We start from the raw sequence: 230,686 nt of genomic DNA, 5'->3' as shown, positions 1-230,686 counted from the left end.
TGACGCCTACGGTGATGCTTCAGGCCGATAAGCAGTCCGCGAAACATGATTCCGGCAAACAAATGGTGTGGATGAAGGCGGATGGTCACGTTGATGTGCCGCAGGTGATGCATCGTGCGATGCTTGCGCTCGGATGCGATCAGGTGATGATGGAGCCAGTGCTACGCCGCGCCGGACTGTCGATCTCCACGCCCGGTATTTCATACGCTTCCATCGATCATTCGATGTGGTGGTATCGCGATATCGACATCAATGAATGGCACTTGTACGTGCAGGATACGCCGATTGCCGCGCACGGACGCGGTCTCGGCATCGCCAAGGTCTACTCGCGCGACGGCCAGTTGGTGGCCGCCATCGCCCAGGAAGCCATGGTGCGCGTGCCGACCTCGATACAGCACTAAGCACATCAATCGGGGACCGTGCGCGCCCGATTGATGCTACTGCTTATACGCTTGCGCCGTGTTCCGGGGTCGGGACACGGCTTTCATTTTCGGATTCTCCGGCCCCTCATTGGGCGGCAACTGGCACAACCATTCGCCGATGATCCCGATGATCATGTCGGCCACGCAGATCACGGCCGAAACGGCGCATTCGATAACCGCATCATGGTAGAACGGCGCCTCGAAATGCCCGACGCTCATGAGAATCTGCCCGCCATACCAACCGGCGAGCGCGGCACCGGCCAATCCAAGCGCTTTGGCCAGCACCAACGTGTACACCGCCACTGTGGGGTTCACGAAGCTGTGCGGACGCTTCTTGGGATCCGTGTTCGCATACTTATGCACTTGAAGTGCGAGCACCAGCACGATCATGCCCAATACCGCCAGCAGACCGGCCACCACCCATGGGGCCCCGATCAGAGACAAGCCGGAGCGTTCGCCATAAACCGCCAGACCGATGCCGGCCAACAACCCGAGCACGGCGGCTGCAACATACTGCCACCAAGGAGTTCGACGTGCCTTCATATGTGTCCTTTCGCCTGTGTCTCGCAGCCGAGGCGCGCAAGGTGCTGCCTCGTGAATCGATCCGACGCCGCTACAGCAGTGTTCGTGTACTAAATGGGAATCTAAAAAAAGGGGAAGCTCTTTGCTCTAGTCACTCAAGTTGCCCGATAGGATCCAGTTGTCCGTGAGCAGTCCCACCTGACCGGCATCCGGTGCCATCGCGAGCAGGAAGGACACCGGATCGCCTCCCAGCGTGGCGTTCGGATCCATATCCATCCACGGTGCGAGCACCGAGGCATGCTCACGAGCGGACGGCCATGGCACACGGCAATGCGGTTCGTCCGAAACAACGCCTTCCATATCCACCAGATCAAGGTCCACAATGCCGTCGTGCGCGGCTTCCACACTGCCAAGAGCCGCGATCAGATCAGCGGCCGAAAACTTCGTCTCCACCTGTATGACGGCGCTCATGGCATCCGGTCCGTCAAAATGCGCCACATGGTACAGCGGCGAAATGCCTTGCACCTGATTGCCGGGCATGCTGTCGATGGAGACAATCGCCTCCCGGAACAGCCGCTCGGCATCAGTGGATGTGGAATCCATGGAAATCACCGCACGCCGAGATACCGGTTCGGATTCCGGCTCAACAGTGGATGGGGATGAAGCGTACGCGACGGCATCCGCCGTCTCACCACTCGCAGTATGCTCACGGGTGCGGTCACCGAGCATCCAATCCTCGGAATCAAGCTTCACCGCATCACGATCCGGAGCAGCCGCCATAAGATCAGCTACCAATCCTCCGTGTGCACCTGCAAGTCGAGCCCCGGGATTGAGCGCATGCCACGGCACGAGCACGAAGGCCCGCTGCCATGCTCGCGGGTGAGGCAACGCCAAGTCTTCGTCGGCATTGGTCTGACCGTCAAAGTCGATGATGTCCAAATCGAGCGGGCGGGAATCCCAATGGTGTTCGCGTGTGCGTCCATGGTCGGCTTCGATCTGCTGCAAAGCGGCGAGCAGCTCATGAGCTCCCATGGTGGTTTCCAGTTCGACCACCGCGTTGAGGAAATCGGGCGCACCATCGGCCATGCCCCAAGCGGCGGTACGGAACAGCGGTGAAATGCCGGTCACTTGCGTGGCAGGCAGACCGTCCATTTCGCGTACAGCGGCACGCAAGGTGGAGCGTACTTCACCAATGTTGCCGCCCAGCGCCACCACTGCGCTATGCATATGCGTTCTTGCTTCCGAAGGCACCGCATGCTCACCGCCCGAGGCTGCCGCGGACTGTGCGGCAACGCCGCCCTGCGTTTCACGAGCACGGGTGATGGATACCGCGACATCGTCGAAGGGCACGGTGATGGGCGCATGCGGCTTATGCACCGTCACGTCCACTTTGACGATCGGCTCGATGGCGAGCAGACGGTCGGCGATGATTCCGGTCAACCGCTCGATAAGATCCACATGCGCGCCTTCGATCACAGCCACGATTTCCTTGGCGGCGCGACCGTAGTCCACGGTGTCGTTCAAGGCATCGGAACGGCTGGCGGCCGTCAGGTCGAGGTACAGTGTGGCGTCCACCACGAACGGCTGCGCACGTTCATGCTCGAAGTCGAGCACGCCGTGAGTGCCGTTGGCTCGTACGCCGGTCAGTCGAATCGTATCCATGATTGAAGCTCCTCTGATTGCGTTGTTGCGCGATTGCCGAACGCTATTGCGGACGCCGTCGCCATACGCTTGGCACTAGCGAATAGGCGGCGCTATGCCTGCTGGTACCGACGCCATGCATTGCCGGCGATGACGGCGGCACGGCTTTTGGCCACGTCATGCACGCGCACGGCCCACGCACCGTGTTCGGCGCACAAGGCAGACAAGCCAGCGGTCACATTGTCGCGGTCCGCCATATCCGCATCCGCAACGCCCTCCTCGGCCAACATCGCCGAGATGAAGCGCTTGCGAGACTGGCCGATAAGCACCGGATAGCCGGTGGCGCGGAACGTCTCCAAGCCAGCCAGCAGCGGCAGATTATGCTCGATCCCTGGCTTCGAGAAGCCCAGGCCCGGATCGATGATGATGCGTTCAGGCTTGACTCCGGCAGCCAACACACCGTCCACTTGATGCATCAGCTCGTCACGTACGTCGGCAAGCACGCCATGCTCATATACGGACGTATCCTGATCCGGCGTGGCACCCTTGGAGCCGGCGAGCCATCCGCGCCAATGCTGCACGATGTATAGGCAATCGTAATCGGCCACCACGTGCGGCAATTCGGCGTCCAGCGTGCCACCGGAAACATCATTGATGATCTGTGCGCCCCGCTCAAGCGCAGCGGCGGCCACCGATGCGCGCGTCGTATCGATGGACAACGTCGCGCCGGCCGGCAGCAACGTCTCAACGGCACCGGTGATACGGGTGAGTTCATCGGTTTCGGACACACGTTTGGCTCCGGGACGAGTCGATTCGGCACCGATATCGATGATGTCGGCTCCGGCGGCCATCATGTCACGTCCATGCTGGGCGGCCTTGGCCGGGTCCAGCCAGAGTCCTCCGTCCGAGAAGGAATCCTCGGTGATGTTGAGCACGCCCATCACCACCGTATTCGGCGCATCATGCAATGCCTGCAGATCAGTCATTGATACTCTTTTCCACTATTGTCAGTCGTACTCTCGGTCTCGCATCACCTATATTGCGGCGGTTTCCGGCGCAGAAGCACAAGAAGCCGAGAACGCGAGGCCGATCACTTATCCAAAATCAAGCTCATGGCTTCGGCGCGAGTGGCGGGATTGCGCAACAATCCGCGCACCGCGGAAGTAACCGTACGAGCGGAGGACTTCTTGATACCGCGCATCGACATGCACAGATGCTCGCATTCAGTCACCACGATCACTCCACGAGCCCCGGCGTAATCGACTAAGGCGTCGGCGATCTGCTGGGTCAAGCGCTCCTGCACCTGCGGACGACGGGCATACACCTCCACCAGACGAGCCAGTTTGCTCAGGCCCATCACGCCATCCTTGGCGGGAATATAGCCCACATGGGCCACGCCATGGAACGGCAGCAGATGGTGTTCGCATACCGAATACAGTTCGATATCCTTGACCAACACCAGTTCATCGGTGTCCACGTCGAAATGCTTCTCCAGCACATCCGCCGGCGACGAATGCAGCCCGGCGAACAGTTCCTTGCATGCGCGGGCGATGCGGTCCGGCGTTTCCACCAGCCCTTCACGCTCCGGGTCTTCGCCGATGGACTTCAAGAACAGGCGCACCGCCTCGCGCACGCCTTCCTCGTCATAGGCGCGAGTTGGTTCAATGTCAACAGTTTCCGTCATCTTCTCTCCTTGTGTCCTACTCTCCTACCGATCTTCTCACCGCTCATCGATTACGAGCTAAGCGATCGATTATGAGTAAGCCCGTAGCTGGCTGGGGCTACGGGCTTACTTGCATCTGGTCTGCCCCTTACGTCTCAATCGTCGAAATCGACGGACGAGGATTTCCGAAGGGGAATCACTCTCCGACTTGCATGCCGACCGAACGCTTGAGGGAATCGGGAATCTCGACCGGAGGCTTGTCCGAATCAGGACGGCGATCGTTGGACAGCCATACCGGGCGCACCGGCGCCTTCTTGATCGGAGCGAAGATCTCGGCAAGTTCCTTCTCGTTCAGCGTCTCCTTGACCAGGAGCTGACGAACCAGTTCGTCGAGAATATCGCGGTTCTCGTTGATGATGGTCCACGCCTCGGTGTGCGCGGTCTCCACGAGCTTCAACACTTCCTCATCGATGATCTCGGCGGTACGGTCGGAGTACTTGCGCGGTGCGAGACCATCCATCACCGTGGTCTGGTCGTCGTCATCGGCCCACTTGATGGCACCGAGCTTATCGGAGAAGCCGTATTCGACCACCATCGTGCGAGCGATCTTCGTGGCCTTTTCGATATCGTTCGAAGCACCGGTGGTGGGATCGTGGAACACGATTTCCTCAGCGGTACGCCCACCCATCGCGTAGGCCATCTGATCGAGCAGCTGGTTGCGCGACTGGGAATAACGATCGGAGGTGGGCATCACAGCCGTGTAGCCGAGCGCACGTCCACGCGGCAGAATCGTCACCTTCGTCACCGGATCGGTGTCGTTCAAGGCTGCAGCCACCAGCGCATGACCACCCTCGTGGTAGGCGGTGTTGCGCAGCTCCTCTAGAGCCATGCCCTTCGACTTGCGCTTCGGGCCGGCCTGTACACGATCGATGGCCTCGTCGATGGCACGATTGTCGATGAGCTGAGCACCGGCACGGGCGCACAGCAGTGCGGCTTCGTTGAGCACGTTGGCCAGATCGGCACCGGTAAAGCCAGGCGTACGCACGGCCACCATATGCAGATCCACATCCGGCACGAACGGCTTGCCCTTGGCATGCACCTTGAGGATTGCCTCGCGGCCTTCCAGATCCGGCGCGGCCACACCCACCTGACGGTCGAATCGGCCCGGGCGCAGCAGAGCCGGGTCCAGCACGTCGGGACGGTTCGTTGCTGCGATGATAATCAGGTTCGTATCGTTATCGAAGCCGTCCATCTCCACCAGCAGCTGGTTCAGCGTCTGTTCGCGTTCGTCATGGCCGCCGCCCATGCCGGAGCCACGCTTGCGGCCCACGGCATCGATCTCGTCGATGAAGATGATGGCAGGAGCGTTCTTCTTGGCCTCGTCGAACAGGTCGCGCACACGAGAGGCGCCCAGGCCGACGAACATCTCGACGAAGTCGGAGCCGGCCATCGAATAGAACGGCACACCCGCTTCGCCGGCGATGGCACGGGCCAGCAACGTCTTACCGGTACCGGGAGGACCATACAGCAACACACCACGCGGGATACGCGCGCCGAGCGCCTTGTACTTGGACGGATCCTTCAGGAAGTCCTTGATCTCCTCGACCTCGGCCACGGCCTCATCCTCACCGGCTACATCGGAGAACTTGGTGGTGGGGGTCTGGCCTTCCAACAGCTTGCCGTTGTTCTTCTTGCCCATGCCCATCATGCCGCCGGCACCGCCCATACGGCTCATCAGGAACCAGAACAACGCGAAGAAGATCAGGAACGGCAGGATCGAGGTGATGAGGTAGCTCATCATGCTGGTCTGCTCGATATTCGAGGTCCAGCCCTTGGACAGGTCTGCGTTCTCCACGGACTTCGCCACCTGAGCGCCTTGCGCAAAGGTGTAGTAGAACTGCACGTTCTTGCCGTAGTTCGTGGTCTTGCCGGTGTCGGCATCCTTCTTGGTGAAGTCGTTCTTCAGCTCAAGACGGACCACCTGCTTGTTGTCCGTGATCTCGGCGTACGTGGCCTTGCCCTGATTCAGCAGCGCGAAGCCGTCCTTGGTGTCGATGGTCTTGGTGCCGCTGCCGGTAAACATCTGGAACATCAGCACGCACATCACGACCAGCACCGCTCCCCACAGCCACGGCGACTGCCACACCGGCCGGTTCTCGTTGCCGTTGGCCTTGCGTCCGTTGTTGCCGTTGCCGCGATTGAACGGATTGGTGAACGGATTGCCGTTATTACGATTATTGGGGTTCGGATTGTTGCCGTTGCCCTGCCCAGGCCCCTGGGGGAAGCTCATACGTTATTCTCCTTGGTAGACGGATGGCTTGAGGACCGCGATCGAATCGAGATTGCGGTAACGCTCGTCATAGTCCAGACCGAAGCCGACCACGAATTCATCCGGAATCTCGTATCCTGCATATTTCACGTCCACGTCCACCTCACGGCGGGAAGGCTTGCTCAGCAGCGCGAACACCTCGACGGAGGCGGCACCGCGGCGCTTGAGCTCTTCCACCAGCCAGGCAAGCGTGCGTCCTGAATCGATAATATCTTCCACGATCAGAATGTGCCGACCGCGAACATCGGCCGACAGGTCCTGCCGAACCGTCACCGTTCCGCTCGACACCGTGCCCGAACCGTAGCTGGACAACGACATGAAGTCGATCTGCGCAGGAATGCTCAAAGCCTCGGAGAAAGCGACCAGCGTGTTCACGGCTCCCTTGAGCACCGCGACCAGCAGCGGGTTCTTGTCTCGGTAGTCTTCGCTCACCTGCGCGGCGACCTCATAGATCTTGGCGTCAATCTGTTCCTTGCTGACCAGCTCGTGGTCAATATCTTGCTCAACATCAGCGATTCGCATGCGCTCCATCTTGGCACACGCGAATGACGTGTTTCTTGCGATTCGCTGAATATCCACTGGAAAGATGCACAGGCCCTTGGCCATGCCAGTCGACGATCAGCCGATCGATGGCCATCGTCTGCACGGCGTTCGTCTCAATGCCTATCCGATTCAACGCATGGGCGATAACACGCTGACGAATCGCCGGATGCTCACCGGCAAGCTTGCGTGCGTCGACAGTCAGCATCACCCGTTCCAGCGGCGCTGACGAATCCGATTGTTCCGATTGGCCTGACGGCTTCAGCGTACCGGTTAGATCAGCGAACACCACGCTTTCGCCCAACGCACGATCCGCACACTGATCCAGAAAATCCTTGTCACGGCGGGCAAGTTCCGCACTTTGCGCAAGACGACGAGTGATGTCCGCACCGGCAAACCTACAGACTGCGGGCAGCAGATCGTGACGGACCCGGGAACGTAGCGGATAGTCGCGGGGCAACTCGCCTTCCAGCGATTCGCCGTTGGTCGGATCATCCCAGTAGTCAAGCGCAAGATCTTCACAGATACCGGTGGTCTCTTCCCGGGAGAGATGCAGCAACGGACGCACAAACGTCACGCCATCGCGTCGGAACGAAGACGGCATGCCGGCAATGGCATCGATGCCACGACTGCGCAACAAGCCCATAGCCACGGTTTCCGCCTGATCATCCATCGTGTGAGCCAGCAGTACAGCATATACCTGCATGTCTCGCGCAACTTCAGTCAGCGCATGGTATCTGGCCTCACGGGCGGCGGCCTCCAAGCCCTCGCCGCGCTCGTCCACGTCCACACGGCGAATTACGACCGGATCCAAGCCAAGCGACCTGCAACGTGAGGCTGCGGCTTGTGCCACTTCAGCCGAGCCCGACTGCAGATTATGGTCTACGATAACCGCCCCGGCACGCAGACCCAGCATGCCGCACACCGTGCGCGTCACCGCGGCAAGCGCCACCGAATCGCGCCCGCCCGAACAGGCGACAAGCACCAATGGCGCGTCCTGCGCGGGCTCATGGCTACCGTGACGGGCGAATGCCGTCGATTGACGCCCCAGACCAGTTTGTTCCAAGGCCGCACGCACCTCGCCCACTGCTTTGCGCAGTCGTGGAGTATATGGCATCACAACCCCGCAAGCTTGGTGATGAACGAATCGATGGCGGCGCGGACGGCGGCCATATCGTCCGGATTGTTGACGATTACGGCGAAGGCGAGCACTCCGCCATCCGTACGTGATACATTGCCGGCCATCGAAGTCACGGTGCCCAGACTGCCTGTTTTCACACGCAGCAGTCCGGCCACCGACTCATCCGTATAACGGTTCTGCGCGGTACCGATCAGACCTGCGATCGAAAGACCCTCAGCTGCCGCGCCCCCCGGGCCGGCCGTCAGGTTCCGCTGCTGTACAGCCACCAGAGTACGTACGGAAAGCAGGGATCCGGGAGAAAGACCCGAACAGTCGGCCATGGTCAGACCATCGGTCGGGATGCCGAGCTTGTCCAGCACGGATTTGACGGCCGTGGCGGCACCTTCCGGATTGTTGCCCGTGTCCTGATGCAGGGCGAGCAGACGGCCGAATTCCTCGGCAAGCGTGTTATCCGAGTGTCGCAACGTATAGGCCATGATCTCCGACAACGTCGCAGAGCTTACGGAGGCGACCGGCGTCGCTTCGTCGGGCGCCTCGCCCGCAGCCACATGTCCGTTGACGGCGATACCGTTGTCGGCCAGCAATGAAGCGAACATGGCAGCCGTATCAGAGGCGGTCGTCTGCGACAATTCAGGGTATCCGGCGGAATCGTCCGGGTCGGCGGGAGCCGGCATGTCATCCGAATACTGACGCCCTTCGTCCACCGCCATGGACGAAACGGGCGTGGCGTACATCGTATAGTCGTCCATCACCACGTCCCCGCTGCCGCGTAAGCCGGACGGCACCCGCGTATCGCCGAACAACGTGTCATCATAGGCGAGGCTCACCGTGGTGATGCCACGTTGCGCCAACGCCGCAACCGTTGCCTGGGCGAGTGTGGCAAGGCCGGCACGCCCGTTGATGTGGTCCGGATCGGATTGTCCGGCCGACAGCAGCATATCGCCATTGCCTTTGATGGTCAGCGTATTCGTGCCATCGTCCGTTTGGGTCAGGAACACTTGCGTATCCAGCGTGGACGCCATGTTGAGTGTGGATGCGGCGGCAAGCGCGGTAAGCGTTTTCATGGTCGACGCGGGTTCTCGTGTGGTGTCGGCCTTATGTTCGGCGGCAACCTTGCCCTGTCCGTCCTCGATGACCACGGATACGTCACTGCCGATACCTTCCGTTGCAAGCAGTTCGTCTACCAGCGACGATGCAGCCGACGCATCGATGGCGCGGGTCAAGTCCACATCGCCGGCAATGGTACCGCCGGTTTTGGCCGTGACGGGATGTGCAAACGTCGGCTCGTTCACCGGCGAAAGCGTCAGCGGTCCGGGAAGCGTATCGGTGATGTCGCCGACACAATAGCAGACGAACAGCGCGATGGTGACCAGCGACGACAGTGCGACGGTCAGCGAACGTCCACGCGGTTGACGTACGTTCTGCCGGTCCTCGCGCCGACGCCGGCGTGATGCCGTTATGGAAACCATCGTACTCCTTTATGGTGGTGCCCTATGAAGTACTCCGGCGATGTTTCCTGCGCACGGAGTACAGGTCAGTGCTGCAACGAGGCGAACGAGTCGAGCGTGTCAACGATCGAAAGCGCTCGCGCATCCAACAGCTTACCGCCGAGCCATGTCCCAAGCACCAACATGCCTACGCCGTTGGCGAGCGCGACCGGAATCAGCACCCAATACAGTGCAGTGATTGCACCGGTCAGTGCAAGCAGAGCCGCGACAATACCAGTGGGCAGGAGCAACAGCAGCGAACCGAGCAGATAGATGAACGGGAAGAACCCCTGTGCCATGGCACGCCCTTGCGGCGAGGAGAACGGCTTGTCCATCGCAGGGACCGGATACAGGAACACGCAGGATGTGATTTCCGAAAGGCCCAGTCCGCAGAATGCCTCAGCCAAGCCGATGGCCCAGATCATAAGCCCGAGCAACAATCTGTTGGAGTCGGTCCAATCGCCGGTGGCGAACGCGATCCCGACGGCGAGCACAGTCAAATAGATGATGGCGATCGCCGCATAGACCCGTACGCGACCTTTGCGATCATCCCATCCCCGCACTCCGGCGATCACCTGCATGGTGACGCCTTGGCCGTCGTAGGCCAAACCGTTGCTTTCCGCTACAGCCAACATCCAGCCGGACCAAATGAGCCCCTGCCAGATCACCATGCTTTCGCCATGCGATTGCAGCGAGAAGATGATAACGAAGAACACCGGCATCACGAATATCATGGCTTGGCGCGGATCCCGCTTGAGATAGGTCAGGAGACGGGCGGAGACGGCACCAGACACGGAATCCGGCATCCAGCCGAATGCGCCGATGCCTTTTGTTTTCACTGTGCGCGAGGCACCCGTGGTCAGACGTTCATGGCGCAGACACCAAGTACAGCCCACGAAACACGCTACCCATGTGAGCACCAGAACCCCGATGCGAGCCAACAGCAGACCGACATGGCCGAAGGCTACATCAAAAGGCAGTTGGAACGCGGCACCCAGTGGAGTCCATGCGGCGACTTTGGCGCTGAGAACCGCGGCGGCGGGGTCGAACGCGCTGGCACCGCTGCCATTGATCAATATGTTCGGCACCTGGCAAGCGGCGATGAATAATACGATCACCACAATGTAGAACACACCTTTGCCACGTGAGGATGTGATCAGCGTGGTAGACAGCGCGATAAGCAGCTTCGCCAGACTCATCATCGTGATTACCGCCAACGGTGCCGCCACAAGGGCGACGACCACGGCGCAGGCTCCGATGGTTCGGTAGGCGAACGCCCAGGCCATCAGCGATAGCAGCCCGGTGATGGCCGGCAGTCCGGTCAGGCCCGAGATCAGCAGTCCGAATTGCAGCTTACGGTCAGGAATACCGTACAGGGCGAACTTGCGCGGACTCATCGTGGAGCCTTCGCCCAGCAGCATCAACTGGACGAGGCCGACCATCAGTGTCAGCACGGTGCCGACCAGTACCACGGCAACGTTCAGTATGCCTGAGGGGCCCAGGATATCGAATGGTGCGATATCCGGTTTGGGTTGGACGAATGGCGGCAGCAGTCCTACGCCCCAAGCGGCCGCGGCTGCACCGATGATGGTGCCGAGCGCGATGACAAGCGCTATGACATATCCGACCGTTTGCCATACGGATTTCTTCAGGGTGGCCCAGGTCAGGGCCCAACGCAGACGGACGAGCGTAAGTACTGCGGTCATTGCCGGCTCGATTCGTTCGCAGCATTCGGCTCGTTTGCGGCGTACGGCTCGTTTGCAGCATACGGCGTACTCGGATCCGGCGTATGCGCAGTGCCGCCGTCCAGCCAAGAGATACGGACCGCGGCATGACGTCCACCGACCAGCTGCAGGAAACGTTCTTCAAGGTCTTCGCCGGCGGCAACCTGTTCGACCGTGCCGGCCGCGCTTACCATGCCGTTATTGATCACGGCCACATGAGTGCACATCTTCTCCACGAGCGACATCACGTGCGAGGAAATGATCACCGTACCACCGGTATGCGCGTATTCGATAAGAATGTCCTTCAGATTCGCGCTGGAGACCGGGTCCACCGACTCAAACGGTTCATCCAGGACCAGAATGCGCGGGCTGTGAATCATGGCGGACGCCAGACAGATCTTTTTGGTCATTCCGGCGGAATAATCGGACACCATCACGTCCGCCGCCTGCGCCAGATCGAAGGCAGACAGCAAGTCTTTGGCGCGTGCGAGAGACTCGTCTCGCTTCATGCCGCGCAGCATGCCGGAATACACCAGCAGCTGCATACCGGTGAGACGGTCGAAAATCTGCTCAGGCTGAGGCATCACGCCAATCATGCGTTTGACGGTGTTGACATCCTGCCATACATCGTGGCCCAGAATCATCGCATTGCCGGCATCCGGCACCAAAAGACCGGTGACCATGTTGAGCGTAGTGGTTTTACCGGCACCATTGGGACCTACCAGGCCATAGAACGAGCCGACCGGGATGTCGAGGGCCAAGCCGTTGACCGCGATCTTCTGGCCGAAGCGTTTGAACAGGCCTCGAATCGACACCGCGGCTGCGGGATTCAGCGGCCACGGCTGCGCGGCGCTCTGTTGCGGCGGCAGCTGAGGAGGCTGCTCCGGTTGCGGTTGATTCAACTGAGATTGGTCGAATCGATCGGGCAAAGGCACGTTTTGGGCTTGCGGCATCGCTGCTGACGGAAATACAACATTCCCCTGACTGTTGTCTAGACTCATGACTCCACTGTAGCCCAGAACGGGCTGGATGCGGGCATTTGTAGACAGATGTGCACGGGGAACGCAGATGGCTGCCCGCTTAACGGTTCGCCTCCGGCCCAGCAAGAACGGACTCGCCTAACGGCGAGACCTAAACCCACCCTCGCTCGGCTAACGGCTCACTCAGGCTGAACCTACGGACAGTCCACTGGACTGTCCGCTTAACGGTTCAGCCCTTATGCGTAATGGGTTTCCATTGGGCTTTGGCGAAGATGGCTTGGAAGGAGATCGGCACGTAGCTGAGCATATAGATCGGGAAGCTCAACACGTAGGCGAACAGTTCCTTATTGGTGGCACCGATCTGATCGCGTTCCACAATGATGGTCAGCGCAGCCAAAGCCATCAGACCCAGCACTGAAGTGACAATGCCGCTTGACCATCCCGCCAACGACTGCACCTGGCTTGACCAGCTCACGAATCCGAACGCGGCAAACAACATGCCCAGCGCCATGCGGACAATACCCAACACCGTGAACGGACACAGCATCAACGTGAAGTCGATGCAGGAGAAATCACGTTCACGAACCGCGCGCTTGAGCAACGCGGGACCGTAATAACGGAACACCTGCAGGAATCCCTTGCTCCAACGCAGCCTCTGACGCCAGCTCTGCGCGAACGTCACCGGCTGCTCGTCATACAGGATGGCGGTACCGCAATATCCCACACGATCACCATGAAGAATCGAATCCATCGTGAATTCGAGGTCCTCGGTAAGCAAATGGAATTTCCACCCCTTGTTACGCTTCATGACCTCGCGGGAGAACATGAATCCGGTGCCTCCCACATGGCAGGATGAGCCGAGAATCATACGCGAATTGGACAGGAATCTCGACTCACGAATGAACCACAACGCCGAACCGGAAGAAACCCAATTGTCCGCCAGATTCACCGAATTACGGTAGCTGGTCAGAATTCTGAACCCGGAGCAGAACGCCTTGTTCATCTCCTCGAAGTAATGCTTGTCCAGCTTGTTGTCTGCATCGAATACGAAGTAGGCGTCATACTGGTCGGCCACACCGGTGTCGAGCATATGCCCCAACAGATAGGTGAGCGCATACCCCTTGCCGATCTGTTCGAGATTATGCCGTTCAAGCACATGGCATCCCCGCGCACGCACCACATCAGCGGTATTGTCGGTGCAGTTATCGGCCACCAGCCAGATATCAATCAAATCGGCAGGATAAGTCTGGGCGTGAATCGAATCGATAAGATTGCCGATGACGTTCTCCTCGTTACGAGCGGAAATCAACACGGCATAACGGTTCGTCATCGGCGCCTCGGGGAAACGCACCGGCTTGGCGAACAGGGACATCACGATGCACACGCCCTGATAGACGACGCCGGCACCGCCGACGATGACCAGCAGGATGTCGAGAACCGAGAGCAACGTCATCAGCGCCACCCCGCTCTCGGATTGTCGGATACCGAGGCAGAAGCAGTGCGAGCGCTGGCTGCCGATGCGTCGTCATCATCAGCATCCTGCGTGTCCTGCACTCCCTTCAGCGCATTGATTCCCGTATTTCCGGCGTTTCCGGCACCGGAAGCATTGGCGGACAGCACATGCTGAGGAATCGCCACAGTCGCGGAATCGTCGGAATCAATCTCCCTGTGGGTTTCGGGGATGGCATACAACTGCTCCTGCAACAAGCGCAGCTCCTCATTCATCGGCACGCGGCTGGTCGTCCCCTTGGCCGCACGCGGCATATGCTCGCCGATAGGCTGCAGCACATGCTCGCCGAACGCTTCGGAAGCTTCCACAATCTTGGATTTCTTACCCGTCGGATCGTTCATCAGCGGCGAATCGACCAACTCATACCGTTTGGTGTATACACGGAAAATAGCCTGAATAGACGCCACCACCGGCAAGGCGAGGAATGCGCCCAAGGCACCGAACAGCGAGCCGAACGCCAGCACCGCGAGGAATGCCACCGCGGCGTTGATATCCATGGTTCGCTGGGAGATCTTTGGTGAAAGAATCAGGTTCTCGACCTGCTGGTAGACGATGATGAACACCAGCACGGCCACCGCATACATCCAGCCACGGCCGCCCCAAGCGAACAGCACCGGCAACGCGCCGCCGATGTAGGTGCCCACCGTAGGAATGAATTGGGAGACGACGCCACAGAACAACGCCAGCGGCAGCCAGTAGGGCACCTGCAGCACTTCCAGGAAGATCGCCGTACACGCCGCGTTGATCAACGCCAGGATGGAACGAGAGAACAGGAACGAGGAGATCTGGCCTTGAGCCACGGTCCACACCAGCAGGAATCGGCGCTGCGTATTGGGCGCCAGCCACTGGCAGAACGAGCGGCGCAGCTTCGGACCGGCTGCGGAAATGTAGTACGTGGTCATCGCCACGGTCATCACGTTCAGAAGGAACGAGAACAGGCCTCCCACCGTGCTCATCGCAGTTCCGGCGAAATCGGTGACCCAAGAGGTTTGGATGTTATTGAAAATCTCGGTGCCCAAGCTATTGATCTCGGGCAGCTGGAACGTGGCGTACTGGTTGACGAGATCACGGATGTCGTCATACATAGCCGGCAATCCGCGCACCATGGCGATCATCTGCTGGATGAACATGTTGCCGAACAACGTGAACAGCGCACCGACGATCACCGCCAATCCCACCAAGGAGACCATTGAGGCAACGCCGCGCTTCCAACCATGTTCAACCAGCTTGACCACCAACGGTTCAACGGCGAGCGCCAAGAACAGCGAGATGATGATGTCCAGCACCAGATAGGAGATGTCGCCCCATGAGCGCCAGCAGAAGGTGAACACCACAATGGCTATGGCCACATACAGCAGGGCGCGGCTGAACCATTCGGGAGGTCTGCGCGGGTCGCCTTTGGCGGGAAACAGGGTGCCGAAATCGATGCGTGTCTCGTCCGATGTATCGTCTTGCCCGTAACCGGCACCATATCCGGCCGAACCGTCTGCCATGCCCGTGGCATTAATGGCTGCGGTTCCGCCGGGCACTCCCCCATGCATTCTTTCGGTATCTGCCGATGCCGCAGTGCCCAAGGTGCCGGAATCTTCAGTAGCGGCAGTGTCGAAATCAGCTGCCCCGGAGTCGATTGTTGTTCGCGCGCGTTCGCTCATGGCTCACCATTGTAGCGAGGCCGCTGAAGCTCATGCGGATTCGGCTATGCTCGCGGCATATATCCGCCGCGTACACCCGCATGCCTATTCTTATGGGTATGCTCACCGTTTCGATTATCATCCCGGCATGGAACGAGGCCGAACGTATTCGCGACTGTCTGCTGAACACCATTCGTCAGACCGTCATGCCACATGAGATTCTGGTGGTGGACAATCGTTCGACCGACAACACCTGCGCCATTGTCGAGCAATTCATTGTGGAACACCCCGAGGCTCCGGTGCGTCTGCTGCATCAGAACGAGGAACAGGGGCTGATTCCCACTCGCAATTACGGTTTGAACGCCGCAACCGGCGATATTCTGGGCCGTTTTGACGCCGACTGCATGATTCGCCCTGATTGGGTGGAAGTGGTTTCCGGCATTTTCACCGAAGATTCCGCCGCGATGGGCGCCACCGGACCGGTGATGTACTATGACATGCCCTCCCGTCACTTCGGTTTGAAGGGCGACAATTCCCTGCGCAAGCGTATCTATAAGGCGGATGGCGGCCAGCCGCTGCTGTTCGGTTCGAATATGGCGCTACGCGCCTCGGCATGGCATCAGATTGCGAACGAGGTGTGTCGAGACAAAGCCGATATGATGCACGAAGATATCGATATCTCGCTGCATCTGATGGGCAAAGGCCTGAAAACCGTGTATTCGCCGCGCATGATCGCCGCGATGAGCGCTCGGCGCATGGATACTTCACTCAGCTCGTTCCTGAACTATATGCGTCGTTTCAAGAACACGTTCAACGCGCATCCGCAACACAAGCGCAAGCATAAGCCGGAGATTCTGTTCACCGCCATGTATCCGGCCATGCACCTGTTCTATCCGGTGTGGCAGAAAGTGCTGAACTCGGCGGATATCAACCCTGCTGAAGCCGCTTGGATCAACGAACAGATGGAGTTGGCCGAGGCACAGGGCAAGAAGTTGTATGATGAGACGCCCACGGACGAGGAATACGACGAGAAGCACGAGAAATAAGTCTTTCTCTTCCCACTCCCCGCTCCCGTCTCCGTCTCTTCTCTTTTCCGCATTGGCACCTACCACCGTGCGGTAGATCATCTCCATGTGGTTACACAAAATGGCTCTATTCCGCAGAAAATACGGAATAGAGCCATTCTTATGTACCCCATTTACCACACGGCGCGGTGTTCACCACACCGTGAGAGCAACTCGCTCAGAAGGATGGGATCACATCAGGCTCTTGTAGATGGCGAGAATGTCCTCCTCGGTGGCCTTACGCGGGTTGCCCGGGGTGCACACGTCGTTGAAGGCGTCGTGGGCCAGCGGAGCGAGGTCGGCTTCGGTGGCACCCACCTCGGAGATGGTGGTCGGGTTCTTCAGGTCCACGGTCAGCTTGTGGACAGCCTGCACGGCCTCCTCGCGAACCTTCTCAAGGTCACCCGTGTAGGCGTCCTCGACACCGAAGGCATCGGCGATGTCACGGTACTTCTCACCGGTGAAGTCCTTGTTGTATTCCATAACGGGGGCCAGCAGGATGCCGTTGGCAACGCCGTGGGCCACACCCAGACGGCCGCCCAGCGGGTGAGCCATGCCGTGCACCAGGCCGAGGCCGACGTTGGAGTAGGCCATGCCGGTGATGTAGGAGGCGTATGCCATCTGCTCGCCGGCCGGAATGTCACCATCTGCGGACTTGGCCAGGTTCTTGGCAATCATACGGATGGTCTGCATGGACAGGCAGTCGGACAGGCTCCACGCACCCGGGGTGATGTAGCCCTCGATGGCATGGGTCAGGGCGTCCAGACCGGTGGCCACCTTCAGACCGCGCGGCATGGAGTCGGTCAGATCAGGATCGACGAAGGCGACGATCGGGATGTCATGCGGGTCGACGGCCACGAACTTGCGCTTGTTGGCGGTATCGGTGATCACATAGTTGATGGTGGTCTCGGATGCGGTACCTGCCGTGGTCGGCACGCCGAAGATCGGAACGGACGGGTTCTTAGTGTCTGCGACGCCCTCCAGAGAGAGCACGTCAGAGAACTCCGGGTTAGCGGTGATGATGCCGATGCCCTTGCAGGTATCCTGCGGAGAGCCGCCGCCCAGACCGATCAGGAAGTCGGCACCGGAGGCAGCGAACTTCTCAACGCCGTCCTTGATGCACTCGACCGGCGGGTTCGGCTTGACGTTGGAGAAGACCTCGTACGGCAGACCGGCCTCGTCCAGCACCTTGGTGACCTTCTCGGCGGTGCCGGTTTCCAGCAGCACCGGATCGGTGACGATGAAGGCCTTGGTGAAGCCGTGCTGCTTGGCAACAGCCGGAATTTCCTTGATGGCGCCACGGCCGAAGTATGCGGTCTGGTTGAAAATCATGCGATAGACCATAGATGCTCTCCTTTTGAGCTCGTACCGTATCGGTATCCTTATGCCAACCGTTCATCCGTTGAACGGCCCAACGATTCACCAGTGTACCCCTGTTGTGAACGTTAACCTGAAAACACGCTGGGAGAATAACCTAAATTAAGTCATTCATTGAACTATGTCGGGGCCGTAACCGACCTATGGCGCGTATGCGGCAAATGCAGACCGGCTTGCACGTATGCAAAAACCTCGCAGACCTTGCAATCATTGGCCTACGAGGTTTCTCATGGTGGCTCCGAACGGCGTCGATCCGTTGACCTAGCGATTTTCAGTCGCTCGCTCTACCAACTGAGCTACAGAGCCATTGAACAGTAATCTCTTTCGAGAATCACCATTCCAGCGACCCCGGCCGGACTTGAACCGGTGACCTCCGCCGTGACAGGGCGGCGCTCTAACCAACTGAGCTACGGGGCCGTGTTTTCCCACTTGCGTGAGGCAACAGATGTATATATTACTCAACGCCCACGATTACGCAAATTACGGCGTGTCCATTGATTTTCCAACCTTTTCACCACCTTAGCCCTCTCTTGATCACAGCCATATCACCACCATCATTTCATAAAATCCCATAAATCCACATCGATTCATCGATTATCGTCCCGGCAACCACGCCCTGCGATGTTGTGACTGCGCGGTACCGTATATCCGTTTGTACCACGCTCGATATGTACCTTACCGGTGCCGGCCGATTCGGACATACGCCGAAAACATATCGAGCCGCGAACGGTGATGGCATACGGTGACATACGGAAGGGAGATACGCATGGTGACAGGCCAGTCCCCAATCGACCAGTCAGGACACGCCCTGACAGGAAACCCGATTCCCGATTCCACAATCCACAACGCTGACAGACGGATCGCTGCCGACACCCATACCATTCCCGACCCGTCAAGTGTCGCAGACGACGGTCGCAGCGGTCGCGGCAGCGTGCAGCAGACGCATTCCGCCTGCTGGGCCGCGCTCAAGGCGGCTTTCCCCCTCACCATACCCATCTGTCTCGGATTCCTGTTCCTCGGAGCCTCGTACGGCATTCTCATGGGAACCAAAGGTTTCTCATTCATCTGGCCCATGTGCATGAGCGCCTTCATCTTCGCCGGCTCTATGGAATTCGTCACCGTGAATCTTCTGCTGTCCGCATTCAATCCCATCGCCGCGTTCCTGCTCGCTTTGATGGTCAATGCGCGTCATCTTTTTTATGGCCTGTCCATGCTGAAATCATTCAAAGGCCTTGGCTGGAAGCGTCCCTACCTGATTTTCGGCATGTGCGACGAAACCTTCGCCATCAATTCCACCGCCAAGATCCCCAAGGACATCGATCGAGGATGGTTCTATTGGTGGGTTACCGCGTGCAATCAAAGCTACTGGGTGGCCGGCGCTACAGTGGGCGGTCTGATCGGATCGCATTTGCCCTTCAACACCGAAGGCTTGGAATTCGTGCTGACAGCGCTGTTCCTGGTCATTTTCCTCGATCAGTGGCTCAGCAATGCGCATCGCGAACATCTGGCGGCTATGATCGGCGTGCTGTCCTCGCTGGCATGTCTGGTGATCTTTGGCGCAGATGATTTCATGATTCCGTCGATGGCCGTAATGCTGGTGGCGTTCATCGTGCTTCGTCCTCATTTGGACATATTGAAACCCAATACCGAAAGTGCAGCCAACGACGATGCCGTGAGCTCTTCCAGCAACAGCGGGATCGAACATGAGAAGGAGATGAAGGCATGACCATGACGATATGGCAAGGCGTGATCACCATCGTGGCGGTGGTGATCGGCACCATGTTGACTCGTTTCCTCCCGTTCATCGTATTTCCGGAATCCAAGCAACCTCCACGCATCGTGGAATATCTCGGTGCCGTGCTCCCCTATGCCATGACCGGTCTTCTGGTGGTCTACGCACTGCGCAATACGCCGATCACCACTGGATCGCATGGCGTACCGGAGCTGGCTGCGTGTGTGGTACTCGTGGCACTGCACTACTGGAAACGGAATATGCTCCTGTCGATCGCCGGCGGCACCATCGTCTATATGCTGCTGGTGCAACTGGTGTTTTAGCCGGAGTTTCGCCCCTTTTCGCGCGAATACAGGCAAATACGACAAAGACCGGGTGTTGAAAACCCGGTCTTTGTCGTCGATACGGTTGTTCGCACCTCAGTCCTGAAGCTGCTGTTCGACCCAGTCGACGATATACGGCGCGACTTCCTCGATCTGGTCGATGGCCACTTCAAACTCATGCTGGCCGCCGTACCATGGGTCAACCAGATCGATCTGGCTTTCACGACCGGGCTTCGGCTTCGGCAGATTCGGATCAAAGCTACGATACATATGCACTTCGGCACGCTTGCCCGCAGGCAGCATGCGCAGCAACGCGTGCATATGGGAGGCCGTCATCGGCAGGAACAGGTCCGTGCGTTCGATTTCGTCACGAGAGATGCGATGCGCGAAGTGATCGCGCGGTATCTCGTCGCCATAGCCGCGTTCACGCAACACGCGCACGGCGCGCGGGTCGATCGGATGGCTCCATTCCTCGTCAGAGACGCCGCTGGACTCCACCTGCACGCGGTTTCCCAGACCACGTTCGTTGAAGAAGTGGCGCAGGATGATCTCGCCCATGGGCGAACGGCAGATGTTGCCGGTGCAGACGGTCATTACGGTGTAGGGCTTGGTGGTGCTCATATCGCCTTTCATCGGTGTTGGAGGAACGTTGCTGTATCGGACGTTATGGAACGGACAACGGATGCTATTCGATGTGCCGCATCACTTGGTTTTGGTCAGCAGTACGAACCGGTAAGCCTCGATGCCGCTGTTTGGGTCAGCGGGCGTAAGCCAAGCACCGACTTCGCTCTCCTGCCACAAACCGGATTCGACCAACGTGTGCATATCTGGGGCATAGGCGTCGGCCTCAACGTTCGCGGCCAGCATCGTCACATAAGCTTTGTCGGCAAAAGGCAACGCTTCAGCGAAAAGCTGGGCTCCTCCGATAATCCAGATCTCCGACCGATCAAGGCCGTCGTCCGGAATCGCCTCCTGACGAGCCAAGTCAAGCGCGTCTTCAAGACTGGTGACCACCGTGGCCCCCGGAGCCCGATACATCGGATCATGCGAGACCACGATGTTGTCGCGATTCGGCAGCGGACGGTATTTCATGTCCAGCGATTCCCACGTCTTGCGGCCCATGATAACCGGATGCGAGACCGTGAGTTCCTTGAAATGCTTCATGTCTTCGGACAGATGCCAAGGCATACCGCCCTTAAGGCCGATGGCGCCGGCGCGACCTTCCTTGTCGCGGGCTTCGGCCCAAATGAGATTCACCGAAAACGTCTTGGGGAAATCATCACCCCAATCCTCTTCGGTGGCTTCAAGCCCGGCAGTCCCGGGCTCGGGTTCGTGATAGCCGCTACGGCTACTGTCATGCTCCATTTCGCTTACTCCTCCTGGATTTGCGGAACTGCACTTAGTGTAGTGGGTATGTCAGACGGCCGAGCCGTAAAGCGGACAGTCCAGTGGACTGTCCGTAGGCGAGGCCTGAGTGAGGCGATAGCCGAACGAAGGTAGTACAAGCTCGCCACCGGCGAGTCCATAATTGCAGGACCGAGCCGTAAAGCGGACAGTCCAGTGGACTGTCCGTAGGCGAGGTGAGGTCCCACACCACAAGTGGGACCGAAGGTTGCCGTTTGACGTGCAGCGTCAGACGGCAACAGGAGCCTTGATGGTGGGGTGATGCTGATATCCGACGATGGTGAAGTCATCGTATTGATAGTCGAACAGGGAATCGGCCTTACGGATGTCGATCGTCGGGTACGGATACGGGTCGCGGGAAAGCTGTTCCAGCACCTGGTCGATGTGGTTGTCATAGACATGGCAGTCGCCGCCGGTCCATATGAACTCACCGGGCTGAAGACCGGCCTGCTGCGCCATCATCAACGTCAGCAGCGAATAGGAGGCGATGTTGAACGGCACACCGAGGAACATGTCGCAGGAGCGCTGATACAGCTGGCAGCTTAACCGTCCGTCCGCCACATAGAACTGGAACAGGGCGTGGCATGGAGGCAGGGCCATCTGCTCCACTTCAGCCGGATTCCATGCGGAAACGATCATGCGGCGTGAATCAGGGTGGTGTTTGATCAGATCCATCACATTGGCGATCTGATCGATGGTGCGATTGGGATCTTCGGGGGTCGGCGCCGGCCACGAGCGCCACTGCACGCCGTACACCGGACCAAGGTCACCGTTTTCATCCGCCCATTCATCCCAGATATGCACGTTGTGTTCCTGCAGCCAGCGCACGTTGGACGAGCCTTTGAGGAACCACAGCAGCTCGTAGGCCAATCCTTTGAAGAACACGGTTTTGGTGGTCAGCAGCGGGAAGTATTCGGACAGGTCAAAGCGGATCTGCTGGCCGAACAGGGAGATGGTGCCGGTTCCGGTGCGATCGGACTTCAACGTACCTTCGGCCAGGATCTTTCTGACCAAATCCTCGTAGGGCATCGGAATGGTCGTGTCCGGACGGGCCGGGATGCGAGTACGGATGTCAGCGAGTTGTTCTTCAGTCAAAGCCATGGGCACCATGGTGCGGCAGGGGCTCGACCGACGAACATACAACTCCAAGCGGAACATGCTGGGGCATAATGGAGAAGTCAACACACGCCATGAGATGCCATAAGGAGGCACATTATGGGTAAGCGACTGTGGGTCGAGCGCAACAAGGACGGTTCGTGGGATGCGTTCAGCGATGACGGCGCTCATATCAAGTTCGGTAAGGATCGCGGTCAGTTTACGCCCGGCGATCTGATGAAGGTCGCCTTGGCAGGTTGCGCGGCGTTGTCCAGCCAATTCGCCATCGAGCATACTCTGGGCGAGGGCAAGGGCGCCAAGATCGTGGTGGATGGCTCCTACGATCCTGAAACCGATGCCTATACCGGTTTTGAGGAGCAGGTTGTGGTGGATGCCTCCGCCGCCGGTCTCTCGGACGAGGATGCGGAAAAGCTCAAGGAACGCGTTACGCGCCACATCGAGAAGGGCTGCACGGTGAAGCACACCTACGTGCAGGAGACCCCGGTTCGTATGAATGTGACTATCAAGCACTGAAACCACGGCTCTCAAACGTTGAACCGGGAATGTTCAACTCGCTCAACTGTGTAAGCCACATCTGAGCACATCTGGGCGCGGGAAATTCTCGAAAATTTCCCTAATCGCGAGAAAAAGCTGCACTGACGGTTGCTCAGTGCAGCTTTTTCTCGAAATAAACCTGTTGCCCGAGATTTTTCCGTGCTGAGAAGAGGTCAGTGCGGGAAATTCTCGGGCAACAGCGTCATCGAACCTTATTGGCGGTCGGGATCGATGGTCTTCTCGATCTCCTTGGCGACTTCCGGCTCGGCCTTGTCCACCGGAACCTCCTCGACGCCGGCAATTTCCTCCAACGACTTGGTAGGCACTTCGGCCGGCGAGCTCGGCACGGTATCGAGACGGGATTCCGCAGCCTCGACGTACTTGCGCGGCACCACATACACCGGGCCAACTGCATGCTGCAGCAGCCCCTGACTGGTGGAGCCGAGCAGCAGGCCGGTGAAACCGCCACGGCCACGAGAGCCGACGACTACGACATCATGATCGTAGCTGGCCTTGGTCAATGCGCTTACAGCCGGACCGGAAACGATACGCTTGTTGATCTTCAGGTTCGGATGAGACTCCTGCAATGGCTTGATGCGGACTTCCAGATCATCCTCATAGGACTTCATCACATCGTCCTCGCCGTCCACACCCTTCAGGTTCGGCACGGCGGAAAGCACGTCAAGTTCAGCATCCCAGCAGGCGGCAAAGTCGGCGGCGATGTCCAGAGCCTTCAGACCCCACTTGGATTCGTCGGAGCCGACGGCCACCTTGGTGATGGTGTTGTTCAAGTGCATCAGGTTGCCATCATCATCGGTGTACGGCACCACCACGATTGGGCAGTATGCATAGGCAGGCAACGACGAGGACGTGGTGCCAAGCAACCGTTCGGCCAAGCCGCCCTTACCACGGTTGCCGATGACGATCAGATTGTAGTTGCGAGACAATTCGACGAACACCGATGCCGGGTCACCGGTAACGATCAATGTGGCGGCCTCGACGCCCTGCTCATCAGCGATGGCCTTGGCCTTCGACAGAATCTCCTGGGCATCGGAATGCGCTGCGTTGTCATCCCCCATAGCAGTGTAAGTGGCATCGAACGAGACGGCGGCGTAGCTAGGCAGGGAATACGCGCAGACAATCTGCAGCGTGAGCCCGGCATGCTTCGCATAATTCGCGGCCCACCATGTTGCTTTATAACTGGCATGCGACCCGTCAACGCCGACGAGAATGGCCTTGTCGTTAATCATGACGACCTCCTTTGCAATTATCGCGGATACTTCCGCGCACGTTCCACAATACCCCGCGACACTCGGATATTCAGGTAGCATCAACGCGAAAATATGAAAAACGCGTCCCGAAGGACGCGCTTGTGTCATATGCAAATCGTATGTGTCGTTGGCTGAATCACATCACACGACGAATGGAATAGGCATTGCCTCCGAAGACGGACAGATCCGTGATCTGCGTGCCTTGATACGGGTTCAAGGCGTTGATGACCTGACCATTGCCAATGTAGATGGCGGCATGAATACCGTTGGCGAGAATATCGCCCGGCTGGGCTTCCGCGATGCTGCCCACAGGGGTGCCGACAGTGGCCTGAGCACCAGAGGAGCGCGGCAACGAGATGCCGAACTGAGCGAACACATACTGTACGAAGCCAGAGCAATCCCATCCGGAAGGAGTGTTGCCGGCAGCAACATACGGTGAGCCTTGGAACTGGGTGGCGTATTTGGCGAGCTCAGCACCGGAGCCGGTCATCTTACCCAGATCGACCTGAGGAATGGCGGTACGCTGTTCGGAACGGCTGGCGGCTTCTTCAGCCGCGGTCTGGGCTGCCGCGGCCTCATCAGCGGCCTTCTGAGCCGCTTCCAGAGCAGCCTGCTTTTCGGCCGGGGACTCGGTCTGCGGCACGTCAAGGTTTTCGAGGCCACCCCAGTTGGAACCGTCATCAGTCGAGGTGGACGTGGATTCCGCGAGAAGATTCGTCTGGGAGGAACCGGCCTTCGGGAAGGAACGGGAAGAGACCACCGTACCGCTCTGCGCAGAATCAGCGAAAGCGGCAGGAGCAACACATACACACATGGCACCGGCGGCCACTACAGCGGCCGATGTGGAAACGATCTGCTTAATATTCATCAATACAGCACAGTAACACGGCATGCGTATTTTCGTGGCGAATGATCATCGCAATGCCTGTGATGAGACCTATATCACAGCGAACATTGCCACTACGAGAGCAGCGCAACGACGACTGCACAAACGCGACATGCATGCACAGCGGCCGATAATCGCAAATACCGATAATCACGAATAACGGCAAACAATCATTTACGGAATGCGCACCACGACGGTGATCTTTTCGGTCATCGCAGTAGCGAGGGCCACGCTGTATCCGTTCCAACCGCCATGAACGGCCATTCCGTTGCCGACATACAGCGCCACATGATCATAATGGGCACCGCCGTTGTATCCACCGGTGTTCGCGTAGATAAGGATATCGCCAGGCTGAAGCGTACCGTCGGTGACCACCTGACCGCCGGGAACATTGACGTATTCCTCAGGCCAACCATGGAAATTGATGCCGCGTGCCGCAAGCGCCTGCGTAACCAGCGCGGTGCAATCCATGCTTTGACCGATGAGCGAATACGCGCGATCAATCGAGGCGGCGGCGCCGGCAGTCACAGAATTCGAGGTGTCGGCATAGGTAATGCTGGATCGGGAGGCGCTACGGCTTGCCGCCTCAGAGCTTGCGGCCTCGGATTGAGTCTGCGTCTGAGCCTTGGCTTCCGCCTCCGCTTGGGCAGCCGCAGCCTCTTCAGCGGCCTTCTTGGCGGCAGCCGCCTCCTTTTCCGCCTGGGATTCTGTCTGAGGCACATTCAGGTCTTCGAGGCCACCCCAGTCAGCATCGTCGTTCACTTCCGTAGACACAGCTTCAGCGGTGAGATTCTTATAGGCCTTGGTGTACGAGGGGAACGACCTCGTCGAGGTGATGGTGCCCTCCTGCTCGGTCGAGGCAATGGCAGCAGGGGCGAACGCGAAGAAGCACATGGAGGCGGCAAGCACCGCAACACAGGAAGAAGCTACGGATTTGGTCTTCATAGAATTCACACCATACACGCCGCACGTTAATTCGACTCATGCGAAAGCTGCGAAACATGCTGGGCTCACTCGCATACAACGGCGTGTCGTATTGCGAAATCGCGGAAAACCATCCTCCTAGCACACTGGCATCAACGAGGCAGCATTGAAATGACGGTGATCAGCGCCAACCAGCGATCAGCGCTATATCGATCAGAAATGCACGTACTGCAACTGACCGGCATCGGCAGCGCTCAGGGTACGAGAAGAAATCACGCCGAGACCCTTCACATTGGATTCGGAAATCTCCACCGAACCGTCGGCATTGATTTTCTCCACTACGGCCACATGGCCATATGTCGCATCGGCATTCATCTGACCGGGAGTGAACACCACGGCATCACCAACGTGACGCGCCGTATTGTCCACCCAGTATCCCAGTGCAGCAGCAGAGGCAGCCCACTGACCACCATTACCGAAGTTACCGCTGGTAGGCAAGCCCAACTCGGTCCGACGCAGATACGCATACCACGTGCACTGGCCCCACGGGTAGTTGTTGCCCGAGGTGCCGATCTCATGGTTGGCATTGAATCCCGCAGGCACGGCTGCACCATCTGCATCCAGCAGTGCGGACACCACAGGATTGTTCGCCGTGTTACGGTTCATCAACTTGGCATCCAGAGAGGTATCAGAGTTGCTTAAGCCCCAGCCACCCTCGTTGGACTGACCAGTAGTGGCAGTAGTTGAGGATGTCAGATCCTCACGAGCTTCGGCGCGGGACGCCGTGGTCACATCGCTCACACGCTTGATCTGCGTGGTTGTAGTGGCCGGATCGGCCACAAAAGTATTGGTGTTGTCATCGTTACCGGCGAAGGCGACGACACCGGCTGCGGTGCCCACCAAAGCCGCCAGCGAAGCAGAAGCAAGAATATGGCTTCGACGTTCGGCGGCGCGGGCAGCCTGACGAATGGAACGACGAGTCTGCGGGGCGATCTCGTTGATCTTCTCGGCGATGGCCGGATCGAGTCCCAGCATAGCGGCGTCGGCACCAGCGGACTGCGCTGCACGCACGGCACGAATGGAATGGGAACCCTTGCCGGAGGAGAACAGCGCTTTCGCTAAGCTGAACTGCTGGCGCGAAACCTTGGTCGCTTTATGCGAAGCATGCTTCATAACTACTGATTACTCCTTGGATGGGCTCAGACAGCTCTCGGTATTTCATTTTCCGGGAACCTCACATTACCGTCACAATGTTGTACTGTACAACGTACACACGTCAAGCACCACCCCGCCCATGAATCTCCCGGGCGTGTCAAACGATTTACGTCCCGCTCTATCCGGCTCCGTTCTCCTAACAATCGAGCACATTCGAGCCGTATTCCGTCTCACAGACTACCCTTGGAGGCCATGACTACAACATTGCGCATTCCCGAATCCCTGAAGCCTGAGGACGGACGCTTCGGCTCCGGCCCCAGCAAAATCCGTCCTGAACAGATCGCCGCAATCGACGCCGGTGCCACCACGCTGATGGGCACCTCGCATCGACAAGCTCCCATCAAACAGGTGGTGGGCTCGATTCGCGACGGCCTGCGCGAATTCTTCCACCTGCCTGACGGCTATGAGGTGGCATTGGGCAACGGCGGCGCCAGCGCCTTCTGGGAGGTGGCTTGCGCCTCGTTGATCGCAAGACGGGCCGCCTTCGGCACCTACGGTTCCTTCAGCGCCAAATTTGCGGCATCCGCGGCAAACGCCCCCTTCCTGGAAGACCCGGTGATCTTCAAGGGCGAGCCGGGAACATTCCGCCTGCCTGAATTCACTGAGGATGTGGACACTTACTGCTGGGCCCATAACGAAACTTCCACCGGCGTCGCCGCGCCTATTCATCGCGTACCGGGTAGCCGCGAGGCTGACGCCCTGACCGTGATCGACGGCACCAGCGCAGCCGGCGCATTGCCGATCGACATTGCCGAAACCGACGCCTACTACTTCTCCCCGCAGAAAGCCTTCGGATCCGACGGAGGCCTGTGGGTGGCGATTCTCTCCCCTGCCGCCATCGAGCGCGCAGCCAGAGTGGAATCCAACGCGCATCTGGAAGGAGCCCGCCGATGGGTGCCGCCTTTCTTGTCGCTGACCGAAGCGCTGAACAATTCCCGCAAGGATCAGACGCTCAACACTCCGGCTCTGGCCACACTGATCATGATGGAGAACCAGATCCGTTGGCTCAACGGCAACGGCGGTCTCGCCTGGGCCAGCGCACGCTGCGCCAAGTCAGCCTCCATCCTGTACTCGTGGGCGGAACGCAGCGAGTACGCCACGCCATTCGTCACCCAGGAGGATGCGCGATCCACCGCCGTCGTCACCATTGATCTGGACGAGCAAGTCCAGGCAAGCCAAGTGCTCGCCATACTGCGCGAGAACGGCATCGTGGATGCCGCCGGATACCGCAAGCTGGGTCGCAATCAGCTGCGCGTCGGCGTATTCCCGTCCGTCGAGCCATCGGATGTCATCGCGTTCACTAAGTGTGTCGATTACGTAGTCGAGCACCTGTGATTTTGTCTCGGCGTACGCTGAATCCCAACGAATTGCGATCATGCCCTTTGCCGGTGCCGGGTCATAGACAAACTGAGGTAAGTTTCAGGTCTCGGATCTGCAGAGGGCATACCTATTACTAGAGTGCGTAGATATGAAATTCGCGCCCATCATCGACCCAGCCGTCCGTAAGCCAGCGCCCAAGCCGGTGCGGGTGGATTTACGTAAGGTATTCGGCATCGGTACCACGTTATGGGCAATGGCATTGGTGGCTGCGCTTATCGTAACGTTATTCGACGATCGTGCGGAATCCATGGTCATCATGTGCGCTTCCGGTGTGATCATCGGTCTGCTGATGTTGGTCTGGGAACATTTCGACCGGTGGGATTACCGGCGTCTGGGCCAGTAGAACCGTAGCGAAAACAAGTCCCGGCAGAGCATCAGGCACAGGATTAACAGCCTCGGCATACGCCGGCCCATCAGGCGTCAGCGGGCCACCGGCAGCATCAAACTAAACGTGCTGCCTTGACCGGGCACGCTCCACACAGTGACGTCGCCATGATGCGTCAGTGCCACATGCTTGACGATGGCGAGGCGCAACCCCACCCCGTCTCGCGTACGTTCGCTCTGTTCGGCTCCCCGATAGAATCGTTCGAAGATACGCCCCTGATCGCGTTTGTCAATGCCCACGCCCTGATCAACCACACGAATCACCACCTGTGTGCCGTCGGCGCTGCGCGACGCCGACACACTGACCACGCCTCCCTCTTTGGAATACCCGATGGCATTCTCGACGAGTTTGGTGAGCGCGCTGTCGATCTGGTCCTTGTCGCCATTGATCACCAGATCGGCATCTCCCTTGATGTTCAAGCGGACTCCGTCCCGTTCCGCTTGCGGCTGCAAACGCTCAGCTACGGCCCGCATCTGGTCCATGACGTTCAACCGGTTCGCCGAGGACGGCGTGATCGGCTCCTGTGCGCGAATCAGCAGCAACAGGTCCGCAACCATATGGTTGAGCCTGTTACAGCTGGAACGCACCAGACGCGCGTCTTCGGTGACATGCTCACGATCAATTTCCTCAGATTCCAGCGAATCGGCAAGCTTCCCCAATGCGGTAGTAGGTTCAAGCAGCTGTTCGGATACATTGGTGATAAAGGAATCGCGAATCTGCGCGAAACGAATCACTTCACTGACATCGGTGACCAGTACGATGACGAAACGTTCATTGATGCGCCCCACGGTGACCTTCAGCCAATTCGGCCGATGCACCGAACGTGTGTCCACATGATCACCGCGGTCACGAGCATTGGCATAACGTTCAGGAGTCTCGGTGGTCAGGTCGAACTGATGCCGTCCTCCTGCTCGCCGTGCCTCATGCACGGTAGTCAGCACCTGCTGCTGCACGATGGCATCGTCTGACACCAGCCCCAACTGGTACGCCTGAGGACTGCAGCGGACCACTTCATCATTCGCGTCCACCACAATCGAAGTGCCCGGCAACAGCGACAGCAACGTAGTCGTTTCATCCGAAAGATCATCGGCACTGTCACGATCCGCCGCAGCACTGTGAATCTGAATCCGATGCGTGGCCAATCCTACGGCCATCACCACAATCAGCGCCACGAGCACCACCACGGCAACGACAAACGCAATCAACCAAGGCATCCGCATCACAGTCATAACGTCCATTCTTCCACACCGCACATCGACCATATAGCAAAACGGCACGCCGCGAACATGAATATCAGGTGAACAACCCAATGAACAATGAAACAACACGAGGTTGCGATTGGATACGTGGAGATGCGCCGGAAGAACAGGAATAATACACTGGTATAGGTTGCAATACCGAAAGCATGAAAGGCTAGAGAAATGCGCGTTATTTTCAACGAGGAGATGAAGCAGGTAGCTGACGACCTCGACCACATGGCGCAGGATGTGCGTAAGGCGATCAACGGCGCCGGCGAAGCCCTGTTGAAGCAGGATGTCGAAGCCGCACAGACCGTCATCGACGGCGACATTGAAATCGACGCTTTGGAATCATCCATTATCGACCAGTGCGTCCACCTGCTGGCTAAGCAGACTCCGGTGGCCACCGACCTGCGCGTGGTGGTCTCTACCCTGCGTTTGGCTTCCACCTTCGAACGTATGGGCGATTTGGCTCGTCATGTGGCCGAGGGTGCCCGTCGCACCTACCCGGCCTCCCCCCTGCCTGAATCCGCTCAGCCGGTGTTCGCCGAAATGATCGACTTCCTGAGCAACACGGCCGATCAGATGGTGGGCATGCTCGCCGATCGCGACGCCAAGACCGCCGAGCATGTGATTCTCGACGACGACAAGCTCGATGCACTGCATCATCAGACCTTCGAGCTGGCTCTCGCCGACGATATCACCCGTCAGCAGACCGTGGATATCGTGCTGCTGGGCCGCTTCCTGGAGCGTCTCGGCGATCATGCCGTATCCGCCGCACGACGTGTGGTGTACATCGTCTCCGGCTTCGATCCGTCCAAGAAGCCGACGAGGGACGAGGGCACCGACATCGACTGATTTCAGCATTGGCTCCGGCGTATTGTGCATTGGCCGGCCGATGGTTCGATAATTCAAGACCTATCCCCTAGGGGATGCACGAAAACGGCGTTCCGGTTACGACTGGACGCCGTTTTTCTTTTTGCTTTCCGTACAGTGCCTGAGCACAACACTCATGATTCCGCGATTTTTTATTATTGTGCGCAAGCTTCATGAGCGCCCAGATGTATCAATAAGAACAAAATGGCTTATTTCCAACGATTCCAATCGCACTTCAATACACACGATATTCATTATTGAAGTTTTTCGCAGTTTTGTGCGCGCACAAACCCTTACTATTCCCTCAAAGAGGCAATATGTGCGCAACATACGGCTGCTGATACGCAGCTGCACACGAAAAAGGGACTGCACATGATTTTGTGCAGTCCCTTGATGTCTTAAGCGCTAGCGCTTCAGGTCACTTCTGACCCTGAGCGGCGACGGCGGCGGCACCGGCAGCAGCAGCTTCCGGATCCAGGTACTCGCCACGCGGCTTGATCGGCTTGAAGTTCTCGTCCAGCTCGTACAGCAGCGGAATAGCGGTCGGGATGTTGACCTTGGCGATCTCTTCCTCGGACAGGTTATCCAGCATCTTGACGATGGCGCGGAGGCTGTTGCCGTGAGCGGCGATCAGGACGGTCTTGCCAGCCTTCAGCTCCGGCTCGATGGCGGACTTGAAGTACGGCTCAACACGCTTGACCACATCGGCCAGGCACTCGGCTTCCGGAACCGGGTCGCCCACGTAGCGCGGATCATGGTTCTGGGCGTACTCGTCGTTCGGATCGATCTCGGGCGGCGGGGTGGCGTAGGAACGACGCCACAGCATGAACTTCTCGTCGCCGTACTCTTCGCGGATCTCGGTCTTGTTCTTGCCCTGCAGAGCGCCGTAGTGACGCTCGTTGAGACGCCAGTTGCGCTCAACCGGAATCCACAGACGATCTGCGGCATCCAGCGCGATGTTGGCGGTGTTGATGGCACGACGCAGCAGGGAGGTGAACACGATGTCCGGAAGGACGTTCTTCTCCTTGAGCAGCTCGCCGCCGCGCTTGGCTTCGGCTTCACCCTGTTCGGTCAGCGGAACGTCGACCCAGCCGGTGAACTGGTTGGTTTTATTCCATGCGCTCTGTCCATGACGGAGCAGTACTAGTTTGTAAGACATACGGCCAGTCTACCGCCCGAATAGCCCAAACACGAGCATTCGTCTTGCCCACTGTGCACTTTTCGCGCGAATATTGCGTAAACATCCCCAATACGCGCCTTCTCCCACACTTTTCGCGCGAATAATGCGTAAACCTCCCAAATACATGTCCGATCCCACACTTTTCGCGCGAATCGGATGCTGAGATTGGATATTCAAAGATCAAAGAACGACGGCAACGCCTACGGCTATGGCGAACAGCAGGGTCTGGCAACCGGCGGCACCCAGCGCCGCACGGAATTGATGCCTGAATATGCTGAGCATCAGACGAACGGATACCGCTATGCCGGCGAACGGCAATATGCCGCCCCATGGCATCCATAGGGTCACGCAGACATACAGGCCAAGCAGCCACGCACCCACGCAACAAGCGATGAACAGCATGACTGCACGACGCTTCCCCAGCCGTACAGCCAACGTGTATTTGCCGTGTTGCCGATCCTCGGCCATGTCACGCAGATTGTTGACCATGAGCAGTATCGCGGCGTTCAGTCCGCAACAAACGGCTCCCAGCGCACCCAGTGCGTCAACACTGCCGGTAAGCGCGTATTCGGTACCGAGCACTGCGGCGAGTCCGAAAAACAGGAACACGCCGACTTCTCCGAAACCGGCATATCCGTATGGATGCTTGCCGCCGGTATAGAACCAGCCGGCGATCAGGCTCGCCGTGCCGACCGCGAACAGCCACCATCCTTGTGCGATGAGAATCGCCGTGACACCGGCGGCGCACGTGATTGCCGCAGCGATCACGGCGGCGGCCAGCACATACTTGGACGGGACACCGGATGCGACCAGACGTTGCGGTTTGTTGGCAGTCGCCGACGTCTCATCCGCATCCCGCCCGTCGTCGGTGCCGCGAATGCCATCGGAATAATCATTGGCATAGTTGACGGCGATCTGCAGAAAAAGCGCGACGATCACGCACAGGACGGCAACCGGCCAGAAGCGACCTGCCAAGTCGGACTGCAACGCTCGACGCTCCAAGCATTCGGCCGGCACCGGATATATCTCGATACAGGTGCCGAGCTGTTCGATACGCCGGACAGCCAGCGCCGCCCCTACCAATACCGGCGCAATTGAGGCAGGCAAGGTTTTCGGGCGCAACCCGGTGAGCCATAAACGCAGATTCATGATTCCCACAGTAACCTTCACGGCGGCCCATCGTATGGAAACCTATGACATAACGACAACTCCCCACAGCGATCAACGGAGGTCGCCGTGGGGAGCAGCATGGGTTCATGGGGCCATAGGTTTCCAGGGACGTATAGTCGGCGCTTTACCGGCACGACGCTGCCGAGAGCCTTATTCCCGTGCAGCGCGCAGATTATGCACCGCCACTCCTCATGCTCTCAGCGGGCAGATCAACGGGTAGGTCAGCGGGTAGAACCGTAGGACTTGAAGAAGATGCTGAGCAGCGCCACGTAAGCCACGCCGACGGTCATGACGAGAATGGCGCCAAGCTGCATGCCCATCGCGTCGGAAGCCAGTCCCATCAGCGGCGGGAAGATCGCGCCACCGATCAGACCGATCATCATCAGGCCGGAGACCTCGTTCTGGCGCTCCGGCAAGTGCAGCAGACCGGTGGTGAGCATAATCGAGAACACGTTCGCGTTGCCCATGCCCACGAAAGCGAGGCCGGCATATGCCAGCCACACCGGCATGCCATCGAATCCGGCGAACAGGATAAAGCACACCGAGGAAAGCGCCATAAGCGCGCCGCAACCGCGAAGGATCTGCTTACGAGTGAACCGCTGCAGCAGCACGGACCCGGACAGGCAGCTCAGGGTGCGGAACGCGAAATAGACGCTGGTGGCACCGCCAGCGACTTCAATGCCCATGGACGAATGCTCCATCAGGATCTTCGGTGCGGTGGCGTTGATGCCGACGTCTACGCCCACGTGGCATACGATGCCGAGGAAGCACAGCAGAATCACCGGATTCTTGAGCAGCGCGAAGCAACCGAGCACACTGGTCTTTCCGGAATCAGGAGCGTTCTCCTTGATGTCGTCGAAGGCGAGCATGATGAACGCGAGAATCGCGCACACCAGATAGATCGGGTACAACAGCCACCACTTGCCGAACGTGGTGGCGGCCCAACCGGCGATCAGCGGGGCGATGAACGAGGCGATGGCCTTGACGAACTGGCCGAAGGTGAGCATGCCGGCAAGTTTTTCGTCATGCGCCAGGTTGCCGACAAGCGGGTTGAGGGAGACCTGCATGAACGTGTTGCCGATGCCCAACAGGCAGAACGAGGCGACGACGAAGACGAGCTGAACGGTTGCGGCCGGGATGAGATAGCCGACAATCGGCAGCAGACAGCCAAGCGCGGTGATCGCGATGGCAACAAGCACGGTCATACGGCGGCCGATACGGTTCATGAGCATGCCGGCCGGCACGGAGAGCACCAAGAACCAGAAGAAGGTCATGGTGGTGAAGATGTTGCTCACCGAATCGGACAGCCCGAAGTCGGACTGCACGTAATTGGAAGCGGTGCCTACAAGGTCCACGAAGCCCATCACGAAGAAGGACATCATGACCGGCACGAGGACGGCGAAGGGGGCGTTGCCGAGTTTGTCGGCCTGAGCGTTCTGTGTCATCTCATTCTCAGATGAGGCAGACTTGAGGGTCATCGTTACTCCGATCTTGCTCTCTGGTTGCCAGGTACGCAAAGAAGAACGACTGTCGAGTCGTTCTGTGGTCGGTAACGCCTCCGGAGAAACGGAGTAACGCCCTTTCTTTAACAAGTCAATGATGGTAACGCCGGCTGCCGCCGCGACACGCGCGGCCACGAACCATGCCGACCGCCGCCGGCTGCCTCGGAGCATGGTTCTTCGGCATAGATTTCACATTGTTGAAAGGATGTCAAAAGGACGTCAATACATGCAAAAAAGGGTTCTGCCATACGGCAGAACCCTTTGCGGACCTTACCGAATCCGAAACCTCGCCGGACTCAGAAGAATCAGAAGACTCAGAAGAATCAGAAGAATCAGAAGATCCAGAAGACTCAGAAGCAAAGCCCCATTCAGTTCAACGGCTTGACCAGCGGGAAGGTGATGGTCTCGCGGATCGTGGCACCGGTCAGCGCGATGAGCAGTCGGTCGATGCCCATGCCCATGCCACCGGCCGGCGGCATACCCACGCCGAGGGCCTCCAGGAAGTCCTCATCGATATCGCAGGCCTCCTCGTCGCCCGCCAGCGCATCCTTGGCCTGAGCCACGAAACGTTCACGCTGCACGACCGGGTCGTTGAGCTCGGAGTAGCCGGTGGCCAGCTCGAAGCCGCGTACATAGAGATCCCACTTCTCCACCACGCCCGGCTTGTTGCGGTGGCCCTTGACCAAGGGGGAGGTTTCGACCGGGAAGTCGCGTACGAAGGTCGGCTCGTAGAGCTTGTCTTCATAGAAGTGCTCCCACAGGTGTTCGACGAGCTTGCCGTGGTTCTCCACATCGTCGCGTTCCACACCGAGCTTGTCGGCGATGGCGCCCAAGTGCTCCACGGAGGTGCCGGGATGCTCGGGGCCGCCGTTCGGCACGATCTCCTCGCCAAGCGCCTCGGAGAGGGAGTCGTACATGCTGATCGTGCGCCATTCGCCGCCGAAGTCGTATTCGGTGCCGTCCAGCAGCGTGACTTTATGAGAGCCGTACACGTCCATGGCGGTCTTCTGCACCAGTTCCTTGACCAGCTGGCCAATGGAATCGTAGGTGCCATAGGCCTGATAGGCTTCGACCATCGTGAACTCGGGGGCGTGCGTGGCGTCGACGCCCTCGTTGCGGAAATCACGGTTGATCTCGAACACACGGTCGATGCCGCCGACCAGGCAGCGCTTGAGGAACAGTTCGGGAGCGATGCGCAGGTAGAGATCCAGATCGAAGGCGTTCATATGCGTGGTGAACGGACGGGCCGCCGCACCACCGTGCAGGGTCTGCAGCATCGGTGTTTCGACCTCAAGGAAGCCGTGATCGTCGAAAGTGCGACGCAGGGAAGCCACGGCCTTGGAACGGTTGCGCACCATGTTGCGGATCTTCTCGTCCGCGATCATGCCGATGTACGGCTTGCGGGTACGGGTATCCTCGTTCAGGTCCTTATGCAGTGCCGGCAGCGGCTGCAATGCCTTGGAAGCGATGGCCCACTCAGTGGCGAACACGGAAAGCTCGCCGGTCTTGGAGGCGATCACACGACCCTTGAGATACAGATGGTCACCAAGGTCCACCAGCTGCTTGAACTGCTTCAGGGAATCAGCGCCGATCTCCTTCTTGGAGATCATGCCCTGGATCTTGGTGCCGTCGCCAGCGGACAACTGCACGAAGCACAGGCCGCCAGCGTTGCGCAGGAACAGAACACGGCCGGCGATGCCGACCATGTCTTCGGTCTCCTGGCCGGCTTCGAGCTTGCCATCATACTTGGCGCGCACCTCCTCGATGGTGCTGGTAACGTCCAGATGCACCGGGTAGGGGGCGATGCCGGCGTTCAGCATCATGGCGCGCTTGGCCACACGCATCTGCACCTGCTCGGGGTGCGCCAGCGGGCCGAATTCCTTGTTGCTCGGGTCCACGGCCTCGTCCAGCGTGGCACCAGCCTTGATCTTCTCGGTAATGGTGGCGTCCTGCTTGAGTAGCATTTCCGCACGCTCAACGGTGCTCATCTGCGGGACGGCCGGGGTTTCGTTCTCGGTATTCTCAGTATTTTCAACAACTTCAGCCATGGTTCTTCAGTGTACGCAAGACCGGCGAATTCTCTACGCAGCCGATACGGCAAGCCAATATCGATACGCCGCGCCCGCCGCGCCGGGCTTTATTGCCGAGCATAATCACTGATGCGCAACCGCCGCATAGTCGCCCATTACCGAAAAAAGACCAATCGCAATACCGTGGAATCAGCGTCACAATCGTTGCAATCCCGGGCGACACGCCGCAATTTGTACAATCAGACCCACATATCGTAAGCTGTACGACGTTGCCAAAACGGGCTGTAGCGCAGCTTGGTAGCGCGCTTCGTTCGGGACGAAGAGGCCGCGGGTTCAAATCCCGCCAGCCCGACAACCGAAAGGGATCTGCTGAAGATGTTCGGCAGGTCCCTTTCTCCATATTCCAACCAATGTTCCTCTGCCCCCCCTAGGAGCGGAATACAAGAACCGGCAAAGGGGAATCATTCCCCAGTCCACCACCCACCAGCCGAAGAGCAATCAGAAGAGAGAACCATGAAAAGAAGCTTGTTAGCGCTCGCTTCGGGCGCGTTCATCCTCGGTGCCGCCGAGTTCGTCATGATGGGCATCCTTCCTCAAGCCGCGGCGGCGACCAACGTCGATATCCCCACCGCAGGCCACTATATTTCCGCATATGCCATCGGCGTGTGCATCGGCACGTTGATTCTGGTGTTTGGCCGCAAGGTGCCGCCGAAAAATCTCATCGTGCTCTTTATGGCTATTGCATTGACAGGCAACTTGCTTTCCGCGGTTTCCGTCAACGGCCCCATGCTCATCGCCGCGCGCTTTATTTCCGGGCTTCCGCATGGCGCCTTCTTCGGTACGGCCACGCTGATCGCCAAAACTCTTGCCGACAAAGGCAAGGAGGCGCAGTCCGTCGCGATGATGGTCACCGGGCAGACCGTAGCCAACATGCTCGGAGTACCTGCCGGAACATTGATGGCGGAATTCCTCTCCTGGAGACTTGCGTTCGGCTTGCTGGCCGCATGGGCGGCAATGACGATTGTGCTGGCACTCGCTTGGATCCCATATGTCGCTCCGATCAAGGACGCCGGCATCACCGGCCAGTTCCGGTTCCTTACGCGCCGTGGCCCTTGGGTGATTCTGGCCGCCGTGTTCACCGGCAACGCCGGCATATTCTGCTGGTGGAGCTACGTCTCCCCCTGGCTGCAAAAGTCCGGTAACTGGCCGTCCGGTTTGGTCCCGCTCTTGATGATGCTTGCCGGCTTCGGCATGGTGGTCGGCGGACTGATCGGCGGGCATATCACCGATCGTTGGCGGCACGCCGGAACCGCCGCGCTTGGTCAGGCGATTTCCTGCTTCGGCCTGTTGATGGTGTTCCTGCTGCCCGGCAACCAAGTGACGTCTGCGATGCTCACGTTCCTCATTGCATTCGGGCTGTTCTTCGTCTCCGCTCCGCAACAGCTGCTGATGACCGAATCCGGACAGGGCGGCGGCGAACTGATCGCCGGCGCAGCGGTGCAGGTGGCGTTCAACTTCGGCAACGCGGTCGGCTCCATCGTGGGCGGCGCCATGCTCAATGCGTTCTCCATGCAGTACCGTTTCACCGGTCTGGGAGGTCTTCCGTTGGCGATTGTTGCCGTGGGGCTGCTGGCATACTACTCGTGGCGTTGCGAGACGAATACCGATGCCATTCACCGCATGCACGAAGTCAAGGTGGACTGATTTTACCGGTTATTACCGGTAACGGTGCGGGGGCGGGCATGTGCGCGTCGACACGCTCAAGGCCGTTCGGCCAAGCCTACGGTCGTCACGCACATGCCCGCCCCCCGCACCTTCCGCATAGGGGAACTTCAAGAACACTAATGATGCTCTTTGCTTCCATAGCCCCCGCAAACTTTATCAATCGCCTGTTGAGAGCAAACTCACAGGCGATTTTTCATATGCGACCGACGCCTTGCTCATAGACTTGCCCGTAGACTGGTAGAAAAATCGGTTCAGGGAGGTACACGGTGGTTGACGAAGATGCGCTGCTGAAACAATTCGCCGCACAGTTCGAGCATGGTGCCGCGGATGGAGACGATACGGACGAAAGCCAAGACGCACCCGTAGATTTCGACGTCAACTCGTTTTTGAGCGGGCTGGACGATATCTTCAATCGTCATGCCGCCGCCCAAGAAGCCGGCCCCTATCTGGAACAGGCGGCGGTAGACGCCGAAAACGCGGGCGATGCGGCCGGACTGCTGACCGTACTCAACGAAACGATGGGATTCTATCGCTCCCAAGGACGACACGAAGAGAACCAATGGATCGTGCAGCGCGCGCTGGAACTGGCCGCCCGCATGGGACTGACCACCGGCACTTCCGAAGCGTGGGCCACCACACTGATCAACTGCGCCACAGCCATGCGCGCCGCCAAGCAATACGATCAGGCCGAAGACCTTTATCGTCAGGCGCAGGATGTATGCAGCCGTGCCTTCTCCCCCACCGATCGCAGACTCGCTGCACTGCACAACAATCTGTCGATGCTGTACAGCGAAACCGGACGTGCGGACCAAGCGGAGGCCGAACTGCGCGAGGCATTGCGTATCGTAGAGGAATCCAGCGTGAATCCGGAAGCGGACATCGATGTGGCCAGTTCACACACCAATCTGGCGTTGACTCTGCTCTCCTCAGCCGACAACAGTACCGCCAAGCTTGAGGACGCCCATCAGCATGCGGCCAAGGCGCTGGACATCTACAAAACCGGACATCTGGAGCATTCCGCGCACTACGCCTCCGCATTGGCTGGTTTCGCTCAGGTATGCTTTGCCGAAAAACGGTATGCTGATGCGGTGGACGGGTATCGCCGGGCGTTGGCGGTTATCGAGGAATGCTACGGCAGAGACACCGATTACTGGCGCATCACCGAGGAGAACCTGCGCGAGGCCGAACGTCAGGCCGAGCAACACGTCAGCGATCAGCCCGCGCCGTCCGTACAGCAGCCTTCCGCAGATTCCGCAGCTGCAGCATGCGACAACGCAAACGTTACGTCCGGCCCGTCCGGCAATGCCCGCGGAGCTGCCGCCGGAGCCGCGCCTCAGACAGTCTGCCCGATATCCGGCATGAAGCTGGCGCGCGCCTTCTGGAAACAGGTGGGCAAACCGATGATCGAGACGAAATATCCGCAGTATGCGAGCCGTATCGCCGCCGGTTTGGTGGGGCATGGTTCCGAATGCTATGGATTTGACGACGCGTACTCTCAGGACCATGATTTCGGCCCGCGGTTCTGCCTGTGGCTTTCGGATGAGGATTATGCGGCGATCGGAGAACAGTTGCAGGCCGATTACGAGTCGCTGCCTCGCAACTTCGCTGTGGATGAGCGGGGACAGGTCACTTTTGCATCAGCCGGCGAACCGAACAGCGACGCCGACGCGCATGCCGACGGCATGTCCCCCACTACCCCGCGGGCGCAGGGAACCGGACGACGCGACGGAGTGTTCCGCATCGGAGATTTCTTCACCGCCATTACCGGATATTCAGAAGCACCGGCGGCCGAGGCGACACATGAATGGCTGATGTTGGACGAGGCCACTCTGGCAGCCGCCACCAACGGTGAGGTCTTTGCCGATCCAGTGGGATCGTTGTCCAAAACCCGTCAGGGATTCAAGAACATGCCTGAGGACGTGCGTCTGGCCTTGATTTCCAAGCGTCTCGGCATGATTGCACAAGCTGGACAATACAATCTGCCCCGATCGCTGCAGCGCGCGGATGGCGCAGCGGCATGGCTGTCAATCAGCGAGTTCGTGGAGGCCACGGCCTCGTTGGTGTTTCTGATCAATACGCCTATGGTGGCGGGATATATGCCGTATTACAAATGGCGGTTTGCAGCATTGCGCAGGCTTTCCGGCTCAATATTCGCGAAGTTGCCCGATATCTGCCCCAAGTTGGAGGACGTGATGCGGCTCGCCTCGGCCGCCTGCTATGGCGGTGCCGGATTCGGCGAGGGAGGCAAGGGCTCAGCACCGGCGGCAGCCCGCATCGAATCAATCGTAGAGCAGATCGCCGAGGACATCGTCAGGGAACTGCTGCGCGAACATCTGACCACATCCGGCGAGACTTTCCTGGAATGGCAACGCCCGTACGTGGAGGAGCATATCACTTCGGACGACCCGGTTCTGAAGAGCCTGTAGCCCGGGAGACACATCAGGCTCAAACGTATGCGAAGGAGCTTCAATGACAACGACTCAGCAGAATGACGCGCTGGCCGAGATGCGCGAGACCATCGTGCGGCATGAATGGGATCAATTTCAACGCACCAACAACGAGGGAGGAAGGGCTGCATGCCAAGGCAACTGGCCGGTGTTTCATCAGATGAGACTGGCCCAGTTCCTCACGTGGGAGCGGCCGTTGCTGGAATCGTATGCCGCCGACCTTGATGAGGCGGACCATGCGGGCCGCAATCTCGTCACCGAAAAATACGGTCGTATGATGGCTTCCACCGCACCGGCCGAGTACGCGGCGAATATCGAGCCGTATATTCCCCGACTGGATGCGGACCGCATAGCACGGCAGGAGCAGGTGATCGCCCGACAGGTGGCATGGGCCGCTGATTTCCGTTCCCGCTACCCCAAGCTGGGCGAAGCCATGCGCGTGCTCACCACTGCGGAAGACACCGCGACCGCCACTTCGTTTGAAACCTATCTGCGCGGCGAGCTGGGCACGTACTCCCCTACCACGTTCGGTTTGTATGAAACGATGATCCGCGAGCGTGCTGCCGCCAACCCCCAGCGCAATATTACGGAAGAGACCCTGCTCAACACGGTACGGTTGGGAGGTTTCGACAGCTTGGATGAGGCCGAAGCCGCACAGTGACACAGCCGGCGCAGCGACACAGCCGGCGCAGTGGCATGTGCTACACAGCGCTCGCCAGCCGAGCCGGCACTGCACTGAACATCTAGAACTGGACCGGCAGTGCGAATAACCCCCAGAAGGCCATGGAGATCAGCGAGGTAAACGCGGCGAGCGCCACGATGCCGCAGATGGCATGACGGGTGCCGGTGAGGCGACGGCGAGAACGCCACCAGTATTCCAATTGCACGGCGTATGTGAGCACCAACAGTACGGTCAGCACCTGCAGCACCATCCAGCAGGTGCTGAACAGTCGCGGGAACGGCTGCATATATACCGACGCCAATCCCACGGCAGTCAAGTAGCCATACACCAGCATCGTTGTTACCGAAGATACGATGCCGAGCGACCAACATGGTCCGGCAATGCCCGGTGCTGGTGTCATGGACGACACACCGGAAGCTGTATCCGATTGCGAGGTTGCCCCCTCGCTGCCGGCTGCAGGCCCGCTCGCCCCGTTTGCAAAAGATCCGGCAACCGAATGCATATTGGGACGAACATGCAGGGCTGCGCGCTTGCCTTTGATGCACACCCGCGAGCTGCGACGTCGCGACAGAGCTGTCACCGCCACGCCGAGTCCCAGCACCATCGCGACAGCCAGCAGCACAGGACCGGCAGCCATGATGCCGACAAGTACGCCAAGGGAGCCTATGATCCCGGAATCAGTGCGCTCAGGGGCCGCGAATCGCTGATGCGGCTGCACGCCGGCAATTTGCGGCGTCGCCCAAGCTCCCGCCGCATTCCAAGATGCCGCATCCACGCTCGCATGGCCCACAGCGCCTTCCGTATCCGCGCTGTCGTTTCCGCGTTCGGCCACCACACCGTTGATCCAGTTCTCCAACGCCTGCGTATACCCGTCCGCAAGCGGCAGGTTCGGCGTGAACAAGCCTTGTCCGGCACGCATCTGATGGTTGGCCGCATAATAACGCACGGTTACATCACCATTGCCCACCCGATGCGCGGCGGACATGATGCGTTGTGCGCCTTGCTCAATAGGCATGGCCGTATCGTAAGTACCGTAACTGACGAGCACCGGCATAGTCAACGTTGACAGGTACCGGTCGGCATCGAAATCGGCATAGGCCAAGTCGAACGGTGCATAGTCAAGCGACATGAGCTTGGCCATATCTTTGATGACCGCCCGCGGCGCACCCACCTCTTTTGCATAAGCGCTGACGGCCATGGCCATCTGTTCGCGGCCTTTGAATACCGGCGCAGAGGTCAACGCCGCGAAAGCGATGTCTTTGCGGCCCGCCGCCAGAAGCGTGGCGATCCACGTACCTTCCGATTCGGCATATATGCCGGTGGCGTTCGGGTTTACGCCGACCGTGCCACGCAACACATCCAGCGCACGACCGTATTCGTTGGCGAACCGTGCGTAATCGCGGTGCAGTACCGTGTAATCGTCGTTACGTTTGGCGGGTACCAAGGTCACGATGCCGGCGGAAGCCATGGCGTTCGCGATATCGCCGAAATCCTCGGCCCCACTGGTACCGGAACCATGGATGAACAGGCAGGCGGGACGTAGCCCGGAAGCGTTCACAGGCTCACGCAACACGGCCGGCAGTCGTACTCCGCCGCCCATATTCACGGTGATGTTGGTTTCGCGGGTCCGGTAACGCCCTTCATGCGGAATGCTGACGTTGGCGGGTTCAATGTCGGGGTCACTGGTGGCGACCGTGACATGATCGGTATAAGGACGGATGTCCCAACGCGGCATCATCGCCCAGCCGAGTGTGGCGAACACCAGCAGCAGAGCCAGAGCAATCGCTATGATGCGCGCTATTCGTTTCATCCGCCCTCCCAGCTCAATATCCCAGCTCAATAAGACTGATGTTGCGTCGGCATCGACAATCGACGCGGCGCAACATCAGTCTTTGGTCATGACCTCAACAGGTGTACTCGTATCACTGCCCAGCCGTATCCTTCCGCTGTTGCGCAGCTCCCATGATGGCCCAGACAATGGCCACGATCACCAGGATCACGCCGATGGCACCACAAGCGACGGCCACTATCAGCTGCGGGTCCGCGGCGAACGTCGGAATCAGCGTGTTCGGGAACACCAGACCGAACACCAGCGCCGTCGCTCCGACGACAAGCCCCGATATGCCAAAGATGATCGTGAGCACACTCATTGCGCGCTTCGGTTCGGAGTCGGCGGGAGTTCGCGGATGTGTCTGCGAACGATTGTTGTTCGATGACTGCTGCGCAGGTGAGCCAGAAGCTGACGGAGACATGGGATTGGTTCGTTCCATATGCGGTGCGGCAGATTCGGACTTGTCCTGATTGCTGTGTCCGGTCTCGGGTTTCGGCTCGGCGGACGCTTCGCCGTACATCGGTATATCGTTCGCCGGAGCGATCGGCTCGCCGTGATATGGCAGCTCGCCGATGGGCAGACTCTTGGGATCGGGATCGTCACCTGTGTGCGCCGGCATCGGCTCGGTTTCGGCAGCATCGTGAGACCGGTCGGCGGACGTATCATCAGCCGTTTCATCGACGAGATCAGCCACGGATTCCAAAGCAAGAGTCCGGGACTCTCCGTCATCGGCCGCAGCAGCCAGCGGTTCAGTCACAGGAGGCAACGTTTCAGTTGCCGTGCCATCCTGAACGGTAGGCAGTACTGCGGTTGCCATCGTATTGTCGGACACGGGCAATACCGCGGTATCGGACGGTTCCGTCACGCTTCCATCTACAGGGGCGATGGTTTCGGTATCGGCCACCGGCAGCGCCTTGGTTGCGGTCACGTCATCAATGGTATGGAACTGCTGGGTATCGCTGTTCATTGCTGTTCCTCCTATTTGTCCTGATCGAAGTCCTGAATGTCGGACTTGGTCGCGCGTTCTGACGTCCCATCGATATCCGTCAAAGACTGCCGCTGCTGATCGCGGCTGACCTCGGTGCCGTGCAGCTTTTCAAACTGAGGGAATGTATACCCTTCCCAATTCGAGACATACGTCACGTTCACCCGTGCCTCCAGAGCGTAAGGCACGTCGATCAACAGTTCCGGGCCATCGAGCGGTGAACTTTCGTAATTGTTGAGCCACTCGTAATCGGTTCCGCTCATGCCCGACCCATAGGTGAGCGGAGAATCGGTCAGGAAACCTGTTGATATCGACATGATGCTGTAGCTGCTGCTCGTGGCATCGTATTTGCCGCCGATGGCCTCGGCTATCTGATATCCGCCACGATAGTTGCCGAACGCATACGAACAGCCATCCGGCAGGATGATGTGTATCTGCGAACGGTAGGCGGACAGGATGATGTTCCCGGCCGGGCAATGCGATATGGTCTTCTTGCCATTCTGGAGTTCCAGCTCGTGTTCGGGATGCGTGTCGCCCCATGCGGACAGATCGAGTATGGCATGGCTGTCCTCATAACGGTCGCCCATGAACAGCACCCCACTCTTCAGCGCCGCGAACGTGCCATCGCTGGAATCCGCCACCAACATCCCAGCGGATTGCACCTCATCCATACCGTACGCGTTCTTTGAGTCGGTACTTGAGTCAAGGCTCACGGTTGCCGCATAGGTACCGGTGTCATGAGTCAGATCATAGTAGTACGAGGAGTATGTGCCGGAGACGAAAATCATGGCCACGGCACATCCTCCCGCCACCAGTCCCAGCGGAATCAATCCGCCCGCGCGACGACCGCGTACGCCGAGAATCACGACGATAACGCCCATCACGATACAAACCGCCGCACTCCAGACAGTGACCAGTTCGATAATGGGGCCGAGACCAAAGCCGTTGGCCTCGATAGCCGCCATGACGCCGGCAAAGGACATGAACATCAGTCCCAGCACGATCAGCACCATAATGGGGCCAGCCGGCTTGCGGCGCAACGATTTCGCAGGTGACGCATCGGTCCGTGGTGAGGCATATCGGCCGGCGGAAGCGGTAGCGGCGGCAGAGCCCGGCGTAAACGGGCCGGCGTATGCGGTCTGCGGAGCCGGGCTGGCAGCAAACTGTCCCATAGGCATGGAGCCCGGTCCCGGATTGGGCGAAACCGGCGGTATCGGCTGGCCATTGTTCGGCATCGGCGCAGACGCGGCGAACGGACCGGCATAAGGTGAGGCATATACGGGAGCCCCCATCGGACCTGTACCGGCGGCGGTCGGCGTTGCCGGCGCGGGACCGGCGTACGGGCCGTATGGGGCGGTCGGACCAGTCGGACCAGTCGGAGCGTACCCGGAAGCCATCGGCCCCGTGTACGGGGTCTGCTGGCCGGCGTACGTACCAGTCGTACCGGCAGGACCGGCCATAGGCGGATTACCGCGCATGCTACGGGCACCGAACCCATACCCCTCCTGTTGGCGGATGCCGCTTTTGGCGAGCGCCCACAGCGTGACCGCCGCAAGCACGATGCACACCCAACCGGCACCGGGAATCACCACCGCCACGGCCATGAACAGGAAGCAGCCGAGGCAGTTCCAGTTCCACTGTCCAGCGACGAGATCCTCACCAAGGATGTGCCCGCCGCGCACATCCGGCAACAGGAACCAGCCCAGCGCGTACAGCGCCGCGCCAAAACCGAAGCACAGTGTGGAAACGATCATCAGCGCACGGACCAAGGTGGGGCTCCAGCCGAGCCGAGCCGCCAGACCGCTGCATACACCGCCGATCCAACGGTCGTCGCCGCGCATGATGCCGCTCGACCTGACCCAAGCGAAGAAACGCCGCGAAACCTTGTTTGGCTGCGGCTCATAAGGATTCATAGTGGGATTGCTCATGGTTCCATTACAGCAACGATTTGCCTGCACATCTCTCCGGAAACACCCTGATTGTTCCCTGAACCTCGGTTGAAACCCCGGTATCAAAGCCCTGAACGCGGCACAATGGAACCATGACCTTTCCCATGCACACCGGTTCGCCCGGTCATGCACCCTATGGACAGGCCTCGCCATATACACAACCGGGGCCTGCGGCGTCACCGTACGCGCCGTACGATGCCACTGTCTCGCCGGTCGCATCACCTACGGTGTCGCCGAGTCCGATGCCGGTGACGCCGATGGCACCCGCACAACTGCCGTTGATGCGTCCGAAACAGGGCCGTTGGCTGACCGGCGTATGCAAGGGCATCGCGCTCCATCTGGGAGTGTCCGTCACGTGGGTGCGACTGGCGTTCGTTCTGCTGACCATGATGTATGGAGCCGGCATTATCGGATACCTGTTTTTATGGATTTTCATGCCGTCCGGCGACCCGGTTGCGGCAGCCGCAGCGGCCTGCGCAACGGTTCCGGTGGGACAGGCCCCGCTGTCTCGTGGCAATGCAGGATCGATCGGTACAGCCGTAGAGGGCAATGATGGCGATGCCGCGGCCACTCCGGAATCATTGGCAGAAGCGGTCAAACGCGCACCCAAACCGGCGCTGGTGGCGCTCAGCGGCGTACTGCTCATGGGCATCGGGCTGCTATTGGTAAGCAGTGGCGTAGACACTACAGTGATTCTGCCGCTGCTGCTCGGCATGGCCGGCATCGCGCTGGCATGGATGAACCTTTCGCCGCATGGTACGCAACTGCTTTCCATGCTGGGAGGCATCGCGTTGATCTTCTGCGGATGGGCGCTGTACGTATCCAATGCAACGTTCGTCATGGCCGCCGGATGGGGTACTTCGCCTCGGCGCATCATGCTTTCAGGGTTCATCATGCTGGTGGCAGTCGTGGTGGCGGTTTTGCCTTGGGCAAGCGCCATGCTGCAACAGTTTTCGCATGAGAAAGCGCTCAAGGAACGCGAAGAGGAGCGTGCGGACATGACCGCGCATCTGCATGACGGCGTATTGCAGACGCTGGCGCTGATTCAGCTGCACAACCAGGAGCCGGACGTCATCTTCACGTTGGCCCGGGCCCAGGAGCGCGAATTGCGCGAATGGCTGTATCAGGAGCGGTCCACTTCAGATCGCTCGGTAAGCGCTGGCCTGAAGAAGATCGCGGCGGAAGTAGAGGATGGGCACGGCAAACCCATCGAAGTGGTCATCGTGGGAGATGCTCGCCCCAGCGCCCAGACGGATGCACTGCTGGACGCCACCCGTCAGGCGCTGGTCAACGCCGTGACGCATGGCGGCGAACCGATATCGCTGTATTGCGAAGCGGGGGCCACGCTGGTGGAGGCGTTCGTACGCGACCATGGTTCCGGTTTCGACATCGACACGATTCCACCGGACCGATTAGGCATTCGCGAGTCGATCATCGGCCGCATCAAACGACGTGGCGGTACAGTGGAAATCGTGTCCAGACCCGGTTGGGGTACCGAAGTCCGAATGCATATGCCGATTGCGTTGCACGCGGCATCGCAGTCTACGGCACAGTCCGCAGCATCACCTGCAGCACAGTCCGCAGCACCACAAGGAGAGACATCATGAGCGAAGAACAGGCTACGAAGATTCGCGTGGCCGTGGTGGACGACCATGAAATGTTTCGCGCAGGCGTGATCGCCACATTGCGCGATTCCTTTGATATTGTCGGCCAGGCGGCGGATGTGCCCGGCTCGGTGGCGATGATTGCCCAGACCAAACCGCAGGTGGTGTTGCTGGACGTGCATGTGCCTGGTGGTGAAGGTGGCGGCGGAGCTGAGATTCTGCTGAAATCTCGCCCCTACTCCCCTAATACGGTGTTCTTGGCGCTGTCCGTCTCGGATGCGCCGCAGGACGTGGGCGCGGTGATTCGCGCCGGCGCGCAGGGATACGTGACCAAAACGATCACCGGCGCGGACCTGATCTCCTCAATTAAGCAAGTACACGAAGGATATGCCGTATTCTCGCCGAAATTGGCTGGATTCGTGCTCTCAGCGTTCCAAGGTGCGGGTGCCGGCACCGGATTCGGGATCGATGCCGATACCGGCGGTCCGGTGCATGATGAGGAATTGGACCGGCTTTCTGCACGCGAGCAGGAAGTGATGCGACTCATCGCCCGCGGATATACCTACAAGGAGGTTGCTGCGGAGCTGTTCATCTCCATCAAAACCGTGGAGACGCATGTGAGTTCGGTGCTACGCAAGCTGCAGTTGTCCAACCGCACCGAACTGACACGTTGGGCTGCCGATCGACGGATCGTGTGACGATCAGCGAGTTGTTGGGCGGCGACCGGCGGCGCACGGCCATGCGCCGGCAAACTGCGGCACTGCTTTCTCGCTTACAAGGGGCTGATTTCCACTATAAGGAAGATCTATCTGCGTTACAAGGGGCGGTCAACCCTCTTCAAGCCTTCTATAACCGACGTCGTTTCAGCGGTTATAACGGTTGTTTGGTTCGTTGGCAGCCCCTTGTAAGCAAGATAGATTCTCCCGAAACCGGGAATCAGCCCCTTATAGACGAGATATCCCCTATACTGTGCGTCTCACCAGCACTGCCCGGCTCCAATGGGACTGCCGGAAACAAATATCGGGAAAAACGTGTGGGCCTTCACCGCTATGGATGCGGCGAAGGCCCACATGGTATCAATGAGTGGGATCACTCATCACTTCTCAGCGTCGCGGAAACCGTTCGGGTTCTTGGTCTGCCAGTTCAGGGAAGAAGCAGCCATGTCATCGATGGTCAGCTCGGCCTTCCAGTCGAGGTCGTGCTCGGCCTTGGAGGCATCGGCGTAGCAGGCGGCGATGTCGCCGGGACGACGGGGCTTGATCACGTACGGAATCGCGTGGCCGGCAGCCTTCTCGTAGGCCTTGATGACCTCAAGCACGGAGTAGCCATGACCGGTACCCAGGTTGTAGGTGAACACACCGGGCTTCTCGATGTGGTCGATGACGGCCACATGGCCTTTGGCGAGGTCCACCACATGGATGTAGTCACGAACGCCGGTGCCATCCGGGGTGTCGTAATCGTCGCCGAAGACCTGTACGGCCTTGAGCTCGCCGATGGCGACCTTGGCCACATATGGGGTGAGGTTGGCCGGAATGCCCTTCGGGTCTTCGCCCAGCAGACCGGACGCGTGAGCGCCAACCGGGTTGAAGTAGCGCAGCAGCACGATGGTCCACTCCGGATCGGCCACATGCACGTCGCGCAGGATCTGCTCCTGGAACAGCTTGGAGGTGCCGTACGGGTTGGTGGTGCCGCCGGTCGGGGTCGCTTCGGTGATCGGCAGTTCCTTCGGGTTGCCATACACGGTGGCGGAGGAGGAGAAGATGATCTTCTTGACGTTGTGGGCGCGCATGACCTTGAGCAGCACCAAGGTGGAATACAGGTTGTTGTCGTAGTACTCGATGGGCTTGGCCACGGACTCGCCTACGGCCTTGAGGCCAGCGAAGTGGATGACCCAGTCGATGGGGTTTTCATCGAAGATCTTGTTCATCAGGGCTTCGTCGCGCACATCGCCGTCGTAGCGCTTGATTTTCTTACCGGTGATCTGCTCGACGCGGTCCAGCGCCACGGGAGACGAATTGCCGTAGTTGTCAACGGAGACGACGTCATATCCCTTTTCCAACAGTTCGACATCGGTATGGGTGGCAATGAAGCCTGCACCGCCCGTAACCAGAACAGTGGTCATGTTTCCTCCTTGAAGGATCTTGCCTGATCTTTATCTTCGGCTCTAATCTTACACCAAGAAGTCGCAAAAATGTGCGTTTTTGTAATTTTCTGTTCGGTGTTTTTCGAATGAGCGTCAATCAAACATTCCTTATGTTGGCTTCGGGAACGGTAATGCCGCCGCCCAGAAGGACGCCCATCGATAAACCGCCGCTCTGCCAGCTGCAGGGCGACGTCGAGCTCTTTCCCCAATAAGACGATCATCCGACTGACGGCCGACCGGCTGCACCGCAGTTCGTCGGCAGCCGCGGACAAAAAACGAAGCCACTTGAACGATTCCCGGTTTCCGTACTCTCCTGTACGGCATCCCGGTCACCGAGTGGACGCCCTGGCGATGATATTGGATTGGGTAGTCATCAATTTCGGAGAATCGGCGGAACCTCCGATTCGGCTGATGATGCGTTTCACCGCCGTGGAAGTGACCCAATTCAGACGGGAATCCATACTGGTCAGCGGAATCTGCAGATATGCGTCCTCTTCAAGATTGTCAAACCCGATTATTTGAACGTCACGCGGAATCGTGATGCCGTTGGCGCACAGCACCGACATGGCACCGATTGCCAATTGGTCGTTGAGCGCGATCATCCCATCGAACGGAACCTGATTATCGAGCAGCTGTTTCGTGACATAGGCACCCCTGCCGATCGTCCAATCATGCCCGGTATCGCCGACGAGTCGGGCGTCCACGTCGATGCCGCGTCTCCGGCTTTCCTCTATGAAGCCTCTCATGCGCAACTGGCAGTTGCCTTCCTCGGCCTGCAGCAATTCGGATTCATCGAAGACCCCGCGCATACCGATCACCGCAAGCCTGCGCGCCCCTCGCTCATACAGATATGAAGCCGCCAAGGCACCGGCCTGCCGGTCATCGGGCGTGACATGATCCGCTATACCCCATGTGGTTCTGGCCCCGACAACGACCAGCGGGAAATCGACCTTCAGATCCTTTGGCGAGATGTTCTCCGTTTCGCTCATGGAGAGGATCATGCCGTCGGATACGGTGGAGTTGAAGTTTTGCAGCAAATCGCGCACACTGGCCGCCGATCCATGCCCATAGGTGGAAACATATACGGAATAGCCATGCTGCCGGGCGGTGTCGATGACCCGGTTGGCAAGCTCGGCCAGATATGGCGGGGTGAGCGTGGGGACGGCGAGAGTGAGGAATCCCGTACGGCCGCGACTCATATTGCGCGCCGCAGCATTGACCTTGTATCCGAGCCGTTGAATGACCGCTTCGACCCGCGCCCTCGTCTCCTCCGACATACGTCCGGAACCATTGATGACGTTCGAAGCGGTTTTCAGGGAGACTCCCGAAACCTGGGCCACCTCGCGTAGCGTCACACGATTCCTGTCCACACGCACAGCCATATTTCCGCTCCTTGGAAAGATGATGGGAATCCGATTCGTCGATGGCACCGGGCGTGACGGCGGTCAATCAGGCAGAGCAAAGTTCTGATCGATCGCCGTCCGCCTATTCGGTCTAAGCGCGCTGCCAGCGTTTGAGGGTGTACTCGTATACCGGCGTGATACCGACCGAGTGGATTTCGCTGGTCTCTTTGTCCACCTTCTCGCTGCGCGCGGCCATCGGGGAGTCCACGTCCACGCTCACACCCTCCTTCAACGGCGTGATGTAGAGCGTCAGCGGCCCATCGGCAAGCTGTTCCTTGAATTCATGCAGACCGATTTGCCAGACGTCTCCATTGGCGAAGTTGTCGTGGATCATATCGCCATTGAAGAAGGCGGAACCGATGTCTCCGGTGTACTTGACGTCCACCCAAGCGTTCTTGAGACCGTCCAGATCCTTTGGATTGATGCTCAGCGTCCAGCGAGTCCGGGATTTGCGTTCAAGTTCGAACGGCACCTCAGCCTTTGCGCCGCCCACCTCATACACGCCGAAACCGGATTCGTCGACGCGTTCGGGACTCGGACCATTGCCGGACAACACGCCCGCAGGAAGTGTGTATACCTTGCTGCAGGCCTCGGTGGTTTCCAGACGGATGCCGTTCTCGTCCGGAATCACCGCGCCTTGGGCGATGACAAGCGCCTGCTCGCAGCCGCTTTCGACTTGTCCGCCGTTCGGCAGGTCCACAACGAACAGTTTGTCCGCGTGCGCACGGTCCAGCACGACGATGTCGGCCTTGGCTCCGTCCTGCGTCACTGTAAAGCGCTCAATCGGGGCCGCCGGATCGCAACGGTATTCATTGCCGCCTTGAGAGGTGATCGCGTCATCGACGAATGTGAAGGTCGGTTCGGGCATACCCGTCGGCTTGACGAACACATACAGGGACTCGCCACCTACGGTTACGCGGGTGACGGGCTGCACGGTCGCCTTGGCAAGGGTCACTCCGTCGAGAACCATGTTGAACGGAAGCACGCAGTTCTCGTCCGCCTCGATGCCGATGTTCGGGAAGGTCACGGGGACCGCATCGTCGGAGAACGTTATGGTGATAGTCTCGCCGTTGCGAGCCGGCATATGCACGTGGTCCTGGAAATTGTTGATGAATACGAAGCCGGAATGGCCGGATGCGCGCACGGACCAACGCAACGGTTCGGTGTCAGTGGGGTCGATTTGGTTCTGGCCGGCCGGCAAAGCGGGAAGCATCGTCACCAATTCGTCTTCGAACGAGCGGGCGAACAGGTGCAGCATCTTCAGTCGATCATAGGATTGACGGGTCTGTGCGAACTCGCCGAGCGGCGCTTGAAAATCATAGGAGATTTTCGGACATTGGCTTTCGTTCATGAACCCGCCATCACGCTTGGGGTTCGTGCCGCCCTTGATAACGTAGTAGCCCAGGAAGTTGCAGCCGGATGCGGTCTTGACGTTTGCCATCGCATCCACGGACTTCCACGGCAGGATGAAGCGGTAGTTGTACGAGCAGAACATGCCGCCACCCATCTCGCAGCATGCGTACAGGCAATCCTCAGGCGTGTAGTTCGTCTCGAACATGTCGTATTTGGATTCGGCCATGTCTTTGGACGAGTGGAAGTTCTGGTAGTCATATTCCAGTGTGGCCGGATGCTTCCCACCGCCCGGCGTGTAGAACAGCCACGGGCGGTATGGATATCCGCCCCACATCGGAATGGCGGAATCGGTGGTCACGGCGTCGCCCCATGCGGTGGCGGTGTAGAACGCCGTGTCGAAACCGTACTTGAGCGCCAGCTTCTTCAGTGCATTGATGTATGCTTCGCCGCTGCTGCCACCGTTGACCCATTCATTGGCGACGCCGGTGGTGCATTCCCACGGTGCGGATGAATGCTCGTACTCGTTGTCGAGTTGGGTGGCGATGATCGGACCACCGTCCTTGTACATCATGCCCCTGAGCTGTTCGCCGACATGGGCATAGTAGTCATCCACTGCCTTCAGGAATCCGGGATCGTCCTCGCGTACCTCATACGGCTGGCCGTACAACCAGTCGGGCAGCCCGCCGTTGCGGGTTTCGGAGTGCACGAAAGGTCCGATGCGAGCCACACACCACAAACCATGCTTGGCGCACAATTGCACAAAACGACGCAAGTCACGCCGGCCGGTGAAGTCCCATTCGCCCTGATGTTCCTCGTGATGGATCCAATAGACATAGAAGGAGATGACGTTCACACCCATCATCTTGAGTTTGATGAGCTCGTCCTCCCACTGCCACGCTTCCACCCGGGAGAACTCAAACTCGCCCATGATCACAAAGCGTGGTTTCCCATTCACTGTCATGTAGTAGTTCGTGAAACGGATTTCGTTGCCCTGTGGGTCCTTATTGGCGCCATAGTAACGTTCCGGAAGGTCTACGAACGTAGGCGTTGTCACATCGACGGTAACGGCATGTACAGCCACGGTTATCTCCTAACCTCGTTATCGATGATGCCGGAGAACCACTGGCGGTACGCCATTCGTCCTCCGGCACGGTGATTTATTCGTTCATTCTTTGACGGCGCCTGCCGCCAGGCCGGACTGCCAGTACTTCTGCAAACACAGGAACGCGATCACCAACGGGATGATCGTGATCAGCGAACCCGTGATCACCAGGTTCTGGATCGCCTGGCCACCAGCCGTGGACGCCTGGTCCTTCCACTGGTTCAAGCCGATCGTCAACGGATACCAGTCCGCGTCCTTCAACATGATCAACGGCAGGAAGTAGTTGTTCCACGTCGCCACGATCGTGAACAGCGCCGTCGTCACGATGCCCGGCGCCAGCAACGGCAGCGAGATCGTCCAGAACGTGCGGAACTCGCTGGCCCCGTCCACGCGCGCCGCCTCCAACAGTTCGGTCGGCACGGCCTGCTCGCTGAAGATCCACATCAGATACAAGCCGAACGGGCTGATCAGGCTCGGGATGATCATCGCCCACGGCGTGTTCGTGAGTCCCAGCTTCGCGAACAAAAGGAACTGCGGGACCGCCAAAGCGATGCCCGGCACGCTGATCGAACCGATGATCACCGCGAACACGGCCTTCCTGCCCGGGAAACGGAACTTCGCCAACGCGTAGCCGCCCATGATCGCCAACAGGGTCGCGCCGCCCGCGCCCACCACCACGTACAGGAGCGTGTTCACCAGCCAACGGCCGAAGATACCGTCCTGATACGAGAACACCGTCACGATGTTGTCCCACAGGGCGAACGACTTGCCGAAGCCCAGACCGAACGTCGAGGTGAAGTCCGCCTGCGTCTTCGTCGCGTTGATCGCCAGATACACGAACGGGAACAGGCAGTAGACCGCGAATATCGCGCACAGGACCGTCATCAGCGTGCTGCGCCGCGGGTTGTTCACGTTCGCGAACCCCGCCTTCGCGCTCCGCCTCCGCTCCGCGGCCTCGTCGCGGGCGATCCTCCTCTGACGCTCCCGCTCCGCCCTCTTCGCGGCCCGCTCCTGAGCTTTCAACTCCGCATCAGTCAGACGGCCGGCGGTCGTAGTCATTGCATTGCCCATCTTCACAGCCCCTTATCCGAAATCATCGCCCGCGAAGCCGAAGGCATCATATGAATCTGAATCATCGTGCCAACCATCACTTCATCTGCTCCCTCATGCTCCTGAGCTGCACCGCGTAGGCGATCGCCATCGTGATCACGGCCATCACGATCGCCAATGCCGCCGCGTAGTTCGACTGGTTGCCACTGAAGCTCAGGTTGTACGCGTACATGTTCGGCGTGTAATACGTGGTGATCGCGTTGCCCGGCACCATGCTCTGCATAATGCTCGGCTCGTTGAACAGCTGGAAGCTGCCGATGATCGAGAAGATCACGGTGATCGCCAAAGAACCATGCAGTTCCGGCAGCTTGATCGACCGGACGATCTGCCACTCGCTCGCGCCATCGATCGACGCCGCCTCGTACAACGAGTGCGGGATCGTGGACAGCGAGCTGTAGAAGATCAGCATGTTGTAGCCCACGAACTCCCAGGTCACGATGTTGCCGATGGAAACCAGCAACACCGAGGGGGCCATGACGTCGATGCTCGTGCCGAACAGATCGTTGAACGAACGAACCAGACCATACTTGGCCCCGTACATAAAGCCCCAGATCAGGGTGGACACCACGGCCGGCACCGCGTACGGCAGGAACGTCGAGATACGGAAGAACTTGGTGCCATGCAGCTTCATCGAATCGATCGCCAACGCCATCACAGCCGACAGGCACAGCATGATCGGCACCTGCACCACCGTGAACAGGGCCACGCGACCCACCGACGACCAGAACTGCTGGTCGACCAGCAGACGGGAGTAGTTCTCAAGCCCCACGAACCTGGTGCCGCCGATCATCTGCTTCTTGAAGAACGAAATGTAGATGGCGTACACGATCGGGATGATGAACACGAACACGAACACCACCGCGAACGGCCACATGAACTTCCACCCACGCCAATCCGCCTTATGCCTGTTGACGCGCACGGTTGCGAAGCGATTATTCGTCGTACTCGGAGATGCGTCCGATGACGTCGTAATGGTCCTGCCTGATACCGCCGGCGGCTCAGGTATTGTCTGTGATGGCATGCTTGCTTCTTCCTCGGGAAAATGAAAAACGTTTCAGACACTTGGCCACGCTTATGCCAATGGCCAAGGCAGAACACGGGAGCGGGAACACCGGGGCGCCCCGCTCCCTGATTGGTTAGCTATCTATGGCTCGGATACCTTCGAGGTTGCCGTAAGTCACTGGTTGTCGACGGTGTATCCCTGATCGCTGCCGTAGCTGGCCAGGGTCTTCGCATACTTCGTGAGCGCATCCTTCAACGTCATCTTGCCCTGGAATGCCGGGACCACATCATCGCCGTATTTGGACTGGGCGAAGGAGTTGTACGGCAGGTATTGGAACTTGCTCACCTTGCGTTCCGCGGCTGCGGCAAGCACCTTATTGACCTCCTGGCCACCGAAGTACTCGCTCTTCTCGGACAGGAAGTCGGGATCCTCAAGCTGTTTCTTCGTAGCCGGGAACGTACCATGCTCCGCCATGACCTTGGCTCCATCACCATGGGTCAGGAACTCCGCGAACTTGTAGGCCGCGGCGGTGTTCTTGGATTGCGCGGTGATGGCGAGCGCAGAACCGCCATCCTCGGAAGAAGCTTCCTCGCCTTCCTCCCATTGGGGCAGCTGAGCCACACGCCAGTTGCCCTTGCCCGCAGCGGCACCGGTCTCAAGATCAGTGGGCATCCAGGCACCGATGCTCAACGTTGCCGTGGTGCCGTCGCCGAGCGAACGGTACCAGTCATCGGACCAGTTGGTGATCTTCGGATTGATCAGGTCCTCGTCGATGAGCTTCTGCTGGAATGCGACGTACTTCTGCAGTCCTTCGTCGTTCATGTTGATGGTGATGTTCTCACCATCGATCTTGAACGGCTGGGCGCCGGCCTGCCATGCCTGGGCGAGGAACGGCTGGTAATCGATGCTGTTGGTGATGTAATAGTCGCCGCCGAGCGCACGCACTTTCTTGGCCGCTTCATAATAGTCATCCCAGGTCTTGATGGATTCACCGTCCACTCCGGCCTTGTCGAACGTGGCCTTGTTGTAGAAGAACACCTCCGGGCTGGAATCGATCGGCAAAGCGTAGGGCTTGCCCTCCTGCAACATCTTGGCCCACGGACCGGCGGCAAAATCGTCCTCAAGCTTGTCCGCGCCGAACTGCGCCAAATCAATGACGCTGCCGTCGACCACGAACTGCGGCACGGTGGCGTCCTCAAGCATGATGACGTCCGGGGCACCCTTGCCGGCAGCCACGGCGTTCTGCAGAGCCGTGGCGGTGTCGGCGGCGGTGCCGGTGCTGCTGTACTTGACCTTGATGTTCGGATTTGCTTTCTCGAAAGCCTCGATGGTCTCCTTGATGCCGTTGCCCCAACCCCAGAACACGATCTCGCCCTTGGCGTTCGCGGTGTCAGTGTCCACCTTGGCGGCACCACCGCCGTCTCCACATGCGGCAAGTCCGACCAGTGTGGCGATGGCCGCCGAAGCTGCGATGATTTTCTTCGTAGTGCGCATAATGCGTCTCCTTCTTCGCTGCCATAAGGATCCTTCCTTACGGCGTTGTCCGGGCGTGTACCTTTTGGTACGCCGCTGTACCAACACCTCAAAAGATATACCGCTGTATCAAAATGTTGAAAAACATGCCAAACGCCCGGTTTTCCAACGTTTTCCGGCGATTATCCGCGAAATCAACGGTTCAAATAATTGCCAAAAACCACATAAAAAACGACAACTGGCATTACACTGAAACGGGACGATTAGCCCGTCCCGATCCGCAGCATATGCGGCATGCGAAAGGCGGCGATCATGCGGCATGAACAATCTCCGAAGAAGCTTCCAACGCGGCACATAACCCCTGTCATCATTCACCCGGTCGAAAAAGACGTCATTCCGGAGGAATCGACGCTCCTGATCACCGCCCCATCCTCCGACGCACAACGGGGATTGCTGTTCCCGCTGCGCGTGGGGCGTTTCGCATACGCACCGGGATTTCGGCTGGAGCGTCAGCGCTTCGACAGTTTTTTGCTGGGAGTGGTGACGGAAGGCATGCTTCATGCGACGATATGGGACAACGGCGAAAAGCTTCAATATGAGGTACGCCCGGGCCACGTCTTCCTCTTCGACACATACCGTCATCACGAAGGGCGATCGGATTGCCTGACAAGAACCAGCATGATCCATTTCGACGGCATCGCCGCACGCACCTACTATGAACGCATAGCCGCCACATCGCATGGAGTGTTCCCTCTCGGGAACACATCATTCATGGAAAATGCCATCGACCAGCTACTGGACACCTATACACAGGACCAACCACAAACGGATCTCATCGGAGCCAGGATACTCACCGACCTGCTGACCGACCTCGCACTTCGCTCCGCGACCAGCGAGGATGACGGCACATTGGCGGTCAGGGAGACCATCGGATTCATCGACACGCATTTCGCCGAGAAAATCACCATCCCCATGATGGCTCAGCGCGCGATGATGAGCCAACGCCAATACCTGCGCAAATTCAAGGCCTTGACCGGAACCACTCCATACTCCTACCTGGTCTCGCGCAGAATGGACGAGTCGAAACGACTGCTGGCCGCGTCGGACATGCCAATCCAGGAAATCGCCCGCATCGTGGGATACCCCAATCTCAACGCATTCACCACAACATTCAGGCACAGATTCGGATTGACGCCAATGCGTTTCCGCGGCACCACCAGACCCGGCACCATTGCCGATCTTCTGGATAGCGGTCACGACCATTGATGACACGCCGGATCGGGCGAGATTCCACTTGGTACATAGCAGAAGGGGTCTAGACAACTTGCCCAGACCCCGGTTTGCGGACAGGGCGAGATTCGAACTCGCGGAGGCTTGCACCTCAACGGTTTTCAAGACCGTCTCTTTAGACCGCTCAGACACCTGTCCTTATGTGCGTTCCAGCGCATACGCTCAAGCGCACGATGTTCAATTATACATACGGTAGGGAGAAACTGCCGAGGCCATTGCAACATTATCCGTTACGGCTTCGCCGGCTTCTCCCCCTCCGGCTCTCCGAGCCACCTCCCTCATCAGAGGGAGGCAACGGCTATTGAGAGCAGCCCTGATGAAATCAGGCCTCCCACTTCGTCGGCTCGATGACTTCCTTGCCGCCCATGTACGGACGCATGGCCTTCGGAATCTCGATGGAGCCATCCTTCTGCTGGTGGTTCTCCAGAATGGCAACCAGCCAACGGGTGGTGGCCAGCGTGCCGTTGAGGGTGGAGACCGGGCGGGTGTTGCCGTCTTCCATACGCTCACGGATGTTCAGACGACGAGCCTGGTACTCGGTGCAGTTGGAGGTGGAGGTCAGCTCACGGTAACGACCCTGAGTCGGCACCCAAGCCTCGCAGTCGAACTTACGGGCGGCGGAGGAGCCGAGATCGCCAGCCGCGGTATCGATGATGCGGTACGGCACCTCGACCTTGGCGAGCATCTCCTGCTCCATGGCCAGCAGGTGCTCATGCTCCTTGTAGGAGTCCTCCTGCTTGGCGTAGACGAACATCTCCACCTTGTCGAACTGGTGGACGCGGATGATGCCGGAGGTGTCCTTGCCGGCGGCACCGGCCTCACGGCGGTAGCAGGAGCTCCAACCGCAGTAGCGCAGCGGGCCGTTGCCAAGGTCGAGGATCTCGTTCTCGTGCATACCGGCAAGAGCCACTTCGGAAGTGCCGACCAGATACTGGTCATCAGGCTCACGCAGACGGTAGATCTCATCGGCGTGGGAGTTCAGGAAGCCGGTACCGCGCATCACTTCGGGGCGCACCAGCGTCGGGGTGATGGCCAACACGAAGCCGTGCTCCTCGGCCTGATCCACGGCCATGGTCAGCATGGCGATCTGCATACGGGCCACAGCGCCACGCAGGAAGTAGAAGCGGGAGCCGCCGACCTTCACGCCACGACGCATATCGATGCCGGCCACCTCGGTGCCCAGGGTCAGATGGTCCTTCGGCTCGAAGCCTTCAGCGGCGAAATCACGAATCTGGCCGACCTTCTTGACGACCACATAATCGTCCTCGCCACCTTCCGGAGCTTCAGGCTCGACGATATTGGAAAGCTTCCACATGGCGGTGGTGTATTCCTCGGCAGCGGAATCGGCCTTGGACTTGTACTCTGCCACCTTGGCGGCAAGCTCCTTGGTCTCGGCGATCAGCTTGGCCTTCTCGTCGGCCGGAGCTGCGGCGACCTTCTTGCCGATTTCCTTCTGCTGGGCGCGGGCCTCCTCAAAAGCCTTCAGCGCCTCACGACGCGTGGTATCGGAGGAGAGCACTTCATCGACGAGTTCGACGGACTCGCCACGCTTACGCTGGGATTCCTTGACGATATCAGTGTGTTCACGGATGAATTGAATATCAAGCATGCGTCCCAGCCTACCGCCGCAAGCCGACACGCGCCGGGACCAAGCTACCCCTCATCTCATGCGCGCACAGCACCCACGCTCGGATGCGCAACGCGACGCAACGCTATGCAACCGCCCGCCGCGTCGCCGGCATCGCGGACCGCTGCACCCAATCGAGGATGTCGCAGATATCGTCGACGTCGCGCTCATCGCCGAACAATTCCTCCGGACCACTGCCTGAGATATCGGAGAATGGCGGTTCGTACAGTCTTGCCGCACTCATCACCCCGTTGGCCGTAAGCTCGCGCACGATCATATTAACGAATTCAATCTGCCGCGCGTTGTATCGCGATCCGTCAAGGAACCGCGAGAATGCCGCTTGCACGGCCGCCGGTTCCAGTCCCACCAGCGAACGAATGAATAGTCCGAGCCCACCGCTTTGTTCAGCCGCCGCGTCGATGGATTCCTCGTCTCCGACCCCGTTGTCGATGAGCATGCGTTCCAGTTCGGCGAGGTCCTGTTCGGTGATCTGGCGTCCGGTCCGTACACGAGCAAGCACGATGTTGTTGTCCAGTCCGCGCAGGAACGCGGTAGCTTTCTCACGCAGGCGGCGCATGTCCACGGCGGCCATGTCGCCTCCGGATACCGGCTTCTCGCCGTCTTCCACGGTAAGTTCGTCTTCGAAGTCGGTAAAGACCGCCTTGCGTCGTCCGCTTGCCGCGTACCGCATGATGCCACGCAGTCGTTTGCGCGCGGTTTCCAGCATCGGCACGGTCACGTCGGCCCACCAGTCGTCGCCGCTTACGGCTTCGAGCAGATCGGCGCATGCTGCGACGGAGGGAATCGCGCGATACCTGGGACCGCGTAACGCATCGGCGACCTCCTGAACACCGCGCTTGATAGCCGTGGTCTGCAGGACGGTCTGTACGGTAATGCCGTACCCTTGGTCCGGCTCACGGCCGAGTCGCTCAGCGTCAGCCCGCAATACGGCGAGTTCGTACGAGTAGATCATCAGATCGAATCGTTTTGCGGCGTTGTCGTTGGCATGGGGATCGTTCGTCACATCGTTGTCACCGTCGTCACGGAATGCGGATGGCAGACCGGCGAGTTCCGATACCTGCATCGCCTTGTCTCGCGTAACGCATTTCCACCATTCGTCCCTGCGGGCAGTTTCGATGAGATGACGATGTGGTCTGACGATCACGTTGCCGTCCGGGTCCATGCCGTTGATCAACGAACCCAGCGTACGGGCCAGCGCAGCACGGTATCGAGTGCGGTCGTCGTGGGATCCGCCGAACGAGCGCGGATCACCAGCGTCAGCCCCGGTACCGGCCGTCGCGTCCAGCGTCTCCAGCAGGGCCAGCCGAGCGCGGAAGATCCTATCGCTCAGCGGCACGCCCGCATATCCGTTCGATTCGGGCAGGTTCTGGTTAAAGTATGCCAAGTTGTCGCAGCAATCGATCACCAGAAAGTCGGTTTTGTCTCGACCGGGACCATACAGATCTGGGCGCAGCCGGGTGCCTCGACCGATCATCTGCCAGTATTTGGTGCGGCTCATCACCGGTTTGAAGAACACGAGGTTCACCACATCGGGCACGTCGATGCCGGTGTCGAGCATGTCCACGCTGATCGCGATACGCGGATCCTGCTCAGGTGCCGAGAAATCGTCGATGATCTGCTGTGCGTTGCGCGTGGCATGGGTGACGATCTGCGCGAATGTTCCATGGTATCCAGGCCAGTTGAGATCGAACCTCGCTTTGATCGCTTCGGCGTGCCGTTGGTTACGCGCGAAGACGATGGTCTTGCCGAGTACGTCGCCGTCTCCGACGCGTAATCCGCGCTGCATGAGTACGCTGAGTACCTTATCAATGGTGTCTGCATTGAACAGGATGCGGTTGACGTCGCCGGCGCTGACGGAGTCCGGGATTTCGCCGTCTTCGTCCCAGTCGCGCGAATCCCACTGTTCTTGTTCTTCCGGACTCAGTTCGTCGTAGGAGATGCCGCGGTCCATGAATTTCGTATTGACCGACAGCGAGCGTGCCGGCACCAGATAGCCGTCATGCACCGCTTGGTCAAGATCGTAGGCAAACGTTGGCACGCCGCCGGTCTGCTCATCGTATTCAAGGTGAAACAGACGGTAGGTGTTGCGGTCGATTTCGTTGCGCGGCGTGGCGGTGAGACCGACGAGCAACGAGTCGAAGTAGTCGAACAGGAATCCGTATTTTGCATAGACGGAACGATGCGCTTCGTCGATGATGACCAGGTCAAAGAATCCGGGGCCGAACCTGAGTGTTGTCGCGTCATCCCTCTCCCGCGCATTGACAAGGTTCATCATGGTCGGATACGTACTCAGATAGATACGCCCGCTGGCGTTACGTTCGGCATCGCTGAGCAGGTTAACGACCGGTACGCTGTCGCCGAGTCCGGTTTGCGGATTCTTGAATGCATTGGCGGCCTGGTTGACGAGTGCGGTGCGGTCCGCGAGAAACAGCACGTTTTTGACCCAACCGGCTTCCATGAGCTGGTGGACGAGCGAGATCACAACACGCGTTTTTCCGGTGCCGGTGGCCATGACGAGCAATGCATCCCGTTGGTAGGCGTCGAAAGCCTCGTCCACGGCACGGATCGCGGCTTTTTGGTAGGCACGTCCAGCTATGTGGTCCATTTTGGCGTCGAACGGCAGATTCGATAGCATCCGGCGGGAGGCACGCCGTTCGACGAGCCGCTGCAGTTCGGCTTTCTTGTAGAAGCCTTGCACGTCACGCGGCGGATAACCGGCCGCATCATCCCAGATCTGCGTTGCGTAGCCGTTGGTGGTGAAGATGACCGGCCGCTGTCCGAACCGGCGTTCCAGACAGTCGGCGTACTGTCTGGCCTGCTGTTGTCCGGCGAGCGGGCTGACAGACGCGCGCTTCGCCTCCACGACGGCGAGAGGCTTGCCGTCGTCGCCCCACAGCACGTAGTCGGCGTAACCGATGCCGCTGGGATTGCCGGCGGTCGGAGGCATGCCGTCGACCTTATATTCGCGGTCGCGCGGATCGTTCAGCGTCCAGCCTTGCTCTTCGAGCATCATATCGATGAGCAGCGTGCGGGTATCGGCTTCGTTGTAGTGGTAATCGTGTGTATCGGGATCGGTGTTAGCTTGTTGCGCCGCCTCGATCTGCGCCCGCAATGCCTCAAGTTCGGCTTTGAGTTTCAGTCCTTCCGCGCTTTGGCTGGCGATGAGTGCGTCACGTTCGGCTATGGCTTTCGCATGGGCCTTGCGTTCCTGCAAGGTTCGGATCAGCAAGGTTTTGGACTGTGTCGGGTTGAGCGCCATCGACTGTTTGGCGAGCGCGGGGTCGAATTGCGCGGAAACAGGCACCTTGTTGTAGGCGGCGGTCAGATGGTATCCGGTCCAGATGATGATGTGGAACAGTTCGCGCACGGTGGCGAGCGCCGTCTGTTCGCTGATGCTCGGATGGTCGTCATGCGCGGCTTTGTTGCCGATTTTGCGCACGACGTCCAGTTTGTTGATGATGTCCGGGCTGACTTGCTGCATGAAGCCGGGGTTGTGAATGCGACCGGACAAGTCGTCGCGATATGGCTCTTTGAGCCCGAGTACGTCATAGTGCAGGTATTCGACGAGTCCGTCGATCGCGCGACGTGCGTATACGCATGCGGCGATCGGATCGGAGGAGATGTACGATTCCGCCCTCGCGCAATCGTCGGCGATGAACGGGAACACATTCTTGACGAAGTCGAAGTTGCCCATGCCCATTCCTCCCTTGCGGCTCATCCGCCACACCCGCCTGCCCGAACCTCGTCGTCTTGGACAGTGCAATCGATGTCTTTCTTGCCAAAAGTCTAGGGGATGAATAGGAAATCAGTAACAGTTATTTTGCTCGATGCAAAGATCTCAGATACTCGCGGAGGAACGGAATGGCGAAATCGACAAATCCGCGCGGCGATGTCCGCGGTCGATGATGGCCCGTCATCCTGTCATTTACGCATGCAGAAGCCACTCCGGGTTGTCTTTCAATGGCATTTGTTTCATATGAAACAAATGCTTTTATACATTCATTTGCCGCGCATAACCCATCGGCATGATCTTCATTGGCAGAAAATCACGAACCGTCAAAATCCACACAATCCTCCCACATATGCATAGATTTGCCACAAATCGCTTTTCTAACCGGACCAGAAGGCCGTCACATTGCATAAAAGTACGCAAAAATAAGGGATTTGCGACTTAACACACCGTTATGACGCACCAGTCTACACAAAGACACGCAGACGCGAAACGCAATACACATGTCACATAAAACCATGAGGAGCAGGATAGGTGTAAAGTTGAACTCAGGAAAAAGACAATCTAAAGGGAATACAAAATGGGACTGCTGGATTCATTCGAGATCATGCCTTACGTGACAGGCGTACCAAGTCTGTCCGTCACCAAGGATGGGGTCAACTTCAACAAAACCGTGGTCGAAAAACTCGGATCACCCGCATACGTCCGCGTACTCGTAGACAAACCCAGCCTCAGACTGGCAGTGGTTCCTTGCGACGAATACGCGCAAGGAGCACGACCGTTCCTGCGCGATGGACGATCAGCTCGCGCCGGAGTTCGATGGAACAATACCGATCTAAAGGATTCCATTCAGACACTGGCCGGATGGAACCTGGAGGAAAAGGGATGTAAAGTCGCCGGCCAGTTTTACCCGGAAGACAATGCTATGGTTTTTGATCTTAAGGATTGGGCTCCGATAGAAAGGAGAAGCACTTCGGCGGACTAGCCCACCGCACATCAGACGCAAAAGGAAAGCGCGGCGAATTATTGGCGTAATCCGCCGCGCTGGAAGATGACGAAGATTCTGTGTCACCTGCACTGCACATTATCTCACGTCATCTTCCTTCCTGAAGCGGAATGTCTAACATTCATTACTTTTCTTCTTTTGGAAGGAACAAATGATGAGGAACTATACCCTCTTTGATGTTTTCTCGTGGCTCTGCAAGGAACTGCTGACCGCCGGCATCACATTTACCGAAGACGGCTACCCAATATTCCCCGAGAACATCATGCTCAACTGCTCTCTGAACAGCATCGAGAACATGATCGACTGGAAGAACCGGCACCAGGCCGAACACCCGTCGAGCACCATCATCGTCATGTACATGGATGACGAACTCCTGTATCGACGGCTATTCCGGCTCAAACAGGATTTGCCGGAATACCGGCGGTTTCTCGCGGTCGCAGGATTCGATCTGAGTCCTCGCATCGACATGCAACCCGAACTCCAGCGGTTCAATATCACACTGAGCATGATGGCCACCATTTGGCTTGGACTGCATGGCGTACGCGTTGTAGCGAACTGGCGCATCGGCGACCGATCCACGTTGCCCACCCTCCAAGCGTACCCGAGAAACGCCATATTCGCAGTAGGCACCCTTGGCTGTTCGCATGGCACCGAGCGTGATAAAAACTATGGCGAGATGATGTTGCGGACGAAGATTCTGCTTACACAGCCGCGGTTCCTGTTGATCTATGGACCACTGCTGGGACGGTACCGGACGCTTCTGGACGAGTTCGGCATTCTATACCAACAATGGCGTGAGTATCGTCACCGTTCGTATGCCACCGCACAGATCGGAAAGGCGGCGTGACATGGATGTGAAATCAGGCTACTCCTCCACTGTGCACAACAGAAAGACAGAAGCCGATCGTCAGCGAGAGCAAGGAGACGATAAGCTCTACATGTCGATTCTGCGAGGCAAGGCGCGTAATTTGATGCACCGGCAAAATTGGCAGGAGGTCTCTCTTGCCGAAGTCGTAAACCGATTCGCACCAGGAGCCTCACCAATCGTCAAGGGCAACAAGATCCATTACCGAAGTCTTGACGGAGCAATCGATGTACTTGTTGATATCGGCGGAGGATATCTCCGCATCCAAGATCTCAAACATTCAACACGAAAGCGACCGGAATACTTGGACTTATCCGGCCATAATCCACGCTACACCATCATTGATGGGAAGAAGGTACAGATTATGTCTCCCGAACAGTACAACCCGATAACCCATTTCCACGTAAAACACATGCCGCAAATCGAGTCCAGGAAGGACAAGCACTAAGAAAAGGAGCTCTCATGTGCGAACAGGCATACACCCTTCTGGTTCCTTCAAATAAGGAAGGCGAGAAAGAGCTGAAGGGAATTGGCGACATCGACCTTCCCAATTGCCAGGAATTCGACTTAACTGAGAAAGAAAGCGAATCGCTTGACCGATTATTCAATGACTACAACGCCACGTTCGGCATCATCATCGATTACTACGAGGAAGAATATATCCTCAAAAAGGATATTGCGCAGGCATTACTGATGGCAGAAAAAGCTTTGAATCGCACCGACGATGAAACAGAGCAGCACGGGCTTAAGATCCTGATTTCGGCATTGCGATTGGCCAAAGATCACAATACATTTATGGAGATCGTAGGTTGACTCACAAAAGGATGATGGAAGATTCGAAAGAATGTTGGTACCAGTGTTTGACGGATGCCGCTGCGGCGGAATCGGATGACTCGGTGAAGTCAACCGAGTCTGTCGCGACCAGCCCTTCTGCTGACGATACCCCGTTCGGCGAACCGTACAATCTATGGGACGCCGAGCGAGGTGCGGTAATACGCCATGTCAACGCAAGCTGGCTTGACGTCCACGCGCAAACCGGCAACGGAATGGATGCGTTTCTTACGCAAACGAAACGCTCGCATGTTGACGAGCTTGTGATTCATGACGATCGGCCGGAGTGCGCCAATCCGAATTATCAAGCACTGTCACGCCGCACCATCGAAGCGTTTCGCGCAACGATACAGACAAACGGCATTGCATGCGAGATTGACCGACGGACTTGATCTGACCGGTCACAGCTCGCCGCGGAAGGCGCGGGACTGAAGGGATGCGAAGAGCTCGTCATCCAAGGCGAGCGCCCGCTCGACCTTCGCCCGCGCCGCCGCAATCGCCTCCACCCGCCGTGCAAACTCCCGCTGCAACGAGATGGGTGGGAGAATCATAGTGCAATTAGCTATATTCTTGATTGATAGATATGCAACAGTAGAACCATTCGTTCCCTTGACCAGTTCACGACGGAATGATGGCATCGCAAATAGCGATAATGCAAACTGACCATCCACTAGCTTCTTCCGGTTCTTTAACCATGTAATCATTCCGTCTTGAAAATAGAATCGATCAGACGCCGAAACAAGATATGGCAAACCTAACGTACCACGTGAAGTCATTAAAATATCCCCAGGCTGCGGCACTTGATCGGAATCAGTGAGAACTTGATATAGCTTTTCAGTGATATAAAGATCAGGATTATCAGGAATCGAACTGATACGATTTGTCAAGTTTCCCAGTCGTAGGAATGGGATACCTGTATCTGTTAAATCCTTGGCATACACTCGTTTGGAAGAAGTCACATCAAAAACGCTGTTCATGCGGAGATTTGACCATTTCATCGGATTCCGCACTGGATCACCAAACATCTCAGCAAATACGGACTGCCTGAGTTCATCGAAATCAGCATGCATCTGGCGGCGCTTGGCGCGGATATCATCAGCCCGATCAAGAATCTCCACAATCCGCCGCTGCTCATCCAGCGACGGCAAAGCGATCTGCAAGCTTCCCAAAGCCTTAAGCGCGATTGCCATACGCCGATGAATCGCGCCCCGCCCCAAAACGGAATACATGGATATCGCCCACGGGCTTTTCAACAGATACAGTAAGTAATCCTTGTCTACACGATTCTCATCCACGCTGAAAACCGTGTACATAGGACTAATCAGAGCATTCTCAGGAGCAATGCCAATCGACCCTTCATCCAGATGAATCGTCGCATAAGCAAATTCTCCCTGCCTCACCAAACGATATCCGGACAGATCACGGCTAAAGACTTGCTTATTAAAATATTCCAGACTGGGCACGAATCCTGCATGCTTGGTAACAGAATAAACAGGATAGTCGGTCTCTGCATCACCAATCTTTGGACCAGCCGGCTGAATCAGCTCGCCCAACTTGACCATATCAACAGTCATCCCATGCACCTTTCGCAACGTATCAGCCTTCCGAGCGGTCGAGCGGCATGCATGATGCGAGACCGTAAGCTTGGCCAAACGGCCTTGAGTGTGTCGCGCATCGCATATGCCGAACTTCCGCGGACACCAGCGCAAACGCAACGATCCAGCACATCCATCAAGCCAGCAACTCCCGTAGAGACGCAACGTCGTCCGCAATCCCCGTGTCAAGCGCGGCGATCTCGTCCAGTATCTCCCCCGGCTCGCGATGCGCTTCCTCCGCGTATTCGATCTGCTTGTACCGGTTCAAACTCAGGTCGTAATCCTGCGCCGCGATTTCCGCCTTCGGCACGCAGAACGACTGTTCGGTACGCGCCCGCGAGCGCTCCGATTCGTCGCCGCGATGCGTCCACCGTACGAGTACGTCCGGCAGATCGTTCGCTCCGATCGGCGAGCGCTTGTCATCCAGCGAGAATCCGTCCGCATGCACGTCGTAGAACCACACGTCGTCGGTGCCGCCGGAATCGGTTTTCGTGAACGCGAGAATCGCCGTGCTCACGCCCGCATACGGCTTGAACACGCCGGACGGCAGTTTGATGACCGCGTCGAGCTTCTGCTCCTCCACCAGCATCTTGCGCAGTTTCTTATGTGCGGTGGTCGAGCCGAACAACACGCCTTCAGGCACGATCACCGCCGCGCGCCCACCGGGCGTGAGCATGCGCAGGAAGTGCGCGAGGAACAGCAGTTCGGTCTTCTTGGTCTTCACCACGCGCAGCAGCGCGGCGCTGGTCGCGTCGTAATCCAAAGAGCCGGAGAACGGCGGATTGGCAAGGATCAGCGAATACCGGCCGACGTCCGCGTCGCCCGCTTCGCTTAAGGAATCCTTGTAATGCACGTTCGGGTCGTCGATGCCGTGCAGCATCAGGTTCATGCTGCCGATGCGCAGCATCGTGCGGTCGAAGTCGTAGCCGTGGAACATGCCGGACGCATAGCGGGCGCGCAACGCGGGATCGCTCAGCGTTTCCGGATGATGCTCGCGCATGTACTCGCTGGACGCGACGAGGAACCCGGCCGTGCCGCACGCCGGGTCGCAGATCGTGTCGCGCGGGGCGGGGTCCATCATCGCGACCATCAGGTCGATGATGTGCCGGGGCGTACGAAACTGGCCGTTGACGCCTGAGCTGGCGATCTTCGACAGCAGATACTCGTACAGGTCGCCGTTCATGTCCGTGTTCGACATGTCGATGTCGGAGAGCATGTCGACGGTTTTGGCGAGCAGCATGGGCGTCGGGATCGTGAAACGTGCGTCCTTCATCTGCTCGGCGTACGAGGATTCGTCGCCGCCCATCGAGCGCAGGAACGGAAACACTTCGTCCGAAACGGTGCGGTACATGGCATCGGGCGACTGCTGGCTGAACACGCTCCACCGCAGGCCTCGCTGTTCCTCGGTGAAGATCGGATGTTCGATCGGCCGGCCGGTGCGCGCGGCCTTGCGTTCGGCACGCTGCTGATTCAGATCGAGGCGGCGCATGAACAGCAGGTACGTGATCTGTTCGATGACCTCCAGCGGATTGGAGATGCCACCGGACCAGAACGCGTCCCAGACCCGGTCGATGGTGTTTCGCACGTCGTTTGCAAGCATGGATTCCATACTAGCCGAACGGCCATGCGTCAACCCTGTGCGCAAATTGTTCATGTTCGCGCAACTTTCATCGTTTGTTCTGCGGCACACGCTAACAATAGGAGTCATGCCTCAGTCAGTCATCACCGTGCTTATCATCGCAGCCGTGCTTTGCGCGGTCGCGGCCATCGTGGTCTTGGCGCTTGTGCTGCGCGCGCATCGACGCCGCAAGCTGGCGCAATCATTGGAAAAGCGCAAGGACGACGAAGTGCAGTACGCGTTCGTTATCAATCCTTCCAAACCACAGGCTGAAGCACAGCGACTGCATATCAAAGAGTTCTGCGAAGCCAAGGGCCTCAACCGCATTCGGTTCTATGACACCCAGCTTGACAAGGATGGTCGAGTCTGCGCCTTGGAAGCGTTGCATGACGGTGCAGACGTGGTGATCGCGGTAGGTGGCGACGGCACCGTGCGTACTGTGGCGAGCGCTGTTTCCGGCACCGGCCACGCACTCGGCATCATCCCGATCGGCACCGGCAATCTGTTCGCCCGCAACATGGGCATTCCGGTGGACGATGTCGACGCCGCATTGACAGTGGCCACCTCCCACGGCTCACGTCTGGTGGATATGGGACGGCTCACGCTGCTCGATCATCCCGAGGACGACCATGGTCACGCTTTCCTCATCATTGCCGGCGTGGGATTCGACGCCGCGATGATCGACGACACCGACCCCGAGCTCAAGCGCAACATCAGTTGGCTGGCGTATTTTGCAGGAGGCATCAAGCATCTGTTCGCACCGAAATTCCGCGGCGATCTGACCATCACCAGCGCCGACGGCTCAGATCACACCATCAACAATCTGCGCTTCCGCACCGTTATGGCCGGCAACTGCGGGCAGATTCCCGTGTTCTCGCTGATGCCGGCCGCATCATACGACGACGGCATACTCGATTTTGAAATCATCGACACCACCGGCGGCATTCTGGGCTGGGCCAACCTGTTCGGCGACGTGGTGCATCAGACCTTGACCGGCAAGCCCGAGCAGAATCCGCTTTCCACGAATTCCACCATGGAGCAGGTGCAGGGCGTCTCCGCTGAAATCCGGCTGGAGAAGCCCGCCAAGGCCCAAGTGGACGGCGACATGCTGCCGGAGACGAAGCATATTCGCTTCTCTGTGGATCGACGGGCGCTTATCGTACGCGTGCCGGATACCTCCACGCTGAAAACCGCTCAAGTCGCCGCGGCGAATGCCACCTCCGACTTTGCCGTGACGACCAGCATTCTCGAACCGATAAAGTAGTGCAGCAACTGTTGCTGCCTATTCGTTGCCGTCGCCCGGGTCACTGCCGCCGAGCGTCGGCGGTGACCCGGGCGACGTGCATGGCCAGATACGCCACCTCGTCTTCGCTCACGTCCGCGTCCAAGCGCAATTCCAACAGTCTGCCGATGGTGGCGGCGCAGCGTAGCGCCTCCGGGTAGGCATCTCGAATCGCGTTGATAATCGGCGCCGGCTCGTCGGCAAGCTGGCGGTTCTGGTGAATGCGAATGAACAGATACCGCAGATGGGTGATGAATCGGCCTACGTTCACCGATTCTCGGTCAAGCGTCAGCCCGTATGTATGTTCGATGATATCGAGCATCTGCTGAATCACACCGGTCATCGTATAGGTATAGGTCAAATCTCCCGTGGCGAATCCGGCGTTCACCAGATGCATGGCCAGCGACGTCTCCTCGCCGGCCGGCAGCGGTTCCGGCAATCTGCCGTTGATGGCCTGAAGCAGCGCACAGCCCTGCTCATATTCCTTGGGATACAGATTGCTGATCTCGCCGACCAGCGGGTATTCCACGGCAATCCCGCGGCGTTGACGTTCAACGGCACCGGCGATATGGTCCGACAACGCCATAACCAATGTGGTGCTTCCGGTCTCACGCTCCCCCAACCCGGCCTGTTTCATGGCATCCACCACAATACGAATGATTTCAGGGTCGATGTCCGAGAGCATTTGCGCCAGATGATCAGGGTCACGACCGTCCGAGGGGACGAAGGTCCGCACGATTTTTGAGGCATCCACACGCTGCCCGGGCTTGGCTTGGAATCCCAGTCCACGACCGGTAAGTATCACTTCGCCGCCGTCGTCATCCTTGGCGAGTACCACATTGTTGTTGAATACTCTGAGGATCTCCATCGCACTCCCCCTTTCCGTTCGCAGTGCCTTCGCGTGAGATCTCGCATCTACAATCATCATCGCTTCGATGCGCGATCGGTTATCGTTCTACATCGATAATAGGGGTGCCGGCGGTCACTGTTCGCGAGATCCGACGCTCCGCGCCGTCCGGCCGATCGGCGATTCCGGCCGGCAACGGCGTCACGGATGCCATTGCCGCAGTATTCACCACAGTCACCACCACTACCGCACTATGTCCGGCATGCTGTATCGCCGCACAATCCGCATGCAATATCACATCGCCGGCCGAGACAACGTCGCCTTTGCGTTTGTGCAATGCAAAGCCTTCGCCGCCCATATCTGCCGTGTCGAGGCCGATATGCACCAACACTTCAACGCCGTCATCCGTTTTGACGCCGAATGCGTGACCGGTTTTGGCCACGGTTTTCAACGTGCCGGAGACCGGAGCGCAAACCGCCATCGACTCTTGCGGTTCCGGCATCAATCCCACGCCTTCCCCTAACGCCTTGGACGCGAAAACAGGATCGTCAATCGCAGCAAGGTCCACAAGTTCACCGGAAACAGGCGCGAATACGGCATGGGGAGCGTCCGAATTCCAGAGGCGATCAGGGCAATCCGATTGCCGCGTTTGACTCATATGACCGGCTTGGTCCGCACGATCAGCGCGGGCAGAGTCTCGCTCCGGCTCGACTCCTGACTGTTCGCGCTGGTCGCGCTGTTCAGACCGCTCAGGTCGTACAGTTCGTCCCGCTCCGGTCTGAGGCAGTCGATAATCGAACGCAACAGTCAACGTCATAGCCACGGCGAACGCGACAGCAATGGAAATCGCGTACACCCACGCACGATCGAACACCGGAATGGTCAACAGCGAGGAGAACGCGAACGCCGTGGTCGTCACTCCTCGAATCACCTGGCCGGACGCCAGCACCGATGGAAACAGCCAGCTCAGCACCGCGCTGGTCAGCCCTCCCGCCGCGCACCCGGAAAGCAGCCAACGGTAGATGCGACGATGCTGCAGATGGATGCCATACAGACTCAGCTCCGAAATTCCACCTAGAAGCCCGGCCAACAAGGCGCTCAACGACATCTGGCGCATCGCCGAATCCTTATCGCGCACAGCGAGCACAAGCACTCCGGCCGTAGCACCGAAACACGCGAAATTCCACACGCCCATCGGCCCCTGTACAAAGTCGTAGCCCAGGGTCTCAATGTTCATCAGCATCAGCGCATTCAACGGCCAATGCAAACCGAGCGGCACCAGAAACGGGTATAGCAGGGGAATGCACAACGCGAACAGGAACGGCACACGCGTACTCATCCATGAGGTGATTTCCCCTAGCCCATCGCCAATCCATACGCCCATCGGACCGATGCACAGCACGGAAAGCACGTACACTACGACCAACGAGAAAAACGGTACGAATACCAGCTGCACACTGCCGGGAATCACCTGTTTCAACCTGTGGTAAACCGCCGCAAGCACTGCGACCATAAGCAACGGCACAAACACGTTGCCGCCGTAATCGTAAACCGGCATGCTCATGCCAAAAACGCTGACGCTTGCCCCTAGACCACCCAACCGGGGCGCCAGCAATGCGGCCATGATCGCACCACCGAGCCAAGGATCCACGTTGAGTTTGTGCGAGGCGTTCACGGCGATCATAATCGGCAGCATCACGAACATGCCTTCCCAAATCGCCTCAAGCACCCGCCAGCCATCGGCGACGTTGCCGTCCGGGCTGAAGCCAAGCGACACAATCACATTGGCCAACGCGATGACCATCGAAGCCCCCAGCAGCACGCCGAGCAACGGACGGAAGGCATCGGAAACATAATCCAGAACGGCGTTTGCCCAAGATCGCACGGTTTGTGGCGTGTGCTGGTTCACCGTACGATCCGCAATCGAGGCTTGCGGGATCGTCCGCACGGATGGCGACGCGGCAGCGGCTGCGATCAGACTCATCATGCGTTCGTATACCGACCCTACGGCACCTCCGATGATGACCTGATAGCGTCCGCCCGCACGAGGAAACGCACCAAGCACACCACGGACCGCTTCTATACGGGCCAAGTCAGCCTTGCTCTCGTCCGCAAGCGTGACGTGCAGACGCGTGGCGCAATGCGTGAGTTCACGAATATTGCCCGCGCCGCCAAGCGCTTCGATGATCTGTCCGGCCATCTCCGACATGGCGAGAGACGGGGAAGCTGGCGCGTCTTGCGCCGGTACGGTTTGCTGTGTTGCCGTAGACGCCGCTGACGCAATCCTCATAAGCCGCTCCTCCCTCACTTCCCATCGCAGTGCAGTTCACGCTATGGCGGCGTCCCGCCATACGGAAGTCAACGTCATTGTCTCGCATCGGCGCCCGCTTTGTCCATCTGCCACGTTGGCTTGCCACGTTATCTCATCGCCTCGTCGGGGCACGGCATTCCCCATGCCGAATCAACCGGTGCTAACGATTGCAAAATCCACGGATGCTCGGAGTGTCGCGAACGAAAAAGTCGTATCCTATTCCTCACACGTTGCGTAGCAGGGTTGTTACTTGGAAACGAGGCAAGACCTGGAGCGATGTGGAATCTGCATATCCATACGTTGATGAGATATACATGTTCCACGTTGTTCCAGGTCTTTTTTGTTGTCAGGTAACTTCGAGGCAAACGGAGCCTCGCTGCATGCAGCATACGAGCCGCGCGAACAGACGCGGCCAGCCAATGGCTCAATGGCGACGAAAGGACCAAGGCAATGACGGCAACAACACCCGCATCGGTGCAGGCGGCTTCCCAGAACCATGAAGCGGATGTCGCAGACACGGTGGCGGCCGAAGCGGCAAACGCGATCGAATCCATCGAAGCAATGGAGAATCGCGGCTTCTCCTCACGATTCCCGCTGAACAGCTCGTTCATCTTCACATTCGGCGCGCTCGGCGGCATGCTGTTCGGTTTCGACACCGGCATCATTTCCGGCGCCTCTCCCCTGATCGAAACGGATTTCGGCCTGACTGTCTCCCAGACCGGCTTCATCACCTCCTCCGTGCTGATCGGCTCCTGCGTGGGCGCGCTGTCGATCGGTGCGCTGTCCGACCGATTCGGACGCAAGAAGCTGCTGATCGTTTCCGCCCTGCTGTTCCTGCTCGGCTCAGGCATGTGCGCCACCGCAACCGGCTTCCTGATGATGGTCGCCGCACGTATTATTCTCGGCCTCGCCGTGGGCGCAGCTTCCGCTTTGACTCCGGCCTATCTGGCCGAGCTCGCCCCCAAGGAGCGTCGTGGATCGCTCTCCACACTGTTCCAGCTGATGATCACGTTCGGCATTCTGCTCGCCTACGCCTCCAACCTCGGTTTCCTCGGCCACAATCTGTTGGGAGTCCGCGATTGGCGCTGGATGCTCGGCTCGGCGCTCGTTCCCGCCGCGCTGCTGCTGATCGGCGGCATCCTGCTGCCGGAATCGCCGCGTTATCTGGTCAACAGGGGTGACGAGCGCAATGCCTTCAAGGTGCTGACCCTGATTCGCAAGGACGTGGATCAGACGCAAGTGCAGCTTGAGCTCGACGAGATCAAGGCCGTGGCCGCCCAGGACACCAAGGGCGGCGTGCGCGAGCTGTTCCGCATCGCCCGTCCGGCGCTGATCGCAGCCATCGGCATCATGCTGTTCCAGCAGCTGGTCGGCATCAACTCCGTGATCTACTTCCTGCCGCAGGTGTTCATCAAGGGCTTCGGCTTCCCTGAGGCAGACGCCATCTGGGTGTCCGTGGGCATCGGCGTGGTCAACTTCGTCTCCACTATCGTGGCCACCATGATCATGGACAAGTTCCCCCGCAAGGGCATGCTGGTCTTCGGCTCCATCGTGATGACCGTGTCTCTCGCCATTCTCGCCGTGATGAACTTCGTAGGCGATGTCGCCGTGCTCGCCGTGCCGACCATGATCCTGATCGCCTTCTACATCCTCGGCTTCGCCGTCTCCTGGGGCCCGATCGCCTGGGTGCTCATCGGCGAGATCTTCCCGCTGTCCGTGCGCGGCATCGGCTCCTCCTTCGGTTCCGCCGCCAACTGGCTGGGCAACTTCATCGTCTCCCAGTTCTTCCTCGTGCTGCTGGATGCCTTCCACAACAACGTGGGCGGTCCGTTCGCCATCTTCGGCGTGTTCGCGGCGCTGTCCATCCCGTTCGTGCTGCGGTTCGTGCCGGAGACCAAGGGCAAGTCGCTGGAGGAGATCGAGCAGGAGATTTCCCGTCACTGATTGTCGATTGATTGTCGTGCCCCAAGTTGGCATGACAATCACCATTTGGCCTTGGCCGGTATTGTGTGTCTCTTATGCTTGGGAATCGCACAATGCCGGCTTTTGCTTTTTGGCTTCGGATGCCCCGGCGTACCGCGACTTTTCGTCCGACTCTTTGCCGCGTGTCGTCGCTTCTTTTTTCATCATTCGCACAAAAGTTGACAACCCTTAACATAACTGCGCCCAAAACGTTGAAATCCGTGGCACAATAGGGAAGCATGGTAGCAACAAATGCGGGCATGCCCGCCACCCCAGCAGATCTGATCAACGTCGATGAGGTCATCGGCAAGTACTATGACCTTGTCCCCGACCCCTCTGTTCCGGAACAGCGCGTCATTTTCGGCACTTCCGGACACCGCGGTTCATCCCTGAAGACTTCGTTCAACGAGGCTCATATCATCGCCATTTCCCAGGCCATCGCCGAATACCGCAAGAAAGCCGGCGTCACCGGCCCGCTGTACCTCGGCTCCGACACCCACGCCCTGTCCGGCCCGGCCAAGAAGACCGCCATCGAAGTGCTCGTGGCCAACGGCGTGCATGTGCGCGTCGACTCCCGTGACGACTTCGTGCCCACCCCCGTGGTTTCGCAGGCCATCCTGACCCACAACCGCGCGGCCGACGGCACCCAGCGTTTCGAGGGCGAAGGTCTGGCTGACGGCATCGTCGTCACCCCGTCTCACAACCCGCCCACCGATGGCGGCTTCAAGTACGACCCGGTCACCGGCGGTCCGGCACCGGCCGATGTGACCAATGCCATCGCCGCCCGCGCCAACGAGCTGCTCGGCGACTTCAAGTCCATCAAGCGCGTGCCGTACGAGGAGGCCATCAAGTCCGAGTATGTCGAGGGCTTCGACTTCCGCGAGCATTACGTCGACGATCTGGCCAACGTGATCGACTTCGATGTGATCCGCAACTCCGGCGTACGTCTGGGCATCGACCCGCTCGGCGGCGCTTCCGTGAACTACTGGCCGCTGATCAACGAGAAGTACGGACTGAACATCGGTGTCGTGCGCCCCGAAGTCGATCCGACCTGGCGCTTCATGACCATCGACCACGACGGCAAGATTCGCATGGACCCCTCTTCCCCGTACGCCATGAAGGGCTTGGTTGATGAGCTCAACGCCGGCGCTTGGGACAAGTACGATCTGGTTGGCGGCACCGATCCGGATGCCGACCGTCACGGCATCGTCTGCCCGAACTGGGGAGTCATGAACCCGAACCACTACATCGCCGTGTGCGTGGAGTACCTGTTCGGCGGCAACCGCCCGGGTTGGCCGGACGGCGCAGCCGTGGGCAAGACGCTGGTCTCCTCCTCGCTGATCGACCGTGTGGCTGCATCGATCAATGCCAAGGTTATTGAGGTTCCGGTTGGTTTCAAGTGGTTCGTCGACCCGCTGTTCAGCGGCGAAGTGGCCTTCGGCGGCGAAGAGAGCTCCGGCATGAGCTTCCTGCGCCGCGATGGTCGTGTGTGGACCACCGATAAGGATGGTCTTATTCCCGACCTGCTGGCCGCTGAAATCACCGCCAAGACCGGCAAGAACCCGGCCGAGCTGCACAAGGATCAGGTGGCTCGCTTCGGCGAGTCTTGGTACAAGCGCGTGGACACGCCGACCACCCTTGAGCAGAAGCAGAAGTTCGCCAAGCTCACCGGTGATGACGTGACCGCCACGCAGCTGGCCGGCGAGGACATCACTGCCAAGCTCACCGAGGCTCCGGGCAACCACGCCAAGATCGGTGGTCTGAAGGTCACCACCAAGGACAACTGGTTTGCGGCTCGTCCTTCCGGCACCGAGAACATCTACAAGGTGTACGCCGAGTCCTTCGAGAGCCCCGAGGCCCTTGACAAGGTGCTCGACGAAGCCAAGCTCGTGGTCGATAAGGCCCTGAGCGAGTGATTCGCCGAATACTGCGAATACATGCTTCGGCATTAAGTGACTGAGTGTTAGACGGTAGGGGTGTTGAACCGCAACGTGTGGTTCAACACCCCTACCGTTTTGGTCGTGAAACAACACACAGCAACACGCATATTGCGGTTTTGCGGCCGACGGTGTTCCGATTGGCCTTGCAATCGCATCGCTATGACAGTGTGCATATGCATGTTTATTCGAATGTATCAGCGTGCGATAACGATGCGAATGCGATATTCGCCGGTGCATGAATATGTGGTTGCACAGACGTGTGCTGCAGGGCATGCGATGCACGGGCGCGGTACGAACCGATGATGCGGCCCCTTCGCTGATGTCGTACCATTTTTCATTGCCACAACCGTCCTGCACCCCTTCATTCTTAAAGTTGTGACAACGGAAACGGCCATTTTGCGTAAAGCACATCAATAAGCCATTGGCACATTATTTCGATATCACCCAATCTAGGCACATGTACCACACGACCGTGCGCGGTTGCGCAACTGCGACTTGCGCAACCGCGCAGTCAGCTCAGGGATTCGGCCGCCCCAGCACACAGTCCCAACCCGCGCAGGTCACGGCCATACCTAACCCAGGCTTATCGAGAGCTGCCGCATGGTCTTAGGCAACACCGAGAATGCAAACACGGCTCCGCGCGATGCAAGCGCACGAGCTACGTTAAACGCAAATTCAGCGCGAGCATCCGCATCGGCAAGACTGGCCGCCGTAGCGACAAACACAATCCACTGGCGACCTCGCAGTTTGTCGCGCTTCTCCTGGTCGCGCCGCCATTGCATCTTGTCCGTACGGTGATGATCTCCGTCATATTCAACCGCCACTTTTTGCTCGGGCCATGCCATATCCAACGTTATAGCGACAGCCGATCTGAACGCAGCACCCGGCACTTCATAATTCAACACGGGTTGCGGTATGCCATGCGATCTCAGAGCAAGTCTTTCCTCGGACTCTTTGGGAGAATCCGAGCCCGGCATAATGAGCGTCAGCGCACGTTGACATGCCAAACGCCCTTTGAACCCCGACAAGTCCTCCACGAATCGTTTCAGATCACCATAAACCATAGGCGCCGTACGCCCTCCGGCCAATAACGGTTGCCGGGCGATTGCAGTGATCATCGAATCGCCAAGTACGATCAACGATTCCAAAGTCATGTGCGTGGCAAGTTGAGCCCATACGTGAAACAGGTCAAGAGCGTATACATTCTGGTCCACCCTCACCTTTTCGGCTGTGGAGGCATGCTTCCAGATATGCGGATGAATCGGTAATCCCCGGACGCGGACGCGTTGATCGCGCGAGCTGGAGACCGTATGCAGCTCATACGAATCAAGATCACAATCCATCGGAAGAGGAACAGACTGCAGTACCAGTGACGTGGTCATGCCAAACAGCAGTGTGGAGTTCAAGCGTTGGGCCGCCTCAGCGCAACGGCGTTGCATATCACGCTTGCGCTGCTCAAGGTTCCCTCTCATAGCATCCGCATTCGCAGGCGAAGGTACCACATCATACTGGGATCGAGAGGAGCGCACAGACTGCGCTGACTGCGCGACGTAATCGTAACGTGTCACAGGCCGGTCTTCATATCGGCCGAAAACAACCTCAGAATCCTCCGGAGGTGGCTGTCTCATCTGGAAATTGTTCATGGCGCCACGATATCGATTTCGCAAGTTGGTGCAAAGCTCATCCAGGACATGTGGTTCCAGCTTGTTGAGTTATCCACATAGAGCATGAGGAAAGTGTACGGAATCACTGCAATGCAATCATATGCGAACATGAACGCACGTAAAAAGGCGCCCGAATGCATGTTCCTGATTGTATCGATTGCCACGCCGCAGCCCAATGGCGGTTTGGGTGAAGTTGTACCACGGCACCTTGCCACAACAACCTGAAACCACGAGCTTCCGTAGCATCGTGGCAACAGAAACCGCCATTCTTCGGAAATGGCCTTTAAGTCTCATGGTACGAAATCGTGAAAAGAGCCAATTCAGCAAATCGTGCCGCAAGCAGAGCATGCTACAGACCCGCCCGCAGCACACGATAGGGTTAGATGCATGACTATTACAGTATCGACAGACGGATCCGCACTGGGCAATCCGAACGGCCCGATGGGCTGGGCATGGGCCGATCACGCGAAAAACGCAGGTGGCACCCCCGGCCATGAGCATGACGAGCATGGCTACGACTCTGGCGGTGCCACGAACGGCACGAATCAGATCGGCGAACTTTGCGCGGTACTGGAGGCCCTGCGCGCCCATCCCGGATCCGAACCACTGCTCATTGAGTCCGACTCGCAGTATGCCATCAACTGCTCAACCACATGGGTCAAGGGTTGGAAACGCAATGGATGGAAGAATTCACAGAAAAAACCGGTGAAAAACGTCGAGCTGATCAAGGCCATCGACGCGGAAATCTCCCGCCGTCCGGGACCGGTGAGTTTTAAGTGGGTCAAGGGCCACGCCGGCAATGCAGGCAACGAGCTGGTGGACGAGTTGGCTCGCACGTATGCGGGCGATTGCCGTTCGGGGGCGCGAGACGGATATTTGCCTATCGAAGGTTGGCAGTCGTTGTTGCACTCGGAATACGCGCATGGCACCGATGTGCCGCCGGATGTGCAACTGGTGTTGGACGGTCAAGCCGATGCATCAAGCTTGCGTAAACCAGTCGAATCCGACGTTGCGCAAACACAAGAACCGGGCGGTTCCGCCGTCAAGGGCAACGGAAAACAATCGTTGGCTGATCTGTTGGCCGAGCCGGAAGGCGTGCCGGACTTCGATTTCGACGTTCGCACAACCGCCGCTCCTACGGCCGAAGTCAATAGCGACGACGCGCCGCAGAGCGCTATCGCTGACGCACAGACGCATGCTGCCGCTTCAGCAGTCCCAACATCTTCAGCGATTCCGGCTGTCAACGCTCAGCCGAGCGGACTGACGGTTTCCGGCACACTGGTCTTCTCCCCCGCCCCCAAAACCAGCCCGTATTTCAACGGACAACCTATGCCGATTTCCGGCACCATCGCCGTAGAAGGCTATGTAGATGGTGACGGTAACCTGATCGTCACCAACGCACCATTTATCCGACGATAGTAACCAATATCACACAAACGCCTACCAAAAGCGGACACGACGGCACAACTTCGTTCATGCGCGTTAGGATAGGAATCGGACTTCACAACGCGAATACATTCGTGAAGTACGCAAGGCAAAGGAGATACGTAAATGGATAAGGCACAGCAGGATGCCCTCAAGAAGGCGGCCGGCATCGAAGCCGCCAAGCTTATCGAGAATGGCATGATCGCCGGCCTCGGCACCGGTTCCACCGTCCGCTTCCTGGTGGATGAGCTGGGTCGCCGAGTGCAGGAGGAAGGCCTTGAATTCACTGGCGTGACCACCTCCCGTCGCACTCAGGAGCAGGCCGAAAGCTACGGCATCAAGATCGTGGACATCGACGACGTGGATCACATCGATGTGACCATCGACGGCGCCGACGAGGTGGACAAGAACTTCAACGGCATCAAGGGTGGCGGCGCCGCTTTGCTGTGGGAGAAGATCGTGGCCACCAACTCCGACAAGATCGTATGGATCGTGGACGAGTCCAAGGTGGTGGACACCATCGGCAAGTTCCCGCTGCCCGTCGAAGTGATCCCCTTCGGTGCCGGCCATGTGGTCAAGGAGTTCGAAGCCAAGGGCTATAAGCCGGTGCTGCGTCTGGACGCCGAGGGCAAGGAAGTGCGCACCGACGAGAACAACTTCGTAGTGGACCTGCATCTGGGCCGCATCGACCACCCGCAGGAGCTGGCCGAAGACCTGATCAACACCGTAGGCGTGGTGGAGCACGGCCTGTTCCTCAACATGGTGGACAAGGTCATCGTCGGCGATCCGAACGGTCCGCGCGTCATGACCAACTCCAACAAGTGAGCCTTGCGAGTGTAGCACTCGTACTCATTTCTCAATAAGAGCCACAGAGCCGCATCTGCATATCGCAGCATGCGGCTCTTCTTGGTTCACGGCTTAAATACGCAAACGAATAAAAAGAATCCCCGCAACCGCTGTGATTGCAGGGATTTCAATGCCTTTTATCGCAGGTAAGACTACTTGCGCTGGTGGCGGGTCTTACGCAGCAGTTTGCGGTGCTTCTTCTTGCTCATCCGCTTGCGGCGCTTCTTGATGACAGAACCCATCTGAAGCCTCCATTTCGATTAATCGTAAAAGTTGCAACTCGCACCATACTACACGTCTTGCCCGACAGCACCAACACGTATGTTGCGAACGTCACGTACAGACGCATCAGGCATTGATGCCGGCAAACACCGGACACCAATTGCTCCATGCGTCACATGGGGAATTGCTGGTAGAAGCGGTCAATAGCATCCGTGGAGCCGGTGGCCTGGAACACGACGGTATCGTTCTGCCAGATAGCCACGGATTTCTTGGAATCGGAAGCGTCGGTCTTGACCACGTAGGCACCGGTAACGTTGCCGGACACCTTCACGTTGCCCGAGGCGGACTCATCACCGGTCTGGGCCGCGACCAACGCATCATACTGCGTTTTGGCGCTGTCCGCGGTAGACCACTGCGCGCTGATCAGCGTAATGTCGTTGGTATCGGTGCCGACGGCATAGGTCAGCGTGTACTCCTCAAGCGGCGATGCGGCGCTCCATGTCGCCGAAGCCTCCGCCTTGGTGCGAGCGTAGTTAAGTACGCTGTCCGGCATGGACTTCAGCAGTTCGGTGGCATCATCCGGCAGAGCGGTGGCTTTGATGCTGGGCGTAGTGGGTTCGGCTTTAGCCGTCTGCTTCTTATCTCCGGTCTGAGTCGTGGTGCTGCCGGTGGCGGCGCTTTTGTTCAGGGCCCAGCCCGGCCAGACGAAAGCCGAAAGTACAGCCAGGATAATCACGACTGCAGCGGCGATAACCACTGCGATCAGTTTGCCGTGAGACTGTGTGGTTGAGGAGTTCTCAGTAGTAGTCATGCCCATGATTCTCTCACAGCCACGTGACGCTGTCGGTCTCCCAGACCGGTCCTCTCACAGTCTGCGTGAATGTATCGTGCAATCCGGAAAGAGCAATCCATGCGACAACGGCGATGCACTAGGAAACCGGCCGAGTCAGATCGCTGCGTTCGGCAACCATGGCAATCCTCATAACGGCTTGTTTTCGTGAGAGTCGGTAAAATTTTACCGAGATTGCGGATAGCAGTTACTGTGGAATCATGGCGAAATCAACTGTGCAGTACATGTGTTCCGAATGCGGGTGGAGCACTGCGAAATGGGTGGGGCGATGCCCTGAATGCGGCCAATGGGGTACCGTTGAAGAGTTTCATGAAGCTCGTCCCGCAGCCGGAGTGCGTACTGCAGCGCCCGGGCGGACCTCGCGCACGCAATCGGCATCGGTGCCGGCCGATGCGCGGTCTGCCGCACGTCCTATCACCGAGATCGATACGGAAAGCGTGAAACGACTGCCCACCGGCTTCAGTGAGTTCGATCGCGTGCTCGGCGGCGGCGTGGTACCCGGTTCGGTGACGCTGATCGCCGGAGAGCCGGGCATAGGCAAATCGACACTGCTGCTGCAGACGGCCGGCAATGTGGCCAGGACCGTGGCAGCGAAAGGCACCTCGCCGGCCGGTACAGTGCTCTATATTTCCGGCGAGGAATCACAGGCTCAGGTGCGCTTGCGCGCTTCGCGCATCAATGTCGTGGAACCGAACCTACTGTTGGCTTCCACCACCGACCTGTCCACGGTGCTGGGTCTGATCGAGCAGACGAAGCCGGCACTGGCCATTGTGGATTCCGCGCAGACCATCGTCTCCCAAGAGGTCGATGGCATCTCCGGCGGATCCACGCAGGTGCGGGAAGTGGCGAGCGCATTGATCGACACCGCCAAAAGCATGGATATTCCCGTGTTCCTGGTAGGCCATGTAACCAAAGACGGCTCGATTGCCGGCCCTCGCACCTTGGAACATCTGGTTGATGTGGTGTGCCAGTTCGAAGGCGATAGCGAAACTGCGCTCCGCATGCTGCGCGCGATCAAGAACCGTTTCGGACCGACTGACGAGGTCGGATGCTTTGACATGAGCGGTGAAGGAATCGAAGAGGTCACGGACCCGTCAGGGCTGTTCCTCGGCAGCGACCCCAATGCCACCGACACGACACCGGTGGAAGGTACGTGCGTGACGTTCACCTTGGACGGGCATCGCAGTCTACCGATCGAAGTACAGGCGTTGGTCACCAAGTCCGTTCTGCCCACCCCCCGCCGTGCCGTCAATGGCGTCGATCCCAGTCGCATCGCTATGCTGACCGCAGTTCTGTACAGGCATAGCAAACTTAACCTGCTGGCCAATGACCTGTATGTCTCCACCATCGCCGGCGGTCAGGCCAAGGAACCCAGTTCGGATCTGGCGATCGTGGCGGCATTGGCGAGCGCCGCCACATCCAAGCCGATCGCTCGCTCCACGTGCGCGATCGGTGAGATCTCTTTGACCGGGCGGGTTCGGCCGGCCCCCCGCATGGAATACCGTCTGCGTGAGGCGGCACGGCTGGGCTTCACAACCGCCGTTGTTCCACCGATGCGCAAACCGATTCATATCGACGGGTTGCGTCTCGTGGAAGCAGGCACATTGGCCGATGCGCTGGAAACGCTCTTGAAATAACACACGGCGGACACCAAACGGCTGTCGACTCATATGCAAAACGGATGTTTTAGGATAGTTCCCATACTGCACAACGAGGGAGTGGAAATGACTCGAAACGACTCAGTTGGTTGTGACTTCGTTGCCTGGGCGGAGACGTTTTCACAACGCACCAATCGTTCATTGGCCGGCGCACGCCTAGCTATGGCATCACCTGACTTGCGACCGGATCATGTATCTGCAGCCCATCAATGGGGCATGACCGTGGAACAACCTGATGCGACGCATGAGAGCCCCGACGATTTTCGTTTTGATTTGTCCTTGCCGATTGAGCAAATCCCAGACATGCGCAAAGCCTCAGGTTTTGAGGCGATGGCCTACGCCGAAGAGCATATGCCGGTGTTGCGCGATGTCATGGACGGATTGCACGATCGCGGCATTGATTTTTCAGGGGTCCGCATCGCCGTCTGCTTGATCTTGGAGCCGAAAACCGCGATTCTGCTGCGAAAACTGCATGCAGCGGGAGCGATCGTGGGCGTCTATTGCGGCCCGGATTCCACGGATCCACGTGTCGCAGAACAACTGAAGCGCGAAGGCATCATCGTGGAATCAAGCCGCGATTGGACGCCTAAGCAGGCTCAGGAGGCGGCATTGCGTCTACTGGACACCATTCAGCCTGATATCATCATCGACGATGGTGCGAGCTTCGCCCGTCTGGCCTCTCTCGAACGCCCAGAACTCGCGGCAAACCTGATTGGCGTGGCCGAGGAGACGACCAGCGGCGTGAGGGCTTTCGCCGGTATGGAGGCAGCGGGAGCGCTCACCTATCCGGTGGTCGCGGTGAACGACAGCATTCTCAAAACCGGGTTCGACAACGCGCATGGCACCGGTGAAACCTGCGTGACCACGATGCAGCGCATTCTAGGTGCCGATGCCTTCTCCGGAGCCCGAGTCACTGTGATCGGATACGGCCCAGTCGGCCGGGGATTCGCGCGGCGAGTGCGGGCATTGGGCGCACGCGTGACGATCTGCGACATCGATGCCGTAGCCGCGCTCAAAGCCGTGTTCGACGGGTTTGAGGCCCGTGACATCAATGATGCGTTGCCCTCAGCCGATATCGTGATTTCCGCGACCGGTGTGCGTCATACGATCACGCTTGAGCATATGCGACTGATGCGCGAAGGCACGGTATTGGCGGTGATCGGCGGCATCGCCAATGAGATCGCCCTGGATGAGGTGCCTGATTTCACGCCCGCGGTGAATCGCGAACGCTTCGATCTCAAGGTTCCTGAAGGCCCGACGCTCACGTTGCTGGCGGATGGGGATGGGGTGAACTACACAGTCGGCGGCGGCAATCCCATTGAGATCATGGATCTGAGTTTCGCTGTGCAGGCCAGTGCGGTCGCCTATCTGCTTGAGCATCAAGGAACGCTCCCCCACAAGCTGATTCGGCTTGACTCCGAAACGGACCGCCGTATAGCCGACGCGGCGCTTAAGGCACGCGGATATCAGGCCAGCCACGCGGTGGCCGATAATGGCTACGACTGGCGATTGACGCGATTCGCGGAGAATGCGCGCGGCTATACCGCCACCAGACCGGCGCAAGCGAACACACTGACTTCCAAGGAGGCCCGATGATTTCCACCGAAGCGGCAGTATGGCCCGGCAACGATCCGGAACTCGTTGACCAGGTGACGCTGTATTCAGCCAAACTGGTAATTCCTGTGACCGGTCCGGTGATTGTGGATGGCACAGTGGCCGTGCATGGCAACCGTGTGATCCATGTAGGCAAGCGCCACTGGGTTATGGAGGCGCTGAAGCAGGAGACCACGAAGAACGCCACGATCACCGAACATCACTGGGATGGCGTGCTGACTCCCGGCCTGATCAACGCGCATACCCATCTGCAGTACACTGGCATGGCAGAAGTGGGGCGTGGCACCTACGACCGCTTTCGCGCATGGGAGCTGGCCTTCAACAAGGTATATGCCGAAGCGCAGCAAACGCAGCCTTGGAAGCAATGGGCGGAGGACGGCGCACGCCAGATGGTCGAATCCGGCACCACTGCGGCAGCGGATATCGTGACCGATCTGGATGCCGCCGGGGCTCTCGCCTCACAAGGCATGCACGGCATCGCCTACTGGGAGGTTATGGGCTGGCATAACGACGAATGGCTCGCCAAGGGGCGTACCGAGCTGAGTCGTCAGCTGCGCAAGATGAGCCAGGAGCGGCTGCCGAACCTGGGCATCAGCCCGCACGCGCCCTACACGCTGGAATCCGAGCCATTCGTGGATCTGCCGGATATCGCACGACGGCTCAATATGCGCTTGCACATCCATTTGGCCGAAACCCCGCTCGAAGCCGGCACCTATCCGCCGGTGCTCACCACATACTCCGCCGCCGACTGGCGCGATCATGACTGGGTGAGCTACAAGCAGCTGAAAGAGGTCGGCAAGGGTGCATCCGCCATCCAGTTTGTCGATCAGCTTGGTTCTCTGGGACCGGATGTGCATATCGCCCATGGCGTGTGGGCCGATAAGGAGGATCGCAGAATCCTGCGGCAGCGCGGTGTTGGCGTGGCATTGTGCCCGCGTTCGAACCGCATTACCAACACCGGCAAGGATGCTCCGATCCGCGAATACCTTGAGGAAGGCAATCTGGTTGCGGTGGGTACCGACTCGTTGTCGAGCACGCCAAGCCTCGACCTATTGGATGACGCCTCCATGCTGTACGACCTCGCACGCGAGCAGGGATATACGAGCGACGATCTGACGCACCGGCTGATTCGCATGCTCACACTGGGCGGTGCCGCTTCGATGGGCATGCATGTGGGTGTCAACCGCATCGGGCAGATCAATGCGGGGGCGTTGGCCGATCTGGCGTTCTTCGACATTCCTGTCGACACATCGTCGCCAGCCGGCATCGAAGAAACATTGGAGACGCTCATCCGCCACGGTGCAGGCACCAATCGAGCCACGGTGATTGCCGGGCGCGAGGCATACAACAACGGAGCGTGGTGAGTGCTGTTGCTGTGCCGGCACTGCGGCAGCACTGACACGGCACAATGCAGCAATAAAGCAATAATGCGGCATACGCAACAGCGTGACGGCATAACGCAACAGCAGGAAGCAAAGGAAGGAGTACATATGAGCGTGGCATTGGAGGACATGAGCGCATACGCGCGTTCGGTGGTGGAACGTCTTGGTCTTGAGGCGCATCCGGAGGGCGGCTGGTACACACGCGATTGGCAAAGTCCGCATGAGGACGCCGTGAGTAAACGCCCGCTGGCTTCCTTGATCTATTTTCTGCTGCCCGAGGGAGATGCCAGCGCTTGGCACAAGGTGGATGCGGACGAATTGTGGCTGTGGCATGGCCCGGCACCGGTGACGCTGGAATTGGGCGGCGACGGGGATTCACCGCAAGAGGACGCCGCCAAACGCACGCAAATCACGTTGGGCAGCGGCATCGTCGCCGATGACGCATCGGCTGGCGGCACCGCCGACAGTCCCATTACAGGCCATGCCGTGGTACCGGCCGGCGTCTGGCAGCGTACACTTCCCGGTACCGCAGACGCCTTGGTGTCCTGCGTGGTCAGCCCGGGATTTGTGTTCGAGGGGTTCACCCTCGAATAACCGGCTATAACCAACGGCAATAGGCATGCAGGCTCCACCGTAATGTAAACGTTCTAAAATTGGCGCGCATGCGCCAAACGACCGTCAATCAATGTATTGCGGCGCGTATCCCATGCAGGAAGAGAGAGGATTCCATCATGTTCAACAATAAGAAAGGCTTCATCCGCGTAGCGGCCGCCACCGTGAGTGCTCTGGCCCTGGTGTTCACCGCCGCCTGCGGCTCCAGCCAGTCCAATAATTCCGCATCCGCTGATTCCAGCGATCTTACGCAGCAGACCGTTACCCCGGGCAAGCTGACCATCGCCACAGGTGAGCCGGCATATGAGCCGTGGGTCATGAACGACAAGCCTGAGTCCGGTGAAGGCTACGAGGCCGCCGTGGCTTACGATGTGGCCGAAAAGCTCGGCTTCAAGAAGTCTGACGTGGTCTGGGTACGCTCCACCTTCGACTCCGCCATCGCCCCGGGTGCCAAGGATTGGGATATGAACATCCAGCAGTTCGGCATCACCGACGCCCGCAAGAAGGCCGTCGACTTCTCCTCCAGCTACTACAACGACAGCCAGGCCGTCATCGTCAAGAAGGACGGCAAGTTCGCCAACGCCAAGTCCCTCGCTGATCTGAAGGACGCCACCATCGGCGTGATGGTCGGCACGCTGGCTTACGACTACGTCAAGAAGTCCATCAAGGAGGACATCCAGACCTTCAACGATGACGCCGCCTTGGCTCAAGCGCTCGACGCCGGCCAGATCGACGCACTGGTGACCAGCACCGTGGAATGCGTGTACATGGTCCAGTCCGAACAGGTCAAGGACGCCACCGTGCTCGGCCGCATCTCGGGATCCGAGGACAAGAACGGCATGGGCATCGTATTGCCCAAGGATTCCAAGCTCACCGCAGCAACCACCAAGGCCGTGGACGAGCTGAACGCCGACGGCACGCTGAAGAAGCTGCAGGACAAGTGGCTGGCCGAATACACCACTGATCTGACCGAATTGAAGTAGCCGATTCGGTTATCGCTGGCTTGGTCTGCCGCCACATCATGGCTACGGACCAAGCCATTTTCCATTTCACGAGATCATTGCATGCGATAATTCCTACCGCATGCATTTCACAGCAGTTCAAGGAAGCGAGCGCCGCACATGCAATCACAGACGTCAGCGCATGAGGTCAGCCAAGTCGAGCTCGACCGCCGCCAATACCGCCTTCAACAGCAAATCAAATCGGTTATCACCAGCCTTGTCAGCACGATTGTGTTCGTGGTGGTGATCGCCGTCGGACTGCACCTGTCCCCTGGCTGGCCACGAGTCAAGGAAACGTTCTTCTCCGGCGAATACTTCGTCAAATCCTTCCCGGACGTGCTCAAAGGCCTGTGGCTGAACGTTCAGGTGCTGTTGGTCGCATTGGTGGGCGTCGCGATCCTCAGCACGCTGATCGCGCTGATCCGCACCAGCCGTTCCCCCATTCTGTTCCCGTTGCGCATTCTCGCGCTGATCTACACCACCGTGATGCGAGGAGTGCCCATCATCGTAGTGCTGTACCTGATCGGTTTCGGCATTCCCGGTCTCGGTCTGTTCGGCCGCATCGACCCCTCGATTCTGGGAACCATCGCCGTCATCATGGGCTATAGCGCCTATGTATCCGAAGTGCTGCGCGCCGGCTTCAACGACGTGCACCCCTCGCAACGCGCTTCGGCACGTTCCCTCGGTCTTACGGCGGGCCAGACCACCCGACTGATCGTAATCCCGCAAGCATTGCGCAAGGTCGCCCCCGCCCTGATGAACGACTTCATCTCCATGCAGAAGGATGTCGGCCTGATCTCCGTACTGGGCGCAGTCGACGCCGTGCGCGCCGCGCAGATCGATGTGGCCAGCACCTATAACTTCACCCCGTACGTGGTGGCCAGCCTGCTGTTCATTCTGATGAGCGTGCCATTCATTCTGCTTAACGATTGGTACACGGCACGGCTGCGTAAGCGTGAGCTGAGTGCAGGCACAGTATGAGCAAGGCGATGACGATGGAAGACGCGGTGAGCACTATGAACGCAACACAGAAGACAATCTCCAAGCCGGTGCTTCGACTGGACGACGTACGCAAGTCCTTCGGTTCGACCCAGGTATTGCGCGGCATTTCCTTTGAGATCCAACCGCACGAAGTGGTCGCGTTGCTGGGCCCCTCCGGCTCCGGCAAATCAACGCTGATGAAATGCGTGAACCTGCTGGAGCAGGTGGATGACGGGCAGATCTGGCTTGGCGACACGGACATCACCGATCCGCGCGCGAATCAGGACCAGATCCGTTCGCGTATTGGCGTGGTGTTCCAGCAATTCAACCTGTTCCCCCATATGTCGGTATTGAAGAACGTGACGTTGGCTGCCATCAAAGTGCATCATTGGGATAAGGACCGCGCCTATACGCGCGCGCTTGAGCTGCTGGACCGCATCGGCATGCGCAACAAGGCGGATGCCTACCCGGATCAGCTCTCCGGCGGTCAACAGCAGCGTGTGGCGATCGCCCGTGCGCTGATGACCGATCCGGAACTGCTGTTGCTTGACGAAATCACCTCGGCCCTGGACCCGATGTTGGTGGGAGAGGTGCTCAATATGGTGGCCGAACTGAAATCCCAAGGCACCACGATTCTCATGGCCACACACGAGATGAGTTTCGCCCATGAAGCGGCCGACCGCATCGTGCTGTTGCGCGGCGGTGTGATCGCCGAAAACGGCACGCCCCGCGAGGTGATGGATGAGTCGGAGGATCCACAGACACGCGAATTCTTCGCGCATTTCCGGCACTGACATGTCTGCTGTTCTGCTGTCCTGCTGTTTTGTCGCGGCGCAGAATACAACGTCTTTATTGAAAATGGCTCTGGTGAAAGCGCCAAACCGAGCGCTTTCACCAGAGCCATTTTCAACCATCGCGTCGCAAGCTGGACAAACTGCGGCGATACAGCGGATTGCCGAACCGATCAGCAGACAGTTGCCGTCAGACGCTTGGTCTCCTCCACATTGCGCTTCAATTCAGCCACAAGCTCATCAGCGCTGCCGAATTTGACCTGCGGGCGCAGGAAACCGGTGAATTCCACACGCACCTTGTGACCGTACAGGTCAATCCAATCATCGGTGATGCAATAGGATTCCACCACGCGTTCGTTGAGACCGGTTTTCTCGCTGAAGGTGGGCTTGGTACCGATTGAGATGGCAGCAGGCCAACGCTTGTCTCCATCCACGAGCCACCCGGCATAGACGCCATCGACCGGAATATAGCCTTCAATGTCCGTACCGAGGTTCGCGGTCGGGAACCCGATGGTGCGGCCTCGCTCCTCACCATGTACCACTTCGCCTTCGATCGCATGCGGAGCGCCCAGAATGGCGTTGGCCTCTTGGATACGGCCGTGAGCGAGCAGATATCGTACATTGGTGGAACTCCACGCACGCATAGCCTTGGCCTGGTGCTTCTTGCTCCACGCACGACGTTCCGCTTTGCTGGCATTCGCCAACGGGTCGGTGGGCTCCCCCCATTCAGTAGGCATTTCCGGCTTGAAATCACGCGGGATACGCACTTCACCGGGGCCACGGTCATCCACTACGTCCAGTTCAAAGACACCGGTTGCAGCGGCCAGATTAGCCACATGATGTACATCGCCTTCACGCCCCTTGCCGAAGGCGGCATCCTGGCCGAGCACCAATGTACGCATACCGAGTTTACCCGTGAGACGGCCGAGGAAGAAGATGTACGACTTGGCGGCGAAGGCCAATGTGTAATGAACGACAAGCACCTGATCCACGCCCAACGACTCGATACGGCGCAGTCGCTCCCGCACGCTTGTCAGCGCTTCGGCATCGATCTGCTCTTCGTCAGGCTCCTGCCCTTCATGCTTGGCGGCCCAGCTATGCACAAAAGCAGGTCGAGGATCGAACAATATCACCACGGAGAAAGCATCATGTTGGTGAGCCAGCTCAACCACACGCTTGATCACGGCCTGATGTCCCAAATGCATGCCGTCGAAAGCGCCAAGGGTTACCACGGCTTTTTTATCGTTGTCGAACGAAGGCCATTCAACCTCGCCTTGGGCGTCCGGAGTCAGATGCGTGATGTTCATCGTGTCGAATCCTGTCCTTTGCTATACGTGTAGCTGTTCATGTTCCTGAAAATGTCTGCGAGTCTGAACCATGCACTCGTGGCATCGCGTCGTCGTCACAAAACGGCGCAATGCAAACCGCGTCTACTCTACTCGGCGGGGAATACGGTGGCGGGCTTGGCCTGGTGCGAGTTCGCGCGTTCTACAATGGCCACTACATCATGTGTTTGCGGCACAATGGCCACAGCCGGCATATCGACGGACCGTTCAATACGACGTCCGAACCGCAGCTCAGCCGCTTCTTCCGGCGTGATATCCAGTGACGGCATAGCTCCGCGCGCCGCCTGTTCCATACTCAGCGCACGACCAAGCAACCAAGCACGTCTCTCGTCACCGGACAATTCCACAGGCGTGTCCAACACGCACTTGTTTCGAGTGACGGTTTCGCCTTCACGATTGGTGAAGGTCTTGGTTTCACTATGGGCGCTGACCGTATGATTCTCAGTGGCGGTCATGTCTTCATCGCCGATAAGACCGCTGGTATCATCCGGCAAAGCAAACCGACCGACCCTGGTACGTCTTAATCGGACCAGATGTCCGCCAACGCCCAGTTCCTGTCCCAAGTCACGTGCCAAAGCACGAATGTAGGTGCCGGATGAGCAACTGACGCGTACATCCACGTCCATCACCGGAACTGCTGAATCTGAATTCTGCGGTTCAGCCCAATCAGCCATCTGCAATGGTTCGCCGGCGCATTCCCCAGCCACATACCCCTGACGGACAGCAAGTACGGTGAACTCGCTGATATGTACCGGACGGGCCTTCAGTTCCACGGCTTTACCTTCGCGAGCCAAGTCGTAAGCGCGTTTGCCGTTGATCTTGATTGCGGAAAAAGTATTGGGCACTTGTTCGATATCACCGGTGAAACGAGCCTCGATGACTTGTTGGATGGCGCTCTGCGTCATATCCGTAACGCTGCCGCCATGCCGGACATCAATCAGTTGGCCCTCAGCATCATCGGTGGTGGTGCCCATACCGAGACGAATCGTCGCCTCGTAGGTTTTGTCATGTTCCACGATGGCATTCAGCAGCCGTGTGGCGTGGCCGAATGCGATGACCAACGCGCCCGTTGCCATCGGATCAAGCGTGCCGGCATGACCAACTTTTTTGATATGCAATGCGCCACGCACCGCAGCCACCGCATCGAAACTGGTAATACCTTGCGGCTTGTCGATAACCAGTAGGCCATTGGGTTGATTCATTGTCATATCAGTACCTTTGGGGCATTACCTGTGACTCAATTTACCTGTGTCATACGTCAGCGTACGTTTTTCCAGAGTAGGTCGCCCTTCATCTGGAGGAACGTACGCTGACTGTCGCTCAGCGTACGTTCTTCCAGATAACAGGTCCGGTAGTCCGGGAAAACGTACGCTCCTACTCGTTTTCGGGGTAGTCCTCATCAGTCTCGCCGGACTCGGCTACAAACTCGTCATCAGCCTCATCATCAGGCTCGTCGTCGTGCTTGTACGGGTCGGCGTCACCGGCATACTGAGCGGTGGCGCGAGCCTTGGCCAGTTCCTCGTCACGCTTACGTGCCAAGGCAAGAATGTCTTCGATTTCGTGTGCCTCGCCGGGAACCTCGTCGAACACGAACTGCAGCTGCGGGGTCAGGCGCAGACCGGCCTTGCGACCAACAAGCGTACGCAGATGTCCCTTTGCCTGGTCGAGAGCCTGCTGGGCGCGCTTGCGTTCACCGGTTTCCTTGCCCTCATGGCCAAGCTGGGTCCAGTAGATCTTGGCGATCTGCAGATCGTTGGTCACGCGCACTTCGGTGACGGTGATATTCGTCAGGCGCTTGTCATGCAGCTCACGTTCGATGGAGGAAGCGACAACGCGCTGGATCAAAGCCGCGATACGGGCGGCGCGGGGGTTGGTTCCTGCCATGGGCAGATTCCTTTCACAAATGACGACATATGACTCGGCTCCCCCGTCAAGGGGGAGCTGTCGTCGTAGACGGTCGAAAGCAGGGATTCGGCTTGACGCCGAAACTCTTTCGAACTCACTTCGTTCGGCAGCTCCCCCTTGACGGGGGAGCCAGAAATATAGGTATCCGATTGATTATCGGACGAGGCGATGCACTACTTACGTTCGACCTCGCGCATCTCGAAGGTCTCGATGATGTCGCCAAGTTCGATGTCGTTGAAGGTTCCGAGGTTGATACCGGCCTCGTAACCTTCCTTGACCGACTGGACATCGTCCTTGAAGCGGCGCAGCGAGGAGATCTCCAGATCGTTGACCGTAGCCACACCGTTGCGCAGAATACGGCACTTCGTACCGCGCTTGACCTCGCCGTCCTGCACCATAACGCCGGCGATGTTGCCGAACTTGGAGGAGCGGAAGATCTCGCGGATCTCGGAGTGGGAGGTGACGACCTCTTCGTATTCCGGCTTGAGCATGCCCTTGAGGGACGCCTCGATATCCTCGATGGCACGGTAGATGACCGAGTAGTACTTGATCTCCACGCCCTCGCGCTCGGCAAGATCGGCGACCTGACGGTTCGGACGCACGTTGAAGCCGATGATGACGGCCTTGTCGACCGTAGCCAGATTGACATCGTTCTGGGTAATCGCGCCGACGCCGCGGTGGATGACCTGGATGCCGACTTCGTCGGAGATCTCGATCTTCATCAAGGAGTCTTCCAGCGCCTCGACGGAGCCGGAGGAATCGCCCTTGATGACGATGTTGAGCATATCGATCTCGGACTCGGCGAACTTCTTCTTGAAGTCCTCCAGCGAGACGACCTTGCGACGCTTGGCCAGCTGGGCGGCACGCTCGGTGGCCTGACGCTTTTCGGCGATCTGGCGGGCTGCGCGATCATCGGAAGCCACAAGGAACAGGTCGCCGGCAGTAGGCACGGAGGTCAGACCCAGCACCTGAACCGGCGTGGACGGACCGGCCGCGTCCATGGTCTGGCCGTTCTCGTCGAGCATGGCGCGCACGCGGCCATAGGAGGTGCCGGCCACGATGGCGTCGCCTACGTGCAGGGTACCCTGCTGGACGAGCACGGTGGCCACGGCACCGCGGCCCTTATCAAGTCGGGCTTCGACGGTGGCACCACGGGCGTCCATGTTCGGGTTCGCACGAAGATCAAGCTCGGCGTCAGCCGTCAGCAGCACGGCTTCGAGGAGCTTGTCCACGTTGATGTTCTGCTTGGCGGAGATATCCACGAACATCGTGTCGCCGCCATACTCCTCGGGCACCAGTCCGAACTCGGTGAGCTGGCCGCGGACCTTTTCCGGATTGGCACCTGGCACATCGATCTTGTTGACGGCCACGACGATCGGCACCTTGGCGGCCTGGGCGTGGTTGATGGCCTCAACGGTCTGGGGCATCACACCATCGTCGGCGGCGACCACGAGGATCGCGACGTCGGTGAGTTCGGCACCACGGGCACGCATGGCGGTGAAGGCCTCATGGCCCGGGGTATCGAGGAACGTGATCTTGCGCTGTTCGCCGTCAAGCTCCACGGTGACCTGATATGCACCAATACGCTGCGTAATGCCGCCAGCCTCACGTGCGATGACGTTGGTCTTGCGGATGGTATCAAGCAAGCGGGTCTTACCGTGATCGACATGGCCCATAACGGTGACGACCGGCGGACGAGGCTGAAGATCCTCATCATCCTGCAGCTCTTCTTCATCGAGGTTGATGTCGAACTGCTGGAGCAGCTCCTTATCCTCCTCCTCGGCGGAAACAAGCTGGATGTTCCAGCCGATCTCCTCGCCCAGAATCTGGAAGGTGTCTTCATCGAGGGACTGGGTGGCAGTCGCCATCTGGCCGAGGTGGAACAGAACGGTAACCAACGCAGCCTGATTGACGTTGATCTTCTCCGCCAGATCAGCCAGGGACGCGCCCTGACGCAGGCGGATGGTCTGACCATTGCCGTTGGGGATACGTACACCGCCGATGGTCGGTGCTTTCAGCTCCTCATACTCATGACGCTTTGCCAGACGGTTCTTGCGTGCCTTCGAGGACTTGCCGCCCTGACGACCGAATGCACCGGCTGCGCCACCGCGACCACCGCGACCACCGCCGCGTGCAGGACCGTTGGAGGGAGCGCCGCCGCCCTGGAAGTTATTGCCGCCCTGACCGCCGCGGAATCCACCGCGAGCGCCGCCCTGAGCGCCGGCGCCGCCGCCCTGACCCGGACGGTTATGGCCCCACTGGCCCGGACGCGGAGCGCCCTGACCGCCGCCCTGACCCGGACGGCCGCGGAATCCGCCGCGGCCCTGACCGTTCTGGCCCTGACCGGGACGACCTGGACGACCGCCGCGACCACCTTCCGCGGTCGGACGAGCCATCGGATGAGGACGCGGAATATCACCCGGAGTCGGGGTACGCATACCCTGCTTGCGGGAGAACGGGTTGTTGCCCGGACGCGGGCCCGGCGTATGCGGGCGCGGAATGGCGTTTGATGCAGCACCGTTGGCATTACCGCCATTAGCGTTGGATTGGACGGACGGGCGAGGAGTCGGCGCACCGCCGCGATTATCGCGGTTGTTCTGGCGCGGACCGGGCTGGGCACCGTTCGCACGGTTCTGGGAGGGACGACCACCGTTGTTCATACGGCCCTGACCAGGGCGTGCCGGACGACCGTTGGAATCACGGTTGTCACGATGATCATGCTGTTCGTGACGCATCGGCGTCGGGGCAGCCGGACGGGCTGCATGTGCACGCGGCGTCGGAGCGGCCGGCGCGGGAGCTGCCGGAGCCGGGGATTCTGCCGCAGGCTTGTGCTGCTGAGGCATGGGCTTGGCAACAGGCTTCTGCGCGGACGGCGCCGGCTTGGTATCGCCCTTGGTGTTGTCCTTTGCGAAAGCAGCGCGCAGACGGCGCGCTACCGGAGGTTCAATGGTGGAGGAAGCGGACTTGACGAATTCCCCCATGTCCTTAAGCTTCTCCAGAACGGTCTTGCTATCGACGTTCAAATCTTTGGCCAGTTCGTATACGCGTGGTTTTCCCACTAATTACTCCTATTCTGTGACCACGCGACATGGGCGTGGTCAATTGGTGATGACGGCAAGCCTACCCTGTCTCATCGTTCGACCATGATCGTGTTACCTCGTCTCTGTGCGGGCGATTTTGCGCACACTGCGCCCACCCACATACGCCACTCAAGCATACTCATAGCGCTGGATAGCGGCATAGCAGCGAGCCGCGCCCTCCATCACAGGAAAACGCGGCTCGTGCAACGATGACAATATCAATCGGATTTCGTAGCGCTGCCACCATTCGGTTGCGCTGTCCGACTGTCGTACGGTTGTGCGGTAGGCTTCTCTACTGCTCTTACTCGCCCTGCTCCGGTTGCGCGGCAGCGGCCTGATCCTGCGCTTCCTGCGCGGCCTGTTCAGCAGCGACCTTCTTGGCATGCGCCTCAGCGGACTCGATGCCGATCTTCCAACCGGTCAGCTTGGCAGCGAGACGAGCGTTCTGGCCTTCCTTGCCGATAGCGAGCGACAGCTGATCGTCATGGATGAACGCGATGGCGGTCTTGTTCTTCTCGCTGATCACCTGCACACCAGTAGCCACAGCCGGGCTCAGCGCAGCAGCCACGAACTTCGCTGGATCATCGGAATAATCGACGATATCGATTTTCTCCGGGCCAAGGTTCTCCATAACAGCGCGCACACGAGCACCACCGGGACCAATCAAGGCGCCCTTCGGATTGACGCCCTCGGTGTTGGCCTTAACCGCGATCTTGGTGCGGGCACCGGCCTCACGGGCGATCGCCATAATGGACACCGCGCCCGAAACCAGCTCCGGCACCTCACGCTCAAACAGCTTGCGCACGAGTTCAGGGTGGGAACGGGACACCACAATTTCCGGTCCGCGAACGCCGCGAGCCACATTGACCACATACACACGGATACGCTCGCCATGACGATAGCGTTCTCCCGGTACCTGCTCACGACGCGGCAGAATGGCCTCCACGTCTCCCATGGCGACATGCACGTTGGAGGAATCGGATACATCCTGCTGGATGACGCCGGTGATCAGCTTGCCCTTCTGACCGGAGAAAGCGCCGAACACCTTCTCGTCTTCCGCACGGCGGAACAGCTGAGTGATGACCTGACGTGCAGTGGCTGCGGCAAGACGGCCGAAATCATGCGGCGTATCGTCGTATTCCTCGCCCAGCTTGGGAGCAGGATGCGGATCGTCTTCAGTCGGCTCTACCGGAATCTCATCGGCCGCCCACACAGTAAAGCTGCCGGCACGTTCATCGAGTTCCACACGAGCATGCTTGGCTGCATGCGGAGTCTTGAGATAGGCGAGACGCAAAGCCTCGGCCAGCGCCTCATCCAAGGTTCCGGGGTCGATTCCTTGCTCAGCGGCAAGCTTGTGCATTCCTGTCAGGTCCAGTTCCATCGATCCGTACCTCCTATGAAGTTATGTGGCGCATGGCCTTGAATGGTCACAGTTAGCTATTAGTGTAGATTTCCATGCAGACACATGCGCTTTGGTCCGAGTCAGCCCGCCGCATCGGGGCACTGGCATCCGCGGCGATACTGCTGTGTTCGTTCAGTGCATGTTCCGCTCCCCGCCTGTCCGGCAAAGCCGAAGCCGAACGGCAGATGAGCCCTTGCGAGCAAGCGCTCACGCTGGTGAACGACGATTCCTGGAATGGTACCGGCACCCCAATGACAGTACGGTATGTCGCTGGTCAATCGGTACCGCTGGCATGGATTGACGTCGCCGCGTCCTGCCCCGGACGATTCGGCGAGGGAGTGCTTCGCAACGCCCAGTCCAAAGCCAAGCTGGCTTCCTTGGCCCAACGACTGTCCGCCGTCACTCCATCCTCATCCCCCGCTCGTCTAGATGGAGTCACCGCCATGACGATGGACACCGATGTGCTCGATGCCATGGCATTGGCCGAAGACCGCGCCGGATTCGCTTTGGAAGTACTCGCCGCGCAGGGCCGGACCGCGGGGGCGACGCTCCAGCTCAGCGACTTGCACAAAAGCGCAGGGCAACAGCTCGTGTCGCTGGCGGACGGCAGCTGGAACACTGCCGGCGATACGGGAGCATCCGGCACCCATGCCGATCCCAGACAAAAGGTCTACGACATCAGTACGCTGCTGGCCAATCCGGTGACTATCGACGACAAGCCCAGCGGACAAACCGTACCGACGGCCGCCGCCATAGAAATGGATTGTGCACGCGCCGAAATCAAGGCCGTAACGGATTCGGACTCCCCGTCCGACACCACCACATTGTCCATCCTCGCCGCGCTCGCCGCCAAACATGCGTATGCCGCGTTCCAGCTCGGCTATCCCACTGCCGACGCCGATCTCTTCGAACGCTAACGCAGGGCCACGCGGGATATCTCACAGAAAACAAAAAGGGCTTCCGGAAAACCCCAGAAGCCCTTGGTTGCGGAGACAGAGGGATTCGAACCCTCGAGCCGCGAAAAGCGACTAACACCTTAGCAGGGTGCCCCTATCGGCCACTCAGGCATGTCTCCACGTTGCCCAATCAAGCGCAACAGCAAAACACTGTACCACAACTTTCGGATATCGCGAACACTTCGAGGTGTTGCGCGTCCTCCATCGATGTTCCCATCACACAGACCGCGCACGCAATCAGCTATTATCAATCATTTCCCGCCGGTGCCGTATCACCCGAAAACGTGACGATCACAGCGCAAATCACCAACGCGACGCCTACGATCTCACCAGCGCTCGGCACTTCGCCGAACAATAGACCAATGGCAACAGCCATTGCGGGATTAATCGACTGCATCACGGAAAAAGCACCGGATGAAGTACGCCGCAACGTTATCTGTTCCACGACATAGGGAATAAACGACGCCATCAGCGAAATGACGAACAACAACAGCAACAGTTTCAACGAACCGCCGGCGGCGAGCGCCCAGGTGGCATCCGGCTTGGGATGAAGCACGTGCGCGGCGGCAGGTGCGCCGAGGAATAGCGACTGCACCAGCCAGCCGATGGTCACGGCAATGCATAGATTGTCCAGAGAATTGCCGCCCGAAGCCACGCGTCGTCCGGTGACGATGTATACGCCCCACATCGACCCGCCGATAAGAATGGCGATCAAACCAACCAGAAACGTACCTTTGCCGGAAGGATTCGCCAGCGAAATGCCGGCAAGCAACACCACGCCAACCGCTGCAATACCGATGCCAAGTCGTTCACGCCAGCTGCGGCCGGTAACCACCGCCACCGAAAGCGGGCCGAGGAATTCTATAGCCACGGCAATGCCCATGTCCATATTGCTGATGGCCACATAAAACATCGTGTTCATCAACACCAGCGAACATCCGAGCAGCACAATCAAGGCCCATCCTCGTGCGGATCGACGGAAAAGCCGATCGCGTTTGCTCACACTCCACGGACGTCTCCATGCCAGCAGCAGTACGGCCATGAATCCCACGCGATACCATACCGAGTACAGCGGGTCGAGCTGGGTGAACGCCAGTTTGGCGACGGCGGTAGCCAGATAAATCACCAAAGCCTCCCCAATGACGATCAATACGACCGGAACACGGTTGAGAAGACCGACCACCACCTGCTTCACCTGACTCATCTGCTGCATAAGACTCACGCTACTCGACCCGTCGGGACAGCAGTCGCGGGGCGTGGACACACCGGAAAAACACGGACAACGCTTTGGACAGGGCCACTGACCGACATGGTCTGGCATGTCATGGTCTGGCATGTATCCGCTCGCACCTCCGCTCGCACCTCCGCTCGCACCTCTGCTCGTACAATAAGAGGCATGAGCACCGCACCACGACTTGAGGCCGCCAAACGAGATTGGGGACACGACGAAAGCGGCTGCACAGTGCTGCATATCGACATGGACGCTTTCTATGCTTCGCTGGAGGTGGCGCGTCACCCGGAGTTGCGCGGGTTGCCGGTAATCATCGGCACGGGCACACGTTCGGTGGTATCTGCCGCAAGTTATGAAGCTCGTCGCTATGGCATCAATTCGGCCATGCCGGCCGCACGGGCACGTCAATTATGCCCGGATGGCATATTCCTACCGGTCGATATGCGCTACTACCGCCACGTGTCGCAACGGATCATGCATGAGGTGTTCCTGACCATCACCGACCGTTTCGAGCAGGTCTCCGTGGACGAAGGATATATGGACGTTTCTGCGGCACTCTTGGCATGGAAACGACCGAGCGCCATCGGCGCATGGATCCGCACGCAGGTGGCCGAACGTTTTCATATCACCTGTTCGGTTGGCATCGCATGCAACAAACTGATTGCCAAAATGGCCTCGACCAATGCCAAGCCGAATGGCATGCTGCTCATTCCCGCCGCCCGCTCGGCCGAGTTCGTACAAATGATGCCATTGCGAGGCATTCCCGGCATCGGACCGTCGTTGGAGCAACGACTGAACGCGTGGGGCGTAATGTCTGTGGCCGATCTGGCACGGATGGATGAATCGTCACTCGCCCAAGCCACCGGTTCCAAGGCGGCTGCGCGTGGATTATGGATGGCCTCACATGGATTGGATTCACGATCGATCGAACCGGTACGCGAAGAGAAATCCATCGGATCCGAGCGCACGTTGGATTCGGACACGCGAAACATGCGCGTGGTGTGCAACCTTCTGCGCTCGGCATGCAATGAGGTGGCAGCAACATTGCGCCGCAAAGGATTGGTAGCACGCACCGTTACCGTCAGACTACGGTTCGCGGATCTGAGCTATCAAACACGCTCATTCACGATGGAACAGCCTACGAATACAGCCGGCGTCCTTTATCCGGAATGCGTGCGTCAGCTGCGCCTCATGATGGGAATGCCCTCCAGTCTCAAGCCCCTAACGCCGCCGCGGGATGCCGACTCGCTGCCGCCGCTACCCAAATTGATCAGATTGGCGGGAATGAGCGTCTCGTCATTGAGCGCGGCCGCCAGCACGGCCGTGCAGCCTTCGCTGGATGACATGTTGGAGGCTGACGATACTCAGGGACGAACCGCACAGGCACGTCGGCATGACGCGGAAGCGGCGCTGGACGCGGTACGCAAACGATTCGGAGCCGGTGCCGCGCAGTTCGGCGCATAGCATCGCCGCAAAGCTTCAGGGAGAGCATCGGCGTAGAACAAAAAAACTCCGGTTCATGAATGTTTATGAACCGGAGCTCGTTGGTACCCCCAGAGAGGGGGATACGGCCCAGCGTCGTACAGGTCCATCTCCACCACTCCGGGGGCAAATAAATTTACCTTCATTACTTACAAAATCAATCATAGCAACGGTTCCCGCTTTCTTCCAATAGACACGCGAGCGGTGTTGCTCCTTAGCGTCATCTTCATGCGGCTGATGGTCGAAACGACCTGTGACGAGTGATCGAATCAGCCTAAACCTCAATGATTGCAAGGCCTAAGGCATTAGAGGTGCATTTTTAGGTGCAATGGCTCACTGAGAACGTATTCGGCCACTTGGTGGCATTTTTGGTGGCATTTTTCCGAGGCCGTTATGCCATGCCATCGATCTTGGATTCAGCACAAGGAGCATCATCATGTCCGCAAGGACGAAGAAGGACAGTATGGGGCCGTCGCCGGGGCGGCGGAGCAGGTTCGGCACCGTGACGCCGCGCTACGATACCGCAGGCAATCTCGTCGCCTGGCAGGTGCGGTACCCGGACCCGAAACGACCGGGCAAGAAGGTCCAGCGCCAGTTCAAGCCGGACATGGAGCACGAGGCGCACCAGTGGCTCGAAGGGGAACGGCATCTGGTGGAACTGGACCGCAAGAACATCCAGGAATGGGTTCATCCGTCCGAACGCCGCCGCAGGAAGCGCGCGAGCCTGATCTCGTTCGAGGATTACGTGACCCGGTGGGCGGAGGGGTACCGGCTGCCGAACGGCGAGAGGATAGCCGGCGGCACGCGCCGGAACCTGTATCTCGACATCGCGCACTTCATGCCGGGCTTCAAGGGCAAGCTCCTGACCGAGATCACGCCGAAGGACATCAAACGCTGGTACGATGCGCCGCACCCAGAGGGACAATGGGCGTTCCGTCGCTCATGCATGCGCCTGAAGGCGGCGTTCGCCAGCGCCACGAAGATGAGCATGGACGGTTCCCCACCGCTGATCCGTGACAACCCGTTCATCCTGCCCATACCACCCGCGCCGCGATCCGCCAGGGAGGACGTTCCGCCGGTCACGCCGCTGGAACTCAAGCTGATCGCGGAGAACATGCCCGACTACACGAGACTGGCGGTGATACTCGCCACGCTCGTCGGAGGCCTCCGTTGCGGCGAGCTGTGCGGCCTGCAGGTCAAGGACATCGACCTGAAGGCCAAACGCCTGACCGTGCGCCATTCCGTCAACAGGGGCTATACGGATCGCGGTTCGACACGCATCGCCAAGACCAAGACCGACTCCAGCCGACGCACCGTACCCATCCCCGACGGGCTCGTTCCCCTGATTCACGACCATCTGCTCAGGCACTGCGAATGGACGGACCAGGAAGCCATGGTCTTCCGCCCCAGACGAGCCTCGGTGATGAGCCAGACCACTCTGGAAGCTCAGTTCCGCAAAGCCAGGGAGAAAGCCGGCCGCCCCGACCTGACCTTCCAATCCCTGAGGGCGAGTCACGCGACACTGCTCATGCTCAAGGGCGGCACCTTGCGGGAGGTCATGGACGAACTCGGTCACGTCAGCGAGAAGGTCGCCATCAAGCACTACCAGCGCATCGTCGCCCGACACCGTAACCAGATCGTCAACCAACTCGCCGAAGACTTCATCAAAGCAGCGCAATGACCACATGCAGACGAATACGGATTGAGACGCCCTGTTGCCCGGTGTATACAGAACTATTCCCAATATGGAATAGTTCTGTATACAATAGGAATATGGCTATTAGAACGAATCGGACGCTGCTCACGCGGCGGGAAGCCGCCCGTAGGCTCGGAGTGAGCGAGCGACGGGTCAGCGCGCTTCGCGCTGCTGGTCGGCTTGAATCTCTTTCCGTGGGAGGCGGCTCGCTGATTACGGAGGATTCCGTACGTCGCCAAGCACAGTGGCAGGGTGCGGATGGGCGTCCTTATTCACCAGACATGGCGTTCGGGGCGCTATACATGCTCAGCGGGCTCGACGCGCCATGGCTAGGCCGGCAGCAGCGATACCGGCTCAGGGGATACCTGAGGCAGATGGATGCGGAGAATCTGACCCGTCTCGCGCGCAGGCGTGCAACGACGGTCGAATACTGGTGCAGGGACTCCAACCTCGGCAAGGTCGAAACCCTCATCCGTCCCTCCGCCGCCACCGGAGCATTGGCCGCCTCGTTCCAATTGACCGTCACAGACGTGGTGGAAGGCTACGTCACCGCCGATGCTCTGAACGACGCCATTCGGCAATGCCGGTTGAAGCAAGGCGCGACTCCGGTCCGGGTACGGCTCCATGTCACCGACGGCCTTCCCGCCGGTGAGGGCCCTATGCCTCTCGGCGTATGTGCGGCCGACCTGGCTGAATCCAACGACCCGAGAGAACGCCGCGCCGGCATGGAAACCCTTCAACAGCTGATCGACGAATATCATCGCAAGGAGCATCAGGCATGATTCCGACAATCCACATCCCCAACACGGGCCATCCGTGGAATACCGTGTACGCGGTCGCCGCGGCGGGTATCCCGGAATCATGGCTGCTTACGGGTGGACTCATGGTCCAGCTGCACGCCATCATGGGTGGATTGACAGCACGACCCACCACCGACGCCGACCTGCTCGCCGACCTCATGGCGGACCGACGCGGCATCGCCAGGCTGCGCAGCATCCTCACTGCCCGCGGGTTGGAGACGCAGCCGGGCACACTGACCGGATACACGACCCGTATGAGCGCGCCGAACGGCGACGTCGTGGATCTGTTGGTCGCCGATCACCTGCCCAAATTCCTCGGGACTGACGCGACCATCGCCGGTACGCCGGTGCTGTCCATGCCGGGCGGCGCTCAGGCCGTGGAACGCAGCATGCAGGTCAGACTCATCGACGACCAAAGCAATGCCGATACCGTGATTCGCATCCCGGACCTGCTCGGTGCCCTGATACTCAAAAGTGCTGCCTATAGCGCCGACCACGCCGGCTACGGTGAACGCCACCTCTACGACGCCGCCATGCTTGCGTCGCTCATCCCGGACCCTGACGCTGAACTCATGCGCCTGCACAGCACCTCCGACCGCAAACGCATCAAACTCCTGCGCGACCAGCTTACCGAGGATTCACCTTACTGGGACAACCTTGACGAATCACACCGTCAGGATGGACTGGACGCTATCGAAACACTCGCCACATGGTGACGGGCATCCTGTCAGCAAGTTGCATATACGGGGCATGACATCCTGAATCACGTGGTTTGAAAAACGTCCTGTTCCCTCGCGACAGAGCACGGCCAAATACTCGACATTCAAAGATGCAGTATTGAGCGTCTGCGTGCATATCGCTCTGACGTGATATTGGCCTAATGCGATCGAGCGTGCTTTATTTGGCATCTGCCTGCTGTAAGACCTCAAGAATCGTCAGTCATTACAGTTCTTATTTTTTTCTGCTTCTCTTTTCGTTTTATGCGGATAGAGCTTATCGACACAGACAATGAATGGCCTCAAAGAGGCCATTTGCATGTGTATGTCATCTCAAGATGACATACACATGGCGAACTCCTCCTCTCCGGCATCATTTGACTTCAATCTCCCGAAAGGCGCACACACGGTGCGCCTTTTTGCTATCAAGGGGGATTTCATGCCCAGGAATAGGCGTCCCAAGAAAAACCAAACAGCAAGGCCTCGAAGCGCATGGGGAACGGTCATACCACGTTTTGACGAGAACGGAGGAATCATTGCCTGGCAAGTTCGCTACCCGAACCCGCTTGCCCCGGGGAAACGAGTGCAACGGCAGTTCAAACCTTGGCAAGAACTAGATGCCAGAACATGGCTCGAAGAAGAGAAACATCTGGTAGATCTGCACAATAAAGGCATAGCTGAATGGAAGCACCCGACCCAACGGAAAAAAGACAAGCTGCAGGAGTTCAGGGAACAGGAGCAGCGTCATATCCTGTTCCGCGATTATGTGGCGCAATGGGAATCAAACTACAAGCTCCCGAATGGCGGAGAGATAGCCGGAGGAACACGCAGGAACCTCAAATTAGACATCCGGCATTTCATCACGGATTTTGAGTCGCTCCGCCTCTCGGAAATCACACCCTTGAAAATCAAGGCATGGTATGACAAACCGCATCCAGAAGGGCAATGGGCCTTTCGCCGTTCCTGCATGCGATTCAAAGCGATTCTCGAATCCGCGACAAAGCCCGGGCTGGACGGAACGGCACCATTGCTCCAATTCAATCCATTCATTTTCCCCATACCGCCTGCGCCGCGATCATCGCGTATCGATGTGTCACCGGTGACTCCTCGCGAACTGACTTTGCTGGCGCAGGCCATGCCGGAATACACAAGGTTGTCGGTCTTCCTCTCGACCTTGGTCGGAGGGCTGCGATGCGGGGAATTATGCGGTCTTCGTGTCAAAGATATAGATCTTGATGGTCAGACGTTGCATGTCCGACACTCCGTAAACCGCGGCAGTATGGATCGTGGAGAAATCCGGTATAGCAGAACGAAAACGGAGTCGAGCATAAGGAACGTGCATATACCAGATGCCCTCATGTCGATGATTCGTCAGCATCTTCATGATTACTGCGACATGCGCCTGCCGGATTCACCGGTATTCGTCCCACGAAGGGCGAGGATAATGTCCCAAACCACTCTGGAGGAGCAATTCGCCAAAGCTCGCGTGAAAGCAGGGCGGCCTGATCTGACATTTCAGGGACTGCGGGCAAGCCACGCGACATTGCTGATGCTGCGAGGGGGAACACTTCGTGAAGTCATGAACGAGCTGGGACACACCAGTGAGAAAGTCGCCATACGGTATTATCAGCTCACCGTAGTGGAGCATCAGAGCCAGATCGTCGACCATCTGGCTCAGGAATTCATGGACGAATAACCATCCAGCAAGAAAGTAGCGAGCAGGCGTGGGCGTCCGATTGATTTGACGGACCCCACGTCTACACGAACACGACCATTGATGAGGTCAGAATCCGATGGCTCCAGGGAATGTCATGCGATAGATGACAAAACATTGATGGTGGAGTAACGAACCTCGTGATTATGCGATACTGCACATCACGGAAAGGACAGTCATGAAAGTAATTGCCTCTGTGTTGATTCTTGTATCATTGGTGACGTCGGGCGCTCCTCCTGCAGGAGCTGGTTCCACAAGCCAATGGGAATCCGTCTCCACGGCAAGCACCCGTATCTATCCGGGTTGCCCGCCGCCACTATACTGGATCTGCCATATCGGAAGCTGATTCGAGGGGAATTCTGACGTGGAGCTGCCAGGTCCCGTCTTCAGTGGAAATTCTCGAATCGCCGCCCAAAGACCGTATACGCTCGATATGCAGCTTCAAACCATTGCGTGATGCCGGTTTATCGGGAAACAGGTTATCGTCCGACACATCGTTGACCTGATCGATATGGATGGATGAATCGTGGAAGTTGACGGAGATGTAGTATTCCCCGTTCGGCTTTGCGTGGGCGGCGGTATTCGTATATAGCTCCTGCAGCAACGACACTATTTCGCGTGAGCAATCATCATTGATGCTTTCCGGAAGGTTCGAAGATAAACGTGTCTTTCCTGAAAAACCAAGCTTCGCCAAGGTTCTGTCTCCCTGTTCCGCAATGGTTTGAATCTGACTTGCACAAGATGCATTCATGTCGTTCATGTGTTCTGCATCATCGCCATTCATTAAGTTGATAGCGCTTCGAACTTCTCCCAATGTCTTGACGAGCATTGTGCGAAGTTCCGTGACTTCCGTTTCGGTGAAGACGTTTTCGTGATTCAGAGATTTCCTGTCCAGCAATATTGCCATATAGGTAAGGTTTCCGGTAACGGAATCATGAATCTGGCTGGCGGCGATGTTCTCCTTTCGGATCATTGCAAGATGCTGCTGCATTTTCTCGACCCTCAGTTTATCCTGTTCGGCCTGATTCGCCAGATTACTCCATGAAACGGCTCGCCCAGCGAAGAAAACCAAAAACATGATGAACAGCAGCATGACGTATTCACTGACCGGGGTGCCTGTCTCGTCGAATCTCCACATGCGCACTGCGGATACCGCCAGCGGGTAAATCGCCCCGTATGGAGGTTGGACATATAGCCCAGCATAGGCCAATGCCAGCCAGATTCCCCACAGGAAACTCGGCCCACTGTCATCCGGTATAAGGCAGCATATAAGAAAGGAAGCCACGACTATATTGGCGCCCAACATCGGACGAAAAACCATTAGCGCAAGTGCGGCTATATGGACAATTACCAGCAGCCCGGTGATCGCACTGTCCGGAGGATATGACCAGGTTTCTGCCAGCGTAAGGATGATGCTGATTGCAGGAAGAAGATAGCGGATGTATGTGGAATTTCGACTTATATAAGCGATGAATGCTCCGCGCCTGTCTTTCATTCTTCCTTCATTTCAAGCCAACGGATTACTGCTTGCGTTCGGTTCTTGGCACCTATTTTCTCGACTACCCGTTTGATGTATGTCTTTACGGTCGGTTCTCCTATACTGAGCTTTGCTCCTATTTCCTTTGATGTATATCCTAGCGCGCACAGATTCATGACCTCTTCCTCTCTTCTGGTGAGGTTTTTGTATCGATGCTCCGGATTGTCCTCTCTGGACAGTCTTGCATAGGCTTCCTGTGCGGTTTCCGATGACTCGTATTTCACATGAGGTGATTGTCCGTTAGCCAACAGGCACGGGGCTTGGCAGACGTCACGCACCTGCGCCTTATCCATCAAGCACGCGGCCCCGTTTTCCAAGGCCTGAACATAATATCGTTCCAAGGAGAAAGCGGTTATGCCGATTAGCACAATCTGCGGTGTTTTGGAACGGATGGCCCGACATACCTCATAACCGGTCATGTCTTCCAGGGACATGTCCACCAGCAGAACGTCAGGCTGCGTTTTCTTATCTAGGCATTTGTCTATGGCCGTTTTGCCTTTCGCCGCCGTCCAATATATTTCGGCGAATGGCAGCAGCTGCTTAACCATAAGTTTCATCATGCCAAGCGTGAGTTTGTCGTTATCGACAATGGCGATTCTGATTCGTTTCCCTAGATACATTGCTCAATCATCCGTGATACGGCCAAGTGTGGTGGCGTCGTAAGCGTTTGGTTTCAAGTCGGCGACATCGGTGGCCTTGGTCTTTCGTGCCGGACAAGACCACCAATGCGTACTGGTACTAGTTGCTCAGGAATCGGTTGGGTGTAGCATGAAGACTCCTCTCACGAAACGCTGCTGCTCATAGTACGCTTCGTGCTCCGTTCGCTGAGCGCAGGTGCTCAGCAACCCGGAAAACGACTTCCTGCAGTCTGTGCAGTTCGGAGTCGCGGCTGGTCATACCCCATTGCGCCGCATACGCCTCCATCCAGATCTCCAATGCTTCGGCAAGGTTCGCCGCGTCGTCATGCTGAATCGCCTCACCCGATTGCACAGTGCCAATGACCCCGGTCTCGGACGCGAGTCGGAGACCAACTCGGTTCAGAAGTCGCTGCCCCTCGATGGCTACGCGAAATGCAGCGGCATCCCCGTTGGTCCAAGGTCCTGAGGTCGCGGCGATTGCGGAGATTCGACGGGCACTGGTCTGTAGAAGGTGATCTGCGGTTTCGCCGAGCGTGACGTGATGTTTCAGATAGCGGAGCAGCATCCGTCGGGATTCCGCAAGTGACGGTGCCCGGCTTCCGTCCTGAAGGGCGCGGACCACGTCGTCCGGTCGTTCGTCTTCCGGCAGCAGTCCTGGGATGGTTTGCAGAACCCCGGTGTTGACGCCGCCCCGTCCGTCATCAAGTTCCAGCCATGTGATCAGATGGTTCCATTCAAAGCTGACCGCATGACTGGCATGGGTGAGGATATCAAGCAGTTCGCCGCTGGCGTCGCGGTATTCGAGTCGGGAGACACGGCGGAGCATGTCGGTTTCGTCCGGGGTGCGTCCGGGGTTCCATGATTCCTGTGCGCCGATGATCATGCCGGGGATGGCCATGCGCGGGTCGTTGACGTGGCCGAGGTCGCCCCAGTCGGTGACGAGCATGCCTTGGGCGCCGTATTGCGTGCCGTAGCGGGCCATGCGGGTGATGTTGTTCCAGGCGTCGTCGATGCGCGGCAGGAGCGCGTTCCAGCACCATACGGCCGGGCAGACAATCTGCCGGGCGCCGGATCGGGCGACGGTGCGGATCTTCTCGTCGGTGACCCGCGGGTCGTACTGCCAGTTGAGCAGGGTGACGGTTTCGGGGAGCCGTCCCAGGATCTCGGGGTGTTCGAGGGCGATGTCGCCCCACATCATCGGCTTCTTGCCCTGGGTTTCGAGGTGGCGGCACAGGCGGGTGACGTAGTCGGCGTACATGGCGGCGACGCCGATCCTCTCGGCGAGGGGCTTGGAGCGGCCCTTGCCGAGGTCGAAGGTCTCGTCGGCGCAGATGTTGAACTTGTCCGAGCGGAACAGCTGCAGGTAGTCGTCGATGAGCCGGCACGACAGGTCGAAGGCGCGGTCGTCGCTGATGTTCAACGTGTGGTGGCGCATGCGGTCGATGAACCCGAACGGCTCGTCGGCGTTCTCCGGGAATTCGCCGAGGTCGCGCAGGGATTGGGTGCGCAGGGCCATGTAGAGGTGGCCGAACGTGGAGACGGACGGCACGAGCTCTAGCCCGCGTTCGGCGCAGTAGTCGTCGAATTCGAGGATGTCGCGCGGGGCGAGCGGGCTGGAGCCGCGCCAGGTCTCGCTCATCCCGTCGAAGCGGAAGGTGTGTTCGACGTAGAGCTGGAGCTGGTTGTACTTGTAGAGGCAGAGTTTGTCGGCCCAGTGTTTGAGCCAGTCGAGGGTGGGGACGCGGCCGCGGGTGACGTCGAGGTAGTAGCCACGCGTTTCGAAGGCGGGCTCGTCCTCGATGTGCAGGCAGGGCAGGGCGGCGCCGCATTGGCGGATGAGCTGGCGCAGGGTCTGCACGCCGTTGCGCACGCCCTCGAAGTCCGCACCCCTGACGGTCACGCCGTCCTTGGTGACGTCGAGCGTGTACGCGCCGGACGGACGCGCATGGAGATCGTCCAGTGTCGTCAATGTGATGAATCCAGGCCAACGGTCACCCGTGGCGATGTCCCATTCCAATCCCGTAACCGCACGGATGTCGTCGGCAAGTTGTGTTGCGAGTACCTGCCGTTCGTCTCCGAACGCACGTGGCTCGTTGACTCGGCCGCACATCGGCAGCAGTGAGACGCCCGCCTTGTGTTGTACGGTCTGCGGCTTGGGAATGATGGTCCATCCCTTCAGGGTTGCTTGATCGCTCATGGAAGTCCTTTCTCAGTGGTTCACCTTTGATTGCGCTATATTGCGTTTTGGGTTCCGAGATGACGCGCGGCGCCGGAACCACTCGCGGAAATGGTCCCGGCGCCGCACGCATTGTTTATCGCTCCGTTTGGGTTATTTGACGGCTCCGGTGGTGACGCCCTTCATGATGTTCCTTTGAATGATCATGAAGAAGATCACGACGGGCAGGGAGAAGATGACGGATGCGGCCATCTGCCCGCCGAAGTCGGTGCCCATGGTGGGCGTGGAGAACGAGGAGAGCCACACGGGCAGCGTGTACTTGGACTGGTCCTTCATGAACGTGTAGGCGGTCATGTAGTCGTTCCAGGCGTTGATGAACGCGAACACGGACGTGGACACGATGCCGGGCGCGGCCAGGGGGAAGGTGATCTTCCACAGGATCTGCCAGTCGTTGGCCCCCTCGACGGCCGCGGACTCGAAGATGTCCTTCGGGATGTTCAGGAAGAAGCCGCGCATGTTCCAGATCGCGAACGGCAGGACCATGGCGATGTACGCGAGGATCAGGCCGCTGTACTTGTTGAGCAGGCCGAACTGGTTGAAGATGATGAACTGTGGGATGATGCCGCCTGAGGTCATCTGGATGGCCAGCACGAACACCATGATCGCTTTGCGGCCGCGGAACCGGTAGAGGGTCAGGGCCGCGCACGCGAAGAACGCGAGGATGATCGACAGGATGATCGACACGGCGGTCACGATCACGCTGTTCTTCAGGTTCGTCAGGAACGACGTCTGGGTGACGGCCACCATGAAGTTGTCGATCGACAGCTTCGCGGGCCAGAACACGGGCGTGGCGGTCATGATCTGGTTGCGCGGCTTGATCGACGTGACGAACATCCAGTAGACCGGGAAGATCCACACGATGCAGAACGCGACGGCCAATACGATCGTGCCGACGCGGCGCAGCTCGGCCGATGCGCTGCGCTTGGCGCGCGGCGCGATGCCGTGGTTTGCGGTTGCCCTATTCATGGTCACAGGTCCTCCCCGGATTTGAGCAGGTAGCGGATGTACACGCTCGTCAGGGCGAGCAGGATGAGCGTGACCAGCACGCTCGCGGCGGCGCCGGTGCCGATGTCGAACGACACGAACGCCTTCTTGTAGGTGAAGATGCCGATCGTCGCGGTCGTCTCGCGGGGGCCTCCCTGGGAGACGAGCCAGATCTGGTTGAACACGTTGAAGTCCCAGATCACCGACAGCATCGTGATGACCATCAGGCTCGGCTTGATCAGCGGCACGGTGATCTGCCAGTAGCAGCGCAGCTTCGAGCAGCCGTCCAATTGGGCCGCCTCAAGGCAGGACTTGTCCACCTGCGTGGTCGCCGCGTACAGGTTGATCGCGATGTACGGGACGGCCTGCCAGACGACCAGCAGCCAGATCTCCAGAAACGCGAGCCACGTGTTGTCGGTCCACGACAGGTTCGTCACGTCGCCGAACAGCCGGGTCTGGGTCAGCAGCCAGTTGACCACGCCGTACCCCGGCTGGAACAGCCACTTCCACACCACCGACGAGGCGACGTTCGGCATGGCCCACGCGAAGATCAGCACGAACGTGACCAGCCAGCGCATCACCGGCCCCAATTTGGTCATCAGCTGGGCCACGCCCATGCCGATCAGCACGCTGCCGGCCACGAGGGCGGCCGCGAACCCGAACGTGCGGGCCAGCGACTTGTAGAACTCCGGGTCGGTCAGCACGTTCTCGTACTGGTCGAACCCGACGATGTTGAACGAGCCCGTGAACAGGGTCTTCTGGTTGAAGTCCGTGAACGACGTGAAGACCAGGAAGATCAACGGCACCACGACCAGCGCGACGATGATCACGCCGGCGGGCGTCAGCAGCCACAGGGGCGTCAGATTGCGACGCCGCTTCACCACGGGGACGGCGGCAGCCGTCGATTGCGCATTGCTCATCACGCTTCCCCTACTTCTTCGCGTACAGGGAGTCCGCATGCTCGTCGAACGACTTGGCCGCGGCCTTGGCCGTGGTCGCGCTGGTGGCGATGTCTCCGAAGCAGTTCAGGGAGCTGTCGTTCTCGATGGTCAGCCATTGCGGGGACGCCGGTGTGGCCTTGGTGTCCTTCGCCGATTCGAAGAAGCCGGTCAGGTAGGACGGGAAGTCCGCGGACTTCATGACCTCGTCGAGGCCTTCGACGTAGTTGGGCATCCATCCGTCCTTGGCGAACACGTAGTCCTTCTGGATCTCGGGGCTTGCGGCGATCTTGATCCACTTGAGCGCCAGCTCCTGGCGCTTGCTCTTTTGCGCGACGCCCCACACCGATCCGGCCATCATCGCCGGCTGGAGCTTGCCGCTGGCGCCGGGCATGGGGAACGATCCCAGATCGTCGGTCGTGAGGTCGGGGTTGTACTGCTGGATGGTGCGGATGCCGGCGCTGTTGTTCAGGATCGCACTGGTCTTGCCTTCGGCCAGCAGCTGGCTGAAGTCGGGGTTGCCGGTGTCCAGCGAGCGGGATGCCTCGGAGGACCACTTGTGCTGGAATTCCAGCCATTGGTCGATGCCCTTGAGTGACTTGTCGCTCGACAGGGTGCTCTTCCAGGTTCCGTCCGACTGCTGTTCGGCGAAGTCGCCGCCGGCATCCCAGATCCACCGTGCCGCCGACTTCCAGTCACGCCCCGGCATATAGAACGGGGAGAAGTCCTTGTCGGTGTTCGCGTCCCGGAGCTTCTGGAGATCGGTCTCAAGCTCCTCGTACGTGCTCGGAGGATTGTCGATTCCGGCCGCGGACCACATCTTCTTGTTGTAGATCACGGCGCCGGCGGCTCCCAGCGCGGGGATGCCGTACAGTCTGCCGTCGATGGTGGCGGGCTCCTCAAGGCCGGACAGCCAGGTGTGCCCCTGCCTCATGTCGTCGGCCTTGTCCGTCAGATCCAGCAGACCGCCGCTCACGGCGAACCCTGCGACCTGCGTGTTGCCCAGATCGATCACGTCCGGCGGCGTGTCCGTGGACAGCGCGGTCGTCACCTTCGTATTGATGTCGGCCCACACCTGGGTCTGCACATCGACCTTGACGCCCGTCTCCTTGGTGAACCGCTCGTTGATCGCCTTGATGGTGTCCTCGCTCTGGTCGCCCTGCATGATCCACACCGTCAGCTTGCCGCCTGCGGACGCATCCTGCTGCGAGCCGCCGGACGGGGCTCCCATCGAGCATCCCGACAGGGTGAGCGCCGACGCGGCCGCCAAGGCGATGGCCGCTGAAATCCTCTTCGTTCTCATGATGGTTTCCTTTTCCTGGAATGCCTGCCCGACGCCGTCGTTCGGAGGAATGGCGCGACGTGCCGCTGCGCACGACGGCCCCGGGTCCGTATCCGCCCGCGCTGCCATGCACGGGCGATGCCGCTACGGACGCCGTCGCCGACGTCCGTAGCGATACCGAGGAACATGACGCCACACCACTTCTGGGCATCGCGCCGCAGCAAGACCGGATATTTTGTTAGCAAGCCTTGCGTAATTCCTGTAGTTGGTTTCAACCTCCTTGAGAGCCAAGGATATGACGCCTTAACCTTTTTTGCAAGTCAGTCGAACAAAATAATGGATGTGGTGCACCCCGTCTGTTGGAGATTGGTGAATCTGGTTTCGGCGCGCCGATGGTCCGTCGGCACCGGGGTCTGGTCAGCAGGCGATGAGGGACGCTCCGAGCGCGCCGATCGGAATCGACGCATCGGCGAGCCGCAGGCGTTCCGTCAGCCGCAGACCCGCGATGAATCCGCTGGAGGCCTCCCTGTTGCGCAGTTCCCCGCGCAGCGCATCAAGCAACGGGGACCCGGCGCGGGAAACACCGCCTCCGATGACGATGACCGAAGGATCCGCGGCCTGGGCGACGATCTGCACGACGTCGGCGAGGGCATGCAGCGCGATGCCGAGAACCCGTTCCGCTTCGCCATCGCCGCCGTCGGCCCTCGCGAGATTGTCGGGCAGCGGAGGATCCGCGACGGGCCACATGCGCCGCAGGCCCCCTCCCGAGCATGCGGTCTCCAGGCATCCGCGCTGACCGCATTTGCACGCCATGCGGTTGGGGTCCACCGGCAGGTGGCCGATCTCCCCGAGGGCGCCGGTGTCGCCGCGTTCGACGAGACCGGCGCGGACGAAGCCGGCCGCCAGCCCCGTCCCTAGGTTGACGAACGCCATCCTGCCGTGCCTGAGTCGGTCGGGTAGTGTTCCATAGGCTCCCAGCGCCGCGGCGTTCACATCGTTGTCCACCCACACGGGAAGGCCGAGCATGCCGGATGCGCGACCTCCCAGCTCCAGGTTCTCGATTCCGAGATTGACCACGTTCTCCACGCGCCCGGTGTCGCGGTGCACCAGCCCGGGGATGCCGATGCCCACCGATCTCACCTCATCGAACCGCATTCCGGCCACCTGCCGCACGATGGCGACCGCATCCTCCACGACCTCGTCACCGCCTTTCCGGGCTGCCTTGCGCGCGGATGCGAGAACCGTGCCGGCCGCACGGTCAGCACCGCCTCGATCTTCGTTCCGCCGACATCCACGCCGACGCGCAGGTTCTCTGTTTCCGGCGTACCACTGGCATTCATCGTCATGACGATCTCCGTTCCCGAGGGCGGACTCCTGTTTCGTCCGCCCACCATTATGTTCGGAATCCTTACATATTGGATTCGGGAAGCGATGATACACCACGCCACGCGCACCTGGCGGCGGGACGCACGTGGCGTCAGGACGAGGCCGCCGCGGACAGCCCGCGCCTGCCCACGATCTCGCGCAGCACGGAGACCGCCTGCCCCCGCAGAGTGGCGTCGTCGCCGAGCTCGCACCGACGCACCCGCATACCGCTCTGGTAGTCGTTCCGCGACAAGGAGTTGACGGTCTCGTCGCATGCATTGAGCAGCGTCTCGCCGACGATGTCGGGAGGTCCGTAGACGGCGATGTCATGAAGATTCAGCAGGCTCGCCGGCATGGCCAGAGCTCCGCCGAGCCTCGCACCAGCCTCGGCCAGGATGTCCGCGCGCCGATTCGGATCCCTGCGGATGTGGTCGCGCAACGCGATGGCGGAGACGTAGGTCTCCAGGCAGCCGCGCTTGCCGCAGGTGCATGCCGGACCATTCGGGTCGATCACAACATGGCCGATCTCACCGGCCGCATGGTCGTCGCCATCCACGAACTCGTCGTTCAGCAGCACCGACGCACCGATGCCCCGGGTGATCTGCACGAGCAGGCAGTTGGGATTGCCGTGCCCGAGGAAGCGGTCGGCGAGCAGTGCGGCGTTCGCGTCGTTGTCCACTCGGACCGGCAACGAGAACTCGCCTTCGAGCATGTCGCGAAGCTCCACGTCGTCCCAGCCGAGATTGGAACTGGAGATCACCCTCCCCGCACCGGAGACCACGCCGGGGACTGCGACGCCGATGCCGACAAACCCCGAACCGGCAAGCCGGATCATCTGACCGACGAGCGAAAGCACGTCGTCGAGATCGACCCGATCGCCATCATCAAGCACACGTTCGCGACGCTCCACGATTCTGGCCCGCAGATCCATCACGGCGCCGGTCATCACATACGGGCGCGACAGATCGATGCACACCAGACGAAGCATGTCCGTGTCGATGGCCAGCAAGGTGCCCGGCTTGCCGCGGCCATCCCGTTTCCCCGACCCCAGTTCACGTAGCAGGCCGTCGTCGATCATCTCGCCGGTCACATCCGTGGCGGTGGCGCGCGAGAGCCCCGTCTCCTTGCATAGATCGGCGCGCGACAGTTGCCGGTCGGGGAACAGCAGCCGGAACAACAGTCTACGGTTGTTGGCCCTTGCGTCGCTGGGATTGGATTTAGCGTACATGGGAGCCCTCCTCGGGTGAGACGATTGCGGAAATGCGGAATCACATTATCGGGACGGACATCCCGGCGTCATCCTCGAACGGCTTTCAGAATAACACCCATCAGGGGACTGACAATATGAAAACCCCGGTGTTTTGACAAGTTTCCCATCTCTGTACATAATCATGTTCGACATCCAAACAAAATAGTTGCGACATACGGCCAAAGACGGTCGAGCACGGAAAGAAGACCAACATGAATAACACCACACGCGCAGCCATAGCCACGGCCGTCATCGGAGCCCTGCTCATCCCTCTCGCGGGATGCGGTAACACAACCGCAAGATCAGGCAAGACCGAACTGACGGTATGGTCGTGGGACGCCAGCATCGATCGCGCCGCCAAAATCTTCATGAAGGCCAATCCCGACATCACGGTGAAGGTAAGCAACGTCGGCAGCACCGAAGAGACCTACACAGCGCTCAACAACGCGGCCCAGGCCGGCAACGGCCTGCCCGACGTCACCCTGATCGAATACCTCGCCATCCCGCAGTTCGTGCACTCGGACACGCTCATGGACCTGAGCAAGGTCTACGATGCCACTAAGCTCAAGGACACGTTCACCCCCGGCACATGGAGCTCCGTGAACATCAACGGCGGCGTGTACGCGATGCCTGCCGACTCGGGCCCCATGGCCTACTTCTACGACAAGGACGTGTTCGACCAGGCCGGCATCGACGAACCGCCGACCACCTGGGACGAGTTCTACGAGGACGCGAAGAAGATCCGCGCCACCGGCTCCTACATCATCTCCGACTCCGGCGACGCCGGCCTGTTCAACGCGATGATGTGGGCCATGGGCGGTCACGCCTACAAACTCAACGACGAAAAACTGACCATCAATATCACCAAGGACAAGGGTGCCCAGCGGTTCATGAACCTTTGGCAGAAGCTGCGTGACGAAGACCTCATCGACGTCCACACGAAGACCTGGACCGACGACTGGATGAAGTCACTGGGCGACGGCTCCATCGCCAGCCTCATCAGCGGCGCATGGATGGCCAACAACCTCCTGCAGGGCGTGCCCCAAGCCACCGGCAAATTCCGCGTAGCCCTCCTGCCCACCATCGACGGTACGCCTATCAACGGCGAATACGGTGGCAGCGGACTGGCCATCACCAAGAAGATTCCCGACAGTAAGCTCGACGCCGCCAAGAAGTTCGTTGAATACGTCACCACCAACGACGAGGGCATCGACGCCCGCGTATCCAACGGCAGCTTCCCCGCCACCACCAAGACCCTCAACCAGAAGGACTTCCTCGCCAAGACCACGCTCAGAAACGCTGACGGCAGCGACAACGAGTTCTTCGGAGGGCAGAAATACAACGAGGTCTTCTCCCGGGCCGCCAAGGACGTCACCGGCAAATGGGAGTTCCTGCCCTTCGAGCCCTACGCCCGCTCCATCTACAACGACAATATGGGATTATTCTTCTCCGGCAAGGAGACTTTCAAGGCTGCCACCGACAAGTGGCAAAAGGCTTTAAAGAACTATGCCGCAGATCAAGGATTTAGCGTTCAATGATGGAATAGAGTGGCTGACAGGAGGCGTTTGTTCTTGCCAGCCACTTGTGCTTGTTTTACGCTTTATCGGCTGTCCATACGAGCAAGGCGCCGGCGAGGGAGACGACGATGACGCCGAATACGGCCGTCAGGGTGATGGTCTGACGCAGGATCAGCGCGGCAACGACCACGCTCATGGCAGGGTCGATGGAGAACAGCGTGCCGACCACGCGCGCCGACGTGATGCGCCCGGACAGCGTGTCCATCGTGTAGGGAATCGCCACTCCCAGCACTGCCGACGCGGCGATGACACCCCATTGGGCGGGCGTCGCATGCATGGCACGGCTGACCGATACCGGCAGCGTGGCGAGAGCGGCCACCGTGACCGACAGGGCAAGCCCGTCCAGTCCCGTGCCCGCCTTGCCGACCTTGTCCGCAAACAGCGTGTACAGGCCGAAACAGCAGGCCGACCCCAACGCGAACAGGTAACCCGCCGGGTTGAAGTAGCCTCCCGGCGTGAACGAGATCAGCCCGACACCTACCAGCGCGACCACCGCGCACAATCCCTCGCGCCAGTGATGCGAACCAGCCAGAGCGACCACGCACGGGCCGAGGAACTCCAAGGTGACGGCCACACCCATCGGGATGCGGTCGATGGCCGAATACAGGCAGATGTTCATCGCCGCCATCGCCAGCCCGTAGACCACGATGCCCAACCATTCGCCTTTCGACCGGCCCGCGAGTTTCGGACGGATGAGCACGAGCATGACGACCGCGGCGACAAGCATACGCATCGAACTGACCGGAATCGGCCCCAACGCATCGAACAACGACGCCGACAGGGACGAAGAGGTCTGGATGCCCAACGAGCCGACTGTCACCATGCCTGTTGCGAGCAGTATTTTGTCTCGGGTATTTATAGATTTCATCGCTTGATTCGGCTGAGAATATCCTGTTCGGTCAGCAGCATGGATGCCTCGATATTATCGTCGCCTAGGAAGAACTGAGGCAATTCCGGAGCGTTACCGTGTTCTCCTAAAGCCGGGGAAATTGAAATTGCGTCATATTGTGCAATACGTTCACGAATACGATGACGTATCTGCATCGGGTTCTTACCAATATGGTCAAAAGTAGATCGCGATTGAATTACCAGCGTGAAAGCACTTCCTAGATTGCGACTACGGCGTTTAACGTGATGTGGGGTACTGAAATTGATAAAGAAATCAACACCTCCATACCAAAAATCCCAATTGGGATCGTTTGGATTGGTAGGTGCGGAAGCAGGCCAAGGTGTCTGATCCGCTGTTAGTAGTTCCTTGAGAATAGCGGAAGCTAAATTCTTATCTTCTTCAAGATTATTGGTACCCGCTCCTTCAATCCAAAGAACAATTGTCTGATTCGAATTTTTCATGATTGATTGAACTGCCGCATTGAACAACAGTACTATTTGCTGATATCCTGCTGAAATATCAGCAAGACCAAACAATAAATCATTGTGTCGGAACGCCAATGGTGCAAAAATACACGGAAATCCCTTGCTTTGAACAGCTTCGTCAAATTCCCGTAGATATTTCATCGCTTTTGCTGGTGCTGTGTGGATATCAAAAAGCGCACTTTTGTCGGAAGAATCAGTAGTCATATCCCCTCCTGTAAATGAAACTGATTTACGTCAAATGATGCCAGGTGTGTCTTCTTGATAGTTCGTTTTGGGATGCTATGTCATCTATAGATGACATCCGCGCCGCTTGTGGAGAGAATGCTCCAGGCGGGGCTGTTCGACATACTCTCCGCAATCGGCGCGGGAACGCGGCCCCGGGCCATGCGCTGCGCGCATGACCGTGCTGTCTGGCCGCTCGCATGCTCGCGGCGGTGGGCCGCGCGGAATCTGACGAAGGGTTTGCGGCCACCACCAGCATGCCATGCGCTCCGTCTGCGTTCCCTGCGCCGTGTCCCGCGCCGCTCCCGTGCCTGCGCTGCGACGGCGAACCAGCATGCCGTCTTCGCTACGGCCCGGATCGTCGCGGTCCACGCCTCCGGTCTCTCCGCCTGCGCGCATGGCAGGCGGGTGGTGTCCGCAATGGAAACCACACGGAAAGGACCGATGGACATGAACGACATGGTGGACACCCGCACGGCGGGAACCGGACTGGCGAAGCGCGTACGCGACGGGTTCCTTCAGGACCGGCGTGAACTTGGGCCGGCGGAAGCGGCCGACAAGTGGTTCGCGCCCCTGATGGACAGGTGGAACGGCCTGCTGTCGCGCGACGAGGGAGGCTTCTCCCATGAGGAGCGCGCCACGCTGGCGGTGCTGATGACCGAGTGCCTGAGCATGCGGGACGCGCTGATACTCGCCGCGTTGCGCGAGATGGACGGCGGCGAACTGCACATGCTGTACGCCAAGCCGCATTCGATGGAGTCGGCGGCCGTGGTCATGCGCGAACTGTCACGGGCGTTCAAGGACGCCGCCTACCAGCCGGACACGCGACGCGGGGAACGCGCGACGGCGTTGCTGGAATCGGTGACGGCCGACGCCCCGGACGGATACAAGGCACAGCCGATGGCGTCGTGCGCGTACCTGTTGTGGATGGCCGACCGTTCGACCGCCGCCGCGGTGCGCGCGCTCAAGGCCTTGGCCTTGGACGACGACTGCTCGCTGGCATCCCTCGTGCTCGCGGCCAGCGAACACGGCATCCGCCCCGCGTGGACGGAACGCCGCCGCCACTGAGCGTCGGCCGTGAATTCATCTGGCTGGGGCTTCCGATTCCGGAAGCCCCAGCCAATCCCCAATCATCTGTTTTTTCAAGGAGACAATCATGGAAACCGCAATCATCGAACGTCCCATAGCGGCCGACGAAGGCATGGAGGAATCGAACATCGTCATGCTGGACATGGAACTTATCGATCCGAACCCCGCGAACCCGCGCCGCGACGTGGGCGATGTGTCGGAACTCGCGGATTCGATACGCGCGCAGGGCATCCGGCAAAACCTGCTCGTCACTCCCACGCCGCAGGGACGCTACCTGCTCGTCATCGGGCATCGCCGCCTCGCCGCCGCCAAACTCGCCGGATTGAGCCGGGTGCCCGCCGTGGTGGCCGATTTGTCGGAACGGGAGCAGCGCGAACTCATGCTCGTGGAGAACAGCCAGCGCGCCGACCTGACCGTCATCGAGGAGGCCGACGGCTATCAGGGGCTTCTCGATTTGGGCGTGGGCGTGGACGAGGCGGCGCAACGCACCGGCCGTTCCACGTCATTGGTGCGCCGACGCCTGAAGATAGCCGCCATCGGCGAGAGCGCGCGAAGCAAGGCCGGAACAGCCCAGCTGAGCATCGACGACTGGGAGACCATCGCCGACTTCGACCGGCATCCAGACCTTCAGGAACGGCTCGCCGAGGCGGCGGGCGGCAAGAACTGGAACATGGCCGTCAAGCACGCCCGGCAGGAGCGAACATGGCGCGAATGGCTCGACACGGCGCGAGCCGAGCTGAAACGCATGGGCATCGACGCGGCCGACGAACAGCCGAACACGGACAACTGGTATGACTCGCCAAAGGGATTGCGTCGCACCACGATGCTGACCACGGGCGACATCGCCAAGGCCATCGACGCATGGCGCGACTCCCATGACGGAGCCACGCCCGTCGTGGGAGTACGGGCCGAAGGCGCGTCATGGGCGCGCGGCATCGCCCTGTACGAAACCGTGGACGAGGAGGCCGAGACCGCGGCCCGCGAGGCGCGGGAGGCGCGTTGGCGAGAGGAACGGGAACGCGAGGAACGCGAGACGGCACCGGCCAAAGAGTTCGCGCGGGCAAGCCGTGATTTGCGCATCGCGTTCGTGGCGCATCTCATGGAACTGAAATCCCAGCCGAAGGGCATCGGCAAGGCCGTCGCCCTGCTGTCCGCGAGATTCGCGCTCGATACGCTCACCGAGGGATTCGACCAATGGAACAGTCATGCCAAGGACGTCTGGGAGCAAATCACCGGCATCGGCACGGCGGGCGACGACGCCGATGATGCAAAGCCGGAGGACGAGGCCGAAGACCCGTTACGCGAGTCCGTCACCGCGATGATTGCCGGCGACCCGCAACGGGCCGCGTTCGGACTGCTCTACGCCTTGGCCGAAGAGCGCGTCAGTTGGGAAACGTGGCGTGACGCGGCGACCATCGCGGAACACGCCGCACCGTTGTACGAGGCGTTGGAAACACTCGGCTACCGCACCTCGGACACGGAAGCCGAAGCCCTCAACGGCTCCCTCGTACCAATCGATGACGACGGTAATGGCGAGGATACCGGCATAGGGCAGGACAGCGAACCGGACGACGATGGGACGTCGCAAGTCGACGACGCATCCGGCGAGCCGGACGACGCCGAATAAGCGACGGACGGGGCGGAAACGGAATACGGGTTCCGCCCCATTCCGGGCGCGAATGGCGAAACGTGACGGCGCATGCGCGCCCGCACCTGCCGGAGTCAATCGGCGGCGGGTGACGTTCAGCCGTGGCGGGAGGAGCGTCGTCGGAGCCGCGCGTCGCACCAATCCATGAGCATGCTCGCAAGCACGGCCGTGAGAAATGCGGCGACGATCAACGCGAACGAGCCGTCCAATGACGGAGCGTCTGAGCCGGCGAGGAAATGCATGAGCAGGAACGCCAGCATGAGCAATCCCGACAGCATGGCGAACGCCGTGAACACGGAGTTCGCGAGGAACACCACGAGCCGCAACGGGTGCGCAAGCAGGGCAAGGCACGAGGCCACGCCCCGCATCAGCGTGCGTATCACGCCCGTCGCCAGCGACAGGCCAAGCATCACCAGCAGCATCGGCATCGCCGCCACCTCCCGTATGTAGCCAATGTCATCCAGCGTAGCCGCCAAGACGCGGGAAACCGAATCGCAATCCCTCCGGGTCCAATCCAATCGAACCGGATTCTCTGGCATCACCAGCATCGGCCGCATTCGTCGTTGCATCATTGCCTTCCGTCAGAGCAATCTCCGGCGTACCGACAGCGGATGCCGGTCGGCCGTCGGATTCGGCGGCCGAATCCTCGCCATCATGGATTTCGCCGTGACTATCGGCGGGATTGGCCTGCCCGTAGTCGGGCGTGACGGCATGGAACGCCATGCCCGTCTCCCTTGGCTCCATCCTGAGCGTGCGCACGAGCTGGGCACGCGGCATGTGATGGTCGTCGCAGAACGATTGGGCGGCGTCACGGAATCGTTCCGCGGCCCAACGCATATCGTCCAGCAGAATACCCAAACGCGACAGTTCGCCGCGTTTGCGCCGAAGCGCCTCCAACTCGGCATCCAATGCGTTGTCGGCGATGGCGCGCATCGCCCGGTTGCGTTCCCTCGGCTTCGCCATGACGGTCTCCTCACGGTGATTGTTCTTCACTGCCCCGCATCGTAGAACGATGCCGGCAATGATGCCGGCGGACACGAAACGGAACCGGCGTCGGCATGCGAAACGTGACCTGAAGTCCGCCGCGCATGGCGTGGCGTCAAGGCGAAACTGACCGGTGCGCAACCATCCCCTCCCCGGAGGGGCGGTTGGTGTGTAGCAAGCATCGCCGGTGTACGTACACCGGCGCGGCCCCGCGAAGCTCGGGGCCGATCGCGGGACACCCGTGGAACCCGATATGAGGAGGCGCCGATGGGCTGGAAAGGCAACCGTTCCAGGACGATCCGCAAGACGGTCACGTTCAGCGAGGAGGAATGGCGGTGGGTGGCGGACTCGCTCAAAGTGGAGAACCGTCAGCGTATCCAAGCCGGACTCAGGCCCGTGGGGTGGATGGCGTTCGCCCGCAACCGGATCAGATGCGCCCACCGAGTCAACATCACCGTGCCTGCGAACCTGCATGACGTGAGCGCCCAACTGGCGAGGATCGGCAACAACGTCAACCAGATCGCCCGTCACGCGAACACCACGCGGGAGACGGACCTGGCCATGCTCTCGCGCGTGTTCGACGAGCTGCGCCAAGCGGAACGGCTGGTCGCAGGCCTGAGCATCCGGGTGGAGACCGACGTTGACCCCAAAGGGGTGCCCGAATGGCTGTAGTCAAGATCGGCAAGATCAAAAGCACGCTCGCCCGCAGCATCGTCTACGTGACGAACCCGGCCAAGACCGACGGCTACCGGTGGGCCTCGACCACCGTCGGCGATGACATCACGGACGCCGAGTCCATCGCCCGCGGCTTCGAACGTGCGTTGGACGCCACGAAAGGCGGCTCACGCCGACGGGGCGCCGTATTGGCGCTGCATGTGATCCAATCGTTCGATCCCACCGACCAGGTCACGCCCCGATTGGCGCATCTGATCGGGGAACGGTTCGTCCGGGAGATCACCGGAGGTACGCACGACTACGTGATCGCCACCCACACCGACAGGTCCCACATGCACAACCACATCCTCATCTGCCCGGCAGACCGGATCACGGGCAAGGCCCTGCGTCTGAGGAAAGGAACCCTAGGCGAATGGCGGAAGATCAGCGACCGGCTGTGCCGCGAATACGGGCTGCACACCCTCATGCCGGAACAGTCCGGGCGCGTGGCCCCGTCGATCGGGGAACTCCACCTGAGCGCCAGAGGCGGCAACCTCAAGGACCGGCTGCGCACCAGCATCGACACGGCCTGCATGAACGCCCATGACTTCGCGGGCTTCCGCCGCGAACTCGCGACGCTCGGCGTCAACGCGACCGTGCGCGGCGGACGCATCACCTACACGCCATGCGGGCAGACTCGCGGAATCCGAGACCGGCGACTGGGCGTGGCATACAACATGCTCGCCATCATGGGCAAGATCCACCGGCGCACGCTCAGCGAGATCACCTTCCACGAGGCCATGATCACCCGTCGGACGGATACGGCGGTGACCGTTCGGGTGCCCGGCACGCACGGACGCCTGCACCTGACCATGCCGTGCGACCGGCTCGTGCGCGACGGAAGGATCTGGCACGCCTACCTGTCCGACGACGTCAGACAGGTGCTCACCGACGAGAACGGCGGCTATGTGCGGTCAACGGACTGCGATGGCCTGTACGCATGGTTCGCACGGCCCGCGCTGCGACTTGAGGACTACTGCCGGCAACGGTTCGACGGCCGGGACATGACCGGCGTGAACGGACGCGCGCTGCGTCAGGCGATCGCCTGCGACCGGCTCGCCGACAGCCTGCGCGAGCTCAAAGTGCTCGCCCAGGTCATCGACGAAGGCGACGGCCGATTGGCGACGCTCGGCCGACTCACCGACTCCGTCGAACGCAACGCGAAGCACATGCGCGCCCTGATCGCGCTCATCGCCGACAACCACGATCAGGGAGCCGACGCCACGGGACTGGAGGCCCAGCTCGCCATCGAGGAGCAGGAGACCTGTGGCCTGGCCTCCGACGCCCTCGCCCTGCGCCGGCTCATCGCCCGCACCACGCCAACCTACGAACGCTCCGACGGCGCACGGCGCGCGCAACGCCGCGATGACGGGCATCGTGTCCGCCGCAGGAACCGGTGAGCCGGCGGAAGCTGGAACGCAACGAACCACGACGGATGACGGGAGAATCCCATGGCGGCCGAGGACCAGGCACAGGAACTCATGATGCGCGTCAGCGAACAAGGCACACGCGTCATCATCGACGTGACCAAATACGGGCTCGACAAGGCGCTGCACCTGCTCGGCATCGGCGTGCATGCCACCGGCGAGACATTACGGCGCATCAGGACCACCGGCAAGGTGGACGGCAAAACCCTGCACCGCACCGGCGAGCCGATCAACGTGCAGGAAGTCACCGGACGATACGCCCGACAGCTCGAACACGACCTGAAAAAGGCCGGCATCACCTTCCACATCGAGCACGACCGCGACACCGGCCGCACCTTCCTCCACTTCCAAGGCAGGGACGCCGACGAGGTCAACCACGTCGTCTCACGCATCGTCGAACGCCTCAACCGGGAACTCGCCCAACAGGAGACCGCCACGATTCCCGAACCCGGTGACACCGACCACGCACAGCCGCCCACGGAGACGACGCCGATGCCGGAACGGGAGGAGCCGAACCCGTTCCTCGAACCATCCGACGACGCGCTGCGCCTCGCCTTCGACGCCGAATCGCCATCGAACGGCCGATTCGACTTCCGCACGGTGCCCTGGGACCGTGACGCCGCGATTATCACCGACCAGCTCGACCGGCTCCACATACCCCACCACACGCAACAGGTCGCCGACGACACGGTGCGCTTCACCTACCCGGCCGGCCAGGCCAGACGCATCGCCGACGCGATCGAATCCCTGACTGCACGCTCGCGGGGCCTGGACTGGAACCGCATGGACATCCCCGCCCCGGACGGCGGCGTGCGACGCCCCAAATCCAAGCAGCAGACCCTGAACGACATCCGCACGCGGGCCGGCAAACGCATCGAAGGCCAACGCCGCACGGCGCCCTCGAAGCAACGCACCCGCACCCGGTGAGCGGATGCGCGACGACCATGACCGGAAAGGAGCACCGCCATGCCCGAGCTTTCAGCCAACGCGCGTTGGCTCATGGACAACCTCATCGACAACGACCGGCAGGCCCTGGCGGACATCGCACGACGCGGCGAGCAATACGCGGCCGCCGGCATGCCGCAGGACGATCGGCTGGGCCAGGTCGCCCGCATGGTCGTCGATGACGCGATCCGACGCCACAACCAGGCATGGCCCGACGCCGCGCTCAGTTGCCCCGCGCCGGACCTCGACCAGGCCTCCGACGAGATCGCCCAACGCATCCGCACGCAGGCCACACGATCATGGAACACGCCCGATGCCATGCAGACGCCGACGCTATGGCAGCCCGAACAGCCCGGGAACGCGCAGGCTCCGGTCCCGAAGCCGAGGTGGAACGAAACGGCCGTCGGCTGGCCCGGCGGCGAGCAGACGGCGCAACCCGCGGCCGGTGGAAGATCAAGGGAGATCTGGCCGCGCGTGAACTTCCCCAACAGCTACGTGCACCTGTACCGGATGACCTCTAAGGACGGGCGCACGTTCGACAAGATGCGCGTGGCGATACCGCAAGGCACCAGCATCCGCGGCGTGGACCTGACCGGATGGCAGCTCGACCGCTTCCTGACCGACCATGCGAGGGACGCCAAACTGAACGGGCGCGACGTGACCGTCAGCTTCAAACCCGGAGAACCCGTGGAACTGTGGCGCGGCAAAGGCGAACAACGCGAGACCATGCGCATCGACGACGCATGGCAGCTGTGCCGCGCCGTCAAAGCGCAACGCATGGCCTACGCGAGGCAACATGCCGAAAACAAACCGGTCACCGCCACCACCGGCACCCGGACCGGCGAGGAACCGCCAGCATCACCCGGTCCGGAGAACCCCGAACAGGCGGCCGCGCAATCCCGAACGGCCGGCAAGAGCCGGACGCTCGACGCCATCAAGGACAGGGCCGAACGCCGCGCGCAAACACCATCCACCGCGCAGACAAGAATGCAGACGCAATCACAGACAAGGAGCCGATGATGGCGGAAGACGACCTGACGATCAACGTATGGGTAGGCAACCTCGGCCGATACAACGAGGGCACGCTCATCGGCGGATGGCTGCGCCTGCCCACGGACGAGCAGCGGATCGACCGGTTCCTCACCGAACAGGTCGGACTGACTCTCGACGCGCAGCAAGCCTATGAGATCGGACGCCAAGGAGGCGTCACCTATGAGGAATACGGCATCTTCGACCACGAATACACGGGACTGCTCGCCGCACTCGACTACCGGCCCGGCGAATACGAAGACCTCCACGCCCTCAACACGCTCGCACAAGCCGCCCGGATTTTCGCGCAAGACCAGCCCGAAGCATTGGAGGCGGTACGGCTGGCAGCCGACATGAACGGCGTGCACGACTCGATCGGACTGGCGAACCTGCTCGTCCAATCCGAGGACATCGAATACATGACCTACGACCCGCCGCAAGGCATCACACAGGAGAACACACCCGACCTGGACGAGATGTACGGCTGGCATTGCGTCAACCAAAGCGCCGAACTCGCGAAACTCCTTGACGGACCATACGGCATGTACTTCGACGTGGCGAAATACGGGCGCGACGCCGCCATCAACGACAACGTCACCCTCGCCGACCACGGGTTCCTGCTCGACTCCACCATCCCCGACACCAAACGGTATTCCGGCGCGGAACTCAAGCAAATCATCGACGCCTACACCGACGACGAGCCCGACCTCGACGCCACGATGCCGACGGCCGCCGACGCAATGCGGATGATCGAACGCTGGGGAGACACGCACGACAACGTGATGCAATCGGACGACGCCACACGCATCACCGAACACATCATGCAGGCCAACGACACCGATGACGAACACCTGCGCCAACAGGTTCGGGATCTCATCAAACCGGTGGCCGACCAGCTGGACGGCGACATGCCCTCAGGATCGGCTACGTTCGCCCGACTCGTCGCCGAACACGCAGCCGAACACGCCAATCCCGACCAGATGCCAACACGGGAACCGTTCCGGCTCGAATCACTGCTCGAACCCGGCGAACGCATCATGGAATACACGCTCGCCGGCACGGCGACGAACTGGGGAGCGCCCGTCTACCAGTGCATCATGCCCGCCGATTCCACTGACATCAGCGCCGGATTGGAGGACACCCTCCAACGCATCATCGCCGACCGAACCGGGCGCGACGACGCAGCCGCGATACTCGCCGAAACCATGGGCGCCAGACCAGCCGGCGAACTCGACCCCGCCGACGGCATCACCCCGATCGACCAGGGATACGCGCTGCCCGCACCCATCACCTCCTTCAACCCCAGGCCGGCGAAAGAGGAAGAGCCGAACACGTCGAAGGGCAGGGACACGGTGCTCGACGGCATACGCCAACGGGCCAGCCAGCGCGCCGACGACCCCACAGTCCATCCGTCCACGCCGGACCGGACGAAGACCCGCAACCGATAAGCCGCCGAGGAGACCAGCATGACCACCATGGACACCGCCTACCGGCAACTGCAGGGCGAACTCAAACGCCTCGGCTACGAGCTGCGCATGGAAGGCTTCGGCATCCTCCAGCCCCAAGGCTCCTACGGGGACATCGAACCACCGTACCGGCTCGTCACCCTGCGCGAGATCCCCATCGAACCGTTGCCCGAATGGTCGGCCGACGTGCACCCGCATGACATCACCTACCGGTTCGACGCCGCGCGATACCAGCACGACCGCGAACAACGGGACACCGTTGACGTGCGCGACTACGAAACGTGGACGCGCACCGTATGCGACGAACGACACGTGCAAGGCCGTGTGCTCATCGACATGGACAAAACGGCGGAGGAACGCATCGCCGACCTCGCCACCGCAATCCACTACATCCAATCCGCGAACCCCGCATGCCGCTCCTACCCGGTGGACCGCAAGACCCGACGCAACGAACTGCCCGACCGCACCCGCATCAGCCAGCCGATCGACGACTACCGGGACCCGTGGAGCATCCGGGTCATGGCAGCACGGGAGCAGGCCCTCGACGCGCTCGCCTCCAAACACGTCCGGGTGGCCAAGGCCCGCGCCGAATCCGACGCGCTCACCGGAGGCGGCCGCGACGCCCGCGCCATCGGACGCGACGCCATAAACGCCGTCCAAGGCAAAGCCCCGAACATCGGCAAACCCGCCAGAAAACGCAGGCCAAGCCGATGAGCGACGCCCGACATCCGCAGGCCTATGCGCGCGGCATCCTCACCGATGACGCCAGATTCCACACCGATGGCGACGGCAGGACGACGGCAACCCTGACCGTGAACGCCGGCACCTTGGACACGCCGCTCATCATCCGCGTGCACGCGGCCGGAGACCATGCGGCATACCTGCGCGAACAGGGCGCGCTGCAGGGACGACGGCTCATCGTCCACGGCATCATCCACAAAGAGGAACACGCCGACGAAGCCTACATCCTGGCCGACGAGATGGCCCTGCACACCAGCGTCAAGGACACGCTCCCGTGAACACGGCGCGAACAATCACCATCATCGACGCAGGCGAGGAAATCAACGGCGCTCCAACCACACGCGGGAACTTGGCCCTCTACGATGCGGGAACACCAGTGGGACGCATCCTTGCCGCGATGTGCGACGGAGACGACACCATCGAGAACCGCCAAGGCCTCACGCGCATCACCAGCGCCGCCGACGCGGGAAACAGACAGCCGACACTCGGGCGCGATGAGCTTTTGCCGGCGAACGCCGCCGTCATGCATCCGACGACTGACGATCCGCCATGGACCAGGGAACAGACACTCACGAACATCCGCGTCCGCGCCGAACACCGCATCAACAGCCAAATTCCGCAATCGGCCGAAGCATCCGTCGGAGATGACATACGAAGAACCATGACGCAGCACCGCGGCGGCGCGGAAAGAGACAGGGGAAACCAATGAAACGACTGCAAGCCATACTGCCCGCGGCCATGGGACTGTTCACGCTGTTCTGGCTGGGCGACAAGATCGGCTACCAGATACGCACCGACCTGGATGAAGGCACGAGCGTGATCGACCTGATGAACAGGTTCTGGCTCGACCTGTACCATCCATTCCACCTGTCCACGAACCATACCGACCTGCTGTGCGGGCTCGCCACAATGGGCGTCGGACTGCTGATTTGGGCATACAAGTACACGGCGCGTCTGAACCTGCGCAGCGGCGAGGAACACGGCTCCGCCCACTGGGGCACCCCGAAGGACATCAAACCGTTCATCGACCCCGTGGAATCCCACAACATTCGATTCACCGCGACCGAGCGGCTCTCCATAGACACGCGACGCACCCTGCGCAACCTCAACGCGCTCCTGCTTGGCTCATCAGGCTCCGGCAAAACCCGCTACTACGTCAAACCCAACCTATTGTCCGTGGACATGAACTGGGCCGTCACCGACCCCAAAGGCGAACTCAAACGCGATACGGAACACGCCATGCGCGACCGCGGCTACCGGGTCAACACGCTCGACCTCATCCACCTCGACCGATCCGACCGGTTCAACCCCATGCGCTACATCGATCCCGAAGAACCCCAATCCGCGATCCTGCGCCTGACCGACAACCTCGTCACCAATGCCACCGGCGACCGCAAAACCGGAGACAGCTTCTGGCAGGACGCCGAAAAAGCACTCCTATGCGCCCTCATCGCATGGACCTACTACACCGAAAACAACCCCACCCTCAACCAAGTCACCGACACCCTCGACCGCATGGGAGCCAGCGAACAAGATGAAGGCAAGGAATACATCATCGACGCGCTCTTCGCCGAAACCCAAGCCGAAATCCACCGCATGCGAGAACACCCCGACGACTACGACGAGGAAACTCGGAACATGCTCGACGGGCTCGCGTTCGCATGCGCCCAATACAACACGTTCCTCAAAGGCGCCGGCGAAACCAAGAAAAGCATCATCATCACCGCCGGCGTCCACCTCGCACCACTCCAAGTGCGCGAGGTACGCCGGATCCTCGACGGCGACGACATCCGGCTCGAAACCCTCGACCAAGGCAAACGCATCATCTACCTCGAACTGCCCGACACCAACGCCACGTTCTCCTTCATCGCCAGCGTCTTCTACCAATGCCTCTTCGAAACGCTTGTGCGCAAAGCCGACGCCAAACCTGACGGCGTGCTCGACCGCGACGTGCACTGTATGCTCGACGAATTCGCCAACATCGGCAAAATCCCCAACTTCGTAAGGCTCATCGCCACCATACGAAGCCGACGCATCAGCTGCAGCATCATCCTCCAGACCGTCAGCCAAGGCAAGAGCCTCTATCGGGATGACTGGGAGACCATCGCCGGCAACTGCGACAGCCAGCTCTTCCTCGGCGGCAACGAACCCAGCACCACCAAATACATCAGCGACCGGCTCGGAGACCAGACCATCGACGTTATCGAAACCAGCGAAACCAAAGGCCTCAACGGCAGCTGGACACGTAGCACCCGCAAGAACGCCCGCAAACTCCTCACTCCGGACGAACTCGGCCGGATCCCCACCAGCCGGTGCGTATACCTGCTCAGAGGGATTCCGCCATTCGAATCAAGGAAAGCGATGTAGTGCAACCATAAGTTCAACCGTCGATATCAGCGGAGAGCAAGTGCTGGTTGCAGTCGTGCTGCTTTGATAGCTGGGGCCAGTGCTCCAAGTGCGGCCGTTGCAACTGCAGCGGCGCAGGCGATAATAGCAGCAGAGACGGGGTATTGCAGTTGAACCATAGATGCTGCGGGCAATAATACGGGTAATGTTCCTACGATAAGCAATGAAATTATTATGGATCCTAAAGCAACGAAAAGGCTTAGCATGACGGACGATCCTACGACGAGACAGGCGATGCTAAGCCGTGTTGCCCCGAGAGCGCGCCGTATCAACAGTTCGCGGGCTCGTTGCTCGATACCGGCCATGCCTATGTTGATGATACCTATAGTGGATACCATCAGCAATAGCAGGGCGGAGACCAGTGTTGCGGCCTGTAGGAAACTTACTATGGAATCATAGCTTTCCGCATTGTCGGTTCTGGTCGTATCTGTCACCGAGCCGCCGACAGTGTCGAAGAGCATGTCATTGACGAGCTGTTTGATCTCCGATTCGTTGAACGATAATGAATGGGGATGTACTCGCAAGGTGATGCTGCTCGGGGTCCAGAGCAGAGGAAAGAACGTCTGCAGCATTATTGGGTTCATATATATCACAGGTTCAGTGGATCCATCGCTCACGACGCCTCTGACGCGCACATTGAACGTTGAAATACTGTTGAATTGTCCAATCGTTAGTGAGTTGTTGACGGTATATAGATTATTGGCTGCTTCGTTGACGACCGCGCAAGGTGGGGTTTGTTCGTTGTCGGTTGGGCATCCGATTCCTGAAATCAGGTGATTGGGGTAGATGAGGCTACGGTTGGAAGATGCGATGAGGAAGGTGGCGTTCTGAATCTTGCCGTGCTGGTATACGCCGAGTGAGGATATTTGGTATTCAGCAGCAATAGCCGCATCCTGACTGTGCTCTAGACTGTCCAAAAATGCGGCATTGGCTTTTGACGAGTTTGTGCCCGCATCTTTGACAGTCAATGTGTATGTGGGAGACCATCCCGAAAGTTGTGCATTGATGGTCTGCAGATAATCTTTTCCGGTCGTTCCGATAAGCACCGAAGCGATGAGAGACAGGATTCCAACGGCCATGGACAGTGATGTCAGAATCGATCGCATAGGAGAGAGACGAAGATCTTTAATGATCATTTTGAGCATGCAATTCACCTCTTTCCATGATGATTTGACGCTGACATTTCGATGCAAGTTGAGGGTCATGCGTCACAAGAATCAGTGTCGTATGGTCTTGGTTGACGCGGTCAAACAGAAGATCCGCGACCGCGTTTCCGGTTTCCGTGTCAAGGGCGCCAGTAGGCTCATCGCAGATGATGATGTCCGGGCCTGTGACCAGTGCACGAGCTATCGCGACCCGCTGTTGTTCTCCACCAGACAAGGATGAGGGGAATGCAGAGGCGCGATCGGACAATCCGACGGACTGCAGCGCATTTGAAATCCTTCTATGCATTTTTCTTTTGGTATATTTCCGGCTGTATTCCAATGGAAGTGCCACATTTTCGATAACTCGCAGATGTGGAATAAGGGAGTAGTTTTGGAATACAAATCCTATGTGGGCACACCGGAACTTCGTGCGCCGAGCATCGGACCATCCGTCAACGCTTTCGCCGTTGAACTCCAGTGTTCCTGAGAATTGCGCATTAAGCAGACCGATGATAGAGGCTATGCTGGTCTTTCCCGAGCCGGATTTTCCGACGATTGCGGTCGAAGTTCCCTTTTCAAATTCGACCGATGCATTTCGCACGGTTGTGAGTTTGTCACCGTTAGGTAGTCGGACATTGGCACTTACATTGCTCAATCGTATGATTGGCATACGGTCATTCATCGGAACTCGCCTTTTCCTGTCATTGATTCTCGTTCACATCATCCGCCAGACCCGGAGCGACCGCAGAAACAATGTCGCCTTCATTGAGGCCTTTCAGTATTTGGATATGACTTCCGTCAGAAACGCCCAATTTCACCGCAACGACTTTGGATTTGCCATTTTTCACGACGGATACCTTTCCTGATTCAAGACGTCCTGACACGCTTGAGATTGGGAGCAGCAAAGCGTCATCAACCGCGACGCCCATTAGTGCTGTGGTTGCGCTCTGACCGGGAAAAGCGGCGGTGTTCTTAGGAAAGAGACATTGCAGATTGCGCGTGCCTTCCGTGGGCCCCGATATGCCAGACGTATCCGTCGTATTAACCGCATCAGAGCCAACGACAGCGGCACAATTGGTTGGCCCCTGCCCGTCCATGACCTGGAAGCGTCCTGTTATCTCCGTATCGGTGCCTATCGATCGCAGTAATACCGATGCGTCCACGACCGTGGACAATCCTCCGTACTGTATTCCCACCAGAGGGTAATTGGCCGATACGGAATTGTCTCTCGCCACTGATGTGACCACGCCATCTACAGGAGTCGTCACCGTCGTATCATCGATAGCGCCCAGCTTGTCTCCGGTCTGTACCAATTGCCCTTCCGTGACGGAACCGTGAAACATGCCTGGACGGGAAGCGGAAACAGTGAAATCTGACGAAACGCGCACCTCAGAAGTCGCTGATATCAGGGGAATGACTTTCCCTCTTCGAACGGTCACTGTTTGTGTTTGCGATTGCGACTGACTGTTGCTTCCATTCTCAGTAAATCCTTGATTATCAGAGGCGCATCCCGTAATCGCGGAGAAGATGGTCATTGTCAAAATTGCGCTAATTATTCGCTGGAGCTTTCCGTAAGATCTGGCCATAATCACAACCCGTTTACATCTCGGTACCAAGTGCAATCGGAATCATAGAACTGTTGCATAATAGAGGTGTCTCCCAGCTGTGCCTTGCCGATTACCTCATTCTTAAAAACATTGTCTTCATCTATGTAATACGTCTTGAACCAATCGGTATCGGTTACCTTCTCCAATTCGCTCAGCGACTGCTGGTCACTGCCATCATCGGAGTTGTTCAATATCTTGTTCTCGGTTGAACAGATCCAGTAGAAATAAGCCTGTCCCTCACCCCACCCTTTCTGGTAGAGCTGATTGTCGCTCGTGGCTTTGGTCATATCCGAGGGAAACTGATCGCCGTCAGAGAGCGCGAAGGGGAAGTTCTCAGTGGTTTTCTTGTATTCTTGATTTGACTGCTCCCATGTCAGTGTATCCGCGCTATTTGTTGCACTCTGACCACATGCACCGACTCCGAGCATCATTCCAACCGTCAGCAGCATAGCAAATGTTTTCTTCATTACGACTCTTTTCATTATGCTTTTGCATAACCGTAGTTGGCTATGGAACATAAGTCGTTCCATAGCCAACTACGGTTATCTAGCTAAGGCTGATGTCATCTACAAGTTCAGAGTTCCAGCCCAGTAATTGTCGGCCCCTCTTTGAGCTCCCATTCGGCCATTGAGGGCGTACGATCCTGTGGCAACCCAGCCCCAAGACTGGTCTCCACCACTACCGTTATATTGAAGAGAACTTGTTTTCTGCTCTCCATCCGTGCCGCGCAGTCCGAATCGGCTGTAGGTTCCGACATTGTTGTAAATTCGCAGGGAAGCATTACCGGCAAGATGAGACCGGAACGTCGAATATTGGATAAGGGCCCCTCCGGTATTCAGTTGTCCCCATACGTCGTACGTCGCGGCTTGAGCTGAAAGAGGTACTCCGAACGCCAGAATTCCACTCACGGCAGCTGCCGCAAGCGCTTTCTTGAGGTTTGTGGTTTGCATTATAGCTCCTTTGCTTGTGCCCATCAGGACACTGCCCATTATGCTGCTCTGCTATGGCAGAGTGATCTTCCCGTGGTTGGATGTCATCTAAAGATGACATCCAACCACGGGAAGATCAAACCGAATGCGATCTCATCGACTGCATTATTGGTTGTGATTGCGTTCGGCGAGCAAACTATTGCGATCGAAGCTGTTGAACCCTGATGCCTCAACGATAGTTAACCACAGCGTCCGAAAACGTCAGAAACCCCCACTGCAGATGAGCCAGGACGCATCCCGCCAGTTAGTGCAATGCGTTTACTGACTCGTGGCATGTCGTCGTAAGGGGCTGTCATCTATAGATGACAAAACTCATGCATACTTACCTATCTCCTGAATTCGATGCCATTATGTGTTAAATGCAAGCAAAAAAGATTATTCCTCTGCTGACTGCTCTTTTAGTGCCGACTTTGTTGCTTCCTGCGAATGCATATGCGTATGGAAGCGACAATGCGAAGACACAAGAGATCCAGCAGACGCTTCATCAGTATTCGCAAGAACTATTGGCTGAATATCATTCGCCGCGTACGAGGTCCAAATTGAATGTCCCACTTACTGCGGAGGAACAGGCTGAAGAAGGTCTTATCAGCAAGAATGTTGAAGTCATACCGACGATTAGAAACATTCAATCATCAAATGATGGAAAGTACCTGATTGATGCAGATATGACCGTGAATGTGAGCCTGGACGCAGACCCGGATACTGTTATTTATGTTAATGGTAAGCGAACGAACCATCTTGACCAGAGTTGGACTTCTACGCATGTCATGGAGCTTGCACACGCGGGAGGGCAGCAAGGGTATTCGATTATTAGCGATAAAGTGATTGATGAACAAGATTCACAGAAACACGCCGATACACCGGATGAATTGCTGACCGAAGACAAAACACCCGCGTCTTTGGATGAAAATGGCGCATTGGAGAGTGAAGCGCTCAGCAAGGCTCAGGCATACGCCTTCGGGGACAACTCCGTCGGAGTAAATTATATTAAGGCGATGAATTATGCCGATAAATGGACGAGTCCTGAGTATGAAGATAAAATGAATCCTGCATATCCATCTTTTGGCGCTAACTGTGCAAATTTTGTCTCGCAGGCTCTTCATGAAGGCGGAATGACGCTGACCCGGCTATGGAATTACTCTACTGTGTTGCCGGACAAGCTGACGACACGTGCTTGGATGAATGCGGATAGCAATTATTCGTACATGAAGCATTATTCTCATAGTTATGACAGTTTGGATAATGTCTGGAAGGCATGGCAAGGCAGCATATTGTATGTCGATTGGACCTCAAATAATGAAATCGATCACGCTATGTTCGTCGTGGGTGTAGTCGTAAAAGACGGCAAAGCCAATCCAGTCATAGATCAGAAGCAAGATAATCGTCATCAAATCACGTTGACGGAGTCGTTGCAGAATGCCCATAAGCAAGGGAAAAATAATATGACCTGGTATGGGCTTCAATATCGTTATGACTGAGAAAATGGGCCTGAATGGCATGAAGAGTAACAGATGGGGTCAGGCTATATCAGTCATTGCCTTGATATATGCCTGCATGACAGGCATACTGATGTTCCAGGTATCTGCTGCATATTCTCGGTGGGAAGCAGATCAAGTTGTCTGGAATTTAGCGACTTTAGTCTCAGCGGAGACCGAAAAGGCAAATTCGCGAGAATTCGGATTGACTGAATTTGAAAGACCTGAACTTCCGGAATATACCGAACCGTCTCATAAATACAGTATTTTTCCGTGGAAATTACTAAAGGAGAAGAACGATATCATAGCGAGCGATAAGCTCATGAAGCAACAGACTGAATCTCATCTTGAATACGCGAACAGCGTTCTTAATAAATACAATCACCGCAATTGATGAGATAGGGGCTATCCCATATATTCCGTGGGATAGCCCTTATCTTCTTGTTCTTTAGAATCGCTTTAATCTGGTCAGGTTTGTCAGCCCGGCCGTGACTGCCAACGGCAGATTGGTCGAGTTCAACCGCATACTCCCTGATACGTTCGACGTCGTCGAGATTGACCGGCCCGAAAGCTCGACGAATACCGCTGTACCATCTCCTGATCATTCCTGCAGGTGGCATTATCCTAGCCGGTCGGGGAATGAGGGGATTGCCGGTTGCCTGGGTACATCCCAGGTGGGATTGCCTTGCGTGGCTGGCGAGGATAAGCCTTCCGATGATGGTGCGGGCTGTCGGTTCGACGATTGGGAATCCAATCCTGGCTGTGTGAAACTATCCGAACGGCCAGCCTCAGATATTTCCTCGTTCTCTACAGTCGTCATGGAATCCCGAACGATTTGCATGACCTCGTTGAGATCTTGTATGGTTCTGTTATAGACATCAAGATTCTGATGGTCGCGCATCATGAGTCGCGCATGGGCGATCCGCCCATTGAGCAGTGCACGGGTATCATTATCTCTGACCTTGTTCGCGGATTCTTTGTAGAACCTATCGGCGTCTTCAATGGTTTGGCTCAGTGCGTTCTGTGCGTTGTCGATCTGTTGTTGTTCCTGTGATGCCTTGACCGTGTCAACTGTGTCATGCAGGTTCCTGATCTGGGTTCTGAGCTGGTTATTCGCTCTCCCTATTTCTGCACGAGTGCGATCGAGACGGTCGGCCGTCAGACTCGGATTGCAATTTTCTGTTGAGATCGATGGTTGATATTGCATGATTTTGCCAAGCAGTTCCAAAGACTTGGGATCCCGCACGTCTTTATCCTGGAGCTTCGCATATGGTTCCGCCTGTTTCAATGCCTTGTTCCATTCAATCCGCACTATGTCAGATTGCTTGATTGCGTGATTGCATGACGTGAGCGCCGCCTGATGGTCGTAGTTCTTCTTCGCCATGACAAGGCCTGCGGCTGATCCTGCTGCGATGACCAGAACGAGCATGATGCCGGCGATGTGGGTAAAAGGGATATGCCGATGGACGGCCACCTCATCCGTGCTGTCAGCCGATGAATCTTCTGCCAAGGACACATCATCCTTGGCATGTTCCCCTACCCCCATTGGTGTGTCTATCGTCGTTCCCTTCTGTTTGTCAAGCTTGGATACGGGAGTGCTGTTGTTCCGTGCATCGCGAGGCAGCTCATCATCGATGATGGGTGTGATGGGAAGCAGCCGGTGCTTGGGTTTTCCGTCTGTCAACGGTTCCGGTGGAGCCCCAGCGGTTTCAGGGTCTGCAATGGCATGCGCAGCCCACTGGTCGAGTTCCGGCCATGTACTGGGATGATTGCGGATTTGCATGAGGAGATCCCAGTTGGCGGAATCGCTCATAAGATCGGAAAGCTCGCAAGGGTCAAGCTTGGGATTGATGCGGCGCATGCTTCCTTCCTTCCCTCGGGATTAGTGGATGTAAGTGATGCTGGGATTGTTGGCCTGCTCCTTGGTAAGGGTCCTGAGCCATGCGTATGGAAGGCCGCCGCCGGATTCGCTGACGACGATGCTGCCGTCGTCCTTGATTTCCTCGACGATGGCGACGTGTCCGTAATCGGCGCTTGCGCCGAGATAGCCTTTGGCGAAGCTCGCCACGTCGCCGAGCTGTATGCCGCCGCCCGTCGGGTATCCGAATTTTCTGGCGCTTGACGCCCACATCCAGCCGTCGCCCATGTAACCGTCCACAGGTTTGCCGATCTGCAATCGGCGGGCGGCCGCCCACCATGTGCATTGGCCGGTTTCATAGGTGGTGATCTTGCCCACGGGCGTGCCGGTCGCCGCCACATCCACGTTCAGCGTGCCAGACTGCATGACCAACGGTGGCGTGAGCTTGCCGATGGTTCGTCCTGCCGTGGCCGAACAGCCGCCTCCCGCATCAATCGCCGGCTTCACGTTGTCGAGATACCGTTTGGTGATGTTGGGAATATCCGGGTACCTCATGAGGTTGCCTTCGCCCGCGTTATGGGCGATGACCAAAGCCGTCAGGTCGTCAAGTTCGGCGAACGGCATGCCCGGGTGCTTGGCCTTGAGCTGTTTGACGCCTTCCAAGCGGTTTTTCAGATACATGCCGCCGTAATGGGCGTGGACCATGGGCTCGGTGATGCCTTCAGGTGGTGTCTGATCGGCACCTTCGGGATGCACGCCGCGCCATACGCTCCTGTTCATCTGCAGCAATCCCCATGTTCCGCCGTTGCTGTCGTCGGCATACGCATCCGGTCGGAAACCGGATTCCTGCTTCATGATCGCCGCGATGAAATCAGCGCTCAATCCGCTCGATCGAGCCGCCTCGCTTACCCATGGCTTCGCCTCGTCCGGGACTTCGATCACACTGGCCTCGCAGCCTCCGTCATCTCCGACGGCAACGGTGGGGATGAACCACAGCAGCAGACTGAAGACCATCAGCACCGCCGCTGCGCCCAATAAAAATGGAATGCTGACCGCAGTTGATGCCGATGCTGCGACACCGGCCTTCACCGCCGTTACGGTCCGAGAAACCATCTGGGTGACCTGTCGCGCAACCTGCGCCGAAGCTCTGGCAGCGGATTTGGCCCCCTGAACACCCGATCGTACGGTCTTGCCGGAACGCCTCGCACGTCTGGCACGAACCGAAGCCGTTCTTCCCGCCGCGGCATGTGCCGCCGAACCTCTTGCCGCATGTCTTGTGCGAATAATGCTGGTCACGCCGTCGCGTATCCGGCTGGCGGGGGCCATTGGTGATAACGGGTTGTCGTTTTCGCTGGTCTCCGTCTGTGTCGATTGCGATTCAAGCACGGACCGTGTCGCTTTCACACCACGGTTCAAAGCGCTGACGGTTGTTGTGCCGATCGGGTGCGATGCTTCGGATTCACTGTTCCTGATGATAGTTTGTGGCTGTTTTAGTCCGGCCAGCACGGGACCATGGGAGAGTCCATTGACATGACGGACCTTCAAGCCATGAATCGTGTCGTTCGGCCGAACGAGATTGCGCGTGGCGTGGAATGAGTCTGGGACGACGGGTCTCATTCGGGTTTCCGATCCTCGAATTTCGTGGTGTACAGCCGGTAAAGCAGGCTATCGGCATCGATACGCCCGTCGAACGGTATGAACGCGGTGCCGCTCTTGGCCATGCCCTGACCGGGCTGTACCCCGGTGAAGAACGCCCGCTGCTCATCGGACAGCTTCAGCAGTTCGCACAAGGCGTCGGCATCCGTGGCGGTCTGGTTCAGCAGCAGCAGGAAGTCGCTGTTTGCGAGCATCAGACGCGCGTCCTGGTTGGCCAGTAGTTCCTCGATGTTCTGCGTGATGCCGGTGGGGCACAAACCCCATTTACGGGCGCGCTTGTACAGGCGCAGGAAGTATTCGGCCGCATACCGGTTCGAGAACAGCAGATGGAACTCGTCCACCCACAGCCAGGTGCGCCGGCCGAGACGGCGATTCCTGACGACCCGGTTCCATATCTGATCCAGAACGACGAGCATACCGAACGTACGCAACTCCGCTCCCAGACCGGAAACGTCATAGATCAGGAACCGGCTGGACGTATTCACATCAGTGGCATGGGCGAAGGCGTTCAGACTGCCGGTCGCGTAGATCTCCAATGCTCGTGCCGCATCACGGGCACCTGGATCATTCAAAGCCGCGAGACGGTCATGCAGGGTGGCGAGCGTGGGCATGCCCAGTTCTGGATGCTCCCGCACCTCGCGATACATGCCGATGACCGTACGGTCGATCAGACTGCGCTGCATGCGGTCGATGCCGTCCTGTCCGCCGATCAGCACGCCGAGCATGTTCAGCACGCTCGCGCATTTCGACCGGATCGGATCACCCTCGGAATCATCCTCATACTCGATATCCAAAGCGTTGATATGCGCGCGAGACGATTCCCCGATCTCGACTCGCTCGCCGCCAAGACCGGTGCATAACGGCGTGAACTCACGTTCCGGGTCGATGACGATCAGATCATCGTCCGGACGGGTCAGATAGATCTGGGTTATCTCGTTCTTCGCCGCCTGGCTCTTGCCCGAACCGGTCGTACCCAGAACGAATCCGTTGCCGTTCATGCCTTTCGTACGGTCGATGACCACGGGATTGCCGGTGCGGGCGTTCGCCCCATGGAACACCCCGCCCGGCTCGAACAGCTCCTGCGACGTGAACGGCACCAGAATCGCCGCGCTCGACGTGGTCAGCGTGCGACGCATCGGCGGCAAAGGATTACCCAATGGCAGCACGGCGTTCAGTCCCTCCACCTGCATGTAGGCCAAGGTCTCAGCCACACATGACTGTCCATCGATCGCGGCCGTCACGTCACGAACCGTCTGGTCCAGTTGCTCGCGACTGTCCGCCGACACGTCCACGATCATGAGGGAATCCACCAGCCGGTCGCCGTTATGCTCCAGATCATCACGCAGCTCACCCGCCTGAGCCATGGATTCCTGCAGCTCATGAGGCAGCATGTCCTCGGGCAGATGCTGTTTGCGGTTCTTGCGCCGCTCGTCGATGGCCTGCATGTCCATTTCGGCGATCGTCCGGTTCACGAGCTTCAACCCCTCGGCCTTGCCCCGCGGGGACAGGTGGATGCCGACCGTGATATCCGCCTTGATGTCCGTGATGGACGACACCAGCTGATCGCTCAGATAATCCGGGAAGTCACGCACCAACAGACACTGATGCCACACCTCCGCAGTGCCCGAGCTCAACCGGAGCCGACGGCGATCCGACACGTCCACGGCGAACGGTGCCACATAATCCTTCGTGGACATGTCATGCGATTTCAGGAAACCATCCTCGGTGAACGAGAACCGGACACCATGCCGCAGCATCCCGTGCAATACCGCCAGACGCGACTGCCGGTTCAAGCGGACGCCGACGCATCCTCCCACCGACCGCAGTTGCGCCGTGGCACGCAACGCGGCACGGTTCAGCAGCGTGACCGCACGTTCCCCGTCCCGCTCACGCAACGTCAACGTCAGATACTTGTCCGTCACCGCGCCCTGCGAACGCCCGGCGAGACGCCGGCGCACATTGCGGTTGAAGTCCCCGCGCAATCCATCCAACGCATCGCTCCGAAGCGGCATGGCGATGCTGCGCGTCACCTCCTCGGGATCCAGCATGCGCGTGGCGACCGTGATCTGGACTCCCATGTTCTCGCCGATCGAATTCAGGAAACGACCCCACCGGTCCACGACGTCCAGCTGCTGATCCTGGGTCGCGACCTGATAATTGATGTCGCTGATCCGCAGCGACACGCTCCACCGGTCGCCGCCAAGGAACACGATGCCATTGGACAGCATCGAATCATAGCCAAGCAACTCCTTCGACGAACGAGGCATGCGACGATTCCCGGACCGCCTGTTCCCGACCTTTCCATGTCGCTTACCGTTGCCTTTGACCGCCTTGCCGCCACTGATGTCAGACATGACGACGTACCTTCCTTCCCCTGATTCGTCTACGGGTCTTCTCCTTCAACGACGGTTTGCCGGGAAACCTCGCGGGAACAGAGGGTTCAAGCAGGTAGACCTTCGGCCCGAAACGCTGACGCAGCATGTATCCCAGATACCGTTCAGGCTTCAGCCCCTTCGGACGCCACCAACCCCACAGCGCGAACGGCAGGCAAACCGCAAATAGCAGATACGACCCCAGATCGGACAGTCCCAACGACCAGAACAACGCCGCCTCGCCTCCGCCCAGGACGAGCATGCACGCGGCGGCCGCCAGTTGGCGCCAGCTCAGGCCCCACATCACCTTCGCCTCGACATTGGCGATCTCCTTATATACGCGCATCTGCAGCATGAAAGAATCCTTTCCGATTGGGTCCGGTTGTGGTAGGCGGCTACTCGCCGCCGGCTATGGCCCGGCTGACACGTTGACTCACCGCGATCACGAAGAACAGCAGGATGCCCGCCATCATGAGATTGCCGAAGTTGCCCGTCACCCATGCCACCATGCCCTTGTCCGCGGAATCCGGGATTTTCACGGCATCGACCACGATTCGCTGATAGAACACCAGACAGATGAATACGCACACCGCATTCACCGACGTGCGCGCATACGACTTGAAGAAACCCACGCCGATCGGCTTGGTGTCCTCATGCACCAGAAATGCGAATGGCAACGACTGGAACGCCGTCAACGCATACAATTCGATGAACCGCACATATAGCACCACCGTGAAGACCACCGACGCCAACTGGGACAACAGCCACGGGATCACCAGCAGAAAGAACAACGCCGCCTGTCCCATCACCCCGGCGTCGCGGATCTGGTCACGCATCAGATCACCCAGCTGACCGCCGTCGCCCGTCGCCTCATACGACATCTGAGAGGACACGCCCTGCATGAGGAACTGCGTGACCTGATTGAACATCCGAATGAATAGGCTGGCGTTCTGCACGGCGATGAACACCAACGCGATCTTGAACATGGTGCCGGCCACGATCTTCACGCCCAGATCGCGGTCCGCTTCGATGCGCGTCGAGTTACGCGCCAGCTCCAACGTGAACATGACCGCGAGCACCACCGACGTCAGAGGCTTGACGGCGACTCCATGCACGTTCACCGCCAACTGGTAAAGAGCGGGATTCCACGTCTCCGGCGCCTGAGACAACAGCCCGGCCGTAATCGAACCGGCACCTCCGCCGCCGATCATGTTGAGCATGGCTACGATGAAGTCCTCCACGGCAGGCCCCGAATCAGCTCAGCCCAGAGCCACCGCGTTGAAAATCTGCGCAGCCGCGATGATCATGCCTCCACCCACGATCTGCCACAGTCCCGATTGCGTCTGCGGCCCGTTATGATCCTTCAGACCGCCACCGAATGTGACGGCGCCCCACACCAGCCACAGTCCGCCGCCGATAGTGGCGAACCTGACGAATAACTGAAGCACCTGATTCAACAAATCCACGACGGCCTCCTCTGATGACGATCAAGGAGCCCGACAGGCAACGGTCTCCGTTGACACTCATCGTCAGGGAAAACCGGCGGGATAGCGGCGGACAGATAGATCATGTAGATCATGCAAGACGTAAAGCACATGCGAGACATACGTTCCTTAGACCCAGCCCAGAATCTCCGAGCAGGTTTTCCCGTTTCAGGAGTGAGTTGTGACGAGGTGAGCATAGACGGCTTGTCGTAGGCCAAATCTCTCGGGACTTGCCGAATGTTAATAATGCGTGCTAAAATTTCGGAAAACAATAAAATTGCATAATCGCAGAGAATTGCAGGAAGGTCATGGACCGCATAGAACTCATAAAGCAGCGTCTCGCGCCAATCAACGACATGATTCCCACGAATCTCCCTCTTGCGAAGGGCCGTGCCATGGCAGCCCTTGATGCGTTAGGGGTAAGCCGCAACGAGTACAAAGGACACTATGCGGAAAACTTTCTTGCGGCGCTGCGACAGTTGCTCCTCGAAGATCCAGTTGATGACTGGAAGGTCAGCGGGGCGTCCAACTGCTTGCATCTTATGGATCCCGAGACTCATATGAAACTTAGGTTCATCAAGGAGTTTGCGTTTGGAGGACTGCCTCCGGCAGGTAAGAATCTGCGTCGGACTCAGGCTTGGTGCCAAGAGCCTCTTTCCCTGTTCGACCGATGGGATTCCAACAGCAGGTATCCTCTTGACGGCACAGAGATCGTAGTGCTGTGCTCTCGGGGGCTCTAGCCGTGAGTACGCCGATCGCCGCGGCCGTTGGCGACTGGTTGAGTCGCGCCACGCACGCCGATCCGCCGATCGATCCCGGTGACATCATCCTTCTTCTCACCATCGGCGTGACGGCCGCATTTGCCGTCTGGTATCTGCACCGGCGACTGCGCGGCCGGCCGGACGGTCTGCTCGCCGTATCCACGAGATTCTGGCCGGTCGAGCCGGTTGCGTTTCCGGACACGACGGATGGTGACGGCGAGGATTCCGACGGCGATCCGATCGCCTATCCGATTCACTATATCCAGTTCACTCCCGATGTAGACCGCACGTTCGTCCTGCCGTTGGATGTCTGCATGGCATGGCCGCGGCGATCGCCTCGGAATCCGAGCAGCAGGGCTGGCAGGAGCCCGAGCTGGTGGGGCACGGCCGCCGTCAGCGGTTCATGACGCTGGGCCACCCCATCGTGGCGGGCGACGTGATCCGAGCCATCCCCGAGGCCATCGCCGACGTGATCGCCTGAGAGCCTGAGAGCCGAAGAGCCACATTGCTTGGCTTCCCTCGCTCAGGGAAGCCAAGCATTCTTTTATCCGCAAAACGGTCACACCATCCGGTCGCATCATCCGCCGACCGTCTCAGGCCTCCGGTTCGCCGTTGATGTCGAGACGGTAGCCCATGCCGGTCTCCGTCTTCAGGTATCTGGGCCGCGCGGGGTCCGGCTCGATCTTCTTGCGCAACTGTGAAATGTACAGTCGCAGATAGCCGGTGTCCTTGACGTGCTGCGCCCCCCAGATCGAGGTGAGCAGGTCCTGACGGGTCACGAGCTTGCCGGCATTGCGCACCAGCACCTCGAGCACCTTCCACTCGGTGGGCGTGAGCCGCACGCGCGTCTCGCGCCCCGCTTCCCCGCAGAATACGGCATGGGCGTTGAGATCCACGGTCACGTCGCCGAACCGCACCAGCGGCGTCTCACTTTCCGCCGTGCTCTCCTGCGCGACCCGGCGCAGCAGGGCGCGGATGCGGGCCAGCAGCTCGTCGATGGAGACGGGCTTGGTCACATAGTCGTCGGCACCCGCGTCCAACGCCGCCACCTTCTCACGCGCGTCGGTGCGCCCGGACACCACCAGAATCGGCGCCTCGGCCCAACCGCGCACACCCTGGATCACACCCATGCCGTCCATTCTGGGCATGCCGAGATCCAGCACGAACAGGTCGGGGTGCTCCTCGACCGCCACCGTGATGCATTCGACGCCGTCACGCGCGGTGACGATGTCGTAGCCCTGCGAGTGCAGGGTGATCTTCAACGCCTTGAGAAACTGCGGATCGTCGTCCGCCACCAGAATCTTCATCGGCGTGCCTCCTCTCCCGAATCCGTCATCGACGGGTCCCAACCCGTCGCTCTGTCACCGGCGCCGCCACCGTCGGCGACGGCATCCATCGAGGCCGGTTCCACGCCGGACTGTATGCCGTCCGTGGAATCGTCGTCATACCGTCGTTCATCATCATCCGCTTCCGCAACGTCATGCCGCTCACCGGCGTCAGGCGCGGCATCGGAACCTGACCCCGCGCTCTCCCCAGCGCCGGCGTCAACCGAGGAGTCGGAATCGTCGGAGTCCGCATCCCCCTCATCCCTGCCGCCGTGCATGATGCCGTAGTTGATGAACCGGTCGAGCCCGCGCTCGTCGGACTGCCCGCTGCCCGGCAGCGGCAGGATCACATCGGACACGGCCCCCGAAACGTTCAGCGTGTCCTTGGCGATGATGTCGGCCGGATCAGGTCGGTCGTCGGCCGGAATCGGCTGTCCGACACGCAGCTTCTGGTCGGCCACACGCAGGGTGATCACGATGGTCAGGCCGCCGCCCGGCGTGTCCTGGGGACTGATCGAACCGCCCATCGATTCGACGAACCCCTTCGACAGCGCCATGCCCAGCCCCAGACCGGTGGTGTTGTCCGTGTCGCCGAGGCGGTGGAACGGCAGGAAGATATCATTCTTGCGCGAATCGGGCACGCCGGGGCCCTGATCGGCCACGCGGATCTCGACCACGCCGTTGAACGAGGATGCGGACAGCCGCACCCGCTTGGAGGACGGGGTGAACCGCATCGCGTTGACCAGCACGTTCGACAGCGCGCGGCGAAGCAGGGCCGGATCGGCCACGACCAGCGGTAGGTCGGGGGCGATGTCCAGATCGATGGACCCCGGTCCGATGCCGAGTTCGTCGAACAACGGGATGATCTCCTCGCCCACATCCGTGGCCACCAGCGACAGCGGCAGCGCGCCCTCGCGGATGCGCGAGACGTCGAGCAGGTCGGTGACGAGCTTGGTGAGCTGCTTCAGGCCGTTGGAGGCCACGCTGAGCAGTTCCTTGCGGTCCCGCGCGCTCATCGTGTCGCCCATGCGCTGCAGTCCGGAGACGGCGGCGGTGGCCGAGGCGAGCGGACGGCGCAGGTCGTGGCTGACCGCGTTGAGCAGGCCGGTGCGCACCTTCTCGGCGGCGGCGAGCGGCCCGATCTCGCTGGCCTTGCGCTCCAGATCCTTGTGCTCGAGCACGGTCTGGATCTGCGAGAGGATGGCCAGCAGCATGCGCTGGTCCGACGCCTCGACGGGTTTGCCGTACAGCTTGAGCTCCGGTCCGTCGTCCGACATGGCTATGGTCTCCGGCTCCTCGACGGACACGGCGAGGTCACCGTCGCCGTCAATGGCGGAATCCGTCCTCGTGCCCGGTTCGCCGTCCGAGATGATGACGTGGCCGTCCTGCACGACGCGCACGCAGGAGAATCCGAACGCCTCGCGGGTGCGGTGCACGATGGCCTGAAGCGGATCGTCGCTGCGCAGCACCACCCCGGCCACGCTGGCCAAGGTCTCCGATTCGGCGCTGGCGCGCTGGGCCTGCCGCGCGATGGTGTCGGCGCGGTCCACCACCGCGGAGACGATGACGCCCACGAGCACGTAGAGCACGATGGTCACCATGTCCGAGGCGCGCATCACATGGAAGGTCCCCATGGGCACCGTGTAGAGCAGGTCCAGCACAAGTCCGGAAAGCACCGCGCACACCATGGCGGGCACAAGCCCGCCGATCACGGCGGAAACCACCACCAGCAGCTGCAGCACCAAGGCGTCGCGCTGCGCATAGGTGGGCGCGCTGAACTGGTACAGCATCCAACCGGCGAGCAGCACGGACAACACGGCGAACGCGAACCCGGCCGCCCTGCGCCTCCACGCGATAGGATGCCTATTCGAGGAGGGCATCCTGAAGCCCTTGTTGACGAACGAGTGCGTGACGATATGGACGTCGATATCGCCGGATTTCTCGATGATGCCGTTGGGCGTGGAGGGCCGGCCCAGCCAGCGCGAAAGCGCGTTGCGCCGGGAGACGCCGACGATCACCTGCGTGGCGTTGTTCGCACGCGCATAGTCGAGCAGGGCCTCCGAGATGTCCTCGCCGACGATCTGATGATAGGTGCCGCCCAGCTCCTCGACGAGTTCGCGCTGCTTGATGAGCAGGGCGGGATTGGAGCCGGCCAGCCCGTCCTCGGGAGTGACATGCACGGCGATGAGGTCGCCGCCGCCGGACGCCCGGGCCACGCGGGCCCCGCGCCGCAGCAGCTGCTCGCCCTCGGGCCCGCCGGACAGCGCAACGATCACGCGCTCGCGCGTCTCCCATTTGGCGTTGATGTGGTGTTCCTCGCGGTAGGCCTTAAGCGCCTCGTCCACGCGCCCGGCCAGCCAGAGCAGGGCCAGCTCACGCAGGGCGGTGAGGTTGCCGACGCGGAAGTAGTTGCTCAGGGCCGCATCCACGCGGTCGGGCTTGTAGACGAATCCGGCGGCGAGACGCTCGCGCAGGCCTTCGGGCGGCAGATCGACCAGTTCGACCTGGGAGGAGGAACGCAGCACCTTGTCCGGCACGGTCTCCTTCTGGGTGCTACCGGTGATCTCACGCACCACGTCGTTGAGCGATTCGATGTGCTGCACGTTGATGGTGGTGATCACGTCGATGCCGGCGTCGAGCAGGTCCATGACGTCCTGCCAGCGCTTCTTGTGCACCGATCCGGGTGCGTTGGTGTGGGCGAGCTCGTCGACGAGCGCCACCTGCGGATGCCGTTCGATGATCTTGAACAGATCCATCTCCTCGAGCCACATGCCGCGGTAGCGCAGATGCCGCCGCGGCACCATCTCGAGCCCATCGGCGGCCTTGGCCGTGGCGGCGCGACCATGGGTCTCCAACAGGGCGATGACCACGTCCTTGCCGTCCTCCTGCAGGCGATGCCCCTCCTTGAGCATCGCGCACGTCTTGCCCACGCCCGGTGCGGCGCCCAGCAGCACCCTGAACGTTCCTCGTGCCTGTGCCATATCAGCCCCCGTATTCCCAGACATCCCAATACGACTGTATACGATAAACGCCGTCAGGGGTGGCGGCGCGAATGTCCCGCGTCACCACCCCTGACGACCGGCCGCCGCCTGCCACGGCGATCGACGACAACGCATCAGTCGAATCACCGGCAGACCGCATGCCGAATCACTTGAGCTCGTCAAGCGCCAGATTGAGCCGGACCACGTTCACCGTGGACTCGCCGATGAAGCCGAGCCCACGACCGGTGGTGTACTTCCGGACCAGATTCTCGACCTGCTCCTCGCTCAGACCGCGCTCCTTGGCCACGCGCTTGACCTGAATGGCCGCGTATTCGGGGCTGATCTCCGGGTCGAGTCCGGAGGAGGACGCGGTGACGGCGTCGGACGGCACGTCCTTGACGCTCACGCCCTCGCGCTTGGCGATGGTCTTGCGCAGTTCCGTGGTGGACTTGACGAAATCGGCGTCGGCATGGCCCTTGTTGGTGCCGGCGGACGCGGCCGCGTAGTAGCCCTGGCTGTCCTCGTCCTTGTTCGGGTCGGATGCCGCCGAAGGACGGGACTGGAAGTACTGGGGCAGCGCGTCGCCGTTGGCGTCCGTGAAGGACTGGCCGATCAGCGACGAGCCGACGACTTCCCCCTGCGCGTTGGTAATCATCGAGCCGTTGGCCTTGTCGGGCATGCCGAGCTGGCCGATGCCGGTCATCACGAACGTGTAGACGATCACGATGACGGTGAAGACGATCACCGCCTTGAGCCCGGCCCAGTAGGCGCGCAGGTTCAGCGAAATGGTGTTCTTCATGACAATCACTCTTTCCTAATCGCTCTTCGGATCAGAAGCCCGGGATCAGACGGACGAACAGGTCGATGATCCAGATGCCGACGAACGGCGCAATGATGCCGCCCAGGCCGTAGACCTTGAGGTTGCGGCCCAGGATCTTCTCGCTGGCCTCGGCGCGGTACTTGACACCCTTCAAGGCCAGCGGGATGAGCAGCACGATGATGATCGCGTTGAAGATGATCGCGGAGAGCACGGCGGACAGCGAGCTGTGCAGACCCATGATGTTGAGCACGCCCAGACCCGGGAACTTCTCCATGAACATGGCCGGGATGATGGCGAAGTACTTGGCCACATCGTTGGCGATGGAGAACGTGGTCAGGGCGCCGCGCGTGATGAGCAGCTGCTTGCCGATGGCCACGATGTCGATGAGCTTGGTCGGGTCGGAGTCGAGGTCGACCATGTTGCCGGCCTCCTTCGCGGCCGACGTGCCGGAGTTCATCGCCACGCCGACATCGGACTGGGCGAGGGCCGGGGCGTCGTTGGTGCCGTCGCCGGTCATGGCGACGAGCTGACCTTTGGCCTGCTCCTTCTTGATGTAGGCGAGCTTGTCCTCGGGCTTGGCCTCGGCGATGAAGTCGTCCACGCCGGCCTCCTTGGCGATGGCCTTGGCCGTGAGCGGATTGTCGCCGGTGACCATGACGGTGCGGATGCCCATCTTCCTGAGGTCGGCGAAGCGCTCCTTCAGGCCCTTCTTGACGACGTCCTTCAGCTGGACGACGCCGAGCACCTTGGCCTCACCGTTCGCGTGCTGCTCGGCGACGACCAGCGGCGTGCCGCCTTGGCCGGAGATGGCGGCCACGCGGTCATGCAGGGCGTCCCTCACCTCGGTGGTCATGGTGCCGCCTTCCCTGTCGATCCATGCCTCGACGGCGGAGGTGGCACCCTTGCGGATGCGGTCGCCGTTCGGCAGGTCGAGGCCCGACATGCGGGTTTCGGCGGTGAACGGCACTGCCACGGCTCCCGGCACCTCGTCCACGTCGAAGCCGTCGGACTTGGCGAGTGCCACGATCGACTGGCCTTCGGGTGTGGCATCGGCCAGCGAGCTCAATGCGGCCGCCTTGACGATGTCGTCATGATCGATGCCGGGCAGGGCGTGGAATTCGGAGGCCTGACGGTTGCCGTAGGTGATGGTGCCGGTCTTGTCGAGCAGCAGCGTGGTCACGTCGCCTGCCGCCTCGATGGCGCGGCCGGAGGTGGCAAGCACGTTGCGCTGCACCAGACGGTCCATGCCGGCGATGCCGATGGCGGACAGCAGGGCGCCGATGGTGGTCGGGATGAGGCAGACGAGCAGGGCGACCAGCACCGTCAGGCTCACGGAGGCGCCCACCGCGGAGGCCTGCGGGTTGATGCACAGCACCACCACAAGGAAGATGATGGTCAGGGAGCTCAGGAGCACGTCCAGAGCGATCTCGTTCGGGGTCTTTTGGCGGTTGGCGCCTTCGACCAGGGCGATCATCTTGTCGACGAAGCTTTCGCCGGGCTTCTGGGTGATGCGCACCACGATGCGGTCGGAGAGCACGCGGGTGCCGCCGGTCACCGAGGAGCGGTCGCCGCCGGATTCGCGGATGACGGGTGCGGATTCGCCGGTGATGGCGGATTCGTCCACGGAGGCGATGCCGGAGATGATGTCGCCGTCGCCGGGGATGAGCTCTCCGGCGGAGACGACGACCACGTCGCCGAGCTTCAGGTCCGAGCTGGGGACCTCCTCGATGTAGGACGGGCCCTCACCGCGCTCGGGGGCGCGCACGTCAGGGTCGTTCTTCTCGTCGTAGCCCTTGACCAGACGGGCGGGCGTGGTGGTACGGGTCTTGCGCAGCGCGTCTGCCTGCGCCTTGCCGCGGCCCTCGGCCACGGCCTCGGCGAGGTTGGCGAACAGCACGGTGGCCCACAGCACGATGGCCACGATCCAGGTGAAGTAGACCGGCTCGCCATCGGTGAGGGCGGTGTCGAACAGCTGGCACACGCCCAGCAGGGTCAGGAACGCGGCGCCCACCCACACGATGAACATCACGGGGTTGTGCCACATGTTGCGCGGGTCGAACTTGCGGAACGCATCCGGCAGGCTCTTGCCCAGCATCGCGCCCAACGACTGCTCGTTGGACTTCTTGACGTCGTTCGCGATGGAAGTCGCGCCGTTGTTGACGTCGTTCGCGGTTGCGGAAGTCATATCAAGCCACCAAACCTTCTGCCAACGGTCCCAGAGCAAGCGTCGGGAAGAACGTCAGCGCGGAAATCAGGAAGATAACGAACACCAGCAGGACGACGAACAGACCGTTGTCGGTCTTCATCGTGCCGGCGGTCACCGGCACCTTGTCCTGCTTGGCAAGCGAACCGGCCAGCGCGATCACCAGGGCGATCGGCAGGAAACGGCCGATGAGCACCGCCAATCCCAGCGTGGTGTCGAGCCACGGGGTGTCGGCGGTGAGTCCCGCGAAGGCGGAGCCGTTGTTGTTCGCGGCCGAGGTGAAGGCGTAGACGACCTCGGAGAAGCCGTGGTTGCCACTGTTGTTGAGCGACGTGTCGAAGATCGACTGACGTGCGAACGGCACGGCGAAGCTCAGGGAGACGCCCACCACCACGGTGATCGGCATGACGAGGAAGTACAGCGAGGCCATCTTCATCTCGCGCGGGCCGATCTTCTTGCCGAGGTATTCCGGCGTGCGGCCCACCATGAGGCCGGCGATGAACACGGCCACGACGGCCATCACGAGGATGCCGTACAGGCCCGCGCCCACGCCGCCCGGGCTCACCTCGCCGAGCATCATGTTGAGCATGTAGATCATGCCGCCGAGTGCGGTGTACGAGTCGTGCATCGAATTGACGGCGCCAGTGGAGGTCGAGGTCGAGGTGGTGCCGAACAGGCCGGACCACACGATGCCGAAGCGGGTCTCCTTGCCTTCCATGGAACCACCGGTCAGGGAGGTGATCGGGTCGCTGGCGAAGGATTCGGCGGTCACCACGGCGAAGAAGCTGATGCCGAAGATGATGACCATCGCGCCGAGCAGCGCGTAGCCCTGCCGGATGTCGCCGACCATGCGGCCGAAGGTGCGGGTCAGGGCCACCGGAATGGCGAGCATGAGGAGAATCTCGATGAGGTTGGTCCACATGTTCGGGTTCTCGTACGGGTGCGACGAGTTGGCGTTGAAGAAGCCACCGCCGTTCGTGCCGAGCTCCTTGATGACCTCCTGCGAGGCCACCGGGCCCTGCATGATCTTCTGGGTGCCACCGGCGACGGTGTTCACGTCCACGAACCCGGCGAAGTTCTGCGCCACGCCGAGCGCTATCAGGATGATGCCCATGACGATGGAAATCGGCAGAAGGATGCGCATCGTGCAGCGGGTCAGGTCGACCCAGAAGTTGCCGATGGTCTCCGACCTGCGCCACGCGAACCCGCGCACGAGCGCCACGGCCACGGCGATGCCCACGGCCGCGGACACGAAGTTCTGCACGGCGAGGCCGGCGAACTGCACGGTGTAGCCGAGCGTGACGTCCGGCGAATATGACTGCCAGTTGGTGTTGGTCACGAACGAGGCCGCGGTGTTGAACGCGAGCGGGCCCTGCACGTTCGGGAAGCCCAGCGAGAACGGCAGCCACTGCTGCACGCGCTGCAGCAGGTAAAGCACCAGCACGCTCATCAGGGAAAACCCGAGCACACCGCGCAGATACGCCTTCCAGGTCTGGCCTTTCTTGGAGTCAACGCCGACGACCTTGTAGATCCACTTCTCGAAGAAGAGGTCCTTGTCGGTCGTGAACACGTTGAACATGTAATCGCCCAGCGGCTTGTAGATCGCCACAAGGATGATGGCAATCAGCGCGAATGCCATGATCGCAAATACATATACCATGTGATGAACCTTTGATTCCTAAGATCTCTCAAGTACAGTCCGGTATGGTTCAGAACTTCTCTGGCCGGCACAGGGAATAAATCATGTAGGCGATTCCCGCGATAGCCAGCACGACACCCAGCACAGTGAAGAACGTCGTCATAGCTTGTCCACCCACTTTCCGAACAGGTCGAACAGCACGAAGACGACCACCGTGCCCGCAACGTAGGCAACATCTACCCACCAAGGCATGTCATTCTCCTTATCATCGAACAAACCCGGTGCCGTGTTCCGCCTCCCGCTAGGGGCCGCGCGACATCGTCATCGGGTCATTGCGATTCCTCATCGTATGGAGCGAGCGGTCAGGACGAGGCGGTTTTTACGGGTTGCATATGTGCTCGGGGGCTCCGCGCGGCGATTCCTAACGCTTTGCTAACACCGGTTATCCGGCCGGCCCGTACACTGGTTCACGGACCTGAATATATGGAGCTTGTATGGCTGACTGCCCCATCACCGATGTGATCTTCGACTTCTGCGGCGTACTGCTTGATTGGGACACCCGCGCCTGCCTGACCGGACACTTCCCGGACGACGTGGTCGCGGCGATCTGCGCGACCGCATGGACAAGTGCGGCGTGGGCCTGCGCACGGCGTGGTTCATGCGCCGTCGCATCATCGAGTGCATCCAACGCTACAACCCCTCGTTCAACGCCGTCGCCGGCGACCGGGTGGAGATCGACGAGACGTACTTCCGCGACAGCTACAAGGGCTACCGCAAGGGCACCATGCCACGTCCCGCCCGCAAGAGCGGCAAGAAGGCCGCGAAACGCGGCCTGAGCAAGCAGCAGGTGTGCGTCGTCACCGGCATGTGGACGGAAACCTCGGATCGGTTCCTCTGCGATGCCGTTCAGCCCCTTGATGCGGGCAGTTTTCCACGACGTGCAAAGGGGAAACTTATCTTAGCCATGCCGATTGGCGTTCCCGCTGACATGTTCGACAAAATGGCCTTCGATGGCGGCGAAGCCGAAGAGCGCATGGTCCCGCACACCAATACAATCATTAGGGAAAGTAACACACTGGAGACAAAATGAACGATTTCAACCCCGACCGAATCGAACTGGCTCGTGAATGCCGGGGTTGGAACAAGAAGGAATTGGCGGGCATCAGCGGTCTGTCCGCGTCGCGCATCTCCAATTTGGTCAACAGAAAGACTCGATTTACCGAATCCGACGCGGAACGATTGGCCTTCGTAACCGGGTTCCCTATCGGATTCTTTGTGCTCCCCGATCAGTCGGTGCCCGTCGATCAGCTTACGTTCCGTAAGCTGGCCAAGATGAAATCCTCTCTGGCCAATCAGGCCATAACGGAATTTCAACTTCTCCTGGATACAGTGACGAAGCTCGAATCGATGACTCACGCCTGCCCGGAACCTTTGTGGCTTAATGGCATTGCCCCGCGTATAGATCCCTCCCTTGCGGACATAGAACGTCTCGCCGGTGAAGTCCGAACCGTCTGGGGGCTGTCTTCTCACGGGCCGGTGAAGGACGTCACACGCAGTATGGAGAGAAGCGGTATTCTTGTTGTCCCTCTAGCGGCGCCGATTAGCGATTCAACAGCAGACGGAGTCAGCAGCCCCTCCGTTCCTCATGCTAAGCACGTAATCGGATACTTTCCCGAAGAAAAGCCCGGAGACCGACAACGATTCACTGACGCGCACGAGCTCGGGCATCTTGTGCTTCATCGTTTTAGGAGACCCAAGGACCATCGAAGTCTGGAATTTGAGGCCAATGCTTTTGCCGGCGCCCTGCTTATGCCAGAAGAGGATGCACGTGCTTCAATTTCTAAATTCACATCGCTGAATGCTCTTGCAACACTAAAGGCGGAGTGGGGAGTATCCATAGCCGCCCTTATTGCACGTGCCGGTCGATTGGGCATATACGATGCGGAACGGCAAAAATCCTTGAGGATTCAGATGGCGAATCGCAAATGGAACAAGCAAGAGCCGATAGCAGTAAAGAACGAGCATCCGACCCTCTTTAAACAGGTGCTCGCTAGCGCCTTCAGCGACGTACGCGATTACAGACACCCTGCAGTGTCCATCCAAGCCATTGAAGGGTTCCTTGGATTGCCCGCTGAATTAGTGAATCATTGGTGCGGCGATGATTTGCGGCTTGTTGACGGTTTTCCCATTGAGGGCGCGGTTGTCTGACGACTCGTTTAGCCAAAGATGGCTGGAATGCTATCGCAACATTCCAGCCATCTTATGCATTGCCCCCTGTAGGGACGATTGCAGTTTATCAGCTGCCGGTCACTTAAGTGGCTCTTCCGATTTTGGTGTGTAAGGGCCGTGCGGTTTCATTCGGTGTGTGATTGAAAAAGTGAAGGAAACCGCGCGGCTTGGTAACGAGTCTAGCGCGTTCGACGGCCGGGTCCTGCTCGGTCTGGACAGACTGCGCCTGAATCCCGTCTCGCAGAGGCACGTGGTGTCGGGCTCGCGGGCGGGAGTGTGGCTGATCGGCTGCGAGCCGGCGGACGGGACCGCCCGGTATTGCCGGGAATGCGGGGCCATGGGTCGGGTCCGTTCCTCGTGGCGGCGCCGGCTCGCGCACACGCCCGTCGGTCAGCATGCCGTGCACCTGCTGGTGCGGGTCAGACGGTACGAGTGCGTGGCGTGCGCCCGCTCGTGGACCGACGACCTGACCCACATAGCCGACGGGGGACGGCGGCTGACGGACGCGGCCGTGTGGTGGGCGGCGGCGGAGGTGGTGCTGAAGTCGAAGAGCGTGCTCGCCTGCGCGCATGACCTGCACTGCTCGTGGGGCGCGTTGAACCGGGCCGTGTTGGAGAAGGGCGTGAACGTGCTGGCCGCGGACCCGCGCCGGCTGGACGGCGTGGAGTCGATCGGCGTGAACGAGAATGTGTGGCGGCACACCCGCACCGGCAACCGGTACGTGACCGTCATCGTGGACCTCACCCCCAGAAGGACGGGCCGGCCGGCGCGGCTGCTCGACATGGTCGAGGGCAGGAGCGAGAAGGCGTTCGCCCGATGGCTGGAGGAACGCCCGCGATCGTTCCGGGACGGCGTGAGGGAGGTCGCGATGGACGCGTTCGCCGGATACAGGAAGGCCGCCGCGCGCCAGGTGCCCCGCGCCGTGGAGATCCTCGACCCGTTCCACATCGTCAAGCTCGCCGGCGACAGGCTCACCGCAGTGCGCTGCCGGCTCCAACGCGAGGCCACGGGCCGGCGAGGCCGGCGCGACGACCCGCTCTACAAAGGCAGGAGGAACCTATTGAAGACCGCGCGGCTCCGGACCGACAAGCAGCAGGCGCGCATCGACCTGCTGCTCTCCGATCCCGCGAACAAGCCGCTCGCCCTCGCGCACGGTGCCTACCAGAAGATCATCGACTGCTACGCGCAGGAGGACCGCGGGAAGGGACGGGGCATGATGGCCGAACTCATCGAGTCCCTCGCCGTCAGGGGCGCGGCGCCCGGATGCCCCGAACTCGCCACGCTCGGCCGCACCCTCAAACGCCGCATGACGGACGTCCTCGCGTTCTTCGACCACCCCCACGGGACGAACGGGCCCACCGAAGCCATCAACGGACGCCTCGAAACCCTCAGAGGCATAGCCCTCGGCTTCCGCAACCTCGACAACTACATCACCCGAAGCCTGCTCCACACCGGCGGATTCAGACAAGCCATCCAAGCCCACCTCTAAACCACCGCCCATACACACCAAAATGCGAAGAGCCACTTAAGTGTGAGATACCGTCGTCTTGCAAATCTCGGGTTATGCTGTAGTAAAACCCTTTACTAAAGTTTGCGGGGAGGATGTCATGGCCACGCTCAAGGAGGTCGCGGAACGGGCCGGGGTGTCGCAGAGCACGGTGTCGCGCTTGCTGAACGACCCGTCGTTCTCCATCAAGGAGGAGACGCGGCGGCGCGTGCTGCGAGTGTGCGAGGAGCTGGGATACCGCAACGTGTTCCGTCCCGCGATCGCTGTGCTGGACGCCCCTCCGTCCGGGGAGGAGCTGCAGGACGCATACTTCTCCGATCTGCGGAAGGTTCTTGCGGAGTGTGCGGGGTCGATGGAATTGGACCAGCCCACGTTCATCCGGTCCATACATGAGCTGACGGAACGCGCGGCGGAGTTCGATGGGTTTATCACCGTGGGTGCCGCGGTGTTTCCTGAAGCGGACCTGCGCGCCCTGCATGCGGTGCTCCCGCATGGCGTGTGCATCGACACGAATCCGGCACCGCACCTGTTCGACTCCGTACGGCCCGATCTGTCGCAGACGATGCTGGATGCCTTGGACGCGATGATCGCGGCGGGCCGCAGACGCATCGCGTTTCTCGGTGGCGTGGGCAGCATCATGGGCACGCATGACTATCCCGAGGATATCCGCGAACTGTCGTTCCGCCAGTGGGCTGCGCACTTGGGATTGGAAACGGACGGATTGGTGTATTCGTCCGGCACGTTCACCGTGGAGAACGGTTATCGTCTCGCGGAGCAACTGGTGGCCGATCATCGTGAGGCCGGCAGCATGCCCGATGGTCTGATCGTGGCTGCCGACGTGCTCGCGGTGGGGGCGTTGCAGGCGTTGAACGCACTGCGCGTGGCGGTTCCCGACGAGTTGGCCGTGGTGAGTGTGAACAACCAGTCAATCGCCCGGTACACGTCGCCGTCGCTGAGTTCGTATGCGATTGATCAAAGGGAGTTGGCCCGTATGGCGTTCTCCACCTTGATTGATGGGTTGAAGCATGAGCGGCGGGTGCGTCGTCACATCCTGCTGACGACCGAGCTGGTGCCGCGCGCAAGCTTCGTTCCTCAGGCGTAAGACGTCGTCTCGAAGACGGGCGGCACCGGTGTCGATTTTGCTGGAAGGAGTTTACTTCAGCTGGCGGCCGGCGCACCAGACGTGTTGGGCGGTCCAGTCGGTGGGGTCGAGGAGGTTAAGGTCGGCGGCGTATCCGGGGGCGATCAGGCCGAGCGGCGCACCAGTGACGGGGTTGAGCCTGTCGAATCCGAAGGCGCGGGCCGGGGTGAGGGTGGCGGCTTCGACGGCGGCGACCGGGCTGAAGCCGAGTTCGTTGACCGCGCGCTGAACCGCGACCTCCAACGTCAAGGTGGAGCCGGCGATCGCACCGTTGGACACGAGCCGTGCATGGCCGTCGATGACGTTCACGTCGAGTTCGCCGAGCTTGTACGCGCCGTCGGGGCAGTCGGTGGCGGCCATGGCGTCGGTGACGAACGCGATGCGGTGAGGCGCGAGGCCGAAGCCGAGCTTGACCATCGGGTTCTGCACGTGGAAGCCGTCGTTGATGAGCTCGATGGTGACGCGCGGGTCCTCGACGGCGGCCGGGATGGGGCCGGGTTCGCGGTGGTGCAGGCCGTTCATCGCGTTGAACATGTGGGTCATGATGCCGGCGCCCGCGTTGAAGCCGGCCTGGGCGGTCTCGTAGTCGGCGTCGCAGTGGCCGACCGCGGGCACCACGCCGGCGGCCGCGAACTGCTTGATGGCGCCGATGCCATGCTCCAGCTCGGGGGCGATGGTGATCTGGCGGATGCAGCCGAGCTTGCCGGCGGCGGGGTCGGCGCCCGAGGCGTCGAGCATGCGGTCCACGAGTTCGGGCACCGGGTCCTTGAGGCAGTTCGGGTCGTGCGCGCCCTTGCGCTTCAGGGCGAGGAACGGGCCTTCGAGGTGGCAGCCGAGGATGTCGGGGCGGGTGGCCATCTTCTCGTGCACGGTGCGGATGTTGCGGCAGATCACGTCCATCGGGTTGGTGATGAGCGAGAGCACCTGGCGGGTGGTGCCGTGGACCGCGTGGCCGGCGCGGGCCACGTCGATGCCGTCGGGGCCGTCGTCGAAGCTCTTCTCCCAGGCGCCGTGGGCGTGGATGTCCACGTAGCCGGGCGTGAGGATGCGGCCGGCCGCGTCGATGACCGCGTCGTTGGAATCAGCTGGAACGGCCGGGTCGATGCCGACCGTGCGGCAGGCGTGCTCGAACGCCTCCTCGCCGGTACCGTCCGCGGCGGCGAAGCCCGTGGCCACAATCACGCCACGTGCGTCCGAAACCACCCAATACCCCGATTGTTCGCCGCAGGCGTCCACCTTGCGCGCCCCGCGAATCGCGACCGGCTTGGCCTCGCCTTCCAACGCCGCCGTCACGCGGGCGACGATCTCATCTCTGTCCTGCGTCATGATTTCCTTCCTGCATATGGGTTCGGGCTCCCTCTTGGCGAAGCAAGAAGGAGCCCGAATCGTTCGTCTGCCGATCAGATGCCCTGCCAGGCCGGCTTGTGGGCGAAGGCGTAGCGGTAGTAGTCCTTGTGACGCAGACGGCTCGCGGCCTCCTCGTCGATGATGATCGTGGCGTGCGGATGCAGCTGCAGCGCGGAGGCCGGGCAGAACGCGGACACGCCGCCCTCGACGGTCTCCTCGATGGCCTCGGCCTTGCCCGCGCCGAACGCGAGCAGCACGAGGTGACGGGCCTTCAGCACCGTGCCGATGCCCTGCGTGATGCAGTGGGTCGGCACCTGGTTGATGTCGTTGTCGAAGAAGCGCGCGTTGTCGATGCGGGTCTGCTCGGCCAGGGTCTTCACGCGCGTGCCGGACGCCAGCGAGGAGCCGGGCTCGTTGAAGCCGATATGGCCGTCGGTGCCGATGCCGAGGATCTGCACGTCGATGCCGCCCGCGGCCTCGATCGCCGCGTCGTAGGCCGGTCCGGCGGCGGCGATCTTGTCGCCGTCCTCCAGCGGGGCGCCGTTCAGCACGTCGCCGGGCACGTGGACCTTGGCCGGGTCGAGGCCGAGGGGCTCGACGACCGTGCGGTGGATGGTGGAGTGGTAGGACTCCGGGTGGGTCAGCGGCAGGCCCAGATACTCGTCCAGCGCGAAGCCGCGCACCTTGGAGACGTCGATGTGCTCCTCGTGCACAATCTTGGCGAGGGCGCGGTAGGCGGCCAGCGGGCTGGAACCGGTGGCCAGACCCAGCACCGCGTCCGGCTTGGCCTTGATGAGGTCCGCCACGCAGCGGCCGTAGATCTCGCCGGCCTCCTCCTCGTTCTTGACGATGATCACTTCAGCCATGATTGATTGCCTCTTTTCCTGTGGATTGTGTTTGGGAAATGTATATATACGTGTACGGGCGGCGGCATGGTGGTGCATGCCGCCGCCCGTTGCCGGTCAGATGAGTTCGAGGTCCACGTCGAGGGTGAGCGGCCTGCCGGCGGACAGCTGGTAGGCCGTGTGGACGGGGGCTCCCCAGGAGTCGTCTCCGCCGACTCCCATCTGGGCCGCGAGCAGACGCAGGTAGTTGTGGCGCGGCTCGGGCAGGTCCTCATGGCGGCGCGCGGCTTCGATCGTGTAGGTGTTCCAGGGCAGCAGGCTGGCCGTGAAGTGACGGTCGCCGCGTTGGGTGACGCGCAATCCGTGGCCTTGGATGTCGGTGGCTTCGAGCCAGCGGACGTCCTCGTGGCTGCCGGTTTCCTGCACCATGAGATACGGTGCCATGCTCGTCTTCGCGGTGGCGTTCCAGATGCCGAGCTTGCCGCCCTGCTTGCGGTCGCGGTAGGTCTCCTCGGGGCCGGGGCCGTAGTAGCGCAGGTGCTCGTATTCGCCGGGCAGTTCCCATTCGACGCCGAACGCGGGCAGGCTGGCCGCACCGGTGGCTCCGCCGGGGTATTCGACGGTCAGTCGCATGCGCATGTCGGCGGTGATGCGGTAGGAGACCGTCACGGGCGTGTGGTCCGGGTCGGCGAGCTCGTACCGGTATTTGGCGGTGAGCCCTCCGTCGTCGGATTGCGCGATGCTCGTATCGGTCACGACGGCGTAGCGACCGGCCGCGAACCATGCGGCGCGGTCGAATCCGGAACGGTTGCCCCGGTCGTTGTCAGTCAGCGGGCGGAAAGTGACGAGTTCGGGGCGTCGGATGACCATTTCCCGGCCGTCCCGCTTCCAGGAGACGATGCCTCCCTGGGTGCGCGACAGGAGGATTTCCTCGTCGTCGCGGCGAATGCCCGCGTTCCATCGGCCGAGCGTGACCGTCGCACGGCCGTCGTCGTCATGATCGGTCTCGGTGATGTCCCGTTCGGGGTTGAGTGTGCCGGTGAGCTGGCCGAACGCGAGCTCGTAGCCGGCCGGCGCCCATGCGGTGGCTTCCGCGGTCAGGAGATCGACCTCGTAGGTGACCTCGCGCGTATTCCCGTCCGTGTCGATGTCGGGGAAGGCGATGTCGTGGCGCTGGGTATCTCCGGCGTCCACGTCGAACCGGTAGTCGGCGTGCCAGATCTCATGCCCGTCTTCGAGGAGCCGTGCGGCGAACACGTAGCCGTCGGTGCCGGCGAACAGGTTGCGGTTCTCGATGGTCACGCCGTGTCCGTCGGGGGTGAGCTTGACCGGCGAGTACAGCTGCTTGACCTCCTGCGCCTTGGGGCTGGGCGTGCGGTCGGCGAACACGATGCCGTTGCCCACGAATTCGTAGTCGGTCGGCCGGTCGGCCCAGTCGCCGCCGACGCTGAGACGTTCGCGCCCGTCGGGCAGGCGCTGGACGAGTCCCTGGTCGATGTAGTCCCAGATGAACCCGCCGGAGTAGCGCTCGTACTGTTCGAGGTCGATGAACTCGCTCAGACCGCCGCACGAGTTGCCCATGGCGTGCATGTACTCGCAGCTGACGAACGGCTTGTTCGCCTCGCCCCGTTCGTCGCCGTGTTCGAGCCAGTCGCGGATTTCGTCGGGCTTGGCGTACATGCGGCTTTCGAAGTCGCTGATCCCGTCGTAGGCGTGGTTCCAGTTGACGCCTTCGTAGTGGACGGGGCGGGACGGGTCGAGCCGGTGCGCGTGCGCGCTCATGGCCTTGAGGACTTCGCCCGCGTAGGATTCGTTGCCCAGCGACCAGACGAGCACGCTGGGATGGTTGCGGTCGCGCAGGATCATGCTGTCCAGCCGGTCGATGCACGCGCCAAGCCAGGCCTCGTCGTCGCCGGGGACGGAGGTGCCCACGGGGATGTCGCCGGGGCTGTTCCAGCTGCCGTGGGTCTCCAGGTTGGTCTCGTCGATCAGGTAGATGCCGTATTCGTCGCACAGCTCGTACCAGCGGGACTGGTTCGGGTAGTGCGAGGTGCGCACCGCGTTGATGTTGTGGCGCTTCATGAAGCGGATGTCCCACAGCATGTCCTCTTCGGTGACGGCACGGCCGCGCCGGCAGTCGAACTCGTGGCGGTTGACGCCGCGGAACACGAGACGTTTGCCGTTGAGCTTGAGGATGCCGTCCTCGATGGCCACATGCCGGAAGCCGATGCGGGTACGCGCGGTCTCCAGGACCTTGCCGTCCGCGTCGAGCAGGGTGACGGACAGCTCGTACAGGTCGGGGCGTTCGGCGCTCCAGGGGGCCGCGTCGTCGATCTCGGCCTCGGCGTGCAGCGTTCCGGCCGCTTCCGTGGCGGTGCGCCAGACGACGGCGCCGTTCTTGTCCCGCAGTGCTAGGTCGGCCGTCGCGGCGTTCGCGGCGCCGTCGATCAGTACGTCCAGCGAAAGCGATCCGATCGACGTGGCGGGCTCCCAATCGGCCCCGGCGTGGATGTCGGAGACATGGGCGGCGGGCCTCGCATTGAGCTCGACGGAGCGGAACAGGCCGTGCAGACGCCAGAAGTCCTGGTCCTCCAGCCAGCTCGCGCTCGAATACTCGTAGCAGGCGACCGCCAGCACGTTGCCGTCCTTCCTGATGACGTCCGTCACGTCGAACTCGCTGGGCGTGAAGGAGTCCTCGGCGTATCCGACGAACGCGCCGTTGAGCCACACGTAGATGGCGGTGGCCGCGCCCTGGAAGGCGAGCGTCACCGTACGGCCCTCGCGGATGGCCTGGGCGACCGCGCCCTCCGCGGAGAACTCGCGTCGGTAGACCGCCACATGGCCATGCTCGGGGATGGCCGGGGCCTTCGGGTCCTCGTGACCGTCCCACGGGTACTGCACGTTCACGTACTGCGGGGCGAGCAGCCCCGCGGTCTCCAGATGCGAGGGCACCTGCACCCGGGAGAACGACGAGTCGTCGAAGCCCGGCGCGGCGAACAACGGCGACACGTCGCTGATCCAATCCGGCCCGTCGCTCGTCCCGTCGGGGAAGCTGTTCGCCGGCGCCGTCTCGACGCGGACCCGCCATTCGCCGTCGAGGCTCTGCTTAAGATCCGTGCCCTCGCCGCCGGAGGGGGCGTGCGACCAGCATGCATGGTCGGAATGGGCGTCGAGCCGGTGGGCCGCGTACACGCGCGGGTCGGCGAGCCATGCCGTCGTCGGCATGGACGGGGAGACGATCGGATCGCCGTTCTTCCGCTGATCGTCGGTTGTGTTCATGATGTCCTCGCTTTCGCATCGGATTGCGTCGCGTCGTTGCCGCCGCAGTGCGGGAGCCTCCGAATGTGACTCCTTGCACAATGATGATAAAGATATTTACTAATTTACGCAACTTCTTGCGCTTGTCCCGACTGCGACCGCAAGAACAGCGGAAAGCCGTTACTTATCAACGATAATCCGGTCTCCGACCACTGCTAGCGCCCGCGCGGCGTGTTGGATTGGCGAACATGAATCGTTGGCATTGCTTGCGACACGCGGTAAAGTTTTTTACTTTTTCAAGAAAGTCCTATACTCGCGTCTTGCGGGATCGGAGCTGTTCCCGCGCACGGATTCTTTACAGGTCGCAAGGAGGCCACCACACCATGAGCGGATCCACCACACAGCGCACGGCGACGCCCGGACAGCCGCAGGCCGTGCCCACCAGGAACATGGGGCAGAAGATCGCATACGCGTTCGGCAACCTGGGCCAGGCCGCGTTCTACAACACGATGAGCACGTTCTTCATCACGTTCGTGACCACCGCGCTGTTCATCGACGTGGACAAGACGCTGGCCGCGCGCCTCATCGCGGTGATCACCGGACTCGTGGTGGTCATCCGCATCGCGGAGATCTTCCTCGACCCGCTGCTCGGCAACCTCGTGGACAACACGAACACCCGCTGGGGCCGGTTCCGTCCCTGGCAGTTCATCGGAGGCCTCGTGCCCGGCATCCTGCTGATCATGGTGTTCACCGGCCTGTTCGGGCTCGTGGACGTGAACACCGGCGTGTTCATGGTCCTGTTCGTCATCGTGTTCATCCTGCTGGACGTGATCTACTCGCTGCGCGACATCTCCTACTGGGGCATGATCCCCGCGATCTCCTCTGACTCGCACGAGCGCAGCACGTACACCGCTCTCGGCGCGTTCACCGGGTCCATCGGATACAACGGCGTCACCGTCATCGTCGTGCCCGTCGTCAGCTGGTTCACCTGGAAGTTCACCGGCCAATGGGAGCAGGGCCGCACCGGCTGGGCCGCGTTCGCCATCATCATCGCCGTACTCGGTTTGCTCACCGCGTGGAGCGTCGCGTTCGGCACCCGCGAGAACCAGGGCGAGCTGCGCGCCAAGGCCGAGGCCAACGGCAACCCCATCGAGGCGTTCAAGGCCATCGCACAGAACGACCAGCTCCTGTGGGTCGCCCTGAGCTACCTGCTGTACTCCGTGGCCAACGTCGCCACCACCGGCGTGCTCTTCTACCAGTTCAAATACGTGCTCGGCGCCCCGGACAGCTTCTCCATCGCCGGCGTCATCCCGGTCATCACCGGACTGGTCACCACGCCCCTCTACCCGGTGCTCAACCGGCGCATCCCGCGCCGCTGGCTGTACACCGCCGGCATGGCGTTCATGATCGCCGGCTACACGCTGTTCATCATCGCGCCCATGAACCTGCCCGTCGTCATCGTCGCGCTCGTCCTCTTCTACCTGCCCGCGCAGACCATCCAGATGACCGCCATCCTGAGCATGACCGACTCCATCGAATACGGCCAGCTCAAGACCGGCAAGCGCAACGAGGCCGTCACCCTCTCCGTGCGCCCGATGCTCGACAAGATCGCCGGCGCCCTGTCCAACGGCATCGTGGGCTTCGTGGCCGTCGCCGCCGGCATGGTCGGCAACGCCACCGCCGCCGACATGACCGCCGCGAACATCCGCACGTTCAAGACCTGCGCCTACTACCTGCCGCTCGCCGGCATCGTCGCCAGCCTCGTCGTCTTCCTCCTGACCGTCAAGATCGACGAGAACATGCACGACCACATCGTCGAACAGCTCGAAGAACGACTCGCCTCCGAGAACACCGACGAACAGTAAGCAGCCAAAAGTAGCAAGGGAACGGCCCGACGCGAACGGTTTGAACCGTTGGCGTCGGGCCGTTGCCATGCCCGCCGGGGAGAGAAGAAGGAAGAGAACCGGCGGGGTTCCGGCCGGATTGGCGTCTGGCCGGAAGAATCATCGCGGCGGAGAACGGTCCCCGCCGCTTCGGTCAGCCCACGGATTGCCCGCCGGGAACCGAATCCACGGTTTCGACGTCATCCGCGTCGGCATCCTCGGCATCGACGGGTTGCATCGTGCCGGAGTGGCGGCCGGCGGCGTTGTTCCCGCGCCTGAACCTGCGGGCGGCGACCAGTCCCACGCCGACGGCGAGCAGGGTGATCGCCGCCGCGATCACGCCCTGGACGGCGGCGCCGGTATGGGCGAGCCCGGTCCGGTAGCCGTTCCAGTCGTCGGTGTTGCTGACCACTTCGGTGTCGGGGCAGACGAGCCTGCTGTCGATCGTGACCGCATCATCAGGCGCGGACGTCTCGTCCTTGCCGTCGAACGGATCCGGGTCGGAGACGACGCATTCAACCAACGGCGTGCCGGTGACCGTGGCGCGGTCGGTGTGATGGCCGGTCACGCCCTTGAGGACGCCCTTGACCTCGACGCTCTCGCCGGGCTTGAGGATGCGGCTGTCCCAATCGGCGGGGTATTCGAGATCGGTCACCCGGCCGTCGCCGGCGACCAGCTGGTCCTTGAGGTTCAGGTCCTTGGTTCGGTACCATGCGCCCTGCTTGGTGTCGGGGTCGGTGGTGCTGGTGTTGGTGATGGTGAACACGATGCGCGTGTCGCCCTGCATGGCCAGCGCGTCCTTGACCTGGTCGCGGTCGCCGGCCGGCCAGCCGGAGGCCTCGTCCCATTTCTCGATCTTCAGGCTCGGGGTCATGTCGGGCGTGTGCGTCTCGACCTGGTTGGAAGGACGTTTGGTGCCGTTGATGGTTTCGTCGAACCGGTTGGCGATGTGTTCGCCGGTCTTGACGCGCTTGCACTGGATGAACGCGGTCCATGCCTGCTCGCTTTCGTCGTTGCCGCTGACGAGATCGAGCATGCGCTGGGTCGCGGTAACGGTGACCACGCCCTTGTCGTCCTGCGCGAGGGTGAACAGTTCGCCGCCGTACACACTGGCGTCGAAGCCGCTGCCGGCGATCTTCACGCCCTTGCGGGCGATCACCTTGCCCTGCTCGATCAGGTCGCGCATGGCGTATACGGCCCATTGGCCGGTGTACTGGTCATGCTCGGTGTCGAGCGGGTCGGTGATGCTCCAGTCGGTGACCTTCTGGTAGGCGCGGTGCGCGGGCAGCACGGAGCTGTCGAGGCGATAGAGGAACAGGCTGTTGAGGTACACGCTCCGCTTGTCGATGGATTCGCCGTCCACCTTCACGACCACGTCCTTGGACGGGTTGACGGGTTTGAGGGGGTTGGCGACCTCGTTGGTGTCCTTGCGGGTGTCGTTGACGACCTGCGTGGCCTTGTTCTTCACGATATGTCCGTCGGTGACCTTGATGACGGTCATCGGCAGGCTCACCTCGTAGCTCGTGCCCAGCATCGACTGGTCGATGGCCGGCTCCTTCAACGGGTCGTGGTCCTTCTTTTCGGCGTATTCCTTGAGGTTCTTGGGCTGGGGGTCGCCCTTGATGGTCTCGCCGGTGGCCGGCACCTTCGTGTCCGCGGTCTTGGCGTACACGTAGGCGACGCCGTCGATCGCCGCGATGTTGAACTTCGCGGTCACGTCCTTGCCGGTCGCGGTGTCGGTGACCTCGATGCGCTTGGCGTCGAGGGAGAGGTATTCGTCGTCCCAGTCGTCGGTCATGCCGAGCCTCCAGACCTTGTAGGCCTGGTTGGTCTGCTTGGCGTCGATGGTCACGCGGTAGTAGATCCGGTCGCCCAGCAGCGCGGTCTTGCCGTCGATGCTGATGGACGGGTCGGCCTGGGTGTCCTTCTTCACCGGCGTGAAGTCGGGCGGCTCGTTCCATACCTTGTTGCTCGGGGTGATCATGTTGTTCAGGGTCAGGGCCCACTGGTTGCCGATTTTGGTGTCCGTGGGCGCGTCCTTGGCGACCGTGCCCTCGAAGCGGACGATGATGCGCGGGTTCGCGCCGTTGCGCCAGTTGGTCTTCACGTACCCGTCGGAGAACACGAGGCGCACCGCGTGCTGCGCGTCGTTCCACTGGGTCTCGTACTCGGTTTTCGGGATGAACTTGCCGGTGGACAGGTCGGTGACCTCCAGGGTCTGCTTGTCCACTTCAAGATGCTCGTCATAGGTGTCGGTGACCGCCACCTCGCTGACCGAGTACGCGAGATTGCCGGGCAGGTGGGGCTGGGTCTCCAGACGGTATTCCAAGCGTTGGCCCGGGTAGACGACCCTGCCGTCCACGGACGCCTGGTCGCCTCCCTGCGAGGATTCGCCGACCACGTCCTTGACGACGGGCGGTATGTAGCCGCAGATCTTCGGCTCGTTCGTGGGGATGGTGTGCGTGTTGACGGTCTGGGAGCCCTTGTTCGTCAGCGCCTTGCCGTCCGGCGCGGTGCAGAACGACAGTTCGTCGCTCGCCTGCTTGCCGAAGTCGTCGCGCACCTGGCCCGCGCCCTTGCCGTTGGCGTAGGCCGCCTTGCCGGGAATGAGCAGCGTGACCTGCTTCGCGGTCTTCAGTCCCTTCAATCCCTCGCGGTAGGCTTGGCCGGCGGTGGCGGTCACCGTGGTGCCTTCCATCGTGATCGTCCACTGGCCGGTGACGTCCCTGCCGTGGTTGGCGATGTCGGTGACGCTGGACTCGCGATCGGTGCCGGCATCGGCCTCGTACACCTTGATCTTCGACTTGTCGTCGGCGTCGAACAGGTAGTCGGCGGCCGACCAGTCGTCCGTGAGCGTCAGGGTCTCCGGGGCCTGGATGAGGTTCTTGGCGATGGTGCCGTTGACCACCGAGGCGACCCGGTCCCCGTCCAGAAGCGTCATATCGTCGGCGCCGGTCCGGTTGGTCTCCTTCGGGTCGATGACCGCCTCCCACTGGCCCTTCGCGTTCAGGCGGATCCAGCTCTTGTCGGGATTCGGCCGCCACGTATCGAACTGTTTCGTTCCGGCGTCGGCCTCGGGCTCGTGGTTCCACTTGCCCCACGCATGGTCCTTGACCTGCTGGAAGTCGGAGGGCTTCGACACGGTCACGTCGAAGCTGAACTCGTAGACATGGTCCATGGGCATCTCGCCCTTGTCCGCCGAACGCGCGGCCGACACCGTGTTCGACGCCTTGTCCCAATTGATCTCGAACTCGCCGGAAACGTCGCGGTTGCCGTCGGTCCTGTCGATGAGCCTGTAGTTGTCCACGGAGTATTCGACGCCGTTGGGTTTGATTACGTCGCGGAAATGCATTTCGTAGCCGCCGCGGCCGGTGCCGTACGTGATGGTGGTGCGGTTCGTCATCCGGTCGGCGCTCACGCCGTCCTCGATCTTCTTGACCGGGGGTTCGGGCGGCACCGAGCTCACCTTCCAGGATTCGGCCGGGTCGCGGTCCGCGGTGTCCACGGCCGCCTGCATGCGGCCCTGCTTGGGTACCTGGATGTCGATCCAGTACGAGCCCTCGGCCCAGTATTTCATACCGAAATCCTTCGGCGAGGCGAGATTGTCGAGCTGGGTGTCGCCATTGCTGGAGAAACTGATCGGCTTGCTCACGCTCTTCGCGGGCAGGTAGGGGCCGTTCTCGTAATGGATGATCGCGGTGCCGTTCAACGTCTCCTTGATCGCTGAACCGCCGTTGTCTGCATGGATGACGTCGCCGATCGGGTCGGTGGAGCCGACCTGCATGTCGGTTTTCTGCTTGTGGCTGGTGGTCACGTTCAGCTTGTAATCGACCGGCGGCTGGTTCTGCGCCAGCACGATCACGCGGAACGAGGCGTTCGGGTTGGAGTTGATCGACTCCTGCGCCAGAGAGTCAACGCTGCGTGTGCCGAGCTTGTCCTTCCACGTGGTCGAAGTCGAGTACTTCTGGCCCTGATACGTGTAGTCGCCCTTCGCCTCGGCCTTCCACTGCGCCTCCCAACGGTTCTTCGCGTTCGAACTCACATAGCTGCCGTTGAACGAACCATCCGCCAATCGCACGTAGCCCACAGCCACCAGACGGCAGTCCGCGTTCCCCTCACCCGTATAGGAGCGTTGGCACTCATCGATCGCGTCGCTCAAAGTCTTGTTCATGTTCACGAACTGGTTCTGCCCGTTCGACAGATCGGACGACAGACGCACCTTTGCGTCACTCAACGCCGTCTTCATGCCATCCAGCGTGGCCGGCCACGAATCCTTGTAGATCCAATGCACATCAGCCGTCTGCGTCGGACCACCGCCGGAGCCGCCGCCGTCCTCACCGGAACCGCCGCCACCGTTATCGGCCAACGCGACCGGAACCAGGCAGGCCAGTAACGCCGCGGCGGCTGTGATTGACGCCACCACACCGGTGCTCTTCTTCCCGAACCTCATACGAAATCCTTTCCCACATACGACAGAAGCGCCTCTCTCCGGGAAAGGGAGGAGACGGGGACTCCAGAACCCGCCTCCTCCCGGGTCCCTGGAAGAAAAGCACGCCCGCAAGCCCGACGGCCGGCCGCCGGACCCCGAACGCACCATCAGCATCACCCCGCATCGAGCGATGCTGCGGCGGACATGTGACGAAGACCAGCAACCGTTCATAGACGAAACATGACGCGGATACTATATTTAGCGCATTGTTCTGCAGTGGATGCTAGATGCATTGAGTGTCCTACGCTTTTACGAAAGGCGATATATTCGCTACAATTAGCGATGTTAAAAGCCACTATTGCCTCTCACTGAAGCACACTAGGGTGGCATTTTTCTTATCGGAGGAACGATGAACGAAATGATACTCCACAGCTCCGCCACTGTCCGCAGCATCCGCCGAAATTGTAATCAATAATCTCGCTTCTTTCTGGAGAATATGTATTAGTCAAATTACATCCTCGTTCGTAATACGGTGAGCTTTGTTGATTATTGCGCAGAGCGCTGTAATCGCAAAAGCGAGACAGGTTCCGATTTCGATGACAATCGTCCAGCCTTTGGCTCCGCTGTTAGCAAAGCTGTTGGCAGCTATGGATCCAAGGACGATTGCCGCCACGATTGCGGCAACACCCGAGCTTCGTAGCAGTCCGATTAGCCCGCTGATGATGCTTATGCTGGCGGATAGGATAGCGACGCCAAAAGCTTCGATCAGCATACTTGCCAATGCTTGGAGCCGGAAACCGGCTCCGGTCAATAGGGCATAGGGAATTAGGGGCACCGACATGCCTATCCATGTGGCAAGGAATGTACCAAACCAGATTATCGCGTTTTTCACCAGAAACAATGGAGCTCGACCAAAGGGCCATGCATAAGTGATTACACGGCCTTCGCCGGAGTAGGCAGGAATAATAGTATGGGCGTAATGGGCGGCAGAGGCGATGACACAGCCGGCAGTGAGGACCGCACAAGTCACGGCCACCGTTAAGTCGGAAACCAGGAAATTGAGATGATCGACTCGGGTGACACCTACAATCCTGAAAAACAACAACGATAGCGAGCTGCCAATAAGAGAGGCGGTCAATAGAAAAAGGTAGAACTTATACGAGGTGAATTGTCGCTCGATACGGTAGACATCCAGCATAAAATATGATCCTTGGTCGTTTGTATTAGTTCTGCGTGTGACGGAAATAGTAGGATTCCAGATCGCTGATATCGTTCATGGCATTTTGCGCTTTAATAGAACCATGGTTGATGACTATGACCTGATCTCCGATGGCTTCCAGCTGGGCGAGCATGTGTGCGCTTACAATAACCGTGGCACCTCGTTCGTTTTCTTCTCGGATAATGCGGCGAAACAGCTTCATACCCGTGGGATCGAGTCCGTTCATTGGCTCATCCAAGAGCAGGAGCGTGGGATGATGTGCCAGAGCTGTTGCCAGCGCAAGGCGCATGCGGTTACCCATGGACAAGATATCGACCGGTAAATCCCCCATGGAAGTCAAGCCGACCCGTTCCAATGTGTTGTCGGGAGACCAGTCGCATCGCATAAATGCCAGATGTCTACGGAGGATGGCTTGTACGCTCATACCTCGCTCGAATACGGGGATGCCGATCAGCATGCCGATTTGGCTCAATAACATGTCGCGGTTCTCGGGGTTCATGATACGGCCAAGGACATTAACCTCGCCTCGATCGGGGGCAATCAGGCCACCCAGGGTTTTGAGCAGCGTGGTCTTACCAGCCCCGTTCGGACCAATCAAAGCGATGGTTTCTCCTGGATATGCGCTGAAGGATATGTCATTCAGGACCGGTTTTCCACTGATTGTTTTTGATACTCTATTGCAGTAGAGAGTTGCCGATAGTGATTTCATTTCATCTCCTTTTGGATAATCCCGCAAGACAGCCGGCCACACAGGCAAGACACCATGCGAAGACTACGAATAAATCAATTGAATGGCTCGTGTTGCTACCAGGGAATGCGGCATCGGTGAGCATCCGGTGCATCGGCACGAAGGGCATCCAATCATGAATGGTAAGAATTATTGATGGTAATTTGTCGGACGGGTATAAAATCGGGGCGAATAGCATTGTTGCTAGCATGATTAGCTGACCGACAACCGTTACTCCACCGCAAGGTAGCCATATAGCCAACATGTACCCCAATGACAGGTTCCCCAATGCGCAGAGAAGTAACATCATGACCAAATTTGGGGTCGCCATCTGTATGAGTCCAAATCGCGCTGCTGAGGCAACGACCCCGGCAACGACACCCGGAATGGACACCGCAATCCAGATAATGAAGTCAGCTATCAGGAGACAAATCCTCGGTACCGGCAAATTACGCTGATATTCAAGTAATCCTTCGGAAATGGATTCCGATAATAGCTGCGGAGCAATAGTACACCCCACCGCCACCAGACCAAGCTGCCATACACCTGCAGAGAGCTGCTCAGCCTGACTGGTAGTGAGACTTCCCATCATCAGAGTAAGACCGTATACGATTGCCAGCGCAAATACTGTCTGTACCATGGTGAAGGCGATAAATAGATATCTATGCCGTACAAAGCTCCATTTTAATAGAGAGGTAAGCATTCGCGTACCGCATATAAGCCGCGATTTATTCAGTCCACCCTCACTTATCATCGGACGTCGATTATCCTTTCATATGCTTCGCGCAACGTGCCGTGTTGCACCGAGAATGACAGTCCTGGTTCATCGCCCATCAGCATGTTCAGCCGGCTCAGTAGCATTTTGGCTTGTTCCGACGAGCAGACATAACGTAGCCGACCGCCCTCAGCCAGTACCGGAGTTGCAGCTAATTTCGTCAAAACCAAAGAGGGATCCGCAGTGTTGACTTCGATTCGTATAAGTTCGTCAATAGAAGTGAGTTGGCGTGGTGCCGCATTACATACGAGGCGACCGCAGTCAAAGATCAACAAGTTGTCGGCCACCGAACCTATCTCATCTAGATTGTGGGTCACTACAAGTATTGTTTTGCCTTGGTCGGCTTCCTGCCGGAGTATTTTCCATACTCTGCTGCGACGAATCGGATCCACATCGTTGGTTGGTTCGTCCAGCAGTATTACCGAAGCCTGCTGGACGAGAGCCATCCCCAAAGAGACTAGGCGTCTGCAGCCACCGGATAGATTCTCTCCTGCGACATGCGAATATTGCTCAATGTCCAGACGACCCAAAAAGTCATTCGTTAGGCGAACCGCACAACGACGAGATATGCCACGCATGCCGGCTGCGCAGCACAAAGCCTCGACAGGAGTGACCCCGCGCAAAGGGACATGTGGCTGCGGCATATACGCGCATAGACGTCTTAGGTCGGCTGCATGGGATATTTCTCTTCCGGAAAAAAGTATGGCTCCAGAAGTCGGTTTCACTGATCCGCAAAGCGAACCGAGTAACGTGGTCTTACCTGCACCATTATGTCCCAGAACACCTGTAAGTGTACCCTTGGGCAATGAAAAACTGACGTTCCGCAGCGCCCATACGTCGGAAGAGAATCTCCCGAACCGCTTATTTAAATCTCGCACGGATAAACTACAGTATTGCTCCATTTCCACCTTCCTATCGTTTACGCTTCAAGTAAGCCAATAGTCAAAACAATGGGCCATTGCCATATCATGAAGAGATCCGTTGCATATCCAAATAATCTGAGTATGACCGATAAAAGATGTTCACTATTGTTGGAGGGTTTGTTAAAAAATAGAGGCTTATCTAAAGCTAAAACAATCAGTAATCTTCCATCACGGATTGCATGAAACCCCAATTGCCATACCATTCTTAGGCAAACTGTTGAAGCCGCTGATGCAGCATATGCATTATCGAAAATAATCTGAACCGCAAATAAAGCCGAGAGAAGCACTGAGTCAAATATCAGCCCGGCAGAGATTGCTTCAATGCGCCGAATGCGCGGCCAAGCCCAGACGTGATTTAGATTAGTGCTTATCACACGATGCAACATTTGCGCAGAAACAGTCCACGAACGACCGAAAACCATATGGCCAAATTCATGGATTGCCGTAGAAACTACGCCTACTACCGCAATCAACAGTATGTCAATCAGAATGGATTCATGGGGTACCAGCCACCATCTCCCTGAGGGGAATCCATAACGAAAGAAATAATAAATGTTCAGCATGGATGATAGGGCTAATGATATCCACAAAAAAAATCTCATGCAAAACCATATTTTTCCTTTGCCTGGAGTCGGTTCCGGCAATGGTATATTAAATCCGTCAATTGTTTGCGCGATTTTCTTTGCTTCAAATTGACTTTTGCAGTGAGCAGAAGACAGGATTACCGGCGACTGGTTTCCATTGCCAATAATCCATTGGCCGGAAGAATTTTTTCGGCAATACACATCTACACCTTTTCCTCAAAAGTGAACTCAGACACCTTCCCCGTAATATTTGAATGCTTCCCAATCGTCATATGATCCATTACCGCAAGTTGGACATTCATCGTATCTAGGCCATGCGGGATGGGGAAAACTCGTGTAATTGGGGTAGTCAATTTCCAACTGCAGTCCCAAACTGCGAGGTTTCTCATAGTTTGTAATAAGACGTACTGCCTCATCTACCATAACCGATGTAATCAGCCAAATGGTTGGGGCAAATGCAATGGTAGGAGATTTAAAGCCGGAAGATTGGAAACCTCGAAACTGTTTAACGAATCGTGAATCATTCTTCGTGTAATATAGATGTAAGCAGTCGAAGCAACCCGTTTTTCGTGGGACAATCGTGAATACTCGCCCATGCGTCATCTGAGTTGCACCGAAAACACAAGGTACGTTGGCTTCTACTATTGCTTTATTCACGCGCCGCTGCGCTAGGAATGGCGGTTCGTCAACAGCGCAGATCACCAAGTCATTTCCCGGAATCAAAGTCGATACATCTTCAGAGGATTCTATCTTCCGATTGATGGCTTTAATTTCCATTTCGGAATTCATCGCATGTAAAGCTTCGGCCGCCGCTTCTACTTTAGGGCGTCCAATATCCGACTCGCGATACAACAATTGACGGCCAAGATTGTTTTCCTCAACATTGTCATAGTCAACAATGGTGACACCTGCGATTCCTAGACCAGACAATAATGTCAAAATATTGGAACCTCCTCCCCCTAATCCGAGAAGAAGTATTCGACTTTGCCGCAGTTTATTCTGCATCTGAGCCGCGGACTCTGTACTTGCGCCAGGGAAACAAGAAAAATAAGTAGCATTTGCCATATAACGCGGGGCGGTAGCAGTGTCTTCGAACATCTCGTCTATATATCCCAGCTTATCCAAATCCAAAAGGCCTTTTTCGATGTCTTCCTCGGATAATCTTGGATGCATATCCTTCATTCTCTTCACGATTGTTTGCCACTCTGAACCATCAAGAGACTGAACTAAATCCCACATTTCGCATTTCGGATCAGTAAATTCGGAAGTTGTTCCTAATTGTGCACCAATTCGGAATACTGAGTTGTCAAGCCTATATATCGGCAAGGTTTTTTTAATGACGGGACGATCAAAATGCATATAGAAACCCCTTTGTAAATTAATGAGATAAATAAAGGCGGTGACGATATTAAACCGTCACCGCAATAGAGCTACTCTCAGAAGAGGATCCACCAAGAAGTCGCTTCGACGGTCTCGGCGCGTTCGATCTCAACGTCCATATTGCACCTCCTTATCGCTGTGGGGGGGCTAGCTCCGACAGTTTCCTCTCTTTGCTCTGCTCCCCGGACTGTTGTTCCCGTCCATTTGAGCGGGTATTCGTTAGGTTACGGAGAGTCTCGCCATGAGCCAAGGTCTCATCCTCGAAAATGAGGATTATCCGCTGCTGACAGGCCGTCGATGTACCTTGGCAGGCCTTGGCAGATGATGGGATGGCAAGCGTGGCCTTGCTATCTGCATCGATGTCAACAGCCATCTGTGATGTTTCTAGGGGCATATCGGGCGTCAACGTGTTTTGCGCCCGCGTCCTTCTCGCTTTAGCACATGTGCCGATTCCCGGATGGGGAACCGCACTACGAAATTTGGCCTATACATCAAGAGGCGCCGTGAAATCGGTCGCCGGCTTAGACCGAACTCGTGTAGCTGTCGAGGCGGCCATTGGAGAGAACATGTATCATATGCGTGTCAGACTTCCGCTGACCCTTGGACGTCCGTTCCTGTTTCGCCACATTTAGGGGGATTCATGAGATCTTCACCGACGCTCTTGATCATGGATAACGACCGGCTGGCATTGCGATTGCTCTCAGTCAGCCTCAGACGGCTACTCCCCGGTTACACAGTTCTTGCCCCAGTCGATACTGGCGCTGAGGCCATAGCCGTCTGTACTTCGCATCACTGTCCGGATCTGTTGTTGGCTGATGTCTCCATGTCTGATATCAACGGATTGGTGGTGTGCCGGACGATTAGAAAAGAGAGTTGGAAGACATCCATACTCATGATGACATCATTCAGTGTCGCTGAATATGCTGCAGAAGCGGTGGTTTCGGGAGCTCAGGGAATCATACATAAGGACAATCCGAAAACAATCGCCGCGGCTTTGCTTCAGATAAAGGAAACAGGAATCTGTTCTGACCGTTTTCTGAATGCTCATGATTCGTTTTTGCGGCTGAAGTCAGGGAAGAACAAGGATTTATCCCCTCGCGAGATAGAAATCGTTGATCGCTGGTCGCGAGGAAAATCAATGTCTGACATAGCGGAGGAATTGTCAATCAGCCAGACCACGGTTCGGACCCATCTTGAGCACGCCGCGTCCAAGTTGGAGGTAACGAACAATCGTGCGTTAATTTCCGCCTGGATGCATCTCAATCGCTGATGAGGCTTTATGAATACAGTGTTTACGTTTTCGTCAAGAGCAATCCGGCGCTATGTAGCGCATCCCTGCTTGTCTCTTCTGTCATTGTTAGGGTTGTCTCTTGCCCTGATGGAGATAATCCAAATCGGTCCCATGCCTCTTCTGCCGGCAATGCTCTACGGAGTGCTTGCGGTTTCCTTTGTCCTTCTTCCTGCCATTGGAGGCCAAGCATGCTGGGCCATCATTGTTGCGGGTTCCGCAATCTCCATCTCCCTCACTCAAGACAGTCCCTTCGTTATCAGTGGCATGCTCATTGCTCTCGGCATTCTTGCATTCTCTGGAACCTGGCTTGAGTGGCTGCTTGCAATGCTGATCTGTTCCTGTACGTATATCGTGCGAAGCATTATACTAGACAATTTTAATGTTTTCGTTTCCATGTCAGTTACAGTCATGTTCTTAGCTAGTTTGCTTGCCGGCAGATTGGTAGCGCTCCGGCAACAGGCCTTTATCAGAGAAGAGCAGCGGCTGAAACTTCAGATCGAACTTCAGCAGCTTGATTATATGAGGCAAAAGAACCGTCTTGCGATACAGATACATGATTCTTTAACCAATAATCTTTCGGATATCTCATTAATGGCCCGGATTCATACCGATGAAAACATGTCTCACAACGACGATTGGAAAATCGTTCTCGAACATAGCCAAGAGGCGTTCATGCAAGTGCATGACATCATAGATATCCTCTCATCGGAAGATAAGGATACGAAATCAGAAACGACATTTATGGTTGAACTGCGCGATTTAATAGATGCAAGATGCGGTCATCTTCATGCGTTGGGGTATGACGGGGATGCGACCATCGAAGGATTTTGCATTAAAACTACGCCAGAAGAAAAGGAAGAAGCACTATCTCTGATAAAAGAGCTATGCAATAACATACAACGTCACAGTTCGCCGCACGAGGGCTCGTTCGAGTTGCTTGTCAGGTTATCACCTTCGTCAATGGAAATTAGCGAGATGAATGATATTACAGCTGGGCCGAAGCTGACCGTATGCGAGCAATCAGGAAGAGGCCTTTTGCTGCACTCAAAAAGAATACAAGAACTGGGAGGTGAACTTAACTATAGAAGTGATGATGGCCTATGGGTGTTCTACTCCAAAATTCCACTGAACGATCCAGAGACAACAAAGCCTACGACCAAGTGCAGTGGGAACTTCAAAAAAGAGTCAACGAACTAATTTATTATATAGATGAGATTTCCGCATTGCGAATACAACAATCAAAATGAATAAATGACATTTATTTCTCCTGCAAGGATTGAAGATAACCATGATACCGGATCCTTTTCATGACCAGCAACCGAAAACTTGACCTGATAGATTAACGTTTTGCTGCCACCTTGCGCCAACCCATCCCGGCCCCCATCGGTCTGACCGAGAGGCAATGCTCGAAATCACAGGAATTGAGAAGAGAGCAACGCGGACACTAGTTGTTGAAAAGTCTCGGCCCGAACCGTTCATAAATATTTCACAGATGCCGCGACCATGTGTCGCCCTTTACGAGAGAACGATTTTCGTATCATTCCGGATTTTAGTGGCATTGAAACCACGCTGTCGCATGAACTCACCCTTTTGGAGCATCGCCCACTTTTTGTATAGAAATTGTGAGAACATAGACCATCTTCTTTTTACCGAAAGTCTGCACGCGTTTCCCTCAGGAGTTTATTTCCAATGTAAGCCGGTAATCGCGGAGACCGAGGTGCCTCCTCTATGGACACGGGTAGATAAGATACTGTCGTTGATCAGTGACGCGGGAATATACCGACCGGTTTCCTCACCGTCACGCATCCTTTGATGGCCAAGCCCCAACGACCACATCGTCTGTCCCATGAAAATGACGATGTCACTCTTGGCGGATTCGACCACATGAGTCGCCGTATCTAATCCGCTAAACACCTCCGCGGCGATCGCGACTTTTGCTCTCGTCCGTTCACGGCGTTTCTGTATGGTGACATTCCGGTCGCTGTAGCGATGAGAGTAATCGACCCGTGCATAGGTAAAATCGTCGGAAACGATATCGTCATAGAACAGTTCTTGCGGCGCAAGACGATGTTTACCGGCATCCCAGTAGTAATCGAACCCGCACAAGTGCGCGAACTTTGCTTTAGGGAAGACGATTTCGATATCGTCGCGATTGTCGCAGGAGACCACGAGGACGCCGGAACGCATGAGACGTCCATAGGCGGTACGGGCATCACCGGCTATGGACCGAATCCATTCGCGTTTCTCGGCGCTTAGATTTACCACCACGGTCTCCTCTGATACAGAGAGGAGGGGATGGAAGCTGGCTTCCATCCCCTCCCAGGGTCTCATGCCATCTGCAAGGCAATCCATCCCGTCTTCACGTGATGGTGACACGGCCTTCCGCATTCCAGCGGTTTCGCCCGGCCAGTAGACTACACCTTCCTAACGGTTCAAGGCTTACGCCCGCGAAGGTATCCGGCAGTGACCTAGCAAGCCAACTCCGCCAACCCGACCGGACGGCAAGTCGGTTGGGGAAGGCCTCATTAAGCTTGTTGCTATGCATAATAACCGATACGGTCCGACAATCCTAACCAACGTATGTTGATTTTGCGTAGAGCACAGGCGATGTCAACGGTGGATGACGACATGGGCCACGATGATGCCGATTATGGAGATAGCGGCGAGGATAGCCAGTCTGGTTTCGCGGCGTTCCTTGGCTGCCATGTCGGCCTGTCGGTTGGCCAGGGCTTCGGCTTCGGCGGCGACGCCGCTGGCGGCGATGGCAGCGATATGCGCGCTCATCTGGTCTTCGAGCGCGGAATCCTCGCTCGTGCCGTCGAAGATTTCTTCGTCTTCGTTATGGCTGTCGTTCATGGTTCTGCTCCGTTCCTGATTGTTGGATTGTTTGCTTTCCCGATTGTTGGCTTGCTTGATTGCTTGCATGTCCGATTGACTGCATGCAGTCAAGTTTGATTGTTTGATTGCCTGCATGCGGGCTTGTCTGCTTGTCAGCTTTCGTTTTGCCCGGCGAGGATGGACATGCGTGCGGCGATGAGCGCGTGGCGCGCGATCGCCAGGTAGAGCTGGTGGCCCTCGCCGTCGCCCCAGAACCGGTCGAACTGTTCGGTCGGCATCATGCTGGCGGGGTCGAACCCGTTCCACACGCCGCCGCAGAACACCTTCGCCGCCGCGTTCACCTCCTCGTCGGACGGCACGCCCGGATGCCCCTCCGCGGCGTCCGCGGCCGCGCGCATCTGCGCGCCGAACACGCGGGCCTGCAACGGCGAGAGCGTGTACGCCAGTCCCGCCGTGGAGCCCGCGGGGAATCCCGTGTTCACGCCGAGGGTGATGACGTGAGACTCCTCTCCGATGCTGATCCGGTCGCCGAGCACGGAGACCTCCATCGAATAATCCATAGTGTCTCCTTTCCGCAGACGCGCCGGCTTGCCGGATCGCGTCCGCATGTTTGACTGCCTGAATGTTTGGTTGTTGGCTTGTTTGCTTGCTGGATTGCCTGATTGTCGGATTGCCTGATTGTCGGATTGCCTGATTGTCGGATTGCCTGATTGTCGGATTGCCTGATTGTTTGATTGTCTGACGGGTTACGGCTCGTCGCCGCCGTCGAGCCGGTCGAGCTCACGTTCGATGGCGTCTCGCAGGAGCTGCTGCATGGGCAGGTCGTGCGCGGCGGCCGTGGTCTTGAGCCGGGTCTTGAGCGATACGGGTATGCGCAATGAGAGCATGACCAACGGTTCGCCCGTGGCCTTGGAGGTCTTGTTCTGCTGGCGCAGCACGTCGTCGAACGGCACCGGTCGTGCCAGTGGCTGGTAGTTGCCCTGCATGGTCTCACGCCTGCTTTCCGGTGATCTGCTGGAGTTCGGTGACGAGGTCGCGGTATTCGCCCAGCTGATGCGGGTTGGTGCCGAGCGAACGCTTGTAGGACTGGGCCTTCGGCACGATTGTGTCGAACCGGGGAGTGTCCATGGCGTTGAGGGCATCCATGGTGTCGCGGAACGCCTTCGTGTTGCGTTCGGCCTTGACCAGCAGCAGCGCAGCGGGCGTGCTCATCCTGGCCATGTCGAGGGTGCTCCATGCCTGCTGGAGGTCCATGGGCGAGTCCGACGCCGGCACGATCACGAAGTCTGCCGCCTTGATGGCCATGTCCAGGGTCGGCCCCTGCGGCGGCGCGTCGATGATCGCCCATTCGTCCGGGTCGGCTCCCGCGGCGAGCTGGCGGAGCGTGGCCTGGTTGGCAGGCAGTACATCGAACGTCAGCGGGTCCGCGGTCTGTTCCGCGGCTGCGGCCCACAGGCTCGCGCTGGACTGCGGGTCCGCGTCGTACACGACGGCCCTGCCGCCCCTGGAAACGATGACCGAGGCGATGTAGATGCTGGACGTGGTCTTCGCGACCCCGCCCTTGGCGTTGGCTATGGCGATGCGCATTCGTTCTTCTCCTTTGCGACTGCCGGCGATCACGCGAACCCGGTCAGTCGATTGCCTGATTGTCTGCTTGCTGGATTGCTTGGATTCCTGCTTGTTTGAATGTTTGATTGCCTGACGGCTCATGCGGGGCGGGGCGATCGGCCGTCCTGCCCCGTGCGCGCAGGCGTCGCTGCTGGCGTTCGGCGCTGGCCTCGCCGGTGGCTTCGTCGAACACGTTCCGGTGGGCGCGTATCCAGTCCGTGAGCAGCCGCCAGCGTTGCGGCCACGGCAGGCCGCGGTCCCGGCAGGGGACGCCGTCGGCTTCGGCCATGCGCGCGATCCTGCGCCGGTCGGTGCACACCTTGCCGCCGTACACTCCCCATTCGAGTCCGCCGCTGGCCGCGTAGGCCAGGCATTCGGCGCGTACCGGGCATCGTTCGCACACGGCCTTGGCGACCGAGTGGAACGCCTTCGCGTCGCCGGGACGGTGCTCGAACTCCAGCGACCACAGGTAGTCGGACCATGGTTGCGGGAAGTCGCGGCATTCGCCGGCCTTCTTCCACGCCTCAAGACGTTGCCCGTCCCCACTCATGGCCGCACCGCCTCCTCCGGCGCAACGGCTTTCGCCTTGCGGTGCCCGGCGACGTCGTGGGTGGCGTGGTTGCGTTTGTCGTACGCGCATACCGGGCACGCCTCCTGCGAGATGGCGCCTTCGATGTGTTCCTGGCACAGCGAGGTGCGCAGCAGCGCCGCCCCGTAGATCGGCACGCGGCTTGCGGACGACGAGCTGACCGGTATCGCCCGGTTGGGGTCCTTGACGACCGGCAGCGGGGCGTCTGGCGCCCGCTTGCCCGTCGGATCGGGATGGGTGAGCATTTCCAGTCGCAGCTGCACGTAGTTCGCGGCGAACCTGGCGCCGCTGGTGAGCCGGGGCAGCCAGTAGCGGTTGCGGTACGCCCAGTCCATCGTCGCGACGATCTCGCCGTAGGGGCGATCGATCAGCAGCGAGTGGATGGCCTTGCGGTCGGCCATGGTCGCCGGAACGTCGAACCTCTGGTCCACGGCGAGCATGCGCCGGCGGATGCCGTCGAGCACGCGCACCTCCTGGCCTGCGCGTTCCGTGACCGGCTCGGGCAGCTTGCCGGGTTCGGGCACCCATAGCGGGTTCCTGCAGCCCCTGGGAGGCAGGGCCTTGCTGCCCCAATCGGTCGCCGGAACGGGTTCGGTCTTCGTGGAGGTTTGTTCGGCGTTGAGGGGAGCATCCCCGAAGGGGATGAGGGGAGAATTGTTTATCACTTGTCTATTGGGTGACTTTCTGTCCAAGATTCCGGGACAATTTGTCCTCGGCTCCACGCCCTTCGGTTCGGGTGACAATCCGTCGGGTGACAAATTGTCCTTGTCTGGATCCGGCTTGCCGTCGCCTTCCGCCAGCGCGTCCAGATTCCTGGGCTTCTCCTCGATGTTCTCGGCGGCGTGGTCGCCGTCCATGACGACGTCCCACACGCGCGAGCGGTGTCCCTTGGCGATCGGCTTGCGCGTGCGCGGGTTGCGCGCCGACATCTCCTGGTCGCCGGGCCTGATGTAGCCCTTGCGCTCCAACTCCTGCAACGAACGGATCACGGTGCGCTCACAGCACCCGCAGTTGAACGCGATGGTCTCCACGCTCGGCCACGCGGCGGCGCCATCGTCGTAGTAGGCGCGGCGGGCCAGGTACACCAGCACGAACTTGGTGATGCCCTTGACGTCGTCGCGCTCCCATGCCCAGTTCTCGGCTTTGCTGCTCATCGTTCGACCTTCCCGCCGTCATGCTCCGGGTTCGCTTCGCGGCGTTCGCGCAGCCTCGCGCCGATGTCGTCGCCCAGACGGGCGGCGCGGCACAACGCATACGAGAGAACGCCGCCGGACACGCACACGGCGGCAACGACCAGCCACCACATGGTTCGGCCGGTATCGGGGAAACGGTCCGCAGACGCGCGCCTCAGCGGCGCGAGCCCCGGGACGGGTGGGCGAGCATGGACAGCACATGCGCCTTCGCGATGCGCAGATCGACTTTGCCGCCGGCCCGCGTCGTCCGCCGCGCGGCGTCGCGCTGGCGATTAGGCTCGAAGACGGATGCCGGGCGAATGCCGGCGGTATTGGTAGAATCGGTCATGGCGATGACCCTCCTTCGGGGAATCGGAACGACGGGCGTCTGATCTTGGCGGATATGCGCGCCCGCGGCTCCATGGTTGTTGCCGTTCAATCCCCGCGCCGGGTTCCAGCCGGTCCGGGGATTCTCGTTTCGGGTTTCCACCCGCCATCCGTGAGATAGGCGTCGATGCCGAGCACATACCCAGGGGACAGGTTTCGGTGAATGGCCAGCCAGATCAGGTCGGACTGCTGCCACGGTATCGAGCCGTTGACCTTTCCCGCGACCGAGGATTTGGACGTACCCATCTCCCTCGCGAGGTCTCGGCAGCTCAGACCCGCCGCCGTCATATAGCGACGCATCGGAGAATCCATTATTTTTGCCGTCAGTCTATTCACAATAGACAATATATCAAGAAACTTGCACAGCAGCAAATCATTGTTGTAGGATTATGTCCATCGATATTGGACAACTCCAATCTGAAAGGACTTGATATGGCAAAAATCGAACCGTCGTCCGAATCCAATGGACTCGGCGACTACCTGCAGAGGGTATTCATCTGGAACGTCAACATGCAGCTGACCGGCCGCGGGATGACCCAGCAGTCACTTTGCGCGGCACTGGGGCTGAAGAGGGGCGCCGTGTCCGCGAAGATGACCGGCAAGACCTCCTGGACCATCCAGGATATCGCCGCAGTGGCGGAATTCTTCAACGTTCCCCCGCTCTCCCTGCTGGATGCGTCGATGTACGAGCAGATGATGCGCGGAATGAGCAGTGACGGAGGTGCATCTTTGGTGGCAGTGGCCACCGCCGGGTTTCCTGTGCGAGCAACTGAAGGCCAAGCTGGCGGCCTGAAACCGTTGGAAACAAAAGGCTCCGGGCCACGATACCTCGTGGAACCCGGAGCCGGCGAGTACCCCCAGAGAGAGTCGAACTCTCGTTGTCAGATTGAAAGTCTGGTGTCCTAACCGTTAGACGATGGGGGCGGACAACTCGTGTAACTATACGGGAGTGAACCACAGTACGCAAATCAACAGCCCTCTTCGGCGTGTCGCACTGGAATGGTGCGGGATGCAACCGCAAACCAAGATGTTCCTCGGTCGCATCCCAATCACCTACGGGGCGGAACTGCACAATCAGCCCATATGCTTTTCCATCCCGTCCCAGCGCCGTTACTCAGCCAAGCGCGACCGCCTGATAGGTGAAATCGTGAATCACTCGACCGGCGGCAAGCCCCTTCTTTTCGAAGTTCGTTAGCACGCGCCCCTCAAACCGCCCGCTCTCGACGAAATCCGCATGAGGCATATCGGCGGCCATATCGGCGTTGCCTTTGCCTACATGTTCAATCGGCAGGCTCACGGTCAAACGCCCAAGGTTGCGCCATCCCGCGAGATCATCCATCACCTCATGCACATGAAGCGCATAATCCTCGATGTCGGTAGCAATGCGCCAGACACCGTTCTGCGCCAAAGCGCGATGAATATCGGCGGCGAGCGCCTCCTGCACGATACGACGCTTGTGATGCTTCTTCTTCGGCCACGGATCCGGGAAGAAGGTCCACACTTCGCTGACCACGGCATCAGCCGTCACTTTGAAAAGCTCAGGCGCATTGACCTGGGCCACACGAAGATTGTCCAAGTCCTGCTTGCCGGCGAGCAGCAGCGTATGCGCCACGCCCGGATCGTACACTTCGAGCGCCAGGAAGTTGTACTCAGGATGCGCGGCCGCAGCAGCAGCCACATTCTCCCCCTGACCGGTGCCTATTTCCACGATCAGCGGATTCTCATTGCCCCATACACGTGAGATGAAGTCTCGATCGAGGGTCACACCTTCGCGCACATCCAGAAGGTTGCCTTCCGTGATGTCCAGCAGATAACGGTCCGCATAGTTATCCCACGCACGCTGCAGACGATCGTCCAATCGGCCCGAGCGCCGCACAAAAGACAGCACCTTATGCATCGGATGCGGTGTCTGCTCCCCGCCTGCCGGAGCGTCGGCCGCGGCAACGTCGGAATCAAGTTCGCTATTGGTCATATCAGCCCTTCGTGTTTCGACGACAATCATTCGACGATAGTAATTCAACGATAAAGAAAAACCCGAAACCGTTGATATTTCAACGATTTCGGGTCATGCTCGCGGATAAGGCGAGATTCGAACTCGCGGAGGCTTTCACCTCACACGCTTTCGAGGCGTGCTCCTTAGACCGCTCGGACACTTATCCATATTGCAAAAAGCAACTTGTTTATTATGCCATAATCTTTCAATCTGGCAAATCGACGCAAACCGGTGTTTCGCAAAGCCCGTCAACACGGCCAGAGCAATGCGGGTGCCGAGGCATCACGCGATCTGCTCATGGACGGAAGCGTTGACCCACTGGGTCTGTTCCACGTTGTACCCGGAGAAGATACCGATATCGAGCATGCAATCGCGGTAGTCACGACCATGGGCGATGGTGATGTAGTTGTCGTCGACCAGTCGGTTATGCGTGGGATCAAGTCCGATCCAGCGTCCGTCCTGATAGACCTCCACCCAAGCGTGAGTCGCTCCCTCGCCTCCCAGCAATCCTGCGATATACCGGGCCGTAAGTCCCACATGGCGGCAGACGGACAGCATCACATGCGCATAGTCCTGGCACACTCCCTGACGTTGGGCGAGCGCCTGTTCGGCGGTAGTACGGATCGTCGTCGAACCTGGCGTATAGACGAACGCCTTGTATACCTCGTCCATCACCTCGCTGGCTCGTTGAATCGGCGTGGCCTCGTCCGGCAAACCGGCAAGTCGCCTGCCGCACAAGTCGATCATCGCCTCGATACACGGTCCGGGAATGGTCAGCGCCGAATCAAAGCGATACAGCGGCTTGTAGATCTCCTTCTTGATGTGTGCGTTGTCCACGAACGCGATGCCGGTCACCGAATAGTTGAAGACTTCGTGCGGCTCGGGAATGAAGCCGGTCATGACCACGGAATCAAACGAGTCGATGGTGGTTTCCAGCTCAACATCCGGCGTAAGTTTCACCTCCACGTCGATCACCTGCTGGCGTGGACCTGTGGCGGGAATGCAGCGCAACTGGAACCGGTGATCGGTAACTGGCGAGCTGAAGGTGAGCTTCATCTCATAGTCGAACACGAGTTTCTTCACAACGTCTCCTGATCTTCCGCAGAACCGGCTACCAATACTTTCTGGTACATATCATGTGGCATATGCCACCCAGCGACTTCAGACATTCGCGTACGACCGGCGACGAATCCAACATATCGACGTACAACAGGCATACCCGAACGCCATTCGTGTGCTACTACCATACCATTGCCGTCCGTCAGCGGCACTGTGGAGCAAAGAGAACAGAAAACTGTTTCGGACAACCACAGACGGCACAACCGCATACAGCAGTCGCTCGAAACAGTCACAGGGCAATCGAACAGCAAACGGCGTCAGGGGCGTTTGGCATCCATGTTCATCGAGCTCAACGATCCCATGTCCTTGATGGCCAATGCGCTGATACGACCGGAGTAGTCGTCGAGGTACTTTTTCAGCAGGTCGGCGACATTCTGGTATCCGCGTGAGGGCAGCTGGCCCACAAGCCAGCTCAACCCGTCGGCAAAGCAACTGGGCAACGGCATACCGTCAAGCACCATCGAATAGGAGGCCAGCTTCTTGAGCGGCGCCTCCATATCGGCCATCGTCAAGCCGAATCGCGTATACAGATCGATGCGCTCCAGATACTTGCCAATGAAGATGAAGGCCTTCAGCGTCGGATCGACCGACGAGTTCTCGATGCCTCCCCAGAAGGCGAGCATGTCATCAGCCAGATCGCGATGGTTGTAGAGATCCTCGGCGTTATCGGCCTTTCGCGCGGCATCGGTGATGTTCGTCATGGCGAGTTCCACATACTGCAGCAGACGCGAGCTTAATTCGGGGCGCAGAATCACGGCGTTGTTGAACGCCGCGGTCACGGCCGATCGCACCGAGTCGGGATTGGTGCCGTCATAGAGGAAGTTGCGGACGAACTCGTCGAAGTCTTCGAAATCTTCAGGCAGGTCGAGCGCATGCGCAAACGGACGGAAAGCATCCACATCCGTGTCCATCACACGGTCATAGAACGGGAAGAATTGGTTCAACGTCGTGAACGCACGTTCGGTGTAACGGCCAAGCCAGTACAGGTTATCGGCCTTGGACGCGGTGACCAGCGACAACGAGTGATGGCGGGACTGGCTGAGCAGGTTGGCCACCTGTACTTCGGCACCGAACTCATGTTCCACTCCGGTTTCGGGAGCCAGCACCCACGTATCCTTGAAGCCGCCGCCTTGCGAGGAGTTGACGATCATCTGCCCGGGCACCGACGAGTAGCGGGTCAGACCCGAATACCAGACGTGCGTGTTCTTGCCGGTGACCACGAAAGCACGTAAATCGCACTTGCGCGGCGACATCCGTCCGGTGGCCGGGTCGAATACGTCGATATCGCGGAACTGGATCACCTCTTGGGCGATGAAACGGCGAGGCTCGGCCTTGATACGGTCCGCCAGTTCCTCGCGGGCCTTGGCATCCAACGACGATCCGAACACCACGCCATAGCCGCCGGCTTCTGCCACGTCCTTGATCACCAGTTCGCCGAGCCGGTCGAGCACTTCCTTGCGATCGACCTCGAACATCGGCATATAGGTCGGCGCATTGTGCAGAATCGGTTCTTCGCCGAGATAATACTTGATCATCTGTGGCACGAAGTAATAGATGGCTTTGTCATCGGCCGCACCGTTGCCAGGCGCATTCACGATGGCCACGTTGCCGGAACGATATGCGGAAAGAATTCCCGGCACGCCGATCACCGAATCCGGGTTGAAGGCGAACGGATCCAAGTATTCGTCCGAAAGGCGACGGTACACCACGCCAACGCGATGGCGCTTGCCCGCATAGTCGAGGAAATAGACCTTGTTATCCACCACTTCGAGATCCTCCGGGAAGGCAAGCGCAGCCCCGGTTTTCTCGGCCAGATACGCGTGCTCGAAGAATGCGGAATTGTACCGGCCCGGGGTCAAGACCACGGCGATACCCTCGGTGGACACGAAATCCATGGCTTTGCGCAACAGGCGAGGATATTCTCGATTGTCTCGAATATGCACGTCGCGGAACAGTCGCGGCGAGATTCGACGCTCGATGTCACGTACGAACAGCGGATAGCTGGCGCCCGACGGAATACGCAGGTTGTCTTCCAGCACCCACCAGCGACCGTCCTCGCCTTGCACCAGATCCTCGCCGGCGATATGCGCGAAAATGCCTCCAGGAGGAGTGACACCATTGACTTGCGGGAAGTAACCGGCGGAGGTGTACACGTATTCCTCGGGAATCACGCCGTCATGGATGATGCTCTTGTCTGAATAGATGTCTTTCAGATAGGCGTTAAGGGCGTTGACGCGTTGCTTGAGGCCCTTTTCCAATTCGTCGAACTCATCCGATTCGATGATGCGCGGCACCGGATCGTAGGGGAACAGTCGATCGTGATACTCACCGTTCTTGTAGATGCCGAAACGCACGCCATTACGTGACAGCTCACGGTTGATGGCCTCGCGACGGTTCACCAGTTCATGCGCCAGCTTGTGTGCCGCTGATTCGATCATGCTGTCTGCTCCTTGCCTTTGCCGTGACTCGACCGGCCGTTTCGGGCCGTTCCATACGTCTGCTGCCACCCCCTTTCGGTAGATTCCGGCGACGCTTTGAGCGCGCTGACGCCAACCGCAAGGGGTCTTGTTGTCTGTAATCTATGCCGGGCCCGTTTCGGCAATCGCGCGGATATGTTACGGGCAGGTCACTTGGGTATGCGCGTGGGTGGGGTCCAGGTATGCACGTGGGTGGGGTCCAGGTATGCACGTGGGTGGGGTCCGGGTATGCACGTGGACGTGATGCCTTCCGATGCCGATAGGATGGTGGGCTATGACGATGACACGACTTCGCCTTGATTTGGCTTACGACGGTGGTGGGTTTTTCGGTTGGGCACGCCAGCCCAAGTTGCGCACGGTGCAGGGGACGATTGAGGATGCCCTGCACAAGGTGCTGCGGGTGCCCGTCGATGATCCGGACGAGCCGTTGCGGCTCACGGTGGCGGGCCGTACGGATACCGGTGTGCATGCGTCGCATCAGGTGGCGCATCTCGACGTATCGCCGGAGGTGCTCGCCCGATGCCAGGGCCACATGGACGTGCCAGTCTGCGAGGCTTTGGCCCGCCGGCTCAAGGCCGTGCTGCCCGCGGACATCGTGATGCATCGGGTGTCCGTGGCGCCGGATGGGTTCGACGCCCGGTTCTCCGCGCTGGAACGCACGTACGTGTACCGTGTGGCCGACCGGTCGAGCGAGGTGGACCCACGGCTGCGCGGCTGTGTGCTGCGGGTTGATGAGGCCCTGGATGTGGATGTGATGAACAAGGCCGCATCTATGACCATTGGATTGCATGATTTCGGTTCGTTCGCGACGCCGAATCCCGGTGGCACCACGATTCGCGAGGTCAAAACCGCGTATTGGCGCCGGGTACCGGCCGCTCCCCTGGTTCCGGAAGGACTGGCCATGGGCGAGGCCTATCGGACGCCGTCATTGGAGTCCGGACTGCTGGTGTTCACGATCGTGGCGGACGCCTTCGCCCGCAACATGGTGCGTTCCCTGGTCGGCTCGTGCGTGAAGGTGGGATCGGGACGCAAGTCCTTGGATTGGTTCGCCGGGAAAATGGCCGAACCCGTGCGTGAGGGTTCAAGCGGGCCGATTGCGCCGCAGGGGCTGACGCTGGAGCACATCGCATATCCCCCGGACGACCAGCTGGCCTCCCGAGCCGAGGCGATTCGCGCTGTACGCACACTTCCCTAAATCCCATGGCATCCGCATGGCGTTCAAACACCCCCGTATCACAGTTCGCCCGGTTAACCGTACCGTGCGAAATATGCCGCACGCCGTGAGGGAGTGAATATCGCCGGATATGAAATTTGAGATTTGCAAGATATGAAAAGAGGGTTGGAATCGCTTGGATTCCAACCCTCCAAAATGAGCGCTGTAGAGCGGTTAACTCAGTGAGCTCACTCAGCGTTCTCGGCAGGAGCCTCGGCAGCGGCAGTCTCTTCGGCCGGAGCTTCGGTGGCCTCGGCAACCGGAGCTTCAGTCTCGGCGACCTTGGTGGCAGCTTCAGCTTCCTTCACGACAGCCTTCTTGGCAACCGGCTCAGTGACGAGCTCGATGATGGCAGCCGGAGCGGCATCGCCGACGCGCGGAGCGATCTTGACGATACGGGTGTAGCCACCCTCACGCTGCTCCATCTGCTCGGCAATCTGGGTGAACAGCACGTGCACCACGGACTTGTTGCGAATGACGCGCATCACGCGACGGCGGGAGTGCAGGTCACCACGCTTGGCGAGGGTGATCAGGCGCTCAGCCAGCGGACGAAGACGCTTGGCCTTCGGCAGCGTAGTGGTGATACGGCCGTTCTGGAACAGGCTGGTCGCCATGTTTGCCAGCATGAGGCGCTCGTGCGCGGGGCTGGAAGCCAGACGCGGGCCCTTCTTAGGTGTAGGCATTGGGTTTACTCCTTATATGTTCGCAACGCCAGGCAAGCAGGTGGGCAGATGCCCGAACATCCGCTTGCCTAGTAGCGAACGATTATTCAAAGAGGCAGGTCACTCGTCTTCCGGCGAGAAGAACGTGCCACCTTCGAGGTTGTTGGTATCGAAAGCCATCGGCGAGGACTTGAGGCTCAGACCCAGGGTCTGCAGCTTCTCCTTGACCTCATCGATCGACTTCATACCGAAATTGCGGATGTCGAGCAGGTCCTGCTCGGTGTGGGAGACAAGCTCGCCGATGGTGTGGATGCCCTCACGCTTAAGGCAGTTGTACGAACGCTGCGTCAGGTTGAGGTCCTCGATCGGGACTGCCATCTCGGGGTTGGTCTCCTCGGCTACCGGAGCCGGGCCAACCTCTACGCCCTCCGCCTGAACGTTGAGTTCACGGCACAGGCCGAAGAGCTCAACCAGGGTCGAGCCGGCGGAAGCCACCGCATCACGCGGAGAGATGGCGGGCTTGGTCTCCACGTCCAGAATGAGCTTGTCGAAGTCCGTGCGCTGTTCCACACGGGTGGCCTCGACCTTGTAGCTCACCTTGAGTACCGGGGAGTAGATGGAATCGACCGGGATACGACCGATCTCATCATTGTCCTGCTTGTTCATCTGGGCCGGCACATAGCCACGGCCGCGCTCGACGGTGAACTCGATTTCGAGTTCGCCATCTTCCGCGAGGGTGGCGATATGCTGATCCGGGTTGGCAATGGTGACGCCGGCCGGCGGGGTGATGTCCCCGGCGACAGCCTCGCCCTTGCCGCTCTTGCGCAGATACATGACCACAGGCTCGTCATATTCGCTGGTGAGCACGATGCCCTTGATGTTCAGCAGGATCTCGGTAACGTCTTCCTGAACGCCGGGCAGAGTGGTGAACTCATGCAGGGCGCCGGAAATACGCACGGAAGTCACGGCTGCACCCGGGATGGAGCTCAGCAGCGTGCGACGCAGCGAGTTGCCGAGCGTGTAGCCGAAGCCAGGCTCAAGCGGCTCGATGGTGAAGCGGGAGCGCTGCGGATTCAGAGATTCCTCGGTAAGAGTCGGACGCTGTGCAATAAGCACTGTGGTTATCCTTTCAGCTTGAACTCGGTGGTGCACTCACCGGTCAGGCGGTTTTGGATGGATTTGGTATTGCTGAGTGCTCAGACGCGACGACGCTTCGGAGGACGAACGCCGTTGTGGGCTTGCGGGGTGACGTCGGTGATGGAACCAACCTCAAGACCCGCGGACTGCAGGGAACGGATGGCGGTTTCACGACCGGAACCCGGGCCCTTGACGAACACGTCGACCTTCTTGACACCGTGCTCCATCGCCTTGCGGGCGGCGGACTCGGCAGCCATACCAGCGGCGTACGGCGTGGACTTACGGGAGCCCTTGAAGCCGACATCGCCACCGGAGGCCCAGGACACCACGGCGCCGGACGGATCGGTGATCGAAATGATCGTGTTGTTGAAAGTGGACTTGATGTGAGCCTGGCCGACCGGGATCGACTTACGATCGCGACGACGGGGCTTACGAGCGGCTTGCTTAGGCGCTGCCATTGACCCTCGTTTCCTAGTAACGAACTTATTTGTTGGTGTCCGAGCGATGGTCTGTATACATTGCCGTGGCTCGGATCGTGCCACCTATTACTTGGTGGCCTTCTTCTTTCCGGCGACCGTACGCTTCGGGCCCTTGCGGGTGCGGGCGTTGGTCTTGGTGCGCTGGCCGCGCACAGGAAGTCCCTTACGGTGACGCTGGCCTTGGTAGCAGTTGATCTGAATCTTGCGACGAATATCCGCATCGATTTCACGACGCAGATCACCCTCGATCTTGTAGTTGGCTTCGAGGTAGTCACGCAGCGTAATCAGCTGCTCGTCGGTGAGATCCTTGACGCGGATGTCCGGGTTGATACCGGTCGCGGCAAGCGTTTCCTTGGCACGAGTGCGACCCACACCGAAAATGTAGGTGAGGGCGATCTCGATGCGCTTCTCATTGGGGATGTCGACTCCGGCAAGACGTGCCATTGCGATTCCTTCTTGTTTCCGTAGGTCTTGCACCCACTCGCCCGGTTTCCCGGCACGGGCCTACGTACCCGTGGTTCAGTGTCGTTCCCTTGCGGGGAAGCACTGTGAGGGAGTGCCTTGTTTTACTGGTGCCGCTGGAGAATCTGCTCTCAGCCCTGACGCTGCTTGTGGCGCGGGTTGATGCAGATCACCATGACGCGGCCGTGACGGCGGATCACGCGGCAGTTTTCGCAGATCCTCTTCACGCTAGGGCTGACCTTCATGGTTATCCTTTACTTTGTACCTTACTTATAACGGTACGTAATGCGTCCGCGGTTGAGATCATAAGGGCTCATCTCTAGCACCACACGATCCTGAGGCAGAATGCGAATGTAGTTCTTACGCATCTTGCCGGAAATCGTTGCGAGCACGATATGCTTGTTTTCGAGTTCAACGCGGAACATCGCGTTCGGCAATGCTTCCACTACCTGACCTTCGACTTCAATCACACCGTCTTTTGCCATGCGCCTCTGGTTCCTATCCCTTGGACGAATTACTTAAGATATGTCCGAAGACACACCAACCTATAACTATATACGCAGGATGCCCGTATGCAGCACTCGGCGTGTCGCATACGGGCATCTCGTGATAAATGTGATATTCGCTTTCCGACGGCTCAGCTCAGCGCGGCGATAATCGTCTTGCTGATCTCGGCGATTTCGCCTACACCATTGACAGCGACCAGCAGACCGCGGGACTTGTAGGTGTCCAGCAGCGGAGCGGTCTCCTTCTCATAGGTTTCCAGACGCTTGGCGATGGCCTCAGGAGTGTCGTCGGCACGGCCCTGTTCGGCGGCGCGCTTCTTCATACGCTCCAGCAGCACCTCACGATCGGCGTCCAGAGCCACGACGTGATCCAGCGGGGTGCCGAGCTCGGCCAGCATCTCGTCGAGAGCCTCGACCTGTGCGGCGTTGCGCGGATAGCCGTCGAGAATCCAGCCGTTCGCGCAATCCTCCTTGGCCAGACGATCCTTGACGATCTTGTTGGTCAAGGAATCCGGAACCAGCTCGCCCTTATCGGTGTAGCTCATGGCTTCAAGACCAAGCTCGGTCTTGTTCTTGATGTTGTAGCGGAAGATATCACCAGTGGAAATCGTGGGGATGTTGAAGTGTTCGGCGAGTAGGGCAGCCTGAGTGCCCTTGCCGACGCCCTGAGGGCCCATGATGAGCAGACGCATGGTGGTCTCCTTATGTATTGGTTATTGATACGGTTGTGGCTCCCCGGTGAAGGGGAGCCATTGAATATTGGCAGACGGACCACGAACAAGAAAGAACTGATGGTTCGTCATCCGACGTCCGTCAAGAGGGCGTCAGCCTTCCTTGTGATCCACGTTCTCCAGCAGGAAGCCGGTGTACTGGAACTGCTCGGTCTGAGCCTTCGCCTGACGCAACGTATCCAGTCCCACGCCGGCGATAATCAGAATCGTGGTGCCGCCGAACGGCAACTGAGCGTTGAGGCCCAGGCTCATGATCAGCACAGTAGGAATCAGAGCCACGAACAGCAGATACACGGCACCGACCGTGTTCAGGCGATTCATGACGTAAGTCAGGTAACGGCTCGTGGCGTTGCCGGCACGGATACCCGGAATGAAGCCACCGTACTGCTTCATGTTGTCGGCGGTCTCGTCCGGGTTAAACGTGATCGAGGTGTAGAAGAAGCAGAAGAACACGATCATCAGGGCGTACAGCGCGATGTACCACACGGAAGTGGTGTTCGCCAGATTGGAGTTTATCCACTTGACCCAAGACTGATCATCATTGCCGAACTGGGCGATCAACGTCGGGATGGCGAGAATCGAGGACGCAAAGATCGGAGGAATCACACCGGACATGTTGATCTTCAGCGGCAGGTAGGTGGAGGAACCGCCGTACATCTTGCGGCCGATCATACGACGGGTGTACTGCACCGGAACACGACGCTGGCACAGCTCGACGAAGTCCACGAAGATGAGAATGACCACCAGCACGCTGACCACGATGCCGAACTTGATCCAGTCGCCATCAGTGCCGTTGGTACCATAGCCGATCTCCCACAGCTGCGGCAGGAAGCCGGAGCAGATGGACATGAAGATCAAGATGGACATGCCCTGGCCGATGCCCTTATCGGTGACGAGCTCTGCCATCCACATGATCAAACCGGTGCCGCCGGTCATGATAAGCACCATGACCACCAGGTTCCATACGGAACCGTCGGGAATCACCTGATCGCACATGTTGTTGAACAGCGCGCCGGAACGGGCAGTGACCAGAATGGTGGTGGACTGCAGGACCGCCAGACCGATGGTCAGATAACGGGTGTACTGGGTGAGTTTCGCCTCACCGGACTGGCCTTCCTTATGCAAGGCCTCAAAGCGCGGAATAACCACACGCAACAGCTGCACCACGATGGATGCGGTGATGTATGGCATAACGCCCAGCGCAAAGATGGACAGCTGGAGCATAGCGCCACCGGAGAAGAGGTTCACCAGACCGATGAAGTTCTCCTGAGAGGTGTTGCCAAGCTTGGCCATGCAGTCGTTCACCACGTTGTAATCGACACCCGGAGTCGGAATAAACGACCCGATGCGATAGACGATGATGATGAACAGTACGAAAAGGATCTTCTTCCGCAGTTCCTTGGTCTTCAGGGCCTGGATTAATGTCCTCACCTGGGTTTCCTCCCTATAGCGTGCCCAACGCACGCGAGAATACACAAACTATCGAACGAGCATAGTCTAACGTGCCTACTTAAGACACCCTTATCTCAAGATGCTCTCCCGAATATATTGAATAACCCCTTCCACCATCTTGATGGAAGGGGTTATTCATTGAGCTGTACTAAGACGCTCAGAGAACGAATCAGTCCTCGGAGACGGAGCCGCCAGCAGCTTCGATCTTGGACTTGGCGGAAGCCGAAGCCTTAACACCCTTCAGGGTGAATGCCACAGTGGTCTCGCCTTCGCCCAGAACCTTGACCGGAGCGTTGTTGCGAACAGCGCCCTTGGCCACCAGATCGGCCACGGTCACTTCGCCACCCTCGGGGAAGATCTCCACGAGACGGGCGATGTTGATGACCTGGAACTCGACCTTGAACGGGTTCTTGAAGCCACGAAGCTTCGGCAGGCGCATGTACAGCGGCAGCTGGCCGCCTTCAAAGCCAGGACGCACGTGATTGCGCTTGGTCTGGCCCTTAGCGCCACGACCGGAGGTTTTGCCCTTGGAGCCTTCACCACGGCCAACGCGGATACGATCCTTGTTGGCACCCGGGGCGGGCTTCAGGTCGTGCATCTGCAGGATTTCGTTATCTGCCATAATCAGTCAACCTCCTCAACGGTGACCAGGTGACGCACGGCGTTCACCAGACCACGGTTGGCCGGGGTGTCCTCACGGACCACGGTCTTGCCGATCTTGTTGAGGCCGAGGGTCTTGATGGTGGCGCGCTGAGCCGGAGTACGGTTCACGATGCCGTGGTGCAGGGTAATCTTCAGGTTCTTAGCCATGATTCTCACTCACCATCCTTCTCATCAGCGGCGGCCTTGGCAGCAGCCTCTTCACGGGCCTTGCGAGCCTCGGCGATGCCGGCGGCACGGGCACGCAGCAGAGCGTCGGGAGCGACCTCGTTGAGGGCCAGACCACGACGGGCGGCGATCTCCTCGGGCTCCTCAAGCTGCTTGAGGGCATCCACGGTGGCGCGCACCACGTTGACCGCGGTGGCGGAGCCCATGGACTTGGACAGCACGTCGGTAATGCCTGCGCACTCCATGACGGCGCGCACAGAACCACCGGCGATTACACCGGTACCCGGGGCGGCCGGACGCAGCAGCACAGTGCCGGCGGCGTCGTGACCCTGAACCGGGTGGGTGATGGTGCCGCGGACGCGAGGCACAGTGAACATGTGCTTCTTGGCGTCAAGCTGGCCCTTGGCGATAGCGGCCGGGACCTCACGGGACTTGCCGTAGCCGACACCCACGGTGCCGTCGCCGTCGCCGACAACAACCAGAGCGGCGAAGCTGAAGGTACGGCCGCCCTTGTGGGTCTTGGACACACGGTTGATGGTCACCACGCGATCGAGCATCTCGTCGCCGCGGTTCTCCTCGCGACGGTTGCGACGCTCGCCACGGCGGCCTTCACCGCGCTGGCCACGACGACCCTTGCGGTCCTCGTTGTTGGATTCGGTCGCCACAGTGTTCTGAGTCTCTTCAGCCACTTGGGTTTCCTTCGTTTCGTTGTCGCTCACAGTGCAAGACCTCCCTCGCGGGCGCCTTCAGCAACGGCTGCGACGCGACCGGTGTACTTGTTGCCACCGCGGTCGAAAACGACCTCGGTGATGCCAGCGGCCTTGGCCTTCTCGGCGATCAGCTGGCCAACCTTCTTGGCGGCTTCGGACTTGGTGCCCTGGAAGCCGGCGAAATCAGCCTGCAGGGTGGAGGCGGAGACCAGGGTGATGCCCTTGGTATCGTCTACCACCTGAGCAACCATGTGACGGTTGGAACGGGTGACCACCAGGCGCGGACGCTCGGGGGTGCCGGAGATGCGCTTGCGGATACGTGCGTGACGACGCTTGAGAGCAGTCTTCTTGCCTTTTCCGAGAATAGCGACGCTCATATCACTTACCAGCCTTTCCAGCCTTGCGCAGGATGCGCTCATCGGCGTACTTGACGCCCTTGCCCTTGTAGGGTTCCGGAGCGCGCAGCTTGCGGATGTTGGCGGCAACCTGGCCCACGGCCTGCTTGTCGATACCCTTGACGATCACCTGGTTGGCGTTCGGCACCTCGAAGGTGATGCCTTCGGGCGGGTTGACAGTGATGGTGTGGGAGTAGCCGAGGAAGAACTCGATGCCCTTGCCCTTGGCGACGGCGCGGTAACCGGTGCCGACGATCTCAAGGGTCTTGGAGTAGCCATCGTGCACGCCCTTGACCATGCCGGCCATGATGGAACGGGCCAGACCGTGCTTGGCACGGGTCGGGCGCAGATCATCAGCCGGGGTGAGGACGATCTCGTTGTTCTCCACAACAGCGGTGATGCCTTCCGGAATCACGTAGGAATCAGAACCCTTAGCGCCCTTGGCGGTGAAGTTCTGGCCCTCGATAGTGACTTCGACGCCAGCAGGAATGGCGATAGGGAGCTTACCAATATGCGATGCCATGTTTCAGCTCTCCTTTCTCACCACACGAAGGCGACAATCTCGCCGCCAATGCCTCGGTCGAGGCATTCCTTCTGAGTCAACAGTCCCGAGGAGGTCGAGATGATGGCGATACCCAGGCCACCGAGCGGCATCGGCAGGGAGTCGGACTTGGCGTAGCGACGCAGGCCCGGCTTGGAGATGCGCTTGATGCCCTGAATGGAACGCTCACCGTTCGGACCGTACTTGAGGGTGACCTCAAGAGTCTGGCCGACCTTGGCTTCCTTAGCGGTGAAGTCCTTGATAAAGCCTTCGCGCTTCAGGATCTCGGCGATGTTCGCCTTGAACTTGGAGTACGGCATATCCACGGTTTCGTGCTTGGCCGCGCTCGCGTTACGCAGACGAGTCAGCATGTCTGCGATCGGATCTGTCATTGTCATTTGGGCTAATTGCCCTTTCTCGCTATGGTTTCCGCCGCCCTCGCGTCTGCATTATGCAAGACGTTCGGGCCGCGGACCTTCAGCGTCGATGTTTACCAACTGGACTTCGTAACTCCGGGCAGCTCGCCGCGATGGGCCTTCTCACGAAGGCAGATGCGGCACAGGCCGAACTTGCGGTAGACGGAGTGGGGACGACCGCAGACCTGGCAGCGCGTGTAAGCGCGGACCTTGAACTTCGGCTTGCCGGCCGCCTTGTTCTTCAGAGCGGTTTTTGCCATATCAGTTCTCCTTGAAGGGGAAGCCGAGGTGCTTCAAGAGCGCGTAAGCTTCCGTGTCGTCCTTGGTGGAGGTCACCACAGTGATGTCCATACCGCGCACGTGATCGATCGAATCCGGATCGATCTCGTGGAACATGGACTGCTCGGTGAGACCAAAGTTGTAGTTGCCCTGACCATCGAACTGGTGGCCGTTGATGCCGCGGAAGTCGCGGATACGAGGCAGAGCCAGGGTCAGCAGACGGTCCAGGAACTCCCACATACGATCGCCGCGCAGGGTGACGTATGCGCCAATGGCCTGGCCTTCGCGCAGGTGGAACTGAGCGACGGACTTCTTGGCCTTGGTGATCTTCGGCTTCTGACCGGTGATCAGGGTGAGGTCCTTGACAGCGCCTTCGATGAGCTTGGAGTCGCGAGCGGCGGCACCGACACCCATGGAGACGACAACCTTCTGCACACGAGCGACCTGCATCGGGTTGGAGTACTTGAACTCCTTCTCCAGCTCAGGAATGATCTGCTCGTTGTACTTGACCTTCAAGCGCGGGGTGGCCGGCGCTTCGACGATAGTATCGGTCATGCCAGCTCCTTTCCGGACTTCTTGGCAACGCGCACACGCACGGTCTTGACCTTGCCGTCACGCGCTTCTTCCTTGACGATGATGCCAACACGGGTCGGCTGCTTGGTCTCCGGGTCGATCAGCATCACGTTGGAGCGATGGATCGGAGCCTCAGTGGAGACGATGCCGGCCTGCTGGCCCTGCTGCGTGGCGCGCACGTGCTTCTTGACGATCTGCACACCCTCGACGATCAGTCGATCGTTCGGCAGCACCTGCTTAACGGTGCCTTCCTTGCCGCGGTCCTTACCGCGGATGACCTTGACCAGGTCGCCGCTCTTGATCTTGGCTGCCATGTCAGATCACCTCCGGGGCGAGGGACACGATCTTCATGAACTTGTGCTCACGCAGTTCACGACCAACCGGTCCGAAGATACGAGTGCCCTTCGGTTCGCGGCCGGAGCCGAGAATAACGGCGGCGTTCTCGTCGAACTTGATGTAGGAACCGTCTGCACGACGGGATTCCTTGACAGTACGGACGACGACGGCCTTCACCACGTCACCCTTCTTGACCGACCCGCCAGGAATGGCGTCCTTGACGGAGGCGACGATCACGTCGCCGATGCCGGCATAGCGTCGCTTCGATCCGCCGAGCACTCGGATGGCGAGGAGTTCCTTCGCACCCGTGTTGTCGGCGACATGAAGCCGCGTTTCCTGCTGAATCATTGATTCTCCTTAGCCGAGCTGGTTCTCCCCGCACACCGGGCGCGGTCGGATAAACGCACAGAACATCTATCTAACCGCGCCCGGTGGACGGCGAGCCTTGCCGAACTTGTTTTTACTTGGCGCGCTCGATAATGGATTCGAGACGCCAGCGCTTGGTCTTGCTCAGAGGCCGAGTCTCCATAATACTCACGAGGTCGCCAATGTGGGCGTCGTTGTGTTCATCATGGGCCTTGACCTTGCTGGTGGAACGAACGACCTTGCCGTACAGCGGGTGGGTCGAACGCTGCTCGAGCTCGACGGTAATCGTCTTGTCCATCTTGTCGGACACGACGTAGCCGCGGCGAACCTTACGGAAGTTACGCTCTTCAGCCATAATCACTGCTCCTTGGATTCGGTAGCGGCCGGCTCCTGGCTGATGCCAAGCTCACGCTCGCGCAGCACAGTGTACATACGAGCGATATCGTGCTTGACGGCCTTGAGACGGGCGGTGTTCTCGAGCTGACCTGTGGCGTGCTGGAAGCGCAGGTTGAACAGCTCTTCCTTGGACTTCTTCAGGAAGCCCTCGATCTCCGCGTTGGTCTTCTCGTTGAGGTTCTTGATGGAGTACTCAGCGGTACCGATTGCCATCAGATATCACCACCTTCACGTGCGATAATACGGCACTTCATCGGGAGCTTGTCGACAGCGCGGCGCAGAGCCTCGCGGGCGACATCCTCGGAAACGCCACCGATCTCGAACATCACGCGGCCGGGACGCACGTTGGCGATCCAGAACTCCGGGGCACCCTTACCGGAACCCATTCGGGCGCCGAGCGGGTGCTTGGTCAGCGGGCGATCCGGGAAGATCGTGATCCACACACGGCCACCACGCTTGATGTAACGGGTCATGGCGATACGAGCAGCCTCGATCTGGCGGTTGGTCACATAGGCCGGAGCCAGAGCCTGGATACCGAAATCACCGAAGTTGATCTCGTTGCCGCCCTTGGACATGCCAGAACGCACGGGACGGTGCTGCTTGCGGTACTTAGTCCTCTTGGGGATAAGCATTCTTGCTCACTCCTTCGTTTCTGCAGCCGGAGCGGCCTCAGCAGCGGCCTCGGCCTTGGGGGCTTCGGCGGCCTGCGGGGCGGCAGAACGGTTGCCACGGCGCGGACGACGATCGCCACGACGACCCGGACGGTTGTTGTTCTGCTGAGCCTGCTGCTCTTCGAACTCGGATTCGGTCATGTCGCCCTTGTAGATCCACACCTTGACGCCGATGCGGCCATAGGTGGTCTTGGCCTCGAAGAAGCCGTAATCGATGAGGGCGCGGAGGGTCTGCAGCGGAACGCGGCCCTCACGGTAGAACTCGGAACGGCTCATTTCCGCACCGCCGAGGCGGCCGGAGAGCTTGATGCGGATACCCTTGGCACCGGCGCGCATGGCGTCCTGCTGGGCCTTGCGCATAGCGCGACGGAAGGTGACGCGGTTGGTCAGCTGCTCAGCGATGCCCTGAGCGACGAGCTGGGCGTCCAGCGCGGCGTTCTTGACCTCGAAGATGTTGAGCTGGACCTGCTTGCCGGTCAGCTTCTCGAGCTTGGCGCGGACCTTCTCGGCCTCGGCACCACGACGACCGATCACGATGCCCGGACGGGCGGTGTGAATGTCGACGCGGACGCGGTCGCGGGTACGCTCGATGACGATGCGGGACACACCGGCGCGCTCGAGATCCTTGTTCATCTCCTTGCGGATCAGATCGTCCTCAAGCACGAAGTCACGGTAGCGTTCGCCGGCCTTGTTGGAGTCAGAGAACCACTTGGAACGGTGGTTCTCGGTGATGCCCAGACGGTAGCCAAACGGATTGATCTTCTGACCCATCTTTAGCGGGCTCCTTCCTTGTTAGCCACGACGACCGTGATGTGGGAGGTGCGCTTGTTGATACGAGCGGCACGACCCTGGGCACGAGCGCGGAAGCGCTTGAGGGTCACGCCTTCGTCAACGAAGGTCTCCTTGATGTACAGGTCGTTCTCGCGGAACGGCTCGCCGGCCTTGTCGGCCTTCACACGAGCGTTAGCGATGGCGCTCTCCAGGGTCTTGCGAACCGGCAGGGCCGCAGCCTGAGGGGCGAACTTCAAAATGGTAACGGCGTCGGTCGCCTTCTTGCCGCGGATGAGGTCGACCATGCGGCGAGCCTTGCGCGGCGTCACGCGGACGTGACGAGCGATTGCTTTAGCTTCCATGTTCTATTCCTTATCCTTAGCGGCGGGCCTTCTTGTCGTCCTTCACGTGACCCTTGAAGGTCTTCGTGGGGGCGAACTCACCCAGCTTGTGACCAACCATGGCCTCGGTGACGAACACCGGGACATGCTTGCGACCATCGTGAACGGCGAAGGTGTGTCCGATGAAGTCAGGAGTGATCATCGAACGACGGGACCACGTCTTGATGACGTTCTTGGTGCCCTTCTCGTTCTGCTCGTCGACTTTCTTCTGCAAGTGGGCGTCGACGAAGGGGCCCTTCTTGATGCTACGAGTCATCTTCTCGATACTCCCTTACTTGCGGTTCTTGCCAGACGGACGACGACGAACAATCATCTTGTTCGAAGCCTTCTTCGGACGACGAGTACGAACCTCGCCCTTGCCCCACGGGGAGACCGGCGGCTTGCCACCGCGGGTACGACCGCCGTGCGGGTGGTCAACCGGGTTCATGGACTCACCACGGGTGATCGGGCGCTTGCCCATCCAACGAGCACGACCGGCCTTACCGAGCTGGATGTTGGCGTGGTCCTCGTTGCCGACCTCGCCGACGGTAGCGCGGCAGCGCGCGTCGACGTTGCGGATTTCGCCGGAGGGCATACGCAGCTGAGCGTAAGCGCCATCCTTGGCGACGAGCTGGACGGAGGCACCGGCGGAACGAGCGATCTTGGCGCCACCGAGCGGCTTGAGCTCGATGTTGTGGACCACGGTACCGGTCGGGATGTTGGCCAGCGGCAGGTTGTTGCCCGGCTTGATATCAGCCTGGGCACCGGTCTCGATGACGTCACCCTGCTTGATGCCCTTCGGAGCGATGATGTAACGCTTCTCGCCATCGGCGAAGTTCAGGAGGGCGATACGAGCGGAACGGTTCGGATCGTACTCGATCTCAGCAACCTTGGCGGGCACGCCGTCCTTGTCCCAACGACGGAAGTCGATGAGACGGTACTGGCGCTTGTGACCGCCGCCGCGATGGCGGGAGGTGATACGGCCGTAGGAGTTACGACCGCCGGTCTTGGACTTCTTGCGAACCAGCGACTTCTCAGGCGTGGAGCGCGTCAGATCGGAGAAGTCCGAGACGGACGCGTTGCGACGGCCTGCGGTCGTCGGCTTGTAAACGCGGATAGCCATAATCTAGTCTTCCTTTAACTTTTCTCGGCTAGCCTTCAGTTGCCGAAGATGTCGATCGTCTGACCCTCAGCCACGGTCACGATCGCACGCTTCTGGGAAGCGCGCTGGCCGAAACCGGTGCGGGTGCGCTGCTTCTTGCCAGCGCGGTTCAGGGTGTTGACGTTCGTCACCTTGACCTTGAAGATCTCTTCGATTGCCTGCTTGATCTGCACCTTGTTCGCATCCTTGGCCACCACGAAGGTGTACTGGCCGCGGTCGGAACCGGCGTAGCTCTTCTCGGAGACGACGGGCTTAAGAATGACGTCGTGAGCGGGCTTGTGAATAGCGACCATCTAAATCAGGCCTCCTTCGGCTCGGTCTTGGCAGCCACGAAAGCCTCGAAGGCTTCCTTGGTGAAGACCACGTACTGAGCGGTGACCACATCGTACGTGTTGAGCTGATCGACGAAAATCGGATGAACGTTCGGCAGGTTGCGCACGGAGAGCCACTCGTTGATGTTCTCGCGAGTGAAGACGATCGTGGCGAACTTGTCCGAAATGACCGGGTTCAGAGCGGCGACAGAAGCCTTGGTGGACGGGGTATCGGTGATGCCGAAGTCCACAACGGCGATGCGGCCAGCGTTGGCGCGGTCAGACAGGATGTAGCGCAGAGCTGCAGCCTTCATCTTCTTGGGGGTGCGCTGGGAGTAGTCGCGCGGCTGAGGACCGAACACGGTGCCGCCGTGGTACCACTGCGGGGCGCGGATGGAGCCCTGACGAGCACGACCGGTGCCCTTCTGCTTCCACGGCTTCTTGCCGCCGCCGGAAACCATGCCACGAGTCTTGGTGGCATGAGTGCCCTGACGAGCAGCAGCGAGCTGAGCCACGACAACCTGGTGGATCAGCGGGATGTGGGCCTGCACGTCCTCGGCAGAGAAGCCGAAGATCTCAGCAGGGGCCTCGACGGTGCCGGCGGCCTGGCCCTTGGCGTCAGTGACGTTCAGAGTAACGTTTGCCATGGTTTATCAGGCTCCCTTCACTGCGGAACGGACGAGAACGATGCCGCCCTTGGGGCCGGGGAGGGCACCCTTGATGGCGATGACGCCGTTCTCGACGTCAGCGGAGACTACGGTGAGGTTCAGCGCGGTGGAGGTCACATGACCCATGCGACCGGCCATACGCTTGCCCTTGAGAATGCGGCTCGGGGTAGCGCATGCGCCCACGGAACCGGGACGACGCTCGTTCTTGTGAGAGCCGTGGGAACGACGGTAGGACTTGAAGCCCCAACGCTTGATGGTACCGGCGAAGCCCTTGCCCTTGGTGGTGCCGGTCACGTCGACCAGAGCGCCCTCCTCGAACAGATCGGCAGCCAGTTCCTGACCAGCCTCGAACTCCTCGACGTTGTCGGTACGCACCTCAACGAGGTGACGACGCGGGGTGACACCAGCCTTGGCAAAGTGGCCAGCCAGCGGCTTGGTCACCTTGGTCGGGTCGATGGCGCCGTAGCCGAGCTGGACGGCCTTGTAGCCATCGGACTCCTCGGTCTTCACGGCGGTCACCACGTTGGTGGACACGTCGACAAGAGTGACGGGCACGAAGAAGCCGTTCTCATCCCACACCTGGGACATGCCGAGCTTCTTGCCCAGCAGAGCCTTGCGATTAGACATAATGCTTCCTCCTCCCTTACAGCTTGATCTCGATGTTGACGTCTGCAGGCAGATCGATGTGCATCAGAGAATCCACGGCCTTGGGGGTCGGGTCCACGATGTCAATGAGGCGCTTGTGAGTGCGCATCTCGAAGTGCTCGCGAGAATCCTTGTACTTGTGAGGAGAACGAATAACAACAAAGACGTTCTTCTCGGTCGGCAGCGGAACGGGGCCAACAACAGTTGCGCCCGCGTTCGTCACCGTTTCGACGATCTTCTTCGCCGATTGGTCGATGACCTCGTGGTCATAGGACTTAAGCCTGATGCGGATTTTCTGTCCCGCCATTGCCGTCCGCCCTTTCTAGCGATGTTCGTTGTACTTTACCAACCTGCTTCTAGGGCACCGGCGCGTAATGCCCCCCCATTGGACATAGGTCCACTGGCGGTCATCCACATCAGTGCGCAGTCTCCGGCATCCGCTCCCTTCGAAGCGCTCCGGCCTGCGCTCGCTTTTTTAATTCCAATTTGCGAGCCCAAATCAGGCAACTTGTTTATTCAAACATTGGGGCGGGACTAAACAGCCAGCTAAGAAATCCGGGCGTGTCGCCGCACCAAGCATCACCGCATCCCCCTAGATTCTGCTCCCCTGGGACATCGACCACCCGAAGTCCACCGGACATTCTGGGCCTACACCCACCACCAACAGGCCCCCAATCCGTGTTCTGGGCATATACGTATCTTGAAACCGTCATTTTTGGCTTCTAGGTGGTATGCAAATGCCCAGAACCTGTTTTATTGCACATAAAGACCCAGAATAATTGGTCGGGATATGCCCAGAACGGTAATCTGCCGGTTCTCCTGGCTCCTATGCCCCTCCCCGATTCCCCTGATCAATCCGATTCCCCTGATCAATCAATCAGTTTCAACCGACCGACCAACCAACCAGCCGACCAACCAGCCGGCCACATCTGCTTATTAAGCTGTTATGGCCCAATAGGTCATTCGCCTATGGCATTGGATCAATTCGCTGGCCCCACCTCCATTCACCCAGTACCATGAATCGATTTCCATTAGCCAAAACCAATCGAAAATGATCCATCAGCGCTCATACACAGCTACTGACCCTATCCGCGACGCGGCACTCCAACGGACTCAAGCTTATGCACCAAAGGCGTTCTGTCTAAAGCCTCCCGGAACGAGAAGCGGACCATATCATCTACCACCAGACGGATACGCTCCTCTCGTTCCTTTTCTGCGATGATCGTCTCCGAAAGACTCCCGTTGCGGAACATTGAACGATCCGTATATTTCACACGACCATCAAGTTCGGCCACAATCAATCCACCAACATCATTGCGCCAAGCAAAATCGACTCTATATACCGTACGGGCATCGTATGGATCCACAATTGCCTCCTGCAACAATGGCATTGCGAATCGTTCCTCCAATATGACGCCCAACGAATACGCTTCACCGCCGTTCTCGGTATGGCCGGTAGCTGGTTTCAATGCCGCCAACGCCGCTTTTCTATGCCAGCCAGGCAAGGATTCGAAGCATCGTTCAAGCTTGTCCTTATTCATCATCCGGTTACGCAGCACGGCCTCAATAACCGCAAGCGCATCAGGAAACGATTGTCTGCGAGCGCAATCGAATACCGTTCGCGCCAACGGGGTGACGCGAATACCATCGACTATCTCATAATGTTCTTCGCGTATGTAATGGTGCCGTACCTTACCGTAATCGTGTACGTGTTTGTCATCTACGGTACGGATATGGATAAGGTCCATATGGCGGGTTGAGGTGTTGACACCATACACAGCGGCAGCCGTCATATCGCAGAAAATCCATCCGGGATGCATCTGCGACAGCGACCGTACGATGTGAAGATACCTGTTCCGCGCATCCAACGACAGCCAGTAATCCGGGCGCATATACAATCCCGGATAGACGCGGAGGATCGCTCCCGCCTTTTCGCGACGGACAAGCATCCTGCACTGTGCATCCGATTCACCCCACAGACATGTCTGCTGCCGTTGGGCCGTGTCCAACCTTCGATCAAGTTCTTTATTCCTTCTCATAATGCGACGCTACGGGATGACAGATGAACTGTACAGCAGATTCGGCTTATGTGGTTCCAGCTTGCATAGTTATCCACATTGGCATCCTCGCTCGTAGGCAGCGGCACTCTCGTGGCATCGACTTCGACTTGTTCAGCCGCGTTGCAAGCGATCCGAACGCACCTAGCCATGTGGGATTCGGTGGGATCCAGAACGGTTCTCACGGTTGCGTGGCGAAAGTCACGTCCGGTATCGAGCGCGAGTGATTGTGCAGCCCGATGGAGACGATTACCGTGGCTAATGTGACGCAATCACTGGCCAAGAACATTCATCCGATTACCGCGCATGACGCCAATGTGCTGTACCAGCATGGCACGTTGGCACTGTTGGTGCCGGGTTTGCTGGAGGGCACCACTACCATCGGCGAGCTGCTCAAGCATGGCGATACCGGCATAGGCACCGGTGAAGGGCTGGATGGTGAGCTCATCATCCTTGACGGCGTGGCCTATAAAATCGGCCAGTCCGGTGTCGCCGAGCAAGTTCCCTCGGATTTCACCATGCCCTTCGCCAACTCACATCGAGCGGCGTTCCAGTTTCAATGCTCGCGTGAAGACATTGGCCTAGAAGCACTCAACGAACGTATCGTCGAGGCCAACGGACGTGCCAACACCTTCTTTTCGGTAAAGGTGCACGGCACGTTCAGCTTCATGAAAACCCGTGCCGTGATCAAACAGCAGGCACCGTATCCCACATTGCTGGAAGTCGCCGATCGTCAGGCCATCTTTCTGCGCCACGATGTGACCGGTACCATGCTCGGCTACTTCTCTCCCGTAATGTTCCATGGTGCCGCCGTAGCCGGATTCCACGAGCATTTCCTCTCCGATGACCATACTTTCGGCGGTCATGTGCTGGATGCGGTACTCAGCCATGGTGAAATCTATAGTCAGGTATTCGATACGCTGGTCACCCATCTGCCGGTAGACGATCCCGAATACCGCAATCACGATTTCAGCCAGGACAATATCGCCGAGGCAATCTCCAGTGCCGAAGGGGACACCGCGCATTAAAGACACCTGCGCACCTATGCGCATCTTTGCGTCATTTATATAAGGTATAGGTGTCACCTCTATTAGGTGTCACCTCTATTGCGATGCCGCGGTCGTCCTCTTGCATATTCGGCAAGCCAAGCAAGCCAAGACTTCGCTCTGTCACACGGATTTGCTTTGGCACCCCTGTTGTACACGGCCCGGGCCTGATACCTTGGGGACCATGAGCGAACAGCCTTCCACCTTGCAGCGGCGGTCAGCATCCGCCGCCTCACACTCGTCGTCACACCGAAAAACCGCTGTCCGCGACTGGGTTCCCGATCAGCCCGGCGCATGGGCGATGGCGCTCACGCCAGCGCTGGCCGGCATGATTATAGACGGCACGAATCCGACCACCATCTGGCTGTTCGCCGCATGGGTATTGTGTTATTGCGTTCAATTCACCGCCGCACGGTGGTTCAAGTCGCGATTCGCCCACCGGTACGCACCGCCGGTTGCCGTATATACGGTATTGCTTGCCGCGGTCGGCTTGCCGTTCGTTATCATCCATCCGACAACCCTATGGTGGGCACCGTTATACGCCATACTGGCCACACTGTCGTTCGTCGCCGCATGGCTGCGTCGCGAACGGACGCTCTGGGGCAACGCTGTCGCGATCCTCGCCTCCTGCACCATGGCAATAGTTGTCAGCTCATTCGGCACCCACGCAGCAAACGCACAGTATCCGATGCTTGCGAACGGCGGTCTGCCTGCCGCCACCGTCTTTTTCCTCACCCAGTTCGGATCGGTGCTGTTCGTGAAGACCATGATTCGAGAACGCGGCAAACGAGGATATCTCTGGGCATCGTGGATTTGGCACGGCGCGCTGTTGGCCGCGGCGTTCGGCCTGTGGGGCCTGCTGGGATTCGGAAGGTTGTTCTCGATGCCGGCGATTGTCTGCTTGTGGCTGCTGGCCCGTGCGATAGCAATGCCGCCGATTGCACGACGGCGCAGCATCAAGCCAATCGCCGTGGGATTGGTCGAGATGATGTCAAGCCTATCTGTTTTTGCAGCCGTATTGCTCACGTTCTGAAGGCCAGTTCCCGCACGGTGCGGGTGTCACTTCACTGCATCATGGAAAGCGGGAAGGGAATGAGCAGGGGGAGACGGCCCTCACCAAAAACAGGAAAGCCCGTCCGGAAGTGGACGGGCTTTCGTTATGTGATTGCGACGGTCAGCGCCGAATCATGTGATCAGACGCGCTCGGAGGCTTCCTCCGTGGCGGCCTCGCCTTCGCGCTCGACGCGCAGCTTGTGGCCTTCCTCCTGAGAGACACCGTAGTAGGCGGCAACGGCGATGTCCTTCATGTCGTTGATCAGCGGGATGCGCGGGTTGGCCGGAGTGCACTGGTCCTCGTAAGCGCGCATGCCGATCTGGTCGAGCACGCTCCAGAAGTAGTCCTCGTCCACACCGCAATCCTTGAAGCTCTTGTTCATGCCGAGCTTGTTGTCACGGTAGTCCTCAACGGCCTTCGCCAGGTTTTCGACGGCCTCGGCCGGGGTCTTGCCCGGGTCGATGCCGAGGTTGATGGCGATGTCGCGGTAGCGCTCGTCGGCGATGTACTTGTCGTACTTCGGCCACGAGGTCGGCTCCTCCGGAACCTGACCGTTGTAACGGATCACGTACGGCAGCAGGATGGAGTTGGTACGACCGTGGGCGATGTGGCACAGAGCGCCAATGGTGTGGGCCATGCCGTGGCACATGCCGAGGAACGCGGAGCCGAAGGCCATACCGGCCATGGTGGCGGCGTTGTGCATCTTCTCCTGGGCGTTGGTCTTGGCGAGGCCCGGCTCACCGTTGACGGACTCAGCCAGGTTGTCCCAGATGAGCTTGGCGGCGTGCAGAGCCATGCCATCCGTGAAGTCGTTGGCATACACGGACACATAGGCCTCGAAGGAGTGGGTCAGGGCGTCGAAGCCGGCGTCGGAGGCCAGCTTGCGCGGCTGGGTACGGGCCAGCACCGGATCGACGATGGCCACGGACGGGGTCAGGGCGTAGTCGGTGATCGGGTACTTGTAGCCGGTCTTGTGATCGGTGATCACAGCGAACGGCGTAACCTCGGAGCCGGTGCCGGAGGAGGTCGGGATGCACACGAGCTTGGCCTTCTTGCCCAGCGGCGGAATCTTGAAGGCGCGCTTGCGGATATCGAAGAACTTCTCACGCACATCGGAGAAGGAGATTTCCGGGTGCTCGTAAAGCAGCCACATGATCTTCGCGGCGTCCATCGGGGAACCACCACCGACGGCGATGATGGTGTCCGGCTCGAACTCCTCGCGCATCATCTCGGCGCCCTTTTCGACGGTCTCGACGGAAGGCTCCGGCTCGACGTAGTCGATGATGCGGAAGGTGACATTGTTGGCGCGAGCACGCAGCTGGTCGATGATCTTATCAACGATGCCGAGCTGCTCCATGACCTTGTCGCACACGATGACGGCCTTTTCGATGCCGTACATGTCGCGCAGGTACTTGACGGCGTTCGGCTCGAAGTAGGTCTTGGCCGGGATCTTGAACCACTGCATGTTGTTGTTCCTCCGAGCGATGCGCTTGATGTTGACGAGGTTCACGGCCTGCACATTGCCGGACACCGAGTTACCGCCGTAAGAGCCGCAGCCCAGAGTCAACGACGGGGCGATCGCGTTGTAGATATCGCCGATGCCGCCAAGGGAGGACGGCTGGTTCCAGATGATGCGGCAGGCGTGCATGCGCAGACCGTACTCGCGCACCAGATCCTGGTTGTTGGTGTGGATGGCGGCGGTATGGCCGGCACCCAGCTTGAGCATCTGCTCGCACATTTCGAAGGCCTGTTCCTTGGAATCGGCCTTGAGAACGGCATGCACCGGGGCGAGCTTCTCGTGGGTCAGCGGCTCGTTGTCGGAGACTTCCTTGCACTCGGCCGCGATAATGGTGGCGTCAGCCGGGATCTCGAAGCCGGCGGCCTTGGCGATGAACTGCGGGGACTTGCCCGGCACCACGGAGTTGAGCTTCGGGGTCTGGCCCGAGCCGGCGGTGCAGCCGAACATGTACTGCTCCAGCTTGGCCTTCTCCTCGGCGTTCACGAAGTATGCCTTGCGACGCTTGAGCTCCTTGACCAGCGGTGCGTAAACGTCCTTATGGGCGATGATGGCCTGCTCGGTGGCGCAGATCATGCCATAGTCGAAGTGCTTGGACAGAATCAGATCGTTGGCGGCACGCACGATGTCCACATCGGAATCGACGTAGGCCGGGGCGTTGCCGGCGCCCACGCCGAGGGCGGGCTTACCGGAAGAGTAGGCGGCCTTGACCATGCCCGGGCCACCGGTGGCAAGAATCGTGGCGATACCCGGGTGCTTCATCAAAGCACCGGTGGCTTCGATGGACGGGTGCTCGATCCACTGAATACAGTTGGCCGGGGCACCGGCTTCGATGGCGGCGTCGCGCACGATGCGGGCAGCCTCGGCAGAGCACTTCTGGGCGAACGGGTGGAAACCGAACACGATCGGGCAACGGGTCTTCAGTGCGATCAGGGACTTGAAGATGGCGGTGGAAGTGGGGTTGGTGACCGGAGTCACACCGGCGACCACGCCAACCGGCTCGGCCACTTCGTCAATACCCATGACGTCGTCTTCGCGAATGATGCCGACGGTCTTCTGACCGGCGAGGTAGTTGGTGATGTGCTCGCAAGCGAAGATGTTCTTGGTGGCCTTATCTTCCACGAGGCCACGGCCGGTCTCGTCCACGGCCATCTTCGCCAGTACCAGATGCTTGTTCAGGGCGGCGACGGATGCCTTAGCCACGATGTGGTCTACCTGCTTCTGGTCCAGCTTCTCGAACTCGGCCAATGCCTTCTGGGCCTTGACGACCAGAGCATTCACCTCGGCTTCGGCCACTGCCTTCTTATCTTCGGGGGTCGGCTGGGGAATCTCGACCTTCTTTGCTTCTGCCACTTGGGGTCCTCCTCGATCTTCTTGGGGTATATGGCAAAGTTCCCGGCGCAGCACCGCACCTTGCGCAACGTAAGGGACGTACCCTACCGTCCGACAAGATATTTGACTGCGTGCGCTTGTCACATCATCCTGTGACCTGAGTCACAATATACCGAAGGTCTTTCAGCCCCGCATACGCACAAAATCAACGGCGTTTCATGTAAGATATTGATCAGTATTTGTTTTATTTAGTGCGTTTTATCTAACAAAATATAACTTTTCACTCTTTTTTGACGTATTTTGTTCGATTTTTGACGAATATCACATTCAATACATCGCACACCAACGTCATCTTCTATAAGATGACTTTATAAAAGTAATCACATTCTTCGCAAATAATAAAAACATCTTTATAAAAGTTAAGCTTCAAGCAAGTACACTGATATGTGCATGCTCATCGTCTCACAAAGGGGTAGTCATGAGAGCGACGCCATCCACCGCGGTGAAACAACACAACCGCAACGCCATGACTCGATATCTGTATACCCATCATCACGTCACCAAGCAGGAACTCGAACACGGACTTGGATTAAGCCTGCCCACCATCACACAGAACCTTCGTATGCTGGAAGAAAAAGGACTCATCCGCAAAGGCAAGTTCCACGAATCCACCGGCGGACGCAAGGCCCGGAACTATGAGTTCAATCCCAACCATCGAACGGCAATCGGCGTGGTGATGCGCGCCACCGGCGTACGCATGTGCGCCGTCGATCTGTACGGCAAGGTGATCGAGCAGCGTCAGGATGCCCTTCCCTATCGCAATGCCAACGTTTACTACCAGCGGATCGGCGGCATCATCAACAATTTTGCAGCGGATATCGAAAATAAGCACGGCAAGGTGCTTGGCGTATCGTTCGCCGTCCAGGGCATCCTCTCCCCCGATGCCTCGACCATTACCTTCGGCACCATCATGGGCAATACCGGCTTGACAATCGACACCATCAGCCAATCCGTGCATTACCCATGCATGATGATTCACGACTCCGATGCCTCCGCCATGGCGGAACTCTGGGCCGATCCGAGTCTTACCGACGCGATTTGCGTGTATCTCGAACGCCGACCGAGCGGCGCAGTGATCGTCGGCGGCAAACTGTACCAAGGCCCCAATCATTGCAACGGCACCATCGAACATATGACACTGGTACCCGGCGGACGCGAATGCTACTGCGGTCAGCGCGGCTGCATGGACACCTATTGTTCCCCGGAAACACTTCCCGAGGACTACGAGAGCATCCCAGGCTTCTTCAGCGTGCTCGAACAAGGCGAACGTCACCACCGCGAGCGCATGAACGAATGGCTGGACTATGTGGCGCAGGCCATCGTCAACGCACGTTCCATCATCGCCGGTGACGTTATCGTCGGCGGCGAGGCAGCACAACATCTCACACAAGACGACATCGACGCCCTCCGACATCGAGTTGTGCAACGTTCCCCATTCGGCACCATCAATTTCACACTGCGGAAAAGCTACTGCGGCGAAGACCAAAACATCATCGGCGCAGCATTGCGGTATGTGGAAGACTATGCGAACGAAATATGCGGCGTAGGCGAACATGCCTCACGGGCCGGCCGCTAGACAATCAATGCCCAAACGCCATGCAGACAAAGGTTCCCTCCCAAATCAAGAATTCCGCCGCTTAACGGCAACACGTCTACAATGGAGTCATGAGAAATCCAGCGTTGCATCGCTATGCCACTCGACCGGGGTTCTATTTCACCGAAGATGGGGGCGCGGACGTCGTAGTCCGTTCGGAAACCGCCGATCAGGTCTGGCTGTGCGTCCTTGAGTCCATTGATCAGCCCAGCGCGTTCTTCCAGGACTCCATACGCCTGTTCAACGATCCGAACGTATCGTTCCTGCAGCAAATACATGAGTTTCCGGTCTGCACACGCATCATCGAGCACCTGTACGTGCGCGAAACCTTGTTCCGTATGACCGGACCGAATTACGGTCTATGGTACGTGCACCTGCCCAAGGCATGGGACGGGATGAAATACGGATACCGTGTGGATGGCGCTTGGGACCCGAAACACGGCGTGCGATTCAATCCATATAAATTCCTGCTCGACCCATATGGCAAAGGCATCGACGGCTCAATGGAACTCGCACCGTCCGCGTTCTCCTATGAGTGCGAGGTAGTGGACGGCAAGGTGCTCGGCTCCGCTTACGGCGACATGAGCACCGTGGATTCACTCGGTCATGTGCCGGTCTCCGTGGCCATCGATGATCGCGACGTCCATAAACATGAAGGCGACCCAGAGCACCCGCATGTGCCCTGGCGTAAAACCGTAATCTACGAAATGCATGTCAAAGGCTTCACCGCCAACGCACCTTGGCTGCCCGAAGCGTTGCGCGGCACTTATGCCGGACTCGCACATCCCACCACACTTGCCTATCTGCAGAATCTGGGCGTCACTTCCATTGAACTGCTGCCCATCCAAGCCAAGCAGGACGAGCTGTTCCTGCAGGAGCATGGACGAGGCAACTATTGGGGTTATTCCACGCTGAGTTACTTCTCCCCCGAGCCTTCCTACGCCACCAAGGCCGCTCAGGAAAAGGGTGCCACAGCGGTACGGCAAGAGGTTATCGACATGGTGCGCGCCTTACATGAGGCCGGCTTCGAGGTCATCATGGATGTGGTCTACAACCACACCTGCGAGGGCGGCGTGGAAGGCCCTACCGTCTGCTGGCGAGGATTGGACGATCTAGCCTACTACCGTCATCAAAAATCGAATCCCGGACGTCTGGAAGACACCACCGGCTGCGGCAACACGCTTGACTTTACGAATACACACGTCGTCACCTTTGCCGTCGATTCGTTGCGCTATTGGGCCAAACGAATCGGCATCGACGGCTTCCGTTTCGATCTGGGTGTGACCCTTGCACGCCTGGAAGGTGAATTCACCCATCATCATCCCTTCCTGTATGCGCTGCGTTCCGACCTGCTGCTCGGCAATCTGAAGCTCATCATGGAGCCTTGGGATCTGGGGAACTTCGGTTGGCGCACCGGGCAGTTCGGCATCCCCTTTGCCGAGTGGAACGATCGTTTCCGCGACACGATCCGTACATTCTGGCTGGAGGATGTGGACGGCAGCAGCGATTTCGGTCGTACCCAATTACAGGAGATCGCCACCAGACTGTGCGGCTCGGCGGACCTGTTCGCCACTGACCCCGGACGCGGCGCCACCGCTTCCATCAATTTCGTCACCTGCCATGACGGCTTCACGCTCACCGATCTGACTCGTTACCGCACCAAACACAACGAGGCCAACGGAGAACACAACAATGACGGCTCTTCGGTAAATCACTCCGCCAATTTCGGCGTGGAAGGCGTTACTGATGATTTGGATGTGATCACGGCTCGCGAGCAGGCCGCCATGAACATGATGGGGACACTGCTACTCTCGTTGGGCACACCGATGATGCTGGCAGGCGACGAATTCCGCAATACGCAGGATGGCAACAACAATGCCTACTGCCAGGACAACGACATCACCTGGCTCAACTGGGACTGGCTGTATTCGCCGCAGAAGACGCGCGAGATGCGTCGTCTGGAGACCGTGTCCCATCTGGTTGCGCTGCGCAAATCCTTGGATCTGTACCATCACGAGGATTTCTTCACCCGCCTGACGCAGATCGGCCTGTTCAAGCCATCAGACCGCGTCAAATGGTTCCTGCCCAACGGCAATGCCCCCGCCGAACGGGATTGGTTCGATCTGTCCACGAGAAGCTTCACCATGCGATTGCTCTCCAATAGTGAAGTGGACGTGTGCATCGTGGTCAATGGTGTGGACGAAGACCGGCAGTTCACCCTGCCTTCAGACAGCACATGGGTGCCGAAATGGTGTTCCGCTGAGATCAATGGCAGATGGCCGGGGCATGGCGGCGTCGTGAAGCCAAACGACGACGATGACATCAGCGTGTGGATGCAGCATGTGCAGAACGCCAGCGAAACCGTGCGCCGTCTTGCCGAAGAGGCCACGGCGCGCATGAAAGCCGAGGGCATGTCCGATGTGGATGCGGCCACGTTCGCCATGCTGCAGGAATCCCGGTCCGCTCCTACCGCTGAATTCGCTAAGGTGACGCGGCGGCGTACCGCCGACAGCCCGGAGGGCGGCAAAGAACAGCAAACGCAACAACGCGGTCAGGTCCGTCCAACTACCGCGCAAACGGTTGAGGTTGACGGCCCGCCTGCCGAGTCGTCAGCGACTGTGCATGGAGGCGGCGCATCAGCTTCGGCAGAGGGCACCGTCTCCGCCGATAAGGCCCCGGTCGACAAGGCCCCGACGGCCGATGTAGTAGCGGAGTCGGCCACCAAGCCATCGCCACATGTGTGGACCATGCCGGCACTAAGCATCACGCTGATGAAGCAGGTGTGATATTCCCTAGGTTCGAGGCCTTGCGGCTTGAGTCGTGAGGCCTGAACCGTACGACTGCCTGAGCCTGGGCAAAGGCAACAGGCCACGCATACAGACCATGCATAGATGTTGGTATAGCAAAGAACCCTTCGCGGACGCATCCACGAAGGGTTCTTTGATGCTCGGTACAGTCCGAAAGCGAAATTAACGCTTGGAGAACTGCGGGGCGCGACGAGCCTTGTGCAGACCAGCCTTCTTGCGCTCCACGACGCGGGCGTCGCGGGTCAGGAAGCCGGCCTTCTTCAGGGCGGCGCGGTTGGCGTCACGATCGATGGCGTTCAGGGCGCGGGCCACGCCGAGACGGATGGCACCGGCCTGACCGGTGGTGCCGCCGCCGTCAACGAGGACGATCACGTCGAACTTGCCTTCGAGCTTGAGCAGGACGATCGGGGAGTTGACCTCACGCTGCTGCAGCTTGGAGGGGAAGTACTCCTCCAGAGTGCGGCCGTTGACGGTCCACTTGCCGGAACCCGGAACCAGACGGACACGGGCCACAGCTTCCTTACGACGACCGGTGCCGTAGCCCGGCTCGATCGCGGAGGTGCCGGTGCCAGCGCCAGCGTTGGTCTCGGTGGTGTAGTTGGTGAGCTCCTCTTCGGTCTCGACAACCTGGGAGTCGTTGGTGTTTTCAGCCATGATTCTTATCTCCTCTCAGGTTTCACTTAGCCTGCTGCGAGACCTGAGCGATCTCGAAGACCTGGGGCTTCTGCGGGGTGTGCGGGTGCTCGGCGCCGCGGAAGATGCGGAGACGGTCGAGCTGTGCCTTGGACAGACGGTTCTTCGGCAGCATGCCCTTGATGGCGGACTTGATGATGCGCTCGGGGTTCTTCTCAAGCAGCTCGGCGTAGGAATCGCGACGCAGGCCACCGGGACGACCGGAGTGTGCGTACAGTTCCTTGCCCATCTTGTTGCCGGTCAGAGCAATCTTGTCGGCGTTGATGATGATCACGTGGTTGCCGGAATCGGCGTGAGGAGCGAAGGTCGGCTTGTTCTTGCCGCGCAGCAGAATAGCAGCCTGGGAGGCAAGACGGCCGAGCACCACGTCGGTGGCGTCGATGACATACCAGTCGTGAGTCAGATCAGCTGGCTTCGGAGTGAAAGTTTTCACTGCATTACCTTTTCTATTCATTGTGTTCCGGGCTCTCGGCTGCCTGGCGTGGCTTGGTCAGGGCCGCATCCAGAAGGCGTCGAACCTCATTATCCGTGGGCTCCCTGAAAGTCCTCGATGGCGAGTGGGATAGCGCTTTGAAGGACCCCTTAGGGAAACACAACAATCCACTAGTATATCGCCGGTCTTGACATTGTCACGGGGACATCGGCGCGGCGAAAATATGAGAGGGCGGGCCGACCCATTCACACCGGGTCAACCCGCCCTTTCAACGCGTTTTCGACGCCTCAGCTGTTGAAAATCTGGGCGAAACGTTGCGCGCCAGGAGTTTCGAACAACGTTTCCAGCGGTACGACATCTCCCTTGGCGTCGGCCAGAGGCACTCGCCAATTCGGATATTCATTATTCGTACCCGGCTGGTTCTGCGCACGCTTCTCCCCCACCGCGTCAGTGATCGAAGCAGCGAGCAGCTTGCACGGAGAGCCCTTGAGCGCACGGTACAAAGCGTCAATGATATCCGCCTCATGTTCATCGCGATGCTCGGCGAACTCCGGGTCGAGGTAGCCCTCCTGCACAAGCATGGCCAGCATGGCGTTTTGCTCGGCGGTGGCCGAGGCTTGGAACTCTTCGGCGGAGCCGGTCAGCAATCCCAGACGCTCGCGGATCTTGACATGCTCGTACTCCAGATATCCCGCCGCCGGCGGCATATCGTGGGTGTTGACGGAGGCCAATGCATACGGGCGCCACTGCGAGGGAGCCCGGAATACACCGTCGCGCTGCTCGAACCATTCCACAGCGCAGCCGAGGATGCCGTGGCCAGAGAGCGAATCAGCCACATATTCAGGCACTACGCCAAGGTCTTCTCCCACTACCACGCCATGCGCGCGCGAAGCCTCAATGGCCAGGATTCCCAGCATGATATCGGCGTCGTAATACACATACGTGCCATCCATGGCGCTGTGATGCGAAGGAATCCACCACAGACGGAACAGGCCGAGAATATGGTCGATGCGTACGGCACCGGCGCGGGCGAACATGCCGTGGACCATATTGCGGTACGTCTCATATCCCGTAGCTTCCAGGTCCAGAGGGCTCAGCGGCGGCTGGCTCCAGTCCTGGCCCTGCTGGTTGAACATGTCCGGCGGAGCGCCGACCGTGGCTCCCTTGGCGAATCGCTCAGGATTCCACCATACATCGGCACCGAGGGGGTGGACACCCACTGCCATATCCGACATAACGCCGATATGCATACCGGCATCTTTGGCGGCCTGTTGCGCAGCGGCAAGCTGATCGGAGGCAACCCACTCAAGCCAGCGGTAGAAATCAAGCGTGTCGGGGAACTGTTGCTTGAGATCGGCGATCTCCTGAGAGTCTCGGTTGAATCGACGAATCCAGCTTTCGTCATTGTCTTCGGGAGCGCCCCACTTGTCATAGCACAGGCACCACGTCGCATATGCTTCCAGATCAGAGCCGCATTCCTGCTTGAATACGTCGAATTGCGCCTGACGCTCGGCCTTACGTCCCGCCTTGAAGATAATCCACAACGCATGCATCTTGCTGCGCCACATGGAATCACGATCAATGATCTGCGAGTCGCCGTTGAGCGGTTCGGTTTCGGCATGCAGCTCATCGACGTCATGCTTGGCCTGAGCATCCAGCAATGCATACTCGGGTACCGACTCCGGACGAATGTACGTGAAGTTCACCAATCGACGACTGACCGGAAGATAAGGCGACGGCGTCAGTGGTGAAACCGGTTCGGCGGCATGCACCGGGTTGATCAGCACGAAATCCGCACCGGTCTGGCCTTTGGCATTCACCAGCATGGTCTTCAGGTCTTCGAAATCGCCGATGCCCCAGGAGCCGGCGGAACGAATCGAATACAGCTGCGCCATCCAGCCCCATAGGCTACCGGATTTCATGGGGTCAAGCAGCTCCACATGATCAGGCGCGCTAATCAACGTAGCGTCTTGCGTGCGCCCGGCAACAGTGACATGCAACGTGTGATAGCCGGCAGGGATGTCGGAGGGAATGATCAGCGCCGCCGTGGAGACAAAGGAGCTTCCGAGATCAAACGCCTGAGAACCGTCTCCCGGCCCCACTTCGATATTGCCTTCATAGTCCTCGCCGTTTTCCAGCGTGATGGTGGCCGACGGCACGTCAAGAATGCCGGTGTTCACCAGCACCTTGTCTTCCTTGCCTACCGTATGCAATACGGTAGGCTCCACCAGACGGCTGTACCGTTCCTTCAGGATACGTCGGATGGAGGCATCCTGGGCGTCCTCGTCCTTGGCGTCAATGCCCAGAGCCGCCAGCACGGCGATGAGTACGTCGTCGGCTATCTCGTGATAGTCGTGGCTCATGCCTACGTAGCTGGTGCCGACGCCGACCAACTTGGCGAGTCGAATCAGCGGACGCGCCAGTCGTTCTTCATTCTCGGTATTCTCGCTCATAGCCCCCAGTCTAACGCCCGAAAACAGCGCCACACCGTACGACAAGCGCTACGACACCCGTCTTTGCGGTAAAATTATGACCACATGATGGTATGTGAACGCTCACATACCGATGAGAGCCACATCAGCGTCGTTGCTCGGCAGCGTGACGTACCTCAGCTGAAGGGTCTGAGGCCAACACCTCCAGCATCCGGGCGGACGTATTGGGATTCAGCGCCACTGCACGACGCACCATCGAAGACAGCACCGTCGGGGCGCCCTCCTCACGCGTAGTTCCAAGCTCCCCCAGAAAATCCAGAGTCTCACTGTCCACTTCAGGATTCTGCGCCCCCTCCAGACGCATCTTCCAACTGGTGCGCTTGTTCTTCAAAGCTGTGTCGCGCACCTGCGGCACCGGATCTTTGGTCAGTCTTCCCACCAGCCAGTTTTTGCTGTCCTCATTGGCGGCCACCGCTTGCCTCACCGACGCATCAGGGTCCTCGGAAAGCTTGACCAGCACATTCGGGAACGGCATCTCAGTGCCGAGGAACACACGATCGGCCACCGGCGTATTGGGATTGCCCGCCACGGCTTCCAACAATGCGGTGGCACGGGAGAACGCCGCCTGATCGGCACGGTCAGGCAATGGACGACGAGCAAACTCGGACAGTTCCGCGGCGTCGGTGGAATGACGCAGATGCTCATAGGTGACAGTCAACGGCTCAAAGTCGGATTGCGGCTCGGCGCTCTCGTGTTCGGGCACTGGTACATCGGTTGCTGCATTGGTCGCTGCGTTGTCCTCGGTCATGGTCTCCAGCTTAGTCAGATACGGATTGGATAAGAATGGTTATGCGAGATATAAGCCTGACAGCATGAGATCCCTGTATGCTCTCACTGGCCAATCGGCACGGGAATATTGACCATCGCCCCCGGCTCAGGCACCACGGCGGCATTGAACATCTCACGAACACGTTCCTCGAACCGATCGCATTGGTCGGCAGGCACCACGGCGGTCAGCTGCACGTTCATCGTATACGATTCATTCTCCTGAGTGGCGCCGAGCTGGCCCAGCAGCTGCTGGAATCGAGCCAACTGCGGATATTCGAGATGCACCAGATATTGGCGGGCCGTCATGATGCGTGCCACTTGCGCCGATTTCAGCGCCAGTGACGCCGCCGACGAATAGGCGCGCACCAAACCACCCGATCCCAGCAGGATACCGCCGAAATACCGGGTGACAGCGACCACGCAATCGGTGGTGCCGGACTGTTTGAGCACATCGAGAATCGGCTTGCCTGCCGTACCGGACGGCTCGCCGTCATCACTCATGCGTTCCGACAGCCGTCCATCGGCACCGCCGCACACCGCAGCATAGGCCACATGACGGGCTTTGGGATGCTGCTCACGAATCGAGGCGACGAACGCAAGCGCTTCATCCAGATCATCGACGTGGGCGGCGTCACCGATGAACTCGGACTTCTTCTCGACCAGCGCATCGTGCGCGGGAGCGGAAGGCGAGTTGAGAATCGTCTGCATAGTTCACATCCTTGATGAGTTCCGCGAGTTGGTTCGATGAGCCCCGTGCGGCAGTTCAGCGCTCGGAGACGACGACGTTATAGTCCTCTCCGGCGAAATACGCCTTCAGACATGCGATCATCTGGCGGGTGAGCTCCTTGAATGCACCGTCCGTACGCCAGCCGACATGCGGCGTGAGCACGATGCCAGGTATATGGCAGACCGGATCCGAGGCCTTCAACGGCTCATGGTCAAACACGTCAAGGGCGGCGGGGATATCGCCGCGCTGCAACCTTGCGAGCAACGCGCCGGATGCGATGACTTCGGAACGCGCGGTGTTCACGAACAATGTGCCGGGGCGCAGATGATCGAGATTGTCGGCGGTGATGATGCCACGTGTGGCGTCATTGAGCGGCAGATGAACGGAAACCACATCGCTGGTTTCGATGAGCTCGTTGAGATCGTTCACCGGCGTGGCACCTGATCGTGCGAAATGTTCGGCAGGCACGTGCGAATTCCATGCGGACACCTCCATGCCGAAGGCCCGTGCGATGGAGGCCACGGTGGCACCGATGCCGCCCAATCCGATGATGCCCATACGACGGCCGGCCAATTGCAGACCGTCTCCACCAGCCCATGCCCAGTTGCCGTCCTTGACATCCTTATCCAACGTGCCAGTGCGGCGAATCAGTTCGAACAGCAGAGCGAATGTATGCTCCGCCACCGCATGATCGCCGTAATGTTCCGCATTGCATACACGAACCTTGAGTTCGCGTGCCAGATCGAGATTGATGTAGCTGGCCACTCCGGTACCGCAGAACACGATGCATTTGACATGGCCGGCGATGGCACGCAACATGCCATCCGAAATATGGTAGCCGCCTACCAGCAGGGCATCAGCTTCAGCGAGCCGCTCGATGAGTACGGTCTCATCCGAAGTGAACTCCTCGAACATGCGTACACGGGCTACATCCTTGAGCACAGGAAATTGCGCCTTGATGGGATCGATCATCGCCCCGAGTACGGCAGGCATGACCACCAGTGGCAAATCGGTGCGCTCGGGTTGGGTTTCGTAAATCTCGGTCATGGGCACCACCATAGGCCGGCGGTGGGAGAATCGCGGCGTGGTCATCTGCGACGCTCCTCGCCGCCCCACTTACTGCGCGGATTTGGCGGACTGCTCCTGAGTGATGTTCCATTCACGTACTACGTTCTGGTCGGCACCCATCGAATAGATGACATCCCAGATGCGCTGACGAATCTGCGCATCATACGATTCATCCCAACATGCGCCGATCGGGTGATCGGACGAGATCGGACACCACTGATACTTCCCCTGATGCACATTGGCGGTAGGCACCCAGTCGATGCGGTTCACCCGCCAGGAACCCTTGACGCCCTTTTTGCCGGCGAACTGGATACGCGCGGTGACGCCCTGATTGTTCACCAGTGTCTCCGGCGTATTCGCGGATTCGGTGACGGTATTGCCCAGACCGTAGACGATCCAAGTGCCGTTGTAATTTTCAATCGGCTGCGCGCAATGGCATCCCGCGCCATAGATCACGTCGAATGCACCGGTATCGGCCAGCTCGTGGGCCTCGGAAATCTGCCAGGAATCAGCGTAATCCAGATACTCCTGCACCGAATGCATGGCGATGGCCACGACGTCGGCTCCTTGTTCGCGAGCCTTGTTCGCCTTGTCCACCGCACGTTGGATGTCGCTGTCATGATTGGGATCGCCGGCCTCGCGCAGACGATCCACCTGCCAATCCTCATCGGCGGTCATGCCGTTGAGCGATACGGTTCCGGTGACCAGTCCCAGCTTGCCGCCACCGGTTGGCGAATCGATCACCAACGGTTCGGTGGATTCCGCCTCGGTTTTGTATGAACCGGTTTGAGCGATGCCGTCCGCCTCAAGCGTATCCCACAAGCGGGCGATGCCTTCCGCCCCCTGATCCCACGAATGGTTCGTGGCATGGGTGCAGGCGGTATAGCCTACGTTCTTGACCGCATCCGCGACCTCCGGAGGAATGTTGAAAATCGGATATGCGGCATAAGGACCTCCACGTTGGGCAATGGGGGTTTCAAACTCACATACGGCGATGTCGGAAGCCTGAATGTACTGCTTCATCGGTTCGAATAAGGGATCGAAATTGAAGGCGGTGCCATCCGTGGCATTGGGGTTGGGCCCTTGGAACTGGCTCCACAATCCTTCGTGGAACAGCAGATCGCCATTGACCAGCATGGCGATGCAGTCTGTATCCGGGCAGTCCGGTGAATTGCCGTGGTGTTCGACCACCGGCTTCGGGGCGGCCTGTTGTTTGTGCAATGCACTGTTCGACGCCATGCCACCGTCAGATTGCCGTGTATCGCCACTGCCGATGGGATGCGCGGCAAGCCACACTCCAGCGCCCAGACATACGGCAAGCGCAAGAATGAACACGGCAAGCAACGTCACACGACTGGTTCGCGTGGACATGGTCCGATGCTGCCCTTGACCGGAAATATGACTCATCGTTGACGCCCCTCTATCCTTACGGACTTTTGCCGAATGCTTTCGGCACCACTCTCTTCCAGTTAAGGATACCGCCCAACGGCAGATTCGCACCAATAGGCTGACCCATACATGCTGCCGGTACCGTGATGCGCCGTGGCGACGCGACATGACGATGCGCCGTGACAAACGCATCAGACCGCTGGACCTCAGCGAATTTATGCGTTATGCATCGACGTGGCGGAAATAATATCCCAGTAGAATCGTTGACTGGAGGCGGACGGACAATGGCGTACCTCCGGCTCCGTTACTTCACGCCATATCTATCGCTATCGACGCGACTATCACGATGAATCCCTTCATCTATGCACATCTATGCGGCAAGACGCCGGCAGACAAGGTCAATGCTCTCGTCCGTAGCCGTGGACGAGAATCGCAGATATGCCGGAGCACCATAGAATTCGCCTGGACTGGGCACAATACCGAGTTCGGCAAGTGCAGCCATATCGGTCCAGCAATCACCGGATTTGGCCTTCACCCACACATACAATGCGCCGGAGGGCATTGCGGCCTGATATCCGTAAGCGTTCAGCGCATCAACCAGACGAGACAGTCGTCTGCGGTAACGAATCCGCTGGTCACGCACCTGAGCCACATCCCTCAAGGCGGCAGCCATCGCCGCCTGAACCGGGCCGGGAATAATCTGACCGATCTGCTTACGGTATTCGGCCATTTCGCTCACCAGTCGATAATCGCCGACGATCACTGCCGTACGATAACCAGCCATATTGGACTGCTTGGACAGTGAATACAGCGCCAGAATCCCATCGGCCGATCCTTCACATACCTGAGGACTCAACGCACTGGGTGCAGCGGTAAGGCTGAACGCCTGGCTACCGGCGGCCGGTTCGTTGGATTCCACCGAGGCGGCACTGGCGCGCCAGTCCATCAACGCATAGCATTCGTCCGACAACACCACCGCTCCGATGCTGCGCGCCGCGGCGACGATGCCGGCCAGCCAGTCTGCGGTGATGATATCGCCAGTGGGATTGCACGGGGAATTCACCCACACGGCCCTGACTCCTGGCACGTGGACCCATGATTCCACATCAGCCACATCATCGACTTTCAGCACAGTGGCACCGGCCAGCTGCGTACCGATCTCGTACGTCGGATAGGAGATGCGTGGCTGGACCACCACATCCCCCTCGCCGAGATGCAACAGCGAGGCCATCAGAGAGACGCCCTCCTTGGAGCCGACAGTAGGCACCACAGCGGCGTTGATGGACTTCAGATCCACGCCGCGCAGGTCACGGAACCAGTCGTTCATCGCCTTCTTCAGTTCGGCGGTGCCGACAGTCACCGGATAGCCGTGAGCATTCGACGCATCCGACGCAGAGGCCAGCGCTTCACGAACCGAATCCGGAACCGGGTCCACCGGGGAGCCGGCGGACAGGTCCACCATGCCACCGGGCACTGCTTGAGCCGTCGCTTTGAATCCGGCGATACGCGACCAGTCGTACGGGGAGGAATATGCGTGGAAACCCATGGAAGCCCTTTCTTGTTCAACTCGTTCTTAAGATACGACAAACCCCCGGCCATACCGGCTCGGGGGTTCGATAGTGAGATAGCGGCGAGATGGCCGAGGGACATCACTGATTCTGCGGAGGCAGCGCAGCGACCTGTTCAGGGTCCTTGCCGATCGGGCCGGCTGCGGACGCACCGCCCAAATCGCCTACCTCTGCGAAGAAACTGACAGCAGCATCCTTGTACCAGGCCCACTCGTCCGGCAGATCATCCTCATAGAAGATGGCCTCGGTGGGGCACACCGGCTCGCATGCACCGCAGTCCACGCACTCATTCGGATTGATATACAGGGAGCGGGAGCCCTCGTAGATGCAGTCGACAGGGCACTCGTCCACACAGGCCTTATCCTTGACATCCACGCAAGGCTGAGCAACAACGTATGGCATGGAATCCTCCTTGAAAGTAACGCTGTGTCAATTCTAGGCCCGTGACCGGACGCCACCAGCACTCCCCCGCGCACGGATGCACGGACGCACTTTTCGCACGAATCGCACGGAACCATGCCCATATGAGGCCCTATAGCGTACTTTTCGCACGAAAAGTACGCAGAGAGGCCCAATTTCGGGGACTTTGCGCATTAATCGCGCGAAAAGTACGCTAAACGGCCGGCAGATCAGCCGTTGATGGCCTGATCGGTTTCGGCAGAGAGCTCTTCAGTCAGGTCGCCGGTGCCGAGACGGGCGTGACGGTAGCCGTAGCCGAAGTAAATGGCAAAGCCGACGACCAGCCACACCACGAAACGAATCCAGGTGAGCACGGTGAGGTTCAGCATGAGCCACAGGTTGGCCAGACCGATCAGAATCGGCACCCATGGGTTGCCCGGAATCTTGAACGCGCGCGGCAGATCAGGGCGCCTCTTACGCATGATCGGAATGGAGATGGCCACCAATGTGAAGGCGGAAAGCGTACCGATGTTGACCATATCGGAAAGCACGCCGATGTCGAACAGGGCGGCGACCAGAGCCACCACGACACCCACGGCGATCTGCAGGCCTGCCGGAGTGCCGTGCTTGCCGGTCTTGGACAGGCCGCGCGGCAACAGACCGTCACGGCTCATCGCGAAGACGATACGGGTCAAGCCGAGCAGCAGCACCATCACCACGGTGGCAAGACCCAGCACAATACCGAAGCTGATGATCTTCGCCGCCCAATTGGCGCCCACCAGCTCGAATGCGGTAGCCAAAGACGGACTGTCTTGCTGCGCCAGCTCCTTATAAGAGACCATGCCGGTGGTCACAATGGCCACAAGCATGTACATGATGATGATCAAGGCCATGCCCACGCCGATGCCAAGCGGCACATTCTTATGTGGGTCCTTGGTTTCCTCGGATGCAGTGGCCACCACGTCAAAACCGATGAAAGCGAAGAACACGAGCGCCGCGCCAGAGAGAATACCCGGAATGCCGTAGATGGAAGGCACCATGCCGGTGGCCCACTGCCACAGCGGCTGGCCCATCGCGCCAGAGACAGCCGTGGAGCTCTGTACGCTGGAAGCCGGTTCCGCAGGCGGAATGAACGGCGTGAAGTTGGAGGCCTTGACGTAGAAGAAACCTACGATCACCACAAAGAACACGATGGCGATTTTCAGCACGGTCATCGCACCGTCCACACGGGCACCGATCTTGGTGCCGAAGACCAGCAGCGTGGTGAAGAACGCCACGATGATAATCGGGGCGACATCGATGTGGAAGGAGCCGAACGTCAGGTTCGTGTTGGCATTCCATCCCATCAACCGCATGAAGTCGTTGAGGTACACACCCCAGTACTTGGAAATCACGGAACC

207 protein-coding genes, 7 tRNA genes and 2 pseudogenes (2 of these 216 only partly in view) are annotated in these 230,686 nt (G+C 59.3%); 69 read left to right on the top strand and 147 right to left on the bottom strand.

Going from position 1 to position 230,686, the window contains the following annotated elements; genetic code table 11:
• Positions 1–401: the final stretch of an acyl-CoA thioesterase gene (locus tag G1C97_RS01295; RefSeq protein ID WP_169240154.1), read on the top strand. 514 nt of this gene lie to the left of the window's left edge; only the last 401 of its 915 coding nucleotides appear in the window; its start codon lies off the left edge, out of view; the stop codon is at positions 399–401.
• Between the two features lie 36 nt (positions 402–437).
• On the opposite strand, the gene G1C97_RS01290 is transcribed toward G1C97_RS01295, so the two are convergent.
• From G1C97_RS01290 to G1C97_RS01235, 12 genes are all read right to left on the bottom strand, one after another.
• Positions 438–965, bottom strand: coding sequence for a DUF3180 domain-containing protein (locus G1C97_RS01290; protein ID WP_169240153.1), 528 nt, complete (start codon positions 963–965; stop codon positions 438–440).
• 126 nt (positions 966–1,091) lie between these two features.
• Positions 1,092–2,606 carry a 2-amino-4-hydroxy-6-hydroxymethyldihydropteridine diphosphokinase gene (gene folK, locus G1C97_RS01285; protein ID WP_169240152.1) on the bottom strand — a complete coding sequence of 505 codons (1,515 nt, stop codon included), beginning with the start codon at positions 2,604–2,606 and terminating at the stop codon, positions 1,092–1,094.
• A 92-nt stretch (positions 2,607–2,698) separates the two neighbouring features.
• Positions 2,699–3,571, bottom strand: a complete 873-nt coding sequence (folP, locus tag G1C97_RS01280) for a dihydropteroate synthase (protein WP_169240151.1) — start codon at positions 3,569–3,571, stop codon at positions 2,699–2,701.
• Between the two features lie 104 nt (positions 3,572–3,675).
• Positions 3,676–4,269: a GTP cyclohydrolase I FolE gene (folE, locus tag G1C97_RS01275; protein ID WP_169240150.1), complete on the bottom strand. Its 594-nt coding sequence runs from the start codon at positions 4,267–4,269 to the stop codon at positions 3,676–3,678.
• A 175-nt stretch (positions 4,270–4,444) separates the two neighbouring features.
• Positions 4,445–6,538, bottom strand: a complete 2,094-nt coding sequence (gene ftsH / locus G1C97_RS01270) for an ATP-dependent zinc metalloprotease FtsH (RefSeq protein ID WP_169240149.1) — start codon at positions 6,536–6,538, stop codon at positions 4,445–4,447.
• Between the two features lie 3 nt (positions 6,539–6,541).
• Complete coding sequence (gene hpt / locus G1C97_RS01265) at positions 6,542–7,099, bottom strand: hypoxanthine phosphoribosyltransferase (RefSeq protein WP_205832456.1); 558 nt, start codon at positions 7,097–7,099, stop codon at positions 6,542–6,544.
• Positions 7,086–8,234: a tRNA lysidine(34) synthetase TilS gene (gene tilS, locus G1C97_RS01260; RefSeq protein WP_169240147.1), complete on the bottom strand. Its 1,149-nt coding sequence runs from the start codon at positions 8,232–8,234 to the stop codon at positions 7,086–7,088. Before tilS ends, hpt begins: the two co-directional genes overlap by 14 nt.
• A complete protein-coding gene (dacB, locus tag G1C97_RS01255; protein WP_169240146.1) occupies positions 8,234–9,727 on the bottom strand; it encodes a D-alanyl-D-alanine carboxypeptidase/D-alanyl-D-alanine endopeptidase in 1,494 nt (497 codons plus the stop codon). Before dacB ends, tilS begins: the two co-directional genes overlap by 1 nt.
• Before the next feature lie 65 nt (positions 9,728–9,792).
• Positions 9,793–11,451, bottom strand: a complete 1,659-nt coding sequence (locus G1C97_RS01250; RefSeq protein ID WP_169240145.1) for an ABC transporter permease — start codon at positions 11,449–11,451, stop codon at positions 9,793–9,795.
• Entirely contained in the window at positions 11,448–12,470 is a 1,023-nt protein-coding gene (locus G1C97_RS01245) for an ABC transporter ATP-binding protein (RefSeq protein ID WP_240950940.1), read from the bottom strand. Before G1C97_RS01245 ends, G1C97_RS01250 begins: the two co-directional genes overlap by 4 nt.
• 208 nt (positions 12,471–12,678) lie before the next feature.
• Positions 12,679–13,902, bottom strand: coding sequence for a glycosyltransferase family 2 protein (locus tag G1C97_RS01240; RefSeq protein ID WP_169240144.1), 1,224 nt, complete (start codon positions 13,900–13,902; stop codon positions 12,679–12,681).
• Positions 13,902–15,452 carry an AI-2E family transporter gene (locus G1C97_RS01235; RefSeq protein WP_240950966.1) on the bottom strand — a complete coding sequence of 517 codons (1,551 nt, stop codon included), beginning with the start codon at positions 15,450–15,452 and terminating at the stop codon, positions 13,902–13,904. Before G1C97_RS01235 ends, G1C97_RS01240 begins: the two co-directional genes overlap by 1 nt.
• 257 nt (positions 15,453–15,709) lie before the next feature.
• On the opposite strand from G1C97_RS01235, the gene G1C97_RS01230 reads away from it, so the two are divergent.
• Positions 15,710–16,636, top strand: a complete 927-nt coding sequence (locus G1C97_RS01230; protein ID WP_169240304.1) for a glycosyltransferase family 2 protein — start codon at positions 15,710–15,712, stop codon at positions 16,634–16,636.
• Positions 16,637–16,846: 210 nt separating this feature from the next.
• Here G1C97_RS01230 and fucO read toward each other — a convergent pair whose 3' ends face one another.
• From fucO to G1C97_RS01215, 3 genes are all read right to left on the bottom strand, one after another.
• Positions 16,847–17,998 (bottom strand): lactaldehyde reductase, encoded by a 1,152-nt coding sequence (gene fucO, locus G1C97_RS01225; RefSeq protein ID WP_033892020.1) that lies wholly within the window; start codon positions 17,996–17,998, stop codon positions 16,847–16,849.
• A 263-nt stretch (positions 17,999–18,261) separates the two neighbouring features.
• Positions 18,262–18,337 (bottom strand) — tRNA-Phe (locus tag G1C97_RS01220).
• 37 nt (positions 18,338–18,374) lie between these two features.
• Positions 18,375–18,448 (bottom strand) — tRNA-Asp (locus G1C97_RS01215).
• A gap of 349 nt (positions 18,449–18,797) precedes the next feature.
• On the opposite strand from G1C97_RS01215, the gene G1C97_RS01210 reads away from it, so the two are divergent.
• On the top strand, positions 18,798–19,757 hold the full coding sequence (locus tag G1C97_RS01210) for an AzlC family ABC transporter permease (RefSeq protein WP_240950939.1): 960 nt from the start codon (positions 18,798–18,800) through the stop codon (positions 19,755–19,757).
• Positions 19,754–20,086 carry a branched-chain amino acid transporter permease gene (locus tag G1C97_RS01205; RefSeq protein WP_169240143.1) on the top strand — a complete coding sequence of 111 codons (333 nt, stop codon included), beginning with the start codon at positions 19,754–19,756 and terminating at the stop codon, positions 20,084–20,086. Before G1C97_RS01210 ends, G1C97_RS01205 begins: the two co-directional genes overlap by 4 nt.
• 96 nt (positions 20,087–20,182) lie before the next feature.
• Here the strand turns inward: G1C97_RS01205 and G1C97_RS01200 are convergent, their stop codons facing one another.
• The 3 genes from G1C97_RS01200 to G1C97_RS01190 form a co-directional block, all read right to left on the bottom strand.
• Positions 20,183–20,707 carry a low molecular weight protein-tyrosine-phosphatase gene (locus G1C97_RS01200; RefSeq protein WP_169240142.1) on the bottom strand — a complete coding sequence of 175 codons (525 nt, stop codon included), beginning with the start codon at positions 20,705–20,707 and terminating at the stop codon, positions 20,183–20,185.
• Positions 20,708–20,788: 81 nt separating this feature from the next.
• Positions 20,789–21,451 carry a dihydrofolate reductase gene (locus G1C97_RS01195; protein WP_169240141.1) on the bottom strand — a complete coding sequence of 221 codons (663 nt, stop codon included), beginning with the start codon at positions 21,449–21,451 and terminating at the stop codon, positions 20,789–20,791.
• 267 nt (positions 21,452–21,718) lie between these two features.
• Positions 21,719–22,519 (bottom strand): thymidylate synthase, encoded by an 801-nt coding sequence (locus G1C97_RS01190; RefSeq protein ID WP_205832484.1) that lies wholly within the window; start codon positions 22,517–22,519, stop codon positions 21,719–21,721.
• Positions 22,520–22,705: 186 nt separating this feature from the next.
• On the opposite strand from G1C97_RS01190, the gene G1C97_RS01185 reads away from it, so the two are divergent.
• Positions 22,706–23,119 (top strand): OsmC family protein, encoded by a 414-nt coding sequence (locus G1C97_RS01185; RefSeq protein WP_100496254.1) that lies wholly within the window; start codon positions 22,706–22,708, stop codon positions 23,117–23,119.
• Between the two features lie 233 nt (positions 23,120–23,352).
• Here the strand turns inward: G1C97_RS01185 and G1C97_RS01180 are convergent, their stop codons facing one another.
• The 4 genes from G1C97_RS01180 to G1C97_RS01165 form a co-directional block, all read right to left on the bottom strand.
• Entirely contained in the window at positions 23,353–24,390 is a 1,038-nt protein-coding gene (locus tag G1C97_RS01180; RefSeq protein ID WP_169240139.1) for a universal stress protein, read from the bottom strand.
• Between the two features lie 157 nt (positions 24,391–24,547).
• Entirely contained in the window at positions 24,548–25,279 is a 732-nt protein-coding gene (locus G1C97_RS01175) for a C40 family peptidase (RefSeq protein WP_100496256.1), read from the bottom strand.
• 192 nt (positions 25,280–25,471) lie between these two features.
• Positions 25,472–26,242, bottom strand: a complete 771-nt coding sequence (locus G1C97_RS01170; protein ID WP_169240138.1) for an NlpC/P60 family protein — start codon at positions 26,240–26,242, stop codon at positions 25,472–25,474.
• Positions 26,243–26,434: 192 nt separating this feature from the next.
• Positions 26,435–27,394 (bottom strand): CHAP domain-containing protein, encoded by a 960-nt coding sequence (locus G1C97_RS01165; protein WP_169240137.1) that lies wholly within the window; start codon positions 27,392–27,394, stop codon positions 26,435–26,437.
• 234 nt (positions 27,395–27,628) lie between these two features.
• On the opposite strand from G1C97_RS01165, the gene serC reads away from it, so the two are divergent.
• Together serC and G1C97_RS01155 are read left to right on the top strand one after the other, a co-directional pair.
• Positions 27,629–28,771 carry a phosphoserine transaminase gene (gene serC, locus G1C97_RS01160; protein ID WP_169240136.1) on the top strand — a complete coding sequence of 381 codons (1,143 nt, stop codon included), beginning with the start codon at positions 27,629–27,631 and terminating at the stop codon, positions 28,769–28,771.
• 133 nt (positions 28,772–28,904) lie between these two features.
• On the top strand, positions 28,905–29,159 hold the full coding sequence (locus G1C97_RS01155; RefSeq protein ID WP_169240135.1) for a DUF2530 domain-containing protein: 255 nt from the start codon (positions 28,905–28,907) through the stop codon (positions 29,157–29,159).
• A 77-nt stretch (positions 29,160–29,236) separates the two neighbouring features.
• Here the strand turns inward: G1C97_RS01155 and G1C97_RS01150 are convergent, their stop codons facing one another.
• Positions 29,237–30,430, bottom strand: a complete 1,194-nt coding sequence (locus G1C97_RS01150; protein ID WP_169240134.1) for a sensor histidine kinase — start codon at positions 30,428–30,430, stop codon at positions 29,237–29,239.
• Positions 30,431–30,622: 192 nt separating this feature from the next.
• Here G1C97_RS01150 and phoU point away from each other — a divergent pair, with 192 nt between their 5' ends.
• Complete coding sequence (phoU, locus tag G1C97_RS01145) at positions 30,623–31,297, top strand: phosphate signaling complex protein PhoU (RefSeq protein WP_100496261.1); 675 nt, start codon at positions 30,623–30,625, stop codon at positions 31,295–31,297.
• Between the two features lie 436 nt (positions 31,298–31,733).
• On the opposite strand, the gene G1C97_RS01140 is transcribed toward phoU, so the two are convergent.
• From G1C97_RS01140 to lysS, 4 genes are all read right to left on the bottom strand, one after another.
• Positions 31,734–32,474 (bottom strand): phosphoglyceromutase, encoded by a 741-nt coding sequence (locus tag G1C97_RS01140; RefSeq protein WP_100493512.1) that lies wholly within the window; start codon positions 32,472–32,474, stop codon positions 31,734–31,736.
• 201 nt (positions 32,475–32,675) lie between these two features.
• Positions 32,676–33,644: a 1,4-dihydroxy-2-naphthoate octaprenyltransferase gene (gene menA / locus G1C97_RS01135; RefSeq protein WP_169240133.1), complete on the bottom strand. Its 969-nt coding sequence runs from the start codon at positions 33,642–33,644 to the stop codon at positions 32,676–32,678.
• A gap of 242 nt (positions 33,645–33,886) precedes the next feature.
• A complete protein-coding gene (locus G1C97_RS01130) occupies positions 33,887–35,110 on the bottom strand; it encodes an MFS transporter (protein WP_169240132.1) in 1,224 nt (407 codons plus the stop codon).
• A 425-nt stretch (positions 35,111–35,535) separates the two neighbouring features.
• On the bottom strand, positions 35,536–37,215 hold the full coding sequence (gene lysS / locus G1C97_RS01125) for a lysine--tRNA ligase (RefSeq protein ID WP_100496262.1): 1,680 nt from the start codon (positions 37,213–37,215) through the stop codon (positions 35,536–35,538).
• Between the two features lie 260 nt (positions 37,216–37,475).
• Between lysS and G1C97_RS01120 the strand changes: the two genes are divergently transcribed.
• The 4 genes from G1C97_RS01120 (at position 37,476) to G1C97_RS01105 (ending at position 42,030) form a co-directional block, all read left to right on the top strand.
• Positions 37,476–37,549, top strand: a tRNA-Pro gene (locus tag G1C97_RS01120).
• A 161-nt stretch (positions 37,550–37,710) separates the two neighbouring features.
• The gene (locus tag G1C97_RS01115; RefSeq protein WP_169240131.1) at positions 37,711–38,901 is read left to right on the top strand and encodes an MFS transporter; all 1,191 of its coding nucleotides are present in this window, start codon (positions 37,711–37,713) and stop codon (positions 38,899–38,901) included.
• 287 nt (positions 38,902–39,188) lie between these two features.
• Positions 39,189–41,348, top strand: coding sequence for a DUF4037 domain-containing protein (locus G1C97_RS01110; RefSeq protein WP_169240130.1), 2,160 nt, complete (start codon positions 39,189–39,191; stop codon positions 41,346–41,348).
• Between the two features lie 43 nt (positions 41,349–41,391).
• Positions 41,392–42,030, top strand: coding sequence for a DUF4125 family protein (locus G1C97_RS01105; RefSeq protein ID WP_169240129.1), 639 nt, complete (start codon positions 41,392–41,394; stop codon positions 42,028–42,030).
• An 82-nt stretch (positions 42,031–42,112) separates the two neighbouring features.
• Here the strand turns inward: G1C97_RS01105 and G1C97_RS01100 are convergent, their stop codons facing one another.
• The 3 genes from G1C97_RS01100 to G1C97_RS01090 form a co-directional block, all read right to left on the bottom strand.
• The gene (locus tag G1C97_RS01100) at positions 42,113–43,861 is read right to left on the bottom strand and encodes an alpha/beta hydrolase family protein (RefSeq protein ID WP_169240128.1); all 1,749 of its coding nucleotides are present in this window, start codon (positions 43,859–43,861) and stop codon (positions 42,113–42,115) included.
• 112 nt (positions 43,862–43,973) lie between these two features.
• Positions 43,974–44,849, bottom strand: coding sequence for a sodium/calcium exchanger protein (locus G1C97_RS01095; protein ID WP_169240127.1), 876 nt, complete (start codon positions 44,847–44,849; stop codon positions 43,974–43,976).
• Between the two features lie 11 nt (positions 44,850–44,860).
• Positions 44,861–46,795 (bottom strand): PspC domain-containing protein, encoded by a 1,935-nt coding sequence (locus tag G1C97_RS01090; protein ID WP_240950938.1) that lies wholly within the window; start codon positions 46,793–46,795, stop codon positions 44,861–44,863.
• 263 nt (positions 46,796–47,058) lie between these two features.
• Here G1C97_RS01090 and G1C97_RS01085 point away from each other — a divergent pair, with 263 nt between their 5' ends.
• Positions 47,059–48,423: an ATP-binding protein gene (locus G1C97_RS01085; RefSeq protein WP_240950965.1), complete on the top strand. Its 1,365-nt coding sequence runs from the start codon at positions 47,059–47,061 to the stop codon at positions 48,421–48,423.
• Positions 48,420–49,118, top strand: coding sequence for a LuxR C-terminal-related transcriptional regulator (locus G1C97_RS01080; RefSeq protein WP_169240126.1), 699 nt, complete (start codon positions 48,420–48,422; stop codon positions 49,116–49,118). The genes G1C97_RS01085 and G1C97_RS01080 overlap by 4 nt, the downstream gene beginning before the upstream one ends.
• A gap of 398 nt (positions 49,119–49,516) precedes the next feature.
• On the opposite strand, the gene galE is transcribed toward G1C97_RS01080, so the two are convergent.
• From galE to G1C97_RS01050, 6 genes are all read right to left on the bottom strand, one after another.
• Positions 49,517–50,542 (bottom strand): UDP-glucose 4-epimerase GalE, encoded by a 1,026-nt coding sequence (galE, locus tag G1C97_RS01075; RefSeq protein WP_100496270.1) that lies wholly within the window; start codon positions 50,540–50,542, stop codon positions 49,517–49,519.
• 350 nt (positions 50,543–50,892) lie between these two features.
• Positions 50,893–51,945 (bottom strand): LacI family DNA-binding transcriptional regulator, encoded by a 1,053-nt coding sequence (locus G1C97_RS01070; protein WP_169240125.1) that lies wholly within the window; start codon positions 51,943–51,945, stop codon positions 50,893–50,895.
• Positions 51,946–52,057: 112 nt separating this feature from the next.
• Positions 52,058–54,400 carry a beta-galactosidase gene (locus tag G1C97_RS01065; protein WP_169240124.1) on the bottom strand — a complete coding sequence of 781 codons (2,343 nt, stop codon included), beginning with the start codon at positions 54,398–54,400 and terminating at the stop codon, positions 52,058–52,060.
• Positions 54,401–54,484: 84 nt separating this feature from the next.
• Positions 54,485–55,480, bottom strand: a complete 996-nt coding sequence (locus G1C97_RS01060) for a carbohydrate ABC transporter permease (protein ID WP_169240300.1) — start codon at positions 55,478–55,480, stop codon at positions 54,485–54,487.
• Positions 55,481–55,568: 88 nt separating this feature from the next.
• Entirely contained in the window at positions 55,569–56,552 is a 984-nt protein-coding gene (locus G1C97_RS01055) for a carbohydrate ABC transporter permease (protein WP_240950937.1), read from the bottom strand.
• A gap of 156 nt (positions 56,553–56,708) precedes the next feature.
• Positions 56,709–58,028 carry an ABC transporter substrate-binding protein gene (locus G1C97_RS01050; protein ID WP_169240123.1) on the bottom strand — a complete coding sequence of 440 codons (1,320 nt, stop codon included), beginning with the start codon at positions 58,026–58,028 and terminating at the stop codon, positions 56,709–56,711.
• 273 nt (positions 58,029–58,301) lie between these two features.
• On the opposite strand from G1C97_RS01050, the gene G1C97_RS01045 reads away from it, so the two are divergent.
• Positions 58,302–59,273 (top strand): AraC family transcriptional regulator, encoded by a 972-nt coding sequence (locus tag G1C97_RS01045; protein WP_335341315.1) that lies wholly within the window; start codon positions 58,302–58,304, stop codon positions 59,271–59,273.
• A gap of 77 nt (positions 59,274–59,350) precedes the next feature.
• Here the strand turns inward: G1C97_RS01045 and G1C97_RS01040 are convergent.
• The 3 genes from G1C97_RS01040 to G1C97_RS01030 all read right to left on the bottom strand — a co-directional run bounded on the left by G1C97_RS01040 (position 59,351) and on the right by G1C97_RS01030 (position 64,639).
• Positions 59,351–59,435 (bottom strand) — tRNA-Ser (locus tag G1C97_RS01040).
• 184 nt (positions 59,436–59,619) lie between these two features.
• Positions 59,620–60,906 carry a serine--tRNA ligase gene (gene serS / locus G1C97_RS01035; protein WP_169240121.1) on the bottom strand — a complete coding sequence of 429 codons (1,287 nt, stop codon included), beginning with the start codon at positions 60,904–60,906 and terminating at the stop codon, positions 59,620–59,622.
• Between the two features lie 103 nt (positions 60,907–61,009).
• A complete protein-coding gene (locus G1C97_RS01030; protein ID WP_169240120.1) occupies positions 61,010–64,639 on the bottom strand; it encodes a DEAD/DEAH box helicase family protein in 3,630 nt (1,209 codons plus the stop codon).
• Positions 64,640–65,255: 616 nt separating this feature from the next.
• On the opposite strand from G1C97_RS01030, the gene G1C97_RS01025 reads away from it, so the two are divergent.
• The 5 genes from G1C97_RS01025 to G1C97_RS01005 all read left to right on the top strand — a co-directional run bounded on the left by G1C97_RS01025 (position 65,256) and on the right by G1C97_RS01005 (position 67,769).
• Positions 65,256–65,660: a hypothetical protein gene (locus G1C97_RS01025; protein ID WP_169240119.1), complete on the top strand. Its 405-nt coding sequence runs from the start codon at positions 65,256–65,258 to the stop codon at positions 65,658–65,660.
• Positions 65,661–65,832: 172 nt separating this feature from the next.
• Positions 65,833–66,528 carry a DUF4417 domain-containing protein gene (locus tag G1C97_RS01020; protein WP_169240118.1) on the top strand — a complete coding sequence of 232 codons (696 nt, stop codon included), beginning with the start codon at positions 65,833–65,835 and terminating at the stop codon, positions 66,526–66,528.
• Position 66,529: 1 nt separating this feature from the next.
• Positions 66,530–66,994, top strand: coding sequence for a hypothetical protein (locus G1C97_RS01015; protein WP_169240117.1), 465 nt, complete (start codon positions 66,530–66,532; stop codon positions 66,992–66,994).
• A 14-nt stretch (positions 66,995–67,008) separates the two neighbouring features.
• A complete protein-coding gene (locus G1C97_RS01010) occupies positions 67,009–67,359 on the top strand; it encodes a hypothetical protein (RefSeq protein ID WP_169240116.1) in 351 nt (116 codons plus the stop codon).
• A gap of 11 nt (positions 67,360–67,370) precedes the next feature.
• Positions 67,371–67,769: a hypothetical protein gene (locus tag G1C97_RS01005; RefSeq protein ID WP_169240115.1), complete on the top strand. Its 399-nt coding sequence runs from the start codon at positions 67,371–67,373 to the stop codon at positions 67,767–67,769.
• A 9-nt stretch (positions 67,770–67,778) separates the two neighbouring features.
• On the opposite strand, the gene G1C97_RS01000 is transcribed toward G1C97_RS01005, so the two are convergent.
• Together G1C97_RS01000 and G1C97_RS00995 are read right to left on the bottom strand one after the other, a co-directional pair.
• Positions 67,779–68,951: a restriction endonuclease subunit S gene (locus G1C97_RS01000; protein ID WP_169240114.1), complete on the bottom strand. Its 1,173-nt coding sequence runs from the start codon at positions 68,949–68,951 to the stop codon at positions 67,779–67,781.
• Between the two features lie 157 nt (positions 68,952–69,108).
• Positions 69,109–70,572 (bottom strand): type I restriction-modification system subunit M, encoded by a 1,464-nt coding sequence (locus tag G1C97_RS00995; protein ID WP_169240113.1) that lies wholly within the window; start codon positions 70,570–70,572, stop codon positions 69,109–69,111.
• A gap of 106 nt (positions 70,573–70,678) precedes the next feature.
• Here G1C97_RS00995 and G1C97_RS00990 point away from each other — a divergent pair, with 106 nt between their 5' ends.
• Positions 70,679–71,854 (top strand): diacylglycerol/lipid kinase family protein, encoded by a 1,176-nt coding sequence (locus G1C97_RS00990; RefSeq protein ID WP_169240112.1) that lies wholly within the window; start codon positions 70,679–70,681, stop codon positions 71,852–71,854.
• A 40-nt stretch (positions 71,855–71,894) separates the two neighbouring features.
• Here G1C97_RS00990 and G1C97_RS00985 read toward each other — a convergent pair whose 3' ends face one another.
• Entirely contained in the window at positions 71,895–72,740 is an 846-nt protein-coding gene (locus G1C97_RS00985) for a PRD domain-containing protein (RefSeq protein ID WP_169240111.1), read from the bottom strand.
• A 79-nt stretch (positions 72,741–72,819) separates the two neighbouring features.
• Positions 72,820–75,009: a glucose PTS transporter subunit IIA gene (locus G1C97_RS00980; protein ID WP_205832455.1), complete on the bottom strand. Its 2,190-nt coding sequence runs from the start codon at positions 75,007–75,009 to the stop codon at positions 72,820–72,822.
• A 471-nt stretch (positions 75,010–75,480) separates the two neighbouring features.
• On the opposite strand from G1C97_RS00980, the gene G1C97_RS00975 reads away from it, so the two are divergent.
• Together G1C97_RS00975 and pgm are read left to right on the top strand one after the other, a co-directional pair.
• Positions 75,481–76,974 (top strand): sugar porter family MFS transporter, encoded by a 1,494-nt coding sequence (locus G1C97_RS00975; protein ID WP_169240110.1) that lies wholly within the window; start codon positions 75,481–75,483, stop codon positions 76,972–76,974.
• Positions 76,975–77,231: 257 nt separating this feature from the next.
• On the top strand, positions 77,232–78,908 hold the full coding sequence (pgm, locus tag G1C97_RS00970; RefSeq protein ID WP_169240109.1) for a phosphoglucomutase (alpha-D-glucose-1,6-bisphosphate-dependent): 1,677 nt from the start codon (positions 77,232–77,234) through the stop codon (positions 78,906–78,908).
• Between the two features lie 596 nt (positions 78,909–79,504).
• Here the strand turns inward: pgm and G1C97_RS00965 are convergent.
• On the bottom strand, positions 79,505–80,560 hold the full coding sequence (locus G1C97_RS00965; protein ID WP_417852195.1) for a hypothetical protein: 1,056 nt from the start codon (positions 80,558–80,560) through the stop codon (positions 79,505–79,507).
• A 423-nt stretch (positions 80,561–80,983) separates the two neighbouring features.
• On the opposite strand from G1C97_RS00965, the gene G1C97_RS00960 reads away from it, so the two are divergent.
• Positions 80,984–82,015, top strand: a complete 1,032-nt coding sequence (locus G1C97_RS00960; RefSeq protein ID WP_169240108.1) for a ribonuclease H family protein — start codon at positions 80,984–80,986, stop codon at positions 82,013–82,015.
• A 132-nt stretch (positions 82,016–82,147) separates the two neighbouring features.
• Positions 82,148–82,846 (top strand): ribose-5-phosphate isomerase RpiA, encoded by a 699-nt coding sequence (gene rpiA, locus G1C97_RS00955; protein WP_100496276.1) that lies wholly within the window; start codon positions 82,148–82,150, stop codon positions 82,844–82,846.
• A gap of 173 nt (positions 82,847–83,019) precedes the next feature.
• On the opposite strand, the gene G1C97_RS00950 is transcribed toward rpiA, so the two are convergent.
• Positions 83,020–83,109 (bottom strand): 30S ribosomal protein bS22, encoded by a 90-nt coding sequence (locus G1C97_RS00950; protein ID WP_004268639.1) that lies wholly within the window; start codon positions 83,107–83,109, stop codon positions 83,020–83,022.
• 152 nt (positions 83,110–83,261) lie between these two features.
• Entirely contained in the window at positions 83,262–83,900 is a 639-nt protein-coding gene (locus G1C97_RS00945; RefSeq protein WP_169240107.1) for a hypothetical protein, read from the bottom strand.
• A gap of 239 nt (positions 83,901–84,139) precedes the next feature.
• Here G1C97_RS00945 and radA point away from each other — a divergent pair, with 239 nt between their 5' ends.
• The 7 genes from radA (at position 84,140) to G1C97_RS00910 (ending at position 91,981) form a co-directional block, all read left to right on the top strand.
• Positions 84,140–85,576, top strand: a complete 1,437-nt coding sequence (radA, locus tag G1C97_RS00940) for a DNA repair protein RadA (protein WP_169240106.1) — start codon at positions 84,140–84,142, stop codon at positions 85,574–85,576.
• Positions 85,577–85,663: 87 nt separating this feature from the next.
• Positions 85,664–87,193, top strand: a complete 1,530-nt coding sequence (locus tag G1C97_RS00935) for an adenosylhomocysteinase (protein WP_169240105.1) — start codon at positions 85,664–85,666, stop codon at positions 87,191–87,193.
• Positions 87,190–88,575, top strand: a complete 1,386-nt coding sequence (locus G1C97_RS00930) for an amidohydrolase family protein (protein ID WP_169240104.1) — start codon at positions 87,190–87,192, stop codon at positions 88,573–88,575. Before G1C97_RS00935 ends, G1C97_RS00930 begins: the two co-directional genes overlap by 4 nt.
• 126 nt (positions 88,576–88,701) lie before the next feature.
• The gene (locus tag G1C97_RS00925; RefSeq protein ID WP_169240103.1) at positions 88,702–89,187 is read left to right on the top strand and encodes a cupin domain-containing protein; all 486 of its coding nucleotides are present in this window, start codon (positions 88,702–88,704) and stop codon (positions 89,185–89,187) included.
• A 137-nt stretch (positions 89,188–89,324) separates the two neighbouring features.
• On the top strand, positions 89,325–90,188 hold the full coding sequence (locus tag G1C97_RS00920) for an ABC transporter substrate-binding protein (RefSeq protein WP_169240102.1): 864 nt from the start codon (positions 89,325–89,327) through the stop codon (positions 90,186–90,188).
• A 138-nt stretch (positions 90,189–90,326) separates the two neighbouring features.
• Positions 90,327–91,187 carry an amino acid ABC transporter permease gene (locus tag G1C97_RS00915; RefSeq protein ID WP_169240101.1) on the top strand — a complete coding sequence of 287 codons (861 nt, stop codon included), beginning with the start codon at positions 90,327–90,329 and terminating at the stop codon, positions 91,185–91,187.
• Positions 91,188–91,195: 8 nt separating this feature from the next.
• Positions 91,196–91,981: an amino acid ABC transporter ATP-binding protein gene (locus tag G1C97_RS00910; protein WP_169240296.1), complete on the top strand. Its 786-nt coding sequence runs from the start codon at positions 91,196–91,198 to the stop codon at positions 91,979–91,981.
• Between the two features lie 170 nt (positions 91,982–92,151).
• Here G1C97_RS00910 and ribF read toward each other — a convergent pair whose 3' ends face one another.
• The 5 genes from ribF to nusA form a co-directional block, all read right to left on the bottom strand.
• Positions 92,152–93,285, bottom strand: a complete 1,134-nt coding sequence (gene ribF / locus G1C97_RS00905; RefSeq protein ID WP_169240100.1) for a bifunctional riboflavin kinase/FMN adenylyltransferase — start codon at positions 93,283–93,285, stop codon at positions 92,152–92,154.
• Positions 93,286–93,413: 128 nt separating this feature from the next.
• Positions 93,414–94,532, bottom strand: a complete 1,119-nt coding sequence (truB, locus tag G1C97_RS00900; RefSeq protein WP_169240099.1) for a tRNA pseudouridine(55) synthase TruB — start codon at positions 94,530–94,532, stop codon at positions 93,414–93,416.
• Between the two features lie 166 nt (positions 94,533–94,698).
• A complete protein-coding gene (gene rbfA / locus G1C97_RS00895; RefSeq protein ID WP_169240098.1) occupies positions 94,699–95,208 on the bottom strand; it encodes a 30S ribosome-binding factor RbfA in 510 nt (169 codons plus the stop codon).
• Between the two features lie 194 nt (positions 95,209–95,402).
• The gene (gene infB, locus G1C97_RS00890) at positions 95,403–98,288 is read right to left on the bottom strand and encodes a translation initiation factor IF-2 (RefSeq protein ID WP_169240097.1); all 2,886 of its coding nucleotides are present in this window, start codon (positions 98,286–98,288) and stop codon (positions 95,403–95,405) included.
• A 322-nt stretch (positions 98,289–98,610) separates the two neighbouring features.
• Positions 98,611–99,690, bottom strand: a complete 1,080-nt coding sequence (gene nusA / locus G1C97_RS00885; protein ID WP_169240096.1) for a transcription termination factor NusA — start codon at positions 99,688–99,690, stop codon at positions 98,611–98,613.
• Between the two features lie 206 nt (positions 99,691–99,896).
• On the opposite strand from nusA, the gene G1C97_RS00880 reads away from it, so the two are divergent.
• The gene (locus G1C97_RS00880) at positions 99,897–100,628 is read left to right on the top strand and encodes a hypothetical protein (protein ID WP_169240295.1); all 732 of its coding nucleotides are present in this window, start codon (positions 99,897–99,899) and stop codon (positions 100,626–100,628) included.
• A 70-nt stretch (positions 100,629–100,698) separates the two neighbouring features.
• On the opposite strand, the gene G1C97_RS00875 is transcribed toward G1C97_RS00880, so the two are convergent.
• Positions 100,699–100,786: transfer RNA gene (locus G1C97_RS00875), tRNA-Ser, on the bottom strand.
• Positions 100,787–100,914: 128 nt separating this feature from the next.
• Positions 100,915–101,862: an EamA family transporter gene (locus tag G1C97_RS00870; protein WP_169240294.1), complete on the bottom strand. Its 948-nt coding sequence runs from the start codon at positions 101,860–101,862 to the stop codon at positions 100,915–100,917.
• Between the two features lie 201 nt (positions 101,863–102,063).
• On the opposite strand from G1C97_RS00870, the gene dinB reads away from it, so the two are divergent.
• The 5 genes from dinB to G1C97_RS00845 all read left to right on the top strand — a co-directional run bounded on the left by dinB (position 102,064) and on the right by G1C97_RS00845 (position 108,288).
• Complete coding sequence (gene dinB, locus G1C97_RS00865; protein ID WP_169240095.1) at positions 102,064–103,362, top strand: DNA polymerase IV; 1,299 nt, start codon at positions 102,064–102,066, stop codon at positions 103,360–103,362.
• Positions 103,363–103,816: 454 nt separating this feature from the next.
• Positions 103,817–105,061, top strand: coding sequence for a tyrosine-type recombinase/integrase (locus tag G1C97_RS00860; protein ID WP_169240094.1), 1,245 nt, complete (start codon positions 103,817–103,819; stop codon positions 105,059–105,061).
• Between the two features lie 92 nt (positions 105,062–105,153).
• The gene (locus G1C97_RS12190) at positions 105,154–105,858 is read left to right on the top strand and encodes a helix-turn-helix domain-containing protein (RefSeq protein ID WP_240950936.1); all 705 of its coding nucleotides are present in this window, start codon (positions 105,154–105,156) and stop codon (positions 105,856–105,858) included.
• Positions 105,855–106,592 (top strand): hypothetical protein, encoded by a 738-nt coding sequence (locus G1C97_RS12185; RefSeq protein ID WP_240950935.1) that lies wholly within the window; start codon positions 105,855–105,857, stop codon positions 106,590–106,592. The genes G1C97_RS12190 and G1C97_RS12185 overlap by 4 nt, the downstream gene beginning before the upstream one ends.
• Before the next feature lie 349 nt (positions 106,593–106,941).
• Positions 106,942–108,288 carry a tyrosine-type recombinase/integrase gene (locus G1C97_RS00845; RefSeq protein ID WP_240950934.1) on the top strand — a complete coding sequence of 449 codons (1,347 nt, stop codon included), beginning with the start codon at positions 106,942–106,944 and terminating at the stop codon, positions 108,286–108,288.
• A gap of 334 nt (positions 108,289–108,622) precedes the next feature.
• Here G1C97_RS00845 and G1C97_RS00840 read toward each other — a convergent pair whose 3' ends face one another.
• The 8 genes from G1C97_RS00840 to G1C97_RS00805 all read right to left on the bottom strand — a co-directional run bounded on the left by G1C97_RS00840 (position 108,623) and on the right by G1C97_RS00805 (position 118,514).
• Positions 108,623–109,801 carry a sensor histidine kinase gene (locus G1C97_RS00840; protein WP_240950933.1) on the bottom strand — a complete coding sequence of 393 codons (1,179 nt, stop codon included), beginning with the start codon at positions 109,799–109,801 and terminating at the stop codon, positions 108,623–108,625.
• Entirely contained in the window at positions 109,798–110,463 is a 666-nt protein-coding gene (locus G1C97_RS00835) for a response regulator transcription factor (RefSeq protein WP_169240093.1), read from the bottom strand. Before G1C97_RS00835 ends, G1C97_RS00840 begins: the two co-directional genes overlap by 4 nt.
• A 178-nt stretch (positions 110,464–110,641) precedes the next feature.
• On the bottom strand, positions 110,642–112,678 hold the full coding sequence (locus G1C97_RS00830; RefSeq protein ID WP_169240092.1) for a beta-N-acetylhexosaminidase: 2,037 nt from the start codon (positions 112,676–112,678) through the stop codon (positions 110,642–110,644).
• Positions 112,679–112,810: 132 nt separating this feature from the next.
• On the bottom strand, positions 112,811–113,683 hold the full coding sequence (locus G1C97_RS00825) for a carbohydrate ABC transporter permease (RefSeq protein ID WP_169240091.1): 873 nt from the start codon (positions 113,681–113,683) through the stop codon (positions 112,811–112,813).
• Between the two features lie 2 nt (positions 113,684–113,685).
• On the bottom strand, positions 113,686–114,621 hold the full coding sequence (locus G1C97_RS00820) for a carbohydrate ABC transporter permease (protein WP_169240090.1): 936 nt from the start codon (positions 114,619–114,621) through the stop codon (positions 113,686–113,688).
• A gap of 10 nt (positions 114,622–114,631) precedes the next feature.
• Entirely contained in the window at positions 114,632–115,942 is a 1,311-nt protein-coding gene (locus G1C97_RS00815; protein ID WP_205832454.1) for a sugar ABC transporter substrate-binding protein, read from the bottom strand.
• A gap of 396 nt (positions 115,943–116,338) precedes the next feature.
• Entirely contained in the window at positions 116,339–117,115 is a 777-nt protein-coding gene (locus G1C97_RS00810) for an ROK family protein (protein ID WP_335341314.1), read from the bottom strand.
• A gap of 283 nt (positions 117,116–117,398) precedes the next feature.
• Positions 117,399–118,514, bottom strand: a complete 1,116-nt coding sequence (locus G1C97_RS00805; RefSeq protein WP_169240089.1) for an ROK family protein — start codon at positions 118,512–118,514, stop codon at positions 117,399–117,401.
• Between the two features lie 233 nt (positions 118,515–118,747).
• Between G1C97_RS00805 and G1C97_RS00800 the strand changes: the two genes are divergently transcribed.
• A complete protein-coding gene (locus tag G1C97_RS00800) occupies positions 118,748–120,073 on the top strand; it encodes an ABC transporter substrate-binding protein (protein ID WP_169240088.1) in 1,326 nt (441 codons plus the stop codon).
• A gap of 55 nt (positions 120,074–120,128) precedes the next feature.
• Here the strand turns inward: G1C97_RS00800 and G1C97_RS00795 are convergent, their stop codons facing one another.
• Complete coding sequence (locus tag G1C97_RS00795; RefSeq protein ID WP_169240087.1) at positions 120,129–120,980, bottom strand: EamA family transporter; 852 nt, start codon at positions 120,978–120,980, stop codon at positions 120,129–120,131.
• A complete protein-coding gene (locus tag G1C97_RS00790) occupies positions 120,977–121,690 on the bottom strand; it encodes a YqcI/YcgG family protein (protein ID WP_169240086.1) in 714 nt (237 codons plus the stop codon). The genes G1C97_RS00795 and G1C97_RS00790 overlap by 4 nt, the downstream gene beginning before the upstream one ends.
• A 468-nt stretch (positions 121,691–122,158) precedes the next feature.
• Between G1C97_RS00790 and G1C97_RS00785 the strand changes: the two genes are divergently transcribed.
• Both G1C97_RS00785 and G1C97_RS00780 read left to right on the top strand, forming a co-directional pair.
• Entirely contained in the window at positions 122,159–122,776 is a 618-nt protein-coding gene (locus G1C97_RS00785) for a DUF4192 family protein (RefSeq protein ID WP_169240085.1), read from the top strand.
• Between the two features lie 88 nt (positions 122,777–122,864).
• The gene (locus G1C97_RS00780; protein WP_169240084.1) at positions 122,865–124,424 is read left to right on the top strand and encodes a ParB/RepB/Spo0J family partition protein; all 1,560 of its coding nucleotides are present in this window, start codon (positions 122,865–122,867) and stop codon (positions 124,422–124,424) included.
• Between the two features lie 116 nt (positions 124,425–124,540).
• On the opposite strand, the gene G1C97_RS00775 is transcribed toward G1C97_RS00780, so the two are convergent.
• Positions 124,541–124,873: a hypothetical protein gene (locus tag G1C97_RS00775; protein ID WP_169240083.1), complete on the bottom strand. Its 333-nt coding sequence runs from the start codon at positions 124,871–124,873 to the stop codon at positions 124,541–124,543.
• Between the two features lie 28 nt (positions 124,874–124,901).
• On the bottom strand, positions 124,902–125,408 hold the full coding sequence (locus tag G1C97_RS00770; RefSeq protein ID WP_169240082.1) for a hypothetical protein: 507 nt from the start codon (positions 125,406–125,408) through the stop codon (positions 124,902–124,904).
• A gap of 288 nt (positions 125,409–125,696) precedes the next feature.
• Here G1C97_RS00770 and G1C97_RS00765 point away from each other — a divergent pair, with 288 nt between their 5' ends.
• The 9 genes from G1C97_RS00765 to G1C97_RS00725 are packed head-to-tail and all read left to right on the top strand — an operon-like array spanning position 125,697 to position 134,118.
• Positions 125,697–126,101 carry a MobC family plasmid mobilization relaxosome protein gene (locus tag G1C97_RS00765; RefSeq protein ID WP_043164798.1) on the top strand — a complete coding sequence of 135 codons (405 nt, stop codon included), beginning with the start codon at positions 125,697–125,699 and terminating at the stop codon, positions 126,099–126,101.
• Positions 126,092–127,543, top strand: a complete 1,452-nt coding sequence (locus tag G1C97_RS00760) for a relaxase/mobilization nuclease domain-containing protein (protein ID WP_169240081.1) — start codon at positions 126,092–126,094, stop codon at positions 127,541–127,543. Before G1C97_RS00765 ends, G1C97_RS00760 begins: the two co-directional genes overlap by 10 nt.
• Positions 127,544–127,594: 51 nt before the next feature.
• Positions 127,595–128,497, top strand: a complete 903-nt coding sequence (locus G1C97_RS00755; RefSeq protein ID WP_169240080.1) for a PcfB family protein — start codon at positions 127,595–127,597, stop codon at positions 128,495–128,497.
• 39 nt (positions 128,498–128,536) lie between these two features.
• Positions 128,537–129,535: a hypothetical protein gene (locus G1C97_RS12180; protein ID WP_240950932.1), complete on the top strand. Its 999-nt coding sequence runs from the start codon at positions 128,537–128,539 to the stop codon at positions 129,533–129,535.
• Positions 129,532–130,992: an antirestriction protein ArdA gene (locus tag G1C97_RS00745; RefSeq protein ID WP_169240079.1), complete on the top strand. Its 1,461-nt coding sequence runs from the start codon at positions 129,532–129,534 to the stop codon at positions 130,990–130,992. Before G1C97_RS12180 ends, G1C97_RS00745 begins: the two co-directional genes overlap by 4 nt.
• 18 nt (positions 130,993–131,010) lie before the next feature.
• Positions 131,011–131,724 carry a hypothetical protein gene (locus G1C97_RS00740; RefSeq protein ID WP_169240078.1) on the top strand — a complete coding sequence of 238 codons (714 nt, stop codon included), beginning with the start codon at positions 131,011–131,013 and terminating at the stop codon, positions 131,722–131,724.
• Positions 131,721–132,029, top strand: coding sequence for a hypothetical protein (locus G1C97_RS00735; RefSeq protein ID WP_169240077.1), 309 nt, complete (start codon positions 131,721–131,723; stop codon positions 132,027–132,029). Before G1C97_RS00740 ends, G1C97_RS00735 begins: the two co-directional genes overlap by 4 nt.
• A complete protein-coding gene (locus G1C97_RS00730; RefSeq protein WP_169240076.1) occupies positions 132,026–132,460 on the top strand; it encodes a hypothetical protein in 435 nt (144 codons plus the stop codon). The genes G1C97_RS00735 and G1C97_RS00730 overlap by 4 nt, the downstream gene beginning before the upstream one ends.
• Entirely contained in the window at positions 132,457–134,118 is a 1,662-nt protein-coding gene (locus tag G1C97_RS00725) for a VirD4-like conjugal transfer protein, CD1115 family (RefSeq protein WP_169240075.1), read from the top strand. Before G1C97_RS00730 ends, G1C97_RS00725 begins: the two co-directional genes overlap by 4 nt.
• Before the next feature lie 26 nt (positions 134,119–134,144).
• Here G1C97_RS00725 and G1C97_RS00720 read toward each other — a convergent pair whose 3' ends face one another.
• The 5 genes from G1C97_RS00720 to G1C97_RS00700 all read right to left on the bottom strand — a co-directional run bounded on the left by G1C97_RS00720 (position 134,145) and on the right by G1C97_RS00700 (position 137,859).
• Positions 134,145–135,293 (bottom strand): ABC transporter permease, encoded by a 1,149-nt coding sequence (locus G1C97_RS00720; protein ID WP_470287751.1) that lies wholly within the window; start codon positions 135,291–135,293, stop codon positions 134,145–134,147.
• Positions 135,283–135,984 carry an ABC transporter ATP-binding protein gene (locus G1C97_RS00715; RefSeq protein ID WP_169240073.1) on the bottom strand — a complete coding sequence of 234 codons (702 nt, stop codon included), beginning with the start codon at positions 135,982–135,984 and terminating at the stop codon, positions 135,283–135,285. The genes G1C97_RS00720 and G1C97_RS00715 overlap by 11 nt, the downstream gene beginning before the upstream one ends.
• A gap of 19 nt (positions 135,985–136,003) precedes the next feature.
• Positions 136,004–136,888, bottom strand: coding sequence for an RND family efflux transporter (locus G1C97_RS00710; RefSeq protein ID WP_169240072.1), 885 nt, complete (start codon positions 136,886–136,888; stop codon positions 136,004–136,006).
• A 2-nt stretch (positions 136,889–136,890) separates the two neighbouring features.
• Positions 136,891–137,376 (bottom strand): hypothetical protein, encoded by a 486-nt coding sequence (locus G1C97_RS00705; protein ID WP_240950931.1) that lies wholly within the window; start codon positions 137,374–137,376, stop codon positions 136,891–136,893.
• 99 nt (positions 137,377–137,475) lie between these two features.
• Entirely contained in the window at positions 137,476–137,859 is a 384-nt protein-coding gene (locus G1C97_RS00700) for a hypothetical protein (protein WP_169240071.1), read from the bottom strand.
• Between the two features lie 398 nt (positions 137,860–138,257).
• On the opposite strand from G1C97_RS00700, the gene G1C97_RS00695 reads away from it, so the two are divergent.
• On the top strand, positions 138,258–139,376 hold the full coding sequence (locus tag G1C97_RS00695) for an amidase domain-containing protein (protein ID WP_169240070.1): 1,119 nt from the start codon (positions 138,258–138,260) through the stop codon (positions 139,374–139,376).
• On the top strand, positions 139,351–139,767 hold the full coding sequence (locus G1C97_RS00690) for a hypothetical protein (protein ID WP_169240069.1): 417 nt from the start codon (positions 139,351–139,353) through the stop codon (positions 139,765–139,767). The genes G1C97_RS00695 and G1C97_RS00690 overlap by 26 nt, the downstream gene beginning before the upstream one ends.
• A gap of 225 nt (positions 139,768–139,992) precedes the next feature.
• Here G1C97_RS00690 and G1C97_RS00685 read toward each other — a convergent pair whose 3' ends face one another.
• The 6 genes from G1C97_RS00685 to G1C97_RS00660 form a co-directional block, all read right to left on the bottom strand.
• The gene (locus tag G1C97_RS00685) at positions 139,993–141,234 is read right to left on the bottom strand and encodes a hypothetical protein (RefSeq protein ID WP_240950930.1); all 1,242 of its coding nucleotides are present in this window, start codon (positions 141,232–141,234) and stop codon (positions 139,993–139,995) included.
• A 21-nt stretch (positions 141,235–141,255) separates the two neighbouring features.
• Positions 141,256–142,245, bottom strand: a complete 990-nt coding sequence (locus G1C97_RS12175; RefSeq protein WP_240950929.1) for a CHAP domain-containing protein — start codon at positions 142,243–142,245, stop codon at positions 141,256–141,258.
• Between the two features lie 599 nt (positions 142,246–142,844).
• On the bottom strand, positions 142,845–145,241 hold the full coding sequence (locus tag G1C97_RS00675; RefSeq protein WP_169240067.1) for a VirB4-like conjugal transfer ATPase, CD1110 family: 2,397 nt from the start codon (positions 145,239–145,241) through the stop codon (positions 142,845–142,847).
• Entirely contained in the window at positions 145,234–145,614 is a 381-nt protein-coding gene (locus G1C97_RS00670) for a PrgI family protein (RefSeq protein WP_169240066.1), read from the bottom strand. The genes G1C97_RS00675 and G1C97_RS00670 overlap by 8 nt, the downstream gene beginning before the upstream one ends.
• Positions 145,615–145,654: 40 nt before the next feature.
• Positions 145,655–146,500, bottom strand: a complete 846-nt coding sequence (locus G1C97_RS00665; protein WP_169240065.1) for a VirB6/TrbL-like conjugal transfer protein, CD1112 family — start codon at positions 146,498–146,500, stop codon at positions 145,655–145,657.
• 18 nt (positions 146,501–146,518) lie between these two features.
• A complete protein-coding gene (locus G1C97_RS00660) occupies positions 146,519–146,725 on the bottom strand; it encodes a hypothetical protein (RefSeq protein ID WP_025263185.1) in 207 nt (68 codons plus the stop codon).
• Between the two features lie 326 nt (positions 146,726–147,051).
• Here G1C97_RS00660 and G1C97_RS00655 point away from each other — a divergent pair, with 326 nt between their 5' ends.
• The gene (locus tag G1C97_RS00655) at positions 147,052–147,483 is read left to right on the top strand and encodes a hypothetical protein (protein WP_169240064.1); all 432 of its coding nucleotides are present in this window, start codon (positions 147,052–147,054) and stop codon (positions 147,481–147,483) included.
• 2 nt (positions 147,484–147,485) lie between these two features.
• Positions 147,486–147,911 (top strand): hypothetical protein, encoded by a 426-nt coding sequence (locus G1C97_RS00650; protein WP_169240063.1) that lies wholly within the window; start codon positions 147,486–147,488, stop codon positions 147,909–147,911.
• Between the two features lie 186 nt (positions 147,912–148,097).
• Here the strand turns inward: G1C97_RS00650 and G1C97_RS00645 are convergent, their stop codons facing one another.
• The 5 genes from G1C97_RS00645 to kdpA form a co-directional block, all read right to left on the bottom strand.
• Positions 148,098–148,811 carry a response regulator gene (locus tag G1C97_RS00645; RefSeq protein WP_169240062.1) on the bottom strand — a complete coding sequence of 238 codons (714 nt, stop codon included), beginning with the start codon at positions 148,809–148,811 and terminating at the stop codon, positions 148,098–148,100.
• Positions 148,808–151,810, bottom strand: a complete 3,003-nt coding sequence (locus G1C97_RS00640) for an ATP-binding protein (protein WP_169240061.1) — start codon at positions 151,808–151,810, stop codon at positions 148,808–148,810. Before G1C97_RS00640 ends, G1C97_RS00645 begins: the two co-directional genes overlap by 4 nt.
• A gap of 166 nt (positions 151,811–151,976) precedes the next feature.
• Positions 151,977–152,609 (bottom strand): K(+)-transporting ATPase subunit C, encoded by a 633-nt coding sequence (gene kdpC, locus G1C97_RS00635; RefSeq protein WP_169240060.1) that lies wholly within the window; start codon positions 152,607–152,609, stop codon positions 151,977–151,979.
• 31 nt (positions 152,610–152,640) lie between these two features.
• Positions 152,641–154,815 (bottom strand): potassium-transporting ATPase subunit KdpB, encoded by a 2,175-nt coding sequence (gene kdpB / locus G1C97_RS00630; RefSeq protein ID WP_169240059.1) that lies wholly within the window; start codon positions 154,813–154,815, stop codon positions 152,641–152,643.
• Between the two features lies 1 nt (position 154,816).
• Positions 154,817–156,493: a potassium-transporting ATPase subunit KdpA gene (gene kdpA, locus G1C97_RS00625; protein WP_169240058.1), complete on the bottom strand. Its 1,677-nt coding sequence runs from the start codon at positions 156,491–156,493 to the stop codon at positions 154,817–154,819.
• 473 nt (positions 156,494–156,966) lie between these two features.
• Between kdpA and G1C97_RS12170 the strand changes: the two are divergent.
• From G1C97_RS12170 to G1C97_RS00595, 5 genes and pseudogenes are all read left to right on the top strand, one after another.
• Positions 156,967–157,086: pseudogene (locus G1C97_RS12170) on the top strand (HAD family hydrolase); the annotation flags it as partial.
• Positions 157,087–157,130: 44 nt separating this feature from the next.
• Entirely contained in the window at positions 157,131–157,562 is a 432-nt protein-coding gene (locus tag G1C97_RS12455; RefSeq protein ID WP_169240003.1) for a hypothetical protein, read from the top strand.
• Positions 157,559–158,680, top strand: coding sequence for an XRE family transcriptional regulator (locus G1C97_RS12160; RefSeq protein ID WP_169240056.1), 1,122 nt, complete (start codon positions 157,559–157,561; stop codon positions 158,678–158,680). Before G1C97_RS12455 ends, G1C97_RS12160 begins: the two co-directional genes overlap by 4 nt.
• 223 nt (positions 158,681–158,903) lie before the next feature.
• Positions 158,904–160,190 carry an ISL3 family transposase gene (locus tag G1C97_RS00600; RefSeq protein ID WP_205832477.1) on the top strand — a complete coding sequence of 429 codons (1,287 nt, stop codon included), beginning with the start codon at positions 158,904–158,906 and terminating at the stop codon, positions 160,188–160,190.
• A 118-nt stretch (positions 160,191–160,308) separates the two neighbouring features.
• Entirely contained in the window at positions 160,309–161,310 is a 1,002-nt protein-coding gene (locus tag G1C97_RS00595; RefSeq protein WP_169240054.1) for a LacI family DNA-binding transcriptional regulator, read from the top strand.
• Between the two features lie 51 nt (positions 161,311–161,361).
• On the opposite strand, the gene nagA is transcribed toward G1C97_RS00595, so the two are convergent.
• From nagA to lacZ, 3 genes are all read right to left on the bottom strand, one after another.
• Positions 161,362–162,675: an N-acetylglucosamine-6-phosphate deacetylase gene (gene nagA, locus G1C97_RS00590; protein ID WP_044088985.1), complete on the bottom strand. Its 1,314-nt coding sequence runs from the start codon at positions 162,673–162,675 to the stop codon at positions 161,362–161,364.
• Between the two features lie 74 nt (positions 162,676–162,749).
• Positions 162,750–163,562 (bottom strand): glucosamine-6-phosphate deaminase, encoded by an 813-nt coding sequence (nagB, locus tag G1C97_RS00585; RefSeq protein WP_169240053.1) that lies wholly within the window; start codon positions 163,560–163,562, stop codon positions 162,750–162,752.
• A gap of 96 nt (positions 163,563–163,658) precedes the next feature.
• Positions 163,659–166,820 (bottom strand): beta-galactosidase, LacZ type, encoded by a 3,162-nt coding sequence (lacZ, locus tag G1C97_RS00580; protein WP_169240052.1) that lies wholly within the window; start codon positions 166,818–166,820, stop codon positions 163,659–163,661.
• A 362-nt stretch (positions 166,821–167,182) separates the two neighbouring features.
• On the opposite strand from lacZ, the gene G1C97_RS00575 reads away from it, so the two are divergent.
• Positions 167,183–168,664, top strand: coding sequence for a glycoside-pentoside-hexuronide (GPH):cation symporter (locus G1C97_RS00575; RefSeq protein ID WP_169240051.1), 1,482 nt, complete (start codon positions 167,183–167,185; stop codon positions 168,662–168,664).
• A 172-nt stretch (positions 168,665–168,836) separates the two neighbouring features.
• On the opposite strand, the gene G1C97_RS00570 is transcribed toward G1C97_RS00575, so the two are convergent.
• The 7 genes from G1C97_RS00570 to G1C97_RS00540 form a co-directional block, all read right to left on the bottom strand.
• The gene (locus G1C97_RS00570) at positions 168,837–173,132 is read right to left on the bottom strand and encodes an LPXTG cell wall anchor domain-containing protein (protein WP_169240050.1); all 4,296 of its coding nucleotides are present in this window, start codon (positions 173,130–173,132) and stop codon (positions 168,837–168,839) included.
• A gap of 484 nt (positions 173,133–173,616) precedes the next feature.
• A complete protein-coding gene (locus tag G1C97_RS00565; RefSeq protein WP_169240049.1) occupies positions 173,617–174,309 on the bottom strand; it encodes an export protein in 693 nt (230 codons plus the stop codon).
• A gap of 25 nt (positions 174,310–174,334) precedes the next feature.
• Entirely contained in the window at positions 174,335–175,039 is a 705-nt protein-coding gene (locus G1C97_RS00560) for an ABC transporter ATP-binding protein (RefSeq protein ID WP_169240048.1), read from the bottom strand.
• Position 175,040: 1 nt separating this feature from the next.
• A complete protein-coding gene (locus G1C97_RS00555; RefSeq protein WP_240950928.1) occupies positions 175,041–175,760 on the bottom strand; it encodes an ABC transporter permease in 720 nt (239 codons plus the stop codon).
• 47 nt (positions 175,761–175,807) lie between these two features.
• Entirely contained in the window at positions 175,808–176,734 is a 927-nt protein-coding gene (locus G1C97_RS00550) for an ABC transporter ATP-binding protein (RefSeq protein WP_240950961.1), read from the bottom strand.
• A gap of 17 nt (positions 176,735–176,751) precedes the next feature.
• Positions 176,752–177,540 carry a hypothetical protein gene (locus G1C97_RS00545; protein WP_169240045.1) on the bottom strand — a complete coding sequence of 263 codons (789 nt, stop codon included), beginning with the start codon at positions 177,538–177,540 and terminating at the stop codon, positions 176,752–176,754.
• A 27-nt stretch (positions 177,541–177,567) separates the two neighbouring features.
• Complete coding sequence (locus G1C97_RS00540) at positions 177,568–178,698, bottom strand: ThiF family adenylyltransferase (RefSeq protein ID WP_169240044.1); 1,131 nt, start codon at positions 178,696–178,698, stop codon at positions 177,568–177,570.
• Positions 178,699–179,386: 688 nt separating this feature from the next.
• Here G1C97_RS00540 and G1C97_RS00535 point away from each other — a divergent pair.
• Both G1C97_RS00535 and G1C97_RS00530 read left to right on the top strand, forming a co-directional pair.
• Positions 179,387–179,989 carry a response regulator gene (locus tag G1C97_RS00535; RefSeq protein WP_169240286.1) on the top strand — a complete coding sequence of 201 codons (603 nt, stop codon included), beginning with the start codon at positions 179,387–179,389 and terminating at the stop codon, positions 179,987–179,989.
• Positions 179,990–179,998: 9 nt separating this feature from the next.
• Complete coding sequence (locus tag G1C97_RS00530; protein ID WP_169240043.1) at positions 179,999–181,207, top strand: sensor histidine kinase; 1,209 nt, start codon at positions 179,999–180,001, stop codon at positions 181,205–181,207.
• Between the two features lie 483 nt (positions 181,208–181,690).
• Here G1C97_RS00530 and G1C97_RS00525 read toward each other — a convergent pair whose 3' ends face one another.
• The 10 genes from G1C97_RS00525 to G1C97_RS00480 form a co-directional block, all read right to left on the bottom strand.
• Positions 181,691–182,323, bottom strand: a complete 633-nt coding sequence (locus G1C97_RS00525) for a hypothetical protein (RefSeq protein ID WP_169240042.1) — start codon at positions 182,321–182,323, stop codon at positions 181,691–181,693.
• Positions 182,324–182,620: 297 nt separating this feature from the next.
• Entirely contained in the window at positions 182,621–182,866 is a 246-nt protein-coding gene (locus tag G1C97_RS00520) for a hypothetical protein (protein WP_240950927.1), read from the bottom strand.
• A 134-nt stretch (positions 182,867–183,000) separates the two neighbouring features.
• A complete protein-coding gene (locus tag G1C97_RS00515; RefSeq protein WP_240950926.1) occupies positions 183,001–183,456 on the bottom strand; it encodes a transcriptional regulator in 456 nt (151 codons plus the stop codon).
• Between the two features lie 138 nt (positions 183,457–183,594).
• The gene (locus G1C97_RS00510; protein ID WP_169240040.1) at positions 183,595–183,834 is read right to left on the bottom strand and encodes a hypothetical protein; all 240 of its coding nucleotides are present in this window, start codon (positions 183,832–183,834) and stop codon (positions 183,595–183,597) included.
• Between the two features lie 4 nt (positions 183,835–183,838).
• Positions 183,839–184,558 (bottom strand): AAA family ATPase, encoded by a 720-nt coding sequence (locus G1C97_RS00505; RefSeq protein WP_417852189.1) that lies wholly within the window; start codon positions 184,556–184,558, stop codon positions 183,839–183,841.
• Positions 184,479–185,006 carry a WhiB family transcriptional regulator gene (locus G1C97_RS00500; RefSeq protein WP_169240039.1) on the bottom strand — a complete coding sequence of 176 codons (528 nt, stop codon included), beginning with the start codon at positions 185,004–185,006 and terminating at the stop codon, positions 184,479–184,481. The genes G1C97_RS00505 and G1C97_RS00500 overlap by 80 nt, the downstream gene beginning before the upstream one ends.
• A complete protein-coding gene (locus G1C97_RS00495; protein WP_169240038.1) occupies positions 185,003–186,199 on the bottom strand; it encodes a helix-turn-helix domain-containing protein in 1,197 nt (398 codons plus the stop codon). The genes G1C97_RS00500 and G1C97_RS00495 overlap by 4 nt, the downstream gene beginning before the upstream one ends.
• Positions 186,196–186,351 carry a hypothetical protein gene (locus G1C97_RS00490; RefSeq protein ID WP_169240037.1) on the bottom strand — a complete coding sequence of 52 codons (156 nt, stop codon included), beginning with the start codon at positions 186,349–186,351 and terminating at the stop codon, positions 186,196–186,198. The genes G1C97_RS00495 and G1C97_RS00490 overlap by 4 nt, the downstream gene beginning before the upstream one ends.
• A gap of 41 nt (positions 186,352–186,392) precedes the next feature.
• Positions 186,393–186,566, bottom strand: coding sequence for a hypothetical protein (locus G1C97_RS00485; protein ID WP_165775776.1), 174 nt, complete (start codon positions 186,564–186,566; stop codon positions 186,393–186,395).
• Positions 186,567–186,652: 86 nt separating this feature from the next.
• Positions 186,653–186,904 carry a helix-turn-helix domain-containing protein gene (locus G1C97_RS00480; RefSeq protein ID WP_223847824.1) on the bottom strand — a complete coding sequence of 84 codons (252 nt, stop codon included), beginning with the start codon at positions 186,902–186,904 and terminating at the stop codon, positions 186,653–186,655.
• 132 nt (positions 186,905–187,036) lie between these two features.
• Between G1C97_RS00480 and G1C97_RS12450 the strand changes: the two are divergent.
• Positions 187,037–187,294 (top strand): annotated as a pseudogene (locus G1C97_RS12450) (helix-turn-helix domain-containing protein); the annotation flags it as partial.
• A 162-nt stretch (positions 187,295–187,456) separates the two neighbouring features.
• Here G1C97_RS12450 and G1C97_RS00470 read toward each other — a convergent pair.
• From G1C97_RS00470 to G1C97_RS00450, 5 genes are all read right to left on the bottom strand, one after another.
• Positions 187,457–187,528: transfer RNA gene (locus G1C97_RS00470), tRNA-Glu, on the bottom strand.
• 190 nt (positions 187,529–187,718) lie between these two features.
• Positions 187,719–188,576 (bottom strand): tRNA (guanosine(46)-N7)-methyltransferase TrmB, encoded by an 858-nt coding sequence (gene trmB / locus G1C97_RS00465; RefSeq protein ID WP_205832453.1) that lies wholly within the window; start codon positions 188,574–188,576, stop codon positions 187,719–187,721.
• Between the two features lie 102 nt (positions 188,577–188,678).
• Positions 188,679–188,763: transfer RNA gene (locus G1C97_RS00460), tRNA-Ser, on the bottom strand.
• A 116-nt stretch (positions 188,764–188,879) separates the two neighbouring features.
• Positions 188,880–189,680 (bottom strand): transglutaminase family protein, encoded by an 801-nt coding sequence (locus tag G1C97_RS00455; protein ID WP_169240035.1) that lies wholly within the window; start codon positions 189,678–189,680, stop codon positions 188,880–188,882.
• Between the two features lie 293 nt (positions 189,681–189,973).
• Complete coding sequence (locus G1C97_RS00450; protein WP_169240034.1) at positions 189,974–192,154, bottom strand: circularly permuted type 2 ATP-grasp protein; 2,181 nt, start codon at positions 192,152–192,154, stop codon at positions 189,974–189,976.
• Between the two features lie 319 nt (positions 192,155–192,473).
• Between G1C97_RS00450 and G1C97_RS00445 the strand changes: the two genes are divergently transcribed.
• Entirely contained in the window at positions 192,474–193,388 is a 915-nt protein-coding gene (locus tag G1C97_RS00445; protein ID WP_169240284.1) for a tRNA pseudouridine synthase A, read from the top strand.
• Positions 193,389–193,594: 206 nt separating this feature from the next.
• Here G1C97_RS00445 and rplQ read toward each other — a convergent pair whose 3' ends face one another.
• The 30 genes from rplQ to G1C97_RS00295 form a co-directional block, all read right to left on the bottom strand.
• Complete coding sequence (gene rplQ, locus G1C97_RS00440; RefSeq protein ID WP_100496294.1) at positions 193,595–194,089, bottom strand: 50S ribosomal protein L17; 495 nt, start codon at positions 194,087–194,089, stop codon at positions 193,595–193,597.
• A gap of 99 nt (positions 194,090–194,188) precedes the next feature.
• Positions 194,189–195,184 (bottom strand): DNA-directed RNA polymerase subunit alpha, encoded by a 996-nt coding sequence (locus G1C97_RS00435; RefSeq protein WP_100496295.1) that lies wholly within the window; start codon positions 195,182–195,184, stop codon positions 194,189–194,191.
• An 80-nt stretch (positions 195,185–195,264) separates the two neighbouring features.
• Positions 195,265–195,663 (bottom strand): 30S ribosomal protein S11, encoded by a 399-nt coding sequence (gene rpsK / locus G1C97_RS00430; protein ID WP_003814580.1) that lies wholly within the window; start codon positions 195,661–195,663, stop codon positions 195,265–195,267.
• A gap of 87 nt (positions 195,664–195,750) precedes the next feature.
• Positions 195,751–196,128, bottom strand: a complete 378-nt coding sequence (gene rpsM, locus G1C97_RS00425) for a 30S ribosomal protein S13 (RefSeq protein WP_014484255.1) — start codon at positions 196,126–196,128, stop codon at positions 195,751–195,753.
• A gap of 149 nt (positions 196,129–196,277) precedes the next feature.
• Complete coding sequence (gene rpmJ, locus G1C97_RS00420; protein ID WP_003842636.1) at positions 196,278–196,391, bottom strand: 50S ribosomal protein L36; 114 nt, start codon at positions 196,389–196,391, stop codon at positions 196,278–196,280.
• Between the two features lie 21 nt (positions 196,392–196,412).
• The gene (gene infA, locus G1C97_RS00415) at positions 196,413–196,631 is read right to left on the bottom strand and encodes a translation initiation factor IF-1 (RefSeq protein ID WP_003808114.1); all 219 of its coding nucleotides are present in this window, start codon (positions 196,629–196,631) and stop codon (positions 196,413–196,415) included.
• Positions 196,632–196,783: 152 nt separating this feature from the next.
• Positions 196,784–197,344: an adenylate kinase gene (locus G1C97_RS00410; RefSeq protein WP_100496297.1), complete on the bottom strand. Its 561-nt coding sequence runs from the start codon at positions 197,342–197,344 to the stop codon at positions 196,784–196,786.
• Positions 197,345–197,476: 132 nt separating this feature from the next.
• Positions 197,477–198,814, bottom strand: a complete 1,338-nt coding sequence (gene secY / locus G1C97_RS00405) for a preprotein translocase subunit SecY (protein ID WP_100496298.1) — start codon at positions 198,812–198,814, stop codon at positions 197,477–197,479.
• 190 nt (positions 198,815–199,004) lie between these two features.
• The gene (gene rplO / locus G1C97_RS00400; RefSeq protein WP_100496299.1) at positions 199,005–199,457 is read right to left on the bottom strand and encodes a 50S ribosomal protein L15; all 453 of its coding nucleotides are present in this window, start codon (positions 199,455–199,457) and stop codon (positions 199,005–199,007) included.
• A 2-nt stretch (positions 199,458–199,459) separates the two neighbouring features.
• Positions 199,460–199,645 (bottom strand): 50S ribosomal protein L30, encoded by a 186-nt coding sequence (gene rpmD / locus G1C97_RS00395; protein WP_100496300.1) that lies wholly within the window; start codon positions 199,643–199,645, stop codon positions 199,460–199,462.
• A 5-nt stretch (positions 199,646–199,650) separates the two neighbouring features.
• Positions 199,651–200,382, bottom strand: a complete 732-nt coding sequence (gene rpsE / locus G1C97_RS00390) for a 30S ribosomal protein S5 (RefSeq protein WP_169240033.1) — start codon at positions 200,380–200,382, stop codon at positions 199,651–199,653.
• A complete protein-coding gene (gene rplR, locus G1C97_RS00385; protein ID WP_100496302.1) occupies positions 200,379–200,750 on the bottom strand; it encodes a 50S ribosomal protein L18 in 372 nt (123 codons plus the stop codon). Before rplR ends, rpsE begins: the two co-directional genes overlap by 4 nt.
• 1 nt (position 200,751) lies before the next feature.
• Entirely contained in the window at positions 200,752–201,291 is a 540-nt protein-coding gene (gene rplF / locus G1C97_RS00380) for a 50S ribosomal protein L6 (protein ID WP_100496303.1), read from the bottom strand.
• Positions 201,292–201,308: 17 nt separating this feature from the next.
• The gene (gene rpsH / locus G1C97_RS00375) at positions 201,309–201,707 is read right to left on the bottom strand and encodes a 30S ribosomal protein S8 (RefSeq protein ID WP_100496304.1); all 399 of its coding nucleotides are present in this window, start codon (positions 201,705–201,707) and stop codon (positions 201,309–201,311) included.
• Between the two features lie 92 nt (positions 201,708–201,799).
• Entirely contained in the window at positions 201,800–201,985 is a 186-nt protein-coding gene (locus tag G1C97_RS00370) for a type Z 30S ribosomal protein S14 (protein WP_003814530.1), read from the bottom strand.
• 1 nt (position 201,986) lies between these two features.
• Positions 201,987–202,559 carry a 50S ribosomal protein L5 gene (gene rplE, locus G1C97_RS00365; RefSeq protein WP_100496305.1) on the bottom strand — a complete coding sequence of 191 codons (573 nt, stop codon included), beginning with the start codon at positions 202,557–202,559 and terminating at the stop codon, positions 201,987–201,989.
• Complete coding sequence (gene rplX / locus G1C97_RS00360) at positions 202,556–202,891, bottom strand: 50S ribosomal protein L24 (RefSeq protein ID WP_100496306.1); 336 nt, start codon at positions 202,889–202,891, stop codon at positions 202,556–202,558. The genes rplE and rplX overlap by 4 nt, the downstream gene beginning before the upstream one ends.
• Before the next feature lies 1 nt (position 202,892).
• Entirely contained in the window at positions 202,893–203,261 is a 369-nt protein-coding gene (gene rplN, locus G1C97_RS00355; RefSeq protein WP_003829893.1) for a 50S ribosomal protein L14, read from the bottom strand.
• A gap of 112 nt (positions 203,262–203,373) precedes the next feature.
• Positions 203,374–203,634, bottom strand: coding sequence for a 30S ribosomal protein S17 (rpsQ, locus tag G1C97_RS00350; protein WP_007055338.1), 261 nt, complete (start codon positions 203,632–203,634; stop codon positions 203,374–203,376).
• A 2-nt stretch (positions 203,635–203,636) separates the two neighbouring features.
• Positions 203,637–203,888 (bottom strand): 50S ribosomal protein L29, encoded by a 252-nt coding sequence (gene rpmC / locus G1C97_RS00345; RefSeq protein WP_100496307.1) that lies wholly within the window; start codon positions 203,886–203,888, stop codon positions 203,637–203,639.
• The gene (gene rplP, locus G1C97_RS00340) at positions 203,888–204,307 is read right to left on the bottom strand and encodes a 50S ribosomal protein L16 (RefSeq protein ID WP_100496308.1); all 420 of its coding nucleotides are present in this window, start codon (positions 204,305–204,307) and stop codon (positions 203,888–203,890) included. The genes rpmC and rplP overlap by 1 nt, the downstream gene beginning before the upstream one ends.
• 6 nt (positions 204,308–204,313) lie before the next feature.
• A complete protein-coding gene (gene rpsC, locus G1C97_RS00335) occupies positions 204,314–205,117 on the bottom strand; it encodes a 30S ribosomal protein S3 (RefSeq protein WP_100496309.1) in 804 nt (267 codons plus the stop codon).
• A gap of 2 nt (positions 205,118–205,119) precedes the next feature.
• Complete coding sequence (rplV, locus tag G1C97_RS00330) at positions 205,120–205,479, bottom strand: 50S ribosomal protein L22 (RefSeq protein ID WP_094666728.1); 360 nt, start codon at positions 205,477–205,479, stop codon at positions 205,120–205,122.
• A gap of 16 nt (positions 205,480–205,495) precedes the next feature.
• Positions 205,496–205,774 carry a 30S ribosomal protein S19 gene (gene rpsS, locus G1C97_RS00325; protein WP_003814508.1) on the bottom strand — a complete coding sequence of 93 codons (279 nt, stop codon included), beginning with the start codon at positions 205,772–205,774 and terminating at the stop codon, positions 205,496–205,498.
• A 15-nt stretch (positions 205,775–205,789) separates the two neighbouring features.
• Positions 205,790–206,620, bottom strand: a complete 831-nt coding sequence (gene rplB, locus G1C97_RS00320; RefSeq protein WP_169240032.1) for a 50S ribosomal protein L2 — start codon at positions 206,618–206,620, stop codon at positions 205,790–205,792.
• Between the two features lie 35 nt (positions 206,621–206,655).
• A complete protein-coding gene (gene rplW / locus G1C97_RS00315; RefSeq protein WP_100496311.1) occupies positions 206,656–206,952 on the bottom strand; it encodes a 50S ribosomal protein L23 in 297 nt (98 codons plus the stop codon).
• Positions 206,953–206,957: 5 nt separating this feature from the next.
• Entirely contained in the window at positions 206,958–207,617 is a 660-nt protein-coding gene (gene rplD, locus G1C97_RS00310; RefSeq protein WP_169240031.1) for a 50S ribosomal protein L4, read from the bottom strand.
• A gap of 6 nt (positions 207,618–207,623) precedes the next feature.
• The gene (gene rplC, locus G1C97_RS00305; RefSeq protein ID WP_100496313.1) at positions 207,624–208,265 is read right to left on the bottom strand and encodes a 50S ribosomal protein L3; all 642 of its coding nucleotides are present in this window, start codon (positions 208,263–208,265) and stop codon (positions 207,624–207,626) included.
• Between the two features lie 16 nt (positions 208,266–208,281).
• Entirely contained in the window at positions 208,282–208,590 is a 309-nt protein-coding gene (gene rpsJ / locus G1C97_RS00300; protein WP_003808013.1) for a 30S ribosomal protein S10, read from the bottom strand.
• Positions 208,591–209,368: 778 nt separating this feature from the next.
• On the bottom strand, positions 209,369–209,674 hold the full coding sequence (locus G1C97_RS00295) for a hypothetical protein (RefSeq protein WP_169240030.1): 306 nt from the start codon (positions 209,672–209,674) through the stop codon (positions 209,369–209,371).
• Between the two features lie 99 nt (positions 209,675–209,773).
• Here G1C97_RS00295 and G1C97_RS00290 point away from each other — a divergent pair, with 99 nt between their 5' ends.
• From G1C97_RS00290 to G1C97_RS00280, 3 genes are all read left to right on the top strand, one after another.
• Positions 209,774–210,043, top strand: coding sequence for a hypothetical protein (locus G1C97_RS00290; RefSeq protein WP_169240029.1), 270 nt, complete (start codon positions 209,774–209,776; stop codon positions 210,041–210,043).
• 560 nt (positions 210,044–210,603) lie between these two features.
• On the top strand, positions 210,604–211,368 hold the full coding sequence (gene budA / locus G1C97_RS00285) for an acetolactate decarboxylase (protein WP_169240283.1): 765 nt from the start codon (positions 210,604–210,606) through the stop codon (positions 211,366–211,368).
• Between the two features lie 202 nt (positions 211,369–211,570).
• On the top strand, positions 211,571–212,419 hold the full coding sequence (locus tag G1C97_RS00280) for a YwiC-like family protein (RefSeq protein WP_169240028.1): 849 nt from the start codon (positions 211,571–211,573) through the stop codon (positions 212,417–212,419).
• A 160-nt stretch (positions 212,420–212,579) separates the two neighbouring features.
• Here G1C97_RS00280 and adhE read toward each other — a convergent pair whose 3' ends face one another.
• Entirely contained in the window at positions 212,580–215,309 is a 2,730-nt protein-coding gene (gene adhE, locus G1C97_RS00275) for a bifunctional acetaldehyde-CoA/alcohol dehydrogenase (protein WP_169240027.1), read from the bottom strand.
• Positions 215,310–215,766: 457 nt separating this feature from the next.
• Here adhE and G1C97_RS00270 point away from each other — a divergent pair, with 457 nt between their 5' ends.
• Together G1C97_RS00270 and glgX are read left to right on the top strand one after the other, a co-directional pair.
• Positions 215,767–216,924: an ROK family transcriptional regulator gene (locus tag G1C97_RS00270; RefSeq protein WP_169240026.1), complete on the top strand. Its 1,158-nt coding sequence runs from the start codon at positions 215,767–215,769 to the stop codon at positions 216,922–216,924.
• An 89-nt stretch (positions 216,925–217,013) separates the two neighbouring features.
• Positions 217,014–219,728 (top strand): glycogen debranching protein GlgX, encoded by a 2,715-nt coding sequence (gene glgX / locus G1C97_RS00265; protein ID WP_169240025.1) that lies wholly within the window; start codon positions 217,014–217,016, stop codon positions 219,726–219,728.
• A 183-nt stretch (positions 219,729–219,911) separates the two neighbouring features.
• Here glgX and rpsI read toward each other — a convergent pair whose 3' ends face one another.
• The 10 genes from rpsI to G1C97_RS00215 form a co-directional block, all read right to left on the bottom strand.
• The gene (rpsI, locus tag G1C97_RS00260; RefSeq protein ID WP_100496319.1) at positions 219,912–220,403 is read right to left on the bottom strand and encodes a 30S ribosomal protein S9; all 492 of its coding nucleotides are present in this window, start codon (positions 220,401–220,403) and stop codon (positions 219,912–219,914) included.
• Between the two features lie 22 nt (positions 220,404–220,425).
• Positions 220,426–220,875: a 50S ribosomal protein L13 gene (gene rplM / locus G1C97_RS00255; RefSeq protein ID WP_100496320.1), complete on the bottom strand. Its 450-nt coding sequence runs from the start codon at positions 220,873–220,875 to the stop codon at positions 220,426–220,428.
• A gap of 287 nt (positions 220,876–221,162) precedes the next feature.
• Positions 221,163–223,328 carry a 4-alpha-glucanotransferase gene (malQ, locus tag G1C97_RS00250; RefSeq protein WP_100496321.1) on the bottom strand — a complete coding sequence of 722 codons (2,166 nt, stop codon included), beginning with the start codon at positions 223,326–223,328 and terminating at the stop codon, positions 221,163–221,165.
• Between the two features lie 124 nt (positions 223,329–223,452).
• Positions 223,453–224,133: an AbrB family transcriptional regulator gene (locus tag G1C97_RS00245; RefSeq protein WP_417852194.1), complete on the bottom strand. Its 681-nt coding sequence runs from the start codon at positions 224,131–224,133 to the stop codon at positions 223,453–223,455.
• Between the two features lie 65 nt (positions 224,134–224,198).
• On the bottom strand, positions 224,199–224,843 hold the full coding sequence (locus G1C97_RS00240) for an IMPACT family protein (RefSeq protein ID WP_100496323.1): 645 nt from the start codon (positions 224,841–224,843) through the stop codon (positions 224,199–224,201).
• Between the two features lie 55 nt (positions 224,844–224,898).
• Entirely contained in the window at positions 224,899–225,909 is a 1,011-nt protein-coding gene (locus G1C97_RS00235) for a D-2-hydroxyacid dehydrogenase family protein (protein WP_100496423.1), read from the bottom strand.
• Between the two features lie 69 nt (positions 225,910–225,978).
• Positions 225,979–227,337 (bottom strand): CapA family protein, encoded by a 1,359-nt coding sequence (locus G1C97_RS00230; protein ID WP_100496324.1) that lies wholly within the window; start codon positions 227,335–227,337, stop codon positions 225,979–225,981.
• Positions 227,338–227,689: 352 nt separating this feature from the next.
• Positions 227,690–228,865, bottom strand: a complete 1,176-nt coding sequence (dapC, locus tag G1C97_RS00225; protein ID WP_169240024.1) for a succinyldiaminopimelate transaminase — start codon at positions 228,863–228,865, stop codon at positions 227,690–227,692.
• Positions 228,866–228,968: 103 nt separating this feature from the next.
• On the bottom strand, positions 228,969–229,289 hold the full coding sequence (fdxA, locus tag G1C97_RS00220; RefSeq protein ID WP_003807898.1) for a ferredoxin: 321 nt from the start codon (positions 229,287–229,289) through the stop codon (positions 228,969–228,971).
• Between the two features lie 227 nt (positions 229,290–229,516).
• On the bottom strand, positions 229,517–230,686 hold the 3' portion of the coding sequence (locus G1C97_RS00215) for an amino acid permease (RefSeq protein ID WP_169240023.1). Its footprint extends 357 nt past the window's final position; 1,170 of the gene's 1,527 nt are visible here — the last part of the coding sequence; its start codon lies off the right edge, out of view — the gene reads right to left on this strand; it ends in the stop codon at positions 229,517–229,519.

It is taken from the genome of Bifidobacterium olomucense (assembly GCF_012932375.1).
In the GTDB taxonomy this organism is placed as follows: domain Bacteria; phylum Actinomycetota; class Actinomycetes; order Actinomycetales; family Bifidobacteriaceae; genus Bifidobacterium; species Bifidobacterium olomucense.
This window is presented reverse-complemented; position numbering and strand designations above follow the sequence as displayed.

Coding starts and splice junctions, on each gene's coding strand:
- glgX (WP_169240025.1), top strand. CDS start 217,014: ATGAGAAATCCAGCGTTGCATCGCTATGCCACTCGACCGGGGTTCTAT.
- G1C97_RS01195 (WP_169240141.1), bottom strand. CDS start 21,451: ATGGAGCATGACAGTAGCCGTAGCGGCTATCACGAACCCGAGCCCGGG.
- G1C97_RS01100 (WP_169240128.1), bottom strand. CDS start 43,861: ATGAAACGAATAGCGCGCATCATAGCGATTGCTCTGGCTCTGCTGCTG.
- ribF (WP_169240100.1), bottom strand. CDS start 93,285: ATGAACATCACGCATCTGACTCCGGACGCCCAAGGCGAGGTTGAATGG.
- G1C97_RS00570 (WP_169240050.1), bottom strand. CDS start 173,132: ATGAGGTTCGGGAAGAAGAGCACCGGTGTGGTGGCGTCAATCACAGCC.
- G1C97_RS01070 (WP_169240125.1), bottom strand. CDS start 51,945: ATGGCTGTGCGTGTGGACAGGAATCGTGTGACGCTACGCGAGGTGGCC.
- tilS (WP_169240147.1), bottom strand. CDS start 8,234: ATGCCATATACTCCACGACTGCGCAAAGCAGTGGGCGAGGTGCGTGCG.
- G1C97_RS01150 (WP_169240134.1), bottom strand. CDS start 30,430: ATGACTGTGATGCGGATGCCTTGGTTGATTGCGTTTGTCGTTGCCGTG.
- G1C97_RS01165 (WP_169240137.1), bottom strand. CDS start 27,394: ATGAAGCATGCTTCGCATAAAGCGACCAAGGTTTCGCGCCAGCAGTTC.
- rpsM (WP_014484255.1), bottom strand. CDS start 196,128: ATGGCACGTCTTGCCGGAGTCGACATCCCCAATGAGAAGCGCATCGAG.
- G1C97_RS00755 (WP_169240080.1), top strand. CDS start 127,595: ATGGCGGCCGAGGACCAGGCACAGGAACTCATGATGCGCGTCAGCGAA.
- G1C97_RS01090 (WP_240950938.1), bottom strand. CDS start 46,795: ATGAGCAATCCCACTATGAATCCTTATGAGCCGCAGCCAAACAAGGTT.
- G1C97_RS00760 (WP_169240081.1), top strand. CDS start 126,092: ATGGCTGTAGTCAAGATCGGCAAGATCAAAAGCACGCTCGCCCGCAGC.
- G1C97_RS00930 (WP_169240104.1), top strand. CDS start 87,190: ATGATTTCCACCGAAGCGGCAGTATGGCCCGGCAACGATCCGGAACTC.
- G1C97_RS01050 (WP_169240123.1), bottom strand. CDS start 58,028: ATGCGCACTACGAAGAAAATCATCGCAGCTTCGGCGGCCATCGCCACA.
- G1C97_RS00445 (WP_169240284.1), top strand. CDS start 192,474: ATGACACGACTTCGCCTTGATTTGGCTTACGACGGTGGTGGGTTTTTC.
- rpsQ (WP_007055338.1), bottom strand. CDS start 203,634: ATGGCTGAAGAGCGTAACTTCCGTAAGGTTCGCCGCGGCTACGTCGTG.
- rpsJ (WP_003808013.1), bottom strand. CDS start 208,590: ATGGCGGGACAGAAAATCCGCATCAGGCTTAAGTCCTATGACCACGAG.
- G1C97_RS01180 (WP_169240139.1), bottom strand. CDS start 24,390: ATGATTAACGACAAGGCCATTCTCGTCGGCGTTGACGGGTCGCATGCC.
- rplX (WP_100496306.1), bottom strand. CDS start 202,891: ATGGCAGCCAAGATCAAGAGCGGCGACCTGGTCAAGGTCATCCGCGGT.
- G1C97_RS01015 (WP_169240117.1), top strand. CDS start 66,530: ATGGATGTGAAATCAGGCTACTCCTCCACTGTGCACAACAGAAAGACA.
- G1C97_RS00775 (WP_169240083.1), bottom strand. CDS start 124,873: ATGCCGATGCTGCTGGTGATGCTTGGCCTGTCGCTGGCGACGGGCGTG.
- G1C97_RS00490 (WP_169240037.1), bottom strand. CDS start 186,351: ATGTGGTGGCTGGTCGTTGCCGCCGTGTGCGTGTCCGGCGGCGTTCTC.
- G1C97_RS00295 (WP_169240030.1), bottom strand. CDS start 209,674: ATGCCATTGTTGCAGGAGGCAATTGTGGATCCATACGATGCCCGTACG.
- rplW (WP_100496311.1), bottom strand. CDS start 206,952: ATGGTCGCTATTCACAAGCCCGCTCACGACGTCATTCTTAAGCCCGTC.
- G1C97_RS01230 (WP_169240304.1), top strand. CDS start 15,710: ATGCTCACCGTTTCGATTATCATCCCGGCATGGAACGAGGCCGAACGT.
- G1C97_RS00880 (WP_169240295.1), top strand. CDS start 99,897: ATGAGCCCTTGCGAGCAAGCGCTCACGCTGGTGAACGACGATTCCTGG.
- rplD (WP_169240031.1), bottom strand. CDS start 207,617: ATGGCAAACGTTACTCTGAACGTCACTGACGCCAAGGGCCAGGCCGCC.
- G1C97_RS00795 (WP_169240087.1), bottom strand. CDS start 120,980: ATGAAATCTATAAATACCCGAGACAAAATACTGCTCGCAACAGGCATG.
- G1C97_RS01105 (WP_169240129.1), top strand. CDS start 41,392: ATGACAACGACTCAGCAGAATGACGCGCTGGCCGAGATGCGCGAGACC.
- G1C97_RS00690 (WP_169240069.1), top strand. CDS start 139,351: ATGGGCTTCAATATCGTTATGACTGAGAAAATGGGCCTGAATGGCATG.
- G1C97_RS01155 (WP_169240135.1), top strand. CDS start 28,905: ATGAAATTCGCGCCCATCATCGACCCAGCCGTCCGTAAGCCAGCGCCC.
- G1C97_RS00780 (WP_169240084.1), top strand. CDS start 122,865: ATGGAAACCGCAATCATCGAACGTCCCATAGCGGCCGACGAAGGCATG.
- G1C97_RS01240 (WP_169240144.1), bottom strand. CDS start 13,902: ATGACGTTGCTCTCGGTTCTCGACATCCTGCTGGTCATCGTCGGCGGT.
- G1C97_RS00700 (WP_169240071.1), bottom strand. CDS start 137,859: ATGCAAACCACAAACCTCAAGAAAGCGCTTGCGGCAGCTGCCGTGAGT.
- ftsH (WP_169240149.1), bottom strand. CDS start 6,538: ATGAGCTTCCCCCAGGGGCCTGGGCAGGGCAACGGCAACAATCCGAAC.
- G1C97_RS01020 (WP_169240118.1), top strand. CDS start 65,833: ATGATGAGGAACTATACCCTCTTTGATGTTTTCTCGTGGCTCTGCAAG.
- G1C97_RS00640 (WP_169240061.1), bottom strand. CDS start 151,810: ATGGCACAGGCACGAGGAACGTTCAGGGTGCTGCTGGGCGCCGCACCG.
- G1C97_RS00235 (WP_100496423.1), bottom strand. CDS start 225,909: ATGACCGAGATTTACGAAACCCAACCCGAGCGCACCGATTTGCCACTG.
- G1C97_RS00515 (WP_240950926.1), bottom strand. CDS start 183,456: ATGCGGACGCGATCCGGCAAGCCGGCGCGTCTGCGGAAAGGAGACACT.
- G1C97_RS01060 (WP_169240300.1), bottom strand. CDS start 55,480: ATGACTACGACCGCCGGCCGTCTGACTGATGCGGAGTTGAAAGCTCAG.
- G1C97_RS00655 (WP_169240064.1), top strand. CDS start 147,052: ATGGACCGCATAGAACTCATAAAGCAGCGTCTCGCGCCAATCAACGAC.
- G1C97_RS00410 (WP_100496297.1), bottom strand. CDS start 197,344: ATGCGTCTGCTCATCATGGGCCCTCAGGGCGTCGGCAAGGGCACTCAG.
- G1C97_RS00965 (WP_417852195.1), bottom strand. CDS start 80,560: ATGAGACAGCCACCTCCGGAGGATTCTGAGGTTGTTTTCGGCCGATAT.
- G1C97_RS01245 (WP_240950940.1), bottom strand. CDS start 12,470: ATGAGTCTAGACAACAGTCAGGGGAATGTTGTATTTCCGTCAGCAGCG.
- G1C97_RS00675 (WP_169240067.1), bottom strand. CDS start 145,241: ATGTCTGACATCAGTGGCGGCAAGGCGGTCAAAGGCAACGGTAAGCGA.
- G1C97_RS01130 (WP_169240132.1), bottom strand. CDS start 35,110: ATGACACAGAACGCTCAGGCCGACAAACTCGGCAACGCCCCCTTCGCC.
- G1C97_RS00950 (WP_004268639.1), bottom strand. CDS start 83,109: ATGGGTTCTGTCATCAAGAAGCGCCGCAAGCGGATGAGCAAGAAGAAG.
- G1C97_RS00485 (WP_165775776.1), bottom strand. CDS start 186,566: ATGACCGATTCTACCAATACCGCCGGCATTCGCCCGGCATCCGTCTTC.
- G1C97_RS01010 (WP_169240116.1), top strand. CDS start 67,009: ATGTGCGAACAGGCATACACCCTTCTGGTTCCTTCAAATAAGGAAGGC.
- G1C97_RS00815 (WP_205832454.1), bottom strand. CDS start 115,942: ATGAGAACGAAGAGGATTTCAGCGGCCATCGCCTTGGCGGCCGCGTCG.
- G1C97_RS00745 (WP_169240079.1), top strand. CDS start 129,532: ATGATGGCGGAAGACGACCTGACGATCAACGTATGGGTAGGCAACCTC.
- G1C97_RS00370 (WP_003814530.1), bottom strand. CDS start 201,985: ATGGCAAAAACCGCTCTGAAGAACAAGGCGGCCGGCAAGCCGAAGTTC.
- G1C97_RS00230 (WP_100496324.1), bottom strand. CDS start 227,337: ATGAGTCATATTTCCGGTCAAGGGCAGCATCGGACCATGTCCACGCGA.
- serS (WP_169240121.1), bottom strand. CDS start 60,906: ATGCTTGATATTCAATTCATCCGTGAACACACTGATATCGTCAAGGAA.
- G1C97_RS00575 (WP_169240051.1), top strand. CDS start 167,183: ATGAGCGGATCCACCACACAGCGCACGGCGACGCCCGGACAGCCGCAG.
- rplF (WP_100496303.1), bottom strand. CDS start 201,291: ATGGCATCGCATATTGGTAAGCTCCCTATCGCCATTCCTGCTGGCGTC.
- folP (WP_169240151.1), bottom strand. CDS start 3,571: ATGACTGATCTGCAGGCATTGCATGATGCGCCGAATACGGTGGTGATG.
- rplN (WP_003829893.1), bottom strand. CDS start 203,261: ATGATTCAGCAGGAAACGCGGCTTCATGTCGCCGACAACACGGGTGCG.
- G1C97_RS00270 (WP_169240026.1), top strand. CDS start 215,767: ATGAGAGCGACGCCATCCACCGCGGTGAAACAACACAACCGCAACGCC.
- serC (WP_169240136.1), top strand. CDS start 27,629: ATGACTACAACATTGCGCATTCCCGAATCCCTGAAGCCTGAGGACGGA.
- rpsC (WP_100496309.1), bottom strand. CDS start 205,117: ATGGGTCAGAAGATCAATCCGTTTGGCTACCGTCTGGGCATCACCGAG.
- G1C97_RS00735 (WP_169240077.1), top strand. CDS start 131,721: ATGAGCGACGCCCGACATCCGCAGGCCTATGCGCGCGGCATCCTCACC.
- G1C97_RS12160 (WP_169240056.1), top strand. CDS start 157,559: ATGAACGATTTCAACCCCGACCGAATCGAACTGGCTCGTGAATGCCGG.
- rbfA (WP_169240098.1), bottom strand. CDS start 95,208: ATGGCAGGAACCAACCCCCGCGCCGCCCGTATCGCGGCTTTGATCCAG.
- G1C97_RS00710 (WP_169240072.1), bottom strand. CDS start 136,888: ATGGCCAGATCTTACGGAAAGCTCCAGCGAATAATTAGCGCAATTTTG.
- rpiA (WP_100496276.1), top strand. CDS start 82,148: ATGGATAAGGCACAGCAGGATGCCCTCAAGAAGGCGGCCGGCATCGAA.
- G1C97_RS00240 (WP_100496323.1), bottom strand. CDS start 224,843: ATGCAGACGATTCTCAACTCGCCTTCCGCTCCCGCGCACGATGCGCTG.
- kdpC (WP_169240060.1), bottom strand. CDS start 152,609: ATGAAGAACACCATTTCGCTGAACCTGCGCGCCTACTGGGCCGGGCTC.
- rpsI (WP_100496319.1), bottom strand. CDS start 220,403: ATGGCTGAAAACACCAACGACTCCCAGGTTGTCGAGACCGAAGAGGAG.
- G1C97_RS01250 (WP_169240145.1), bottom strand. CDS start 11,451: ATGACCGCAGTACTTACGCTCGTCCGTCTGCGTTGGGCCCTGACCTGG.
- fdxA (WP_003807898.1), bottom strand. CDS start 229,289: ATGCCATACGTTGTTGCTCAGCCTTGCGTGGATGTCAAGGATAAGGCC.
- G1C97_RS00645 (WP_169240062.1), bottom strand. CDS start 148,811: ATGAAGATTCTGGTGGCGGACGACGATCCGCAGTTTCTCAAGGCGTTG.
- G1C97_RS01055 (WP_240950937.1), bottom strand. CDS start 56,552: ATGCCATCACAGACAATACCTGAGCCGCCGGCGGTATCAGGCAGGACC.
- rpsH (WP_100496304.1), bottom strand. CDS start 201,707: ATGACAATGACAGATCCGATCGCAGACATGCTGACTCGTCTGCGTAAC.
- G1C97_RS00960 (WP_169240108.1), top strand. CDS start 80,984: ATGACTATTACAGTATCGACAGACGGATCCGCACTGGGCAATCCGAAC.
- menA (WP_169240133.1), bottom strand. CDS start 33,644: ATGAATCTGCGTTTATGGCTCACCGGGTTGCGCCCGAAAACCTTGCCT.
- rplE (WP_100496305.1), bottom strand. CDS start 202,559: ATGACCGATACTATCGTCGAAGCGCCGGCCACCCCGCGCTTGAAGGTC.
- dinB (WP_169240095.1), top strand. CDS start 102,064: ATGAGCACCGCACCACGACTTGAGGCCGCCAAACGAGATTGGGGACAC.
- dapC (WP_169240024.1), bottom strand. CDS start 228,865: ATGGGTTTCCACGCATATTCCTCCCCGTACGACTGGTCGCGTATCGCC.
- rplQ (WP_100496294.1), bottom strand. CDS start 194,089: ATGCCTACACCTAAGAAGGGCCCGCGTCTGGCTTCCAGCCCCGCGCAC.
- G1C97_RS00985 (WP_169240111.1), bottom strand. CDS start 72,740: ATGGAGATCCTCAGAGTATTCAACAACAATGTGGTACTCGCCAAGGAT.
- G1C97_RS00685 (WP_240950930.1), bottom strand. CDS start 141,234: ATGCGCCGCATCAATCCCAAGCTTGACCCTTGCGAGCTTTCCGATCTT.
- G1C97_RS00830 (WP_169240092.1), bottom strand. CDS start 112,678: ATGAGCGATCAAGCAACCCTGAAGGGATGGACCATCATTCCCAAGCCG.
- G1C97_RS01200 (WP_169240142.1), bottom strand. CDS start 20,707: ATGAGCACCACCAAGCCCTACACCGTAATGACCGTCTGCACCGGCAAC.
- nagB (WP_169240053.1), bottom strand. CDS start 163,562: ATGGCTGAAGTGATCATCGTCAAGAACGAGGAGGAGGCCGGCGAGATC.
- folK (WP_169240152.1), bottom strand. CDS start 2,606: ATGGATACGATTCGACTGACCGGCGTACGAGCCAACGGCACTCACGGC.
- G1C97_RS01190 (WP_205832484.1), bottom strand. CDS start 22,519: ATGCCCTACGAGGATTTGGTCAGAAAGATCCTGGCCGAAGGTACGTTG.
- G1C97_RS01025 (WP_169240119.1), top strand. CDS start 65,256: ATGGGACTGCTGGATTCATTCGAGATCATGCCTTACGTGACAGGCGTA.
- G1C97_RS00975 (WP_169240110.1), top strand. CDS start 75,481: ATGACGGCAACAACACCCGCATCGGTGCAGGCGGCTTCCCAGAACCAT.
- G1C97_RS00945 (WP_169240107.1), bottom strand. CDS start 83,900: ATGACTACTACTGAGAACTCCTCAACCACACAGTCTCACGGCAAACTG.
- G1C97_RS00765 (WP_043164798.1), top strand. CDS start 125,697: ATGGGCTGGAAAGGCAACCGTTCCAGGACGATCCGCAAGACGGTCACG.
- G1C97_RS00510 (WP_169240040.1), bottom strand. CDS start 183,834: ATGCAGGGCAACTACCAGCCACTGGCACGACCGGTGCCGTTCGACGAC.
- G1C97_RS00990 (WP_169240112.1), top strand. CDS start 70,679: ATGCCTCAGTCAGTCATCACCGTGCTTATCATCGCAGCCGTGCTTTGC.
- G1C97_RS00845 (WP_240950934.1), top strand. CDS start 106,942: ATGGCGAACTCCTCCTCTCCGGCATCATTTGACTTCAATCTCCCGAAA.
- kdpA (WP_169240058.1), bottom strand. CDS start 156,493: ATGGTATATGTATTTGCGATCATGGCATTCGCGCTGATTGCCATCATC.
- G1C97_RS00560 (WP_169240048.1), bottom strand. CDS start 175,039: ATGAAATCACTATCGGCAACTCTCTACTGCAATAGAGTATCAAAAACA.
- G1C97_RS00290 (WP_169240029.1), top strand. CDS start 209,774: ATGCCAGCCAGGCAAGGATTCGAAGCATCGTTCAAGCTTGTCCTTATT.
- G1C97_RS00725 (WP_169240075.1), top strand. CDS start 132,457: ATGAAACGACTGCAAGCCATACTGCCCGCGGCCATGGGACTGTTCACG.
- G1C97_RS00520 (WP_240950927.1), bottom strand. CDS start 182,866: ATGAACGACAGCCATAACGAAGACGAAGAAATCTTCGACGGCACGAGC.
- G1C97_RS01170 (WP_169240138.1), bottom strand. CDS start 26,242: ATGAAGACCAAATCCGTAGCTTCTTCCTGTGTTGCGGTGCTTGCCGCC.
- G1C97_RS00505 (WP_417852189.1), bottom strand. CDS start 184,558: ATGAGCCGTCAGGCAATCAAACATTCAAACAAGCAGGAATCCAAGCAA.
- truB (WP_169240099.1), bottom strand. CDS start 94,532: ATGACAATGAATCAACCCAATGGCCTACTGGTTATCGACAAGCCGCAA.
- radA (WP_169240106.1), top strand. CDS start 84,140: ATGGCGAAATCAACTGTGCAGTACATGTGTTCCGAATGCGGGTGGAGC.
- G1C97_RS00835 (WP_169240093.1), bottom strand. CDS start 110,463: ATGTATCTAGGGAAACGAATCAGAATCGCCATTGTCGATAACGACAAA.
- rplP (WP_100496308.1), bottom strand. CDS start 204,307: ATGCTTATCCCCAAGAGGACTAAGTACCGCAAGCAGCACCGTCCCGTG.
- infA (WP_003808114.1), bottom strand. CDS start 196,631: ATGGCAAAAGACGGTGTGATTGAAGTCGAAGGTCAGGTAGTGGAAGCA.
- rpsK (WP_003814580.1), bottom strand. CDS start 195,663: ATGGCAGCGCCTAAGCAAGCCGCTCGTAAGCCCCGTCGTCGCGATCGT.
- G1C97_RS00525 (WP_169240042.1), bottom strand. CDS start 182,323: ATGGAAGCCAGCTTCCATCCCCTCCTCTCTGTATCAGAGGAGACCGTG.
- G1C97_RS01095 (WP_169240127.1), bottom strand. CDS start 44,849: ATGAACAGCGATACCCAGCAGTTCCATACCATTGATGACGTGACCGCA.
- rpmJ (WP_003842636.1), bottom strand. CDS start 196,391: ATGAAGGTCAGCCCTAGCGTGAAGAGGATCTGCGAAAACTGCCGCGTG.
- rpmD (WP_100496300.1), bottom strand. CDS start 199,645: ATGGCTAAGAACCTGAAGATTACCCTGCACCACGGCATCGTGAACCGT.
- lysS (WP_100496262.1), bottom strand. CDS start 37,215: ATGGCTGAAGTTGTTGAAAATACTGAGAATACCGAGAACGAAACCCCG.
- G1C97_RS00820 (WP_169240090.1), bottom strand. CDS start 114,621: ATGAGCAATGCGCAATCGACGGCTGCCGCCGTCCCCGTGGTGAAGCGG.
- G1C97_RS00450 (WP_169240034.1), bottom strand. CDS start 192,154: ATGATCGAATCAGCGGCACACAAGCTGGCGCATGAACTGGTGAACCGT.
- G1C97_RS12185 (WP_240950935.1), top strand. CDS start 105,855: ATGATTCCGACAATCCACATCCCCAACACGGGCCATCCGTGGAATACC.
- G1C97_RS00550 (WP_240950961.1), bottom strand. CDS start 176,734: ATGGAGCAATACTGTAGTTTATCCGTGCGAGATTTAAATAAGCGGTTC.
- G1C97_RS00565 (WP_169240049.1), bottom strand. CDS start 174,309: ATGCTGGATGTCTACCGTATCGAGCGACAATTCACCTCGTATAAGTTC.
- folE (WP_169240150.1), bottom strand. CDS start 4,269: ATGACGGAAACTGTTGACATTGAACCAACTCGCGCCTATGACGAGGAA.
- G1C97_RS00695 (WP_169240070.1), top strand. CDS start 138,258: ATGCAAGCAAAAAAGATTATTCCTCTGCTGACTGCTCTTTTAGTGCCG.
- G1C97_RS01005 (WP_169240115.1), top strand. CDS start 67,371: ATGATGGAAGATTCGAAAGAATGTTGGTACCAGTGTTTGACGGATGCC.
- G1C97_RS01210 (WP_240950939.1), top strand. CDS start 18,798: ATGGTGACAGGCCAGTCCCCAATCGACCAGTCAGGACACGCCCTGACA.
- G1C97_RS00825 (WP_169240091.1), bottom strand. CDS start 113,683: ATGAATAGGGCAACCGCAAACCACGGCATCGCGCCGCGCGCCAAGCGC.
- galE (WP_100496270.1), bottom strand. CDS start 50,542: ATGACCACTGTTCTGGTTACGGGCGGTGCAGGCTTCATTGCCACCCAT.
- G1C97_RS00800 (WP_169240088.1), top strand. CDS start 118,748: ATGAATAACACCACACGCGCAGCCATAGCCACGGCCGTCATCGGAGCC.
- G1C97_RS00705 (WP_240950931.1), bottom strand. CDS start 137,376: ATGAAGAAAACATTTGCTATGCTGCTGACGGTTGGAATGATGCTCGGA.
- G1C97_RS00910 (WP_169240296.1), top strand. CDS start 91,196: ATGACGATGGAAGACGCGGTGAGCACTATGAACGCAACACAGAAGACA.
- nagA (WP_044088985.1), bottom strand. CDS start 162,675: ATGACGCAGGACAGAGATGAGATCGTCGCCCGCGTGACGGCGGCGTTG.
- rpsS (WP_003814508.1), bottom strand. CDS start 205,774: ATGACTCGTAGCATCAAGAAGGGCCCCTTCGTCGACGCCCACTTGCAG.
- G1C97_RS00670 (WP_169240066.1), bottom strand. CDS start 145,614: ATGCTGCAGATGCGCGTATATAAGGAGATCGCCAATGTCGAGGCGAAG.
- G1C97_RS01290 (WP_169240153.1), bottom strand. CDS start 965: ATGAAGGCACGTCGAACTCCTTGGTGGCAGTATGTTGCAGCCGCCGTG.
- pgm (WP_169240109.1), top strand. CDS start 77,232: ATGGTAGCAACAAATGCGGGCATGCCCGCCACCCCAGCAGATCTGATC.
- G1C97_RS01080 (WP_169240126.1), top strand. CDS start 48,420: ATGAGCGAAGAACAGGCTACGAAGATTCGCGTGGCCGTGGTGGACGAC.
- G1C97_RS00860 (WP_169240094.1), top strand. CDS start 103,817: ATGTCCGCAAGGACGAAGAAGGACAGTATGGGGCCGTCGCCGGGGCGG.
- G1C97_RS01235 (WP_240950966.1), bottom strand. CDS start 15,452: ATGGCAGACGGTTCGGCCGGATATGGTGCCGGTTACGGGCAAGACGAT.
- G1C97_RS00790 (WP_169240086.1), bottom strand. CDS start 121,690: ATGACTACTGATTCTTCCGACAAAAGTGCGCTTTTTGATATCCACACA.
- rplV (WP_094666728.1), bottom strand. CDS start 205,479: ATGGAAGCTAAAGCAATCGCTCGTCACGTCCGCGTGACGCCGCGCAAG.
- nusA (WP_169240096.1), bottom strand. CDS start 99,690: ATGGAACTGGACCTGACAGGAATGCACAAGCTTGCCGCTGAGCAAGGA.
- G1C97_RS01140 (WP_100493512.1), bottom strand. CDS start 32,474: ATGTCTTACAAACTAGTACTGCTCCGTCATGGACAGAGCGCATGGAAT.
- G1C97_RS00480 (WP_223847824.1), bottom strand. CDS start 186,904: ATGCGTCGCTATATGACGGCGGCGGGTCTGAGCTGCCGAGACCTCGCG.
- phoU (WP_100496261.1), top strand. CDS start 30,623: ATGCGCGTTATTTTCAACGAGGAGATGAAGCAGGTAGCTGACGACCTC.
- G1C97_RS01175 (WP_100496256.1), bottom strand. CDS start 25,279: ATGAATATTAAGCAGATCGTTTCCACATCGGCCGCTGTAGTGGCCGCC.
- G1C97_RS00715 (WP_169240073.1), bottom strand. CDS start 135,984: ATGAATGACCGTATGCCAATCATACGATTGAGCAATGTAAGTGCCAAT.
- G1C97_RS01045 (WP_335341315.1), top strand. CDS start 58,302: ATGCGAAAGGCGGCGATCATGCGGCATGAACAATCTCCGAAGAAGCTT.
- rplC (WP_100496313.1), bottom strand. CDS start 208,265: ATGTCTAATCGCAAGGCTCTGCTGGGCAAGAAGCTCGGCATGTCCCAG.
- G1C97_RS00770 (WP_169240082.1), bottom strand. CDS start 125,408: ATGGCGAAGCCGAGGGAACGCAACCGGGCGATGCGCGCCATCGCCGAC.
- G1C97_RS00925 (WP_169240103.1), top strand. CDS start 88,702: ATGAGCGTGGCATTGGAGGACATGAGCGCATACGCGCGTTCGGTGGTG.
- hpt (WP_205832456.1), bottom strand. CDS start 7,099: ATGCGAATCGCTGATGTTGAGCAAGATATTGACCACGAGCTGGTCAGC.
- G1C97_RS01030 (WP_169240120.1), bottom strand. CDS start 64,639: ATGGGCAACTTCGACTTCGTCAAGAATGTGTTCCCGTTCATCGCCGAC.
- dacB (WP_169240146.1), bottom strand. CDS start 9,727: ATGGTTTCCATAACGGCATCACGCCGGCGTCGGCGCGAGGACCGGCAG.
- G1C97_RS00995 (WP_169240113.1), bottom strand. CDS start 70,572: ATGCTTGCAAACGACGTGCGAAACACCATCGACCGGGTCTGGGACGCG.
- G1C97_RS12175 (WP_240950929.1), bottom strand. CDS start 142,245: ATGGTCTTCAGTCTGCTGCTGTGGTTCATCCCCACCGTTGCCGTCGGA.
- G1C97_RS00920 (WP_169240102.1), top strand. CDS start 89,325: ATGTTCAACAATAAGAAAGGCTTCATCCGCGTAGCGGCCGCCACCGTG.
- G1C97_RS01085 (WP_240950965.1), top strand. CDS start 47,059: ATGCCGGTGACGCCGATGGCACCCGCACAACTGCCGTTGATGCGTCCG.
- fucO (WP_033892020.1), bottom strand. CDS start 17,998: ATGGTCTATCGCATGATTTTCAACCAGACCGCATACTTCGGCCGTGGC.
- G1C97_RS00805 (WP_169240089.1), bottom strand. CDS start 118,514: ATGTACGCTAAATCCAATCCCAGCGACGCAAGGGCCAACAACCGTAGA.
- G1C97_RS00535 (WP_169240286.1), top strand. CDS start 179,387: ATGGATAACGACCGGCTGGCATTGCGATTGCTCTCAGTCAGCCTCAGA.
- malQ (WP_100496321.1), bottom strand. CDS start 223,328: ATGAGCGAGAATACCGAGAATGAAGAACGACTGGCGCGTCCGCTGATT.
- G1C97_RS01185 (WP_100496254.1), top strand. CDS start 22,706: ATGGGTAAGCGACTGTGGGTCGAGCGCAACAAGGACGGTTCGTGGGAT.
- G1C97_RS00785 (WP_169240085.1), top strand. CDS start 122,159: ATGAACGACATGGTGGACACCCGCACGGCGGGAACCGGACTGGCGAAG.
- G1C97_RS00915 (WP_169240101.1), top strand. CDS start 90,327: ATGCAATCACAGACGTCAGCGCATGAGGTCAGCCAAGTCGAGCTCGAC.
- rpmC (WP_100496307.1), bottom strand. CDS start 203,888: ATGGCAATCGGTACCGCTGAGTACTCCATCAAGAACCTCAACGAGAAG.
- lacZ (WP_169240052.1), bottom strand. CDS start 166,820: ATGAACACAACCGACGATCAGCGGAAGAACGGCGATCCGATCGTCTCC.
- G1C97_RS00740 (WP_169240078.1), top strand. CDS start 131,011: ATGACCACCATGGACACCGCCTACCGGCAACTGCAGGGCGAACTCAAA.
- G1C97_RS00935 (WP_169240105.1), top strand. CDS start 85,664: ATGACTCGAAACGACTCAGTTGGTTGTGACTTCGTTGCCTGGGCGGAG.
- G1C97_RS00500 (WP_169240039.1), bottom strand. CDS start 185,006: ATGAGTGGGGACGGGCAACGTCTTGAGGCGTGGAAGAAGGCCGGCGAA.
- G1C97_RS00840 (WP_240950933.1), bottom strand. CDS start 109,801: ATGAAAGACAGGCGCGGAGCATTCATCGCTTATATAAGTCGAAATTCC.
- G1C97_RS01000 (WP_169240114.1), bottom strand. CDS start 68,951: ATGACTGTTGATATGGTCAAGTTGGGCGAGCTGATTCAGCCGGCTGGT.
- G1C97_RS00530 (WP_169240043.1), top strand. CDS start 179,999: ATGAATACAGTGTTTACGTTTTCGTCAAGAGCAATCCGGCGCTATGTA.
- G1C97_RS00280 (WP_169240028.1), top strand. CDS start 211,571: ATGAGCGAACAGCCTTCCACCTTGCAGCGGCGGTCAGCATCCGCCGCC.
- G1C97_RS00555 (WP_240950928.1), bottom strand. CDS start 175,760: ATGCTTACCTCTCTATTAAAATGGAGCTTTGTACGGCATAGATATCTA.
- rplO (WP_100496299.1), bottom strand. CDS start 199,457: ATGGCAGATAACGAAATCCTGCAGATGCACGACCTGAAGCCCGCCCCG.
- G1C97_RS00720 (WP_470287751.1), bottom strand. CDS start 135,293: ATGATCATTAAAGATCTTCGTCTCTCTCCTATGCGATCGATTCTGACA.
- trmB (WP_205832453.1), bottom strand. CDS start 188,576: ATGACCAATAGCGAACTTGATTCCGACGTTGCCGCGGCCGACGCTCCG.
- G1C97_RS00540 (WP_169240044.1), bottom strand. CDS start 178,698: ATGCATTTTGATCGTCCCGTCATTAAAAAAACCTTGCCGATATATAGG.
- G1C97_RS00980 (WP_205832455.1), bottom strand. CDS start 75,009: ATGAGGATTGCGTCAGCGGCGTCTACGGCAACACAGCAAACCGTACCG.
- rplB (WP_169240032.1), bottom strand. CDS start 206,620: ATGGCTATCCGCGTTTACAAGCCGACGACCGCAGGCCGTCGCAACGCG.
- G1C97_RS12455 (WP_169240003.1), top strand. CDS start 157,131: ATGCGCCGTCGCATCATCGAGTGCATCCAACGCTACAACCCCTCGTTC.
- G1C97_RS01205 (WP_169240143.1), top strand. CDS start 19,754: ATGACCATGACGATATGGCAAGGCGTGATCACCATCGTGGCGGTGGTG.
- kdpB (WP_169240059.1), bottom strand. CDS start 154,815: ATGACTTCCGCAACCGCGAACGACGTCAACAACGGCGCGACTTCCATC.
- G1C97_RS00495 (WP_169240038.1), bottom strand. CDS start 186,199: ATGAGCAGCAAAGCCGAGAACTGGGCATGGGAGCGCGACGACGTCAAG.
- G1C97_RS00595 (WP_169240054.1), top strand. CDS start 160,309: ATGGCCACGCTCAAGGAGGTCGCGGAACGGGCCGGGGTGTCGCAGAGC.
- rplR (WP_100496302.1), bottom strand. CDS start 200,750: ATGAGCGTCGCTATTCTCGGAAAAGGCAAGAAGACTGCTCTCAAGCGT.
- G1C97_RS12180 (WP_240950932.1), top strand. CDS start 128,537: ATGCCCGAGCTTTCAGCCAACGCGCGTTGGCTCATGGACAACCTCATC.
- G1C97_RS01115 (WP_169240131.1), top strand. CDS start 37,711: ATGAAAAGAAGCTTGTTAGCGCTCGCTTCGGGCGCGTTCATCCTCGGT.
- G1C97_RS12190 (WP_240950936.1), top strand. CDS start 105,154: ATGGCTATTAGAACGAATCGGACGCTGCTCACGCGGCGGGAAGCCGCC.